At 72.7% G+C, this 226606-nt stretch carries 198 protein-coding genes, 4 tRNA genes, 2 pseudogenes and 2 riboswitches (1 of these 206 cut by a window edge); of the genes and pseudogenes, 50 read left to right on the top strand and 154 right to left on the bottom strand.

Annotated elements, in window-relative coordinates; genetic code table 11:
- The 12 genes from ABZ836_RS01200 to ABZ836_RS01145 form a co-directional block, all read right to left on the bottom strand.
- Positions 1 to 705, bottom strand: partial view of a glutathionylspermidine synthase family protein gene (locus ABZ836_RS01200; RefSeq protein WP_361138200.1) — the 5' portion only. It extends 486 nt beyond the left edge of the window; the window shows 705 of its 1191 coding nt (coding positions 1-705); it begins with the start codon at positions 703 to 705; the stop codon falls past the left edge of the window.
- An 8-nt stretch (positions 706 to 713) separates the two neighbouring features.
- Entirely contained in the window at positions 714 to 1019 is a 306-nt protein-coding gene (locus tag ABZ836_RS01195; RefSeq protein ID WP_356128887.1) for a hypothetical protein, read from the bottom strand.
- A gap of 278 nt (positions 1020 to 1297) precedes the next feature.
- Positions 1298 to 2296 carry an ABC transporter substrate-binding protein gene (locus ABZ836_RS01190; protein WP_361138198.1) on the bottom strand — a complete coding sequence of 333 codons (999 nt, stop codon included), beginning with the start codon at positions 2294 to 2296 and terminating at the stop codon, positions 1298 to 1300.
- Positions 2297 to 2492: 196 nt separating this feature from the next.
- The gene (locus tag ABZ836_RS01185; protein ID WP_361138196.1) at positions 2493 to 4778 is read right to left on the bottom strand and encodes an ABC transporter permease subunit; all 2286 of its coding nucleotides are present in this window, start codon (positions 4776 to 4778) and stop codon (positions 2493 to 2495) included.
- A 178-nt stretch (positions 4779 to 4956) separates the two neighbouring features.
- The gene (locus ABZ836_RS01180; RefSeq protein ID WP_361138194.1) at positions 4957 to 6024 is read right to left on the bottom strand and encodes a glycine betaine/L-proline ABC transporter ATP-binding protein; all 1068 of its coding nucleotides are present in this window, start codon (positions 6022 to 6024) and stop codon (positions 4957 to 4959) included.
- A 29-nt stretch (positions 6025 to 6053) separates the two neighbouring features.
- Positions 6054 to 7607, bottom strand: a complete 1554-nt coding sequence (locus ABZ836_RS01175; RefSeq protein ID WP_361138192.1) for a GMC oxidoreductase — start codon at positions 7605 to 7607, stop codon at positions 6054 to 6056.
- Positions 7608 to 7670: 63 nt separating this feature from the next.
- A complete protein-coding gene (locus ABZ836_RS01170; RefSeq protein WP_361138190.1) occupies positions 7671 to 9203 on the bottom strand; it encodes an aldehyde dehydrogenase family protein in 1533 nt (510 codons plus the stop codon).
- Between the two features lie 317 nt (positions 9204 to 9520).
- Positions 9521 to 10900, bottom strand: a complete 1380-nt coding sequence (locus ABZ836_RS01165) for a Cys-Gln thioester bond-forming surface protein (protein ID WP_361138188.1) — start codon at positions 10898 to 10900, stop codon at positions 9521 to 9523.
- A gap of 365 nt (positions 10901 to 11265) precedes the next feature.
- The gene (locus ABZ836_RS01160) at positions 11266 to 12255 is read right to left on the bottom strand and encodes a malate dehydrogenase (RefSeq protein ID WP_356128866.1); all 990 of its coding nucleotides are present in this window, start codon (positions 12253 to 12255) and stop codon (positions 11266 to 11268) included.
- Positions 12256 to 12596: 341 nt separating this feature from the next.
- A complete protein-coding gene (locus tag ABZ836_RS01155; protein WP_356128863.1) occupies positions 12597 to 13712 on the bottom strand; it encodes an XRE family transcriptional regulator in 1116 nt (371 codons plus the stop codon).
- A 155-nt stretch (positions 13713 to 13867) separates the two neighbouring features.
- Positions 13868 to 14356 (bottom strand): DUF3017 domain-containing protein, encoded by a 489-nt coding sequence (locus ABZ836_RS01150; RefSeq protein ID WP_356129210.1) that lies wholly within the window; start codon positions 14354 to 14356, stop codon positions 13868 to 13870.
- Positions 14357 to 14492: 136 nt separating this feature from the next.
- Positions 14493 to 15347, bottom strand: a complete 855-nt coding sequence (locus tag ABZ836_RS01145; RefSeq protein ID WP_356128860.1) for a bifunctional methylenetetrahydrofolate dehydrogenase/methenyltetrahydrofolate cyclohydrolase — start codon at positions 15345 to 15347, stop codon at positions 14493 to 14495.
- A 313-nt stretch (positions 15348 to 15660) separates the two neighbouring features.
- Between ABZ836_RS01145 and ABZ836_RS01140 the strand changes: the two genes are divergently transcribed.
- Entirely contained in the window at positions 15661 to 16245 is a 585-nt protein-coding gene (locus ABZ836_RS01140; RefSeq protein WP_356128857.1) for a hypothetical protein, read from the top strand.
- 98 nt (positions 16246 to 16343) lie between these two features.
- Here ABZ836_RS01140 and purH read toward each other — a convergent pair whose 3' ends face one another.
- Positions 16344 to 17924 (bottom strand): bifunctional phosphoribosylaminoimidazolecarboxamide formyltransferase/IMP cyclohydrolase, encoded by a 1581-nt coding sequence (purH, locus tag ABZ836_RS01135; RefSeq protein WP_356128854.1) that lies wholly within the window; start codon positions 17922 to 17924, stop codon positions 16344 to 16346.
- Positions 17921 to 18571, bottom strand: a complete 651-nt coding sequence (purN, locus tag ABZ836_RS01130) for a phosphoribosylglycinamide formyltransferase (RefSeq protein ID WP_356128852.1) — start codon at positions 18569 to 18571, stop codon at positions 17921 to 17923. The genes purH and purN overlap by 4 nt, the downstream gene beginning before the upstream one ends.
- Positions 18572 to 19111: 540 nt before the next feature.
- Here purN and ABZ836_RS01125 point away from each other — a divergent pair.
- Positions 19112 to 19819, top strand: coding sequence for a hypothetical protein (locus ABZ836_RS01125; protein ID WP_356128849.1), 708 nt, complete (start codon positions 19112 to 19114; stop codon positions 19817 to 19819).
- A 499-nt stretch (positions 19820 to 20318) separates the two neighbouring features.
- On the opposite strand, the gene ABZ836_RS01120 is transcribed toward ABZ836_RS01125, so the two are convergent.
- Positions 20319 to 21137: a sigma factor-like helix-turn-helix DNA-binding protein gene (locus tag ABZ836_RS01120; protein WP_356128846.1), complete on the bottom strand. Its 819-nt coding sequence runs from the start codon at positions 21135 to 21137 to the stop codon at positions 20319 to 20321.
- A 283-nt stretch (positions 21138 to 21420) separates the two neighbouring features.
- Here ABZ836_RS01120 and ABZ836_RS01115 point away from each other — a divergent pair, with 283 nt between their 5' ends.
- Positions 21421 to 22848: a DUF6350 family protein gene (locus ABZ836_RS01115; RefSeq protein WP_356128843.1), complete on the top strand. Its 1428-nt coding sequence runs from the start codon at positions 21421 to 21423 to the stop codon at positions 22846 to 22848.
- A gap of 36 nt (positions 22849 to 22884) precedes the next feature.
- Here the strand turns inward: ABZ836_RS01115 and sucD are convergent, their stop codons facing one another.
- The 7 genes from sucD to ABZ836_RS01080 form a co-directional block, all read right to left on the bottom strand.
- Positions 22885 to 23769 (bottom strand): succinate--CoA ligase subunit alpha, encoded by an 885-nt coding sequence (gene sucD / locus ABZ836_RS01110; RefSeq protein ID WP_356128840.1) that lies wholly within the window; start codon positions 23767 to 23769, stop codon positions 22885 to 22887.
- A gap of 28 nt (positions 23770 to 23797) precedes the next feature.
- Positions 23798 to 24976 (bottom strand): ADP-forming succinate--CoA ligase subunit beta, encoded by a 1179-nt coding sequence (sucC, locus tag ABZ836_RS01105; protein ID WP_356128837.1) that lies wholly within the window; start codon positions 24974 to 24976, stop codon positions 23798 to 23800.
- A 312-nt stretch (positions 24977 to 25288) separates the two neighbouring features.
- Entirely contained in the window at positions 25289 to 26803 is a 1515-nt protein-coding gene (locus tag ABZ836_RS01100; RefSeq protein ID WP_356128834.1) for a hypothetical protein, read from the bottom strand.
- Between the two features lie 170 nt (positions 26804 to 26973).
- Positions 26974 to 28305 (bottom strand): hypothetical protein, encoded by a 1332-nt coding sequence (locus ABZ836_RS01095; protein WP_361138183.1) that lies wholly within the window; start codon positions 28303 to 28305, stop codon positions 26974 to 26976.
- A 163-nt stretch (positions 28306 to 28468) separates the two neighbouring features.
- The gene (locus tag ABZ836_RS01090) at positions 28469 to 29692 is read right to left on the bottom strand and encodes a VWA domain-containing protein (RefSeq protein WP_361138181.1); all 1224 of its coding nucleotides are present in this window, start codon (positions 29690 to 29692) and stop codon (positions 28469 to 28471) included.
- Positions 29689 to 32067 (bottom strand): DUF5682 family protein, encoded by a 2379-nt coding sequence (locus ABZ836_RS01085; RefSeq protein ID WP_361138179.1) that lies wholly within the window; start codon positions 32065 to 32067, stop codon positions 29689 to 29691. The genes ABZ836_RS01090 and ABZ836_RS01085 overlap by 4 nt, the downstream gene beginning before the upstream one ends.
- Positions 32064 to 33218: an AAA family ATPase gene (locus tag ABZ836_RS01080; protein ID WP_356128824.1), complete on the bottom strand. Its 1155-nt coding sequence runs from the start codon at positions 33216 to 33218 to the stop codon at positions 32064 to 32066. Before ABZ836_RS01080 ends, ABZ836_RS01085 begins: the two co-directional genes overlap by 4 nt.
- A gap of 145 nt (positions 33219 to 33363) precedes the next feature.
- Here ABZ836_RS01080 and ABZ836_RS01075 point away from each other — a divergent pair, with 145 nt between their 5' ends.
- Together ABZ836_RS01075 and ABZ836_RS01070 are read left to right on the top strand one after the other, a co-directional pair.
- Entirely contained in the window at positions 33364 to 34710 is a 1347-nt protein-coding gene (locus tag ABZ836_RS01075) for an SWIM zinc finger family protein (protein ID WP_361138176.1), read from the top strand.
- Between the two features lie 97 nt (positions 34711 to 34807).
- Positions 34808 to 36406, top strand: a complete 1599-nt coding sequence (locus ABZ836_RS01070) for a DUF5691 domain-containing protein (protein WP_361138174.1) — start codon at positions 34808 to 34810, stop codon at positions 36404 to 36406.
- A gap of 623 nt (positions 36407 to 37029) precedes the next feature.
- Here ABZ836_RS01070 and ABZ836_RS01065 read toward each other — a convergent pair.
- Positions 37030 to 37446: a cobalamin B12-binding domain-containing protein gene (locus ABZ836_RS01065; RefSeq protein ID WP_356128815.1), complete on the bottom strand. Its 417-nt coding sequence runs from the start codon at positions 37444 to 37446 to the stop codon at positions 37030 to 37032.
- A 487-nt stretch (positions 37447 to 37933) separates the two neighbouring features.
- Between ABZ836_RS01065 and ABZ836_RS01060 the strand changes: the two genes are divergently transcribed.
- Complete coding sequence (locus ABZ836_RS01060) at positions 37934 to 39376, top strand: M23 family metallopeptidase (RefSeq protein ID WP_356128812.1); 1443 nt, start codon at positions 37934 to 37936, stop codon at positions 39374 to 39376.
- A gap of 137 nt (positions 39377 to 39513) precedes the next feature.
- Here ABZ836_RS01060 and pcrA read toward each other — a convergent pair whose 3' ends face one another.
- Positions 39514 to 42018 carry a DNA helicase PcrA gene (gene pcrA, locus ABZ836_RS01055; protein ID WP_356128809.1) on the bottom strand — a complete coding sequence of 835 codons (2505 nt, stop codon included), beginning with the start codon at positions 42016 to 42018 and terminating at the stop codon, positions 39514 to 39516.
- Positions 42019 to 42307: 289 nt separating this feature from the next.
- Between pcrA and guaA the strand changes: the two genes are divergently transcribed.
- From guaA to ABZ836_RS01040, 3 genes are all read left to right on the top strand, one after another.
- Entirely contained in the window at positions 42308 to 43897 is a 1590-nt protein-coding gene (gene guaA / locus ABZ836_RS01050) for a glutamine-hydrolyzing GMP synthase (RefSeq protein ID WP_361138171.1), read from the top strand.
- 277 nt (positions 43898 to 44174) lie between these two features.
- A complete protein-coding gene (locus tag ABZ836_RS01045) occupies positions 44175 to 45458 on the top strand; it encodes a hypothetical protein (RefSeq protein WP_356129208.1) in 1284 nt (427 codons plus the stop codon).
- Positions 45459 to 45720: 262 nt separating this feature from the next.
- Positions 45721 to 45878, top strand: a riboswitch (cyclic di-AMP (ydaO/yuaA leader).
- A 6-nt stretch (positions 45879 to 45884) separates the two neighbouring features.
- Positions 45885 to 47039: an NlpC/P60 family protein gene (locus ABZ836_RS01040; RefSeq protein WP_361138169.1), complete on the top strand. Its 1155-nt coding sequence runs from the start codon at positions 45885 to 45887 to the stop codon at positions 47037 to 47039.
- Positions 47040 to 47152: 113 nt separating this feature from the next.
- On the opposite strand, the gene ABZ836_RS01035 is transcribed toward ABZ836_RS01040, so the two are convergent.
- The gene (locus tag ABZ836_RS01035; protein ID WP_356128800.1) at positions 47153 to 47506 is read right to left on the bottom strand and encodes a hypothetical protein; all 354 of its coding nucleotides are present in this window, start codon (positions 47504 to 47506) and stop codon (positions 47153 to 47155) included.
- Positions 47507 to 47884: 378 nt separating this feature from the next.
- Here ABZ836_RS01035 and ABZ836_RS01030 point away from each other — a divergent pair, with 378 nt between their 5' ends.
- Complete coding sequence (locus tag ABZ836_RS01030) at positions 47885 to 48967, top strand: NlpC/P60 family protein (protein WP_361138522.1); 1083 nt, start codon at positions 47885 to 47887, stop codon at positions 48965 to 48967.
- A gap of 131 nt (positions 48968 to 49098) precedes the next feature.
- Here the strand turns inward: ABZ836_RS01030 and ABZ836_RS01025 are convergent, their stop codons facing one another.
- Positions 49099 to 49836: a response regulator transcription factor gene (locus tag ABZ836_RS01025; RefSeq protein ID WP_356128799.1), complete on the bottom strand. Its 738-nt coding sequence runs from the start codon at positions 49834 to 49836 to the stop codon at positions 49099 to 49101.
- The gene (locus ABZ836_RS01020; RefSeq protein ID WP_361138167.1) at positions 49833 to 51125 is read right to left on the bottom strand and encodes a PspC domain-containing protein; all 1293 of its coding nucleotides are present in this window, start codon (positions 51123 to 51125) and stop codon (positions 49833 to 49835) included. Before ABZ836_RS01020 ends, ABZ836_RS01025 begins: the two co-directional genes overlap by 4 nt.
- 451 nt (positions 51126 to 51576) lie before the next feature.
- Between ABZ836_RS01020 and ABZ836_RS01015 the strand changes: the two genes are divergently transcribed.
- The 3 genes from ABZ836_RS01015 (at position 51577) to ABZ836_RS01005 (ending at position 53948) form a co-directional block, all read left to right on the top strand.
- Entirely contained in the window at positions 51577 to 52986 is a 1410-nt protein-coding gene (locus ABZ836_RS01015) for a PspC domain-containing protein (RefSeq protein WP_361138165.1), read from the top strand.
- A complete protein-coding gene (locus ABZ836_RS01010) occupies positions 52973 to 53191 on the top strand; it encodes a hypothetical protein (protein ID WP_356128790.1) in 219 nt (72 codons plus the stop codon). The genes ABZ836_RS01015 and ABZ836_RS01010 overlap by 14 nt, the downstream gene beginning before the upstream one ends.
- Before the next feature lie 421 nt (positions 53192 to 53612).
- Complete coding sequence (locus ABZ836_RS01005) at positions 53613 to 53948, top strand: chorismate mutase (RefSeq protein WP_361138163.1); 336 nt, start codon at positions 53613 to 53615, stop codon at positions 53946 to 53948.
- Between the two features lie 428 nt (positions 53949 to 54376).
- Here ABZ836_RS01005 and ABZ836_RS01000 read toward each other — a convergent pair whose 3' ends face one another.
- The 6 genes from ABZ836_RS01000 to ABZ836_RS00975 form a co-directional block, all read right to left on the bottom strand.
- Positions 54377 to 56374, bottom strand: a complete 1998-nt coding sequence (locus ABZ836_RS01000) for a GMC family oxidoreductase (protein ID WP_356128784.1) — start codon at positions 56372 to 56374, stop codon at positions 54377 to 54379.
- Positions 56375 to 56611: 237 nt separating this feature from the next.
- Positions 56612 to 58246, bottom strand: coding sequence for a succinic semialdehyde dehydrogenase (locus ABZ836_RS00995; protein WP_356128781.1), 1635 nt, complete (start codon positions 58244 to 58246; stop codon positions 56612 to 56614).
- A 237-nt stretch (positions 58247 to 58483) separates the two neighbouring features.
- The gene (locus ABZ836_RS00990; protein WP_361138161.1) at positions 58484 to 60259 is read right to left on the bottom strand and encodes a protein kinase; all 1776 of its coding nucleotides are present in this window, start codon (positions 60257 to 60259) and stop codon (positions 58484 to 58486) included.
- 91 nt (positions 60260 to 60350) lie between these two features.
- Entirely contained in the window at positions 60351 to 62945 is a 2595-nt protein-coding gene (locus ABZ836_RS00985) for a protein kinase (RefSeq protein WP_361138159.1), read from the bottom strand.
- Between the two features lie 161 nt (positions 62946 to 63106).
- Positions 63107 to 65029, bottom strand: coding sequence for a serine/threonine-protein kinase (locus tag ABZ836_RS00980; protein ID WP_361138157.1), 1923 nt, complete (start codon positions 65027 to 65029; stop codon positions 63107 to 63109).
- A gap of 823 nt (positions 65030 to 65852) precedes the next feature.
- Positions 65853 to 67559, bottom strand: coding sequence for a glycerol-3-phosphate dehydrogenase/oxidase (locus ABZ836_RS00975; RefSeq protein ID WP_361138155.1), 1707 nt, complete (start codon positions 67557 to 67559; stop codon positions 65853 to 65855).
- A 312-nt stretch (positions 67560 to 67871) separates the two neighbouring features.
- Here ABZ836_RS00975 and ABZ836_RS00970 point away from each other — a divergent pair, with 312 nt between their 5' ends.
- Entirely contained in the window at positions 67872 to 69092 is a 1221-nt protein-coding gene (locus ABZ836_RS00970; protein ID WP_361138153.1) for a nucleotide sugar dehydrogenase, read from the top strand.
- Between the two features lie 116 nt (positions 69093 to 69208).
- Entirely contained in the window at positions 69209 to 69802 is a 594-nt protein-coding gene (locus tag ABZ836_RS00965) for a hypothetical protein (protein WP_356128765.1), read from the top strand.
- 77 nt (positions 69803 to 69879) lie between these two features.
- On the opposite strand, the gene ABZ836_RS00960 is transcribed toward ABZ836_RS00965, so the two are convergent.
- The 4 genes from ABZ836_RS00960 to ABZ836_RS00945 form a co-directional block, all read right to left on the bottom strand.
- Positions 69880 to 71004: a GuaB3 family IMP dehydrogenase-related protein gene (locus tag ABZ836_RS00960; protein ID WP_361138151.1), complete on the bottom strand. Its 1125-nt coding sequence runs from the start codon at positions 71002 to 71004 to the stop codon at positions 69880 to 69882.
- Between the two features lie 115 nt (positions 71005 to 71119).
- On the bottom strand, positions 71120 to 72625 hold the full coding sequence (gene guaB, locus ABZ836_RS00955) for an IMP dehydrogenase (RefSeq protein ID WP_356128760.1): 1506 nt from the start codon (positions 72623 to 72625) through the stop codon (positions 71120 to 71122).
- Between the two features lie 224 nt (positions 72626 to 72849).
- Entirely contained in the window at positions 72850 to 73425 is a 576-nt protein-coding gene (locus tag ABZ836_RS00950; RefSeq protein ID WP_356128757.1) for a sigma-70 family RNA polymerase sigma factor, read from the bottom strand.
- A gap of 295 nt (positions 73426 to 73720) precedes the next feature.
- Positions 73721 to 74332 (bottom strand): response regulator transcription factor, encoded by a 612-nt coding sequence (locus ABZ836_RS00945; RefSeq protein WP_003948568.1) that lies wholly within the window; start codon positions 74330 to 74332, stop codon positions 73721 to 73723.
- Between the two features lie 403 nt (positions 74333 to 74735).
- On the opposite strand from ABZ836_RS00945, the pseudogene ABZ836_RS00940 reads away from it, so the two are divergent.
- Positions 74736 to 75023, top strand: a pseudogene (locus ABZ836_RS00940) (WhiB family transcriptional regulator); the annotation flags it as partial.
- Positions 75024 to 75230: 207 nt separating this feature from the next.
- Here ABZ836_RS00940 and ABZ836_RS00935 read toward each other — a convergent pair.
- The gene (locus tag ABZ836_RS00935) at positions 75231 to 76142 is read right to left on the bottom strand and encodes a LysR family transcriptional regulator (RefSeq protein WP_356128751.1); all 912 of its coding nucleotides are present in this window, start codon (positions 76140 to 76142) and stop codon (positions 75231 to 75233) included.
- Between the two features lie 82 nt (positions 76143 to 76224).
- On the opposite strand from ABZ836_RS00935, the gene ABZ836_RS00930 reads away from it, so the two are divergent.
- Entirely contained in the window at positions 76225 to 76893 is a 669-nt protein-coding gene (locus ABZ836_RS00930; protein WP_361138148.1) for an MOSC domain-containing protein, read from the top strand.
- A gap of 63 nt (positions 76894 to 76956) precedes the next feature.
- Complete coding sequence (locus ABZ836_RS00925) at positions 76957 to 77733, top strand: SDR family oxidoreductase (RefSeq protein ID WP_356128746.1); 777 nt, start codon at positions 76957 to 76959, stop codon at positions 77731 to 77733.
- 128 nt (positions 77734 to 77861) lie between these two features.
- Here the strand turns inward: ABZ836_RS00925 and ABZ836_RS00920 are convergent, their stop codons facing one another.
- Together ABZ836_RS00920 and ABZ836_RS00915 are read right to left on the bottom strand one after the other, a co-directional pair.
- Complete coding sequence (locus tag ABZ836_RS00920; RefSeq protein WP_361138146.1) at positions 77862 to 78098, bottom strand: hypothetical protein; 237 nt, start codon at positions 78096 to 78098, stop codon at positions 77862 to 77864.
- A 188-nt stretch (positions 78099 to 78286) separates the two neighbouring features.
- The gene (locus tag ABZ836_RS00915) at positions 78287 to 79756 is read right to left on the bottom strand and encodes an NAD(P)-binding domain-containing protein (RefSeq protein ID WP_361138144.1); all 1470 of its coding nucleotides are present in this window, start codon (positions 79754 to 79756) and stop codon (positions 78287 to 78289) included.
- Positions 79757 to 79946: 190 nt separating this feature from the next.
- Here ABZ836_RS00915 and ABZ836_RS00910 point away from each other — a divergent pair, with 190 nt between their 5' ends.
- Entirely contained in the window at positions 79947 to 80960 is a 1014-nt protein-coding gene (locus tag ABZ836_RS00910) for an SPFH domain-containing protein (RefSeq protein WP_361138142.1), read from the top strand.
- Positions 80957 to 81859, top strand: coding sequence for a hypothetical protein (locus tag ABZ836_RS00905; RefSeq protein ID WP_361138140.1), 903 nt, complete (start codon positions 80957 to 80959; stop codon positions 81857 to 81859). The genes ABZ836_RS00910 and ABZ836_RS00905 overlap by 4 nt, the downstream gene beginning before the upstream one ends.
- 29 nt (positions 81860 to 81888) lie before the next feature.
- On the opposite strand, the gene ABZ836_RS00900 is transcribed toward ABZ836_RS00905, so the two are convergent.
- From ABZ836_RS00900 to groES, 6 genes are all read right to left on the bottom strand, one after another.
- Complete coding sequence (locus ABZ836_RS00900) at positions 81889 to 82605, bottom strand: hypothetical protein (protein ID WP_361138138.1); 717 nt, start codon at positions 82603 to 82605, stop codon at positions 81889 to 81891.
- The gene (locus tag ABZ836_RS00895) at positions 82605 to 82829 is read right to left on the bottom strand and encodes a hypothetical protein (RefSeq protein ID WP_361138136.1); all 225 of its coding nucleotides are present in this window, start codon (positions 82827 to 82829) and stop codon (positions 82605 to 82607) included. Before ABZ836_RS00895 ends, ABZ836_RS00900 begins: the two co-directional genes overlap by 1 nt.
- Positions 82792 to 84510 carry a hypothetical protein gene (locus ABZ836_RS00890; RefSeq protein WP_361138134.1) on the bottom strand — a complete coding sequence of 573 codons (1719 nt, stop codon included), beginning with the start codon at positions 84508 to 84510 and terminating at the stop codon, positions 82792 to 82794. Before ABZ836_RS00890 ends, ABZ836_RS00895 begins: the two co-directional genes overlap by 38 nt.
- A gap of 19 nt (positions 84511 to 84529) precedes the next feature.
- Positions 84530 to 84982, bottom strand: coding sequence for a hypothetical protein (locus ABZ836_RS00885; protein ID WP_361138132.1), 453 nt, complete (start codon positions 84980 to 84982; stop codon positions 84530 to 84532).
- 331 nt (positions 84983 to 85313) lie between these two features.
- A complete protein-coding gene (gene groL, locus ABZ836_RS00880; protein WP_361138130.1) occupies positions 85314 to 86945 on the bottom strand; it encodes a chaperonin GroEL in 1632 nt (543 codons plus the stop codon).
- 151 nt (positions 86946 to 87096) lie between these two features.
- On the bottom strand, positions 87097 to 87405 hold the full coding sequence (groES, locus tag ABZ836_RS00875; protein WP_031477499.1) for a co-chaperone GroES: 309 nt from the start codon (positions 87403 to 87405) through the stop codon (positions 87097 to 87099).
- 329 nt (positions 87406 to 87734) lie between these two features.
- Here groES and ABZ836_RS00870 point away from each other — a divergent pair, with 329 nt between their 5' ends.
- The gene (locus ABZ836_RS00870) at positions 87735 to 88916 is read left to right on the top strand and encodes a class I SAM-dependent methyltransferase (RefSeq protein WP_361138519.1); all 1182 of its coding nucleotides are present in this window, start codon (positions 87735 to 87737) and stop codon (positions 88914 to 88916) included.
- A 76-nt stretch (positions 88917 to 88992) separates the two neighbouring features.
- On the opposite strand, the gene ABZ836_RS00865 is transcribed toward ABZ836_RS00870, so the two are convergent.
- Positions 88993 to 90225: an LCP family protein gene (locus ABZ836_RS00865; protein WP_361138128.1), complete on the bottom strand. Its 1233-nt coding sequence runs from the start codon at positions 90223 to 90225 to the stop codon at positions 88993 to 88995.
- 83 nt (positions 90226 to 90308) lie between these two features.
- Positions 90309 to 91367, bottom strand: coding sequence for a LacI family DNA-binding transcriptional regulator (locus ABZ836_RS00860; protein WP_356128720.1), 1059 nt, complete (start codon positions 91365 to 91367; stop codon positions 90309 to 90311).
- 217 nt (positions 91368 to 91584) lie between these two features.
- Between ABZ836_RS00860 and ABZ836_RS00855 the strand changes: the two genes are divergently transcribed.
- The 3 genes and pseudogenes from ABZ836_RS00855 to ABZ836_RS00845 all read left to right on the top strand — a co-directional run bounded on the left by ABZ836_RS00855 (position 91585) and on the right by ABZ836_RS00845 (position 95802).
- On the top strand, positions 91585 to 92907 hold the full coding sequence (locus ABZ836_RS00855) for an extracellular solute-binding protein (protein ID WP_361138125.1): 1323 nt from the start codon (positions 91585 to 91587) through the stop codon (positions 92905 to 92907).
- Between the two features lie 339 nt (positions 92908 to 93246).
- A pseudogene (locus ABZ836_RS00850) lies at positions 93247 to 93453 on the top strand (carbohydrate ABC transporter permease); the annotation flags it as partial.
- A gap of 18 nt (positions 93454 to 93471) precedes the next feature.
- Positions 93472 to 95802 (top strand): glycoside hydrolase family 3 N-terminal domain-containing protein, encoded by a 2331-nt coding sequence (locus ABZ836_RS00845; RefSeq protein WP_356129202.1) that lies wholly within the window; start codon positions 93472 to 93474, stop codon positions 95800 to 95802.
- Positions 95803 to 95918: 116 nt separating this feature from the next.
- On the opposite strand, the gene ABZ836_RS00840 is transcribed toward ABZ836_RS00845, so the two are convergent.
- From ABZ836_RS00840 to tsaB, 6 genes are all read right to left on the bottom strand, one after another.
- Positions 95919 to 96629, bottom strand: a complete 711-nt coding sequence (locus tag ABZ836_RS00840) for a hypothetical protein (RefSeq protein WP_361138123.1) — start codon at positions 96627 to 96629, stop codon at positions 95919 to 95921.
- 509 nt (positions 96630 to 97138) lie between these two features.
- Positions 97139 to 97546, bottom strand: a complete 408-nt coding sequence (locus tag ABZ836_RS00835) for a hypothetical protein (RefSeq protein ID WP_356128711.1) — start codon at positions 97544 to 97546, stop codon at positions 97139 to 97141.
- Between the two features lie 7 nt (positions 97547 to 97553).
- Positions 97554 to 97811: a hypothetical protein gene (locus tag ABZ836_RS00830; protein ID WP_361138121.1), complete on the bottom strand. Its 258-nt coding sequence runs from the start codon at positions 97809 to 97811 to the stop codon at positions 97554 to 97556.
- Positions 97808 to 98944, bottom strand: a complete 1137-nt coding sequence (tsaD, locus tag ABZ836_RS00825) for a tRNA (adenosine(37)-N6)-threonylcarbamoyltransferase complex transferase subunit TsaD (RefSeq protein WP_361138119.1) — start codon at positions 98942 to 98944, stop codon at positions 97808 to 97810. Before tsaD ends, ABZ836_RS00830 begins: the two co-directional genes overlap by 4 nt.
- A complete protein-coding gene (rimI, locus tag ABZ836_RS00820; protein WP_356129200.1) occupies positions 98937 to 99440 on the bottom strand; it encodes a ribosomal protein S18-alanine N-acetyltransferase in 504 nt (167 codons plus the stop codon). Before rimI ends, tsaD begins: the two co-directional genes overlap by 8 nt.
- A 56-nt stretch (positions 99441 to 99496) precedes the next feature.
- Positions 99497 to 100150, bottom strand: coding sequence for a tRNA (adenosine(37)-N6)-threonylcarbamoyltransferase complex dimerization subunit type 1 TsaB (gene tsaB / locus ABZ836_RS00815; RefSeq protein ID WP_356128703.1), 654 nt, complete (start codon positions 100148 to 100150; stop codon positions 99497 to 99499).
- Between the two features lie 125 nt (positions 100151 to 100275).
- On the opposite strand from tsaB, the gene ABZ836_RS00810 reads away from it, so the two are divergent.
- Together ABZ836_RS00810 and ABZ836_RS00805 are read left to right on the top strand one after the other, a co-directional pair.
- Positions 100276 to 100818: a hypothetical protein gene (locus tag ABZ836_RS00810; RefSeq protein WP_356128700.1), complete on the top strand. Its 543-nt coding sequence runs from the start codon at positions 100276 to 100278 to the stop codon at positions 100816 to 100818.
- 131 nt (positions 100819 to 100949) lie between these two features.
- The gene (locus tag ABZ836_RS00805) at positions 100950 to 101156 is read left to right on the top strand and encodes a hypothetical protein (RefSeq protein WP_361138117.1); all 207 of its coding nucleotides are present in this window, start codon (positions 100950 to 100952) and stop codon (positions 101154 to 101156) included.
- A 63-nt stretch (positions 101157 to 101219) separates the two neighbouring features.
- Here ABZ836_RS00805 and tsaE read toward each other — a convergent pair whose 3' ends face one another.
- From tsaE to glmS, 6 genes are all read right to left on the bottom strand, one after another.
- Positions 101220 to 101804 (bottom strand): tRNA (adenosine(37)-N6)-threonylcarbamoyltransferase complex ATPase subunit type 1 TsaE, encoded by a 585-nt coding sequence (tsaE, locus tag ABZ836_RS00800; RefSeq protein WP_361138115.1) that lies wholly within the window; start codon positions 101802 to 101804, stop codon positions 101220 to 101222.
- Positions 101755 to 103023 (bottom strand): alpha/beta hydrolase, encoded by a 1269-nt coding sequence (locus ABZ836_RS00795; protein WP_356129198.1) that lies wholly within the window; start codon positions 103021 to 103023, stop codon positions 101755 to 101757. Before ABZ836_RS00795 ends, tsaE begins: the two co-directional genes overlap by 50 nt.
- A gap of 114 nt (positions 103024 to 103137) precedes the next feature.
- Positions 103138 to 104304, bottom strand: coding sequence for an alanine racemase (gene alr, locus ABZ836_RS00790; RefSeq protein WP_361138113.1), 1167 nt, complete (start codon positions 104302 to 104304; stop codon positions 103138 to 103140).
- Between the two features lie 372 nt (positions 104305 to 104676).
- Positions 104677 to 106254 carry an NAD(P)H-hydrate dehydratase gene (locus tag ABZ836_RS00785; RefSeq protein ID WP_356128689.1) on the bottom strand — a complete coding sequence of 526 codons (1578 nt, stop codon included), beginning with the start codon at positions 106252 to 106254 and terminating at the stop codon, positions 104677 to 104679.
- A 22-nt stretch (positions 106255 to 106276) separates the two neighbouring features.
- Entirely contained in the window at positions 106277 to 106648 is a 372-nt protein-coding gene (locus tag ABZ836_RS00780; protein ID WP_356128686.1) for a holo-ACP synthase, read from the bottom strand.
- Between the two features lie 175 nt (positions 106649 to 106823).
- Positions 106824 to 108689: a glutamine--fructose-6-phosphate transaminase (isomerizing) gene (glmS, locus tag ABZ836_RS00775; RefSeq protein WP_361138110.1), complete on the bottom strand. Its 1866-nt coding sequence runs from the start codon at positions 108687 to 108689 to the stop codon at positions 106824 to 106826.
- 242 nt (positions 108690 to 108931) lie between these two features.
- Here glmS and coaA point away from each other — a divergent pair, with 242 nt between their 5' ends.
- Positions 108932 to 109924: a type I pantothenate kinase gene (gene coaA, locus ABZ836_RS00770; protein ID WP_356128680.1), complete on the top strand. Its 993-nt coding sequence runs from the start codon at positions 108932 to 108934 to the stop codon at positions 109922 to 109924.
- Between the two features lie 130 nt (positions 109925 to 110054).
- Positions 110055 to 111002, top strand: a complete 948-nt coding sequence (locus ABZ836_RS00765; protein ID WP_361138108.1) for a DUF389 domain-containing protein — start codon at positions 110055 to 110057, stop codon at positions 111000 to 111002.
- Between the two features lie 153 nt (positions 111003 to 111155).
- On the opposite strand, the gene glmM is transcribed toward ABZ836_RS00765, so the two are convergent.
- From glmM to rplM, 3 genes are all read right to left on the bottom strand, one after another.
- Positions 111156 to 112514 (bottom strand): phosphoglucosamine mutase, encoded by a 1359-nt coding sequence (gene glmM / locus ABZ836_RS00760; protein WP_356128674.1) that lies wholly within the window; start codon positions 112512 to 112514, stop codon positions 111156 to 111158.
- Between the two features lie 208 nt (positions 112515 to 112722).
- Positions 112723 to 113235 carry a 30S ribosomal protein S9 gene (gene rpsI, locus ABZ836_RS00755; protein WP_361138106.1) on the bottom strand — a complete coding sequence of 171 codons (513 nt, stop codon included), beginning with the start codon at positions 113233 to 113235 and terminating at the stop codon, positions 112723 to 112725.
- Between the two features lie 42 nt (positions 113236 to 113277).
- Positions 113278 to 113721, bottom strand: coding sequence for a 50S ribosomal protein L13 (gene rplM, locus ABZ836_RS00750; RefSeq protein WP_151771757.1), 444 nt, complete (start codon positions 113719 to 113721; stop codon positions 113278 to 113280).
- Positions 113722 to 114173: 452 nt separating this feature from the next.
- On the opposite strand from rplM, the gene ABZ836_RS00745 reads away from it, so the two are divergent.
- Positions 114174 to 115073 (top strand): hypothetical protein, encoded by a 900-nt coding sequence (locus ABZ836_RS00745; RefSeq protein WP_356128670.1) that lies wholly within the window; start codon positions 114174 to 114176, stop codon positions 115071 to 115073.
- Positions 115074 to 115164: 91 nt separating this feature from the next.
- On the opposite strand, the gene truA is transcribed toward ABZ836_RS00745, so the two are convergent.
- The 32 genes from truA to ABZ836_RS00585 all read right to left on the bottom strand — a co-directional run bounded on the left by truA (position 115165) and on the right by ABZ836_RS00585 (position 135330).
- Entirely contained in the window at positions 115165 to 116061 is an 897-nt protein-coding gene (gene truA, locus ABZ836_RS00740; protein WP_356128667.1) for a tRNA pseudouridine(38-40) synthase TruA, read from the bottom strand.
- An 89-nt stretch (positions 116062 to 116150) separates the two neighbouring features.
- Entirely contained in the window at positions 116151 to 116678 is a 528-nt protein-coding gene (rplQ, locus tag ABZ836_RS00735; protein WP_356128664.1) for a 50S ribosomal protein L17, read from the bottom strand.
- Positions 116679 to 116802: 124 nt separating this feature from the next.
- Positions 116803 to 117825, bottom strand: coding sequence for a DNA-directed RNA polymerase subunit alpha (locus tag ABZ836_RS00730; protein WP_151771761.1), 1023 nt, complete (start codon positions 117823 to 117825; stop codon positions 116803 to 116805).
- A 185-nt stretch (positions 117826 to 118010) separates the two neighbouring features.
- A complete protein-coding gene (gene rpsK, locus ABZ836_RS00725; protein ID WP_003956432.1) occupies positions 118011 to 118415 on the bottom strand; it encodes a 30S ribosomal protein S11 in 405 nt (134 codons plus the stop codon).
- 65 nt (positions 118416 to 118480) lie between these two features.
- The gene (gene rpsM / locus ABZ836_RS00720; protein ID WP_356128661.1) at positions 118481 to 118861 is read right to left on the bottom strand and encodes a 30S ribosomal protein S13; all 381 of its coding nucleotides are present in this window, start codon (positions 118859 to 118861) and stop codon (positions 118481 to 118483) included.
- Positions 118862 to 119067: 206 nt separating this feature from the next.
- Positions 119068 to 119181, bottom strand: a complete 114-nt coding sequence (rpmJ, locus tag ABZ836_RS00715) for a 50S ribosomal protein L36 (RefSeq protein WP_003998809.1) — start codon at positions 119179 to 119181, stop codon at positions 119068 to 119070.
- A gap of 75 nt (positions 119182 to 119256) precedes the next feature.
- Positions 119257 to 119478 (bottom strand): translation initiation factor IF-1, encoded by a 222-nt coding sequence (gene infA, locus ABZ836_RS00710; RefSeq protein ID WP_004927214.1) that lies wholly within the window; start codon positions 119476 to 119478, stop codon positions 119257 to 119259.
- A gap of 267 nt (positions 119479 to 119745) precedes the next feature.
- On the bottom strand, positions 119746 to 120585 hold the full coding sequence (map, locus tag ABZ836_RS00705) for a type I methionyl aminopeptidase (RefSeq protein ID WP_356128657.1): 840 nt from the start codon (positions 120583 to 120585) through the stop codon (positions 119746 to 119748).
- A 302-nt stretch (positions 120586 to 120887) separates the two neighbouring features.
- Positions 120888 to 121541 carry an adenylate kinase gene (locus ABZ836_RS00700; RefSeq protein WP_361138101.1) on the bottom strand — a complete coding sequence of 218 codons (654 nt, stop codon included), beginning with the start codon at positions 121539 to 121541 and terminating at the stop codon, positions 120888 to 120890.
- Positions 121541 to 122854 carry a preprotein translocase subunit SecY gene (secY, locus tag ABZ836_RS00695; RefSeq protein WP_356128651.1) on the bottom strand — a complete coding sequence of 438 codons (1314 nt, stop codon included), beginning with the start codon at positions 122852 to 122854 and terminating at the stop codon, positions 121541 to 121543. The genes ABZ836_RS00700 and secY overlap by 1 nt, the downstream gene beginning before the upstream one ends.
- Before the next feature lie 283 nt (positions 122855 to 123137).
- On the bottom strand, positions 123138 to 123593 hold the full coding sequence (rplO, locus tag ABZ836_RS00690) for a 50S ribosomal protein L15 (RefSeq protein ID WP_356128648.1): 456 nt from the start codon (positions 123591 to 123593) through the stop codon (positions 123138 to 123140).
- A gap of 2 nt (positions 123594 to 123595) precedes the next feature.
- Positions 123596 to 123778 (bottom strand): 50S ribosomal protein L30, encoded by a 183-nt coding sequence (gene rpmD, locus ABZ836_RS00685; RefSeq protein WP_003974250.1) that lies wholly within the window; start codon positions 123776 to 123778, stop codon positions 123596 to 123598.
- Positions 123778 to 124383, bottom strand: a complete 606-nt coding sequence (gene rpsE, locus ABZ836_RS00680) for a 30S ribosomal protein S5 (RefSeq protein WP_164423743.1) — start codon at positions 124381 to 124383, stop codon at positions 123778 to 123780. Before rpsE ends, rpmD begins: the two co-directional genes overlap by 1 nt.
- Before the next feature lie 46 nt (positions 124384 to 124429).
- Positions 124430 to 124813 carry a 50S ribosomal protein L18 gene (gene rplR / locus ABZ836_RS00675; protein ID WP_356128644.1) on the bottom strand — a complete coding sequence of 128 codons (384 nt, stop codon included), beginning with the start codon at positions 124811 to 124813 and terminating at the stop codon, positions 124430 to 124432.
- Positions 124814 to 124816: 3 nt separating this feature from the next.
- Positions 124817 to 125356, bottom strand: coding sequence for a 50S ribosomal protein L6 (gene rplF, locus ABZ836_RS00670; protein WP_356128641.1), 540 nt, complete (start codon positions 125354 to 125356; stop codon positions 124817 to 124819).
- A 22-nt stretch (positions 125357 to 125378) separates the two neighbouring features.
- The gene (gene rpsH / locus ABZ836_RS00665; RefSeq protein ID WP_180220786.1) at positions 125379 to 125777 is read right to left on the bottom strand and encodes a 30S ribosomal protein S8; all 399 of its coding nucleotides are present in this window, start codon (positions 125775 to 125777) and stop codon (positions 125379 to 125381) included.
- A gap of 247 nt (positions 125778 to 126024) precedes the next feature.
- Entirely contained in the window at positions 126025 to 126210 is a 186-nt protein-coding gene (locus tag ABZ836_RS00660; protein WP_003956452.1) for a type Z 30S ribosomal protein S14, read from the bottom strand.
- A gap of 5 nt (positions 126211 to 126215) precedes the next feature.
- On the bottom strand, positions 126216 to 126773 hold the full coding sequence (rplE, locus tag ABZ836_RS00655) for a 50S ribosomal protein L5 (RefSeq protein ID WP_166024943.1): 558 nt from the start codon (positions 126771 to 126773) through the stop codon (positions 126216 to 126218).
- Complete coding sequence (gene rplX / locus ABZ836_RS00650; protein ID WP_108954809.1) at positions 126770 to 127081, bottom strand: 50S ribosomal protein L24; 312 nt, start codon at positions 127079 to 127081, stop codon at positions 126770 to 126772. The genes rplE and rplX overlap by 4 nt, the downstream gene beginning before the upstream one ends.
- Before the next feature lie 2 nt (positions 127082 to 127083).
- The gene (gene rplN / locus ABZ836_RS00645) at positions 127084 to 127452 is read right to left on the bottom strand and encodes a 50S ribosomal protein L14 (RefSeq protein WP_055718836.1); all 369 of its coding nucleotides are present in this window, start codon (positions 127450 to 127452) and stop codon (positions 127084 to 127086) included.
- Positions 127453 to 127621: 169 nt separating this feature from the next.
- Entirely contained in the window at positions 127622 to 127930 is a 309-nt protein-coding gene (gene rpsQ / locus ABZ836_RS00640) for a 30S ribosomal protein S17 (RefSeq protein ID WP_356128638.1), read from the bottom strand.
- A complete protein-coding gene (gene rpmC / locus ABZ836_RS00635; RefSeq protein ID WP_108954811.1) occupies positions 127927 to 128151 on the bottom strand; it encodes a 50S ribosomal protein L29 in 225 nt (74 codons plus the stop codon). The genes rpsQ and rpmC overlap by 4 nt, the downstream gene beginning before the upstream one ends.
- Positions 128151 to 128570 carry a 50S ribosomal protein L16 gene (gene rplP / locus ABZ836_RS00630; RefSeq protein ID WP_005313579.1) on the bottom strand — a complete coding sequence of 140 codons (420 nt, stop codon included), beginning with the start codon at positions 128568 to 128570 and terminating at the stop codon, positions 128151 to 128153. The genes rpmC and rplP overlap by 1 nt, the downstream gene beginning before the upstream one ends.
- A 3-nt stretch (positions 128571 to 128573) precedes the next feature.
- Positions 128574 to 129416, bottom strand: a complete 843-nt coding sequence (gene rpsC, locus ABZ836_RS00625; protein ID WP_356128633.1) for a 30S ribosomal protein S3 — start codon at positions 129414 to 129416, stop codon at positions 128574 to 128576.
- Positions 129416 to 129763: a 50S ribosomal protein L22 gene (gene rplV / locus ABZ836_RS00620; protein ID WP_108954813.1), complete on the bottom strand. Its 348-nt coding sequence runs from the start codon at positions 129761 to 129763 to the stop codon at positions 129416 to 129418. Before rplV ends, rpsC begins: the two co-directional genes overlap by 1 nt.
- A 43-nt stretch (positions 129764 to 129806) precedes the next feature.
- A complete protein-coding gene (gene rpsS, locus ABZ836_RS00615; RefSeq protein ID WP_108954814.1) occupies positions 129807 to 130088 on the bottom strand; it encodes a 30S ribosomal protein S19 in 282 nt (93 codons plus the stop codon).
- 12 nt (positions 130089 to 130100) lie between these two features.
- A complete protein-coding gene (rplB, locus tag ABZ836_RS00610; protein WP_151771773.1) occupies positions 130101 to 130937 on the bottom strand; it encodes a 50S ribosomal protein L2 in 837 nt (278 codons plus the stop codon).
- Positions 130938 to 130977: 40 nt separating this feature from the next.
- Positions 130978 to 131397, bottom strand: a complete 420-nt coding sequence (gene rplW / locus ABZ836_RS00605) for a 50S ribosomal protein L23 (protein WP_151771774.1) — start codon at positions 131395 to 131397, stop codon at positions 130978 to 130980.
- Positions 131397 to 132044 carry a 50S ribosomal protein L4 gene (rplD, locus tag ABZ836_RS00600; RefSeq protein WP_356128627.1) on the bottom strand — a complete coding sequence of 216 codons (648 nt, stop codon included), beginning with the start codon at positions 132042 to 132044 and terminating at the stop codon, positions 131397 to 131399. The genes rplW and rplD overlap by 1 nt, the downstream gene beginning before the upstream one ends.
- 8 nt (positions 132045 to 132052) lie before the next feature.
- On the bottom strand, positions 132053 to 132697 hold the full coding sequence (rplC, locus tag ABZ836_RS00595) for a 50S ribosomal protein L3 (protein WP_356128624.1): 645 nt from the start codon (positions 132695 to 132697) through the stop codon (positions 132053 to 132055).
- 17 nt (positions 132698 to 132714) lie between these two features.
- The gene (gene rpsJ, locus ABZ836_RS00590) at positions 132715 to 133023 is read right to left on the bottom strand and encodes a 30S ribosomal protein S10 (protein WP_003948644.1); all 309 of its coding nucleotides are present in this window, start codon (positions 133021 to 133023) and stop codon (positions 132715 to 132717) included.
- 645 nt (positions 133024 to 133668) lie between these two features.
- On the bottom strand, positions 133669 to 135330 hold the full coding sequence (locus ABZ836_RS00585; RefSeq protein ID WP_361138093.1) for a DUF2207 domain-containing protein: 1662 nt from the start codon (positions 135328 to 135330) through the stop codon (positions 133669 to 133671).
- 177 nt (positions 135331 to 135507) lie between these two features.
- Here ABZ836_RS00585 and ABZ836_RS00580 point away from each other — a divergent pair, with 177 nt between their 5' ends.
- The gene (locus tag ABZ836_RS00580) at positions 135508 to 135918 is read left to right on the top strand and encodes a four-helix bundle copper-binding protein (protein ID WP_361138091.1); all 411 of its coding nucleotides are present in this window, start codon (positions 135508 to 135510) and stop codon (positions 135916 to 135918) included.
- A 315-nt stretch (positions 135919 to 136233) separates the two neighbouring features.
- On the opposite strand, the gene ABZ836_RS00575 is transcribed toward ABZ836_RS00580, so the two are convergent.
- The 8 genes from ABZ836_RS00575 to rpsL form a co-directional block, all read right to left on the bottom strand.
- The gene (locus ABZ836_RS00575) at positions 136234 to 137610 is read right to left on the bottom strand and encodes a carbohydrate-binding protein (RefSeq protein WP_361138089.1); all 1377 of its coding nucleotides are present in this window, start codon (positions 137608 to 137610) and stop codon (positions 136234 to 136236) included.
- A gap of 138 nt (positions 137611 to 137748) precedes the next feature.
- On the bottom strand, positions 137749 to 138672 hold the full coding sequence (locus ABZ836_RS00570) for a LysR family transcriptional regulator (RefSeq protein WP_356128615.1): 924 nt from the start codon (positions 138670 to 138672) through the stop codon (positions 137749 to 137751).
- Positions 138673 to 138945: 273 nt separating this feature from the next.
- Positions 138946 to 140049, bottom strand: coding sequence for an endo-1,4-beta-xylanase (locus tag ABZ836_RS00565; RefSeq protein ID WP_361138087.1), 1104 nt, complete (start codon positions 140047 to 140049; stop codon positions 138946 to 138948).
- 148 nt (positions 140050 to 140197) lie between these two features.
- Positions 140198 to 143347: a glycosyl hydrolase 115 family protein gene (locus ABZ836_RS00560; RefSeq protein ID WP_361138085.1), complete on the bottom strand. Its 3150-nt coding sequence runs from the start codon at positions 143345 to 143347 to the stop codon at positions 140198 to 140200.
- A gap of 346 nt (positions 143348 to 143693) precedes the next feature.
- Positions 143694 to 144887: an elongation factor Tu gene (gene tuf / locus ABZ836_RS00555; protein ID WP_108954826.1), complete on the bottom strand. Its 1194-nt coding sequence runs from the start codon at positions 144885 to 144887 to the stop codon at positions 143694 to 143696.
- A gap of 164 nt (positions 144888 to 145051) precedes the next feature.
- The gene (fusA, locus tag ABZ836_RS00550) at positions 145052 to 147178 is read right to left on the bottom strand and encodes an elongation factor G (protein WP_108954827.1); all 2127 of its coding nucleotides are present in this window, start codon (positions 147176 to 147178) and stop codon (positions 145052 to 145054) included.
- 39 nt (positions 147179 to 147217) lie between these two features.
- Positions 147218 to 147688, bottom strand: coding sequence for a 30S ribosomal protein S7 (gene rpsG, locus ABZ836_RS00545; RefSeq protein ID WP_003974303.1), 471 nt, complete (start codon positions 147686 to 147688; stop codon positions 147218 to 147220).
- A 2-nt stretch (positions 147689 to 147690) separates the two neighbouring features.
- Positions 147691 to 148062, bottom strand: a complete 372-nt coding sequence (rpsL, locus tag ABZ836_RS00540; protein WP_003948652.1) for a 30S ribosomal protein S12 — start codon at positions 148060 to 148062, stop codon at positions 147691 to 147693.
- Positions 148063 to 148443: 381 nt separating this feature from the next.
- On the opposite strand from rpsL, the gene ABZ836_RS00535 reads away from it, so the two are divergent.
- A complete protein-coding gene (locus ABZ836_RS00535) occupies positions 148444 to 149346 on the top strand; it encodes an N-acetylmuramoyl-L-alanine amidase (RefSeq protein ID WP_356128605.1) in 903 nt (300 codons plus the stop codon).
- 786 nt (positions 149347 to 150132) lie between these two features.
- Here the strand turns inward: ABZ836_RS00535 and ABZ836_RS00530 are convergent.
- The 11 genes from ABZ836_RS00530 to ABZ836_RS00480 form a co-directional block, all read right to left on the bottom strand.
- A complete protein-coding gene (locus ABZ836_RS00530) occupies positions 150133 to 150642 on the bottom strand; it encodes a DUF1707 and DUF4190 domain-containing protein (protein ID WP_356128602.1) in 510 nt (169 codons plus the stop codon).
- 261 nt (positions 150643 to 150903) lie between these two features.
- Positions 150904 to 154803 (bottom strand): DNA-directed RNA polymerase subunit beta', encoded by a 3900-nt coding sequence (locus tag ABZ836_RS00525; RefSeq protein WP_356128599.1) that lies wholly within the window; start codon positions 154801 to 154803, stop codon positions 150904 to 150906.
- A 102-nt stretch (positions 154804 to 154905) separates the two neighbouring features.
- Positions 154906 to 158391, bottom strand: coding sequence for a DNA-directed RNA polymerase subunit beta (gene rpoB, locus ABZ836_RS00520; protein WP_356128597.1), 3486 nt, complete (start codon positions 158389 to 158391; stop codon positions 154906 to 154908).
- Positions 158392 to 159055: 664 nt separating this feature from the next.
- Positions 159056 to 159445 carry a 50S ribosomal protein L7/L12 gene (gene rplL / locus ABZ836_RS00515; RefSeq protein ID WP_356128594.1) on the bottom strand — a complete coding sequence of 130 codons (390 nt, stop codon included), beginning with the start codon at positions 159443 to 159445 and terminating at the stop codon, positions 159056 to 159058.
- A 119-nt stretch (positions 159446 to 159564) separates the two neighbouring features.
- Positions 159565 to 160095: a 50S ribosomal protein L10 gene (gene rplJ / locus ABZ836_RS00510; protein ID WP_356128592.1), complete on the bottom strand. Its 531-nt coding sequence runs from the start codon at positions 160093 to 160095 to the stop codon at positions 159565 to 159567.
- Between the two features lie 309 nt (positions 160096 to 160404).
- Positions 160405 to 161322 (bottom strand): hypothetical protein, encoded by a 918-nt coding sequence (locus ABZ836_RS00505; protein ID WP_361138080.1) that lies wholly within the window; start codon positions 161320 to 161322, stop codon positions 160405 to 160407.
- A 256-nt stretch (positions 161323 to 161578) separates the two neighbouring features.
- Positions 161579 to 162304, bottom strand: coding sequence for a 50S ribosomal protein L1 (gene rplA, locus ABZ836_RS00500; protein ID WP_356128586.1), 726 nt, complete (start codon positions 162302 to 162304; stop codon positions 161579 to 161581).
- Positions 162305 to 162379: 75 nt separating this feature from the next.
- Positions 162380 to 162814 (bottom strand): 50S ribosomal protein L11, encoded by a 435-nt coding sequence (gene rplK, locus ABZ836_RS00495; RefSeq protein ID WP_108954835.1) that lies wholly within the window; start codon positions 162812 to 162814, stop codon positions 162380 to 162382.
- A 164-nt stretch (positions 162815 to 162978) separates the two neighbouring features.
- Positions 162979 to 163791, bottom strand: a complete 813-nt coding sequence (nusG, locus tag ABZ836_RS00490) for a transcription termination/antitermination protein NusG (RefSeq protein ID WP_361138077.1) — start codon at positions 163789 to 163791, stop codon at positions 162979 to 162981.
- Positions 163792 to 164034: 243 nt separating this feature from the next.
- The gene (secE, locus tag ABZ836_RS00485) at positions 164035 to 164310 is read right to left on the bottom strand and encodes a preprotein translocase subunit SecE (protein ID WP_356128579.1); all 276 of its coding nucleotides are present in this window, start codon (positions 164308 to 164310) and stop codon (positions 164035 to 164037) included.
- 108 nt (positions 164311 to 164418) lie between these two features.
- A tRNA-Trp gene (locus tag ABZ836_RS00480) sits at positions 164419 to 164491 on the bottom strand.
- A gap of 251 nt (positions 164492 to 164742) precedes the next feature.
- On the opposite strand from ABZ836_RS00480, the gene ABZ836_RS00475 reads away from it, so the two are divergent.
- Together ABZ836_RS00475 and ABZ836_RS00470 are read left to right on the top strand one after the other, a co-directional pair.
- On the top strand, positions 164743 to 165969 hold the full coding sequence (locus ABZ836_RS00475) for a pyridoxal phosphate-dependent aminotransferase (RefSeq protein ID WP_361138075.1): 1227 nt from the start codon (positions 164743 to 164745) through the stop codon (positions 165967 to 165969).
- 155 nt (positions 165970 to 166124) lie between these two features.
- Positions 166125 to 167150, top strand: coding sequence for an adenosine deaminase (locus ABZ836_RS00470; protein ID WP_361138073.1), 1026 nt, complete (start codon positions 166125 to 166127; stop codon positions 167148 to 167150).
- A gap of 40 nt (positions 167151 to 167190) precedes the next feature.
- On the opposite strand, the gene ABZ836_RS00465 is transcribed toward ABZ836_RS00470, so the two are convergent.
- The 9 genes from ABZ836_RS00465 to ABZ836_RS00425 all read right to left on the bottom strand — a co-directional run bounded on the left by ABZ836_RS00465 (position 167191) and on the right by ABZ836_RS00425 (position 173015).
- On the bottom strand, positions 167191 to 168246 hold the full coding sequence (locus ABZ836_RS00465) for a UDP-N-acetylmuramate dehydrogenase (protein WP_361138071.1): 1056 nt from the start codon (positions 168244 to 168246) through the stop codon (positions 167191 to 167193).
- 80 nt (positions 168247 to 168326) lie between these two features.
- A complete protein-coding gene (locus ABZ836_RS00460) occupies positions 168327 to 168707 on the bottom strand; it encodes a DUF3291 domain-containing protein (protein ID WP_361138069.1) in 381 nt (126 codons plus the stop codon).
- Positions 168708 to 169176: 469 nt separating this feature from the next.
- Positions 169177 to 170658, bottom strand: coding sequence for a DHA2 family efflux MFS transporter permease subunit (locus ABZ836_RS00455; protein WP_361138067.1), 1482 nt, complete (start codon positions 170656 to 170658; stop codon positions 169177 to 169179).
- Between the two features lie 158 nt (positions 170659 to 170816).
- Complete coding sequence (locus ABZ836_RS00450; RefSeq protein ID WP_361138065.1) at positions 170817 to 171428, bottom strand: TetR/AcrR family transcriptional regulator; 612 nt, start codon at positions 171426 to 171428, stop codon at positions 170817 to 170819.
- Positions 171429 to 171558: 130 nt separating this feature from the next.
- Positions 171559 to 171987 carry a MaoC family dehydratase gene (locus tag ABZ836_RS00445; RefSeq protein WP_356128560.1) on the bottom strand — a complete coding sequence of 143 codons (429 nt, stop codon included), beginning with the start codon at positions 171985 to 171987 and terminating at the stop codon, positions 171559 to 171561.
- A gap of 5 nt (positions 171988 to 171992) precedes the next feature.
- Positions 171993 to 172445, bottom strand: coding sequence for a MaoC family dehydratase N-terminal domain-containing protein (locus ABZ836_RS00440; RefSeq protein WP_356128557.1), 453 nt, complete (start codon positions 172443 to 172445; stop codon positions 171993 to 171995).
- A gap of 121 nt (positions 172446 to 172566) precedes the next feature.
- On the bottom strand, positions 172567 to 172731 hold the full coding sequence (gene rpmG, locus ABZ836_RS00435; protein ID WP_003948671.1) for a 50S ribosomal protein L33: 165 nt from the start codon (positions 172729 to 172731) through the stop codon (positions 172567 to 172569).
- A 92-nt stretch (positions 172732 to 172823) separates the two neighbouring features.
- Positions 172824 to 172896, bottom strand: a tRNA-Met gene (locus ABZ836_RS00430).
- A 46-nt stretch (positions 172897 to 172942) separates the two neighbouring features.
- A tRNA-Thr gene (locus ABZ836_RS00425) sits at positions 172943 to 173015 on the bottom strand.
- 310 nt (positions 173016 to 173325) lie between these two features.
- Here ABZ836_RS00425 and ABZ836_RS00420 point away from each other — a divergent pair.
- Entirely contained in the window at positions 173326 to 174660 is a 1335-nt protein-coding gene (locus ABZ836_RS00420; protein ID WP_361138062.1) for an amidohydrolase family protein, read from the top strand.
- A gap of 53 nt (positions 174661 to 174713) precedes the next feature.
- A complete protein-coding gene (locus ABZ836_RS00415) occupies positions 174714 to 175373 on the top strand; it encodes an SDR family oxidoreductase (protein ID WP_356128552.1) in 660 nt (219 codons plus the stop codon).
- 69 nt (positions 175374 to 175442) lie between these two features.
- Here the strand turns inward: ABZ836_RS00415 and ABZ836_RS00410 are convergent, their stop codons facing one another.
- Complete coding sequence (locus ABZ836_RS00410) at positions 175443 to 176270, bottom strand: leucine-rich repeat domain-containing protein (protein ID WP_361138060.1); 828 nt, start codon at positions 176268 to 176270, stop codon at positions 175443 to 175445.
- A 404-nt stretch (positions 176271 to 176674) separates the two neighbouring features.
- Positions 176675 to 176759: transfer RNA gene (locus tag ABZ836_RS00405), tRNA-Tyr, on the bottom strand.
- 217 nt (positions 176760 to 176976) lie between these two features.
- Here ABZ836_RS00405 and ABZ836_RS00400 point away from each other — a divergent pair.
- The 3 genes from ABZ836_RS00400 (at position 176977) to ABZ836_RS00390 (ending at position 179278) form a co-directional block, all read left to right on the top strand.
- A complete protein-coding gene (locus ABZ836_RS00400; protein ID WP_356128546.1) occupies positions 176977 to 177465 on the top strand; it encodes a YajQ family cyclic di-GMP-binding protein in 489 nt (162 codons plus the stop codon).
- A gap of 126 nt (positions 177466 to 177591) precedes the next feature.
- Positions 177592 to 178824 (top strand): APC family permease, encoded by a 1233-nt coding sequence (locus tag ABZ836_RS00395; protein ID WP_361138057.1) that lies wholly within the window; start codon positions 177592 to 177594, stop codon positions 178822 to 178824.
- A gap of 31 nt (positions 178825 to 178855) precedes the next feature.
- Positions 178856 to 179278, top strand: a complete 423-nt coding sequence (locus ABZ836_RS00390) for a YccF domain-containing protein (RefSeq protein WP_356128540.1) — start codon at positions 178856 to 178858, stop codon at positions 179276 to 179278.
- 78 nt (positions 179279 to 179356) lie between these two features.
- On the opposite strand, the gene htpX is transcribed toward ABZ836_RS00390, so the two are convergent.
- The 11 genes from htpX to ABZ836_RS00335 form a co-directional block, all read right to left on the bottom strand.
- Positions 179357 to 180220: a zinc metalloprotease HtpX gene (gene htpX, locus ABZ836_RS00385; RefSeq protein ID WP_356128537.1), complete on the bottom strand. Its 864-nt coding sequence runs from the start codon at positions 180218 to 180220 to the stop codon at positions 179357 to 179359.
- Positions 180221 to 180399: 179 nt separating this feature from the next.
- Positions 180400 to 182067 (bottom strand): NADH-quinone oxidoreductase subunit N, encoded by a 1668-nt coding sequence (locus ABZ836_RS00380; RefSeq protein WP_361138055.1) that lies wholly within the window; start codon positions 182065 to 182067, stop codon positions 180400 to 180402.
- Positions 182064 to 183659, bottom strand: coding sequence for an NADH-quinone oxidoreductase subunit M (locus tag ABZ836_RS00375; RefSeq protein WP_361138053.1), 1596 nt, complete (start codon positions 183657 to 183659; stop codon positions 182064 to 182066). The genes ABZ836_RS00380 and ABZ836_RS00375 overlap by 4 nt, the downstream gene beginning before the upstream one ends.
- A 6-nt stretch (positions 183660 to 183665) precedes the next feature.
- The gene (locus ABZ836_RS00370; RefSeq protein WP_361138051.1) at positions 183666 to 185663 is read right to left on the bottom strand and encodes an NADH-quinone oxidoreductase subunit L; all 1998 of its coding nucleotides are present in this window, start codon (positions 185661 to 185663) and stop codon (positions 183666 to 183668) included.
- The gene (gene nuoK, locus ABZ836_RS00365; RefSeq protein WP_361138049.1) at positions 185660 to 186136 is read right to left on the bottom strand and encodes an NADH-quinone oxidoreductase subunit NuoK; all 477 of its coding nucleotides are present in this window, start codon (positions 186134 to 186136) and stop codon (positions 185660 to 185662) included. The genes ABZ836_RS00370 and nuoK (ABZ836_RS00365) overlap by 4 nt, the downstream gene beginning before the upstream one ends.
- On the bottom strand, positions 186136 to 186684 hold the full coding sequence (locus ABZ836_RS00360) for an NADH-quinone oxidoreductase subunit J (protein ID WP_356128522.1): 549 nt from the start codon (positions 186682 to 186684) through the stop codon (positions 186136 to 186138). Before ABZ836_RS00360 ends, nuoK (ABZ836_RS00365) begins: the two co-directional genes overlap by 1 nt.
- On the bottom strand, positions 186681 to 187232 hold the full coding sequence (locus tag ABZ836_RS00355; protein ID WP_361138047.1) for an NADH-quinone oxidoreductase subunit I: 552 nt from the start codon (positions 187230 to 187232) through the stop codon (positions 186681 to 186683). The genes ABZ836_RS00360 and ABZ836_RS00355 overlap by 4 nt, the downstream gene beginning before the upstream one ends.
- Positions 187232 to 188197 carry a complex I subunit 1 family protein gene (locus tag ABZ836_RS00350; RefSeq protein ID WP_356128516.1) on the bottom strand — a complete coding sequence of 322 codons (966 nt, stop codon included), beginning with the start codon at positions 188195 to 188197 and terminating at the stop codon, positions 187232 to 187234. Before ABZ836_RS00350 ends, ABZ836_RS00355 begins: the two co-directional genes overlap by 1 nt.
- Positions 188194 to 189339: an NADH-quinone oxidoreductase subunit C gene (locus tag ABZ836_RS00345; RefSeq protein WP_361138045.1), complete on the bottom strand. Its 1146-nt coding sequence runs from the start codon at positions 189337 to 189339 to the stop codon at positions 188194 to 188196. Before ABZ836_RS00345 ends, ABZ836_RS00350 begins: the two co-directional genes overlap by 4 nt.
- A complete protein-coding gene (locus ABZ836_RS00340) occupies positions 189336 to 189965 on the bottom strand; it encodes an NADH-quinone oxidoreductase subunit B family protein (RefSeq protein ID WP_361138043.1) in 630 nt (209 codons plus the stop codon). Before ABZ836_RS00340 ends, ABZ836_RS00345 begins: the two co-directional genes overlap by 4 nt.
- On the bottom strand, positions 189956 to 190327 hold the full coding sequence (locus ABZ836_RS00335; protein WP_356128508.1) for an NADH-quinone oxidoreductase subunit A: 372 nt from the start codon (positions 190325 to 190327) through the stop codon (positions 189956 to 189958). The genes ABZ836_RS00340 and ABZ836_RS00335 overlap by 10 nt, the downstream gene beginning before the upstream one ends.
- A 270-nt stretch (positions 190328 to 190597) precedes the next feature.
- On the opposite strand from ABZ836_RS00335, the gene ABZ836_RS00330 reads away from it, so the two are divergent.
- From ABZ836_RS00330 to ABZ836_RS00290, 9 genes are all read left to right on the top strand, one after another.
- Complete coding sequence (locus ABZ836_RS00330; RefSeq protein WP_356129195.1) at positions 190598 to 191770, top strand: sensor domain-containing protein; 1173 nt, start codon at positions 190598 to 190600, stop codon at positions 191768 to 191770.
- Between the two features lie 4 nt (positions 191771 to 191774).
- Positions 191775 to 192452: a sensor domain-containing protein gene (locus ABZ836_RS00325; protein WP_361138040.1), complete on the top strand. Its 678-nt coding sequence runs from the start codon at positions 191775 to 191777 to the stop codon at positions 192450 to 192452.
- Between the two features lie 108 nt (positions 192453 to 192560).
- Positions 192561 to 193220 carry a response regulator transcription factor gene (locus ABZ836_RS00320; RefSeq protein ID WP_356129193.1) on the top strand — a complete coding sequence of 220 codons (660 nt, stop codon included), beginning with the start codon at positions 192561 to 192563 and terminating at the stop codon, positions 193218 to 193220.
- A 184-nt stretch (positions 193221 to 193404) separates the two neighbouring features.
- A complete protein-coding gene (locus ABZ836_RS00315) occupies positions 193405 to 195300 on the top strand; it encodes a 2-oxoacid:acceptor oxidoreductase subunit alpha (protein WP_356128502.1) in 1896 nt (631 codons plus the stop codon).
- Positions 195293 to 196345 carry a 2-oxoacid:ferredoxin oxidoreductase subunit beta gene (locus ABZ836_RS00310; RefSeq protein ID WP_361138038.1) on the top strand — a complete coding sequence of 351 codons (1053 nt, stop codon included), beginning with the start codon at positions 195293 to 195295 and terminating at the stop codon, positions 196343 to 196345. Before ABZ836_RS00315 ends, ABZ836_RS00310 begins: the two co-directional genes overlap by 8 nt.
- Before the next feature lie 135 nt (positions 196346 to 196480).
- Positions 196481 to 197590, top strand: a complete 1110-nt coding sequence (gene rarD, locus ABZ836_RS00305) for an EamA family transporter RarD (protein ID WP_356128496.1) — start codon at positions 196481 to 196483, stop codon at positions 197588 to 197590.
- A gap of 50 nt (positions 197591 to 197640) precedes the next feature.
- Positions 197641 to 198105 carry a VOC family protein gene (locus tag ABZ836_RS00300; RefSeq protein WP_356128493.1) on the top strand — a complete coding sequence of 155 codons (465 nt, stop codon included), beginning with the start codon at positions 197641 to 197643 and terminating at the stop codon, positions 198103 to 198105.
- A gap of 194 nt (positions 198106 to 198299) precedes the next feature.
- Positions 198300 to 200156 (top strand): DNA helicase RecQ, encoded by a 1857-nt coding sequence (gene recQ, locus ABZ836_RS00295; RefSeq protein ID WP_356128490.1) that lies wholly within the window; start codon positions 198300 to 198302, stop codon positions 200154 to 200156.
- 95 nt (positions 200157 to 200251) lie between these two features.
- The gene (locus tag ABZ836_RS00290; protein WP_356128487.1) at positions 200252 to 201118 is read left to right on the top strand and encodes an HAD family hydrolase; all 867 of its coding nucleotides are present in this window, start codon (positions 200252 to 200254) and stop codon (positions 201116 to 201118) included.
- Here ABZ836_RS00290 and ABZ836_RS00285 read toward each other — a convergent pair.
- On the bottom strand, positions 201112 to 201624 hold the full coding sequence (locus ABZ836_RS00285) for a transglycosylase SLT domain-containing protein (RefSeq protein WP_361138035.1): 513 nt from the start codon (positions 201622 to 201624) through the stop codon (positions 201112 to 201114). The two genes, ABZ836_RS00290 and ABZ836_RS00285, sit on opposite strands and share 7 nt — an antisense overlap.
- A 5-nt stretch (positions 201625 to 201629) precedes the next feature.
- A riboswitch (cyclic di-AMP (ydaO/yuaA leader) is annotated at positions 201630 to 201807 on the bottom strand.
- Between the two features lie 425 nt (positions 201808 to 202232).
- Here ABZ836_RS00285 and ABZ836_RS00280 point away from each other — a divergent pair.
- Complete coding sequence (locus ABZ836_RS00280; protein WP_361138033.1) at positions 202233 to 203243, top strand: polyprenyl synthetase family protein; 1011 nt, start codon at positions 202233 to 202235, stop codon at positions 203241 to 203243.
- A 202-nt stretch (positions 203244 to 203445) separates the two neighbouring features.
- Here ABZ836_RS00280 and nuoN read toward each other — a convergent pair whose 3' ends face one another.
- The 14 genes from nuoN to ABZ836_RS00210 are packed head-to-tail and all read right to left on the bottom strand — an operon-like array spanning position 203446 to position 219606.
- Positions 203446 to 205107 (bottom strand): NADH-quinone oxidoreductase subunit NuoN, encoded by a 1662-nt coding sequence (gene nuoN / locus ABZ836_RS00275; protein WP_356128478.1) that lies wholly within the window; start codon positions 205105 to 205107, stop codon positions 203446 to 203448.
- Complete coding sequence (locus ABZ836_RS00270; protein ID WP_356128475.1) at positions 205104 to 206675, bottom strand: NADH-quinone oxidoreductase subunit M; 1572 nt, start codon at positions 206673 to 206675, stop codon at positions 205104 to 205106. The genes nuoN and ABZ836_RS00270 overlap by 4 nt, the downstream gene beginning before the upstream one ends.
- Before the next feature lies 1 nt (position 206676).
- Positions 206677 to 208614, bottom strand: a complete 1938-nt coding sequence (nuoL, locus tag ABZ836_RS00265; protein WP_356128472.1) for an NADH-quinone oxidoreductase subunit L — start codon at positions 208612 to 208614, stop codon at positions 206677 to 206679.
- Positions 208615 to 208626: 12 nt separating this feature from the next.
- On the bottom strand, positions 208627 to 208926 hold the full coding sequence (nuoK, locus tag ABZ836_RS00260; protein WP_108954875.1) for an NADH-quinone oxidoreductase subunit NuoK: 300 nt from the start codon (positions 208924 to 208926) through the stop codon (positions 208627 to 208629).
- Complete coding sequence (locus ABZ836_RS00255; RefSeq protein ID WP_356128469.1) at positions 208923 to 209786, bottom strand: NADH-quinone oxidoreductase subunit J; 864 nt, start codon at positions 209784 to 209786, stop codon at positions 208923 to 208925. Before ABZ836_RS00255 ends, nuoK (ABZ836_RS00260) begins: the two co-directional genes overlap by 4 nt.
- Entirely contained in the window at positions 209783 to 210430 is a 648-nt protein-coding gene (nuoI, locus tag ABZ836_RS00250; protein WP_361138030.1) for an NADH-quinone oxidoreductase subunit NuoI, read from the bottom strand. The genes ABZ836_RS00255 and nuoI overlap by 4 nt, the downstream gene beginning before the upstream one ends.
- Positions 210423 to 211772 carry an NADH-quinone oxidoreductase subunit NuoH gene (gene nuoH, locus ABZ836_RS00245; RefSeq protein WP_356129191.1) on the bottom strand — a complete coding sequence of 450 codons (1350 nt, stop codon included), beginning with the start codon at positions 211770 to 211772 and terminating at the stop codon, positions 210423 to 210425. The genes nuoI and nuoH overlap by 8 nt, the downstream gene beginning before the upstream one ends.
- 38 nt (positions 211773 to 211810) lie before the next feature.
- Entirely contained in the window at positions 211811 to 214324 is a 2514-nt protein-coding gene (locus ABZ836_RS00240; RefSeq protein ID WP_356128463.1) for an NADH-quinone oxidoreductase subunit G, read from the bottom strand.
- Positions 214321 to 215673 carry an NADH-quinone oxidoreductase subunit NuoF gene (nuoF, locus tag ABZ836_RS00235; RefSeq protein WP_356128461.1) on the bottom strand — a complete coding sequence of 451 codons (1353 nt, stop codon included), beginning with the start codon at positions 215671 to 215673 and terminating at the stop codon, positions 214321 to 214323. Before nuoF ends, ABZ836_RS00240 begins: the two co-directional genes overlap by 4 nt.
- On the bottom strand, positions 215673 to 216551 hold the full coding sequence (nuoE, locus tag ABZ836_RS00230; RefSeq protein ID WP_356129189.1) for an NADH-quinone oxidoreductase subunit NuoE: 879 nt from the start codon (positions 216549 to 216551) through the stop codon (positions 215673 to 215675). Before nuoE ends, nuoF begins: the two co-directional genes overlap by 1 nt.
- 41 nt (positions 216552 to 216592) lie before the next feature.
- Entirely contained in the window at positions 216593 to 217915 is a 1323-nt protein-coding gene (locus ABZ836_RS00225) for an NADH-quinone oxidoreductase subunit D (RefSeq protein ID WP_356128458.1), read from the bottom strand.
- The gene (locus ABZ836_RS00220) at positions 217912 to 218664 is read right to left on the bottom strand and encodes an NADH-quinone oxidoreductase subunit C (protein ID WP_361138027.1); all 753 of its coding nucleotides are present in this window, start codon (positions 218662 to 218664) and stop codon (positions 217912 to 217914) included. The genes ABZ836_RS00225 and ABZ836_RS00220 overlap by 4 nt, the downstream gene beginning before the upstream one ends.
- Positions 218661 to 219215 carry an NADH-quinone oxidoreductase subunit B family protein gene (locus tag ABZ836_RS00215; RefSeq protein ID WP_356128452.1) on the bottom strand — a complete coding sequence of 185 codons (555 nt, stop codon included), beginning with the start codon at positions 219213 to 219215 and terminating at the stop codon, positions 218661 to 218663. The genes ABZ836_RS00220 and ABZ836_RS00215 overlap by 4 nt, the downstream gene beginning before the upstream one ends.
- 28 nt (positions 219216 to 219243) lie before the next feature.
- Positions 219244 to 219606, bottom strand: a complete 363-nt coding sequence (locus tag ABZ836_RS00210) for an NADH-quinone oxidoreductase subunit A (protein WP_356128449.1) — start codon at positions 219604 to 219606, stop codon at positions 219244 to 219246.
- Positions 219607 to 220341: 735 nt separating this feature from the next.
- On the opposite strand from ABZ836_RS00210, the gene ABZ836_RS00205 reads away from it, so the two are divergent.
- Positions 220342 to 221157 carry a C40 family peptidase gene (locus ABZ836_RS00205; protein WP_356128447.1) on the top strand — a complete coding sequence of 272 codons (816 nt, stop codon included), beginning with the start codon at positions 220342 to 220344 and terminating at the stop codon, positions 221155 to 221157.
- A 91-nt stretch (positions 221158 to 221248) separates the two neighbouring features.
- Here ABZ836_RS00205 and ABZ836_RS00200 read toward each other — a convergent pair whose 3' ends face one another.
- Both ABZ836_RS00200 and ABZ836_RS00195 read right to left on the bottom strand, forming a co-directional pair.
- Positions 221249 to 222892, bottom strand: a complete 1644-nt coding sequence (locus tag ABZ836_RS00200) for a hypothetical protein (protein ID WP_361138025.1) — start codon at positions 222890 to 222892, stop codon at positions 221249 to 221251.
- A 98-nt stretch (positions 222893 to 222990) separates the two neighbouring features.
- The gene (locus ABZ836_RS00195) at positions 222991 to 224271 is read right to left on the bottom strand and encodes a geranylgeranyl reductase family protein (RefSeq protein WP_361138023.1); all 1281 of its coding nucleotides are present in this window, start codon (positions 224269 to 224271) and stop codon (positions 222991 to 222993) included.
- A gap of 91 nt (positions 224272 to 224362) precedes the next feature.
- On the opposite strand from ABZ836_RS00195, the gene ABZ836_RS00190 reads away from it, so the two are divergent.
- The gene (locus ABZ836_RS00190) at positions 224363 to 224875 is read left to right on the top strand and encodes a GNAT family N-acetyltransferase (protein ID WP_356128438.1); all 513 of its coding nucleotides are present in this window, start codon (positions 224363 to 224365) and stop codon (positions 224873 to 224875) included.
- A 134-nt stretch (positions 224876 to 225009) separates the two neighbouring features.
- On the opposite strand, the gene ABZ836_RS00185 is transcribed toward ABZ836_RS00190, so the two are convergent.
- The gene (locus tag ABZ836_RS00185; protein WP_361138021.1) at positions 225010 to 226245 is read right to left on the bottom strand and encodes a hypothetical protein; all 1236 of its coding nucleotides are present in this window, start codon (positions 226243 to 226245) and stop codon (positions 225010 to 225012) included.
- Between the last annotated feature and the right edge of the window lie 361 nt (positions 226246 to 226606).

Genomic DNA, 226606 nt, shown 5'->3' with positions numbered 1-226606 from the left:
GCAGCTGCGGATGAAGCGGAGCTTCTTGTCGACGAAGCGGCGGCTCAGCCGGTCCCAGCCGATGTCCTCCATGGAGATCCACTCGGTCCGCAGTCCGGCCTGCTCGGCGGTCTCCATCAGGTAGGCGACCGTCATCAGGTCCTCGCCCAGCTCGTCGCCCGCCGTGTGGGCGAAGTGGAGCGGGGCGCCGGGCGGCAGCAGGTGCGCCTGGCTGCGCCAGGCCTCCACCAGCCGCTCGTGCAGGGAGTTCCACTGGTCGGCGCCGGGGAAGCGCTCCTCCATCCAGAACCACTGCGGGCTGGCGGCCTCGACCAGGGAGGTCGGCGTGTCGGCGTTGTACTCCAGCATCTTGGCCGGGCCGGTGCCGTCGTAACGCAGGTCGAACCGGCCGTAGACGGAGGGGACCTCCTCGCGGCGGCGCCAGGACTCGGCGATCGCCGCGGCCACCCGGCCGTCGGTGATCCCGAGGTCCGCGAACCGCTGCTCCCGCACGATGAAGTCGGCGGCCGCCAGGCACATGCCGTGCAGCTCCTCGACGACCTCCTCCAGCGCCTCGACCTCGGGCAGCGAGAAGACGTAGTACGCGCTCTCGTCCCAGTACGGGCGGAGCTCGCCGTCGGGGTGGCGGGTGAGGGGGTAGATCAGGCCCTGCGCCTCGACGGTCTCCTGCCAGCCGGCGCGGGGCTGGGTGGTGCGGCGTTCCACGGGTCCGGTCAGCCCCCGCCGCTGCCGCTGCAACCGAAGCCGTTGCGGTCGACGGCCTCCTCGCGGTCGAAGGTGCCGTCCTCGGCCCAGCCGCCCTCGACGTCGGCGTCGTAGTACCAGTCGCTGCCGCTCGTGTACGACGAGCAGTTGGAGTCCGCGACGATCCGGTAGCCGTTGGCGTACTCGTAGCTGTCGGTGTCGACGCAGCGGCGGTCGGGCTCCGAACTGCAGGAGGTCAGGGTCGCCGCGACGACGCCCATGCCGCCCAGGACGACCGTGCTGGAGCGCAGCCGTCGGCGCTGCTTCTGTGCCATGGTGTTTCCCCCCGGGTCGGTGCGAGCGGTGCCCGACGTCAAGACACCCGGAGGCACTCGTTCGGTTCCCTCCGCACAGGTGTGCAGCGTCGCGCTACGCCCGGCAGCCTAGGGATCTCCGCGCGGGAGAGCAATGTCGGTCCCATGACAAGGGCCCCACGGGCACCGTCCGTCCCGTGGACGGGGTGTCCCGCGGGGCCCCGGGCGGTGGTGTCAGGTTCACCGCCCGCCGGTCTCCCTACCCGTCGGGGACGGGCGGGATGCCTGCCGGCCGTGCCTCAGGCCAGCCACGCCTTCCAGACGTCCTCGTTCTCGGCCACCCACTTCTCGGCGGCGTCCTCCGGGCTCATCCGCTCCCCGGCGATCATCGCGGCGACCTCGTTCTGATCCTCCTCGGTCCACCGCATCCGCTTGAGGAACTCGGCCGGCTCGCCGCCGTCCTGCGCGAAGTCGGCGTTGAGGTACTTCTGCAGCGGGGTCTCGGGGTAGCCGCAGTCGACGGCCTCGGGGTCGTCGTCGCAGCCCTCGGTCCACTCGGGGAGCTTCACCTCGACCATCTTGACGTCCTCGTTGACCCAGTTCGGGGTCCACCAGTAGGTCAGGAAGGGCTTCTTGGCCTTGTAGTTCTGCTGGATCTGGGTGATCTGCGCGGCCTCGGAGCCGGCGTAGACCGTCTTGAGGTCGAGGTCGAGGTTCTTCACCAGCGCGTCGTCGTTGGTGGTGTACGACGGCGAGCCCTCGAGCAGCTGGCCCTTGTCGCCGCTCTCCGCGGTACGGAACAGGTGCGCGTATGTGTCGAGGTTCTTCCAGTCGGTGATGTCCGGGTGCTTCCGGGCCAGGTACTCCGGCACGAACCAGCCGATCTTCCCGGTGACGCCGAGGTCGCCGGCGGAGACGACGCTCTTCCGCTCGTCGACGTACTTCTCGATCTTGTCGGGGGCGCCGCCCCAGTCCTCGAGGACGGCGTCGATCTTGCCGCTGTCCAGCCCGTCGAAGGCGACCGACTCGTCGATCTGGGTCTTCTCGACGCGGACGTCGTACTCCTGCTCCAGGATGTGCGCGGCGACGGCGGCGTTCGCCTCGGCGCCGACCCAGGACGGCACCGCGATGGTGACCTTGTCCCCGGCCCCGCCGGAGGAGGCGGTGGCGCCGGTGTCGGCGGCGCCGCAGGCGGTCAGGCCGGTGGCGGTGAGGACGGCGGTGGCGGCGACGGCGACACGGGTCGTGCGGGAGGTGCGGGTCGTGCGGGCCGTGCGGGTCGTGCGCGAGGGCTTCATGGGTTCTCTCGTTCCGTTCGTTCGGGGTCCGGCCGGCCCGCCGGTGGGGCACGGGGCACGGGGGTTCGCGGCGGCGGCCGGGCACGGGACACCGGCTCGGCACCGGCCGGGGCGGGGGCGCCCCGGCCGGGCGGATGCCGGATGCCGGGTGGCGGGTGGTCGGGTGGTCGGGTGGCGTGGTGCGGGTGCCGGGGTGTCAGGCGGCCGTGGCGCGGCGCTGGGTGGCGCGGTCGAGGGCGACGCCGAGCAGGACGATGGCGACGCCGGCCGCGAGTCCGGTGCCCAGCTCGCTCTTCTGCAGGCCGTGGACCACGTCGTAGCCCAGCGCGCCGGAGCCGACGAAGCCGCCGACGACGACCATGGCGAGGACCAGCACCACGCCCTGGTTGAGGGCGAGCATCAGCGCGGGCCGCGCCAGCGGGAGCTGCACCTGGCGGATCTGCTGGAAGGTGCTCGCGCCCAGCGACCGGGAGGCCTCGAGGGTGCCGGCGTCGACCTGCTTCAGGCCCTGCACGGTGATCCGCACGACGGCGGGCAGCGCGTACAGCACGGCCGCGGCGACGGCGGCGGAGCGGCCCACGTTGAACAGGGCGACCACCGGGATGAGGTAGATGAACTGCGGCAGCGTCTGCAGCACGTCCAGCACCGGGCGCAGCGCCCGTTCGACCCAGCCGACCCGGGCGGCGACGACGCCGATCGCGAAGCCGAGCACCAGGGTGAGCGCCACGCCGGCGATCGCCTGGGAGAGGGTGTCGAGGGACTTGTCCCACAGGCCGATCACGCCGATCAGCGCGAGGGAGGCGGCGGCGGTGCACATCGCCTTCCATCCGCCGGCCAGCAGGCCGAGGACGGCCGCGACCAGCACCAGCGACCACCAGGGCATCGCCTGCAGGCCGTCGCGCAGGGGGGAGAGCACCCCGGTGGTGAAGCCGTCGGCCCACACCCGGGTGCCGCCGACCAACGGGACGCCGGTGGCGAGGTGGGCGGTGAACCACTGCACGGCCTCGTTGACCGGCCGGGCGATCTCCACCACCCACAGCTCCGGCCACTCCTCGATGAGGAACTTCCGGCCGAGCGGCACGACCACCGCGAACACCGCGGCGACCAGCGCCCAGGCCCGTCGGCCGTGCAGCAGGGCGCGCGCGCCGGTGGCCTCGTGGTCGGCGCCCTCGGCGACCCGCTGCCCGGCCACCGCGGTGGTGCGGTCCAGCCAGACGGCGAGCAGCACGATCGGGATGCCGGCCGCCAGGGCGCTGCCGACGTCCACGGTGGACAGGGCGCTGAAGACCTCCTCGCCGAGGCCGCCGGCCCCGACGACCGAGGCGATGGTGACCATCGACAGCGCCATCATGATCGTCTGGTTGAGGCCCAGCAGGATCTCCTTGCGGGCCAGCGGCAGGCGGGCGGTCAGCAGTCGCTGCACCGGGCCGGCGCCCAGCGAGCGGACGGCCTCCAGCACGCCCTGGTCCGCGCCGCGCAGACCGAGCGAGGTCAGGCGGGCCATCGGCGGGACGGCGTAGATCACGGTGGCGATCAGCGCGGCGGGCACGCCGATCTGGAAGAGCAGCACCAGCGGCAGCAGGTAGGCGAACGCCGGCATGATCTGCATGGTGTCCAGCACCGGCCGCAGGAAGCGGTCGAAGCGGTCGGAGAGTCCTGCGGCTAGGCCCAGGAGGAGGCCGATCGCCACGGAGACGGTCACCGCGACCGCCATGAGCGCCAGCGTCTCCATGGTGGCTTCCCACATGTCGAGGACGCCGCAGACGGCGAACGCGGCCAGGGCCACGCCCGCGGTACGCAGCCCGCGCAGGCCGGCGCCGCCGACCCGCCAGGCCAGCAGGACCGCGGCGGTGATCACGCCGAACCAGCCGAGCTGGAGCAGGAGGACGGTGACGGCGTCGACCGAGATCTCCGCCCAGTTGCTCAGGTGGAGCAGGAAGTAGAGGAAGACCGGGTTGGTCGCGCGGTTGTCGATCACCCAGTCGTAGGCGTCGTCCAGCGGCGTCCTGACGTCGACGGCGAGCTGCTGGGGCCATCCGCCGCTGCCCCAGAGGGCGGCGGCCACGGGGATCAGGACCACCGCGGCGGCGAGCAGCCGGCGCAGGACGGGACGCCCGGCCAGGGCCGCGCGCAGGCGAGCCGGGGCGGCGTCACGGCCGGTGGTGCCGGTGGTGTCCCCGCCGCTGGTGTCGGTGGTCTCCCCGCCGGGGGCGCCGGGGGCCCGGCCGCCTGGGGCCGGCGGGGAGGCGGAGTCGGTGCCGCGCCGGGTGGCGGGGCGGTCGCCGGCCGGGGCGGCGTGCCGGCGGTCGCCGGCCGGGGCGGCGTGCCGGCGGTCGCCGGCCGGGGCGGTGCGCTCGGCGGTGCGGCCCTCGGCACGGCCCTCGCCGGGTCCGGCGGCACGGCCCTCGGGGCGTGCGGCGGCGTGGTCGTCCCGGTGGTCGTCGGCGCGCGGGGTGCGGGCGGAGCCGGTGGCGGTGCTCATGCGCATCGCCTCCTTCCGCCGGGGGCCGTGGGCCGGATCCGCGTCACCGGCCTCCGGGCGGACGGCCGGGGCGGGACCGGACCGCAGGACGGCCGGGGCGCGGCGGGGTGGGCCGGGGTGTCCGCGCCGGGGCGGGCGGCGGTCGGCACGGTGGCGGGGCCGAGGGTGCAGCGGCGCATCAGGCGGCCACCTCCTCGCGGCCGGCGTCCAGGCCGGCGACCACGCGCAGCAGGCCGTCCTGGTCGACGACGCCGAGGCAGCGGCCGTTCTCCATCACCCGGGCGGGCGTCCCGGTGCGGGCGACGGCCTCGACGGCCTCGGAGACGGTGGCGGTCGGGGCGACCACGGGGCCGTCGGCCACCTCCCCGGCGGCGAGCGGGCGCATGGCCCGGCGCACCGTCATGACCTGCTCGCGCGGCACGTCCCGGACGAAGTCGCGGACGTACGCGTCGGCCGGGGAGCCGACGATCTCCTCGGGGGTGCCGAGCTGGACGACCTCGCCGTCGCGCATCAGCGCGATGCGGTCGCCGACCCGGAGCGCCTCTCCGAGGTCGTGGGTGATGAAGACCATGGTCCGGCCCTCCTCGCGGTGCAGCCGGATGACCTCCTCCTGCATGTCACGGCGGATCAGCGGGTCCAGGGCGCTGAACGGCTCGTCGAAGAGCAGGACCTCGGGGTCGACGGCGAGCGCGCGGGCGAGGCCGACGCGCTGCTGCTGGCCGCCGGAGAGCTGGCCGGGGCGGCGGTTCTCCAGGCCGTCGAGACCGACCTTGGCGACCGTCTCGGCGGCGCGGGCGCGGCGTTCGGCGCGTCCGACGCCCTGGATCTCCAGGCCGTGGGCGACGTTGTCCAGCACGGTGCGGTGCGGCAGCAGGCCGAAGTGCTGGAACACCATGGAGGCGCGGCGGCGGCGGAGTTCGCGCAGCTTGTCCTTGTCCATGGCGAGCAGGTCGTCGCCGTCGAACTCCAGGGCGCCGGAGGTCGGTTCGATCAGCCGGGTCAGGCAGCGCACCAGCGTGGACTTGCCGGATCCGGAGAGGCCCATCACGACGAAGACCTCGCCCCGGTGGACGTCGAAGGAGACGTCGCGGACGGCGGCGGTGCAGCCGGTGCGTTCCCGCAGCCCGGCCTGCGAGAGGCCCGCCAGCTCCTGGTCGCCGGGGATGCGTTCGGCCTTGGGGCCGAAGACCTTCCACAGGCCGCGGACCGAGAAGACGGGCGCGGCGGCGGGCTCGGGACTGCTCATGGTGGTGTGCTCCGTGGTGTCCGGGACGGTCATCGGGCGTCGCCCCCGACCAGTTCGGCGGCCTTCTCGCCGACCATCAGCACGCCGATCATGGGGTTGACGGCGGTCATGGTCGGGAAGACCGAGGCGTCGGCGACGCGGATGTTCCGCAGGCCGCGGATGCGCAGTTCGGGATCGACGACGGCGGCCTCGTCGTCGGCGGCGCCCATCCGGCAGGTGCCGGCCGGGTGGTAGACGGTGTGCGCGACCTTGCGGGCGTACTCGCTCAGTTCCTCGTCGGAGGTGATCTCCGGGCCGGGGCAGACCTCGCGCTTGAGCCAGCCGGCCAGGGGCTCGGTCGCCGCGATCTCGCGGGCGATGCGGATGCCGTCGACCAGGGTCCGGGCGTCGTGGTCGTCCTCGTCGGTGAAGTACCGGAAGTCCAGCGCGGGTTTGACCTCGGGGTCGGCGCTGGTCAGGTGGAGGCGGCCGCGGCTCCTCGGCTTGGGGATGTTCGGCGTCATCGACACGCCGTGCTCGGGCCGCCGGTAGCCGAGGCGCTCCGGGTTGTCGGTGAACGGCACCTGGTAGAAGTGGAACATCAGGTCCGGGCCGGGGTGTCCGGGGTCGCGGCGGACGAAGAGTCCGGCGTCGGAGTCCATAGCGGAGTTCTCCGGGATCGGGCCGTCGGTCTCCCAGACGATCACCGATTCGGGGTGGTCCAGCAGGTTCTCGCCCACGCCCGGCAGGTCGTGGACGACGGGGATCCCCAGCGCCTCCAGGTCCTGGCGGGGGCCGATGCCGGAGAGCAGCAGCAGCCGCGGGGTGTCCACGGCCCCGGCGCACAGCAGCACCTCGCGGCGGGCGCGGACCAGGTGCTCGGCGCCGTCCTTGGTGCGCACGTGCACGCCCTCGGCGCGGGTGCCGTCCATCCGCAGCCTGTACGCCCAGGTCTCCAGCCACAGGTGGAGGTTGGCGCGGTCGTCCATGACCGGGTGCAGGTAGGCCACCGAGGCGGAGGAGCGCTTGTTGTTCTCCGGGTGGTAGGCCAGGTCGAAGAAGCCGACGCCCTCCGCGAAGGGCTTCTTGTTGAAGCCCTCGACGCGCGGCACCCCGGTCGCCTTCTGCGCGGCGTCCACGAAGTCGCGGGCGATGGCGTTCCGGTCCTTCTCGTCGACCGGGACGATGTTGTTCCGCAGGCGCGCGAAGTAGGCCTCCATGGCCACCGCGTTCCAGCCCTTGGCGCCCGCCTCCTCCCACTCGTCCCAGTCGGAGGGCAGCGGCTTGAAGGAGATCAGGGTGTTGTGCGAGGAGCAGCCGCCGAGCACCTTGGCGCGGCTGTGGCGGATGTGGGAGTTGCCGCGGGGCTGCTCGACGGTCGGGTAGTCGTAGTCGAGGTCGCCGCCGAGCAGGCCCGTCCAGCGGCGCAGGGTCAGCACGTCCTCGCGGTCGCGGTCGCTGGGGCCGCCCTCGATGACGGCGACGGTGACGTCCGGGTTCTCGGTGAGCCGGGCGGCGATCACCGAGCCGGCGGTGCCGCCGCCGACCACCACGTAGTCGTACTCGGTGGGGCGGGGCGTGCCGGGGGTGGGGGAGGTGGTCATGGGAGGAGGTCCTCCTGGAACTCGGAACTCGTGTGCGGGAGAGGGGGCGGTCGGGCGGGCGGGTCAGCCCGCGAACCACCGGACCGGGCGGGGGGCGAGGTTCTGGTAGACGTGCTTGGTCTCGCGGTACTCGGCGAGCCCGGAGGGACCGAGCTCGCGGCCGACGCCGCTCTTCCCGAACCCGCCCCACTCCGCCTGCGGCAGGTAGGGGTGGAAGTCGTTGATCCAGACGGTGCCGTGGCGCAGCCGCCCGGCGACCCGGCGGGCGCGGCCCGCGTCGGCGGTCCAGACGGCTCCGGCCAGCCCGTACTCGGTGTCGTTGGCCAGCGCGACGGCCTCGTCCTCGGTGCGGAAGGTCTCCACGGTCAGGACCGGGCCGAAGACCTCCTCGCGGACCACGCGCATCGAGCGGTCGCAGTCGTCGAGGACGGTGGGCAGGTAGTAGTAGCCGCCCTCGGGACGGTCCGCGGACGGCTCCGGGCGGCGGCCGCCGGCGCGCAGCACGGCGCCGTCGGCGAGTGCCGAGGCCACGTATTCCTCGGTCTTCGCGCGCTGCGCCTCGGAGACCAGGGGACCGGCCTCGACGCCCTCGGCGGTTCCGCGGCCGATCCGGATCCGCGCGGCGCGGCGGGCCAGTTCACCGACGAACCGTTCCTTCACCGACTCCTCGACGATCAGCCGGCCGCCCGCGGAGCAGACCTGGCCGCTGTGGACGAACGCCGCGTTCAGCGCCTGGTCGACGGCGGTGTCGAAGCCCTCCTCGGTGGCGCAGGCGTCGGCGAAGACCACGTTGGGGTTCTTGCCGCCGAGTTCCAGCGCGACCTTCTTGGCGGTCTCCGCGGCGGCCTTGGCCACCTTGGTCCCGCTGACCAGGCCGCCGGTGAACGAGACCAGGCCGACGTCGGGGTGCTCGGCCATCCGGGCGCCCACGCTGTGCCCGGGACCGGTGACGATGTTGGCCGCCCCGGCGGGGAGTCCGGCCTCCTCGAGCAGGCGGATCAGCGCCACGGTGGAGAGCGGGGTGATCTCGCTGGGCTTGACCACGAAGGTGTTGCCCGCCGCCAGCGCCGGGGCGATCTTCCAACTGGCCTGGAGCAGCGGGTAGTTCCACGGGGTGATCAGCGCGCACACGCCGACCGGCTCGTGCACGACCACGCTGTGGATCTCGTCGCTGCCCGCGTCGACCACCCGGCCGGGCGCCTCGGCGGCCACCAGGTCCGCGAAGTACGCGAACGCGTCGGCCACGCAGTCGATGTCGACGCGGCCCTCCTCGACGGTCTTGCCGGCGTCGCGGGCCTCCAGCCGGCCCAGCTCCTCGCGGTCGCGGCGGAGCAGCTCGGCGGTGCGGCGCAGGACGTCGGCGCGCCGCGCGGCCGGGGTGCGGGGCCAGACGCCCTGGCCGCCGTCGAACGCGCGGCGCGCGGCCTCCACCGCGAGGTCGACGTCGCGCTCGTCGCCCTCGGCGACGACGGCGAACGGCCGGCCGTCCGCCGGGTCGATCACCTCCCGGGTCGCTCCCGAGACCGCCTCGCGCCATTCTCCCCCCGCGGAAATGGTGCGACGCGCCCCGAATTGACCTTCGTTTCTATGACCCATGCTGCCGTCTTGCCTTTCCTTGCTGTGCCATACCCCTGTGTCACCTCGCAGTGACCCTCGGGGACCGGCTGCGCCTGCCCGAGCGGACGGGGCGCATGCGGATTCGGCGCGGAAAGTGGAATGAGTCACCGAATCCGGCGGGCAATCCGGACATAGCAAGGGGTCGCGCATCTCTGTATGTCGTGCGCATGACAAGCTAGGGGGACGAGGAAGGGGCGGCCCCCGGTGACGGGGACCGCCCCTTCGTGCCGCCGTGCGAGCGCCCGCTGGTCAGGACGTGCGCTCAGGACGGCGGCACCGGTCGTCGGACCGCCGGGTCAGGTGGTCCTGCGCTTGCGCAGCACCACCATGGTGACGCCGCCCACGACCACCAGCGCCACGGCGACACCGGCGATGACCGGGGTGGCGCTGTTGCTGCCGGTCTCGGCGAGGTTGCCGCCGTCGGCGTTGCCGCCCTGGTCACCGGCCGGGCTCGGCGCGGTGGAGGGCGCGGGGCTCTCGGAGCCGCCGTCGCCGGCGGTCTGGCAGTCGAGCACGCCGGTGAAGGTCTGGTCGAGACCGTTCGGACCGGTGACGGCGATGCTGTACTCGGCGTCCTCCTTCACCGGAACGGTGACGGTGAGGTCCTTGCCCGCCTCGACGGTGTGCTTCTCGCCGCCGACGGTGACCTCGCCCGCCTCGTCACCGCTGTTGGTGACCTTGACGTCGACGCCGCCCTTGGCGCAGTTCTTCACGGCCTCGGCCGCGAGCACGGGGCCGGTGTGGTCCTTCTCGCCCCACGTGGCGGTGAAGGACGCGGCGACCTTGCTCTCCGTGGAACCGGCGAGGATCTGGGTCTGGGTCCGCACCTTCTCGCCGACGAACGCCCGGCCGACCGACAGGGCCAGCGACCCTTCGACGGTGACGGTGGCGGTGCCGGCCGGGGTGGCGGCCGGAACGTCCAGGTACAGCTCGGTGCCGTTGGAAGCGCTGGTGACCGGGTTGCCCGACCCGTCGACGACCTGGACGCCCGCACCGGCGACCTTGACCGCGGCGCTTTCGGCGTTGGTGGTGACGGTGACGGGGCCGAGCTTCTCGCCCGCCTTGCCCGCCACGGACGCCGAGCTCAGCGAGAGCGACGCCGTCGGCTCCTCGACGGCCTTGGTCTTGGCCTGCTCCTCGAGGTAGTCGGCGAGGGCCTCCGCCTCGGTGTCCTTCGCCTCGGCCTTCACGTGGTCCGAGTAGCGCCAGATGGCGACCTGGGTGCCGGCGGCGGCGTCGTCCTTGGTCAGCTCGCCCGTGATCCCGGCCTGCTTCGCGAGCGCGGCGACGTCGCTCACCTGCGGGAAGGAGTTCTTCAGGATCCAGTGGATCTTGCCCGCGTCGGGGTTGTTGGCCAGGGAGGACTGGGCCCAGGAGGCTTCCCGGTAGGACGCCCGGAAGACCGTGTCGGTGTGCGCGTCGATGCAGTAGGTCTGCAGCGTGCCACCACCGCCCGCCACGTCCATCTGGAAGAGGCCGGCGGGGACGTCGTCGCCGTCGATGGTGGCGTCGCCCTTGTAGGCCATCTCGTCCCTGAGCGTCGCCGTGGCTCCGCCGGCCGCGGCGTCGTCGGCGGCGGCGACGCCGGCGGTGGCCAGGGAGCCGCCGACACTGAGACCGGCGACGAGTATCGCGGCGGACAGCCGCGCGGTGGCGCGTCTCCGTATACGGAACATACGTTTCCCCTCCGGGCGTGGCAGCGTCACGTCACGGCAACAGACTGACGGAGAGCGCACACCAGCCCGCGAAATCTGCAACTCCCCAAGACCTGGGGGTGCTTGCGAACGGTCGCGAACGCGACCGAGTGCCACATGATAAACACACGCTGGAACACCTGGTTCCCGTGGTGCCGAAATCCCCCGCGAAGCGCGCGAGTTGTCCCTGTTGCCCACGGTGAGCCCGGGGCGGCATGGCCGATTCCGTCCCGGTGTGGCGTGAAGTCGACGCCGTCACCGCCGAGTTGCGCCCAGGAACACGGAACCGCCCCGGGGGCCCGAGAAGGGCCCGCCGGGGCGGTCAGGGTGCCGTGTCGGCGTCGGGCTCAGATGAGGCCCAGCGAACGGACGGCCTCGCGCTCCTCGGCCAGCTCGGCGACCGAGGCGTCGATCTTGGCGCGGGAGAAGTCGTTGATCTCCAGGCCCTGGACGATCTCGTACTTGCCGTCCTTGCAGGTGACCGGGAAGGAGGAGATCAGGCCCTCCGGGACGCCGTAGGAGCCGTCCGACGGGATCGCCATGGAGGTCCAGTTGCCCTCCTCGGTGCCGTTGACCCAGGTGTGGACGTGGTCGATGGCGGCGTTGGCGGCGGAGGCGGCGGAGGACGCGCCACGGGCCTCGATGATCGCGGCGCCGCGCTTGGCGACGGTCGGGATGAACTCCTCGGTCAGCCACTTCTCGTCGTTCACGACCTCGACGGCGGACTTGCCGCCGATGGTGGCGTGGTGGATGTCCGAGTACTGGGTGGCGGAGTGGTTGCCCCAGATGGTCAGGCGCTTGATGTCGGAGACCGACGTGCCCGTCTTCTTGGCGAGCTGGGTCAGCGCGCGGTTGTGGTCCAGACGGGTCATCGCGGTGAAGCGCTCGGCCGGGACGTCCGGGGCGGCGGCCTGGGCGATCAGGGCGTTGGTGTTGGCCGGGTTGCCGACGACCAGCACACGGATGTCGTCCGCGGCGTTGTCGTTGATGGCCTTGCCCTGGGGCTTGAAGATGCCGCCGTTGGCCTCGAGGAGGTCACCGCGCTCCATGCCCTTGGTGCGCGGGCGGGCGCCGACCAGGAGGGCCACGTTGGAGCCGTCGAAGGCGACGTTCGGGTCGTCGGTGATCTCGATGCCCTGGAGGAGCGGGAAGGCGCAGTCGTCGAGCTCCATGGCGGTGCCCTCGGCGGCCTTGAGCGCCGGGGTGATCTCCAGCAGGCGCAGCTTGACCGGCACGTCCGCGCCGAGCAGCTGGCCGGAGGCGATGCGGAAGAGCAGGGCGTAACCGATCTGGCCGGCGGCGCCGGTGACAGTGACGTTCACGGGAGTGCGGGTCATGGCGTTCTCCGTAGGACAGCAGGCGGTGGGGCGGTCCGCCCCGGGATGCGGGGATCCCCGGCGCCCGTCGCGAGGCGGCCCCCGGACGATCGGCCCGGCTGCCCACCATGATGATCGATCAACGATACAAATGATCGATCTCTTGGCGTCAAGAGATCCGGGCGTCAGGCTATCGCGCCCGCGCCGTACCGCTAGGGACGGGTGCGTGTGGCCCGGCCCACAGCAGGGCCACACCACCCGTTCCGGCGGCCCGGCGGACCCGCCTCCCGTGGGGGGATGGCGCTCGCCTGCCCAACCGGACGTGAGTCATGCGCGTACGTCCGCGGAATGAGCCGAACGTGTCAACGGGTGCAGGCGGCACGGCCCTTGACGGGGGTGACGCAGGCCTTCGCGTCCCGCGCGCGGCCCACGGCGACCATCGGGGTGTACGCGTCGGGGTCCTGCCCGACCTCGGCCTGCCGTTCGGGGCCGCCCCTGCCGCTCACCGTCACCCGGTCCCCCGGCGCGGCACCGGTGATCCTGGCCCAGGCGGCGCCGCACACCTCGCTGAACCGCACCTCGAGCAGCGCCCGGCCCACCGTGACGCTCTCGCCGGTGGTGGCGCGCTCCCCTCCGCAGCCCATCGCCTCCGGGTCCTCGCCCGCGCAGCCGGAGCCCTGGCACTTCACCCCGTCGGGCAGCGGCGGCCCGCTGGTGGCGGGCGCGGCGGGCGTCGCGCGGTCCTGGGCGCGCGCCTCGTCCTCGGGGTCGGTCTGGGTGAGGAAGACGGCCGCCCCGACGATCAGCAGCGCGCCGACCGTCCCGGCCAGGAAGGTGACCGCGCGACTGGCCTGCCCCGGGGCGGCGGGACGGGCGGGGCCCGGGGCGTCCCCGGCCGGGTCCACGGGCGGCACCACCTGGGCCTGCGCGTGGGCCGGTGCTGGTGACGGTGCCTGGGCGTGGGCGTGCGCGTGGGCCTCCCGGGCGTCGGGGGCGTCCGCGACGGTGGGGCCGGGGGCCGGGGGCCGCTGGGCGGCTCCCGCGGCGGCCGGGACCGGGGACGGCTCGGCGGGCGCGGGCGGGGGCGCGGGCGGGGCGACCGCGCCGGGCGGCGGTGCGGGCGGGGCCTGCGGGCCGGCGTACTCCTCCAGCTCCTGCCGTGCCTGGGCGATGCGCATCGCCTCGATGGTCAGGTCGTGCCGCATCTCCGAGCGGCTCCAGGCCCGTTCGGCCAGTTCCCACAGGGTGGTCAGGTGGAGCGGGTTGACGCCGGTGACCTCGGCGAGCGCGATCACCGCGCCCTGCGGCGGCAGCAGCCGCCCGTTGAGGTACCGCTCCCAGGACGTCCTGCTGTACCCGGTGTTGTCGGCGACGGCCGCGATGCCCAGCCCCCCGCGGTCGACCAGCATCCGCAGGGTCTCCGTGAGCTCCCTGACCTCCGGGTCGAGCTCCTCCGGCAACGCCTTCCAACGCGGCATGTTCCCCCCTCGGCCCGAGCGTCCGGCCCCCTGCCGCGCGCCTCCCCCGCACACGGCATTCCGGACGTCCCGACCACGTTAGCCCGCTGCGCGCCGTTGCGGGAGAACACCTCGGGTTCCCGGCACCGGCGCGCAGGAGCACACGGCGGGGCGCGTCAGCCGTCGTTGACGGTGAAGTGGAGCGCGTCCTTGAAGAACGGCAGCTCCAGCAGCGGGTGGGGCTGCGCCATCAGCGCGAGCAGCACGATCACCGAGCCGAGCAGGGCGTACGTCACGACGTCCGTGAACCGCGAGCGCACCGCGAGGATGCCCACGTTGGGCCGCGTCGAGCGCAGCACCGCGCCGAGCAGCAGCCCCCCGCCGATCACGATGGTCCCGGCCCGGAACAGGTCGAACGCGGTGAGCAGCAGGCCCACCGCCACCACCGAGATGACCAGGATGATCGGCCACTGCCGGGCGGGCGCCGGCGCGTCACCGGGGGCGGCCCGGCCGCCGCCCTCGGGCCGCGCGGTGTCCCGGGTGAACAGGGGGAACCGCCGGGTGACCCGGCGCGGCCGCCCCTGCGCGTCGGGCGCGCTGACCGCGTCCCGCGCCACGACCGTGTCCGGGGCGTCCGCGGCGTCCGCGGCGTCCCGGGCGTCCACGGGGGCCGGGTCGTTCGCGGGGGCCGGGTCGTTCGCGGGGGCCGGGTCGCTCGCGGGGGCCGCAGGGGCCGCGGCGTCCTGCTCCCGGTCGTCCGGCACCCGCGCCGCGTCCGTGGCGCCGTTCCCGCCCCGCGTCTCAGCCGGCACGACGCTCCGCCGCCTCGACCACGTTGACCAGCAGCAGCGCCCGCGTCATCGGGCCGACGCCGCCCGGGTTGGGCGACAGGTACCCGGCGACCTCGGCCACGTCCGGGTGGACGTCGCCGACGATCTTGCCCTCGGCGTTGCGCGAGACGCCGACGTCCAGCACCGCCGCGCCCGGCTTGATGTCCTCGGCGCGGATCAGGTGCGGCGAACCGGCCGCCGCGACCACGATGTCCGCCCGCTTGAGGTGGGCGGACAGGTCCTTGGTGCCCGTGTGGCACTGGGTGACCGTGGCGTTCTCCGAGCGGCGGGTCATCAGCAGCGGCATCGGCCGGCCGATGGTCACGCCGCGGCCGACGACGACCACCTCGGCGCCCTTGGTCTCCACGCCGTAGCGGCGCAGCAGGGTGAGGATGCCGTTGGGGGTGCAGGGCAGCGGGGCCGGCTCGTTGAGGACCAGGCGGCCCAGGTTCATCGGGTGCAGGCCGTCGGCGTCCTTGTCCGGGTCCATCAGCTCCAGGACGCGGTTCTCGTCGATGCCCTTGGGCAGCGGGAGCTGGACGATGTAGCCGGTGCAGGCCGGGTCCTCGTTCAGCTCGCGGACGACCGCCTCGATCTCCTCCTGGGTGGCCGTGGCGGGCAGCTCGCGCTGGATGGACGCGATGCCGACCTGGGCGCAGTCGCGGTGCTTGCCGGCGACGTACTTGTGGCTGCCGGGGTCGTCCCCCACCAGCAGGGTGCCGAGACCGGGCGTGATGCCCTTCTCCTTCAGCTTCGCCACGCGGGCGGCAAGCTCGGACTTGATCTCGGCCGCGGTGGCCTTGCCATCGAGAATCTGGGCGCTCATGCCCCCATCCTCCCGGATGGACCGGGCCCTGTTCAAAACGCGTCCACGGGCGGACCCGTACCCGGCCCGCACCCGCGCGCACGACCCGGCGGGCGGCCCCGCCCGCGACCACGCAGGGTGAACGCAGGTTGCACTTCCGCAACGCCTCCGCCGGACGGGTGGACACGGACCGATCGGTGCAGAAACGATGGGACGGCAGTGCAGCGGGCAGTACCGGGGGGCCAAGACCGCACACGCGCACCTTCCTCCTCCGCAGACGTTCGCCCGTCGTGGCCCTGTCGTGCGATCGAGTTTCGGAGAAAGGCAGCCGCCCATGAGCTATGGCGACCCCAACAACCCCTACGGAGCGCCGCAGCAGCAGCCGTCCGGTCCCGGTTACGGCTACCCGCAGCAGCAGCCCGCCCAGCAGGGGTACGGCTACCCCCAGCAGCAGGGCTACCCCGGTTACCCGGGCGGGGCGGAGGTCCCCCCGTCGATGCCTGGTCTGCTGGTGACGGCGCGGGTGTTCCTCTTCATCATCGGCGGCTTCCAGATCCTCATCGGCGGCTTCATGCTGCTCGCCGCCGTGGGCACCGACATGCTCACCCAGAGCGACCTGGACGCCGCGGGGTTCGGCGGCATCAGCCAGGACGCGGTCACCGGCATCCTGGCGGGCCTGGGCCTGCTCTTCCTCGCACTGTCGCCGCTGTCGATCACCTTGGGCGTGAAGTTCGGCAAGGGCGGTAACGGCGTGCGCGTGACCACCATCGTCTACGGCGCGGTCGGCATCGCGATGGGTCTGCTGGCCCTGGTCGGCGGCGGGTTCGCCGGCGTACTGTGGCTGGCCTTCAGCGGGATCATGATCGCCGCCTGCGTTCAGCCCGCCGGCAAGGCCTGGTTCAACCGCCCGCGGTACTGACGGCGCGCGGCACCCGAGCGAACGGCGGCGGCGCCGGTCACCCCCCGAGGGTGGCCGGCGCCGCCGCCGTTCGCGTGCCGCCCGCGGGCGGCCCCGCATCAGTGGAAGAAGTGCCGCGTGCCGGTGAGGTACATGGTCACGCCGGCCTTCTCCGCCGCCTCGACCACCTGCTCGTCGCGGACCGAACCGCCCGGCTGGACCACGGCCTTGACGCCCGCGGCGGTGAGGATCTCCAGCCCGTCCGGGAACGGGAAGAAGGCGTCCGACGCGGCGTACGCGCCGCGGGCCCGCTCCTCGCCGGCCCGCTCGACGGCCAGCTTCGCGGAGTCGACGCGGTTGACCTGGCCCATGCCGACGCCGACCGAGGCGCCGTCCTTGGCGAGCAGGATCGCGTTGGACTTCACCGCGCGGCACGCCTTCCAGGCGAACGCCAGCTCCGCCAGCTCGGCCTCGGAGAGCGCCTCGCCGCAGGCCAGCGTCCAGTTGGCGGGGTCGTCGCCGTCGGCCTGGAGCCGGTCGGCGACCTGCAGCAGCGCGCCGCCGTCGATCGGCTTGACCTCGACGGGCGCGGCCGGGGCCTCGGGGGCGCGCAGCACGCGGATGTTCTTCTTGCGGGCGAGGACCTCGACCGCACCGTCCTCGTAGCCGGGGGCGACGATGACCTCGGTGAAGATCTCGGCGACCTGCTCGGCCATCTCCTTGGAGACCGGCCGGTTGACCGCGATCACGCCGCCGAACGCGGAGAGCGGGTCGCAGGCGTGCGCCTTGCGGTGCGCCTCGGCGACGTCGGCGCCGACCGCGATGCCGCACGGGTTGGCGTGCTTGATGATCGCGACGCAGGGCTCGTCGTGGTCGTACGCGGCACGGCGCGCGGCGTCCGTGTCCGTGTAGTTGTTGTACGACATCTCCTTGCCGTGCAGCTGCTCGGCGCGGGCGAGGCCCCCGTCGCCGTCCTCCGACAGGTACAGGGCGGCCGGCTGGTGCGGGTTCTCGCCGTAGCGCAGGGTGTGGCTGCGCCGCCAGGTGGCGCCGAGGAAGTCGGGGAAGCCCGACTGCTCGTCGGCCGGGGCGTAGTCGGAGGCGAACCAGGAGGCCACGGCCACGTCGTAGGAGGCGGTGTGCTGGAAGGCCTCGGCGGCCAGGCGCTTGCGGGTGGCCAGGTCGAACCCGCCGCCCTGCACCGCGGCCAGCACGTCGGCGTAGCGGGCGGGGCTGGTGACCACGGCGACCGAGGGGTGGTTCTTGGCGGCGGCGCGGACCATGGAGGGGCCGCCGATGTCGATCTGCTCCACGCACTCGTCGGCCGAGGCGCCGGAGGCGACCGTCTCCCGGAACGGGTAGAGGTTGACGACCACCAGGTCGAACGGGGCGACGCCCAGCTCGTCGAGCTGCTGCCGGTGGCTGTCCAGGCGGAGGTCGGCCAGGATGCCGGCGTGGACCTTCGGGTGCAGCGTCTTCACACGGCCGTCGAGGCACTCGGGGAAGCCGGTCAGCTCCTCGACCTTGGTGACGGGGACGCCCGCGGCGGCGATCCGGCCGGCGGTGGAGCCGGTGGAGACCAGCTCGACACCCGCCTCGTGGAGGCCCTGCGCGAGCTCCTCGAGGCCGGTCTTGTCGTAGACGCTGACCAGCGCGCGGCGGATGGGCCGCTGGGTCGTGACAGTGCTGTCGGCGGTCACGGGATAAGTACCTTTCGTCCCTCAATGCGGTAGCCGTTGCGGGCGAGACGCCCCACGACATCGACGAGCAGCCTTCGCTCGACTTCCTTGATGCGCTCGTGCAGAGCGCTCTCGTCGTCCTCGTCCCGGATCTCGACCACGCCCTGGGCGATGATCGGGCCGGTGTCGACGCCGTCGTCGACGAAGTGGACGGTGCATCCGGTGACCTTGGCGCCGTACGCGAGCGCGTCCCGCACGCCGTGGGCTCCGGGAAAACTGGGCAGCAGGGCGGGGTGCGTGTTGACGAACCGTCCGCCGAAGCGGGCCAGGAACTCCTTGCCCACGATCTTCATGAAGCCGGCGGAGACCACCAGGTCCGGCCGGTGGGCGGCGACCGCCTCGGCGAGGGCGGCGTCCCACTCCTCGCGGCTCGCGTGGTCCTTCACCCGGACCACGAAGGTCGGCAGCCCGGCGCGCTCGGCGCGGGCCAGTCCCTCGATCCCGTCGCGGTCGGCGCCGACCGCGACGATCTCGGCCCCGTACTCCGCGGCGCCGGTCCCGTCGATGGCGTCCAGGAGCGCCTGGAGGTTCGTACCGGAGCCGGACACCAGCACGACGAGGCGCTTGACGCCGACGGACACGGACGCGGGCGGCTGGGCGGCGGCCACGGCGGGGCCCTTTCTCGGGGGAGCGGCTGTTCCGGCCGGTCGTACGCGCGGCTTTGTACGGACGTACGAATGCTTCGCGCCCCGGGATACGGGGAAGTCTACGAAGCGGTCGACCGGCAGCAACGATACCCGGCACTTCGGACGCCCCCACGGGACGGGGGCGGAGCCGGGCGGTACCGTCTGGCGTGTGCGACGCGGCACCGGGCGGGAACGTCCCAGGTGCGCCACACGTTCCGAGAGGAGCAGGGGCCGGGGCCCGGGGTCTTCCCCGGCGCCGGATGTGCCGCACGGCACATCCGCGACGCTCCTTCCCCCGCTCTCGGACGGCGCCGCCACGACCGTCCGCCGCCTCGACCGGGGCGGCGGCATCAAGCCGTCCCGTCCGTCCGAAGCCCGTACCAGCCTGTTCCAGCCTGTTCCAGCCAAGGGGAAGACGCACACCCGATGCCCGACCGCCGCAGCCCGCGACTCCTCACCCTCCCCACGCGCCTCGCGCCCGGCACGCGAGGACTCTCCTCGCCGGGAGGGGAGCGTGGCGGCATGCTGCTGCGGAAGCCCTCCGAGCCGGGCTCGCCCGCCCGCGACGACCGGCAGGACTCCGGCGACCGCGAGGACGACAACCCGTTCGCCCCGCCGCCGCCCGGCCGGCCCTCGCAGGAGGGGCGCTGGAGCGACCGTCAGCCCGAGGGCGGTGGCGGCGGCTGGTCCGGCTGGGGCCAGCGGCCCGGCGGCTCCGGCCAGGGCGGCTCCGGCCAGGGCCCGGACGGTTCCGGCGGCGGCCCGGGCGGCCCCGGCGGCCTGCGCTGGGACCCCACCGACCCCTCGCAGCGCCGCGCCCGGTACGCCCTGCTCAGCGGCACCTGGGGTCTGATCTTCACCCTCTTCGGCCTGCCGTGGCTGGCGCTGCTGCTCGGCGCGCTCGCCCTCCACTGGGGCATCAGCGCGCTGCGCGCGCCGTCGCGCCCGCAGGACCCGGACCGCCCCGTGGACCGCTCGCCCGCGACCGGCGCGGGGGCGGCCGGAGCGGGGCGGAACCCGCAGCGGCGGGCCGCGATCATCGGCATCGTCACCGGCTCGATCGCGCTGCTCCTGGTGGCCCTGCTCGTCCTGGCCCAGCAGGTGTTCCTGCGGGACTTCTACGTCTGCACCGACGAGGCGCTCACCCGTGACGCCCGTCAGGCCTGCGTCGAGCACCTGCCCGAGGGCATCCCGGACGACCTCCGCGACAGCCTCACCGTCCCGAACTGACCGAAGCCCCCGCCGGCCGCGGGGGCGGTGGGCGGCGCCGGGCGGGAGCCGCCCGGCCGGGGCAGTGGCTGGCCGGAGCAGTGGCCCGCGCTCGGCGCGGGTGACCGCGCTCGGCGCGGGTGACCGGCTCGGCGCGGGTGACCGGCTCGGCGCGGGTGACCGGCTCGGCGCGGGTGACCGGCTCGGCAGGGATCGGGGGACCCGCGCACGGCCGCGGCGAGGGCTTGACGCAGCCGGGACGGAGGTCCAGCCCGGCCGGGACGGGGGCCGACGCTCGGCCGAGGCGAAGGTCCAGCCCGGCCGGGACGGGGGCTCGCGCACGCACGGAGCAGTGGCCCGCGCTCGGCGCGGGTGACCGGGCTCGGCGCGGGGCCGGGGGGAGGGCTCGCGCTCGGCGGGGCGTGTTCGGTCGAGGCGGGGGCCCGCGCTCGGCGGGGCGGCGGGGGTTCCGAGGGGGCCGGGGTTCTCCGGGACGGCCGCCCGTGCGGCGTCGCCCCGGTCAGTCGGCCCGAGGGAGCAGGCGGGGCGGGCCGGCGCCCGGGGCCTTCTCCAGGTGGGTCCTGAGCTTGCGTTCGGCCTTCGACAGCGGTCCCGGCGCGCCCTGCACCGGCACCCCCCGCACCCGCTCGCCCTCCGGCACCGGCGGCTCGTACCGGGTGGCCGCCGTGAAGAGCCCGATCAGGACGAGCACGCCGAGGACCGCCGTCGTCCCGGTGGACGCCGCGGTCCACCACCGGGCCTGCCGTTCCGCCCGCCCCCGTACCGCGGGCGGCCGCAGCGGCCGGGGCCGGGTGGTCGAGGTCGCCGCCTGCGCGGTCTCCGCCATCCGCCGCGCCAGCGTCTCCGGGTCGGCGAGGTCCGGCAGCACGGCCGCCACCGCCTCCCGCGCGTGCCGCAGCCGGCCGGCCGTCGCCGCCGTGGACGCCTCGGTCTCCGCCGCCGTCTCCGGCAGGTCGAGGCCGAGGCCGTCGTAGAGCAGCAGCGTGCGCCGGTGCCGCGGCGGCAGTGCCGTGAGCGCCGCCAGCAGCGCCCGGTCCGCAGGCGAGGAGCGGGTGGCGGCCGGTGCCCGCTCCTGCCGCCGGTGCCGGCGGCTCAGCCGCCGCCAGGGCGACAGCGCGTGCTCGTGGGCCGCCGCCCGCACCCAGCCCGGCGGGTCCGGGTCCAGCGCCACCTCCGGCCAGTGGTGCCAGGCGTGCCGGAACGCCTGCTCGACGGATTCCAGCGCCAGACTGTGCCGCCCGGTGAGCAGGTAGGTCTGCCGGACCAGGGTCGGCGCGCACGACACGTACAGCTCGTCGAACGCCTGCTCAGGCGTCACGGGCCGTCACCCCGTCACCCTTCCGCACGAAAAAACCCATAAGCGCATCATGGGCGACACGTCCCGTGTGCGCCTGTTGCGCGGGGAATGCGGGTGCCGTTGGCAGCATGGCGACGTGTCCCGGACCACGCCACCCCCACCCCCCGCCACTCCGCCTCCCCCGCCCGCGGCCGCCCCCTCGCCGCCGCCGCCGTCGCCGCCGCCCGTGCCCGCGCCTCCGCCGTCGCCCGCACCCGCGCCGTCGCCCGCGCCGTCGCCCGCGCCGTCGCCCGCACCCGCACCCGTGCCCCTGGTGGCGGGGGCGCCGTCCGCACCGCACCGGTTGCCGGCCCGGGTGCTGCTCCGGTTCGCCCTCCGGCTCCGGCTGCGGCTGCTCCTCGGCCGGACGGCGCCGGGCGCGGCGACCGGCGGAGGCTCGGCCGCAGCCGAGACACCGCACCGCACCGCGGTCCGCGCCGCGATCCGGACCGCCGTGCCCCTGCCCGCGGTCGTGGCCGGCCTGGCGGCGGCCGGCGCGGGCATCGCCGTCCTCGCCGTGCCGCTGGTCCTCCTGTGGATGACCTCGCCGTACCCGGACAGCGGCCCCGGCAACGCGCTGCACACCACGGCCGCGGTCTGGCTGCTGGCGCACGGCGTCGACCTGGTCCGCACCGAGACGCTCACCGGGGTGCCCGCACCGATAGGGGTGGCCCCGCTGCTGCTCACCGTGCTGCCGGTGCGGCTGCTGCACCGGGCCGGGCGGGCGGCCGCGGAGGGCGACGGGCGCGGGGACGCGCCGCCGCCGGGGCCGCAGGCCGCCTGGGCCGGGGTGACGGCCGGGTACCTGGTCGCCGGGCTGGTCGCCGCGGTGTACGCCACGGGCGGGGAGTACCGCCCGGACTGGGGTCCGTCGGCGCTCGCCCTGCCGGCGCTGACCGCCGTGGCGGCGCTGTCGGGGGTGTGGGCCGGGTGCGAGCAGCCCCGGCGGGCGGTCGACCGGCTGCCCGGACGGCTCCCCCTCCTCCTCCTCGGCCACGCCGACCGGGGCCGCCGGCTGACCGCCGTCGTCCGCGCCGCCGCCGAGGGCACGGCGGTGCTGGTCGCGGGCGGGGCGCTGCTGGCCCTGGTCGCCCTGGCGCTGCGGGCCGGGGACGCCGGGTACGCCTTCGGCCGGCTGGCCGACGGCGGGCTCGGCGGCGCGACGCTGCTGCTGCTCTGCCTCGCGCTGCTGCCGAACGCGGCGGTGTGGGGGGCGGCGTACGCGCTGGGGCCGGGCTTCGTGGTGGGCCGCGCCGCGGTGGAGCCGTTCGCCGTGTCGGGCCCGGTGGGCGCGCTCCCGGCCTTCCCCTGGCTGGCGGCGGTGCCGGCCGGGGCGCCGGGGCCGGTGGCGTGGGCGCTGGCGGCGGTGCCGGTGGCGGCGGGGGTGACGATCGGGGTGCGGACGGGCCGACGGGCCGCGGCGGGGGCCGTCGCGTGGCCGTGGCCGCGGACGGTCGTGCTGGCGGCGGCCGCGTGCGTCCTGTGCGGCGCCGCGCTGGGCGCGCTGGCCGCCCTGGCCTCGGGGCCGCTCGGCACCGGTGCGCTCGCCGCGTTCGGCCCCCTCTGGTGGCAGGCCGCCGTCGCCGCCACGGTCTGGGTCCTCCCGGCCGCCCTCCCCGCCGCGCTCGTCACCCGGTGGACCCGGCGCCGTCACCGGCCGGGGAACGGCGGCGGGCCCGCGGCCGGGAGGTGATCCCGGGCGCGGGCCCGTCGAGACAGGAGCGGTGGCTCAGCCGGCGAGGATCTCGCGGGCGAGCTTCGCCGTCTCGGTCGGCGTCTTGCCGACCTTCACGCCGGCGGCCTCGAGGGCCTCCTTCTTCGCCTGCGCGGTACCGGAGGAACCGGAGACGATGGCGCCGGCGTGACCCATGGTCTTGCCCTCCGGCGCGGTGAAGCCCGCGACGTAGCCGACGACCGGCTTGGTCACGTTCTCCTTGATGAACGCCGCGGCACGCTCCTCGGCGTCGCCGCCGATCTCACCGATCATGACGATCAGGTCGGTGTCGGGGTCGTCCTGGAACGCGGCCAGCGCGTCGATGTGCGTGGTGCCGATGATCGGGTCGCCACCGATGCCGACGGCGGTGGTGAAGCCGATGTCGCGCAGCTCGTACATCATCTGGTACGTCAGCGTGCCGGACTTCGAGACCAGGCCGATGCGGCCCGGCTTGGTGATGTCGCCCGGGATGATGCCGACGTTCGAGCCGCCCGGCGTGATGATGCCGGGGCAGTTCGGGCCGATGATCCGGGTCTTGTTGCCCTTCTTGCCGGCGTACGCCCAGAACGCGGCGCTGTCGTGCACGGCGATGCCCTCGGTGATCACCACGGCCAGCGGGATCTCGGCGTCGATCGCCTCGATGACCGCGTCCTTGGTGAACTTCTCCGGGACGAAGATGACGGTGACGTCGGCGCCGGTCTTGTCGATGGCGTCCTTGACGGAGCCGAAGACCGGTACCTCGGTGCCGTCGAAGTCGACCGTCTGACCCGCCTTGCGGGGGTTGACGCCGCCCACGACGTTGGTGCCGTCGGCGAGCATGAGCTTGGTGTGCTTCATGCCCGTGGCACCGGTCATGCCCTGGACGATGACCTTGCTGTCCTTGTTGAGCCAGATAGACATGGTGTGTGGATGTCCTCGTCCTCGGTGCTTACTTGGCGGCGGCGAGCTCGGCGGCCTTCGCGGCCGCACCGTCCATGGTGTCGACGCGCTGGACCAGCGGGTGGTTGGCGTCGCTGAGGATCTTGCGGCCCAGCTCGGCGTTGTTGCCGTCGAGGCGGACGACGAGCGGCTTCTCGACCTTCTCGCCGCGCTCCTCGAGGAGCTGCAGCGCCTGGACGATGCCGTTGGCGACCTCGTCGCAGGCGGTGATGCCACCGAAGACGTTGACGAACACGGAGCGGACGTCCGGGTCGCCGAGGATGATCTCCAGGCCGTTCGCCATCACCTGGGCGGAGGCGCCGCCACCGATGTCGAGGAAGTTGGCGGGCTTCACGCCGCCGTGGGCCTCACCGGCGTACGCGACGACGTCCAGGGTCGACATGACCAGGCCGGCGCCGTTGCCGATGATGCCGACCTCGCCGTCGAGCTTGACGTAGTTGAGGCCCTTCTCCTTGGCAGCGGCCTCGAGCGGGTTCGCCGCGGCCTTGTCGTGGAGCTCCTCGAAGTCGGGGTGACGGAACTCGGCGTTGTCGTCCAGGGAGACCTTGCCGTCCAGGGCGAGGATGTCGCCGGAGGCCACCTTGGCCAGCGGGTTGACCTCGACCAGGAGGGCGTCCTCCTTGATGAAGACGTCCCAGAGCTTCACCAGCACGGCCGCGACCTTGTCGGCGACCTCGGCCGGGAACTTGGCGGCCTCGACGATCTCGCGGGCCTTCTCCGGGGTGACACCGTCGATCGCGTCGATCGGGGTCTTGGCGACGGCCTCGGGGCGGCTGGCCGCCACCTCCTCGATGTCCATGCCGCCCTCGACGGAGGCGATGGAGAGGAAGGTGCGGTTGGCGCGGTCGAGGAGGAAGGAGACGTAGTACTCCTCCGCGATCTCCGGCGCCATCTCCGCCAGCATGACCTTGTGGACCGTGTGGCCCTTGATGTCCATGCCGAGGATGTCGTTGGCCCGGGCGACGGCCTCGTCGGGCGTGCCGGCGAGCTTGACGCCGCCGGCCTTGCCGCGGCCACCGACCTTCACCTGCGCCTTGACGACCGACTTGCCGCCGAGCCGCTCGGTGATCTCGCGCGCCGCCTCAGGCGTGTCGATGACTTCACCGGCAAGCACCGGTACATCGTGCTTGGCGAAGAGGTCCCTCGCCTGGTACTCGAACAGGTCCACGCGCTTCCGTCCCTATCAGTGATCTCGCGGTTCGTTGGATGCGTGGGCGTGCCGCGAAGGGCAACGTGACGTCCGCTGTGTCACAAGGGGGGCGCACACGGTGTCCGAGCGCGCGGCATGTCCGTCCGGCAGGTTATCCCCGCCACCCGCGAGGGCTCTAATTCGGGCATCACACATGAGCGGTGATACCGGTCACATGTTGTCGCAGGTGATCACGGGTTTTCACCCGTTCGGCCCCGCTCGACCGACCTCACCGGACCGGGGCCCGGTCCGGTGAGGTCGGCCCGTGATCAGCAGATGATCTGCCGACGATCAGCCGAAGTACGGGTACGCGGGGTGGTGCGGGGCGACCTCGCCGACGGCGCCGTGGGCGGTGCCGTGGGTGACGTCGCGGATGGCGCCGTGGATGGCGCCGTGGATGGCGCCGTGGGTGACGTCGTGGGCGCCGTCCACCGCGTCTCCGGCGGTGCCGGTCACGCCCCCGGAGACCTCGGCGGCGGCGCCGTGCGCCAGGCCGGTGGCCTCGGCGGTGGCGCCCCGGGCGAAGGCGCCGGCCTCACCGGTCACCCCGAAGGCGAGCGGCGCGGCCTCCGCGGCCACGGTCCGGACCGTGCCGTCGGCGGTGGCCGCCACCCCGTACGCGGTGGCGTCGACGGCGCCCGCCGCTCCGTGGGCAGCGGGGGCGACGGCGCCGTGCAGGCCGTGGCCGACGGCGGTGACGGTGCCGTCGGTGCGCCGGACGGCGGTGCCCGCGGCGTCCCGCACCTCGCCGGCCGCCGGGGCCGCCGTCGCGTGGACCGCGCCGACCGTGTCGTACGCGGTGCCCGCCACCTGCCGGAGGGCCCCGTCGGCGGCGCCGTGCACGCCGTACAGGGCGTCGGCGGCGGTGGCGTCGACCCGCTCCACCAGCGGCACGGCCGTGGCGCTGACGTCCTGGACGGCTCCGGCGGCGGTCGCGTCGGCCCGGTCGACCGCCGGGGCGACGGCGGGGGCGACCGCGCCGACCGCGGCGTCGGCGGTGCCGGTCACGCCGTGGACGGTCCGCGGCACCTCGCCGACGACCGCCCGGGCGAACGGGGCGGCGTGGTCGGCCACCCCCTGGGCGAGCGCCGGCACCTGGTCCGCGAGGCGGGCCACGAACGGCCGGACCAGCCCGGTGGTGCCGGTCGCGAGGTCACCGGCGTCGGCCAGGGACCGCTCCGCGACCGGGACGACGCCGTGCACCGCGGCTCCCGCGGCGGGCGGCAGCACGGCCTCCCCGGGGTCGGTGGCGACGTCGCCCACGACCCTGGTGGCGTACGGGGCCACGTCCTGGACGAGACCGCCGGCGACCGGCCGCACCCCGTCAACCGTGTGCCCCACAACCCCACCCAGGTGGGTGACAACGGTGGTGGCTCCGGTGACGGCCCGGCCGGCGACGGCCGCGGTCCGGCCGACCGTGCCGTCCACGGCGGGCCGAGCCCCGTCCACAGCGGTGTGCGCCACCGGCGGGACGGCGTCCGCGACCGCGCCGTCCACCACCTCACCGGTGCCGGTGACGGTCGCGGAGCGGGCCTCCGCCAGGTCGGGTGCGAAGTCCTCCAGGGGGCCGAAGAGGTAGTCGACCTCGGGCACGGTGTCCTCGGGCACGGGGAGTTCCTGCCGGACGGTGGCGAGATCTGCCTCCGGCTCGGACCCGGCCTCGGCGGCGTCCTCGACGGGCAGGTCGAGCAGGGTCAGGGAGGTGGTGGCGGGCAGCTCGTCGGCCGAGGCGGTGGCCGTGCCGAGCGCCCAGGCGCCGGTGACGCCGGCGGCTATCGCGATGGAGCGACGGAGGTTCTTGTTCATGAGGTGCTGCGGATCCTTCGGATCGTGAGCGTTCCGAGGCGTCGAAGGACGATCGGAAGACTGAAGACGTTCCCGTACCGGACGCACCGGGTGAACCGGAACGCGTCCGGACAGGCGGGCAGACCTGTTCCGCCCCCGCGCGGCAGGTCATGGCGGGGGAAGGGCCTGCCTCAGCCGGGGAAGACGGGAACGTCGCGGTGCCGGTCGCGGATCCCCGCCGCGTCGTCGGACACGGCGGCACCGGCGCTCAGCCGCAGGGGCGGCCGGGCGTCGAGGGTGACGGCGTGGGTGTCGCCGTTGCGGGACGGCCCGTTGTCGGCCGACGCGCTACCGACCGGCACGGGGAACGGGTCACCGGCGGGCGACCGGTCGTCGGGGAACGGCACGGTCCGGGCGGCCGCGCGGTGGGCGTCCCCGCCCACGCCCTGACCGGAGAGGTCCGCGGTCCACGGCCGGAGCCCCGGGCCCTGCTCCGTCCCGCCCGCGGGGCGCGGCGTCCCGGCCACGGTTTCCCGTGCCGAGCCGTCACCCGCCGGGGCGACGGGGGCGGCCGGTACCACCGGCGCGGCCGGTGCCGGGAGGCCGGGAAGGCCGGGGAGCGTCGGCAGCCCCGGAAGGCCAGGCAGTCCCGGCAGTTCCCGCAGTCCCGACAGTTCCGGAAGGCCCGGTAGTTCCGGCAGCGCGGGCAGCGCGGGCAGCCGGGACGGGTCGGACACCACCGGCAACGTCGCCAGCGCCGACAGCGCCCCCGACGGGGGCAGCTCGGTGAGCCCAGGGAGTCCGGTCCGGTCGGACAAGGCGCTCAGGCCCGGCAGGCCAACAGCCCAGGGCGCCCGGGGCAGATCGGCCGTACCCGGCACCGCGGTCGGCGCGGGTGCCACGGGAGGCGCGGGCGGCACGGGAGGCACGGGAGGCACGGGCGGCACGGGCGGCACGGGAGGCACGGGAGGCACGGGCGGCGCGGTCGGCGCGGGCGGCACGGGAAGGTTCGGCGCCGCGGGGCGAGCGGCGGTCCGCGAGGCGGCGGCAGGGGTCGGCTGCACCCGGTTCGACGACGGGCCGACCACGGACGGCGGCCCCTCCGAACCGGTACCGACGCCGCTCGCAGGCGGCGTCTCCCGTTCGGCCGCCGCCCGGGACGGCGCCTGGACCGCCTCGCCCGCGGTGGACCCGACCCGCCCCTGCGTCACCTGCCGCGCGGTCGTGCCGCCCGCCTCCGCCACCGTGGCCGCGTCGCCGCCCGGGACCGACACGGCGTCAGCCTCCGCACGGGCGGCACCGGCGACGGTGTCCTCGGCGAGCCCGACCAAACGCTCCGTCACGGTCCGCACCGACGGGTCGCCCTCGCCGGTGAGCCGCTCCGCCGCCCCCGCCCGCTCCCCGAAGAGCAGACCGAGCGCGAACAGGCCGACCACCAGCACCGCCAGGCACAGCGCACGACGCCCGGCCGCCCCGCGCGCGGCGCGCGGAACGGTCCCGGCGAAGGACGCTGGCGAGTTCAAGGGGAAGGGAATCCTCCGTGCGGCAACGGATGGCGGGTGCGGGGGCGCGTGCGGCGGCGGCAGCGACGGATTTCGGCCACGCCCACGGCGCACCGATCCTCGCACGCGCCTCCCGCGGCCACGCAAGCCCCCTGTCAGGGTTGCGCGGTGATGTCCCGTTGCCTCACGCCGTGTCCGGTATCGGCAACGGCCGCTTCTCCAGCGCCGCCGCCATCACCTCGGGGAACAGGTCCGGCGTGCAGGCGAACGCGGGCGCCCCGAGCGCGCCCAGCGCCGCCGCGTGGTCGCGGTCGTAGGCCGGGGCGCCCTCGTCGGAGAGCGCCAGCAGCGCCACGAACTGCACGCCCGCCGCCTTCATCGCCGCGACCCGCTTGAGCATCTCGTCGCGGATGCCGCCCTCGTAGAGGTCGCTGATCAGCACCACCACCGTCTCCGACGGCCGGGTGATCTGCGACTGGCAGTAGGCGAGCGCGCGGTTGATGTCCGTGCCGCCGCCCAGCTGGGTGCCGAAGAGGACGTCGACCGGGTCGTCGAGCTGGTCCGTCAGGTCGACCACGGCGGTGTCGAAGACCACCAGCCGGGTCGCTATGGACCGCATGGAGGCCAGCACCGCCCCGAAGACGGAGGCGTAGACGACCGACGCGGCCATCGAGCCGGACTGGTCGATGCAGAGCACGACCTCCTTCTTCACCGCCTGGGAGGCCCGCCCGTAACCGATCAGCCGCTCCGGCACGACGGTGTTGTACTCGGGCAGGTAGTTCTTCAGGTTGGCCGCGATGGTGCGGTTCCAGTCGATGTCGTGGTGGCGCGGCCGGCTCACCTTGGCGCTGCGGTCCAGCGCTCCGGTGAGGGTGGCCCGGGTGCGCGAGGCGAGCCGCTTCTCCAGGTCCTCGACGACCTTGCGCACCACCGCGCGGGCGGTCTCCTTGGTGGTCTCCGGCATCGCCCGGTTGAGCGACAGCAGGGTGCCGACCAGATGGACGTCCGGCTGCACCGCCTCCAGCATCTCGGGCTCCAGCAGCAGCGAGGCCAGCCCGAGGCGGTCGATGGCGTCCTTCTGCATCACCTGGACGACGGAGGACGGGAAGTACGTCCGGATGTCGCCCAGCCACCGCGCCACCGACGGCGCCGAGCCGCCGAGCCCCGCCGAACGCTCGCCGCCGCGCGGACGGCCGGAGCCGCGCGCGCCCTGCTCGCCGTTGCCGTAGAGCGCGGCGAGGGCGGCGTCCATCGCCGCGTCCCGGCCGGTGAGGCCGTAGCCGGTGCCGTCGGCGCGGTCGCCGCCGAGCACCAGACGCCAGCGCCGCAGCCGCTCCGCGTCCGCGTCGGGCGCCGGGGCGGATGCCGGCCCGGGCGCCGGGGCGGTCGTGGTCGGGGATGTGGTCATGCCGCTGCCTCCACGAGGTCGTCGGGGTGAGGGCCGGGGGCCGGGTCGAGGCCCAGCAGCAGCCGGACCACGGGCAGGACGGCGTCGGCACGGGCCGTGTCGAGGCCCTCTCCGAAGCCGAGGGCGGACACCGCCGCCGTCCCCCCGCCGCCGGCCGACGGTCCGCGCCGGACCAGTTCGCCCAGGCTGCGGCGGACTCCCGGCTCGTAGGCGGAGAAGGTGCGGCGCAGCAGCGGCAGGACGTCGGTGAACGCCTCGGCCGGTACGCCGGTGAGCCAGGCGTCGACCAGGCCGAGCAGCCGCTCGTCGTGGACCAGCAGGAGTCCGCCGGAGCCGCCGCCCACGAAGCCTTCGATCCAGGCCGCCGCGTCGGCGGGCCCGGTGCCGGGCGACAGGACCAGGCCCATCCGCCGCGCGGCCTCGTCGGTGTCCAGCGAGCCGTCGTCGAGCAGGAGCCGCACCGAGCGGCCGCGGAGCACGCCGGGGACGGTGTCCCGTCCGGCGAGCTTGCGCAGCACCCCGTGCCAGCGGGTGCGCAGTCCTTCCGGGTCGACGGCGGGGACACCGCCGAGGAGCCCCACCGCGGTGTGCACCGCGTCGACGTGACGGCGCATCTCGTCGGCCGCGTCGGTGTCGAGCGCCGAGCAGGCCGGCGGCAGGCCGACGCATATCCGCTCGGCGAGCCCGGCGGCGACCCCGGCGAGCGCCCCGGTGTCGGTGCCGCGCACGTCGCCGTAGCGCAGGGTGCGCACCAGCGCGGGCAGGGCGGCCGCCAGGTGGGCGACGTCGGTGTCGAGCGCGGCCCGGTCGGCGAGGGCCCGCATCACCGTGGGCAGGGCGTCGGGGAGGTCGGCGAGCAGGCACCGTTCGGCGAGAGCGGTGATCTCGGCGAGGGCGGTGGCGTCCCGGGCGTCGGACTCGGCCCTGGCGGTGGCGGCGGAGAGCACGGTGGTGCCCCACACCCCGGCCTCCGCCACCCGGACCGCCAGCTCCGGCTCCCAGCGCAGCCGCCAGGTCTCCCGGAAGGTCCCGGTGCCGCCCCGCGCGGAGACGGGTTCGCCCCAGGGGACGGAGAGGAGGCGGAGCCGGTGCAGCAGGCGGCTGCGGGCGGCGTCGTTCTCCTTGCGCAGGTCCAGCTCGAGTTCCCGCTCGAGTGCCTCGGGCTTGAGGCGCAGGGTCCGCTGCTGCCGCTCCAGGTCCCGCCGCAGCGGCACCGAGGGCGTGGCGGACGGCACCTCGCCGAGCACGTCGCCGACGATCAGCCGGTCGCGGACCAGCTCCAGCGGCACGTCGGAGCCCTCGCACATCACCGCGCGCACCGCGTCGACGGTCTCGCCGAGACCGGGCAGCGGGCGGCCGCGCATCACCGCGAGGGTCTCGGCGAGCCGGACCGCCTCGATGACGTGGGCGGAGGAGACGCCCAGGTCCTCGTCGCGCAGCAGGCCGGCGACCTTGGTCATCCAGCGTTCCACCGGGCGGTCGGGGGCGGAGAAGAGGTGCCCGTACCAGCCCGGGGAGTCGATGCCGGCGCCGTAGCCGCTGAACCGGGAGAGCCGGCGGTGTGTCCAGGGCACCCAGGTCATCTCCGTCTTCACCTTGGGCAGGCCCTTGAGCAGGGCGCGGTCGGCGGTGACGGTGCTCCTCTCCCGCAGCGCGGGCACGTGCCAGGCGCCGCAGACCACGGCGACGTGGTCCCCGAACTCCTTGCGGGCGGCACGGAGCTGGAGGCGCATGTACGCCTCGCGGACCGGATCGCGGTCGTGTCCGCCGGTGCCGTACGCCTCGCGGAGGGCTCCCATCGCCTCCTCGACGGCGGCGAACGGCGCCAGCGGGTCCTCCCCGGCGCCGCGGTGTTCGACGACGTCCTCCCACCAGCGCTCCGGGTCGTCGTACCCGGCGGCGTCCGCCAGCACGGCGAGCGGGTCGACCCGCGGGTCAGGGGCACCGGCCCCGGCGTCCTCCTCGCCGTCGGCGGCGCCGCCTTCGCCCGCGGGAGCCGCGACCGGGTCCGCGTCCGGGGGCGCCGCCTCCTCCTCGCCCCGCAGGGCGAGGACATGGGTGGCGGGCAGGTCCACGAACCGGACCGGGACGTCGTTCTCCACGGCCCAGCGCAGGGCCACCCACTCCGGGGAGAACTCGGCCAGCGGCCAGAACGCGGAGCGTCCCGGCTCGTCGACCGCGTGGGCGAGCAGGGCGACCGGCGGCCTCATCTCCTCGTCGCCGACCAGCGGTACGAGGGCGTCGGCCTCGGGCGGCCCCTCGATCAGGACCGCCCGGGGCCCGGTCGCCTCCAGGGCCGCCCGTACCGCGCGGGCGGAGCCCGGCCCGTGGTGCCGCACCCCGAGCAGCAGCGGCAGCGCCTGGGCGCCGGTCATGCCGACACCTCCCGGCAGGCGCGGTAGAAGTCCTTCCAGCCGTCCCGCTCGCGGACCACCGTCTCCAGGTACTCCTGCCAGATCACCCGGTCGGCGGCCGGGTCGCGGACCACGGCGCCCAGGATGCCGGCGGCCACGTCACCGGGGCGCAGGACGCCGTCGCCGAAGTGCGCGGCGAGCGCCAGGCCGTTGGTGACCACCGAGATGGCCTCCGCGGTGGAGAGCGTGCCGCTGGGCGACTTGAGCTTGGTGCGCCCGTCGGTGGTGAGCCCGTCGCGCAGCTCGCGGAAGACCGTGACGACCCGGCGGATCTCGTCGATGCCGTCGGGCGCCTGCGGCAGGTCCAGGGAGCGGCCGAGCTGGTCGACCCGGCGGGAGACGATCTCCACCTCCGCCTCCGGGCTGTCCGGCAGCGGCAGCACCACCGTGTTGAAGCGGCGGCGCAGCGCGCTGGACAGGTCGTTGACCCCGCGGTCGCGGTCGTTGGCGGTGGCTATCAGGTTGAAGCCGCGCACCGCCTGGACCTCCTGGCCGAGCTCCGGTATCGGGAGCGTCTTCTCGGACAGGATGGTGATCAGGGTGTCCTGGACGTCGGCGGGGATGCGGGTGAGCTCCTCGACGCGGGCGATCATTCCCTCGCCCATGGCCCGCATCACCGGGCTCGGCACCAGCGCGTCGCGGCTGGGGCCGTGGGCCAACAGCTGTGCGTAGTTCCACCCGTAGCGGATGGCCTCCTCCGGCGTGCCGGCGGTGCCCTGGACGAGGAGCGTCGAGTCGCCGCTCACGGCGGCCGCCAGGTGCTCGGAGACCCAGGTCTTGGCCGTGCCCGGGACACCGAGCAGCAGCAGGGCGCGGTCGGTGGCGAGCGTGGTGACGGCCACCTCGACGATGCGGCGCGGGCCGACGTACTTCGGCGTGATCACCGTGCCGTCGTCGAGCGTGCCGCCCAGCAGGTAGGTGGCGACGGCCCACGGCGACATCTTCCAGCGGGCAGGGCGGGGGCGGTCGTCGGCGGCCGCCAGCGCCCTCAGTTCGTGGGCGAACGCGTCCTCGGCGTGCGGCCGCAGCGCCTGCTCGGCGTTTGCGCCGTTCGCGGGCGCGGGGTCGTCGGAACGCTCGGTGACGGACGTCGGGTCGATGGACACAGACATGGCTGAGGCCCCCTCCAGCTCGGCCGGTTCGGATCTGGTGACCACCTTGCACGACGCCACTGACAATCGGTCATGACCTGCGGGGACGGCAGCCTTCGAGCCGTCCCGGCGAGCATTGTCAGTGCCGGGCCCTACCGTCGTACACATGACTCAGCAGGGGGTGCGCTGGAGCGCGGAACAAGTGCTGGCACTGGCGCCTGACGCGGCGTCACGCAAAGCCGGCAGCAAACTCGCCGCGTCCGGACCGTGGTCCGGCACGGGCTGCGGCGACGAGGGGACGGTGTGGGGGCTCTGCAAGGGAAGCGGCAGCAAGCCCTATCAGACGATCGTGGACATGGCGGACCCGGCGGCGCCCGCCTACAGGTGCAGCTGTCCGAGCCGCAAGTTCCCCTGCAAGCACGCCCTGGGGCTGCTGCTGCTGTGGGCCGCCGACCCGGCGGCCGTCCCGGACGGACAGCAGTCTCCGGACTGGGCGGCGCAGTGGCTGGACGGCCGGCGGCAGCGGGCCGACCGCAAGGAGACGGCCGCGACCGACGGGGGTACCGCCGACGCGGAGGCGGCGCGCAAGCGCGCCGAGCGCCGCGCCCAGCGCATCGACGCGGGCGCCGTGGAGCTGGAGAGACGACTCGCCGACCTGCTGCGGACCGGCCTGGCCGGCGCGGAGCAGGCCGGGTACGCGCTCTGGGAGGAGACGGCGGCCCGGATGGTCGACGCCCAGGCGCCCGGACTGGCCGCGCGGGTGCGGGAGCTGGGGGCGATACCCGGCTCCGGCCCCGGCTGGCCGGTGCGGCTGCTGGAGGAGTGCGCCCTGCTCCACACGCTGGTCCAGGGCTGGCTGCGCCGCGACCGCCTCCCCGCCGAACTGGCCGCCACGGTCCGCTCCCGGGTGGGCCTGACCGGTTCGGCGGAGGGGCCCGCGGTCCGCGACCGGTGGCTGGTGCTCGCCCAGTACGACACGGCCGACGCCCGGCTGACCACCCGCCGCATATGGGTGCACGGCGAGGAGAGCGGCCGGACGGCGCTGCTCCTCTCCTACGGCGCCGCCGGCCGCGCCCCGGAACTGGTGCTGCCGACGGGGCTGGTCCTCGACGCCGAACTCTCCTCCTATCCGGGGTCCGGCCGGCCGAGGGCGGCGCTGGAGAAGCAGTTCGCCGCCCCGGCCCCGAGCACGCTGCGCCCACCGGGCCTCACCACGGCGGAGGCCGCCGCCCGGTACGGCGACGCGCTGTGCCACGACCCCTGGCTGGACTCCGCCCCGGTGACGCTGGAGGCCGTCACCCCGGTCCCGCAGGCCGAGGGCTGGCAGCTGGCCGACTCCGCGGGCGGCGCCGTGCCCGTCACCGGGTCGGCCTCCCCCGGCCCAGGCTTCTGGCGGCTGGTCTCCCTCTCCGGCGGCGCCCCGCTGCGCGTCTTCGGCGAGTACGGCCACCGCGGCTTCACCCCGCTCACCGCCTGGCCCGCCGGCCCCGGCGAGCCGGTGACGGTCCGATGACCGGCACCGCCCACCGGCCCGCCCGTCGCCACCGCGGCCACGGTCGTCTCCGCGGCCACGGTCGCCTCCGTCGCCTCACCGAAGGGACGCTCCCCTCATGACTGCCACCGCCTCCGCCTGGGAGGACCTGGTCACCACCGCCCTGCTGGGCACCGAGCGCCGCCCGCCGTCCGTTCCGCCGGAGGGGCGGGAGGCGCCGATCGCCCTGCTGGACGAGGCCGCGCAGCAGACGCTGCGCCGGAGGGCCGGGCTCCGCCCCGCCCAGGCCGGGCCCCTCCCCCGCCCCGCGCCCGAGGACCCCCGGCCCCCTCTGCCGCCGGCCGCGGCCCGCCGGCTCTCCCTGCTGCTCACCGCACGCCCCGGCAGCGGGGGCGGCGGGCGCCGCGGCACCACTCCCGACCTGGTGGAACTGCTGCCGCAGTGGCTGACCCTGGCCGACGAGCGCGGGTACGCCGCGCCGCCGGAGGCGCTGCCCGCCCTCCTGGAGGCCGCCCGCAGCCGCACCGATCTGCGGCCCGCGGTGCTCTCCTTCGCCGGGCCGCGGGCGCTCTGGCTGGCCGGGCTCAATCCGGAGTGGCGCTTCGCGCTGCGCGCCGCACCGGGAGGCAGCGGCAGGCTGCCCGCCGCCACCGATCCGGAGGGCGCACGGCAGCTCTGGGAGGAGGGCCTGTTCGCCGAGCGGGTCGCCCTGCTGACCTCCTTGCGCGGCCAGGATCCGGCCGCCGCCCGCGCGCTGCTGGAGTCCACCTGGACGACCGAGCGCGCGGAGGACCGGCTGAGGTTCCTCGACTCGCTGCGGGCCGGGCTGTGCGCGGAGGACGAGCCGTTCCTGGAGCGGGCGCTCGGCGACCGCAGCCGCAACGTGCGGGCCACCGCCGCGGAACTGCTGTCGGCGCTGCCGGGGTCCGCCCTGTCCCTGCGGATGGCGGCGCGGGCCACCACCTGCGTGGCCCTGGACCGCACGGGCGCGGAACCGTGCGTCGTCGTCGAGGCGCCGCACGCCTGCGACGCGGAGATGGAGCGCGACGGCGTGGTCGCCAAGGCGCCGAACGGACGCGGCGAACGCTCCTGGTGGCTGGGCCAGCTCGTCGAGGCCACGCCCCTGGCGACCTGGCCGGAGCGGCTGGGCGGGCTCGCGCCCGAGGAGATCGTGGCCCTCGAGGTGGCCGACGGCTGGGAGGGCGAACTCCACGCTGCCTGGTGCCGGGCGGCCGTCCGGCAAGGTGACGCCGCCTGGGCCCGCGCCCTGCTCGGCTCCCCCTCCGCGCCGGAGGCCGCCGGCCCGGGCGCGGTCGGTCCGGCCCAGCGGGCCAAGCTGCTCACCACCCTCGCCGACGGGGAACGCGCCACCTGGGTGGCGGAGTTCATCGCCGCGCACGGACTGTCCGAGGCCTTCCAGCTGCTCGGCGTGTGTGCGGTGCCGTGGTCGGCGCCGCTGGGGCGGGCCGTGGTGGACGCCCTGGACATCGCACGGGACGCCGGGAGCTACCCGTGGAGCTTCAGCGGGGTGATGGGCCTGGCGGAGCGCTGCCTGGACCCGGCCGAGGCCACCCGCCTCGCGCCCCTGACCGCCACCCCCGCCGACGGCGAGGACACGGCGCCGGGGGCCGGCGGCTACTGGTCGGAGGCCTTCCAGCGCCTCGACAGCACCCTCCGCCTCCGCGCCACCATGGCCGAGGAACTGGGCGCGACCTGACGGGCCGTCGACCGCGACGGGGCGGGACGGGAAGGGGGCCGCGCGGCCTGCCTGCACCGGGGTGGGCGCACCCGGTGCGGCGGAAGGCTCACTCACCAGGGCATCGGCTGCCCCGGGAGGCAGCGTCTCGACCGACGCACCGGCCGGACGGGACACCGGCCTGTCCGCGCCGCCGGACCGGTGTCGAGCGGCGCGCACGCAGGGCGTGCCGCTCCCCGCGGACGCCAGGAGCGGCGGTGCGGCGCCGGCGGCCAGGCACCGCGGCGAGTGGTCCGCGGGCCCGCGGGTGACGCAGCAGCGGCCCCGCACCGCGCACCGGCCTCCGCCGCCCAGCCCTAGCCATCGCCGACGCCGGCCGGCGCGCTCCGCTCAGGTCCGGCGCAAGCGCGTGCCCTTCGGGGGAACGGCACGAAACCAGGCGGGTGGAGAGGTCGGCCGTCCGGTGCCGTGCCGTCGCACCGGACGGCCCGACCGGTCAGGAGGAGGGCCGGCTCGGCACGCCGGCCCGGCAACCCCGGCAACCCCGGCAACCGCCACGCTCCCCGCAACGGCGCCCGGGCAACAGCCCTGGCGACGCACCGTACAACCGTATTAAGGGGAGCCGGCCGCCGCCCGACGCCCGGTCAGGCCTGCGCGCCCTCGCGGACGTTGGCGCGGACCCAGTCGACGACCGCCTGCGTCGGCGCGCCGGGCGTGAAGATCTCGGCGACACCCTTCTCCTTGAGCGGAGCGATGTCGGCCTCGGGGATGATCCCGCCGCCGAACACCAGGATGTCGGCCGCGTCCCGCTCCTTGAGCAGGTCGATCACCTTGGCGAACAGCGTGTTGTGCGCACCGGAGAGGATGGACAGGCCGATCGCGTCGGCGTCCTCCTGGATCGCGGTGTCCACGATCTGCTCGGGGGTCTGGTGGAGGCCCGTGTAGATGACCTCCATGCCCGCGTCACGCAGGGCACGCGCGATGACCTTGGCCCCACGATCGTGACCGTCCAGTCCCGGCTTGGCTACGACCACACGGATCGGACCGACTGCCACACCCATCAACGCCTCCATCAACCGACTCAAGCCCGCCGCACCGGCCGGGGAAGTGAACGCACGTTATCCACAGCATCCCTCAGCCGTCAGTCGCACGGTGAAGAGGGAGGGCAACATCACACGGCCACCCGCTCGACCGGCCCTCGAACACGCCCGGCGGCCCCTGCCACGGGCCTCCGACACGCCGGTCCCACGAGCACCGACAGGGCACTCGGGGGACAGGAGAACCGCCGGTCGGCGTGACCCTGGCACAGGCAATCGGCTCGTTCACCCCAAAACGGTGCCGCAGACCTCGAACGCTTGCCGAACACATCCCCAAGGACACGCCCGAGGAACACCGAAACAGGCCCTCCTGTCCCATTGGTGCCTGCACTATGGCCACCGAAGATTGTCCAGTCCGCATACCGCCGGGTACAGTCGCCGCACTGCTCTGGCAGCCCCTGTCGTCGAGGCGAAAGAGAAGTTGGTGGACGAGCGTCACCCGTCGGGGAGCATGACGACCCCGGCCCCGGCCTCCGACTCGTCGTCGGCGCCATATCCGGCGTACGGCGCGTCCGAGCCCTACTACGCGGACTTCACCCCGTACGACGCCCAGGCCTCCCAGGACTACGGCACCGGGTCCTACGAGACGCATACCCACCCCGGCGGTGGATACGACACGGGTTCCTACGACACGCTGTCCGGCTCCTACGACGCCGGTTCCTATCCGAGCGGTTCCTACGACACGACCGGCTGGACCGATCCGTCGATGACGGCGCAGTACACCGGTGACGGCTACGGCTCGAACTCCTCCTACGACAGCGGTCAGTGGGACATGGGCGCGCAGTACGACGCCTACGCAGCCCAGTTCTACGCGGAGCAGCACTACGCCGCCCAGGAGACCGGGACGTCCGACACCGACGCCTGGGGCAGCGGTGACCAGTACTCCGCCGAGCTCCCCGAGCAGGCGACCGGCGGGCACGAGAGCACCGGGCAGTGGAACTGGAACGAGCAGGACACCGAGACCGGCGCCTACGACGCCACCGCCTGGAACTCCGCGGAGGGCGGCGACGCCCACGACACGCCGGAGCCCGCCGACGGCCGGCGTGAGGACGCGGACGGCGAGGACCGCGACCGGATCGGAGGCCACGACGACCGGCCCGACGACCGGCCGCACCACCTGGACGACCAGGACGAGGCGCTGCCGTACGTCCCCCGGTCCGCTTCCCGCGGACGCCGCCGCACCCCCGCCCGCAGGTCCGCCCTGCTGACCGTCGCGGTGCCCTCGGTCTGCGTGATGGGCGTGGCCGGTGTCGCCGCCGCCTCGGTGGGCGGCGCCGCCGAGGAGACCACCACCCAGGCCGCGTCCGACGCCCAGCCGGTGAAACCCTCCGTCGCCAACGACAAGGTCTCCGCGCAGTTCAGCGAAGTGACCGTGGCCGCCGCCGACTTCGGTGACCGCGCCAGCCGTGAGCAGGAGCGGATCGACCTCGAGGCCCAGCGCGAGGCCGAGATCAGGAAGGCCGCGGAGGAGGCCGCCAAGAAGGAGCGGCTGCGCCCCAAGTTCGCCAGCCCGGTCTCCCAGCACGGTCTCAGCGCCTACTACGGCGCGGCGGGCGTCAACTGGATGTCGGTGCACACCGGCATCGACTTCCCGGTCTCCTACGGCACGCCGGTGCTGGCCGCGACCGACGGGGTGGTCCGCACCCAGTACAACAGCGCGTACGGCAACATGATGATCGTGACGGCCAAGGACGGCACGGAGACCTGGTACTGCCACCTCTCCACGTACAAGCTGGCCGACGGCACGGCCGTGAAGGCCGGCGACACCATCGCCTACTCGGGCAACTCGGGCAACTCCACCGGCCCGCACCTCCACTTCGAGGTCCGCCCCGGCGGCGGTGGCGCGGTCGACCCCCTGGCCTGGCTCCGCAGCCACGGCATCGACCCGACCTGACGGCCGAGCGGTAACCCTCCGCCACCGACGCGGCAGCACCCTCGACCACCACCGAAACAGCCCCTCCGCCACCGCGCCACGGGCCGCCACCCCCGGGCCGCCGCGGCGACGGCGGCGTGCCGTCGCCGCGGGCCCCGCTACAGCTTCTCGACCGGCGCGTACCGCAGCAGCAACCGCTTCGGGCTGCCGTCCCCGAAGTCGATCGTGGCCTGCGCCTTGTCGCCCGCCCCGGCCACGCCGACCACCGTGCCGAGACCGAACTGGTCGTGGGTGACCCGGTCGCCGACGGACAGGTCGACCACCGGCTTCTCCCCCGCCCGCCGCGTGGCGAAGCCGGAACCGCCCGCGGCCGAGGAACGGGCCCGCGAGGACGACAGCGAAGCCGCGACGCCCGCCGCGGGGCCGCTGCCGAAGCCGCCGCCCGAGGACGAGCCGCCCTTGCGCTTCCAGTCGACGTGCCCGTCCGGGATCTCGTCCAGGAACCGCGACGCCGGGTTGTACGACGGCTGCCCCCACGCACTGCGCAGTTCGGCGCGCGTCAGGTACAGCCGCTCACGGGCGCGGGTGATGCCGACGTAGGCGAGCCGCCGCTCCTCCTCGAGTTCCTTGGTCTGGCTCAGCGCCCGCATGTGCGGGAAGACGCCTTCCTCCATGCCGGTCAGGAAGACCACCGGGAACTCCAGGCCCTTGGCGGTGTGCAGCGTCATCAGCGTGATGACGCCGTCGCCGTCCTCCTCGTCCGGGATCTGGTCGGAGTCGGCGACCAGCGCGACCCGCTCCAGGAAGTCGGCGAGCGTGGATCCGCCCTCGGCCTCCGCGGTCTCCTGCTCGAACTCGAGGGCGACCGCGGCGAGCTCCTGGAGGTTCTCGATCCGCGTCTCGTCCTGCGGGTCGGTGGACGCCTGCAGCTCGGCGAGGTAGCCGGTCCGCTCCAGCACGGCCTCCAGGACCGTCGCCGGGCCGGCGCCGGACTCCACCACCGTGCGCAGGTCCTCCATCAGCGTGTTGAACCGCTTGACCGCGTTCGTCGAGCGGGCCGCCATGCCGTACGCCTCGTCGACGCGGACCAGCGCCTGCGGGAAGCTGATCCGCTCCCGCCGCGCCAGCGCCTCGATCATCGCCTCGGCCCGGTCGCCGATGCCCCGCTTGGGCACGTTGAGGATGCGGCGCAGCGGCACCGCGTCCTCCGGGTTGGCCAGCACGCGCAGGTAGGAGAGGACGTCCCGGACCTCCTTGCGCTCGTAGAAGCGCACGCCGCCGACGACCTTGTAGGGCAGCCCGACCCGGATGAAGACCTCTTCGAAGACACGGGACTGCGCGTTGGTCCGGTAGAACACCGCGACGTCGCCCGGCTTGGCGTCGCCGGCGTCGGTGAGGCGGTCTATCTCGTCGGCGACGAACTGCGCCTCGTCGTGCTCGGACGGCGCGACGTAGCCGGTGATCCTGGCGCCCGCGCCGGCGTTGGTCCACAGGTTCTTGGGCCTGCGGGACTCGTTGCGCTCGATGACCGCGTTGGCGGCGCTCAGGATGGTCTGCGTGGAGCGGTAGTTCTGCTCCAGCAGGATCGTCGTGGCGTTCGGGTAGTCCTCCTCGAAGTCGAGGATGTTGCGGATGGTCGCCCCGCGGAACGCGTAGATCGACTGGTCGGCGTCGCCCACCACGCACAGCTCGGCCGGCGGCACGTCCTCCGGGGCGGGCGGCACGTCCTCGTCGTGCGTCTCCGATGCCCCGCCCACCAGCTCACGGACCAGCGCGTACTGGGCGTGGTTGGTGTCCTGGTACTCGTCGACCATGACGTGCCGGAAGCGGCGTCGGTAGCTCTCCGCCACGTCCGGGAAGGCGCGGAACAGGTTGACCGTCGTCATGATCAGGTCGTCGAAGTCCAGGGCGTTCGCCTCGCGGAGGCGGGACTGGTACATCGCGTAGGCCTGGGCAAGGGTCTTCTCGAACCCGTCGGTCGCCTGGGCGGCGAAGTCCTCCTCGTCGATCAGCTCGTTCTTCAGGTTGGAGATCTTCGCGCTGAACGACTTGGGCGGGAACCGCTTCGGGTCCAGGTCCAGGTCGCGGCAGACCAGCGCCATCAGGCGCTTGCTGTCGGCGGCGTCGTAGATCGAGAAGGACGAGGTGAAGCCGAGGCGCTTGCTCTCCCGGCGCAGGATGCGCACGCAGGCGCTGTGGAACGTCATCACCCACATCGCGGAGGCGCGCGGGCCCACCAGCTGCTCGACGCGCTCCTTCATCTCCCCGGCCGCCTTGTTGGTGAAGGTGATGGCGAGGATCTGGCCGGGGTGGACGCCGCGCTCGGCGAGCAGGTAGGCGATGCGGTGGGTCAGCACCCGGGTCTTGCCGGAGCCGGCTCCGGCCACGATGAGCAGCGGGGACCCGGCGTGCCGCACGGCGGCGCGCTGGTTCTCGTTCAGCCCGTCCAGCAGGGCGGCGCCGCTCAGCGCGGGGCGCGGGGCGCCGTCCCGGTAGTAGGCGTCCCGGGCGGGCGGCACGTCGAAGCGGCCCGCGAACAGGTCGTCCGGGATCGGCTCCGGAGGGTATTCGCCGTGCTCCTCGTCGGGCGGCGGCGGGGCCTCGTCGTGGGCCGGAGGGGCCTGGAGGCTCGCCAGGTAGCTTTCGTCAAAGAGGCTGCTCATCGCCCTCCGAGTCTAGGTGCCCGGACCGACACCCGTGGCCGGTGGACGAAACCGCCCCCGAACCGTTGCACGGGCGCCCCGGCGCGTCCCGATGTCGCGCCCCGGTGTGTCCGGGTGCGACGCCCCTGCGCGTCCGGGTGTCGCACCACCGGCCCGTCCCGGTGTGACGAAGGTCCCGCCCCGGGGCCTGCCGCGAGGGCCCGGGGCGGCCCGCCGGCGGGCACGGCGTTCTCCGCACACCGGTAGAATTGGGCGGACAGACCCACACCCTGACGCCGGAAGGCCCCCCGTGTCATCAGCGCCCACCGCTGCGTCCGCCGCCCCCGACACCGTCCTGGTCGTCGACTTCGGTGCGCAGTACGCCCAGCTCATCGCCCGCCGCGTCCGCGAGGCCCGGGTCTACAGCGAGATCGTGCCGAGCACCATGCCGGTCGAGGAGATCCTCGCCAAGAACCCGGCGGCGATCATCCTCTCCGGCGGCCCCTCGTCCGTGTACGAGCCGGGCGCGCCGACCCTGGACCGCGCCCTCTTCGAGGCCGGCGTCCCCGTCTTCGGCATGTGCTACGGCTTCCAGCTGATGGCGCAGACCCTGGGCGGTCAGGTCGACAACACGGGCGCCCGTGAGTACGGCCGCACCCAGCTCCACGTGAGCCGGTCGGGCTCCACCCTCTTCGAGGGCACCCCGGACGAGCAGCCGGTGTGGATGTCGCACGGCGACGCCTGCTCCGCCGCCCCCGAGGGCTTCGAGGTCACGGCCTCCACCGACGTCGTGCCGGTCGCCGCCTTCGAGAACGACGCCAAGAAGCTGTACGGCGTGCAGTACCACCCCGAGGTGATGCACTCCACGTTCGGCCAGCAGATCCTCGAGCACTTCCTGTACCGGGGCGCGGGCATCAGCCCGACCTGGACCACCGGCAACGTCATCGACGAGCAGGTCGCCGCGATCCGCGAGATGGTCGGCACCAAGCGCGCCATCTGCGGCCTGTCCGGCGGCGTCGACTCCGCGGTCGCCGCGGCGCTCGTCCAGAAGGCCATCGGCAACCAGCTGACCTGCGTCTACGTCGACCACGGCCTGATGCGCAAGGGCGAGACCGAGCAGGTCGAGAAGGACTTCGTGGCCGCCACCGGCGTGGAGCTCAAGGTCGTCGACGCCGAGGAGCGGTTCCTGACCGCGCTCGCTGGCGTCAGCGACCCGGAGGAGAAGCGCAAGATCATCGGCCGGGAGTTCATCCGCGTCTTCGAGCAGGCGCAGGCCGAGATCGTCGCCGAGGCGCCGGGCGACCAGCCCGTCGAGTTCCTCGTCCAGGGCACCCTGTACCCGGACGTCGTCGAGTCCGGCGGCGGCACCGGCACGGCCAACATCAAGTCCCACCACAACGTGGGCGGCCTGCCGGAGGACCTCGAGTTCAAGCTGATCGAGCCGCTGCGCCAGCTGTTCAAGGACGAGGTCCGGATGGTCGGCCAGGAACTCGGCCTGCCGGAGGAGATCGTCCAGCGCCAGCCCTTCCCGGGCCCCGGCCTCGGCATCCGCATCGTCGGCGAGGTCACCAAGGAGCGCCTGGACCTGCTGCGCGAGGCCGACGCCATCGCCCGCGAGGAGCTCACCGCGGCCGGCCAGGACAGCAAGATCTGGCAGTGCCCGGTGGTCCTGCTCGCGGACGTCCGCAGCGTGGGCGTCCAGGGCGACGGCCGCACCTACGGCCACCCGATCGTGCTGCGCCCGGTCTCGTCCGAGGACGCCATGACGGCCGACTGGTCGCGCCTGCCGTACGAGGTGCTGGAGCGGATCTCCACCCGCATCACCAACGAGGTGCGGGACGTCAACCGCGTCGTGCTGGACGTCACCTCCAAGCCGCCGGGCACCATCGAGTGGGAGTGACCTCTCCCACCACCGCGTGACGAAGGGCGCCGTCCGGTCTTCCGGACGGCGCCCTTCGCCGTCGCCGGGAAACGGGCCGAAAATGTTGGGCCGCGACCGAGACCCGCAGGGCGCCGGAACGGTTGTGAAGGGAGAGGCCGAGACGCGCCCCCCGCTCCCGGTGGACCCCGCGGCGCAGCGGGCCCCGTGGACCGGACGGGGTGGGCGGTACGGCACAATTCCCCTACGCGGCAGGCGAGTTGCCGCTGTGACGATCGTTGCGGAAGGCGGACACGGCGTGGCGGTGCAGGAGGCGCGGCAGGGCGCCGACGCGGCGAAGGACACCCATGGGGGCGGCTGCACGTGCGGGGACTGTCCGCACGGCGCCCGGGCGGGACACCGGAAGGCCGTGGCGGCCTTCCTCCACCAGCGGGACGAGTACGCCGCCGGGAAGGGACTGCCCGCCGCGGTCGCCCACTCGGCCTCCGCCTCGCGGCAGTGGGTCTCCGACGAGCTCACCCAGTCCGCCGCGGAAGTCGCCGAGCGCAGCCGGGCCGAGGGCCAGGCCTGGCTGGCGCGGCTGTGGCGGGTCACGCTCTACGCCGTGTGGGGAGCGGTGCTGCTGCTCCTGCTGGTGCAGGCGCTCACCGCGATCGGGGCCGGGTGGACGCCGGCCCGCACGGCGGGGCTGCTCGCGGCCCTGGTGACGGCCGCCGCGCTGTCCGCCGCCTCCTGGTACCACCGAGCGCGCGGCGGCGTGCTCGCGCCGGTGATCGGCGAGGACAACCGCCTCTCCACCTCGCGCGCGGTGGCCGTCGCGTGGGTGCTGTTCACCGCCTTCGCCGTGCTCACCCTGGCCGGCCAGCTGGCCGCCGCCTCCGGGCACCGGGAGCGTGACGCGCTGATCGCGGGCCTCGACCTGGCGCGCGGGGCGGGCGTGGTGACGGTGCTGGCCGTGGTGTGCGCCATCGCGGTGCTGGTCCGCCGGGTGGTGAGCCTGCGGGTGCAGGGGCAGCGGCTGCAGAAGGTGCGCGCGCACCGGCCCCGCGCGGCGGACCTGCTGACCGACGACTCCGGGCGCGGCAGCTTCGCCGACATCCAGTACGTCGTGATCTCCGCGGTGGCGCTGGTCTTCGGCCTGGTCCGGCTGGCCCGCAAACCGGAGCAGCTGCCCGACCTGCCGTGGGGGCTGGCCGTGGTGGTGCTGATCTCGGCGGCGACCTACCTGGCCGGCAAGTACGCGGAGGGCGGCCGTCCGGTCGTGCTCTCCGTGGTGCGGGCCCGGGAGGCGGGAGACCTCGACGGGCCGATCCGCACCGGCGACGACATCGAGATCCGCGGGGCGGGCTTCGTGCCGCCGGGGGCGCAGGGCGCGGACCGGCTGTCGCGGATGGTCGTCCGGATAGGAGCGGTCAACGTCCACGTTCCGCTGGTGCCGGTGGCGGGCGGTTTCAGCAACCCGTCCGACACGGTGCTGACGGTGCCGGTGCCCGCCGATGTCGAGCCCGGCCGCGTCGAGGTCCAGGTCGTCACCGCGGCCGGTCTCGAGACCAACCGGGTGGTCGTCGACGTCACCGAGTGACCCTCCGCGTCCGCACGGCACCTCCTTGCGGAGCCACCGCCCGGGAGGGGCGGGGCGTGGCGAGGAGTGGCGAGGAGAGGCGTGGAGTGGCGAGGAGAGGCGTGACTACCACGAGCTGCCTGGGTGTGACGGAGCGCCACGCTCGGGCCAAGGTCACGAAAACGTATCGGGCATATCGCACACCGTCCTTCACACGGACCCCACGGGTTGGCTAACGTGCCGCGCGGGCCGTCCGACCCCGACCGGCGAACCTCGCCGGTCCGTGCGGCCCCCGCCGAGTCCGGCCCCGCGCCGGAGCCGGGGACCCGCACGCGCCACCTGGGGTGAATCGTTCCGGCCCCGCCGGACCGTAGGGCAACCCTTCCGGAACCGCCGCCCGAACCCGACAGCTAACCCGGTAGGCGGGAGACGGAAGGAGTCGCCGCCTTGGCGTCACACCGAAAACCCCGCCCTGCGGGCCTGCTCGCGGGCATACGCACCCCCGCCCTGGCGACCGTCGCCCTCACCTCCGTGGCCCTGCTGAGCCAGACCGCCCAGGCCGCCCCGTCCGACCGCCCCAGCCTCGCAGAGGTCCAGGAGAAGGTCGACGCCCTCTACCGCCAGGCCGAGGCCGCGACCGAGAAGTACAACTCCGCCAAGGAGCAGAGCGAGGCCCGGCGCAAGGAGCTCGACACGCTGCTCGACGAGGTCGCCGAGCGCACCGACGAGCTGAACGAGGCCCGCGAGAAGCTCGGTTCGTACGCCGCCGCCCAGTACCGCTCCGGCACCGCGCTCCCCGACACCGCCACCTTCCTCCTCGCCGAGGCCCCCGAGGACTACTTCGGCCAGGCCCAGCTGATGGACCGCCTGACCGCCCGCCAGCAGGAGGCGGTCGACGAGTTCGTGGAGCGCCAGGCCGCCACCGCCGAGAAGCGGCAGGAGGCCTCCGAGAGCATGGAGACCCTGAGCTCCTCCGAGGAGGAGCTCCGCACCAGCAAGGCGACCGTCCAGAAGAAGCTGAGCGACGCCCGCGAACTGCTGGCCGAGCTGACCGCCGAGGAGAAGGCGCGGCTCGCCGCGATCGAGCGGAAGAAGGAGGAGGAGGCCCGCCGCAAGGCGGAGGAGCTGGCACGGCAGCAGGCCGCCGAGGAGAAGGCCCGCCAGGAGGCGGCGGCCGAGGAGGCCGCCGAGGAGGGATCCACCGGCGGCGACACCGGATCCGGCGGCTCCACCGACGCGTCCGCCTCGCAGGGCCGGAAGGCGGTCGCGTTCGCGGAGGCCCGGATCGGCCTCCCCTACGTGTGGGGCGCGACCGGCCCGGACTCCTACGACTGCTCGGGCCTCACCCAGGCCGCCTGGAAGGCCGCCGGCGTGGACCTGCCGCGCACCACCTACGACCAGGTGAACGCCGGCACCACCGTCCCGGTCTCCCAGGCGCAGCCGGGCGACCTGGTCTTCTTCTACGACGACGTCACCCACGTGGGCGTCTACATCGGCGACGGCATGATGATCCACGCTCCGAAGCCGGGCACGAACGTCCGCGAGGAGTCGATCTACTACGACGGCGAGGGTTCCATCCACAGCGTCGTGCGCCCCTCCTGACCGGTCCGGCCCCCGGCGGCCCGCACGACGGCCCGCCCCATGCCCCGGGGACGCGCGACGGCCCGCACGCTCCAGGCGTGCGGGCCGTCGCGGTACGCGTCACGGACGCGGCGTCACGTCCACAGCACCGCGATGAAGACGTTGACCGTCGTCAGCGCCCCCACCAGGGCGAACTGCCCCTTCGACACCCGCTCCTCGTCGCGCTTCACGTAGACCAGGCCGAGGATCACGATCAGCAGCAGCAGCTTGATGCCGATCTTGATGTGGTTGACCGAGGCGCCCTGGGCCTCGTTGAGGCCCACCAGGACGATGCCGGTGACCAGCATGGTGAGGGCGCCGTGCAGCATGCCCGGGGTGAAGCGGGCGGTGCCCTGACCGATGGCCTTCATCTGGTGGAAGAAACCGCCGAGCAGCGCGGCGATACCGATGATGTGAAGGCCGACGAAGATGTGCAGGAGTACGTCCATGCCGGGGAGCCTAGCCACCGCCCGCGGCGCCGCACGCGGCGGGCCGCCGCGTAACGCCCCTCCCGCCCCACCCGCCCCGGACATGCGCAAACGGTCGTGACGGCACAGCAATCCGTCATCACCGGAACGCCACACCACTCCCTCGGACACCCGGTGACTCTTTGGAGTCATCTCCGCACAAACCGTTACCGGATGGTGACCTACCGGATTAGCGTCCTCCCCCAGGTGACCGGCTCCCCCGCCTGTCGTCCCGACCGGACGGCGTCGGCCACCCCATCGAAGGTCCGGCGGCGGCCCGCCTCCCCTGTGCGGGCCGCCGCCGGATGTGTGACCGTCCCGCCAGTGGGGCGGGACGTACGGAAGGACGTGGACTCCAACGTGGCATCGCACCGCAAACCCTCACAGCACCGGAGCGGCGGCAGGGCACGCACCCTGCTCACCGCGGTACTCGCGGGAGCGGCGGCCTCGGCGGGACTCGAGGGAGTCGGACACGCGGCGCCGAAGCCGACGCCGGAACAGGTCAGGGAAGAGGTCGACCAGCTGTACCGGGAGGCCGAGGCGGCCACCGAGAAGTACAACGGCGCCAAGGAGAGGACCCGGGCCGCCGAACGCCGGGTGGACCAGCTGCAGGACGAGGCAGCCCGGCGGGCCGAGGAGCTGAACGAGGCGCGTGAGGCACTGGGCTCGGCCGCCGCCGCCCAGTACCGCTCGGGGAACGGTCTCGACCCCACCATGCAGCTGGCACTCTCCTCCGACCCCGACCGCTTCCTGCGGGACGCGGGCTTCGCCCAGCGCGCCGGCGACCTCCAGGCCACGGAGATCGCCTCCGTGTCGCAGCAGATCCGCGAGCTCGACGAGGTGCGGGACGACGCCCGGACCGAGCTGGAGCGACTGCGCGACCAGCAGGAGCGGGCCGAGCGGCACAAGCGGACCGTCACCGGGAAGCTGGAGAAGGCCCGCCGGCTGCTCTCCCGGCTGACCGCCGAGGAACGCGCCCGCCTCGCGGAGACGTCGGGCGGCGGCGCGGAAGCGTCACCGGGACGGGGCGGCGGGTCCTCCGGCACGCAGGCCACCGGCGCCCAGGCCACCGGCGGCAGGATCGCCGCGCCCGACTCCCGCGCCGCGGCCGCCATCGCCTACGCCCAGCGGAAGCTGGGCAGCCCGTACGTCTGGGGCGCCACCGGGCCCAACGCCTTCGACTGCTCGGGACTGATCCAGGCCGCCTACCGCTCCGCGGGTGTCTCCCTGCCCCGCACCACCTACGCCCAGATCGACGCGGGGCGGCGCGTGTCCCGTTCCCAGCTCCGCCCGGGCGACCTGGTGTTCTTCTACCCCGGCGTCACCCATGTGGGCATGTACATCGGCCAGGGCAGGATGATCCACGCGCCGAATCCCTCGGCCCCGGTCCGGATCGCCCCCATCGACGAGATGCCCTTCGCCGGGGCGACCCGCGTGGTCTGAGCGGGAACCTGATCGCTCGGAGCGGGGCGGGACGGGACGGGGAGCGGCAGGACGGGGAGCGGCAGGACAGGGAGGGGCGGGACGGGGAGGGGCGGGACGGGGAAGCGAGAGGCGGCGGGGTCGGCCCGCCGTCAGACCAGGCGTCGGGCCGTGGCCCAGCGGGTCAGCTCGTGCCGGTTGGAGAGCTGGAGCTTGCGCAGGACCGCCGAGACGTGCGACTCCACCGTCTTCACCGAGATGAAGAGCTGCTTGGCGATCTCCTTGTAGGCGTAGCCGCGGGCGATCAGCCGGAGCACCTCCCGCTCCCGCTGGGTGAGCCGGTCCAGGTCCTCGTCCACCGGCGGCGCGTCGGTGGAGGCGAAGGCGTCCAGGACGAAGCCGGCCAGCCGGGGCGAGAACACCGCGTCGCCCTCCTGGACCCGGAAGACCGAGTCGACCAGGTCCGACCCGGTGATCGTCTTGGTGACGTATCCGCGGGCGCCGCCGCGGATGACGCCGATCACGTCCTCCGCGGCGTCGGAGACCGAGAGGGCGAGGAAGCGGACCGGCTGCTCCGGGTCGGAGGCGAGTCCCGCACACCGGCGCAGCACCTCGACGCCGCCGCCGCCCGGCAGGTGGACGTCGAGCAGCACGACCTCGGGCCGCGTGGCGGTGATCACCGTGACCGCCTGGTCGACGTCGGCGGCCTCCCCGACCACCTCCACGCCGGTGCGCTGCGTCTCGCCGATCTCGGCGCGCACCCCCGTGCGGAACATGCGGTGGTCGTCGACGAGCACGACCCTCACCCGGCGTCCGGCACCCGGCTCGCCGCCCGTGCCCGCCTCGATGCCCGTGCCCTCGGGGCCGGTGGCTCCGGTCGCGTCGCTCATGACGTCCTCTCCGCCCTCTCCATCTCCAGCTCGACCTCGGTGCCCCCGTCGGGGGCGGCCCGCACACGGGCCGTGCCGCCGTTGCGTTCCATGCGGCCGATGATCGACTCCCGGACACCCATCCGGTCGGCGGGTATCGCGTCCAGGTCGAAGCCGGGGCCGCGGTCGCGGACGGACACGAACACCGTCCTCCCCTCCACCTCGGCGTAGACCTGGACCGGCCCGCCGTCGCCACCGTACTTGGCGGCGTTCACCATGGCCTCCCGCGCGGCCTGGATCTGGGCGGCCAGTTTCTCGTCGAGCGGGCAGTCGCCCACCACCACCACCTCGATGGGGACACCGTGTTTGTCCTCCACCTCGGCGGCGGTGCTCCGGACCGCCTCGGCGAGCGTCTCCGGCTCGGCCTCCTCCTCCTTGCCGGAGCCCTCCGGCCGGTACAGCCAGGCCCGCAGCTCGCGCTCCTGGGCCCGGGCCAGCCGGCGGACCTCGCCGGGGCTGTCGGCGTTGCGCTGGATCAGCGTCAGCGTGTGCAGCACCGAGTCGTGGACGTGGGCGGCCACCTCGGCGCGTTCCTGCGCGCGGATGCGCATCAGCCGTTCCGTGGAGAGGTCCTGGGTCATCCGCACCAGGTAAGGGCCGGCGAGCAGGGCCACGCCGACCAGGACGGCCAGCGCGGCCTGCAGCACCGACCCGAGATGGGCGGCCGAGCCCTGCAGGACGAACATCCCCGAGACGCCGGCCGTCACCAGCAGGACACCCGCCGCGGCGCGGGCCAGCGTCACCGTGCGGCGACGGCGGCCGACCTCCACCCAGCGGGCCCGCCGCGCGTTGTCCGCCTGACGCCACACCAGGGCCACACCGGCCGCGACCAGCACCGCGGGCCACAGGTAGGCCCGCGTCCCGCCGCCGAGGTCCACACTGCCCACGAAGACCAGCGCGACCACGACCATCAGCAACAGCGCGACCAACTGCCCCCGGTCGGGCTTGCGCGCCACCAGTCGGCGCGGCGAGGCCGCCCCGGACGCCGACGCGGTCTGCTGCTTCCTGCCGTCCGCCGCCCCGACACCGCCGACACCCAGCGGGACGAAGAACCAGAACGCCGCGTACAGCAGCGCGCCCAGCCCCTGCGCCATGAACAGGCCCACGAAGGCCAGGCGGAGCCAGGCCACGGGCAGGCCGAGATGCCCGGCGAGCCCCCGCGCCACGCCCCCGAGCCAGCGTCCGTCGCCGCTGCGGTAGAGCTTGCGCGGCGGCCGCTGTTCGTCGAGTACTGCTGCGGCTTCCGGCATGCCACGATCGTCACACGCCGCGCCCTCCGGGTCATCAGGGTCCGCCCCCGAGAGGACCCTGATCCCCACCCCGGCGTGCCTCGAACAGTTCCCCTCCGGGACGCGGGGACGCCGGGACGCGGGGCGCCGGGCCGCAGGCCGCCGCCGCCCGGGACCGGGGGCACTCCGCGGCGGGTCGCCCCGGCGTGCCGTGGGCCTCGGCCTCACCCTGCGCCTCGATCCGCCCGGTCGGTGGCGGTGGCATCGGCGTCGGTGCGCCGGTGCCGGTTCGGCCCCGCCCCAGGTGCCCCGGAGCCTCGGGACCTCGGGACCTCGGGACCTCGGGACCTCGGGACCTCGGGACCTCGGGACCTCGGGACCTCGGGACCTCGGGACCTCGGGGGAGGATCTCAGGGTCTTCCCAGGGTCGTTGCGACTCCCGCCGGGCCGTCCCGCCCGTCACCATGAAGGCATGACGGATCACCACCACCCGCACGACCCCGCGTCCACCGACGCGGGGCGGCGCGCCGGTGCGTCCGCGACCGCCGACGAGCGGCCGGAACAGGAGCGGGAACCGCGGCCGCTGCGGCGCGACCGGCGGTACAGGATGCTGGGCGGGGTCTGCGCGGGTCTGGGCCGCCAGTGCGACATGGATCCGGTGATCTTCCGGATCACCCTCGCGGTGCTCTCGGCGACCGGCGGCATCGGTCTCGTCTTCTACGGCTTCGCCTGGCTCCTCGTCCCGTACGAGGGCGAGGAGGAGAACGAGATACGCCGCCTGCTCACCGGCCGGGTGGACGGTCCGGCGCTGGCCTCGGTGCTGTTCGCCCTGGTCGGCTGCGGGGTGTTCCTGTCCATGCTGGGCAACGGCGGGGTGCTGAGCTTCGGCGCGGTGCTCGCCCTGCTGCTGGCCGGGGCGGGGTACTGGTCCCGTCACCGGGACGCTCCCGGACCGGACCCGCTGGCCGCCCAGGCCGCGGCGGACGCCCCGCCCGAGGCCCAGGCTCCCCCGGTCTCGGTGCCGGGCCCTTCCTGGTGGCGGGAGCCAATCGTCAAGGACGGCACCTTCGTCGGGGGCACGGGCTACCTGTGGGGCCCCGGCGACCTGCGGCACACCTCCGGCAGGGACCTCGCGGCGGCGCTCACCATCTCCCGCGGCGGGGCCACCGCCGCGGCAGCCCCGGCCGACCGGCCTCCGAGCGCGGTCCCGACCCGGAGCGCGCGGCCGCGCCCCCGTTCCCTCGGCGGGACGGTGTTCCTGCTGGCCGTGGCGGCGGGCGTGCTGGCCACCGGCCTGGCCCGGGACGGCGCCCCTGCCGTCAGTGCCGTCCAGCAGGGCCTGGCCTGCGCCCTGCTGGTCCTCGGCCTGGGCCTGGCCGTCAGCGCCTTCCTCGGCCGCACCGGCGCGGGCACGGTCTTCTGGGGCCTGGTCACTGCGGCCCTGCTGACCGTGTCGGCGGCCCTGCCGAGGAGCGTCGACGCGGACTGGATGCGTGTGGAGTGGCGTCCGGCCTCCGCCGCGGCGGCCCGCGACGGCTATCAGCTGGGCATGGGCCTGGCCCGACTGGACCTGACGCGCCTTCCGGTGACGGACGGGCAGACGGTGCCGGTGGAGGCCAATGTCGGCACCGGGCGGCTGGAGGTGATCGTCCCGGACGACCTGAGGGTCAGGACCCGGATCGAGGTCGGCATGGGCGACATCCGTTCGCCCGCCGCCGCCGGGAAGGAGACCGGCCTCGGCGGTGGGCTGATCGAGGAGTACACGCTGCCCGCGGCGGACGGCGGGGACGGCGACGGCCGGGACGGACGGCCGGCCGGGACGATCGACCTGCGCCTCGAGGTGGGCGCGGGGAACGTGGAGGTGACCCGTGTGGCGCCATGAGTTCCAGCCGGGGCGGTTCACGGCCGGCCTGGTCCTGATCACGGCAGGCGTGCTCTTCGCGGGCGACGCCGCCGGGGAGTGGAGCGTGCCGTGGTTCGTGGCGATCCCCCTGGTGGTGGGCGGCCTCTCGCTGGCCGGGGCGGCCGGGCTCGTCGCCCGCACCCTCCGCTCCGGACGGGAGTCCGGCGACGACCCCGCGACCTGACCCCCGCCCGGCCAGCACGGCCCGCACGGCCCGCCCCGCCCTGACCTCGGTCGGGGCGACGGCCCTGCCTCCGGCGCCGCCCGGCACGCCCGGTGACCGCCCTGGTCACCGCGCCACCGCCGCGGCGCCACCGCCGAGGCACCACCGCCGCGGCGGCGCCTCACCGTGGACCGCGGTCTCACGATGCGGGCCGGGTTGGAGCTCGTGCGCCCCTCCGGCCATACTGGCCTCATGTCCGCGCTTTCGAGCTACGCGTTTACCTATGGCACCCGGCCCGCCGGCTGCCATGGTCGTGCTGCTCACCGCGGATAACCGCAGAGCGACTTCCCAGGCGCCCCGGGCCGGCAAGGCCCGGGGCGCCTGTCGTTCTCCCGGACCCACCGGCGCCGGGGCCTCACCGCACACCACGGAGGAGACCCCGATGAGCATCACCCCCACGACCGCCCCCGCGTCCACCGGCCCCACCGCTGCCACCGCCACCGCTCCCACCGCTCCCACCGCCCGGGGCACCGACCCGGCCGACGTCATCGCCGACGCCCGGACGCGGATCGACGCCCTCGACGACCGCATCCTGGGGCTGGTGCAGGAACGCATGGCCGTGTCCGCCGTGATCCAGCAGACCCGCATCTCCGCCGGTGGCCGCCGGGTGAACCTGTCCCGCGAGATGGAGGTCCTCTCCCGCTACCGCGACGCCCTGGGCCGGCCGGGCACCTCCCTGGCGATGACCATCCTGGAGCTCTCCCGCGGCCGCGTGTGAACCGCCGTCCCGAAGAGCCCCACCGGTTCGGCCGGCCCCGCCGGCCCGCCACCGCCACCGTGGCCGTGGCCGCCGCCCCCGGTCGACGCCCGACCGCCGCACGGTCACCCGTCCGGGACCGTGACCGTCCACCCGCACGCTTCGTTGGTCCGGTTGTCCGTGCCGGCCAGGCACGGCTCCCGAAAAAACCCACGCGTGGCTTGCTGGAGCGATGAGGCGCACGGAACACCGTGCCGTGCGCCGTGGGACCGTCGCTCCAGGGTGGTGACCGGACGGCAGGGGACAGCAGCCCGGTCCAACCGGAAAAACGGCCGGCTCCGGGGACGCCCGGAGCCGGCCGACAGGGACCGCCACCCACGGTCCCGGTCCTGAGGTGATGCCAGTGATGCCAGTGGTGTCAGTGCTGCCGGTGGTGTCGAGGGCAGGCGCTACTCGGCCGTCCCCGCGGCCTCCACGGTCGGCGGGTCCACCAGGTCCGTCTCGGCCGGCCTCGGCATGGTGATCGCCTCGGACGGCTTCGACGCCGCCCCCGACGCCGCCCCCGGCGCAGGCGCCGACGCAGAGGCAGACGCCGGTACCGCGTCCGCCTTCTTGGGCGGCACCACCGGCATGCCGAGGAACGGCAGCTTCAGCGCCGCGAAGGCCTTCTCGGGCACCACCGGTGTCCGCGGCGGCACCGCGGCCAGTCGCCGGTACGCCTCTCCCTGAGCCGGGCGCGGGTCCTCCTCGCCCTTGTTGGGCCAGAACGACATCGCCCGCTCGGCCTGCGCCGTGATCGTCAGCGAGGGGTTGACGCCCAGGTTGGCGGAGACCGCCGAGCCGTCCACCACGGAGATCCCCGGGTATCCGTACAGCCGGTGGTACGGGTCGATCACACCGGTCTCCGGCGAGTCGCCGATGGGGCAGCCGCCCAGGAAGTGCGCGGTCAGCGGCATGCCGGTGAGCTCTCCGACGTTGCTGCCGGCGAAACCGTTGATCTCCTCCGACAGCAGCGAGGCCGCCTCCACCGCCGCCTTGATCTGCTTCGGGTTGGGCGCCCCGTGGCCCTGCCGGGCGGTGAGCAGGCCCTTGCCGAAGCCGGTGCGCTTCAGGTGGGTGGTCAGCGAGTTGTCCAGGGACTGCATCACCAGGCCGATGATGGTCCGCTCCGACCAGCGCCGGTTGGACAGCGAGCGCAGGGTCAGCCACGGGTGGCGCAGGCTGTTGCCCAGCCATCCCAGGACCCGCGCCGGGCCCGTGCCCTTGGCGGCGTAGGGCACCTGGAGCACCGTGAGGGCGCCCATCGCGTTGGAGCCCTTGCCGTAGCGGACCGGTTCGATGTGGGTGTTGGCGTCCGGGTGGATGGACGAGGTGATGGCGACGCCCCGGGTGAAGTCGACCTGGGGCTGCCCGGTCACCCGGCGGTAGCGCCGGTCGTCGGTCTGCGCGCCCACCAGCGCCTCGGAGTTGGTGCGGGTGAGCATGCCCAGCTTGCCGGAGATCCGGGGCAGCTGCCCGCCCGCCTTCATCCGGTGCAGCAGCGTCTGCGTGCCGTAGGTGCCGGCGGCCACGACCACGTGACGCGCGCGGAAGACGCGCCCCTTGCCGAGCCTCTTGCGGTCGGTGCCGACGGCGTCGATCAGGAACCCGCCGTGACCGTCCTCGGTGACGGACCGCACGGTGGTCATCGGGTGCACCGTCGCGCCGGCCTTCTCGGCGAGGTACAGGTAGTTCTCGTTGAGGGTGTTCTTGGCGCCGTGGCGGCAGCCCGTCATGCACTCGCCGCACTCGGCGCACGCCTTGCGGCTGGGGCCGACCCCGCCGAAGTACGGGTCGGCGGCCTCCTCGCCGGGCCGCGCGGTGACGCTGCCGTCCGCGTCCTCACCGTCGCCGAAGAACACGCCGACCGGCGCCAGGTGGAAGCTGTCGCCGACGCCCATCCGCTCGGCGGTCGCCTTCAGGTGGACGTCCGAGGGGGTCATGGTGGGGTTGAGCCGTACGCCCAGCATGCGCTGCGCCTGGTCGTAGTACGGCTTCAGCTCCTCCTCCCAGTCGGTGATGTCCTTCCACTGCGGGTCCTTGAAGAAGGGCGTCGGCGGCACGTACAGGGTGTTGGCGTAGTTGAGCGAGCCACCGCCGACCCCGGCGCCGGCCAGCACCATCACGTTGCCCAGCAGGTGGATGCGCTGGATGCCGTACATGCCGAGCTGCGGGGCCCAGAGGAACTTCTTCAGGTCCCACGAGTTCTTCGGCAGGGTCTCCCGGGTGAACCTGCGGCCCGCCTCCAGGACGCCGACCCGGTAGCCCTTCTCGGTGAGCCGGAGCGCGGTGACGGAACCCCCGAAGCCGGAGCCGACCACGACCACGTCGTAGTCGTGGGGCTGCTGGTCCTGCGGGGCGTCGGGAAGGCCTGCGGTCTTCTCCTGCGAAGCGTTCTCCTGCGACATGCGCGCTCCTCACTGAGAACGGTTGAGAACCGGGCGGGCGGTGGGTACGGCGGTCCGGTGCGACGGTCCGACCGGTCGGTCCGGTGCGGCGGTAAAGGGTCCGGTGCGGTGATCGGCTGCGGTGGTCGACTGCTGCGGGACAGGCGGGTGGCGGAACAGGCGGGTGGCGGAACAGGCGGGTGGCGGGACGGGTGTGGTGCGGCGGCGGGTGGGGTGCGGCCCGCCGCCGCGGGGCGGTCAGCGGAGGCGGAAGGCCTTCATCACCTTCAGGCCCATGCTGAGCACGGTCGCGTACTGCTCGTCGCTGAGGCCGAACGACGGCGCCAGCGGCATCAGCCGCTGCACGGCGACGGTCTGCGCCTCGGTGTACTTGAGGATGCCCTCGGCCCCGTGACGGCGGCCCAGGCCGGAGTCCTTCATGCCGCCCATCGGCGAGCGGGCGCTGCCGTAGGCGGGCGCGAAGCCCTCGTTGATGTTGACGGTGCCGGTCTGGAGCCGGGCGGCGATGCGCCGGGCACGGCGGGTGTCCTTGGACCAGACCGACGAGTTGAGGCCGTAGTCGGTGCCGTTGACCCGTTCCACGGCCTCCTCCACGTCGGCGAAGCGGTAGACCGAGACGACCGGGCCGAAGGTCTCCTCGGAGCAGACCGACATCGGGGCCTCGACGCCGTCCAGGACGGTCGGCTCGTAGAAGTACGGGCCGACGTCGGGCCGGGCGACACCGCCGGCGAGCACCGTGGCGCCCTTGGCGACCGCGTCCTCGACGTGCCGCATGGTGGTCTCCATCTGGCGCTCGCTGGCCAGCGACCCCATGTCGGCGCCGTATCCGAGGAAGTTGCCCAGCCTGAGCGCCTTGGTCCGGGCGACGAACCGCTCCAGGAAGGCGTCGGCCACCGACGCGTGGACGAAGAGCCGCTCGATGGAGATGCACAGCTGGCCGGCGGTCGAGAAGCAGGCGCGCACCGCGCCCTCGGCGGCCTTGTCCAGGTCGGCGTCCTCGAGGACCAGCATGGCGTTCTTGCCGCCGAGTTCCAGCGAGACGCCGACCAGGCGGGCGGCGGCGCGCTCGGCGACCTCACGGCCTGTGCGGGTGGAGCCGGTGAACGAGACGTAGTCGGCGTGGCGGACCACCTCGGGGCCCACCACCGGGCCCTCGCCGATGACGACCTGCCAGACGTCGGCGGGCAGCCCGGCCTCGATCAGCGTCTCGCGCGCCCACAGGGCGGTCAGCGCGGTCTCGGTGTCCGGCTTCATCACCACGGCGTTGCCCGCCACGAACGCGGGCAGCGCGTCGCCGACGGACAGCTCCAGCGGATAGTTCCAGGGGGCGATCTGGCCGATCACCCCGCGCGGGTGGCGCAGTTCCTCGACCTTGGTGAGCACCGGCACCGCGCCCAGGTGGCCCTTGGGGGCCAGGTAGGCCGGGGCCTTCCTGCCGTAGTGGCGGGCGGCCATGGCGACGGCCTGCAGCTCCTCGTGGGCGTGCAGGCGGGCCTTCCCGGTCTCGGCCTGGATCAGGTCGAGGATCTCGGCCTGCCGCTGGAGCACCAGGTCGTGGAAGCGGAGCAGGACGGCCGCTCGGCGGCGCACCGGGACGGCGGCCCAGGCCTTCTGCGCCGCGCGGGCACGCTCGAACGCCGTCGCGACCTCCTCGACGGAGGTCTCCGGAAGGTCGGCGAGCCGTTCGCCGGTGAACGGACTGTGGTTGAAGGTGAGGCCGGTACCGGTCACACCCCTGGTCAGCCGCGCCACCAGTTCCGGCGTCACCACGTCGGCGATGGCGCGCGCGCCGGACGGCGCGGCGGCCACCGGATTGGTGCCGGCCGTGCCGCTGTCCGTCCTCCGCGCCTGCGGGGCCTGCGTCTCCGTCATGACGCGCAGGGTATGACGGTCGAAACACTTTGGGTACCCATCGGTAACCCCCCTTCACCTCGTGGACACATCATGCCAGTGATCGCTGGCACAAAAGCCCTGATCAGGGGTTGTGCGACGGGAAACCGGTGCGCAGAACTCTTCCGGCAACTCTTCCGGACCGGTTTCGGCCACATGACGCCCGGCGGGCGTCGCGGGCCCGGCGGCGGCGTCCGACCCGGGCACCGGGGCGTCGCGTCAGACCGGGTCGAAGACCAGGTTCTCGATGGTCCGCCGCGCCACTTCCCTGCCCCGCTCCGTGACGTCGCCCTTGCGCGGGTAGGCGATCACGACCCGGTACATGCGCTCGTCGGTGTTCTCGTAGTAGAAGAAGCGCATCTCGACCGGGCGGGGGTCCTGGGAGTCGGTGGTGTCGAAGCCGACGACGTTCTCCGCCGCGGGCCGGTCCTGGTGCCTCAGTCCGGGCCGGGGGGTGGTGGTGGGGTTCTCCGGCATGTCGAAGGCGTACTCGCCGTCCTTGACGAACTCGTCGTTCTCCGCGTGCATCTGGGCGTCCGGGCTGACGGCGACGTCCCGCAGGACGTCGTCCCGCGAGTACCGCTCGACCTGTACCCGAATGGCGCCGCTGGGGTCGGAGAAGGTGACCTTGTCCTGCTGGGAGTCGGTCTCCTTGGGCTCGATGACCTCGTAGCTGCCGGGCACGCCGACGCTCACGCCGAGCGCCTTGCGGTGGTGGGTCTTCCAGCCGTCCGGCAGCGGACCGGCGAACGGGTCGGCCAGCACCGTCCAGACGGCCAGCACCGTCGCCAGCAGGCCGGCCACCGCCCCGAACAGCGCCTTCCTCGGCACCCACACCCCGCCGGCGCGCGGCGGGGCCGGGCGCGGCGGGGCGGGCGGGGCCGGGGGCCGCAGCGCCGTCTCCAGCAGGCGGCGGGCGCCCGCGTGGTCCAGCCGGTGCGCCGGGTCCTTGCGGAGCAGCCCGGTGATCGCCTCGGCGAGCGGACCGGAGGCGGACGGCGCGGGCGGCTCGGAGTTGAGCACCGCCTGCAGGGTCGCCGGAACGTTGCTGCGCCGGAACGGCGAGACGCCCTGGGTGGCCGCGTACAGCACCACTCCCAGCGACCACAGGTCGGAGGCCTCCCCCGGCCGCTGCCCCAGCACCCGCTCCGGGGAGACGTACTCGGGCGAGCCGACGAAGGCTCCGGTGTCGGTGAGGCTGGTGTCGCCCTCGGCCTGGGCGATGCCGAAGTCGGTGAGGACGACCCGGTCGTGGCTGCCGAGCAGCACGTTCTCCGGCTTGACGTCCCGGTGCAGGATCCGCGCCGCGTGCACCGCCTCCAGCGCGCCCAGCACCTCGAGTCCTATGCGGGCGGCCTCGCGGGAGTCGAGCGTGCCCTCCTGGAGGATGTCGCCGAGCGAGCGGCCGTGGACCAGCTCCATCACGATCCACGGCCGGCCGTCGACCAGCGCCACGTCGTGGACGGTGACCACGGCGGGATGGTCGGTGCGGGCGGCGGTGGTCGCCTCGCGCCGCATCCGGGTGTACAGCTTCTCCTGCTCCTCGGCGGGGAGGTGGTCCGGGACCCGCGGCTCCTTGACGGCGACCTCGCGGCCCACCGTCTCGTCCACGGCCCGCCAGACGGTGCCCATGCCGCCGTGGCCGAGCCGGGAGAGCAGCCGGTAGCGGCCCGCGATCAGGCGCCCCGTGCCGGGGTCCTGGGCGGGCGGCCGCTCCGGCGTCGCCGGGGCGGGCCCGTGCGGGTGGGGCTGGGCCGGCGTCGCGGGGTGGGGCGGTGCGGGCGCGTGGGCGTGCTGCGGCGTCGGCTGCGCCTGACGGGCGGCCGGGTGGGGCGCCTGCTGCTGGGCGGGCACCCCGTACGGCGCCGGCGGCTGCTGGGCGGGCACGCCGTGCGGCGCCGGCGGCCGGTCGGGCACGCCGCGCGGAGCCGGCGGCTGCAGGCCGTAGCTGGTCGGTTCCTCGGGCCGGTGGCCGGCTCCCCCGTTGCTGCTCATGCGTCCATCCCTATCGCGCCCGGCCCGCACGAATCCACCGTCCCGGGCGAGCGGTCACAGAGCCGTGACGGTCAGCGGGTGGCGTGGACCGTCAGCGGGTGTACTCGTAGGTGGCCGAGGCCTGTTCGAAGAGCCGGGTCACCTGGTCCTTCTCCGCCTCCGGTCCGCGCAGCTGCACCACGTGGTAGCGGCCGCCGTCGAGGATGGCCAGGTTGCGCACGTAGATCTTGCGTCCCTGGTCGTCGGTCCAGGTGAACTCGCCCTCGGCCATGACCTTGCCGCCCACCTCGATGCGGCGCAGGCCGCCCGATCCGGCCCAGGTGGAGTCCCGGTAGGGCTGCAGTTCGGGCTCGTGCTCCTGCTGGTAGACCTGCGGGTCGCGGCCGTACTGCTCGGCGCTGTCCCGTCCGGGCACGACGATCAGCCGGAAGTCGCCCCGCGAGTAGACGACCTGGCCCTGGCCGTTGCGGGGTGCGCGGTCCCAGCCGCCGGCGACGGCGATCTCGAAGCCCTCGGGGTCCTCGCGGAGCGTGAATCCCTCCGCGAGGTCGCCCTTGGGCGGGTCGGAGGGCCGGGCGGGGTCCTTCGCGGACGCCGACGGGGACGGCTCCGCGTCGTCCGGGGGCGGCGTGCTCCGCGGGGTGCCGGCGGGGAAGGAGTTGCCGGAGCGGCCCTGCTCGCCGGCCTGTTCCCCGGCCTTCGGCATGAAGAGCACGGCGTAGGCGACGGCGGCCACCAGCAGCAGGAGGATCGCCACGAGCAGCGTCCGCCCGAGGTTGCGCGGTGACTGCTCACGCTCCCGCGGCACGGCCCGCTCGGCGCGTTCGGCGCGTGCGGGCCGCTCCGGCGGTGCGTGCCGGTCCGCGCGTACGGGTCGTTCGGCGCGTGCGGCGCGTTCCGGGTGTTCGGCGGCGGCGCGGCGGTGGCGGGCGCGGACGGCCCCGTCCTTGCGGGAGCCCCGGCGGCGGCGGACCAGTTCGCCCTTGCCGCGCACCATCGGCAGCCGCTCCGGGTCGGCCGGCGGCAGGGCGATGACGTTGGCGCCCGCCTCGGGTTCCGGCGCGGACCGCACCATCGAGCGCAGCCAGCCGGCGAGTTCCTCGACGTCCGGCCGGTCGGTGGGGTCCTGGCGCAGCAGGGACTCCACGACGGGACGCAGCGGGCCGCACTCCTCGGCGAAGGCCGGCGGCTCCGCGCACACCAGCTGGACCAGTTCGGCGGTGGAGTCCTCCGGGTAGGGGGCGTGCCCCTGCACGGCGCGGAACAGCAGCGCGCCGAGCGCCCACAGGTCGGTGGCCGGTCCCACGGGCGCGGCGAGCTGCCAGTTGTCGTGCACCGGGTGGGCCTGTTCGGGCGCCCACCGCTCGGTGACCGCGCCGACCACCGTCATCCGCGCCTGCCGGGCCCGCTCCGCGGCGAGCGCGGTGGCCGGACCGCGACCCGGCGGCGCGACCGGCGGGGCGACCTGCGGGGCAGCCGGAACGGTCGGGACCGCCGGGGGCACCGGGGCGTGCTGCGAGGGCCCGCCCTGCTGCGGGACGGGCGGGTTCGCCGGGCGGGGGACGGGATCGGCGGCCGGCTCGGACCCGGGCGGGGTCGGCCAGGTGACGGAGGTGCCGGGGCGCGGCTCGACGCCGTGCCACGACGGCCGCCCCTGCACGCCGTACGGATCGGCTATCCGGCCGGGCGGGTCGGCGGGCTTCTCCGGTGCGGGCACGCCTTCGACGGGGGTGCGGGCCCCGGGCAGCGCCGGGCGCCCGCCGGGTGCGTGTTCCTCCAGGCTCCGGCCGGCGCCGCGCGCCTCGTCCACCCGGGCGGCCGCCGCACGCGCGCCCTCCTGGTAGGCGGCGACCGCGCGGTACGGCGCGTCCTCGCCGCGTGACGCGGGGCCGTCCGCGCCGGGCCACGGCGACGCCTCCGGGGCCGGGGTCCAGCTGTCGGAGGACGGCGAGGGCGCGGGCAGGCCCGGAACGGTGCGCGGGGCGGTGACGGCGGGCGCGTCGGGGGCCGGGGAGTCCGGGCCGCCGGACGTCCCGGGTTCGGGCGCGGGCGGCTCCGGGGCGTCCAGCGGCGGCGTCTCCGGCGGGACGGGGTCGTAGCCGCAGAGGGCTTCCTCGGCGGCTCCGGCGGCCAGACCGCCGAGGACCACCCGCCCGTCGTCGCAGACCAGCACCGTGCGCGGGGTGATGTTGCGGTGGACCCAGCCGTGCGCGTGCAGGACCCGGAGCGCCATCAGCACGTCGGCGGCGACCTCGGCGGCGCGGTACGGGGTCAGCGGGCGCTCGGTGAGCAGGTCCCCGAGGGGTCGGCCGGGCACGGCCTCGCCCACGACCCAGAGGGAGCCGCCGTCGGCGAACACGTCGTAGACCTGGTCCAGGCGGGGGTGGTCGGGGATGCGCGCCGCCTCCCGGGCCGCCTCCAGGGCGCGGCGCACCGCCGGCTCGGCGGGCTCCTCGTCCCGGCTCCCGCCGTACCGCGCGGCCGCGCTGAAGCCCTCGGGCAGCCCGTCGGCGTCGAGCACCTCGGCCTCGACGACCTCGGGGAGCGGGATCTGACGGACCCGCACCTCCTGGCCGCTGTAGGTGTCGAAGGCCAGGCCCTCGGCCAGGTCGTACCGGTCCTCGCCGGACGGGGGCAGGGGCAGGCGATAGCGATCGGCGAGTATCCGTCCCGCGTAGTCGTCCACCAGACCCTCCCCGCTCCGCCCGGTCGGTCAGTTCCGTTCGGTGTGCGCCGTGTTCCGGCCGTTCTTCCCTCTGCGTACGGTCCGCGCGGGTTCACGATACGTGCCGTGGCCGACACCCGCTGCTCCGATGCGACATCCTGCCACCGCGCGGCCCCGTCGGATCAGGACTTCGGCCGGAACGTGGCGGTGAGGGTGTCCCAGGTGTCCTTGCGCCGGTCACCGTCCCAGTCGGCGGACGGCGCGGTGTACATGAGCGCGTAGCCCTGGATGGGGCTCACCACGAACCCGCGGTCGATCACCCGGTACTTGGTGCCCCCCTGGGCGTAGGTGAACTCCCAGTCGGCCGCGTTCCAGCCGCGGAAGTCCACCGCCTCTATCCGGATCCGCCGGTACTGGTCGCGGGCCATGTAGTTCTCCTGCTGCTCCCAGTCGGCCACCGGGTCGTCCTTGGGGGTGCTGGTCCAGCCGATCAGCAGGCGCTGGTCGCCGGGGCCGGTGAAGCGGGCGCCGGCCTTGTCGCTGGAGCGGTAGCGCCAGCCGGCGGGCAGGCCGATGGTGAAGCCCTGCGGCGACGTGTAATCGGTGGTCTCCAGCAGACCGTCCTCGGAGGTGCCGGACCCCTTGTCGCCGCCCTTGCCGCCGCCCTCGTCGCCGTCCTTGTCCCCGCCCTTGTCGTCCGCCGCGCCGTCGTCGTCGGAGGCGCCCGGGGAGGTGCGGTCGTCGGGCTCGCCGGAGGAACCCTTCGAGGAGCCGGACGTCCCGTCGCCGGGCTCGGGCTCGCCGCTGGCCGCCACGTCGCCCCGGCCGCCGGAATCGTCCGTGCCGTCGCCGAGCGTGTTGACCAGGACGGCGACCAGTACGGCGAGGACCGCGACCACCGCGACGGCGATCAGCACGGACCGCCGGGAGAACACGTCCCCGAGGGAGCCGCCCGGCCCGCCCGGTCCGCCCGGCTTCGACGACGCGGGGGCGACGGGCCGCTCCGGCATGTCGGCGGGCGTGCTCATCACGGGCCAGCCCGGCCGCGCGGCGGGCGTGGCGGGCGTGGCGGGCGTGGCGGCGGACTTCGCGGCCGTCCCGCCCGCGGGCTCCCCGGCGTCCGTCCCGGAGCCGCCGGCGGCGGGGCGGGGGGTGGTGCCGGTGAGGGGCAGTGCGGCGGAGCCCTCGCGCTCCTCGTCGGGCAGCGGGACCGTGCGCACGGCGTCCACCGGAGTGGACTCGGCCTCGGCCGCGGTGCCGGAGAGCACGGCGCCGAGCAGGGCACGCGCCTTGGCGTCGTCCAGCCGCTTGGCGGGGTCCTTGTCCAGCAGGCCCAGGATGACCTCGCGCAGCGGTCCGGCGTGCCGGGGCTCCTCCACCGGCTCGGTCATCACCGCGGTGAGCGTGGCGATGGCGGAGCCCTTGTCGTACGGCGGCACGCCCTCGACGGCCGCGTACAGCAGGCCGCCCAGCGACCACAGGTCGGCGGCGGGGCCCGGCTTGTGGCCGCGGGCGCGCTCCGGGGAGATGTAGGAGGGGGCGCCGACGAGCATGCCCGTGGAGGTGAGGGAGGGGTCGCCCTCGATCTGGGCGATGCCGAAGTCGGTGAGGACCACCCGGCCGTCCTCGGCCATCAGCACGTTGGACGGCTTCACGTCGCGGTGCAGGATGCCCTCGCGGTGGGCGGAGCGCAGCACGTCGAGGACGGCGAGGCCCACCTCGGCGGCGCGGCGCGGGTTGAGCGTGCCGTCCTCGCGGATCACCTCGGCGAGGGACTTGCCGGTGACCATCTCCATCACGATCCACGGCCGGTCGTCCTCGTCGACCACGTCGTAGACGGTCACCGCGCTGGTGTTGCGGATCCGCGCGATCGCCTTCGCCTCGCGCAGGGTGCGCGTGATCAGGCGGCGCTTCTCCTCCTCGTCGATGTTGGCCGGAAATCGCAGTTCCTTGACGGCGACCTTCCGGCCGAGCGTCTCGTCCTCGGCCCGCCAGACCGTGCCCATGCCGCCTCGGCCGAGCACCGACTCCAGCCGGTAGCGCCCGGCGAGGAGACGTCCGGTCCTGTCCTGACGAGGTGTCCCCGCCCGCTCCGTCTCCGACATGCGTCCCCTCATGCAACCCGCCCTGACAGAGCCTCCATTGTCCCCCACCCGACAAGTGGACGGGCCGCCGGGTGGGGATGAACCGGCTTGCCGTGCTTGACCGATGACGGGCTGCCACCGTGGCCGACGGTACCGGCGAAAACCGCCCCGTCCACCCCCGACGGCGGACGAATCCCCTCACCTCGCTCCCCGCCGCCCACCCGGTCCCGGCCAAGCCCCTGGCCCGTCCCACCGGCCCCGAGGCGGCCGGAGCGGCCCGTCCCACCGGCCCGGAGAGGGCTTGGGCGGCCGTCCCACCGGCCCGGAGAGGGCTTGGGCGGCCGTCCCACCGGCCCGGAGAGGGCTTGGGCGGCCGTCCCACCGGCCCGGAGAGGGCCTGGAGCGGCTTTGAGCCGCCCGGAAGCCGTCGAGCAGCGCCCGGGAACCGCCCTGAGACGCCGCGAAGACGGCCCCGCAGCCCGCGGCGTGCCCGCACTCCGCGCGTCGCCGCGCACGGGCCGGGCACCGCCTGCGGCACAGGCCAAAACCCGCCCCCGGCACGGGCCGGAGCCCGCTCCCGGCTCGGGCCGGGACCGGCAACGACCGCCCGTCGCCGAGACGCTGCCCCGCCCTGGCCCGCCCTGGCCCGTCGCGATGGCGTCACGGCCCGTTCCGACGCCGTCCTCTCCGCACGGCCGGCCGGGAGGCGCGGCCCACGAGCCGCCGGGACGGCGACACCGGCCCGACGCAGCCCCGCGACACCCACGGCCCCTTGCGCCCGCCCGCGGGACGGCGCCGACGGTCCGGCCGGCACGGCGTCCCCCGCGAGGGGCCGCCAGGGCCGTCAGGAGCGGACGATGTCCGGCGCCCCGAGCCTCGCCGCGTCCGCCGTGAGGTCGTCCGGCTGACGCTGCGACTCCCGTTCCGCCTCCACCCGCTTCTCGTAGTACTCCACCTCCCGGTCCACCCGCTCCGCGTCCCAGCCGAGGACCGGGGCCATCAGCTCGGCGACCTCCCGCGCGCTGCGGGTGCCGCGGTCGAAGGTCTCGATGGAGATGCGGGTGCGCCGGGTCATCACGTCGTCCAGGTGCAGCGCGCCCTCGCTGCGGGCCGCGTACACCACCTCGGCGCGCAGGTAGTCGTCGGCGCCGGGGAGGGGCGCGGCCAGCGAGGGGTCCTCGGCGATCAGTTCCAGCACCTCCTCGGCGAGCGAGCCGTACCGGTTGAGCAGGTGCTCGACCCGGACCACGTGGAGTCCGGTGCGCGCGGCGATGCGGGCCCGCGCGTTCCACAGCGCCCGGTAGCCCTCCGCGCCGACCAGCGGGATCTCCTCGGTGACGCAGGGCGCGACCCGCCGGTCGAGGCCGTGCACCGCCGCGTCCACCGCGTCCTTGGCCATCACCCGGTACGTCGTGTACTTGCCGCCCGCGACCACCACCAGGCCCGGCACCGGGTGCGCCACCGTGTGCTCGCGGGAGAGCTTGCTGGTCGCCTCCGACTCCCCGGCCAGCAGCGGCCGCAGACCGGCGTAGACGCCCTCCACGTCGTCCCTGGTGAGGGGGACGGCCAGCACGGAGTTGACGTGTTCCAGCAGGTAGTCGATGTCGGCGCTGGAGGCCGCCGGGTGTGCCTTGTCGAGGCTCCACTCGGTGTCGGTGGTGCCGACGATCCAGTGCCGCCCCCAGGGGATGACGAACAGGACGGACTTCTCGGTCCGCAGGATCAGCCCTGTCCTGGAGTGGATGCGGTCCTTGGGGACGACCAGGTGGATGCCCTTGGACGCCTTGACGTGGAACTGGCCGCGCTCGCCGACCATCGCCTGGGTGTCGTCCGTCCACACCCCGGTCGCGTTGACGATCTGCTGGGCGCGGATCTCGTACTCCCCGCCGCCCTCCAGGTCCTTCACGCGGGCGCCGACCACCCGCTCGCCCTCCCGGACGAAGCCGGTGACCCGGGCCCGGTTGGCGACCTTGGCCCCGTAGGCGGCGGCCGTCCGCACCAGGGTGGCGACGTAGCGCGCGTCGTCCATCTGGGCGTCGTAGTACTGCAGCGCGCCGGTCAGCGCGTCCTTGCGCAGGCAGGGGGCGATGCGCAGGGCGTGACGGCGGGTCAGGTGCCGGTGGCCCGGCAGCCCCCGGCCGTGCCCCCGGGCCAGCGACATCACGTCGTACATCGCGACGCCGGTGCCGGCGTAGGCGCGCTCCCAGGCCTTGTGCTGGAGCGGGTAGAGGAAGGGGACCGGCTTCACCAGGTGCGGCGCCAGCCGCTCCAGCAGCAGGCCGCGTTCCTTCAGCGCCTCGCGGACCAGCGCGAAGTCCAGCATCTCCAGGTACCGCAGGCCGCCGTGGATCAGTTTGCTGGAGCGGCTGGACGTGCCGGAGGCCCAGTCGCGGGCCTCGACCAGGCCGGTCACCAGCCCGCGGGTCGCCGCGTCCAGCGCGGTGCCGGCCCCGACCACGCCTCCTCCGACCACCAGCACGTCGAGTTCCCGTTCGGCCATGGCCGCCAGGGACTCGTCCCGCTGCTCCGGCCCGAGTGTCGCTGTCCTCACCGCTGCCTCCCACGCTGTCGTCGTGTTGGTGCCGGTCGAACTGGGTGGGTCACCCGTGCTGATCGATTCTCACCGGCCCGCCGTGGATCGGCCACCACCCGTCCCCTGCCTGTGGACAACCTGCCCGGCGTTCCCGCACGTCACTGCCGCCCCGTCACCCCTGAGGCTGATCCGCGTGATCAACACGCGCACGCCGTCCACAATGCCGCATAACGGTCATATTTACTCCTAGTCTGACAGTGCGCTCGTCCGAGAGGATCTCCCGGCTTGCGCACCTGTCCCCCTCCGGCTATCGGGAAGGACGGCCCACCCATGCCCGCAGACCTCGCCGTCATCGGACTCGGCCCGCTCGGCCTGCCGCTGGCCCAGGCCGCCGTCGCCGCCGGCGTCCCCACCCTCGGCTACCGCCTCGGACCGGACTCCGGATCCCTGACCGCCGCCGAACTCCGCCGCATGCTGGCCCGCGGCTTCCGCCCCACCGACCGTCCCGACGAACTCGGCAAGGTCCGCACCGCCGTCATCTGCGCCCCCGTCACCCGTGCGGCCGACGACGGCCTGGACCTCACCGAGGTCGCCACCGCGGCCCGGACCCTCGCCGCCCGGCTGCGTCCCCACACCACCGTGATCCTCGAGTCGCCGGTCCACCCGGGCACCACCGAGGGCTTCCTGCGCGACCTGCTGGAGCAGGGGTCGGGGCTGCTGGCCGGGCGGGACTTCCACCTCGCCTACTCCCCCAGCCGCGTCGACCCCGGCAACCGCGCCTGGACGCCGGCCAACACCCCCACCGTGGTCGGCGGCCTCACCCCCGCCTGCACCGAATCCGCCATCGCCTTCTACTCCCGGATCACCGACCGCGTGGTCCGCGCCCGCGGTCTGCGCGAGGCGGAGACCGTGCACCTGCTGGAGACCAACTTCCGGCACGTCAACATCGCCCTGGTCAACGAGATGGCGGTGGTCTGCCACGACCTCGGCGTCGACCTGTGGGACGTCATCCGCTGCGCCGAGACCAAGCCTTTCGGCTTCGAGGCGTTCCGCCCCGGCCCCGGCGTCGGCGGCCACGGCCTCCCCCGCGACCTGACCTCCCGGACCGCGGGCGCGGCGGGGCCGACCCTGCGCATGGTGGAACTCGCCCGCCGCGTCAACGCCGGTATGCCGGGCTACGTGTCCCGCCGGGCCGCCGCCCTGCTCAACGAGCACGGCAAGTCGGCGCGCGGCGCCCGGGTCCTGCTGCTCGGCGTCACCTACAAGCCCGACCTCGACGACGACCGCCACTCCCCCGCCGAGGAGATCGCCGCCCACCTCGGCGCCCTGGGCGCCGAGGTGGTCTTCCACGACCCCTACGTCGGCGAGTGGCGCGTTCGCGGCCGGTCCGTGCCCCGCGCCGACTCCGTCCACGAGGCCGCGGCCGACGCCGACCTGACGATCCTCCTCCAGCAGCACCGGGCGTACGACCTGCAGAGCCTCTCGGTCAAGGCGCAACTCCTGCTCGACACCAGGGGGGCGACGCCGACGGGTGCGGCGCACCGTCTCTGACGAAGTGACAGGTCACGGGCGGGCGGCCGCCGGCCGAAATCGTGCGAGGACGGCAGGTCCCCACTGCTACTCTGCCCACTCTTCGTACACACGCTCGTACCCACGGGGGACCTGTCATGACCCAACCCACGCCTCCTCAGCCGGCCGAGGGCAACCCGTACGCCGCCGCTCCCGGTGTCCCGCCGCAGGGCGGCGCACCGCAGGGCCAGCCGGCTCCGCAGGGCTACCCAGGCGCGCCCGTTTACGGCGCCCCCGCTCCGTCCTACAGCTCCCCGGCGATCCCCGCCCTCCCCTCCGGCGGCAAGCTGGCGCTGGGCGCGGTGGCCGGCCTGGTCACGGGTCTGGTGGCGGCCGTGGTCTACGGCCTGATCCTGGGCAAGGCCGAGGTGGAGATCGGCTACGCCGCGGTGGGCGTGGGCGCCCTCGTGGGCCTGGTCGCGGGCAAGCTGGGCGGCGGCAACCCGGTGACGGGCGCGATCGCCGCGATCGTCTCGCTGGGCTCCGTCTACCTGGGCCAGCTCATCGGCATCGCCGTCTTCGCGGCGGACAGCCCGCTGCTCCCCTACGACAGCTTCTTCCAGGTGCTGGTCGAGGACTTCTCCATCGTCCAGCAGGCCTGGAGCGAGGAGCTCGACTTCCTGAGCTTCGTCTTCATCGCCCTCGGCGGCGCGGCGGCGTTCAGCGTCGCCAAGAAGGTCGGCAGCGACTGATCCGGCGCCCCGGACGAGACGAAGGGCCCGCCCCCGGACGAACCGGTGGGCGGGCCCTCGTGCGTGACGGGTGGGTGTCAGCGGCGGTGCTGGGAGTCCCCGACGGTCACCTCGACGCGCTGGAACTCCTTGAGCTCGCTGTAGCCCGTGGTCGCCATGGCCCGCTTGAGCGCGCCGAAGAAGTTCATCGACCCGTCCGGCGAGTGGGACGGCCCGGTGAGGATCTCCTCCAGGGTGCCCACGGTGCCCAGCGCGACCTTCTTGCCGCGCGGCAGCTCGGCGTTGACCGCCTCCATGCCCCAGTGGTGGCCCTTGCCCGGCGCGTCGGTGGCGCGCGCCAGCGGGGAGCCGATCATCACCGAGTCCGCGCCGCAGGCGATCGCCTTGGGCAGGTCGCCGGACCAGCCCACGCCGCCGTCGGCGATCACGTGCACGTACCGGCCGCCGGACTCGTCCATGTAGTCCCGGCGCGCCGCCGCCACGTCGGCGACCGCGGTGGCCATCGGCACCTGGATGCCCAGCACGTTGCGCGTGGTGTGCGCGGCGCCGCCGCCGAAGCCGACCAGCACGCCCGCCGCGCCGGTGCGCATCAGGTGCAGCGCGGCCGTGTAGGTGGCGCAGCCGCCCACGATGACCGGCACGTCCAGCTCGTAGATGAACTGCTTCAGGTTGAGCGGCTCGTGCGAGGAGGACACGTGCTCCGCCGACACGGTGGTGCCGCGGATCACGAAGATGTCGACGCCGGCGTCCACGACCGTCTTGGAGAACTCGGCCGTGCGCTGCGGGGAGAGCGCCGCGGCGGTGACCACACCGGCGTCGCGCACCTCCTTGATGCGCTGCCCGATCAGTTCCTCCTTGATCGGCGCGGCGTAGATCTCCTGGAGGCGGCGGGTGGCGGCCTCGGCCGGCAGCTCGGCGATCTCGTCGAGCAGCGGCTGCGGGTCGTCGTACCGGGTCCACAGGCCCTCGAGGTTGAGGACGCCGAGGCCCCCCATCTCGCCGATGCGGATGGCGGTGGCCGGGGAGACGACCGAGTCCATCGGCGCGGCCAGGAACGGCAGCTCGAAGCGGTAGGCGTCGATCTGCCACGCGATCGAGACCTCCTGCGGGTCCCGCGTGCGGCGGCTCGGGACGACAGCGATGTCGTCGAAGGCGTACGCCCGGCGGCCGCGCTTGCCGCGCCCGATCTCGATCTCAGTCACGTCTGTGGCCTTTCCCTCTGCTTGTCAGGCGTCATCCAGTATCGCCGACGCCCATGCAGAGGGCGGCCCCGCGCCCGGCGGGACCGCCCTTCTGCGGTGTTTTCGGTGCTTCCGCTTACGGCTTGCCGCTGTAGTTCGGCGCCTCGACCGTCATCTGGATGTCATGCGGGTGGCTCTCCTTGAGGCCCGCCGAGGTGATCCGGACGAAGCGGCCCTTGGACTCCATCTCCTCGATGGTCGCCGCGCCCACGTAGCCCATGGTCTGGCGCAGGCCGCCGACGAGCTGGTGCAGCACGTTGGAGAGCGGGCCCCGGTAGGGGACCTGGCCCTCGATGCCCTCGGGGACGAGCTTCTCGTCGGAGGCGACCTCGGCCTGGAAGTAGCGGTCCTTGGAGTAGGACTTGCCCTGGCCGCGGGACTGCATCGCGCCGAGCGAGCCCATGCCGCGGTAGGACTTGAACTGCTTGCCGTTGATGAACTGCAGCTCGCCCGGGGACTCCTCGCAGCCGGCCAGCAGGCTGCCCAGCATCACGCTGTCCGCGCCGGCGGCCAGCGCCTTGCCGATGTCGCCGGAGTACTGCAGGCCGCCGTCGCCGATGACCGGCACACCGGCCGGGCGGGCGGCGAGGGACGCCTCGTAGATGGCGCTGACCTGCGGGACGCCGATGCCGGCGACGACGCGGGTGGTGCAGATGGAGCCGGGTCCGACACCGACCTTCACGCCGTCGGCGCCGGCGTCGATGATCGCCTGGGCGCCGTCACGGGTGGCGACGTTGCCGCCGATCACGTCGACGTCCACCGCGGACTTGATCTTCGCCATCCAGGACAGGGCGTTGCTGTTGTGGCCGTGGGAGGTGTCGACGATCAGGAAGTCCACACCGGCGGCGGCCAGCGCCTGGGCCCGCTCCAGCGCCTCGGGGCTCGCGCCCACGGCGGCGCCGACGAGCAGCCGGCCCTCGGAGTCCTTGGCGGCGTTGGGGTACTGCTCGGCCTTGACGAAGTCCTTGACCGTGATCAGGCCCTTGAGCACGCCCGCGTCGTCGACCAGCGGCAGCTTCTCGATCTTGTGCTTGCGGAGCAGCTCGATCGCGTCCGCACCGGAGATGCCGACCTTGCCCGTGACCAGCGGCATCGGCGTCATGACCTCGTGCACCTTGCGGCTGCGGTCGGTCTCGAAGGCCATGTCGCGGTTGGTGACGATGCCCAGCAGCTTGCCCGCCGGGTCGGTGACCGGGACGCCGCTGATGCGGAACTTGGCGCACAGCGCGTCGGCCTCGGCGAGGGTGGCCTCGGGGTGCACGGTGATCGGGTCCGTCACCATGCCGGACTCGGAGCGCTTCACCAGGTCGACCTGGTTGACCTGGTCCTCGATGGAGAGGTTGCGGTGGAGCACGCCGACGCCGCCCTGCCGGGCCATGGCGATGGCCATCCGGGACTCGGTCACCTTGTCCATCGCCGCCGAGAGCAGCGGGATGTTGACCTTGATGTTCCGGGAGATCCGGGTGGAGGTGTCGACCGCGTTGGGGAGGACGTCCGACGCTCCCGGTAGCAGCAACACGTCGTCGTAGGTCAGCCCGAGTGTCGCGAACTTGGCGGGCACTCCGTCGACGTTTGCAGTCATGACACCTTCCCCAAATGGCCTTGATCGGTGCGGATGTCCATGCTAACGGGATCCTGGGGTCCGGCATTCCACCATTCGTGGGCGTGGTGGGTGACACCCCGGCCCCGCGTTCGGTTACCGGGGGTGATCGCCGGCCGCGCCGCGGTGACGGAGGGGGCCGTGCCCCACGGTCGGGACGCGCCGTGGCCGGAAACCGCCGGTCGCACCGTCGCGCGCAGTGACCGTCACTGCTCGGCGAGCGCCCGCAGACGGCTCAGCGCACGGTGCTGGGCGACCCGCACGGCACCGGGTGACATTCCCAACATCTGGCCGGTTTCCTCCGCCGTGAGGCCGACCGCGATCCGCAGCAGCAGCAGCTCCCGCTGGTTCTCCGGGAGGTTGGCGAGCAGCTTCTTGGCCCACTCGGCGTCGCTGCTGAGCAGCGCCCGCTCCTCGGGGCCGAGGGAGTCGTCGGGCCGCTCGGGCATCTCGTCCGACGGCACCGCCGTGGATCCGGGGTGGCGCATCGCGGCGCGCTGCAGGTCGGCGACCTTGTGCGCGGCGATGGCGAAGACGAAGGCCTCGAAGGGCCGGCCCGTGTCCCGGTAGCGCGGGAGGGCCAGGAGCACCGCGACGCACACCTCCTGCGCCAGGTCCTCCACGAAGTGGCGGGCGTCGCCCGGGAGCCTGGACAGCCGGGTGCGGCAGTACCGCAGGGCCAGCGGGTGCACCCGGGCCAGCAGGTCGTGCGTCGCCTGTTCGTCGCCGTCGACGGCACGAAGGACGAGGGCACCGATCACCGTCGTCTCGTCGTCGCGCATCGCTCCATGGTGCCCTGGAGCCTGCGAGCCAGGTCCGCCACGGTCCTGGTTGTGCACCGAAGCGTTATGAGCAGGTGCGCCGGCACTCATCCCCTGCGCCCTCCCCTTCCGCTCGACCGACTCGTCCCCGAGAACTCCACATCCTCAAGGATGCGGCATCCGCCGGGAAACGAGCATCGGGCACCCGTCGGGAGGTTCTGACGTCTCCGTCACAGGTGCGGCAGGCGGGTCTCCCGGAGCGTTCTCCGGGACCCCGCCGTGACGCAGTCATCGAGGCGACCCACGGGTGTGGGTCCTACCGGACCAGGCCCCAGCGGAAGCCGAGTGCCACGGCGTGCGCCCGGTCCGAGGCGCCGAGCTTCTTGAAGAGCCGGCGGGCGTGCGTCTTGACCGTGTCCTCGGAGAGGAACAGCTCACGGCCGATCTCCGCGTTGGAACGGCCGTGGCTCATGCCCTCGAGGACCTGGATCTCACGGGCCGTGAGCGTGGGCGCTGCGCCCATCTCGGCGGACCGCAGACGGCGCGGGGCGAGCCGCCACGTCGGGTCGGCGAGGGCCTGCGTCACCGTGGCGCGCAGTTCGGCCCGGGAGGCGTCCTTGTGCAGGTAGCCGCGGGCGCCGGCGGCGACGGCGAGCGCCACACCGTCCAGGTCCTCGGCGACGGTGAGCATGATGATCCGCGCCCCGGGGTCGGCGGAGAGGAGGCGGCGGACCGTCTCGACACCGCCCAGGCCGGGCATGCGGACGTCCATGAGAATGAGGTCCGAGCGGTCGGCGCCCCAGCGGCGGAGGACTTCCTCGCCGTTGGCCGCCGTCGTCACACGCTCGACGCCGGGCACGGTCGCGACCGCGCGGCGGAGCGCCTCTCGGGCAAGCGGGGAGTCGTCGCAGACGAGGACGGAAGTCATGACCGCCCTCCGCAGCTGATGCGCGTCACCTTGAGCCTCCAGGCTGGTACGAAATCGTCACCTGTGCGGTCGATCCTTCGTGGGCCTCTCGGATCATCCACCCGAGCGCTTGTTCCGTCGACCGCCTCGCCCTCTCAACGACGGTCACTCGAAAGAGTTACGGGGAGAAAGGCCGCCTTCAGCACTCTACGTGAGGGGTTCATCACGTATCGGTTACACACAGCATGCACACAAGTTTTCCTCACGCACTCTGACCCGTTTGGTCCCTTTTCTTCCCTTTTGCTGGTGTCTGTAGCTAGATTCGCAATGAGTCATATTTTCATCTCCTTAGATCGTTCGTAGATCTTCATTGATCGCGGGTACGCGGTCGCCGAACCGGCAACCAGCACCAAGGGGACACGCCATGGCTGATTTCTCCCGCCTTCCCGGGCCGAACGCGGATCTGTGGGACTGGCAGCTCCACGCCGCCTGCCGAGGGGTCGACAGTTCGCTGTTCTTCCATCCGGAGGGAGAACGCGGGGCGGCCCGCAGCGCACGTGAGAACTCGGCCAAGGAGGTGTGCATGCGGTGCCCGGTACGGGCCGAGTGCGCCGCGCACGCACTGGCGGTCCGGGAGCCCTACGGAGTGTGGGGCGGGCTCACGGAGGACGAACGCGAGGAACTGATGGGGCGGGCGCGGCACCGCCTCGTCCCGGTGCCGGACCGGGGGCCGCGGGCCCACGACGTGGACGGCCCGCACCGCGGGGACCACGGGGACCACCGGCCCTTCGGGGACCACGGGGGCCACGGGGACTTCTAGCGCCGCGGCTCGCGGCCGACGCCCGAGAGCAAACGTTTCTGCTGGTTACCGGGGTGAGACGGCGTGAGGCCGCGTCAGGCGGCGTGAGCCCGACCGGGCTCAGCCGCGGGTCGTTCCGGCGCGCTCCAGCTGGGCGAGGGTGGCCGCCACGGCGGGAACGTGTTCCAGGTCGGGAAGGGTGAGGGCGACGATCTCGCGCCGCACCGCCGGTTCCACGCGGACCTCGCGGACGCCCCGCCCCCTGACCGACTCCACCGCCAGCCGGGGCAGCACCGCCACGCCCAGGCCCGCGCCGACCAGCCCGGCCACGGCCGGGTAGTCGTCCGTCGCGAAGTCGATCCGCGGCGTGAAGCCGGCCTCCGCGCACACCTGCACCAGCTGTCCGCGGCACCGCGGACAGCCCGCGATCCACGGTTCCCCGGCCAGCTCGCCGATGCCCACCGACTCGGCGGACGCCAGCCGGTGCCCCTCGGGCACCAGACCCACCAGGCGGTCGCTGAGCAGCGGCCGCACCACCAGGTCGTCCCACTCCTCCGACTCGGCGGCGCCCGAGGCCGCCGCGTAGCGGAAGGCGAGCGCCACGTCGCAGTCACCGGCGCGCAGCATCTCCACCGAGCGCGGCGGCTCGGCCTCCTCCAGCGACACCTGGGTGCCGGGGTGCTCGGCCCGCAGCGCGGCCAGCGCCGTCGGCACCAGCGTGGAGCTGCCGCTCGGGAACGACACGAGGCGGACCCGGCCCGCCCGCAGCCCGGCGATCGCCGCCACCTCCTCCTCGGCGGCGGTCAGCCCGGCGAGGATGCCCGCGGCGTGCCGCACCAGGACCTCACCGGCCTGGGTGAGCCGCATGCCGCGGCCCGCCCGGACGATCAGGGGGGTGCCGGCCGAGGACTCCAGCGCCTTCATCTGCTGGCTGACGGCGGGCTGCGTGCAGCCCAGCTCGCGGGCCGCCGCGGAGAACGAACCGGTGGCGGCGACGGCGCGCAGGACACGGAGATGACGGGCCTCGATCACCCTTCCGAGCATAAGTCAGCCTTGGAGCGGAACGGCAAAAACCACCTCCCGCTTTGATGCCGTCGGCGCTACCGTGCGGCGTATGAAGGTGCTCTCGCTCAACCTCGGGTCCGCCGTCGCGGTGCCGTACACCCAGCAGCCGGACGGTCTGACCGGCATCGACAAACGCCCGGTGGACGGCCCCGTCCGCGTCTTCGCCCCCGGCCCGAAGGGCACCGGGGCGAGCGGCATGACCGGCGACGCGGTCTGCCACACCCGCCACCACGGCGGCGACGACCAGGCGGTCTACGCGTACGCCCGCGAGGACCTCGACGAGTGGGAGCGCGATCTCGGCCGGCCGCTGCGCAGCGGCGTCTTCGGCGAGAACCTGACCGTCTCCGGCCTCGACGTCTCCGGCGCCCGGGTGGGAGAGCGGTGGCGGGTGGGCCCCGAGGTCGTCCTCCAGGTCACCTCGCCGCGCATCCCCTGCGGCACCTTCCAGGGCCACATGGGCGAGCCGCAGTGGGTGAAGCGGTTCACGGCCAAGGGCGCACCCGGCGCCTACCTGCGCGTGCTCACCCCCGGTGAGATCCGCCCGGGGGACGCGGTGGAGGTGATCCACCGCCCCGGCCACGACGTCACCGTCGCGCTGGTCTTCCGCGCGCTGATGGTGGAGCGCGCCCTGCTGCCCCGCCTCCTGGAGGCCGGTGAGGACCTTCCGGCGGAGGAGCGCGAGGTCGTGCGGAAGTACCGGGGGCGGCAGGCGCCCTGACCGGCGTTCGTCCACCGGCCGCCCCGCCTCCCCCGGGCCCGTCGGCCTGCATAACCTGACCCCATGACCACTGCTCTGATCACAGGTTCGACGGCCGGCCTCGGCGCCGCCTTCGCACGACGGCTGGCCGCCCGGGGGCACAACCTGGTGCTGGTGGCCAGGGACACCGAGCGGCTGCGCACGCAGGCGACCGAGCTGCACGACCGGCACGGCATCGAGGCCGAGGTGCTCACCGCGGACCTCGCCACCGACCAGGGCATCGAGGCGGTGGCCGCCCGCCTCTCCGACCGCCGGAACTCGGTCGACCTGCTGGTCAACAACGCGGGCTTCGGCAACAAGGGCCGCTACCTGGAGGTCCCCCTCGCGGACGAGCTGCGGATGCTCAAGGTGCACTGCGAGGCGGTGCTGCGTCTGACCTCCGCGGCGGTCGAGGGGATGCGGGAGCGCCACCGCGGCGGCGTGATCAACGTGGCCTCGGTCGCCGCGTTCGTCCCGCGCGGCACGTACGGCGCGTCCAAGGCCTGGGTCGTGCAGTTCACCCAGGGGGCGGCCCGTGACGTCGCCGGCGACGGGGTCCGCCTGATGGCCCTGTGCCCCGGTTTCGTGCGCACCGAGTTCCACGAGCGCGCGGGCATGGGCACGGACAACATCCCCGGCTGGATGTGGCTGGACGCCGACAAGGTGGTCACGGCCGCCCTCGACGACCTGGCCCGCGGCAAGACCCTCTCCATCCCGGACCCCCGCTACAAGGCGCTGATGGGTCTCACCAAGCTGGTCCCCCGCAACCTGATCGGCGGGGTCTCCTCCTCCGCGGGGCGGAAGTACGGGCCGAGCCGCTGATCCGGACGTCGCGGACCGTCCCCGTCCCGGTTCCGGTCCGCGTCCTCGTCCGTCCCGGTCCGGTCCCCGGCCGTCCCGGTTCCGGTCCCCGGCCGTGGCCGCCTCCTGGAGAGGCGGCCACGGCCGTGTCACAGCGCCGGCAGGCCCGCCGCCGTCGGTCGGAAGCCGCACGCGTCGACGTGGAAGGGGCGCAGCGGCTCCTCGGGGTCGACGCGCGGCCACCGGCACCCCGCCCGCCCCCGCCTCCCGCGCCGCCGGCCGGACCAGGACGGCCCGGTCCCCTCGCCCTGCCGCTCCAGGGCGACCGCGGTGTCGAGCGGGAACGTGTGCGTGCCGCCGTCCCACGCGACGTCGACGAACCCCACGAGCCTCCCGCCGCCGCGCGCGCAGACCGGCCGAGGCTGTGCCCCCTCGGGTGCGCCTCCCATCGGCCGTCGCCGGGCGGGTGCCCGAACGCCACGGCATGCGGGGCCTCCGGCTCTGCGTCCTGGACGTGGCCGGGCCACTCGCAGCGGATCGTCCTGCGTGCGCCCCGCTCCTTCGGCCCGTTCGCTCAGCCGCAGCAGCCTCCGCCGTCCTGCGCGGGGCGCTCGGCCAGGTGGAGGAGCTGCGGGGTCCGCACGGCCTGCGGCTCGGGAGCGGCCGGGGTTGCCGGGGCCGCCGGGGTGGCCGCGGTTGCCGGGGTGGCCGCGGTTGCCGGGTCGGCAGGGGTGGCCGGGGTGCAGCAGCCGCTGTCCGCGGCCTGTCCGGTGGCGGAGGTGTCGAAGAGTCCCGCGCCGCCGCAGACGCCGGTCTCCGGGAGGACCAGTTCGGAACGGTCGGCGGCCTCGGGGTCACCGGCCAGCGCGGCGACGACCGACCGGACCTGCTCGTAGCCGGTGAGGGCGAGGAAGGTCGGGGCGCGGCCGTAGGACTTGGCGCCGACCAGGTGGAAGTTCCGCTCGGGATGCGCGAGTTCGCGGTGGCCGTGCGGGCGGACCGTGCCGCAGGAGTGCTGGTTGGGGTCGATCAGCGGGGCCAGCTCGGCGGGGGCCTGCAGCCGCTCGTCGAGGCGGAGGCGGATCTCGGAGAGGAACGACAGGTCCGGGCGGAGGCCGGTCAGCACGATCACCTCGTCGACCGGATCGAGGCGGCGGCCGTCCTCGGCCACCAGGACGACGCGCCCCTCGCGATCCCGCTCGACGGCCGCCGTGCGGAAGCCGGTGACGGCGTCGGCGTGTCCCTGGTCCACCGCGGCCCGGGCGGAGAGGCCGAGCGCGCCGCGGGCGGGGAGTTGGTCATCGGCGCCACCGCCGAAGGTGGAGCCGGAGATGCCGCGGCGCAGGACCCAGGCGGTGTGCGTCCCCGCGCCGTCCTCCGCCGCGGCCAGCTCGGCCAACGCGGCCAACGCGGTGAACGCGGAGGCGCCGGAGCCGACGACCGCGGTGCGGCGCCCGGCGTAGCGGGCCCGCACGGCGGGGTCGGCCAGGTCGGGCACCCGGTAGGTGGTCCGGTCCGCGGCGGCCTTCTCCCCCGGGGCGGGCAGCCCGTCGCCGCCGGCCGGGCCCGGCAGCGTCCAGGTGCCGGAGGCGTCGATCACCGCGGCGGCGAGCAGCCGCTCCTCGCGGCCGTCGGCGTGGGTGACGTGCACGGTGAACGGCTGGGTCTCCCGGCCGGCGTCGACCACCCGGTCCCGGGCCGCGCGGGACACGCCGGTGACGGTGGTGCCATAGCGGACCGCGTCCCCGAGGACGTCGGCCAGCGGCTGCAGGTACCGCTCGGCCCAGTCCCCGCCGGTGGGGTACGAAGCGGCGTCGGGGCGCGTCCAGCCGGTGGGGGCGAGGAGCTTCTCGGCCTCCGCGTCCACCAGTTCGCTCCAGGTGGAGAAGAGCCGCACGTGCGCCCACTCCCGCACCGCGGCCCCGGCGGCCCGCCCCGCCTCGAGCACCAGCGGGGTCAGCCCGCGCCCGGTCAGGTGCGCGGCGGCCGCCAGGCCGACGGGCCCGGCTCCGATGACGACGACGGGAAGCTGCTGCTCGGTCACGTCTGCCTTCTCCCGGCCGGTGTATCGATGAACGTCGATCTCTTGCCGTCGACACCCTGCCAGCTACTTCGACAACCGTCAACATAGACATCCATCGAACAGCTGAACCCGCTTCTCGTCCAGTTGACGATAAAGGGCCGGGCGCTATATCGTCATGCTGACGAAAACGGTTCGACGGCTGGAGCCCTTCATGGCTGACATCATCAAGCGCCTCGGCATGCGCCACCTGCGGGGAACCCCCACCGCGCACATCCGGCACCACCGTTCCGGACGGCTGGTGCACGAGGGGCCCGGCATCAGCTTCTGGTACCGGTCGTTGACCGCCGCCCTCTCCGAGGTGCCGGTGGACGACCGTGAGCTGGCGATGACCTTCCACGCCCGCACCGCCGACTTCCAGGACGTCACGGTGCAGGCCACGGTCACCTACCGGATCGGCGACCCCGCGGTCGCCGCCGAGCGGCTGGACTTCTCCATCGACCCGGACACCGGCGTCTGGCGCGGCTCGCCCCTGGAGCAACTGTCCACGCTGCTCACCGAGTCGGCGCAGCAGCAGGTGCTCGACGTGATGGCACGCACTCCGCTGGAGCGGGCGCTGGCGGACGGCGTGGGGCTGGTGAGGGAGAGGGTCGCCGCCGGGCTGGCCGCCGAGCCGCGGCTGCCGGCGACGGGCATCGAGATCGTCACCGTGCGGGTGGTGGCGCTGCGGCCCGAGCCCGAGGTGGAGCGGGCGCTGCGCACCCCGGCGCGGGAGCGGATCCAGCAGGAGGCGGACCGGGCCACGTACGAGCGGCGCGCGGTGGCCGTGGAGCGCGAGCGGACCATCGCCGAGAACGAACTGGCCAGCAAGATCGAACTCGCCCGGCGGGAGGAGCAGTTGGTCGACCAGCACGGCACCAACGCCCGCCGCCAGGCGGAGGAGCAGGCCGCCGCCGACGCGGTGCGGGCCGAGGCCGAGGCCGCGCGCACGGTGCGACTGGCGCAGGCCCAGGCCCAGGCGGAACGGGAGACCGGCGCGGCCAAGGCCGAGGCGCAGGCCGCCTGGCTGCGGGTGCACGCCGAGGTCGACGCCGGGACGCTGCGGGCCCTCACCGGCATGCAGCTCGCCCAGCACGTGCCCGACATCGCGAGCCTCACCGTCTCGCCGGACGTCCTCACCGGCCTGCTGGCCAAGCTGGCCGGCACGCACTCGGGACCGGCCGCATGAGCCTCGCGCCGCGCGCCGTGCTGGTGCACCGGGCCACCGAGTACGAGGAACTGGTGGCCCGGCACGGCACCCACGGTCAGGCCGCGTTCTTCCTCGCCTCCCGCGGGCGGAGCATCGACGAGGTCGCCGACCGTCACGCCCGCAACCACCGGGCGCTGGCCGAGGTGGCCGCGGCGGTGCCGCTGACCTGGCGGCAGGCGCGGGTGGAGCGGCGGGACGTGGACCGGTTCCTGTTCGCGCCGGAGGACGTGGTGGTCGTGGTCGGGCAGGACGGGCTGGTCGCCAACGTCGCCAAGTACCTGTCCGGGCAGCCGGTGATCGGCGTCGACACGGACCCGGGCCGCAACCCCGGCGTCCTGGTCCGGCACCGTCCCGGCGCCGCGGGCCGGCTGCTGCGTCACGCGGCGCGGCCGTCGGCGCGGGCCGACGAGCTCACCATGGTGGAGGCGGTCGCGGACGACACCCAGCGGCTGACCGCCCTCAACGAGATCTACCTCGGCGCCCCCGGCCACCGCACCGCCCGCTACCGGCTGGGTCTCGACGCCCCCTCCGACGCTGCGGAGTCGCAGGCGTCCTCCGGCGTCCTGGTCGGCACGGGCACGGGCGCGACCGGCTGGATCCGCTCCGTCCGGCAGGAACGCCCGGAGCCCGGCCGGCTCGCTCTCCCCGCCCCGACCGAGGACCGGCTCCTCTGGTACGTCCGCGAGGCCTGGCCCTCGCCGGGGACCGGCACCTCACTGGTCGCCGGCGAGCTGACCGCCCGCGCCCGCCTCTCCCTCACCGTGGAGTCCGAGCACCTGGTGGCCTTCGGCGACGGCATGGAGGACGACGCCCTCGCCCTCACCTGGGGCCAGACCGTCCGCGTCGGCGTCTGCGAGGACCGCCTGCGGCTGGTGTGAACACTTGGCCTCACCGCTCCCGGTCACGCTCACGCCCTTGGCGCACGGTCCGGCAACTCCGGCCCGTTGAGGCAGCCGGCCTTCTCCACCATCACCCGTGCGGCGTCCAGCAGCAGATCGAAGCGAGGGTTGGCCCCGAGGTCACCGCTGAGGCCGTCCGTGAGCGTGCCCTCGAGCGGCACCCGCGTCTCCTGGCCGTACATCGAGCCTTCGACCCGGCACTTCACGAAGACGGAATACTCGTTCGGCTCGTCCGGACCCATCTCCCAGGAGACCAGCTTGGCGTCCTCACCAGCGGCGGTAACCACCCCGCCGCCCTCCAACTCGCCCTCGGGCAGCTTCTCCCAAGGGGTCGCCGCCGCTCCGAACTCGATGGTGAGTAGCTCGCCACCGACGTCCCGCCCTTCGTGCACGAGCCGGCACACCGTCTTCAGAGAGCTCCACCCATAACCGTTCTCGTCAGTCGCTGCCGTCCAACTCTCCGCCTCGCGTCGGAACTGCCGGGTCGCCTTCGCCTCCCCCTGCACGTCCCGGTCGGACTCCGCGATCGGGGAGCTCTGGCTCTTCTTGACCCACTCGACGCCGTCGGCCCCGATGAGCCGACGGCAGTGCTCCGCCGGTTGTTCGACGGGTGACTCCGACTTTCGCGGCCGCATGTCGTTGGTGTTCGCATCACATGCCGCGAGCGACCCCATCAGACAGACAGCGGCCATGGCTCCGAACTTGCCTATCACGAACTTCGGCATCACTTATCCACGTTGTCCGTATCTGCCAGGCTTCGGCCGTCGTTGTAAGCACCTTCCATGTCCTTGGCCGCCGCTCGTCTATCCCTCTCTGTCATACCGTGCTGTTCCATGTACTCCCTAACCGGCGCGGTCGCGTTGTTCGCCCCGACGTCCCTGGCCTCGTCAAGGGACTTGATGGACTCCGCGTCATTCTTGAACTCGTTCTTTTCGAGCCAGTCCATCATGTGGTTTCCGACCGCCGTCTCCACAGCACCCCCCACGGTGTCCGCGACGATCGGTACCGCAACCGCGCCGATGCCGGCCGTGGGTGCAGTCACCAGACCCGTGCCGACACCGACCAGGGCTCCGGCGCCGAACTCGATCCAGGCAGCCTGCTTTTCCAGTTCCTTGTTGCGCGTCTTCCCTCGCGAGACTGCCCTCAATGCCCTTGTGCTTCGCCAGTAGTTCGGGATCCGCGTAAGCGCCCACGACGCCCATCGCCAGCGCCGTCCGTTCACTCCTCGCAGTGATCTGGTCAAGCGTCTCCACCGGCGGGACCGCAGGTTCCTTGGAGTCGTATGCGTATCCCAGGGTCGCTGATTCCAGTGCGTGACCCAGGTTGTCGAGCCCGTCTGTGTTCTCCGGCCACTTGCGTCCGTGTTCGCCGTTTCCCACGAGGTACTCGAAGTTGCTGATGCGCTTTTCGCCCTTACCGGTCTCTTCGTTGAAGAAGACCAGCGATGCCTCGGGGTTGTGGCCGAGAGCTTCGAGGAAGCCGGTCATCGGGTCGTTGGGGTTCTTGCCGCTGTCCGGGTAGTTGAGCGTGATGCCGCTGTACCAGGGCTCCCCGGAGCCACGGAACTTCTCTCGCTCGTGGGTGATGAGAATTGTGCCGTAGTCGTTGAGGAACTCGTTCTCGAAGCGGCCTTTCTGCATCAAACTACTCATGACTTGGAAACCGGTGGGCCCGATGGGTAGGTCGCCGGGCAGCTGCTTGGGGCCGGCAGCGATCAGGTCCTTCTTCCACTGCTCGACGACAGGGCTGTCTCCATGGGAAGCATTGGCGAGGGACATGCTGAGGTTGTCCTGGACCTTCGCCAGGAGCTTGGCCCGGTCGCCTTCGGCAGGTCCGTCGTAGGGGTGGGCGAGCTCCCGCCACATCTCCAGCGTCTGCGCGGCGCCGATGCCCGTGAAGAAGGTCTCGGTGAAGCCGGGGTTGTCCCGGTGAAGGACGAGCGATCGGTTGAAGGCTTCGAGTTCGGCGTCGCTCCACTGCTTGTAGTCGCCGGAGAGGATGTCCTTCTTCCACTTCTCTGCCTGCGCCTGCCCTTGGCGCATGTCGGCTTCCTTGAGGCTGCCCGCCCCCGCGCCGGAGAAGTCGTGCTCGTCCTTCATGATCCCTCGCAGCGCGTCCTTGGCGATGCGGTCGGTCTCGGTGGCCTCCCACAGGATGCGCGTGATGCGCGCCTTCGCCGCCTCCAGGTCCTCCTGCGACACCTTGGCCACCCCAGGATGCTGCTCGGTGGGGCCTTTGGGCCCGTTGTCGACGATCGTGCCGTCCCCGAGAACCAGGATGTTCCGTGCTCGCAATTCCGACTCCGCGGTCTGCAAGCTCTCCTTGTGCTTCGCCATCTGCGACGCGAGGTCGCTCAGAATGCCCAGGACGTCCTTCGCCTCCGCGTCCGCGTCGTCGAACTGTTTGGCCGTCTTGGTGACGAACTCCCGGGAGACGGTCGCGTTGACGCCTTCCCAGTCGGCGGCCTTGGCCTTGCTCTCCAGGTCGCGGGCGCTCACGTCACCGCTGCCGCCCGTGGCGAGTTTGGTGAGCTTGTCCGCCATGACCCGCCAGTCCGCGACGGCCTTGTTGAGATTGCCGAGGCGGAGGTGTCGGAGTTCCTCGACCGTCAGCGTCGCGATGTCCGCCATTCGCTGTCCCCCGTGCGTGTCACTTGATGTAGTCGGAGATCTTCGACAGCGGCTGCAGGCCGGCACCCGCCGCTCCGAGGCCGCTGCCGGCCGCTTCGTCGTCGCCGCTGTGCTGTGAGCTGGTGAAACCCAGGTGGTTGCGGATGTGGGAGCACGCGTCCAGCAGGACATGCAGCTTGGTGCTCCACACCTCGGCGAGCCGCAGCACCTGGTGGCCGGAGTCGAGGCCGTCGTTGGAGAGGCCCGTGCCGGCCGAGAACGTGGCGGGCCGGGCGTGGTCGCCGTCCACCTGGAGGCGTTGTCGCAGGTCGTCGGCGAGCTTGCCGAGGGCGCGGAGTTGCTGGTGCCGGACCTTGAGGTCGGGGCCGCCGGCGCCTTGGGCGGCGGGAAGCTGGTCGAGCCGCGGTCCGCCCGACGTGGCCGCGGACGCCGTCGCCTCCTGTTTCAGCTGCTCCCACTCGTTCCAGGTCATGTCGTCCCCGCACCTCCCGTGATCCCGCCCGTACCGCGGCCGGTGCCACCAGTCGTACCAAGCGATGCCGGTCGTTCCAGGACGCTACGGCGATCCGACCGGAACCTTTCCGTGGATCGGCACGTCCCCGCGGCGCGTCCACCGCCGGTGACGCTGGTGGGAGGGCTTGCCGAGGATCACCCGCGCGAGTGGGCCGTCGGCGCGGGGATGGCGTGACTCCTGCGGGTGAAGCGGCGGCGGCAGGGGCCCGCGTGGAGGTGTCGGGGACGCGCCGAGGCCCGGCGCCCCGCGGAACGCGGGAGGCCGGGCCTCGGTGGGAGAGCGGGGTGGGTCAGTGGGCGTGACCGTGGCCGTGGCCGTGGCCGCCCGCCGCCGGCTCCTCCTCTTCCTTCTTCTCGACGACCAGGGTCTCGGTCGTGAGGAGGAGGGAGGCGATGGAGGCGGCGTTCTCCAGGGCGGAGCGGGTGACCTTGACCGGGTCGATGACGCCGGACTTGATCAGGTCGCCGTACTCGCCGGTGGCGGCGTTGTAGCCCTGGCCCTTCTCCATCTCCTTGACCTTGGAGACGATGACGTAGCCCTCGAGGCCGGCGTTCTCGGCGATCCAGCGCAGCGGCTCGACGACCGCGTTGCGGACCACGGCGACACCGGTGGCCTCGTCGCCGGTCTTGTCGAGGCTGCCCTCGAGGACCTTGGCGGCGTGGACCAGCGCGGAGCCACCACCGGAGACGATGCCCTCCTCGACCGCGGCGCGGGTCGCGGAGATGGCGTCCTCCAGACGGTGCTTCTTCTCCTTCAGCTCCACCTCGGTGGCGGCGCCGACCTTGATCACGCACACGCCGCCGGCCAGCTTGGCGAGGCGCTCCTGGAGCTTCTCGCGGTCCCAGTCGGAGTCCGTGGCGTCGATCTCGGCCTTGATCTGCGCGACGCGGCCCTGCACGTCCTCGGAGGAGCCGGCGCCGTCGACGATCGTGGTGTCGTCCTTGGTGACGGTCACGCGGCGGGCGGAACCGAGCACCTCGAGGCCGACCTGGTCCAGCTTGAGGCCGACCTCCTCGGCGATGACCTGGGCGCCCGTGAGGACGGCCATGTCCTGCAGCATCGCCTTGCGGCGGTCACCGAAGCCGGGGGCCTTGACCGCGACGGCGTTGAACGTGCCGCGGATCTTGTTGACCACCAGGGTCGACAGGGCCTCGCCCTCGACGTCCTCGGCGATGATCAGCAGCGGACGCGAGGCGTTCGACTGGATGATCTTCTCGAGCAGCGGCAGGAGGTCCTGGATGGAGGAGATCTTGCCCTGGTTGATCAGGATGTACGGGTCCTCGAGGACCGCCTCCATGCGCTCCTGGTCCGTCACGAAGTACGGGGACAGGTAGCCCTTGTCGAAGGCCATGCCCTCGGTGAAGTCCAGCTCCAGGCCGAAGGTGTTGGACTCCTCGACGGTGATGACGCCGTCCTTGCCGACCTTGTCCATCGCCTCGGCGATGAGCTCGCCGACCTGCTTGTCCTGGGCGGACAGGGCGGCGACGGCGGCGATGTCGGACTTCTCGTCGATCGGACGGGCGGTGGCGAGGAGGTCCTCGGACACGGCCTTGACCGCGGCGTCGATGCCCTTCTTCAGGGCGGCCGGGGAGGCGCCGGCGGCGACGTTGCGCAGACCCTCGCGGACCAGCGCCTGGGCGAGCACGGTCGCGGTGGTCGTACCGTCACCGGCGATGTCGTTGGTCTTGGTCGCGACCTCCTTCACCAGCTGGGCGCCGAGGTTCTCGTACGGGTCCTCGATCTCCACCTCACGGGCGATGGTGACGCCGTCGTTGGTGATGGTCGGGGCGCCGAACTTCTTGTCGATGACGACGTTGCGGCCCTTGGGGCCGATCGTCACCTTGACCGTGTCGGCCAGCTTGTTGACGCCGCGCTCGAGGGCGCGACGGGCGTCCTCGTCGAACTTCAGGATCTTCGCCATGGGAGCGGTTCAGCCCTCTCGGGAGAAATGCGGTGTATCGCCGGTGTGTCTGAGCGGTACGAAGTCTTGGAAAAGCGAACTGCGCCCCGGCGCCCGGCTTATGGCGCGGGGGCCCGGGGCGCAGCTCGGTGCTTCTGGGAAGCGGGTGAAATTACTTCTCGATGACCGCGAGGACGTCGCGGGACGAGAGGACGAGGTACTCCTCGCCGTTGTACTTCACCTCGGTGCCGCCGTACTTGCTGTAGAGCACGATGTCGCCGACCTTGACGTCGAGCGGCAGGCGCTCGCCGTTCTCGAAGCGACCCGGGCCCACGGCCAGGATGACGCCCTCCTGGGGCTTCTCCTTGGCGGTGTCCGGAATGACCAGGCCAGAGGCCGTGGTCTGCTCGGCGTCCAGCGGCTGGACCACGATGCGGTCCTCGAGCGGCTTGATGGCAACCTTGGAGCTGGCGGTCGTCACGATCCGACCTCCCCCTTCGGAGATCTCACGGGGTTAACTGTCTGAGGTGGCGACCAGGTCGATCCGTCGTCGCGGGTGCCGGACCTGCCCGTCGCTTGTTGGCACTCACCTGGGGCGAGTGCCAAGACTGAGACTATGACCGGGGTTAGCACTCGGTCAAGCGGAGTGCCAATTTATCGGCGGGTTGCGCGAAACAGCCGTGCGGAGGAGGGCGTTCCCCGGCGCCCGGCCCGCGCCGCCCCGAGGCCCCGCGCCCGGCCCGCGCAGCCCCGGGGCCCGGCGCGCGGCCCGCGGCGGCCGACGGGGAGAATGGGACGGTGAGTGAGACCGTGGCCGCGTTCGCGGCGCTGCTGAGCCCCGAGGGCCGCGCCCTCCTCGACGAGGTGCGGGACGTCGCCCCCGGCGGGGAACTCGCCGCCGCCACCCGGCTGCGCCGGAGCCACTCCCCCGAACTGGTGTCGGCCGCCCTCACCCAGGCCCGCCTGCGCGCCCGCGCCGCCGCGAAGTTCGGTCCGGACGACGCCCGGCGGATGTTCTTCACCCCCAACGGCGTGGAGCAGTCGACCCGCGCCTCGGTGGCCGCCCACCGTGCCGGGCGATTCGCCGCCCTCGGCGTCCGGTCCGTCGCCGATCTCTGCGGCGGCATCGGCGGCGACGCCGTCGCGCTGGCCCGGGCCGGCATCCGCGTCCTGGCCGTCGACCGGGACCCGCTGACCGCCGCCGTGGCCCGGGCCAACGCCGAGGCGCTGGGGCTTGCGGACCTGATCGAGGTGCGGGAGGCCGACGTCACCGAGGTGGACACCGCCCCCTACGACGCCGTGTTCGTCGACCCGGCGCGCCGCGGCGGCCGGGGGCGGATCTTCGACCCGGAGGCCTACTCCCCGCCGCTGTCCTGGGCGGTGGGGGCCGCCCGCGGCGCCTCCCGGGCCGCCGCGCTGAAGGTGGCCCCGGGCATCCCGCACGAGGCCGTCCCCGAGGACGCCGAGGCGGAGTGGATCTCGGACGGCGGCGACGTCAAGGAGGCCGTCCTCTGGTTCGGCGAGGCGGCACGCCCCGGCGAGGTTGCCGCCACGCTGCTGCCCGGCCCCCGGCGGCTGCTCGGCCGGGGCCTGCCCGACCCGGCGGTCCGCCCCGTCGGGCGGTACCTGTACGAGCCGGACGGGGCGGTCATCCGCGCCCACCTGGTCGCCGAGGTGGCCGAGGAGGTCGGCGGCGGGCTGATCGACGAGACCATCGCCTTCGTCACCTCCGACGAACTCCGCCCCACCCCGTACGCCACCGGGTACGAGATCACCGACGCGCTTCCCTTCAACGTGAAGAAGCTCAAGGCGCTGCTCAGGGAACGCCAGGTCGGCACGCTCACCGTGAAGAAGCGCGGCTCGGCGGTCGAACCGGAGGAACTCCGCCGCAAGGCGCTCCCCAAGCCGCAGGGGCGTGCCGCGGTCACGGTCTTCCTGACCCGCGCCGCGGGCGCTCCCATGATGCTCCTGGGACAGCCGCTGCCGCGCTGACGCCGGCCGGGCGCGGACCGGGCACGCCCGCCGCCGCCGGGGTCCGGCGACCCGCCCGGTCGCCGCTGAAGGAACGTTACTGCGGCAGCGGCTGCGGCCCGGACACCGACGGCGCCCCGGGCACGGACGGCGGCCGGGTCACGGTGGCGGACGCGGTGGCGGACGCGGAGACCCCTGATCCCGAGGGCTCCGGCACGACGGCGGGCGCCCCCGGCAGCAGCGACGCCCACAGCTCCCCCGCCTCCGGCTCCTCGGGCACCACCCGGTTCCGGTCGAACGGCGCGGGCACCACCGGGAGCGTCACCGTCCGGACGGCCTCGGGCGTGAGCCCGCTCAGGCTGCGCGCGAGCCCCGCGAGTTCCTCCAGCGAGTCCAGGCCGGTGTCGGCGGTCAGGCCGGAGGTGGCCGCGTCCGCCACCTGGTACAGCCGCACCGGGTCGGCCAGCAGGTCGGCCCGCTCGACCTGTTCCAGCAGCGCCCTGACCAACTGCTGTTGCAGGCCTATCCGCCCCAGGTCGCTGCCGTCCCCGACGCCGTGGCGGGTGCGGGCCAGGGCCAACGCGTCCTCGCCGTACAGGTGGTGGACCCCGGCGTCGACGTGCAGGTGGCTCAGGTCGTCGTCGATGGGCTCGGCGAGTTCGACCGTCACGCCGCCCAACGCGTCCACCAGGTTGGCGAACCCGGCGAAGTCGACCTCCAGGTAGTGGTCCATCGGTACACCCGACAGGGCCTCCACCGTCTTCACCGCGCAGACCGGGCCCCCCACCGCGTAGGCGCTGTTGAACATCACCCCCTGCGCCGCCGCCGTGGTGCCGCCGTCCGGCAGCGGACAGGCCGGACGGGTCACCAGGGTGTCGCGCGGTATGGAGACCACCGTCGCGGAGGTCCGCCCCTCCGCCAGGTGCACCACCATCGCGGTGTCCGCCCGGGCGCTGCCCGGACTGCCGCCGCCCAGGCGCCGGTTCTCCTCGCCGTCACGCGAGTCGGAGCCCAGCAGCAGGATGTTCAGCGCCCCACCGCCCTCCGCCGGGCCCTGCGACGGCCCCGCGGACTCCATCGGCATGCCCACCGGCGCGTGCGGCCGGTCGTCCCCGAGGGCCGCGTCGATGTCGACGCTGCGGATGTTGCCGTCCAGGTGCCGGTAGACCCAGCCGCCCCCCACGGCGGCGATCACCAGCACTCCCCCGAGCGTGTACCCGACGGCCCTGACCCAGCGCCTGTTCGGCGTCCGGGCGGCGGCTCCCCGGCCACGCTCCCCGATCCCCTCGGTCCCCTTGGTCCCCTCGTTCTCGCTCACAGGCCTGAACATAAGTCCGGACAGGCCCGGTGCGGAATCTTCCGCCGGAGAACCCGGCGGGACCGTCGTCGAAAGTTTCGAAGGGATTCGGCGGCTCAGGAAGCCCCGGCGGGAGGCGGAGCGGTGCTGCTGCGCACCACGAGACTGGTCGCCAGCTCCATCCGCGCGCCGGCCGACGGCTTCTCCTCGCGCCCGAGTTCGAGAACCATCCGGGTGGCCGCCTCCGCCATCTCCGTCAGCGGCTGCCGGACGGTGGTCAGCGGCGGGCCAACCCAGCGGGCCACCGGCAGGTCGTCGAACCCGACCACGCTCAGGTCGTCGGGGATCCGCAGCCCCAGCTCGCGCGCGGCCTCGTACAGGCCCAGCGCCTGGAGGTCGTTGCCCGCGAAGACGGCCGTCGGCCGGTTCTCGCGGCGCAGCAGGTCCAGGCCGAGCCGGTAGCCCGCCTCGTGGTGGAAGTCGCCGTCCAGGATCAGGCCGGGGTCCACGGCCAGTCCGGCCGTCTCCAGGGCGGCGCGGTAGCCGTCCACGCGGGCGCGGGCGCACATCATCCGGGTGGGGCCGCTGATGGCGCCGATCCGGGTGTGGCCCAGTTCCACGAGGTGCCGGGTGGCGGACAGCCCGCCCTGCCAGTTGGTGGCGCCCACCGAGGGGACCTCCGCGCCGGGGTCGCCGGCCGGGTCCATCACCACGAACGGGATGGACCGGCTGGTCAGCAGGGTGCGCTGACTCTCGTCCAGCCCCGACAGCACGAGGATCACGCCGTGCGGCCGGCGGGCCGCCACCTGGTCCGCCCAACTCCCCCCGGGCGTATGGCGTCCGGCGCTCTCGGAGAGCACCACGCTCAGCCCGGCACGCCGCGCCGCCCGCTCCACGCCGCGGATGACCTCCATGGCCCAGGCGCTCTCCAGCTCGTGGAAGACGAGCTCGACGAGCGGGGACCGGGAGGCGTCCGCCCGGCGCCTGCGGTAGCCGTGGCTGCGCAGCAGGCGCTCCACCCGCGAGCGGGTCGCCGGAGCCACGTCCGCCCTGCCGTTGAGGACTTTCGAAACTGTCGGAGCGGACACACCGGCCGCCCGTGCGATCTCGGCAAGCGTCGCGGTGCGCCCTTGCCGGGGCACGGAGGGGGTTTCGGCGGATTCCGGAGTCGTCATGGTTCGGGATCGTATATCTGCGCAACCTCTTGACGAACCCCCCCGGCGCGCTTAGGTTCCCAAAACATTCGCGGCATCGATCGAAACCTTCGAAGGAAGCATCAAAGCATCTCCACCGGACGAGCCGTGAGCCGCAGAACGGGCAGCTCCGTGAACGCCCCGTCCCCGTCCCTTTTGCGGTCAACGACGACCGCTTCTTCCGAGGAGTACGTGTCCCATGGAGTCGTACAGCAGGCGTTGGTTCCTGGGCGTCGGCGGCGCCACCCTGCTCACCGCCGGCCTCACCGCCTGCGGCTCGGGCGACAGCGACGAGAACGACATGGACGCCGTCGAGGACGGGACACTCACGGCGTTCGTCTGGGGCGACGACGCCGCCAGGATCCAGGAGCAGGCGATCCAGCGCTTCAACGAGTCCGCCGCGGCGAAGAGGACCGGCGCGACCATCAAGCTGCAGCGCATACCCGGCAGCGACTACACCGCCAAGCTGCGCACCGCGATGGGCTCGCCGAGCGCGCCCGACCTGTTCTTCAACTGGGGCGGCGGCTCGATCAAGGCGTACGTGGACGAGGACCGGATCATCGACCTCCACGACATCATCGAGTCCACGCCCGAGCTGAAGAACGGTTTCCTGCCCTCGGTCATCCAGTCCGGCGCCCTCGACGGCCGTCCGTACGGCATTCCGATGCGCGGCATGCAGCCCGTGCTGATGTTCTTCAACAAGAAGGTCTTCGCGGAGGCCGGCATCGAACCCCCCACCACCTGGGGGCAGATGCTCGACGTCAACAGGAGGCTGCAGGCCCGCGGCGTCACCCCGTACGCGCTGGGCGGCGCGGACACGTGGACCGAGCTGATGTGGGTGGAGTACCTGGTGGACCGCATCGCCGGCCCCGAGGTCTTCCGCGCCATCCAGTCCGGCGACCCGGCCGGCTGGGGCGACCCGGCGGTCCTGCGGGCGGCCGAGGAGATCAGGAAGCTGGTCGACGGCCAGGCCTTCGGCAAGGGCTTCGGCTCCGTCCAGTACAACAACGGCGACGCCTCGGGCCGGCTCGCCGCGGGCAAGGCCGCCATGCACCTGATGGGTTCCTGGGAGTACTCGACCCAGCTGGGCAAGTACGAGGACTTCGCCAGGAAGAACCTCGGCTGGTTCGCCTTCCCGGCCTACGAGGGCGGCGCGGGCGACATCAAGAACGTCGTGGGCAACCCGAGCAACTACTGGTCGGTGAGCTCCCGCACCGAGAACCGGGACGCGGTGATCGCGTTCCTGAAGACCTGCGCGTCGGAGGAGTACGCCAAGGCGCTGGTCGCCAACGGCGACATCCCCACCACCTCCAACGCCGCCGTGCTGCTGGAGAACTCGCCCAACCCGGAGTTCGCCACGTTCCAGTACGAACTCGTCGAGGCTGCACCGGCGTTCACCCTCAGCTGGGACCAGGCCGTCAAGCCGAACTGGTCCGCGCCGATGCTCACCGAGATCGACAAGCTCTTCCAGGGCAGGTCCACGCCCAAGGAGTTCGTCGACGCGTTGAAGGGGCTCAAGTGACCGGGTCGGTCACCCCCCGCGCCGGCGCGGCGCCCAGGGGCGGCGTGCGGACGACCCGGACGGGTCCGCCGCACGCCTCCTGGGCGCTGTCCGGCGTCCTGCTCACCGTGGTGAGCCACCACCTGCTCGACACGGCGCTCGCCGCCCTCGGCGTCGTTGCCCTCGGCGTCGTTGCCATCGTTGTCGTTGCCGTCGTTGTCGGGCTCCCGCCGTCCCCGGCCCGCGTCGCGGTCCGCGACCGCGGCTTCCGGTCGAGCGGCGCCGTCCGGTCGAGCGGCGTCGTCCGGCCGCCGGGTGACCGTCCTGCCGCCGGCGGCGTTCGCCCTGCCGGTCCGGGGCGGCTTCCTCTGCCCTCCGATTCCCCCCGGGTCCGAGGAACCGCGTGTCCTCGCCCTGGGTCTGTACAACTACGTCAGCCAGTGCGGGGGCGACGACGCCCCCGCGCTGTCGGACTCCGTCGTTCCTTCCGGCGTGCCGATCCTCGCCGTTCACCCGGTGGCCCGGCGGGCCCTGGTGAGCGGGTCGATGGGCGTCGGCGGCAAGTAACACTTTTCTCTCAGGAGCATCATGACCGCCCCCTGGCGCGATTCCGCACTGACCGCCGAAGCCCGTGTCGACGACCTCCTCTCCCGGATGACCCTGGAGGAGAAGGCCGCACAGCTCTATGGAGTGTGGGTCGGCGCCTCGACGGACGCTGAAGCGGGCGTGGCCCCGCACCAGCACGAGATGGCCACCGACTGGGACTGGGACGAGGTGATCGCCCACGGCCTGGGCCAGATCACCCGTTCCTACGGCACCGCCCCGATCGCACCGGACGAGGGCGCCCGCGCGCTCGCCCGGGCGCAGCGGACCATCATGGCCGCCAACCGGTTCGGCATCCCGGCCGTCGCCCACGAGGAGTGCCTGGCCGGCTTCACCGCGTGGGGCGCGACCGCGTACCCCGTGCCGCTCGCCTGGGGCGCCTCGTTCGACCCCGAGCTGGTCGAGGAGCTGGGCCGCCGCGTCGGCGACGACCTCGCCGCGGCCGGCGTCCAGCAGGGCCTCGCCCCCGTCCTGGACGTCGTGCGCGACGCGCGCTGGGGCCGGGTGGAGGAGACCGTCGGCGAGGACCCCTACCTGGTCGGCACCATCGCCTCCGCGTACGTCCGGGGCCTGGAGTCCACCGGGGTGGTCGCCACCCTGAAGCACTTCGCCGGCTACGCCTCGTCGGCGGGGGCCCGCAACCACGCGCCGGTGCGCGCCGGCGTGCGGGAGATCGCCGACGTGACACTGCCCCCCTTCGAGCACGGTCTGCGGCACGGCGGGGCGCGGTCGGTGATGGCCGCCTACACGGAGATCGACGGCGTGCCCTCCCACTCCGACGCCTCCCTGCTGACCGGACTGCTGCGGGAGAAGTGGGGCTTCACCGGCACGGTCGTCGCCGACTACTTCGGCGTCGGCTTCCTGCACAGCCTGCAGCGGGTGGCCGACGGCCTGGGCGACGCCGCGCGTGTGGCCCTGGAGGCCGGCGTCGACGTCGAGCTGCCGACGCTGCACTGCTACGGCAAGCCGCTCGTCGAGGCCGTGCGCGAGGGTCGGCTCTCCGAGGCCCTGGTGGACCGGGCGGCCCGCCGGGTGCTGCTGCAGAAGTGCGAGCTGGGACTGCTCGACGAGGACTGGTCGCCGGAGCCGCGGGGCTCCCTCGACCTGGACTCCCCGGGCAACCGCGCGCTGGCCCGCCGGCTCGCGGACGAGTCGGTGGTGCTGCTCGCCAACGGCGGCGGCGTCCTGCCGCTGGCCCCGTCCGGCCCCTCGGCGGTGCGCCGCATCGCCGTGGTCGGCCCGCGGGCCGACGACGCGATGGCGATGCTGGGCTGCTACTCCTTCCCCTCGCACGTGCTGCCCCACCACCCCGACACCGAGCTGGGGGTGGAGATCCCCACCGTTCTCGAGTCCCTCCGCGACGAGTTCCCGGACGCCGCCGTGGAGTTCGCCGCCGGGTGCGACGTCCAGGACGCCGACACCTCCGGCTTCGCGGACGCGGCGGCGCTGGCCTCGTCCTCGGACGTGGTCGTGGCCGTCCTCGGTGACCGGGCCGGTCTCTTCGGCCGGGGCACCTCCGGCGAGGGCTGCGACGCCGCCGACCTGGCCCTGCCGGGTGTCCAGGGCGAACTGCTGGACGCGCTCCTGGAGACCGGCAGGCCGGTGGTGCTGGTGCTGCTCACCGGGCGGCCGTACGCGCTGGGCCGCTGGGCGGACCGGCTGGCCGGCGTCGTCCAGGCCTTCTTCCCCGGCGAGGAGGGCGGCCCCGCGGTGGCGGGCGTGCTGTCCGGGCGGGTGACCCCGTCGGGCCGCCTCCCCGTCAGCGTGCCGCGCGACCCGGGCGGGCAGCCGTGGACCTACCTCCAGCCGCCGCTGGGCCTGGCCAACGACATCACCAACCTGGACCCGACGCCGCTGTACCCCTTCGGCCACGGCCTGTCGTACACGACGTTCGCCTGGGACCGCTTCGAGTCCCCGGCCTCCGGCCCGCGCATCGGCACCGACGGCACGTACGAGGTGTCGGTGACCGTCCGCAACGACGGCGACCGGAGCGGCGCCGAGGTGGTGCAGCTCTACCTGCACGACCCCGTCGCCTCGGTCACCCGTCCGGACGTCCGGCTGATCGGCTACCGGCGCCTGGAGCTGGCCCCCGGCGAGTCCCGCCGGGTGACCTTCCGGTTCCACGCCGACCTCGCGTCGTTCACCGGCCGCGACGGCGTCCGGATCGTCGAGCCCGGCAGGCTGGAGCTCCGCCTCGCCGCGTCCTCGGCGGACGTCCGGCACGTCTTCCCGCTCACCCTGGACGGTGAGGTCCGGGAGGTCGGGTACGACCGGGAACTGCTCTGCGCGACGGAGGTCACCAAGGCCGAGTAGGCCCGGCCCTTGGCGTTCCCCGGGAGCCGCCCTGAGCGTCTCCCGGGCCGCCGCCCGGGAGCGCCGACCTGGGCGGTCCACCCGGGAGCCGGCCCGGGCGGCCCCAGGAAGTCGCCCTAGGCGTCCTCGTCCTCGCAGTAGGCGAAGGCCAGCCCGCTGATCGGCTCGCCGTCGGCGGCAGGGTTGTCGAGCACGACCCGCCAGCCGTCGACGCCGAGCCGCTGGGAGACGCCGGCCACCAGGCCGGGCTCGGTGGTGGACCAGCCGCCGGAGACCGCGACCATGCCCTCCGGGCAGACGGCGACGCTCTCCCCGGTCCCGCCCGGGGCCACCTCCACCACGTCACCGACCACCTCGGTGAGGCCGTCCGGCGTCTCGCAGGCGCCGCCCGGCGCGGCGGCGCGCGGGGCGGCGCCCGCCTGGGTGGCGGGCTCGGCGGCACCGGCTCCCTGACCGGGACGCACGTCCTCCCGCCCCTCGCCGACGGCCTGGTCCGGACGCGTGCCGTCCGGCCCGGGCTGCGGCAGCGGCCGGTCGTCGCACCGGTCCCACTCACCCTCGCAGCCCCGGGCCGCCCGGTCGCCGAGGCCCCACTGGGGGAACCAGGAGGCCAACCGCCCGGCGCCCTCGTTCTCCCGGCGCCGGTCGCCGTCCTCCTCGCACCTGTCGCCGGCCGCCGGGGCCGGCGCCGCCGCGACCCGCGGCTGCTCCGCGGCCACCGCGCCGCCGGCCGCTCCGCAGGCCAGCGCGACGGCCAGCGACGCCGACACACCGCCGGCGGCCCACACGGCGCGGCGGCGCCGCGGCCTCCCGTGTCCAGAAGTCATCTGCTCTCCCGCGTCTCGTTCGTCGGTCTGCGAGGAAGCTGTGACCTGCGGCGGTCCGGGTCAGTCAGGGACGCTGGGCCAGGCGAGCTAAAAAGTCATCTGATCAGCCTGGGCAGTCCCCCGAATGGCCCCGGCACGGCCCGCCGCCCCGGCGGCGAGGGCGCTCAGGCGGCCGAGCGGTACGGGCAGGACGCCTCGGCGCCCGTCCGCGCGCGCCGCCCCGGTATCGCGCGGGCGACCCGCCGTGGCTCCGCGCCGCACTCACCGCACCGGGGCGCCGGTGGCACCGGCGGCGCGACCTCCGCCGATCGCGACGCCTCCCTCAGCGCCTCGGTGGTTGCCACCAGAACATCGCGCAGCAGCACAGGTTCGCGACTGCGAGTCGTACTCCGCTCGTCCCACATCGCCGACCCCCTACGGGCGGCCCGGCCCTACGGCCGGGTCATCGACAGCACCTGCTGGGATCTTCGCATCCGCCACTGACAACGCCCGGAACACGGGACGAACGTTCAGGGCACCGGGCCGCCGAGCACGGCACGGACGAAGCCGTCGGGCGGCAGGTACCCGTGCGACTCCACGTAGTGCGCGACCAGTTCCGGCGCCGCGTAGGCGACCCCGTCGCCCACCGCCCTGATCTCCGCGCTGCCGCGCGGGCAGTCGGGGCCGGCCCGCAGCAGTCGCATCGAGCACCAGGGGCAGAGGTGGAAACCGCGGGTCTGCTGCGCCCGGTGGGTGCGCGTCCGCTCCCACAGCGCGTCCACCAGGCCCTGCGGGGCCGTGCCCCTGCGGTAGCGCCGGGCGGCGCTCAGCCAGCCGACGTTGACCAGCGGGAGCCCGTGCCACGGCCGGGGCGCCTCGGTCCCCGGCCCGCCGGGCGGGAGGAAGGTGTACGGCGTGAGGTCGGCGTAGTAGGGCACCGGGGCGTCACTCCGTCCCGAGCGACTCGAACCGCCAGCGGTGCACCGCGCGGGAGACCAAGCCGTGGGGCGGCTCGGGGAGTTCCGGCAGCGGCTCGTGGGGGCCGGCGTCCCACCAGGTGACGACGAGGACGCGGTCCTGCGCGGCCCGGAAGGTCTCGCGGCGCAGCGGTTCGCGCGGCAGTCCCTGCTCCCGCGCCCAGCCGAGCAGTTCCTCGCCGCGGCCCTCGACCGCCCGGGCCTCCCACATCAGCGCGACCGTCACGAGTACAGGTTCTCCTTCGACAGTTCGTGCACGTGGTCGTGGGAATGGGCGTGCGCGTGGCCGTGGCCGTGCGCGGCCTCGGGGTCCGGCACGTGCGGCTCGGTCACCGGCAGCGAGGAGTCCGCCGACAGGTCCCAGGCGGAGGCGGCCCGCCCGCGCGCCACCATCTCGGCGCCGAGGGCGGCGACCATCGCGCCGTTGTCGGTGCACAGCTTGGGGCGCGGCACCCGCAGCCGGATGCCGGCCTTCTCGCACCGCTCCTGGGCCAGCGCCCGCAGCCGGGAGTTGGCCGCCACGCCGCCGCCGATCATCAGGTGGTCGACGCCCTCGTCCTTGCAGGCGCGCACCGCCTTGCGGGTGAGCACGTCCACCACGGCCTCCTGGAAGGAGGCGGCGACGTCCCGCACCGGGACCTCCTCGCCCGCGGCCCGCCGGGCCTCGATCCAGCGGGCCACCGCCGTCTTGAGCCCGGAGAAGGAGAAGTCGTAGGCGGGGTCGCGGGGGCCGGTCAGGCCGCGCGGGAAGGAGATGGCGTTCGGGTCGCCCTCCTTGGCGTACCGGTCGATCACCGGGCCGCCGGGGAAGCCGAGGTTCAGCACCCGGGCGATCTTGTCGAAGGCCTCGCCGGCCGCGTCGTCGATGGTGGCGCCCATCGGCCGGACGTCGGAGGTGATGTCGGAGGAGAGCAGCAGCGACGAGTGGCCGCCGGAGACCAGCAGCGCCATGGTCGGCTCGGGCAGCGGCCCGTGCTCGAGCTGGTCCACGCAGATGTGCGAGGCCAGGTGGTTGACGCCGTAGAGCGGCTTGCCCAGCGCGTAGGCGTACGCCTTGGCGGCGGAGACGCCGACCAGCAGCGCGCCCGCGAGGCCCGGGCCCGCGGTGACCGCGACGCCGTCGAGGTCCTTGGCGCTGACGCCGGCCTCCTTGAGCGCCCGTCGGATGGTGGGGACCATCGCCTCCAGGTGCGCCCGCGAGGCGACCTCGGGCACCACGCCGCCGAAGCGGGCGTGCTCGTCGACGCTGGACGCGACGGCGTCGGCCAGCAGGGTGGTGCCGCGGACGATGCCGACGCCGGTCTCGTCGCAGGAGGTCTCGATGCCGAGGACGAGGGGCTCGTCCCGCAGGTCAGCCATGGTTCGGGGTTCCTTGTGCAGCGGAGGGGGTGACGGCGGAGGAGGGGGCGGAGGCCGGGTCGGTCAGGCGCATCACCAGCGCGTCGACGTTGCCGGGCTGGTAGTAGCCGCGGCGGAAGCCGATCGGTGCGAAGCCGAATCTCTCGTAGAGCCGCTGGGCGCGGACGTTGTCGACCCGGACCTCCAGCATCACCTCGTGGCACTCGAAGTCGGTGGCCGCGCGGAGCAGTTCGACGAGCAGGCGGCTGCCGAGACCGGTGCCCTGGTGGTCCGGCGCGACGGCGATGGTCTGGACGTCGCCCTGGTCGCCGGCGGCGGCGAGCCCCGCGTAGCCGACCAGCCGGCCGTCCGGGGCCTCGGCGACCACGTACCGGCGGGTGGCGCCGGGCCCGCGGGCATGGGCGAGCTCCGACCAGAACATGCCGCGGGACCAGGCGTCCTCCGGGAACAGCTCCTTCTCCAGCGTCAGCACCGGGTCGATGTCCCACCAGCGCATCTCGCGGATCTCCGCGGTGGGTACCGGGGCGTCCGGCACGGTGTTCACTGCGGCGCTCACCGGGGGGTGACCACCTTGTAGTTCTTGGGGACCTGGGCGTCCGGGCGCCGCAGGTAGAGCGGGCGCGGCGCGGCGAGTTCCTCGCCGCGGGCCAGCCGCTCGGCGGCGAGCGAGGCCAGCGCGGCCGCGGAGACGTGCTCGGGTCCGTGCACGTCCGGGAAGGCGTCGGGGTAGAGCAGCGCGCCGGCGCCGACGGCGGGCACCCCGGCGACCTGCTCCGCGATGTCGGCCGGGCGGTCGACGGCGGGGTCGGTGAGCCGGGTGCGGGAGTCGGCGTAGCGCGCCCAGTAGACCTCCTTGCGCCGGGCGTCGGTCGCCACGACGAAGGGGCCTTCGATGTCGGCGGCGTAGGCCAGCCCGTCGAGCGTGCACACGCCGTGGACCGGGACGCCGAGCGCCAGGCCGAAGGTGTCCGCGGTCATCAGGCCGACGCGCAGTCCGGTGTAGGGGCCGGGCCCGGTGCCGACGACGATGCCGGTGACGGCGTCGAGCCCGACGCCCGCCGCGCCGAGGACCCGGTCGACGGTGGGCAGCAGCAGCTCTCCGTGGCGGCGCGCGTCCACCTGGCTCGACGAGGCGACGACGTCCGTCCCGTCGTGCAGGGCGGCGGTGACGGCGGGGGTTGCGGTATCCAGAGCGAGCAAGAGCACGCGAACAGCCTACGGCTCCCGGGCCGCCCGCACGGCCTCGCGGGGCTCGGACCACCCCCGCTGCTAACGTCGCGCATGCATACGACTGCGCAGAGTGACGGTGCGACGAGCGAGGGAGACCGGCGGTGGCGGTCCGCAGCGGGGTGTTGGTGGGGGTACTGACGGGCGCGGCGCTGACCGCGGTGGTGGTGCTCGGGCTCCAGGCGAACGCGAACGTGCCGCCCGCCCTGCGCACGCCGGGTCCCCCGGCGGCCTCCGGGACGGCGACCGCACCCGAGCCTCCGGGACCGCGCGGGCTGCCCGCCCGCTCCGGGCGCGGGGAGCGGGTCGTGTACTCGCTGGGCCAGGACCGGGTGTGGCTGGTGGACGCCCGGGGCGGGGTGCGGCGGGTCTTCCGCGTGGTGCCCGGCGCGGTGGACCCGGCGCCGGGGACGTACACGGTGACCTCGCGCTCGCTGCGCGGCGTCGGGGCGGACGGGGCGCCCATCGAGCACGTGGTCCGGTTCGCGGACGTACGGGGTGTGGTGATCGGCTTCAGCGCGCCGCGCGGCGGCGCGGTGGCGGGAACCCCGGCGCCGGGCACCGGCGGGATCCGCGAGGCCCGGCCGGACGGCCTGGCCATGTGGGACTTCGCGGTGCTGGGCGGGCGGGTGGTCGTCGTCCGGTGACGGGCGCCGCCGCCCGCGCCGGACGTTCACCCGAGGTTTCCGACACCGCGTCGGGAAGATATTGCGCGCCGCCCGGCGGGCGTGGTTAGGTCTACCTAACCACGCCCGCCCTCGGGATCCCAGGAGGCGTCATGCTCTTTCCGGTTGCCGGCCCCGACACCACGGAGCGTTGCGCGGACGCCGCACCGGCGGACGCGGTCACGCGTGGCGCCGCCGCGGTGTCCATGCGGGACCTGCTCGCGTCCTGCGCGGCGGCCCGCGCCGTCTCCTCCCCGCCGTGCCCCGACCGCCCCGCCGCCGACCCCCGCGCCACCCGCGCCACCCGCGAGGCCGCCTGAGGCAGGCCGCGCCGCCTCAGGCGGCTTCGGGCGGGCTCAGCCGGCCTCGGGTGCGACCGTGGTTCAGCCCCGGAGGGCGCTCAGGTCGGCGGAGGCCCAGCGGTCGCCGAGACCGGTGACCGTCAGCCGCCGGACGTCGTCGTCGGTGCCGTCGGCGCCGGCGGTGTCGCCCGTCGCGCGGGCGATCAGGACCTGCAGGCGCTCCTCGGTGAGTTCCTCGACCTTCCCCTCGCCCCACTCCACGACGATGACCGAGTCGGGCAGCGAGACGTCGAGGTCCAGGTCCTCCATCTCGTCCAGCCCGCCGCCGAGCCGGTAGGCGTCGACGTGCACCAGGGGCGGGCCGTCGCCGAGCGAGGGGTGGACACGGGCGATCACGAACGTCGGCGAGGTGACCGCGCCCCGGACGTTCAGGCCCTCGCCGAGGCCCCGGGTGAGCGTGGTCTTGCCCGCGCCGAGCTCGCCGGTGAGCATCACCAGGTCGCCGGCGCGCAGCAGACCGGCGAGTCGACGGCCGAGGTCCAGCATCTCCTCGGCGGAGGAGACGGTCAGCTCGAGCGTGTGCCGGTCGCCGGCGGCGCCGTCGGGACGGCCGTGCTCACCGGGGTTCTGTTCGCTGGGGTTGTGCGGTGCCGCGGGTGCTTCCATGGGACCCCACGGTAGCCGCCCCGGGCAGCGCTCCCGCGCGGACGAGGAGGTCGGCGAGCCGGGCGTCCACCACCTCGGGGTGCTCCAGCATCACCAGGTGCCCGGCGTCGGGCACCCGCACCAGTTCCGCCTCCGGCAGTTCGCGGGCGATGGTCTCGCTGTGGCCCACGGGGGTGACCAGGTCGCCCTCGCCGGCGACGATCAGCACCGGCAGTCCGCGGAACCGGGCCAGCGCCGCCGTCTTGTCGTGCTCGTCGAAGGCCGGGTAGAACTCGGCGACCACGTCGATCGGCGTCGCCTCGATCATCCGTTCGGCGAACCGGGCGACCACCGGGTCGACCTCGGCCGAGGCGAACGAGTAGCGGCTGATGATCCCGGCGAACAGGTCGGCCGTGGCGCGCCGCCCCCTCTCCACCAGTTCGGCCCGCTGTCCCAGCGCCCGCAGCACGCCCGGCAGGAGCCGCCGCACCGCGTTGACGCCGGCCATCGGCAGGCCGAAGTTGACCTCGCCGAGCCCGCCGGACGAGGTGCCCACCAGGGCTACCCCGGCGACCCGCTCGCGGATCAGGTCGGGGAACCGGTCGGCCAGCGCCATCACCGTCATCCCGCCCATCGAGTGCCCGACCAGCACCAGCGGGCCCTCCGGCGCGGCGGCGGCGATCACGGCCTCGAGGTCGCGGCCCAGCCGGTCGATGGTGACGGGCTCGCCCTGCTCCACCCGGGTGGCGCCGCGACCGGACCGGCCGTGGCTGCGCTGGTCCCAGTAGACGGCGCGGACGCCGGCCGAGCGGAGCGCGGCACGCTGGAAGTGCCAGGCGTCCTGGTTGAGGCAGTAGCCGTGGCTGAACACCACGGTGACGGGCGGCCGGGGCCCGGCGGTCCGGCGGCGGCCGGCGAACAGCCGCCGGCGGCGCGGGGCCGGCTCGGGCGCGGGGGCCGGCACCTCGTCGACCTCGTAGTACAGCTCGGTGCCGTCGTCTGCGCGGGCGGTTCCGGGGGTGCCGCGGAGGGTGCCGTAGGGGCCGGTCACCTCCAGGGCGAGGCGGGCCTTGCGGCGGATGCCGCGGCCCATGGTGAGGCGCTCGACGGCCACCCCGGCGGCCGCGCCCGCGGCGACCACGCCGATCGCGGCGCCCGCCAGTCCGGTGCTGCGGCGCCAGGCCCGGGGGGCCGGGGCGGCGACGCCCGTGGCGGCGACGACCAGTTCGGGCACGGTCACCGCGGTCACCGCCGGGCTCTCCTCGCTCACCTGGCGCTCCCTCTCCTCCCGTCTCCCGGGATCGTTCGGCGGACCCGCCTGCCGCCGCGTCGCGTCAGGCCCTCTGCCGTTCGATTACCCCGTGGCGTGCTCGTTCACATACACGCGGGGCACCCGGACGCCGATCCGGGTCACGATCTCGTAGACGATGGTGCCGCAGGCCTGCGCCCAGTCCTCGGCGGTCGGCTCGCCGCGGTCCCCCGCGCCGAACAGGACGGCCTCCGTGCCGGGCTCCGGCCGGTCGCCGCCGAGGTCGACCACGAACTGGTCCATGGCGACCCGCCCGGCCACCGTGCGCAGCTTGCCGCCGACCAGCACCGGGCCGGCGTCGGAGGCGTGCCGGGGGATGCCGTCGGCGTAACCGGCGGGGACCAGGCCGAGGGTGGTCCCGCCGGGGGTGACGTAGTGGTGCCCGTAGCTGACCCCGTGCCCGCCGGGCACCTCCTTGACCAGCACCAGGTCGGCGGAGAGCCGCATCACGGGCCGCAGGCCGAGGTCGGCGGCCGAGCCCAGTTCGGGGCCGGGCGACACCCCGTAGGTGGCGATGCCGGCGCGGACCAGGTCGAAGTGGGCGTCGGGACGGGTCAGCAGCGCGGGCGAGTTGGCGATGTGCCGCACCTCGGGCCGGACGCCCTGGCCCTCGGCGTACGCCACCATCTCGCGGAACCGGGCGAGCTGGGCGTCGTTCGCCGGGTGCTCCGGCTCGTCGGCGCAGGCGAAGTGGGACCAGAGGCCGACGACGCGGACCAGGCCGTCCCGCTCGGCGGCGAGGGCGGCGGCGACGAGCTCCGGCCAGTCGGCGGGCTGGCAGCCGTTGCGGCCGAGGCCGGTGTCCGCCTTCAGGTGCACCCGGGCGGGGGCGCGTTCGGCGCGGGCCGCGGCGGTCACCTCGCGCAGCGCCCACAGGGCGCTGACCGAGACGTCCACGTCGGCGGCGATCGCCTCGCGCCAGGGGCCGCCGGGGGCCCACAGCCAGCACAGCATCCGCCCCCGCAGGCCGGCCTCGCGCAGGGCCAGCGCCTCCTCGGGGGTGGCGGTGCCCAGCCACTCCGCGCCCGCCTGCTGCGCGGCGAGGGCGCACGGGACGGCGCCGTGGCCGTAGGCGTCGGCCTTCACCACGGCCATCAGGGCGGCGCCGGAGACCCGTGCGCGCAGCGACGTCACGTTGGCGCGGAGGGCGGCGAGGTCGACCTCCGCGCGGACGCGGGTCGTGTCGCGGGGGCGCGCATCACGTTCACTCATGGTCCCCCCAGTCTGACAGAGCCCCGCCCACCGCCCGGGCCCACGTTCCGCGAACGAGCCCCCCGCCGCGGCGGGCCCCTGCGGGCGGGCCCCGCCCGCAGGACGGAGGCGTCGCGGGTAGCCCCGCGCGCGGAGCGGCACCGGGGCGGGGGTCACTCCAGGGTGCGGTCACTCCGAGGCGGGGGACTCCAGGGCGGGGGGCGCTCCAGGGGGCGGGGCACACCGGGGCGGGAGGCACTCCTGGGCAGCGAGCCGCTCCGAGGGGCAGGGCACTCCAGGGCGGAAACGCTCCAGGCCGGCGGGCCACTCCAGGGCGAGAGTCACTCCGGGGCGAGAGTCACTCCAGGGCGGCGGGTCACCCCGGGGCGGGGGTCACTCCGGGGTGGTGATGTCGCGCCAGGCGGTGGGGATGGCGGCGGCGACGTCCAGCGCGGCGACCGGCGCCCCCACCGACGCCCTCCGCGCCGCCAGCCCGTGCAGGTACGCCCCCACGCTCCCCGCGTCCCGCGCCGGCAGCCCCGCCGCCAGCAACGACCCGGCCAGCCCGGATAGCACGTCGCCCGACCCCGCCGTGGCCAGCCACGGCGTCCCCGTGGGGTTGACCCGCACCGCGGCCGGGCCCGGGGACACCACCAGCGTGGTCGTGCCCTTCAGCAGCACCGTCGCCCGGTACCGCTCCGCCAGCTCCCGCGCCGCCGTGAGCCGCGCGGACTCGACCTCCGCCCGGTCGACGCCGAGCAGCGCCGCGGCCTCCCCCGCGTGCGGGGTGAGCAGCGTCGGGGCGGTCCGGGACCGCACCGTCTCGCGGTCCGCGAGCCGCAGCCCGTCGGCGTCGATCAGCACCGGGACCTCCGCCTCGCCGGCGACGGCCAGCGCCTCGGCCACCGTGCCCGCGTCGTCCCCGGCACCGGGTCCGATCACCCACGCCTGCACCCGGCCCGCCCGCCGCGGTCCGCCCTCGGAGACCATCGTCTCGGGGAACCGCGCCAGCACCGCCTCACCGGCCGGCCCCGCGTACCGGACGGCCCCGCCACCGCCGCGCAGCGCGCCGGCGACGGCGAGCACCGCGGCCCCCGGATACCGCGCGGACCCGGCGGCGACGCCGACCACGCCCCGCCGGTACTTGTCACTCTCCGCCCCCGGCCGCGGCAGCAGCCGGGCCACGTCCTGGTGCTGCAGCGCCTCCAGGTCCGGTTCCCCGGGCAGCCACGGGCCGAGACCGATGTCCACCAGCCGCACCGAGCCCGCGTACTCGCGCGCCGGGTCGATCAGCAGCGCCGGCTTGTGCGTGCCGAAGGTGACGGTGAGGTCGGCCCGCACGGCGGGACCGCGCACCTCGCCGGTGTCGGCCTCCACCCCGCTCGGCAGGTCCACGGCGACCACGGCGGCGCGGGACGCAGCGACCAGCTCCGCCAGCGGCGCGGCGTCCGCCCGCAGGCCGCCCCGTCCGCCGATGCCGACGATCCCGTCCAGCACCAGGTCCGCCGCCCGGATCAACCGCGCCACCTCGTCCGGCACACCACCCGACGCCCCGGACCCCGCGGCCACGGCCGCGCCGGAAGCCGCCTCCCCCGATGCCACGCCGCCGGAACCCGCCCTGCCGAAGGCCGCCCCGCCCGCCGGCATCGGCACGTCCCGGCCGCCGGCCCGCCGCAGCGCGGCCAGCCCGCCCCCGTGCACCCGCTCGGGCGTGACCAGGACGGCGGTCACCCCCGCCCCGCGCCGCGCCAGCCGCGCACCCGCGTACAGGGCGTCCCCGCCGTTGTCCCCGCTGCCGACCAGCAGCACCACCCGGCTGCCGTAGACCCGGCCCGCCGTCCGGCCCAGGACCTGGGCCGAGGCGGCGGCGAGCCCGGCGGCCGCACGTTGCATCAACGCGCCCTCCGGAAGCCTCGCCATCAGCTCCCGCTCGGCCGCACGTACCGTCTCCACGCTGTAGGCACTCCGCATGCCGCCGAGTCTTCCCCAGGAATCAGCCTTCAGCGATCACCACGGCCGAGGCGACGCCCGCGTCATGACTGAGCGACACGTGCCAGGAGCTGACGCCCAGTTCGGCGGCGCGGGCGGCGACCGTGCCGGTGACCCGCAGCCGCGGCTGCCCGCTGTCCTCCAGGTACACCTCGGCGTCCCGCCACTGCAGCCCGGGAGGCGCGCCCAGGGCCTTGGCCAGCGCCTCCTTGGCGGCGAACCGGGCGGCCAGCGAGGCGATGCCGCGCCGCTCGCCGCTGGGCAGTATCAGCTCGCTGTCGTTGAACAGGCGTTGCGCCATGTGCGGGGTGCGGGCGAGGGCGGCCTGGAAACGGTCGATCTCGGCCACGTCGATACCGACGCCGATGATGCTCATGGCCCTCACCCTACGGACCGCCGCCGCCCACCCGCCGAGCCTGTGGACAACCGACCCGGGCCACCCACCCCCCTGTGGACAACCGCACCGGGCCGCCCGTCACCTGTGGAAAACCCGGCCCTCCACTCCCACCGGCCCTCCACTCCCACCGCGGCGGCCCCGCGGTCCGGACCGCTCACTCCACCGTGACGGACTTCGCCAGGTTCCGCGGCTGGTCGACCTCGTTGCCGCGCGCCGTCGCCAGCTCGCAGGCGAACACCTGGAGCGGCACCGTGGCCACCAGCGGCTGGAGCAGCGGCGGCGTCGCCGGGATCCGCACCAGGTGGTCCGCGTACGGCAGCACCGCCTCGTCCCCCTCCTCGGCGATCACCACGGTCCGCGCCCCGCGCGCCCGGATCTCCTGGATGTTCGACACGATCTTGTCGTGCAGCACCGACCGGTCCCGCGGCGACGGCACGATCACCACCACCGGCACGCCCTCCTCGATCAGCGCGATCGGCCCGTGCTTCAGCTCGCCCGCCGCGAACCCCTCGGCGTGCATGTAGGCGAGCTCCTTCAGCTTGAGCGCGCCCTCCAGCGCCACCGGGTAGCCCACGTGCCGCCCCAGGAACAGCACCGTGTTCCGGGAGGCGAGCGAGCGGGCCAGCTCCCGCACGGGCTCCATGGTGCCCAGCACCCGCTCCACGCCGTCGGCGATGCCCGACAGCTCCCGCACCTGCTCGCCGATCTCCTCGTCCGACCGGGTGCCCCGCACCTGCCCCAGGTAGAGGGCGACCAGGTAGCAGGCCACCAGCTGCGTCAGGAACGCCTTGGTGGAGGCGACCGCCACCTCGGGGCCCGCGTGGGTGTACAGCACCGCGTCGGACTCGCGGGGGATCGTCGCGCCGTTGGTGTTGCAGATGGCCAGCACCTTGGAGCCCTGCTCACGGGCGTGGCGCAGCGCCATCAGGGTGTCCATGGTCTCGCCCGACTGGGAGATGGCGATGACCAGGGCGCGCGGCCCCAGGATGGGGTCGCGGTAGCGGAACTCGCTGGCCAACTCCACCTCGCAGGGGACCCGCGTCCAGTGCTCGACGGCGTACTTGGCGATCAGCCCGGCGTGGAAGGCGGTGCCGCAGGCGACGATCACCACCTTGTCGATCTCGCGCAGCTCCTCGGGCGGGATCCGCAGTTCGTCCAGCGACAGGCGCCCGGCGCCGTCGGTCCGTCCGAGCAGGGTGTCGGCGACCGCCTTGGGCTGCTCGGCGATCTCCTTGAGCATGAAGTAGTCGTAGCCGCCCTTCTCGGCGGCCGAGGCGTCCCAGTCGATGTGGAACTCCCGCACCTCGGCGGGCTGCCCGTCGAAGCCGGTCACCGTCACCGCGACCGGCCCGTCCGCCTCCTGCCGGCGCAGCTCGACGACCTGGTCCTGGCCCAGCTCGATCGCGTCCCGGGTGTACTCGATGAAGGCGGCCACGTCGGAGGCGAGGAACCCCTCGCCCTCGCCCACGCCGACCACCAGCGGCGAGTTCCGCCGGGCGCCGACCACCACGCCGGGCTCCTCCGCCGCGACCGCCACCAGGGTGAACGCGCCCTCCAGCCGCCGGCACACCAGCCGCATCGCCTCGGCGAGGTCGCCGCACGCCGAGTACTCCTCGGCCAGCAGGTGGGACACCACCTCGGTGTCCGTCTCCGAGGCCAGCCGGTGGCCCCGCTCCGCCAGCTCGGCCCGCAGCGACGCGAAGTTCTCGATGATCCCGTTGTGCACGACGGCGACCCGCCCGGCGTCGTCGAGGTGCGGGTGGGCGTTGACGTCGTTGGGCGGGCCGTGGGTGGCCCAGCGGGTGTGGCCGAGGCCGGTGGTGGCGGCGGGGAGGGGCCGCTCGCCGAGTTCCTTCTCCAGGTTGACCAGCTTGCCGGCCTTCTTGACCGCCGCCAGGACCCCGTCGGCGAGGACGGCCACCCCCGCCGAGTCGTAGCCCCGGTACTCCAGCCTGCGCAGCCCGGCCGTCACGACGTCGAGTGCCGCCTGTCGCCCCACATATCCCACGATTCCGCACATGTCCCTCACCCTAGGCCGGGCCCGGGAACGGCGCGGCCCGTCGTGGTCCGTTCGGGCCCCGCCCCGGCCGCACACCCCCGACCGCCCCCGACAGACCCGCGTCCCACCCCCGATCCCGCCCCCAGTCCCACCCCCGTCCGCCCCCACCCACCCCCCAACCGCACCCCCGTCGCACCCCAGCCGCACCCCCTGAGTGACGCACCCCACCCCGCGACCTGTTCGCACGCCCGTAACAATGGACTGTGATCTCTCCGGCCTCCCCGATGCCCTCCGGCGGCGCCCCCCGGTCCCGGCCGGAGGCGACCCCGTACGTGGACCTGACCCGTGCGGAATGGAGCGCGCTGCGCGACAAGACGCCGCTCCCCCTCACCGCGGAGGAGGTCGAGCGGCTGCGCGGCCTGGGCGACGTGATCGACCTGGACGAGGTCCGGGACATCTACCTCCCGCTCTCCCGGCTGCTCAACCTCTACGTGCGGTCCACCGACAACCTGCGGTCCTCCCTCAACACCTTCCTCGGCGAGAAGGGATCGCAGTCGGGCACGCCGTTCGTCATAGGGGTCGCCGGATCGGTGGCGGTCGGCAAGTCCACCGTCTCCCGCCTGCTGCGGGCGCTGCTCTCCCGCTGGCCCGAGCACCCCCGCGTCGAGCTGGTCACCACCGACGGCTTCCTGCTGCCCACCCGGGAGCTGCAGGCGCGCGGCCTGATGGAGCGCAAGGGCTTCCCCGAGTCGTACGACCGCCGGGCGCTCACCCGGTTCGTCGCCGACATCAAGGCCGGCAAGGACGAGGTCACCGCCCCCGTCTACTCCCACCTGATCTACGACATCGTCCCCGGCGAGAAGCTGACCGTGCGCCGCCCGGACATCCTGATCGTGGAGGGCCTGAACGTCCTCCAGCCCGCCCTGCCCGGCAAGGACGGCCGCACCCGGGTGGCGCTGGCCGACTACTTCGACTTCAGCGTGTACGTCGACGCCAAGGCGGAGGACATCGAGAAGTGGTACCTGCACCGCTTCCGCCGCCTGCGGGAGACGGCGTTCCAGAACCCCGAGTCGTACTTCCGCCGCTGGACCCAGGTCTCCGAGGAGGAGGCCCTGCAGTACGCCCGCCGCACCTGGCAGACCATCAACCGGCCCAACCTGGTGGAGAACGTGGCCCCCACCCGCGGCCGCGCCACCCTGGTCCTGCGCAAGGGCCCCGACCACAAGGTCCAGCGCCTGCGCCTGCGCAAGCTCTGACCGGCGACGGCCGCCGCACGCGACGACGACCCCAGGGCCCGCCGAGGACACGCCCCCCGGGGTCACGAACCGGTGCCGCTTCCCCGCGCACCGTCGGCCCCGGGGCCGCGCCCCCGCTAGTCTGCCGCGCATGCTGCACCTGCGACTGATCACACCGTGCGGGCGGACCGACGAAGTGGTCGACCTCCTCCGCAAGACCGTCGGCTGCACCCACCTGGTGGTCGTTCCGGGAGCGGCCCGCGAACCGGCCGGCGACCTGCTGACGGTGGACGTGGCGCGTGAGGCCGCCGACGAGGTGATCGGCGAGCTGCGCAGGATGGGGCTGGACAAGGAAGGCTCCATCAGCGCCGACAACCTCGACCTGTCCCTGTCCGCGCACGCCGACCGGGCCGAGCGGGAGGCGCCCGGCGAGGGCGCCGACGCGGTGGTCTGGGACCAGCTCGTGGAGGCCACCCACGAGGAGTCCAGCTTCTCCTGGACCTACGTGGCCTTCCTGTCGCTGGCCACCATGATCGCGGCCTGCGGTGTGGTGCTGGACAACGCGGTGCTGATCGTGGGCGCCATGGCGGTGGGCCCGGAGTTCGGCCCGCTCGCCGGCTTCTGCACGGCCCTGGTCCGCCCGGCCCCGCGCCTGGCCGTCCGCTCGCTCGTGGCGCTGCTGGGCGGCTTCGCGGTGGCGATGGCGCTGACGGTGCTGTTCAGCTATCTCATGACCGGGCTGGAACTCTTCAGCGCCGAGCAGGTGAAGGCCGATCGCCCCAACACGGCGTTCATCTACGCGCCGGACGAGTTCTCCTTCGTGGTCGCCCTGCTCGCGGGCTGCGCGGGCATGCTCTCGCTGACCTCGGCCAAGTCCGGCGCCCTGGTCGGCGTCGCCATCTCCGTCACCACGGTCCCCGCGGCCGCCAACGCCGCCGTCGCCTTCGAGTACGACTTCTACGGCCAGGCCTGGGGCTCCACCCTGCAGCTGCTGCTGAACCTCGCCGGCATCGTCCTGGCCGGCACCCTGACGCTGCTCGTGCAGAAGTGGAGCTGGTCCCGCAAGCTCCGCCGCCACCCGCTCAACCCGACCCCCTGACGCCCGCCCGGGGAGCCGGCCCGGCCCACGACGAGCCCGCCCGGCACCCGCCCCACACAGACGCGGGGCGGGACCGCAACGGCCCCGCCCCACGTCGTCACGTCGTCACGTCGTCACGTCGTCACCCGCGAGAGTGACGGTCCGACGCCCCGGTCAGCCCAGCGCGGACTTGACCACGTCCGCCAGACGCCTGGCCACCGACTCGGCCTGGTGGATGTCGGCCGCCTCGACCATCACCCGCACCAGCGGCTCGGTGCCGGACGACCGCAGCAGCACCCGCCCGGTGGTGCCCAGCTCCCGCTCCGCCTCCGCCACCGCGGCGCTGAGCTCGGCGGAGGTGGAGACCCGCGTCTTGTCCACGTCGCGCACGTTGACCAGCACCTGCGGCAGGCGCTCCATCACCGAGGCCAGGTCCCGCAGCGGACGTCCGCTCGCCGCGACCCGGGCCGCGAGCAGCAGGCCGGTCAGCGTGCCGTCACCGGTGGTGGCGTGGTCGAGCACGATCACGTGCCCGGACTGCTCGCCGCCCAGCGCGTAGCCCTTGTCCTTCATCTCCTCCAGCACGTAGCGGTCGCCGACCGCCGTCTGGACGAGCTGGATGCCCTCGCGCTCCATGGCGAGCGTGAAGCCCAGGTTGGACATCACGGTGGCGACCACGGTGTCGGCGCGCAGCACGCCCTGCTCCCGCATGGCCAGCGCGAGGATCGCCAGGATCTGGTCCCCGTCGACCTCCTCGCCCGTGTGGTCGACCGCCAGGCACCGGTCGGCGTCGCCGTCGTGCGCGATGCCGAGGTCCGCGCCGTGCTCGACGACCGCGGCCTTCAGCTTGTCCAGATGGGTGGAACCGTAGCCGTCGTTGATGTTGAGGCCGTCCGGGTCGGCCCCGATGGTGACGACCTGCGCGCCGGCGCGCTCGAAGGCGACCGGCGAGACCCGCGCCGCGGCGCCGTGCGCCTCGTCGAGGACGACCTTCAGGCCGTCGAGACGGTTGGGGAGCACGCCGAGCAGGTGCTGGACGTACGTCTCCAGGCCCTCCCCGTGCTCGCCGACCCGGCCGACGCCCGCCCCGGTCGGCCGGTCCCACGGCGCGCCGGTGCTGTGCTCGCGGTACCGGGCCTCGATGCGGTCCTCGAGGTCGTCGGCCAGTTTGTGGCCGCCGCGGGCGAAGAACTTGATGCCGTTGTCGGGCATGGCGTTGTGGCTGGCGGAGAGCATCACGCCCAGGTCCGCGCCGAGTACGCCGGTCAGGTGGGCGACCGCCGGCGTGGGCAGCACGCCCACCTTCAGCACGTCGACCCCGGCGCTGGCGAGACCGGCCACCACGGCGGCCTCCAGGAACTCTCCGGACGCCCGCGGGTCCCGTCCGACGACCGCCTTCGGGCGATGCCCCTCGAAGGTGCCCGCCTCGGCCAGGACATGTGCCGCCGCCACGGAGAGACCGAGTGCGAGCTCGGCCGTCAGATCCGCATTGGCGACACCGCGTACACCGTCGGTGCCGAAGAGTCGTCCCACTGGTCCTCCAGAGAAGTGCTACATAGTGACGAACGCCGCGCCTGATCCGCCGTGCTTGACGCCCTACGGACGCTACGAGCGTTACAGCACATTGTTCCCTTATATGACTGCTGCCGCCGATAAACGAACGCCCCGACGGCACCAGGTGAGTGCCGACGGGGCGTTCGGGCGTACTGTCGGTCTGCCGTACGTACAGGCAGGACCGGATTTAGCGCTTGCTGTACTGCGGCGCCTTGCGGGCCTTCTTCAGACCGGCCTTCTTGCGCTCGACGGCACGCGCGTCGCGGCTCAGGAAGCCGGCCTTCTTCAGCGGGCCACGGTTGTTGTCGACGTCCGCCTCGTTCAGCGCACGGGCGACACCCAGACGGAGCGCACCGGCCTGACCGGAGACGCCGCCACCCGCGATGCGGGCGATGACGTCGTAACGGCCCTCGAGCTCGAGCACCTTGAAGGGCTCGTTGACCTCCTGCTGGTGCACCTTGTTCGGGAAGTAGTCCTCGAGGGTGCGGCCGTTGATCTTCCACTTGCCGGTGCCCGGAACGATCCGGACGCGGGCGATGGCGTTCTTGCGGCGGCCCAGGCCGGCGGCCGGCTGGGGCTCGCCGAAGCGGGAGGCCATGGACTCCGAGGTGTACTCGCCCTCGACGGGGGCCTCGGACTCGGTGGTGTAGCTGTCGATGTCAAGCTCTTCGAGCGGCTGCTCGGCAGTGGTCTCGGCCACGATTCTCCTCAGATTCTCTTCAGGCTTAGGGGGTGGCCGTACTTACTGCGCGACCTGGGTGATCTCGAACGGAACCGGCTGCTGGGCAGCGTGCGGGTGGTTCTCGCCCGAGTAGACCTTCAGCTTGGAGAGCATCTGACGGCCCAGGGTGTTCTTGGGGAGCATGCCCTTGACGGCCTTCTCGATGGCCTTCTCCGGGTTCTTCGCGAGCAGCTCGTCGTAACGAACCGACCGGAGACCACCCGGGTAGCCGGAGTGGCGGTAGGCCATCTTCTGGGTCTTCTTGTTGCCGGACAGGTGCACCTTGTCCGCGTTGATGATGATGACGAAGTCACCAGCGTCGACGTGGGGCGCGTAGATCGGCTTGTGCTTGCCCCGCAGGAGGGAGGCGGCGGTGGACGCCAGACGGCCGAGGACGACGTCCTGGGCGTCAATGACGTGCCACTGGCGGGTGATATCGCCGGGCTTGGGGCTGAACGTACGCACGGTTCGTAGCCTTCGCTATCTTCAGTGAATGGTCCTAGACAAGGTCACCGAAGCGATCACGACAGCCCTGACCGCACTGCGGTGACGCAAACCGCGTGCTGGTCGCTGGTCATCGGCCCGGTGGACCGGTGTAAGGGCCCGTCCCGTGAGAATGAGCAAGCCAATACACAACGAAAAGGCAGGTTACCCCTCGCCCGGCCCACGGGTCAAAACGCCCGTTCGCCTGTTCGGCGCCCACACCCCGGCCGGGCCTGATCGTTCCGCCCGCCGGAGCATGATCGTCCGCCCCATGACCCCCGCTCCGCACCGCCCCACGGCCCCAGCTCCGCACCGCCCGTCGCCCCCTGCCCCGCACGGCTGCGCGCCTCCCCCACGGCCCGTCGGGAGACCTGCGCCACACCCCCCGGCCGCCCCGGCACGGAGCGCGCGGAGCCCGGTCTAGGATGCGCGGCATGAGTTATGGGCAAGGGGGGCCTGGGCCACAGCAGTGGGACCCTTGGAAGCCTCATTCGCAGCAGCCGGACGCCGCAGCTCCGCAGCCGTGGTCGCAGGGCGGTTCCGGCAACCCCGGGGAGCCGGACTGGGAGGCCCTCGCGGAGGCCTCCGCCGCCAAGGCGAAGCGCCGCCGGATCGTCGCGGCCGCCGTCGCGGCGGTGGTCGTCGTGGCCGGCGCCGTCACCGCGGTCCTGCTGACCCGCGGCGGGGACGACCCCGGCCCCGTGGCCGGCTCCGGGGGCACCAGCGCCTCGGGCTCGACCGGCACGCCGTCCTTCGCGCCCACCAGCGCCCCGCCGCCGCTGGACCCGGAGGAGATCCTGGCGGACTCCCGCAAGGACACCGCGCCGCTCTCCCCCGCCGCCCTCTTCCCGGGCAAGGCGGGCGGGAAACTCACCCTCGGCGAGGCCGCCTACACCAAGGGCCCCTCCGCCGAGACCGCCGACTGCGCCTCCGCCGCCCAGCACACCCTCCCGAAGGTGCTGGCCGACAACGGCTGCACCAAGATGCTGCGCGCCACCTACACCCGTGACGGCGTCGCCGTCACCGTGGGCGTGGCCGTCTTCGACAACGCGGAGGACGCGACGGCGGCCCGGGAGCAGTCCGACAAGAGCGCCATCATCGCGCCGCTGTCCGGCAAGGGCGTGAAGTCGTTCTGCGACGGCGCGGTCTGCCGCAGCACGATCAACTCCTACGGCCGGTACACCTACTTCACCATCACCGGCTTCACCGACGGCAAGGACGTCAAGGCCCAGGACAAGGAGGTCTTCGACGCCGGCGACCACCTGGCCCACTACGCCTTCCAGCAGATCCACCGCCGCGGCGAGGCCCAGGCGACGGCGGCCCCGGCGCAGTGACCCGCACCCGCGGGACCTGGGGCCGACATGGCAGGGGCCCGGCGCATACCGCACGCGCCGGGCCCCTCCGCACGGACCAGGTCACATCGGGTCAGTCGCAGGTGACGCAGCCCTCGACGGCCGCCGAGCCCGGCCCCGACCCGGCCCCCGGCAGCGTGCGCCGGTTGCGGGCGGCGAGGTTGCGCGCGGCGAGCTGGTCGTCCGCCGGGTAGCCGACCTCCTCCAGCGTCAGCCCGTGCGGCCGCACCACGTGCACGGCGGAGTCCCGCACCCCGGCCGCCAGCACCTTCCCGGGCCACTCCACGGGCCGGTGCCCGTCACCGACGAACAGCAGCGCGCCGATCAGCGAGCGCACCATGTTGTGGCAGAACGCGTCCGCCCGCACCGTCGCGGTGACGATCCCGTCGTCCCCGCGGACCAGGCTCAGCTCCTGGAGGGTGCGGATGGTGGTGGCGCCCTCCCGCTTCTTGCAGTACGCGGCGAAGTCGTGCTCGCCCAGCAGCGCCTTGGCGGCCTCGTTCATCGCGGCCACGTCCAGCGGCCAGTCGTGCCAGAGCACGTGGCCGCGCAGCAGCGGGTCGACGCCGCCGGGGGCGTCGGTGACCCGGTAGGCGTACCGGCGCCAGACCGCGGAGAACCGCGCGTTGAAGCCGGGGGGCGCCTCGACCGCGGACCAGATCCGCACGTCCCGCGAGAGCCGCCCCGCCAGCCGCTTGAGCAGCTTCTCCCGGTGCTCGGCCCACAGCTCCGCGGGCAGGTCGACGTGGGCGACCTGGCCCCGGGCGTGCACCCCGGCGTCGGTGCGGCCGGCCACGGTCAGCTCGTACGTGGTGTCCCTCGACCGGGTCACGGTCCGCAGCGCGTCCTCGATCTCGCCCTGCACGGTGCGCTTCCCGCCGGCCTGCTTGGCCCACCCGTGGAAGCCGGTGCCGTCGTAGGACAGGTCCAGCCGCACCCGGACGAAACCGGGCTGTACTTCGTCGCTCACCCTTCGATCCTCTCAGGTCCCGTTCGGGTACCGGCATGCGAAAGCGGGCCCACCCCGAAGGGCGGGCCCGCTCTCGGAAGGCGTCAGCCTCAGGCGTCCTTGGCGTCACCCTCGGCCGCGTCCGCGGCGGGCTCGGCGGGAGCCTCGGTGGCCTCGTCCGTCTCGGTGGCCTCGGCCTGCTTGGCGTCCTTCTCGGAGGACTCCTTGACCGCACGCTTGGTGGCGGCCTCGGCCTCGCCGGTGGCCTGCTGGGCCACGGTCAGGGCCTCCACCAGCTCGATGACGGCCATGGGCGCGTTGTCGCCACGGCGGTTACCGATCTTGGTGATGCGGGTGTAACCACCGGGGCGGTTCTCGTAGCGCGGGCCGATCTCGGTGAAGAGCGTGTGGACGATGCTCTTGTCCGTGATGACCTGGAGCACCTGACGGCGGTTGTGAAGGTCGCCCTTCTTCGCCTTGGTGATCAGACGCTCGGCGTACGGGCGCAGACGGCGCGCCTTCGCCTCGGTGGTGGTGATGCGACCGTGCTCGAAGAGGCTCTTCGCGAGGTTCGCGAGGAGGAGCTTCTCGTGCGCGGCGCCGCCGCCCAGACGGGCACCCTTGGTGGGCTTCGGCATGTCTTTCTCCTAGGTGTCTGCCCCGGCCGTATCAGGTACCGGGGTCAGTATCCGAGCGGGCGGTCGCCCGTCGGAGACCCGCGCCCCCGAGGGGGCGCGGGAAGTGCGGCTGCCGGGACCGGGCTCAGTACTGCTCGGTCTCGACGAACCCGGCGTCCGAGTCGTCGTCGGCGCCGAAGGCGTCGGCGGCGGCGGTCGGGTCGAATCCGGGCGGGCTGTCCTTGAGGGCCAGGCCCATGCCGGCCAGCTTCGCCTTGACCTCGTCGATGGACTTCGCGCCGAAGTTGCGGATGTCCAGCAGGTCGGCCTCGGAGCGGGCGACGAGCTCACCCACGGAGTGGATGCCCTCGCGCTTGAGGCAGTTGTACGACCGAACGGTGAGCTCCAGCTCCTCGATCGGCAGCGCCAGGTCGGCGGCCAGGGCGGCGTCCGTCGGCGACGGGCCCATGTCGATGCCCTCGGCGTCGACGTTGAGCTCGCGGGCCAGACCGAACAGCTCGACCAGGGTCTTGCCGGCCGACGCCATGGCGTCACGCGGGCGCATGGCCTGCTTGGTCTCGACGTCGACGATCAGCTTGTCGAAGTCGGTGCGCTGCTCGACTCGGGTCGCCTCGACCTTGTAGGTGACCTTGAGGACCGGCGAGTAGATCGAGTCGACCGGGATGCGGCCGATCTCCTGGCCGGCCTGCTTGTTCTGGACGGCGGAGACGTAGCCGCGACCGCGCTCGACGGTCAGCTCCATCTCCAGCTTGCCCTTGCCGTTCAGCGAGGCCAGAACCAGGTCGGGGTTGTGCACCTCGACACCGGCCGGGGGCGCGATGTCGGCGGCGGTGACCAGACCCGGGCCCTGCTTGCGCAGGTACATCACGACCGGCTCGTCGTGCTCCGAGGAGACGACCAGCTGCTTGATGTTGAGGATCAGGTCGGTGACGTCCTCCTTGACGCCCGGCACGGTGGTGAACTCGTGCAGCACGCCGTCGATGCGGATGGACGTGACCGCCGCACCCGGGATCGAGGAGAGGAGGGTACGGCGCAGGGAGTTGCCGAGGGTGTAACCGAAGCCCGGCTCCAGCGGCTCGATCACGAACCGGGACCGGAACTCGTCGACGACCTCTTCGGTCAACGAGGGACGCTGAGCGATCAGCATGCTGGGATCAGATCCTTCTTTCGTGGACGCCCGCTATTTGACGTCCGACGGAACCGCGCCCGGCAGGAGGCGCGGGTACTGCAAGGATACGGGCGGCACGTCCCCTTCCGGATCCGTACCGCCCGACATCTCAAGCCCTCACGGGCGCCATGCGAAACCCTCGGCCGGGAGACCCCGGCCGCGGATCAGACGCGGCGGCGCTTCGGCGGACGGCAGCCGTTGTGGGGGGTGGGGGTGACGTCCTGGATCGAACCCACCTCGAGGCCGGTGGCCTGGAGGGAGCGGATCGCGGTCTCACGGCCGGAGCCGGGACCCTTGACGAAGACGTCGACCTTGCGCATGCCGTGCTCCTGCGCGCGACGCGCGGCCGACTCGGCGGCCATCTGCGCGGCGAACGGGGTGGACTTGCGCGAGCCCTTGAAGCCGACGTGGCCGGCGGAGGCCCAGGAGATCACGTTGCCCGACGGGTCCGTGATCGAGACGATCGTGTTGTTGAACGTGCTCTTGATGTGCGCGTGGCCGTGAGCGACGTTCTTCTTTTCCTTGCGGCGCACCTTCTTGGCAGCGCCCTGACGTCCCTTGGGGGGCATGTCTTATCTCCTACGGGAGGTGGTCGGTCCTACAGCGAAGACCGTGGACAGTCGTCCGCTGCGGACTACTTCTTGCCCGGCTTCTTCTTGCCGGCGATGGCGCGACGCGGGCCCTTGCGGGTACGAGCGTTCGTGCTGGTGCGCTGACCGCGGACCGGCAGGCCACGACGGTGACGCAGACCCTGGTACGAACCGATCTCGACCTTGCGGCGGATGTCGGCCTGCACCTCGCGACGGAGGTCACCCTCGGTCTTGATGTTGGCGTCCACGTACTCGCGGATCGCGACGAGCTGCTCCTCGGAGAGGTCGCGAACACGGATGTTCGGGTCGATGCCCGTCGCGGCCAGCGTCTGCTGGGAGAGGGTCCGGCCGATGCCGAACACGTAGGTGAGGGCGACCTCCACGCGCTTTTCGCGCGGGATGTCAACACCGGAAACGCGTGCCATTCAATGGCTCCAGTTGGTTGTCGGAGGTCTGCGGCAGAACCGGCTCCCGCCCGCCGTTCCCCGCTGCTTTCACGGGGTCGGTACGGGACGGGTCCCCGGCCTCCGACCGGGGGTGTCGGAACCGACCGAACGGCTCCGGGTCCTGCGTATGACATTTTGCTCGCGTCGCGCGAAGACTCTGCGGAAGCAGAGGGGAGGTCAGTGCGTCAGCCCTGGCGCTGCTTGTGGCGCGGGTTCTCGCAGATGACCATGACCCGACCGTGACGGCGGATCACCCTGCACTTGTCGCAGATCTTCTTGACGCTCGGCTTGACCTTCATGGGATGAGGTTCTCCGGGTCAGTGCCACCACCCGCGGACCGCCCAAGCCGGACGGCGCACGGAGTGCAGGCAGATCTACTTGTACCGGTAGACGATCCGGCCACGCGTCAGGTCGTACGGAGAAAGCTCCACCACGACCCGGTCGTCAGGGAGGATGCGGATGTAGTGCATACGCATCTTGCCGCTGATGTGAGCCAGGACCTGGTGGCCGTTCTGGAGCTCGACCCTGAACATGGCGTTCGGCAGAGACTCGACGACAGTGCCCTCGATCTCGATGGCACCTTGCTTCTTGGCCACGCTTCGCCCTTCGAATCGACTACCTTGATCGACTCCGCACGAAGCGCATACAGGCATGCGGGTGCACGGGAGCCGACGAGTCAGTCTACGTCAGGGCTCCGCGAAATACGAATCGGGGAAGAATGCCCCATCCGCGTGATCCTTACTCCCGGTTTCCCCGGGGAACCCGCGAGGAACCGACGGGCCGCCGGACGTCACCGGCCCTCACGCACCGCGCCCCCGCGCCGGAGGCGGAGGGCGCTCCGGGGGCGGGGGCGGCGGGAAGGCTCAGGAGGCCAGCGGGTCCGGGGCCGCGGTGATGCCGTGCTCGGCCAGCTTGGCGCGGCCGCCGTCGGGGGCGGTGAGGACCAGCGGGCCCTCCGCCGTCAGCGCCACCGAGTGCTCCCAGTGCGAGGACCAGGTCCCGTCCGTGGTGATCACGGTCCAGTCGTCGGCGAGGACCTTCGTCTTCGGCGTGCCCAGCGACACCATCGGCTCGATGGCCAGGCAGAAGCCGGTGACCAGCTTGGGGCCCTTGCCGCGGCGTCGCTCGACGTAGTTCAGCAGGTGCGGGTCCATGTGCATCTCGGTGCCGATGCCGTGGCCGCCGTAGTCCTCGACGATGCCGTACTTGCCGCCGCCCGGCTTCGGCTGGCGGCGGATGTACGTCTCGATGGCGCGGGAGATGTCGACCAGCCGGTTGCCCTGCTTCATGGCCGCGATGCCCGCCCACATCGACTCCTCGGTCACCCGGGAGAGCTCGTGCAGCTCGGGCAGGTGGCCGGAGCCCACGAAGCAGGTGTACGCGGCGTCCGCGTGCCAGCCGTCGATGATGGCGCCGGCGTCGATGGAGATCACGTCGCCGTCCTTGAGGACCACCTCGTCGGAGGGGATGCCGTGGACGACCACCTCGTTGACCGAGGTGCAGATGGTGGCGGGGAAACCGCCGTAGCCGAGGAAGTTCGACTTCGCGCCGTGCTCGGCGAGCACCTTGCGGGCCACCTCGTCGAGGTCACGGGTGGTGGCGCCGGGGACCGCGGCCTCCCGGGTGGCGGCGTGCACGGCGGCGACGACCAGCCCCGCCTCGCGCATCTTCGCGATCTGCTCCGGGGTCTTGATCTGCACCATGAGCGCTACGGGCCTTTCTCCGCCGGACCGACGTGGTCCCGTCCTGTACGTACACCACCAACGATACGTGTTCCCCGCACCCGCCGTGACAGCCCGGTCCCGGACGCGCACGCAGCGCACCGGGCCGACGGGCACCGGGGCGCCACAGGCCGCCGCGGGCCGCCGGGCCGCCGCGGGCCGCCGAGGGCCGCCGGGACGCCGAGGGCCGCCGGAGAACGCCGAGGGCCGCCGGAGAACGCCGAGGCCGCGGCTCCCCGGGGGGAGCCGCGGCCTCGTACGGCGGTCTGCGGGCGGGCGGAGGACTACTCGCCGACCTTGAGCGCGGCCATCGCGCGGGCGGTGACCTCGTCCACCTTCCCGAGCGCCTCGATCGTCACGACCAGGTCCTGCGCCCGGTAGTAGTCGATGATCGGCTCGGTCTGGGTGTGGTAGACCTCCAGGCGCTTGCGCACCGTGTCCTCGGTGTCGTCGTCACGCTGGTACAGCTCGCCGCCGCAGACGTCGCAGACGCCCTCGGTCTTCGGCGGGTTGTACGTGGCGTGGAAGACGTGCGCGGAGTCCTTGCGGCAGATGCGCCGGCCGGCGATCCGCTTCACGATCTCGTCCTCGGGGACCTCGAGGTCCAGCACCGCGTCGAGCTTCATGCCGCCCTCGCCGAGCATGCCGTCCAGCGCCTCGGCCTGCGAGACGTTGCGGGGGAAGCCGTCGAGGAGGAAGCCGCCCACGGCGTCCGCCTGCTCCATGCGGTCCTTGGCCATGGCGATGGTGACCTCGTCCGGTACCAGGTCGCCCTTGTCCATGTAGGACTTCGCCAGCTTGCCCAGCTCCGTCTGCTGGCCGATGTTGGCCCGGAACAGGTCGCCCGTGGAGATGTGCGGGATGGAGAGGTTCTCGGCGAGGAACGCGGCCTGCGTTCCCTTACCGGCACCAGGCGGCCCGACGAGGACGATTCGCATCAGCGGAGGAACCCTTCGTAATTGCGCTGCTGGAGCTGGCTCTCGATCTGCTTCACCGTCTCGAGGCCCACACCCACGATGATCAGGATGCTGGTGCCACCGAACGGGAAGTTCTGGTTTGCCCCGAAACCGGCCAACGCCATTGTCGGCACGAGAGCGATCAGACCCAGGTACAGCGAACCCGGCCAGGTGATCCGGTTGAGCACGTAGCTCAGGTACTCAGCGGTCGGTCGGCCAGCCCGGATGCCCGGGATGAACCCACCATACTTCTTCATGTTGTCGGCCACTTCTTCGGGGTTGAAGGTGATGGCCACGTAGAAGAAGGCGAAGAAGACGATCAGCAGGAAGTACATGGCGATGTAAATCGGGTCATCGCCATCCACAAGGTGCGCCTGGATCCACGTCTTCCAGCCGGACGTACCGCTCGAGAACTGGGCCACCAGCGCCGGGATGTACAGCAGCGACGAGGCGAAGATGACCGGGATCACACCCGCCTGGTTGACCTTGAGGGGGATGTAGGTCGACGTGCCGCCGTAGGAGCGGCGGCCGATCATGCGCTTCGCGTACTGGACGGGAATGCGCCGCTGCGCCTGCTCGACGAACACCACCAGGCCGACCATCACGAAGCCGACCAGCATCACGGTGCCGAACTCGATCCAGCCGTCGGCCAGGGTGCCCTGCTCCTTGATGGCCCAGAGGGCGGAGGGGAAGGTGGCGGCGATCGAGATGAACATCAGGATCGACATGCCGTTGCCGATGCCGCGGTCGGTGATGAGCTCGCCCAGCCACATGACGGCGGCGGTGCCGGCCGTCATGGTGAGGACCATGATGACGGTGACGTAGATCGAGCGGTCCGGAACGATCTGGCCGGCCACGGAGCAGCCGCTGAAGAGCGCGCCGCTGCGGGCGGTCGCGACGAGGCCGGTGCCCTGGAGCACGGCCAGCGCGATGGTCAGGTATCGGGTGTACTGGGTGATCTTCGCCGTACCGCTCTGGCCCTCCTTCTTGAGGGCCTCGAGCCGCGGGATCACGACGGTCAGCAGCTGCAGAATGATGCTCGCCGTGATGTACGGCATGATGCCGAGCGCGAAGATCGTGATCTGCAGCAGCGCACCACCGCTGAACATGTTGACCAGGCCGAAGAGACCCGAGTTGCCGGCCGCCTGGTCCACACAGATCTGTACGGACTGGTAGTCCACACCGGGAATCGGGACATGCGTACCGACGCGGTAGACAACGATGATGCCGAGCGTGAAGAGCAGCTTCTTGCGCAGGTCGGGCGTCTTGAACGCCCGGGCGAACGCGGTGAGCACGGTGCCTCCTGCGACCCCCGCGCAACTGCGTCAAGGGTGACGGTCTTGAGGATCGACAAATACCAAACGATGTAACGGGCCGCCGCCGCTTCGAGTGCCCGGTGCGTCGTGTGGGCGCACTGGTCGAAGGGTGGCAGTGGAGGTCACCTTACCGGCGACACCAACCCCTTGAGAACGACCAACCGGGGATACCCCATTTGTGGGGCATCCCCGGTCGGGAATCGCTCGGGTCACAGGGACATCAGCCGTACACCGCAAGGACGCCGACCGTGCCCGGTGCTCGTCAGACGAGCTCGGTGACCGTACCGCCGGCGGCGGTGATCTTCTCCTTGGCGGAGCCGGAGACGGCGTCGACCGTCACCTGCAGCGCCACGGAGATCTCGCCCTGGCCGAGGACCTTGACGAGCTGGTTCTTGCGGACGGCACCCTTGGCGACCAGGTCGGCAACGGTGACCTCCCCACCCTCGGGGTAGAGGGCGGCGAGCTTGTCCAGGTTCACGACCTGGAACTCGGTCTTGAAGGGGTTCTTGAAGCCCTTGAGCTTCGGGAGACGCATGTGGAGGGGCATCTGGCCACCCTCGAAGCGCTCCGGAACCTGGTAACGGGCCTTGGTGCCCTTGGTGCCACGACCGGCCGTCTTACCCTTCGACGCCTCACCACGACCCACACGGGTCTTGGCGGTCTTGGCGCCCGGGGCGGGACGGAGGTTGTGGATCTTGAGCGGGTTCTGCTCCGCCATGATCAGTCGACCTCCTCGACCGTCACGAGGTGGCGGACGGTGTGCACCATGCCGCGGAACTCGGGGCGGTCCTCCTTGACGACCTGCGTGTTGATGCCCTTGAGGCCAAGGGAACGCAGGGTGTCGCGGTGGTTCTGCTTGCTGCCGATGTACGACTTAACCTGGGTGATCTTCAGCTGCGCCATCACGCACCCGCCCCGGCACGCGCACGAAGGAGAGCCGCGGGAGCGACGTCCTCGAGCGGCAGACCACGGCGGGCCGCGATCTCCTCGGGACGCTGCAGGCCCTTCAGGGCCTCCACGGTCGCGTGCACGATGTTGATCGCGTTGGACGAGCCGAGCGACTTCGACAGCACGTCGTGGATACCGGCGCACTCGAGCACGGCGCGCACCGGACCACCGGCGATAACACCGGTACCGGGGGACGCGGGCTTGAGCAGCACGACGCCGGCAGCCTTCTCACCCGTGATCGGGTGCGGGATGGTGCCCTGGATGCGGGGGACCTTGAAGAAGTGCTTCTTGGCCTCCTCAACGCCCTTGGCGATGGCGGCCGGCACCTCCTTGGCCTTGCCGTAACCGACACCCACGGTGCCGTCACCGTCGCCCACCACGACCAGCGCGGTGAAGCTGAAGCGACGACCACCCTTCACAACCTTGGCGACACGGTTGATCGCGACAACGCGCTCAACGTAAGCGGTCTTCTCGGCGGCAGCTGCGCCGCCGTCACGGCCCTTCCGGTCCCGCCGCTCGCCGCCACCGGCACCGCTGCCGCGGCGCTGGGGTCCAGCCATTGGAATTACCTCTCTCTGTTTCCGCTAGCTTCGCTACGGAACCGGCTCAGAACTTGAGACCGGCTTCGCGGGCGGCGTCCGCCAGGGCGGCGATGCGCCCCGCGTACCTGTTGCCACCACGGTCGAACACGACAGCCTCGACGCCCGCGGCCTTGGCACGCTCGGCGACAAGGGCGCCGACCTGACCGGCCTGAGCGGACTTGTCGTTCTCGCCGCCGCGGATCGAGGCGTCCAGGGTGGACGCCGACGCCAGGGTGTGACCCTTGATGTCGTCGATCACCTGGGCCACGATGTGGCGGTTCGAACGGGTCACGACGAGACGGGGACGCTCGGCGGTACCGGAGATGTTCTTGCGGATCCGGATGTGCCGACGCTTGATGGCGGCGCGCTTGTAGGCGTCGCCCTTCAGGATCTTCTGCCCGTATGCCATGGGTTACTTACCCGCCTTTCCGACCTTGCGGCGGATGACTTCGCCCTCGTACTTGACGCCCTTGGCCTTGTACGGGTCGGGCTTGCGCAGCTTGCGGATGTTCGCCGCGACCTCGCCGACCTTCTGCTTGTCGATGCCCTCGACCTGGAAGCGGGTGGGGGTCTCCACCTTGAAGGTGATGCCCTCGGGCGCCTCGACGGTGATCGGGTGCGAGTAGCCGAGCGCGAACTCGAGGTTCGAACCCTTGGCCGTCACGCGGTAACCGACACCGCTGATCTCGAGCTTCTTCACGTAACCCTGGGTCACGCCGGTGATCATGTTCGCCACCAGCGTGCGGGACAGGCCGTGGAGGGCCTTGTTCTGACGCTCGTCGTTGGGGCGGGTCACCTGGAGGGTGCCGTCCTCGCCCTTGACGATCTCGATCGGCGCCACGACGGTGTGGGTCAGAGAGCCCTTGGGGCCCTTGACCGAGACCGTACGGCCGTCGATGGTGACGTCCACGCCGGCGGGAACCGCGATGGGGAGCTTGCCGATACGCGACATAGCTGTATCTCGTTCCCTTCCGTTACCAGACGTAGGCGAGGACTTCCCCACCCACGCCCTTCTTGCCGGCCTGCTTGTCGGTCAGGAGACCGTGCGACGTGGAGATGATCGCCACGCCGAGGCCGCCGAGGACCTTGGGCAGGTTGGTGGACTTCGCGTACACCCGGAGACCGGGCTTGGAGATCCGCTTGATCCCCGCGATGGAGCGCTCGCGGTTCGGGCCGAACTTCAGCTCGAGGACGAGGTTCTTGCCGACCTCGGCGTCCTCGGTCTTCCAGCCGGTGATGAAGCCCTCCTGCTGGAGGATCTCCGCGATGTGCGACTTGATCTTGGAGTGCGGCATCGACACCGTGTCGTGGTATGCCGAGTTCGCGTTACGCAGACGCGTGAGCATGTCTGCGATCGGATCAGTCATGGTCATGAATTGGCCTTAGGCCTCTCTCGCCGGGGTTTCCTGATGCGCCATCCCTCTCCCCGATCCGAGACGGGACGGGTGCGGCGCGGTGGACCTACGGCGTAGTAAGCGTCATTGAGCGGGCCGCCAACTGGCACAGCCCGCGGACGGCCGGGCACGGCAAGCGCCCAGCCACACCAGCCTAAGCCATGTGTGGCGGGTCGCCTGCCGGACCGGCCTGCTTACCGAGAGCCCGGGATCCCCAAATGGGGATTTACCAGGAGCTCTTGGTCACGCCCGGCAGCTCGCCACGGTGAGCCATCTCACGGAGGCACACGCGGCAGAGGCCGAACTTGCGGTACACGGAGTGCGGACGGCCGCAGCGCTGGCAGCGGGTGTACGCGCGCACACCGAACTTGGGCTTGCGAGCAGCCTTCGCGATGAGAGCCTTCTTCGCCATCTCGCTCACGCCTCCTTGAACGGGAAGCCGAGGTGACGGAGGAGCGCACGGCCCTCAGCGTCGTTGGCAGCCGTGGTCACCACGGTGATGTCCATGCCTCGGGTGCGGTCGATCTTGTCCTGGTCGATCTCGTGGAACATGACCTGCTCCGTGAGACCGAAGGTGTAGTTGCCACGGCCGTCGAACTGCTTGGGGGACAGGCCGCGGAAGTCGCGGATGCGCGGGAGCGCGAGCGACAGGGTGCGGTCCAGGAACTCCCACATGCGGTCGCCACGGAGCGTGACGTGGGCACCGATCGGCTGACCCTCACGCAGCTTGAACTGCGCGATGGACTTGCGGGCCTTGGTGACGGCCGGCTTCTGACCGGTGATCGTGGTGAGGTCGCGGATGGCGCCCTCGATCAGCTTGGAGTCGCGGGCGGCGTCGCCCACACCCATGTTGACCACGATCTTGACGAGGCCGGGAACCTGCATGACGTTCTCGTACTTGAACTCGTCACGCAGCTTGCCCGCGATCTCCTCGCGGTACTTCGTCTTCAGACGCGGAGTGGTGGTAGCCATCAGATGTCCTCACCCGTCCGCTTGGCAACGCGGATCTTGTTGCCGTTCTCGTCGAAGCGGTAACCGACGCGGGTCACGACCTTCTGGCCGTCCTTCTCCACGACGAGCTGAACGTTGCTCACGTGGACCGGAGCCTCGACGGTCACGATGCCGCCGGCCTGGTTCGGGCCGGCCTTCGTGTGCTTCTTGACCCGGTTGACACCCTCGACCAGGACGCGGTTCTCGCGGGGGAAGGCCGCGACGACCTTGCCCTGCTTGCCCTTGTCCTTGCCGGTGATGACCTGGACCAGGTCGCCCTTCTTGATCTTCATGCTCACAGCACCTCCGGCGCGAGGGAGATGATCTTCATGAACTTCTTCTCGCGCAGCTCACGGCCCACGGGGCCGAAGATACGGGTGCCACGAGGGTCGCCGTCGTTCTTCAGAATGACGGCGGCGTTCTCGTCGAAGCGGATGTACGAGCCGTCCGGACGGCGGCGCTCCTTGACGGTGCGAACGACGACGGCCTTGACGACGTCGCCCTTCTTCACGTTGCCACCGGGGATCGCGTCCTTGACGGTGGCGACGATGACGTCACCGATGCCCGCGTAGCGGCGACCGGAGCCACCGAGCACACGGATGCAAAGGATTTCCTTCGCACCAGTGTTGTCGGCGACACGCAGTCGCGACTCCTGCTGGATCACGTCTATCTCCTGATCGTCTGCCGGTTCCCTCCGGAGCAGAGCCGGAGAGCCTGGCGGAACTCACCCGCGGGAAGCCCCCGCGGGAATTACTTGTGGCCTCTGAGGCGGGAACCGGACCGGGGGGCGGGGAAGCCCCCCGGCCGGTCAGCTGGGGCAGGGCCCCGGCTTCTTACTTCGCCTTCTCGAGGATCTCGATGACGCGCCAGTGCTTGGTGGCGGACAGCTTCCGGGTCTCCATCAGGAGGACGCGGTCGCCGATGCCGGCAGCGTTCTGCTCGTCATGCGCCTTGAGCTTGTTCGTACGGCGGATGACCTTGCCGTACAGCGCGTGCTTCACGTGGTCCTCGACGGCGACGACGACGGTCTTGTCCATCTTGTCGCTGACGACCAGACCCTCACGGGTCTTGCGTGCGTTGCGCTCGCCTGCGGCGGAGCCGCCGGTGTTTGCAGTCTGCTCAGTCACGTTGTTCTCGCTCATGCGTTCTCCACCGACTCGATGCCGAGCTCACGCTCACGCATGAGGGTGTAGACCCGGGCGATGTCCTTGCGGACCGCCTTCAGACGGCCGTGGTTCTCGAGCTGGCCCGTCGCCGCCTGGAAGCGGAGGTTGAACAGCTCTTCCTTGGCCTCGCGGAGCTTCGCGAGAAGCTCCTCGTTGCCCAGCTCGCGCAGCTCGGACGCCTTGGTACCGGCCGACATCACGCTTCACCTGCCTCGCGCTTGACGATCCGGCACTTCATCGGCAGCTTGTGGGCCGCACGGGTCAGCGCCTCACGGGCGATCTTCTCGTTGGGGTAAGACAGCTCGAACATGACCCGACCCGGGTGCACGTTCGCGACCCACCACTCCGGAGAACCCTTACCGGAACCCATGCGGGTCTCGGCGGGCTTCTTGGTGAGGGGGCGGTCCGGGTAGATGTTGATCCAGACCTTGCCGCCACGCTTGATGTGGCGGGTCATCGCGATACGAGCGGCCTCGATCTGGCGGTTGGTGACGTACGCCGGCGTCATGGCCTGAATGCCGTACTCGCCGAACGCAACCGTCGTACCGCCCTTGGCCATACCGCGGCGCTTGGGGTGGTGCTGCTTGCGGTGCTTGACCCTACGCGGGATCAGCATGGGTCAGCTCTCCTTTCCGGCAGAGCTCGGCTCGGCAGCGGCGCCCGCGGGGGCCTCGGCCGTGCGGGCCTCGGCGGCGGCAGCCGACTGCTGGGGCTTGCGGCCACGACCGCCACGCTCGCCACCGCGGCCACCACGGCCGGCCGGGCGGTCGTTGCCGCCACCACGGGCCGGACGGTTGCCGGCGCGGGCGGCGGCGTTCTCGGCGCGGACCTCGGCGATGTTCTTGACGTCGCCCTTGTAGATCCAGACCTTCACGCCGATGCGGCCGAAGGTCGTCTTGGCCTCGAAGAAGCCGTAGTCGACGTTGGCGCGGAGCGTGTGCAGGGGCACGCGGCCCTCGCGGTAGAACTCCGAGCGCGACATCTCGGCGCCGCCGAGACGGCCACCGCACTGGATCTTGATGCCCTTGGCGCCCGCCTTCATCGCCGACTGCATGCTCTTACGCATGGCACGGCGGAAGGAGACGCGGGAGGACAGCTGCTCGGCGACGGCCTGGGCCACGAGCTGAGCGTCGGTCTCGGGGTTCTTGACCTCGAGGATGTTCAGCTGGACCTGCTTGCCGGTGAGCTTCTCGAGGTCACCGCGGATGCGGTCGGCCTCGGCGCCGCGGCGGCCGATCACGATGCCCGGACGGGCGGTGTGGATGTCCACCCGCACGCGGTCACGGGTGCGCTCGATCTCGACCTTGGAGATGCCGGCGCGCTCCATGCCGGACGTCATCATCCGACGGATGGCGACGTCTTCCTTGACGTAGTCCTTGTACAGCTTGTCGGCGTACCAACGCGACTTGAAGTCGGTCGTGACACCGAGCCGGAACCCATGCGGGTTAACCTTCTGGCCCATTACCGGGTTCCTTCCTTGCTGCTGACGACCACGGTGATGTGGCTGGTCCGCTTGCGGATCCGGTAGGCGCGGCCCTGGGCGCGCGGACGGAACCGCTTCAGGGTCGGGCCCTCGTCGACGTACGCCTCGGAGACGTACAGGCTCGACGAATCGGTGTGGTCGTAGTTGTGCGCGGCGTTGGCGATGGCGCTGTCCAGCACCTTGCCGACCGGCACGCTCGCGGCCTGCGGGGCGAAACGCAGGACCGCCTGAGCCTCCGTGGCATCCATGCCACGGATAAGGTCCACCACGCGGCGGGCCTTCATGGGCGTGACGCGGATGTACCGCGCCTGGGCCCTGGCTTCCATGGTTGTCCCTTCAGTGTCTGTCATGGTCTTTCACAGCCCCGCTTTAGCGGCGCTTCGACTTCCGGTCGTCCTTGACGTGACCCCGGAAGGTGCGCGTCGGCGAGAACTCGCCGAGCTTGTGGCCGACCATGGACTCGGTGACAAACACCGGGATGTGGGTCTTGCCGTTGTGCACCGCGATCGTGTGGCCGAGCATGGCCGGGACGATCATCGAGCGACGGGACCAGGTCTTGATGACGTTCTTGGTGCCGGCTTCGTTCTGGACATCCACCTTCTTCATGAGGTGGTCGTCGACGAAGGGCCCCTTCTTGAGACTACGCGGCATCTAAACCCGCTCCTAGCGCTTCTTGTTCGTCTTGCGGCGGCGGACGATGTACTTGTTCGACGCCTTCTTGGGCGAACGAGTACGACCTTCCTTCTTGCCCCACGGGGAGACGGGGTGACGGCCACCGGAGGTACGGCCTTCACCACCACCGTGCGGGTGGTCGACCGGGTTCATGACGACACCACGGACGGTCGGGCGGACGCCCAGCCACCGCTTGCGGCCGGCCTTGCCCCAGTTGATGTTGCTCTGCTCGGCGTTGCCGACCTCGCCGACGGTGGCGCGGCAGCGCACGTCGACCAGGCGGATCTCACCGGAAGGCATGCGGAGGTGGGCCATCGAGCCCTCCTTCGCGAGCAGCTGCACGGAGGCGCCTGCGGAGCGGGCGAACTTGGCGCCGCCACCGGGACGGAGCTCGATCGCGTGGATCGTGGTACCGACCGGGATGTTGCGGAGCGCCAGGTTGTTGCCCGGCTTGATGTCGGCCCCGGGACCGGCCTCGACACGGTCGCCCTGCTGCAGGTTGCGCGGCGCGATGATGTAGCGCTTCTCGCCGTCCGCGTAGTGCAGCAGCGCGATGCGCGCGGTGCGGTTGGGGTCGTACTCGATGTGCGCGACCTTCGCCGGCACGCCGTCCTTGTCGTGACGACGGAAGTCGATCACGCGGTAGGCGCGCTTGTGTCCGCCACCCTGGTGGCGAACGGTCACACGACCGGCGTTGTTACGGCCGCCCTTGCTGTGCAGGGGGCGGACCAGCGACTTCTCCGGCGTGGACCGCGTGACCTCGACGAAGTCGGCGACGCTGGAGCCACGACGGCCCGGAGTCGTCGGCTTGTACTTGCGGATACCCATTTCTCAGTCCTCGTCCGATATCGGACGATCCGGACCGCCGTCAGGCGGTCGGACCGCCGAAGATGTCGATACGGTCGCCCTCGGCGAGGGTCACGATCGCGCGCTTGGTGTCGGGGCGCTTGCCGAACCCGGTGCGGGTGCGCTTGCGCTTGCCCTGGCGGTTGATCGTGTTGACCCCGGTGACCTTGACCGAGAAGACCGACTGCACGGCCTCCTTGATCTGGGTCTTGTTGGAGCCCGGCGCGACGATGAACGTGTACTTGTTCTCGTCGATGAGCGCGTAGCTCTTCTCCGACACGACCGGCTTCAGCAGCACGTCACGGGGGTCCGTGTACGCCTTGCTGGCCGGGGTGACGACGGTGTTCTTGCCCTCGGCGGCGTGGCGGCGCGCCTTGGCGACGCGCGCGGCCTTGGCGGCCTTCGCAGCCTTGGAGGCGATGCTCGGGTGACGCGTAGCCATCAGGCCTCGCTCCCTTCGGTGACGGTCTGGCCGCCGGACACGAAGGACTCGAAAGCGGCCTGGGTGAAGACCACGTCGTCCGAGACGAGAACGTCGTACGTGTTCAGCTGGCCCGGCTCCAGGATGTGGACCTGGGGCAGGTTGCGGGCGGACAGCCACGCGGCCTCGTCGGCGCGGTCGACGACCAGGAGCAGGTTCTTGCGCTCCGAGATCTTGCCGAACAGCGACTTCGCGGCCTTCGTGGAGGCGGCACCCTCGACCACGCCGGAGACGACGTGGATGCGGTTGTGGCGGGCCCGGTCGGTGAGGGCGCCACGCAGGGCGGCGGCCTTCATCTTCTTGGGGGTCCGCTGCGAGTAGTCACGCGGCACGGGACCGTGCACGACGCCACCACCGGCGAACTGCGGCGCGCGGGTCGAACCCTGGCGGGCGCGACCGGTGCCCTTCTGGCGGTACGGCTTGCGGCCACCGCCACGGACCTCGCCGCGGGTCTTGGTCTTGTGCGTGCCCTGACGGGCAGCGGCCAGCTGCGCGACGACGACCTGGTGGATCAGCGGAACGCTGACCTTGGCGTCGAAGATCTCCGCGGGGAGCTCGACGGTACCGGCCTTGTCGCCCGCCGGCGAAAGGATGTCAACAGTGCTCATCGGTTACCTCAGGCCCCCTTGGCCGCGGTGCGGACCAGGACGAGGCCGCCGTTCGGACCGGGAACCGCGCCCTTGATGAGCAGCAGACCCTTCTCCGCGTCAACGGCGTGGACGGTCAGGTTCTGGGTGGTGACCCGCTCGTTGCCCATGCGACCCGCCATGCGGAGGCCCTTGAACACACGGCCCGGGGTGGCGCAGCCACCGATGGAGCCGGGAGAGCGGTGCTTGCGCTGGGTGCCGTGACCGGCGCCGAGGCCCTTGAAGTTGTGACGCTTCATGACACCGGCGAAGCCCTTGCCCTTGCTCTTGCCGGTCACGTCCACCTTGACGCCGGCCTCGAACACCTCGGCGGTGATCTCCTGGCCGAGGGTGTACTCGGAAGCGTCCGAGGTACGGATCTCGACGAGGTGGCGGCGGGGGGTGACGTCGGCCTTGGAGAAGTGGCCCTTGAGGGGCTTGTTCACCTTGCGCGGGTCGATCTCGCCGAAGGCGATCTGGACCGACTCGTAGCCGTCGACGTCGTTCGTACGGACCTGGGTCACGACGTTCGGGGCGGCCTTGACGACGGTGACCGGGACGACGCGGTTGTTCGCGTCCCAGACCTGCGTCATGCCGAGCTTCTCGCCCAGGATGCCCTTGATCTGCTTAGCCATTCTCAGATCACCGGCCTTCAGAGCTTGATCTCGATGTCGACACCGGCCGGGAGGTCGAGTCGCATCAGGGAGTCAACGGTCTTGGGCGTCGGGTCGAGAATGTCGATCAGGCGCTTGTGCGTGCGCATCTCGAAGTGCTCGCGCGAGTCCTTGTACTTGTGCGGCGACTTGATGACGCAGTACACGTTCTTCTCAGTGGGCAGCGGCACCGGGCCCGCGACCGACGCACCAGTGCGGGTCACCGTCTCGACGATCTTCTTCGCCGAAGAGTCGATGACCTCGTGGTCGTAGGCCTTGAGCCGGATGCGGATCTTCTGTCCCGCCATGGCTACTCAGTAGTCCTGTCTCTAGTAACGCTCTGGAACCCGGTGGGTTTGCTGGACCCTCTTCGCCGACCCACGCGGTCGGGCGTGTCGCGCTCCCGTCGATACGAAGTCCCGAACCGGGAATCCCTACCAGGGGAGTGCGGCTCACCGCCGCGGAGCCGGGAGCGGAAGGCCCACCGGGTGCCTGGCCGGAGTCGCGCCGGCACTTCCCGGAAGATTCCCGTACTTCCAGCCCACGCGGGGCTGACGAGTACTGTGGGACTCGCTTCCGGTCCTCCCGGCGGGAGACGTGCGACATCAACACTCGACCGAGCAACTTGGCTAGTGTGCCATACGGGGCATGAGCCTGGCCAATCGGGCGGAAGAGCGTACCCCGCACGACAAGCACGTCAAACCCGAGGGCGACGTGTCGCGCACGCGAGGGCGAACCCGCAGGTCGGCGGGGGTGCGGCGGCCGTGCCGCGAGGTCGCGCGACGCCTGCGCGCCGCTCCCGCCGGACCGGGGCCGCGGGTGCGCGGGGCCGCCGTCGCGCACGGAGGTGCGGAATGTGGCGCGGATCATGCGGGCCCTCCGCCGCGACCCGGCGACGCGGTGACGCGGTGACGCGGCGACCGGTCAGGACACGCGGGCGAACCGTTCGGGGGCTACCAGGAGCCGCCCCCGCCGCCTCCGTCGCCGCCGCCGCTCGAGCCGCCGCCCCCGCTGCCGTCACCGCCACCGGTGTGACCGCCGGACGAGGAGGACGAGCCCCCGGTGTCGGCGGCGAGGCGGCTGCCGGCCGCCGCCGCGGCGTCCGGCAGGTGGGCGGCGAGAGCGACCAGGTCCCCGTCGCGCCGGTGGCCGGCGGACCAGGCGGCGGCCAGGCCGAGGGCCACCGCCCACGGGGTGTCGCGGTCCGTGCGGGGCGTGCCGGGGTCGGCCAGGTGACGGCGCAACGCCTCGGTGGCGAGCCACAGTCGGGCCCCTCGCGCGGTACGGACGCGCAGCTCGTCGGCGAGGACCAGCAGCGCGAGGCCCGCCCCGGCCGCAGCCGCCCACCCGGCCCGCGCGTCCACGACCGCGGTGAGCACGGTCCCCGCGAGGGCCGCCACCGCGCCCACGATCCGCGCGGCACGGACGTAGGCGTCGCCCCGCGGTGTCCACAGCCCTTCGCCGCCGGAGGCCCGCCACTCGTCGAGGCGCGTGCGCAGCAGCTTCCAGGCCGCGGCGAAGTCCCGGTGGTACTGCCCGAGGCGTATCTTGTCGCGGCGCGCGAAGAGCAGGTCCAGGACCTCCGCGGTGACCGGTTCGTCGGCCCCGCTCCCCCGGCGCGCGCCCCGGAACAGGACGGGTCTCTTACGGCCGGTGATGGTGAGCGCCCCGTCCCGCGAGGCGCTCATCAGCCAGGCCGCCCGGTGCTCGTCCCGCACCCGTCCGGCGTGCAGGATCCCGGCCTGGGCGGGGGTGAGCCCCGCGGGCGGGACGGGGGACGGCTTCACGGCGGCGGCCGCGCGGCGCAGGTCCCGCCGCCGCACCCCGCCGTCGGCGCCCTCGACCCGCGCCCGCGTGGCGAACCGGACCAGCGCCGCCGTGAGCAGCGCCGCGGCCGCCGCGGCTCCCGTCGCGCCCAGCCCTGCCAGGGCGGGACCGGGCCGCTCCTCCGCGGCGGGGCGTCCGGCCGGTTCCGCGGGCGGGGCGCCGGCCGCGCCGCCGGTCAGCGCCCGGCCGACGTCGGCGCGGAGCAGGACGCCCTCCCCCTCGTCCAGCCCGGAGACGTCCGCGTCCAGCCGTCCGGGCGTGGGCCGCCGCATCTCGCACGACCCGCCCCCGCCGGTGCCGTAGTGCGTGCAGACCGCCGACTCCAGCCGGGCCGGGGCGGTGATCCGCACCTGCACACGGTCGGCCGGGACCTCCCAGCCGAGCCCGTTCACGTCCCAGGAGAAGCCCTGGCCGGCGACGACCAGGCCGGGCAGGGTGTAGCTGATCCGGTACCGGTGCACCCCGGTCAGGGTCCCGTCCGGGTCGCCGACCCGGACGCGGACGGCGCCCGCTCCGGTGTCGGTGGTGGTGAAGGGGACGGGCCTCCCGTCGAGTGTGGCGGTCATGTCCCGCGGTGTCCCCGTGCCGGTGCCGCCGATCCGCCGGTGGATGCCGTGGCGGTCCTCGCCGGCGAAGTCGTAGTCGATCACCTCGGTGATCCGCGCGCTGTCGTCCTCGGCGAGCTCGGCGACCACCCGGTGCAGCAGCACCCGCTCCCCCGGGGCTCCGAACACCGCCCCCAGGAGCCCCGTCAGCCCCACCACCAGCACGCCCACCACCAGGAGCACGGCGCCTCGCCCGCTCCGGCCCCCCGCTTTCCCCGCCACCGAACCCCTCCCGTCCCGGCCTGCCGCGGATGCTGTCGGCCGCGCTGCCGGGAGCGTACCCGCGGCGGGGCGGGTCAGGTTTGCCCGCGCCCGATCCGCCCACCCGGGCGGAGTGACGAGCGGAAGGAGAGTGACCGTATGAGCGCCCTGAAGGTCAAGGAGATGCTCGACGCCTACCCCGCGGCACTCGGCGGCGTCGACCGGGAGAAGCTGACCGCCTGCATCGAGGAATGCGTGTCCTGCGCCCAGGTCTGCACGGCCTGCGCGGACGCCTGTCTGTCCGAGGAGATGGTCGACGAACTCGCCGACTGCGTCCGCACCGACCTGGACTGCTCCGGCATCTGCACGACCACCGCCGCCGTGCTCTCGCGGCACACCGGGTTCCACGCCGACGTCGCCCGCGCCCTGCTCACCGCCTGCGCCACCGCGTGCCGCACGTGCGGCGAGGAGTGCGCCCACCACACCCAGCACGACCACTGCCAGATCTGCGCCGAGTCCTGCCGTGCCTGCGAGGACGCCTGCGAGGCGCTGCTGGCCTCCCTGGGCTGAGGTCGGCCCACCCGCGCGGACCGGCCTCGCTCGTGCACCGGCCTCCGCAGCGCACCGGCCTTCCCAGCGCACCGGCCTCCCCAGCGCACCGGCCTTCCCAGCGCACCGGCCTCCCCAGCGCACCGATCGCCCGCGCCACACCGGTGCGCCCCCGCCGGAGGGATGGAGGCTCCGGCGGGGGCGCGGGGTGCCGGCGGGGTCAGGGTCCCGTCGGCGGCGTTCCCCCGGGGGCCGGGGGAGTCGGGGTGGGCAGTGGTGCGGGGACGGGCGGTGGAGCGGGGACGGGCGGTGGTGCCGGGCGGCGGGGCCGCGGGGTCAGGCGACCCGCTGCCACAGGGCCGGCACGTTCGGCGGCTCCCAGCCGCCCTGCGCCTGGTGCTGCTGGAGGCACCGGTAGCTCACGCCGTCGTAGGTGACGGTCGCGCCGGCCTGGTAGACGACGCCCGGCGTCCAGGTGGTGGCGCCCGGGTCGGTGGGCGGCGGGGTGGTGGGCGGCGGCGTGGTACCGCCTGCCGTCTTCAGCGTGAGCCCGTACGAGGAGAGGATCGGGTTGACCGGGTAGTAGTAGGTCGTGCCGCCGGAGCTGCAGTTGCCGCTGCCGCCCGAGGTGACGCCCTGGGCCTGGCTGCCGGAGATGAAGGAGCCGCCCGAGTCCCCCGGCTCGGCGCACACCGAGGTACGCGTCACGCCGGAGACGGTGCCCTCCGGGTAGGTGACGCTGGTGTTGTGCTGCTGCACCGTGCCGCAGCGCCAGCCGGTGGTGGAACCGGAGCGGCAGATCGACGCGCCCACGGCCGCCTGGGTGGAACCGGCCACCTGCTGGCTGGAGCTCACGACGGTCGCGGTCGCCGTCCAGTTGGAGTTGACCGCCACCCAGGCCATGTCCCGGCCCGGGAAGGTGGAGCCCTGGAAGGTGCCCTGGGCGACCTGGTTGTAGCCGGAGGTGGTCCGGCCGACCGTGCCGCAGTGACCCGCGGTGACGAAGCCCTGCGTGGTGGACCGGGTCACGCCGAAGCCGACCGAACATCGGCCGCCGCCGCCCATGTAGTAGGCGTCGCCGCCGCGCACGTCGTAGTAGGTGCGCGGGCGTTCCGCGGTCCGCACCACCTCGACGTGCGACGGGTCCACGCCGGCCGCCGCGACCAGCCGCCCGGCCGCGGCCGGGTCGACCGCCTCGACGACGACCTTGTTGCGCCGGAGGTCGACGTAGCGGACCGGGACGTCCGCGGCGGAGACCTTCCCGGCGGCCCGGTCGAGCCGGGCCCGGTCCGCCTCCAGCTCGCCCAGCGACCGGTCCACGACGACGGCCCGGGCTCCGGCCCGCTCGATGACGGCGACGTCGGAGCGGTCGGTGGTGGCCACCGTGAGGGCGCCGGCGTCCGCGCCGCCGATCCAGCCGCCGGCGTGGTCGGCGCCGAGCGCGAGGCGCAGCCGTCCGAGGGTGGCGCCGGCCTCCGCCTCGTTGACCAGGCGCCGTTCCGCCTGGCCGGCGGTCAGGCCGAGGTCGCGCTGGAGGGCCTTCAGCAGCCCGGCCGGGGCGCGGTCGGTGCGGAGGGTCTCGGCGGCGGACGGGCTGTCGACGCGGGGCGGCACGGTCGGCCTGGCCGTGGCGGTGCCGGCCAGGCCGGACAGCAGCAGCGTGCCGGCGGCGAGCAGGGCGGCCGTGCCGGTGACCCGGGAGAAGGGAGGCATGGGTGTCTCCTACAGGTGGGAGGTGGAGCAGGAGCCGTGCGGGGAGCTTGGCGCTGCCGTGAACGTACGACCGCCAGGCATGTCCGCGTCAGCCTCCGGCCGACCCCCTCCCCCGGAGCTATGGATCGGCTGCCGCCGCTATGCCGGGCCCTCCGCCGCCCGCTCCCGGGCGTCCGCGTGCGCCGCGCGGGCCTGCGCGAGGACCAGGTCGACCACCGGGTCCGGCTGCGCGGCGCCCTGCCAGCCCAGCAGGTGCCGCCAGGTCAGCGGCGTCCCCGCGAGCGGCCGGGTGACGATGCCCGGCGTGGGCGGGAACGTCGCCCGCGCCAGCCCCAGCGCCCGCCCCACCTGCACCAGGTGCACGATCGACGAGGTGTCCGTCTCGTACAGGCTCCGCGGGGTGAAGCCGGCCCGGGCGCAGGCCGCGGCGAAGCAGTCCGCGAAGCAGCCGTCGCCCGGCACGGCCCCCCAGTCCTCCCCTGCCAGCTCCGCCAGGTCGATCGCGGCGCGCCCCACCAGCGGATGGGTGGCCGGCAGCATCACGTGCACGGCGTCCACGGCTATCTCCCGCCAGGACACCTGGGGGGCCGCCGGCGGGTGCGCGGATCCGCACACCCCGAGCAGGGCGAAGTCGATCCGCCCCTCGGAGACCTGCGCGGCCAGTTCCCGCTCCGACCAGGTCGTGGTGGTGGTGACCGGCACGCCGGACGCCGCGTCGGACAGACGGGCCAGCAGGCCGCCCAGCAGCGGCCCGTGCGTGCCGCCCAGCCGGAAACGCCGCAGGCCGGAGCGGGTGCGGGCGAAGAGCGCCGCCTCCTGCTGGAGCTCGGTCACCGCCGGCAGCACCACCCGGGTGCGGGCCAGCACCAGCTCCCCCAGCGGCGTCGCCCGCACCCCGAACCGCCCGCGCTCGAAGAGCGTGCCGCCGAGCGTCCGCTCGATCCGCTTCAGCTGCGCGCTCAGTGTGGGCTGGGACAGCCCCAGCGCCTTCGCCGCACGGGTCAGACTGCCCGCGTCGGCTATCTCCCTGATCACCCTCAGATGACGCAACTCCAGCTCCATGGACGGAGCTTGGTCCTTGGTCCGGACCGGCGCAAGGGCCGCCGTCCCGGGCGCCGGCCGGGCACGGCGGAGCGCCCCCGCCGGAGGGTTGGAGGGCTCCGGCGGGGGCGCGTGCACCGGCGGGCGGCGCGGGGTGAAGTGTGCCTGCCGGAGCCGGTCACCCGTGCCGAGCCGGCGGCACGGGGGGACGGGCCTCAAGGGCCCGCAGGGGTACGGGTCCCGAGGGCCCGCAGGCATACGGGCCTCGGCGACCCGCGCGGGAGGGTCGCGGCCTCAGCGGCCCGGGCCGGGTCGGTCGCGGCCCTCGGCCAGCTCCTGACGCACCGCCCAGTAGGACGGCTTGGGGGCGTAGGACTCGTCGTAGATGTTGGCCGAGCCCTCCCCGGCGAAGACCCCGGGCACCCACGAGTACTGGTCGGCGAAGCCCCAGATGGTGAACGAGGTGCACCGTTCCTGGCCGAGGCAGGCGTCCAGCATGCCGCGGAAGTAGTCGGCCTGGCGGGTCAGCTTGGCCTCGTCCATAGGCATCACGCCGCGGACGTCGACCTCGGTGAACGAGCTCTCCATGCCCAGGTCGGCGAAGCGCTCCAGGTTGGCCGGGATGTCGCCCGGGAAGCCGTACTGGGTGCTCAGGTGCCCCTGGATGCCGAAGCCGTCCACCTTGATGCCCTGGGCGCGCAGTTCCTTCGCCAGGTTGTAGTAGGCGGTGGACTTCGCGTTGACGCCCTCGACGTTGTAGTCGTTCACGTAGAGCTTGGCGTGCGGGTCGGCCTGCCGGGCCCAGCGGAAGGTGTCGGCGATGTAGGACGGGCCGAGCTGCTGGTACCAGAGGGACTGCCGGTAGCTGCCGTCCTCCTCGAAGACCTCGTTGACGACGTCCCACTGGTAGATCTTGCCCTTGTAGTGCTTGGCCACCGTGGTGACGTGCTCGCGCAGGATCCGGCGCAGCTCGTCCTTGGTGATCGAGCCGTCCGCGACGCCGGAGGTCAGCCAGCCGGGGAGCTGGTTGTGCCACAGCAGCGTGTGCCCGCGGACCTGCTGGCCGTTGGCCCGGGCGAACGCGACCAGGGCGTCGCCCTGGCTGAAGTCGTAGACGCCCCGCTCCGGCTGGAGGGTCTCCCACTTCATCACGTTCTCGGCGGTGACCGAGTTGAACTCACGGGCCGTGATCCTGCGGTAGGTCGTGTCCTCGGCGAGCGCGTCCATGTTGACGGCCGTGCCGAAGCGCAGGTCGGCGCGGGCGGCCAGCGCCTTGAGCGGAGCGCCCTTGGGGTGGTGGTGGGCGCCGGCCGGCGCGGCCTGCGCCGAGGCGACGGCGCCGGTGAACAGCAGCGCCCCGCTCGCCATGACGGCGGCGGCAGCACGGAGGTGCTTCATTGCGGTCCTCTCGATGGTGCTCGGTGTCGGTGGTGCGGGTGCCGGGTGGGCCGTGGAACCGTGGGGGGTCGGGGGTGCGGGGGGAAGGGGGTGTGGGGGTGTGGGGGGGGAAGGGGCGCCGGACCTCCCCAGGTCGGCGCCCCTGGTCTCAGCGGACCCGGTGGCTCTCCACCGGGCCGAGGTAGGTCTCGGAGAGCCCGCCGGTGTCGACGATCAGCCGCTGCAGCACGACGGTCGGGTCGACCATCCAGAACCGCAGCCGGTGGACGCCGGCCCGGGCGACGGTGTGCACCGACGAGGTCCGGTTGACGTTGTCGGAGGTGTGGCGCGCCCACCGCTTGTTGAGCCCGCCGTCGTCCGGCCCGGTCGCCGCGATGAAGTCGACCGTCGTCGGCGGCCGGTCGTCGAAGGAGACGGCGTACCGCAGGCCCGGGCGGGCCAGCGCGGGGTTGCGCGGCGAGACGTAGGCCCAGACGGTGACCTCGCCCGGGGTGAGCAGGGTGACCTCGTACTCCAGGTACGGGGCGCCGGCGCCGGGGGTCTGCGGCGGGGCGGTGACCGGCCACGGGGACATGCCCGCCGGGGTGCGGCCGATCCGGTCGATCCGCAGCCAGCCGGCGCCCTTCCCGCCGACCGCCCGGGAGTAGTGGTGGGCGTCGACGGCGACGTAGCCGCCGGCCTCGACGAAGCCCTTGACGCCCCGCGGCGAGACCCGGGCGGCGACCGCCTTCACGGTCACCGTGCGGCCGGCGCCCTCCACGGTCAGCTCGGCCTCGCCGCGGCCGGAGGGCGCGCGGTGCCAGTCGACGCCCACCGTGAGCCGGACCTGCTCGCCGACGGTGCCGCGGGTGCGCTCCACCCGCAGCCAGGGCGCCGAGGAGGTCACCCGGTAGTCGAACGGGCGCGACCCCCGGTTGAAGATCTCGACGTACACCTCGTCCCCTGTGCGGTACGGGCTGAACTCGGGGAGCACCGGCTCTCCCCCGGCCTGCGGCCACCACTCCTCGGAGCCGCTGACCGCCACGCCCATCTCCGCCGTGTCCGGCAGCTCGATGCGCCTGACCGCGGGGAAGATCTCGTCGGGGATGGCGACGTTGTCCAGCTCCGGCTGCTGCCACCCGGCGTTGGGGCCGTACCGCTCGACGTCCCCGTAGCCGATGTGCGGCTGGAGCTGGAAGTCCTTCCACTTGCCGTCGGCGATCTCCTTGTTGAAGACGTCCTGGAGCCGGAAGTCCTCCCGGAGCGCCGCCTCGGCCCGGGCCGCGAGCTCGTTGGTGCGGGCACGGCCCTGCCCGGCGTAGAGGATGTTGGTGAACTGGGCCTCGCGCAGGTAGTACACGTTGGCGGTGGCCGCCACGTTGTACCCGACCAGCTCGAACCAGGCCTCCCGGGCGGAGGCCGGCAGCTTCCGGGCCACCCGGGCCGCGTCCCGGTCGAGCTCCCGCCACGCCCGGGTGACGCGCTCCAGCTCGCCCCCGTGGAAGGGGGTCTGCTCGTCGTCGTAGACGACCGCGCTGTCGTCCTTGGTGATGTCCTTCGTCGGGTCCAGGGTGATCCGGCGGTTCAGCAGCTCCGGCTTGCGCAGCTGCTGCAGGTGGGCGTAGCGGGAGAGGATCTCGGCGACGGCCTCGGCGTGCTCCTCGCCGAAGTGGAGCGCCGCGTACCCGCGTTCCCACTCGGGGATGTTCTCCAGCTCCCAGCGCGAGGGCTCCCAGGCGTAGTCCAGGAAGAACTGGGTGGGCACCTCGTTGCCCTTCAGGTCGCCCACGTTGGTCATCCACAGCCCGTGGTTGCCGTAGGCGATCGCCTGGTGGAGCTGGTCCCACATGTTCGGCAGCGAGGTGGTGTCGACCCACTTGTAGTTGCGGCCGGCCCCGACGTAGTCGAAGTGGTAGTAGATGCCGTAACCGCCCGAGCGCGCCGGCTCGTCCGGGTCCGGGTGCATCCGGAGGTTGCCCCAGTTGTCGTCGCAGAGCACCACCGTGACGTCCTCGGGCGCGCGCAGGCCCCGGCTCCAGTAGCGCTGGACCTCCTTGTAGAGGGTCCACACCTGCGGCACGGCGGTCTCCGAGCCGAACACCTCGGCGATGATCCGCCGCTGGGTGGCGATGATGTCCTCCATCAGCTCGATGCCGTCGCCGTCGGGCAGGCTGACGTCGCCGTTGCCGCGCATGCCGAGGGTGACCACGCCCTCGATGCCCTCGCGCCGCATCCGCTCGACGCCCTCGCGCCAGTACGCCTCGATGGCGGGCCGGTTGCGGCGGAAGGACCACTCGCCGGTGCCGCCGTAGGGGTCGTGGCCGGGGGTGGTGATGTTGCCCGCGGCGTCGCGGACGGCGGCCTTGGCGTGCCGGTTCCACTCCTCGATGCCGCGCATCATCGGGGCCTCGTGGGAGGTGCCCATGACGACGCCGTAGGCGGTGGCGCGGGCGTGGTTCTCCGGGTCGTCCTCGGCGAACGCCCGGCCCCACACGGCCGGCCACAGGTAGTTGCCCTTCAGGCGGAGCAGGACCTCGAAGACCTTCTCCCAGAACTTCGCGTTGAAGCCGCCCTCGTAGCCCGGCGCCTTGCCCGGTCCGAAGAACTGCGGGGCCCAGGTGCCGAGGTTCGGGTTCTCGTCGTTGATGAAGACACCGCGGTACTTCACCTTCGGCGTGCCCTGGGTCCAGGAGCCGGCCCTGACGTAGATCTCCTGGCGCCGCGCGGGCTTCACGTCGTCCCACCAGTACCAGGGGGAGACGCCGATGCCGTGACTGACGTCGTAGGCACCGAAGATGGTGCCCCGCTGGTCGCTGCCGACGATCACCAGGGCGCGGTCCACCCCGGGCATCGGGCGCTCCACGACGGTCTGCTGGGAGGTCTCCCACTTGCCGCGGATCCCGGACACGTCCAGCCTGCCGGACTCGACCAGCCGGTCCACCGGCCCGCTGTTGCCGAGGGTGCCGACGATGACGACCTCGCGCGCCGACCCGGCCCGCGCCGCCGGCTTCACGCCGGTGACCCGCTCGACGTCCGCGCGGAGGTCCTCGGCGACCCGGACGACGCCGGCGTGGTCGTCCGGGTCCACCAGAACCGGGGCGGCCCACCCGTCGCGCACCAGGGGGAAGGCGCCGCGCTCGGGCCGGAACACCACGTACGCGCCCTTGTCGGTGCGGCGCGGCCCCCCTCCGGCCGCGCCGCGCTCCGCGCCGTCCTGGGCCGCGTACGCGGTGCCGGCCCCGCCACCCGCCAGGGGCAGAGCCACCAGGCCCGCCGCCCCTGTTCCCAGGACGCTTCTGCGGCTGACGTTTCCGCGCATGGCTCACCCATTCCTCGGCTGATTTTGGTAACCGGCCTGACAAATGTTGGAGCAGCGACGGGAACACGACAACGGGTCGTCGGCAACGAAAACTTTCGATGCCCGGACCCGGCCGGGAACGTCCCGGAATCACGCCTGGCAGCGGGCCCGCGAGGGGCGAACGAGGCGCGGAATCCCGCAACTTTCGATCGTGGTCCGCAACCCGGGAGACACTCAGGACCACTGCGGCACCACCCTCCGGAAGTGCCGCCGGGAACGCCGAAGGGCCCGCACGACATGACGTCGTGCGGGCCCTCCTTGAGCCACAAGAGCTCAGGTCATGGCATGACCTTCAAGCAAGGGGTACTTACTTGACGATCTTGGTGACCTGGCCGGCGCCCACGGTACGACCACCCTCACGGATGGCGAACTTCAGGCCCTCCTCCATGGCGACGGGCTGGATGAGCTCCACCTTCATCTCGGTGTTGTCACCCGGCATGACCATCTCGGTGCCCTCGGGGAGGGTCACGACGCCGGTCACGTCCGTCGTACGGAAGTAGAACTGCGGGCGGTAGTTGTTGAAGAACGGGGTGTGGCGACCACCCTCGTCCTTGCCGAGGATGTAGGCCTGGGCCTCGAACTCGGTGTGCGGGGTGACCGAACCCGGCTTGATGATGACCTGGCCGCGCTCGACGTCCTCGCGCTTGATGCCGCGGAGGAGCAGACCGACGTTCTCACCGGCCTGGCCCTCGTCGAGCAGCTTGCGGAACATCTCGATACCGGTGACCGTGGTGGTGGTCTTCTCGGTCTTGATGCCGATGATGTCGACGGTCTCGTTGACCTTCAGGACACCACGCTCGATACGGCCGGTGACGACCGTACCGCGACCGGTGATCGTGAAGACGTCCTCGATGGGCATGAGGAACGGCTTGTCGACGTCGCGCTCCGGCTGCGGGATGGCGGTGTCGACGGCGTTCATGAGGTCGAGGACCGACTGGGCCCACTTCTCGTCGCCCTCGAGCGCCTTCAGCGCGGAGACCTGCACGACCGGGACGTCGTCGCCCGGGAACTCGTACTCGGTGAGGAGCTCACGGACCTCGAGCTCGACGAGCTCCAGGATCTCCTCGTCGTCCACCATGTCGGCCTTGTTCAGGGCGACGACGATGTACGGAACGCCGACCTGGCGGGCCAGGAGCACGTGCTCCTTGGTCTGCGGCATCGGGCCGTCGGTCGCGGCGACCACCAGGATCGCGCCGTCCATCTGGGCGGCACCGGTGATCATGTTCTTGATGTAGTCCGCGTGACCGGGGCAGTCGACGTGGGCGTAGTGACGCTCCTCCGTCTGGTACTCGACGTGCGCGATGGAGATGGTGATACCGCGCTGGCGCTCCTCAGGAGCCTTGTCGATGTTGTCGAACGCGGTGGCCTCGTTCAGGTCCGGGTACGCGTCGTGCAGCACCTTGGTAATGGCGGCCGTGAGGGTCGTCTTACCGTGGTCGATGTGACCGATGGTGCCGATGTTGACGTGCGGCTTAGTCCGCTCGAACTTCGCCTTCGCCACTGGGGTCCTCCTGGGAGTGGTTCTGAACGCCTTGCTTCATCGGCGCCAGGTGATCTTTGCTGGAATGCCCGGCCCCTCGGGGCACCCCGGCACGTTCCTCTCGGTTCGCGCCGGAATGCCCCTGGAGGCACGGAGTCAAGCCTAAAGCGTGGAACTCGGTGGAGTTACTCGCCCTTGGCCTTCGCGATGATCTCCTCGGCGACGTTCCGCGGAACCTCGGCGTAGGAGTCGAACTGCATCGAGTAGCTCGCGCGACCCGACGTCTTGCTGCGGAGGTCGCCGACGTAGCCGAACATCTCCGAAAGCGGAACCAGGCCCTTGACGACGCGGGCGCCGGCACGCTCCTCCATGGCCTGGATCTGGCCACGGCGGGAGTTGATGTCGCCGATGACCTCACCCATGTAGTCCTCGGGCGTGGTGACCTCGACGGCCATCATCGGCTCGAGCAGCACGGGGCTGGCCTTGCGCGCGGCCTCCTTGAAGGCCTGCGAACCGGCGATCTTGAAGGCGAGCTCGGAGGAGTCGACCTCGTGGTAGCCACCGTCGATGAGGGTGACGCGCACGCCGGTCATCTCGTAGCCGGCGAGGATGCCGAACTGCATGGCCTCCTGCGCACCGGCGTCCACCGAAGGGATGTACTCCTTCGGGATGCGGCCACCGGTGACCTTGTTCACGAACTCGTACGACGCCTCGCCGCCCTCGATGGGCTCGATCGCGATCTGCACCTTGGCGAACTGACCGGTACCACCGGTCTGCTTCTTGTGGGTGTAGTCCACGCGCTCGACGGCCTTGCGGATCGTCTCGCGGTACGCGACCTGCGGCTTGCCGACGTTGGCCTCGACCTTGAACTCACGGCGCATGCGGTCGACCAGCACCTCGAGGTGCAGCTCGCCCATACCGCCGATGATGGTCTGGCCGGTCTCCTCGTCCGAGTGGACCTGGAAGGAGGGGTCCTCCTCCGCGAGACGCTGGATGGCGACACCCAGCTTCTCCTGGTCGCCCTTGGACTTGGGCTCGATGGCGACCTGGATGACCGGCGCCGGGAAGTCCATGGACTCCAGGATGACCGGGGCCTTGTCGTCCGACAGCGTCTCACCGGTGGTGGTCTGCTTGAGACCCATCACGGCGATGATGTCGCCGGCGCCCACCGACTCGATCTCCTCACGCTTGTTCGCGTGCATGCGGTAGATCTTGCCGATGCGCTCCTTCTTGCCCTTGACGGAGTTCAGCACCGAGGAGCCGGACTCCAGGCGGCCCGAGTACACCCGGACGAAGGTGAGCTTGCCCAGGTGGGGGTCGCTCATGATCTTGAACGCGAGGGCCGCGAGCGGCTCGTCGTCGGACGGCTTGCGCTTGACGACGGTCTCGGAGTCCTTCGGGTCCGTGCCCTCGATCGCCTCGATGTCGACCGGCGACGGCAGGTAGCGCACGACGGCGTCGAGCAGGGGCTGGACGCCCTTGTTCTTGAACGCGGTGCCGCAGAACACGGGGGTGACGGTGGTGCCGCCGCCCTTGCCGGACGCGATGGTGATACGACGGATCGCCGCGTAGAGCTGCTCCTCGGTGGGCTCGTTGCCCTCGAGGTACATCTCCATCAGCTCTTCGTCGTTCTCCGCGACGTCCTCGACCAGCTTGGCGCGGTACTCCTCGGCCTGCTCCTGCAGGTCGGCCGGGATGTCGACGATGTCGTACATCTCGCCCTTGGTGGCCTCGGGGGAGTAGACCAGGGCCTTCATGCGGACCAGGTCGACGACGCCGACGAAGTCGGCCTCGGCACCGATGGGCAGCTGCATGACGATCGGCTGGGCGCCCAGACGGTTGACGATCATGTCAACGCAGCGGAAGAAGTCCGCGCCGGTACGGTCCAGCTTGTTCACGAAGCAGATACGCGGAACGCCGTAACGGTCGGCCTGACGCCACACCGTCTCGGACTGGGGCTCCACGCCGGCGACGCCGTCGAACACCGTCACGGCACCGTCGAGCACGCGCAGGGAGCGCTCCACCTCGACGGTGAAGTCGACGTGGCCCGGGGTGTCGATGATGTTGATGGTGTGGTCGACGTCCTCGAGCGGCCAGTGACAGGTGGTGGCAGCAGAGGTGATCGTGATGCCACGCTCCTGCTCCTGCTCCATCCAGTCCATGGTCGCGGCGCCGTCGTGGACCTCACCGATCTTGTAGCTGACGCCCGTGTAGAACAGGATCCGCTCGGTGGTGGTCGTCTTGCCCGCGTCGATGTGGGCCATGATCCCGATGTTGCGGACCTTGGCCAGGTCAAGCGAAGTGGTAGCCATAAGGCTTCAGTCTTCTCTCGGTCTCGATGGGGTCTGCGACTACCAGCGGTAGTGCGCGAAGGCCTTGTTGGACTCGGCCATCTTGTGCGTGTCCTCGCGCTTCTTGACGGCCGCACCGAGGCCGTTCGAGGCGTCGAGAAGCTCGTTGAGCAGACGCTCGGTCATCGTCTTCTCGCGACGGGCGCGGGAGTAACCGACCAGCCAGCGCAGGGCCAGCGTGTTGGCGCGACCGGGCTTGACCTCGATCGGCACCTGGTAGGTCGCACCACCGACGCGGCGGGACTTGACCTCGAGGGTCGGCTTGATGTTCTCGAGAGCGCGCTTCAGCGTGATGACCGGGTCGTTGCCGGTCTTCTCGCGCAGGCCCTCCATGGCGCCGTAGACGATGCGCTCGGCGGTGGAGCGCTTGCCGTTCAGCAGCACCTTGTTGATCAGGGAGGTCACCAGAGGAGAACCGTAGACCGGGTCGATGATGACCGGGCGCTTCGGGGCGGGGCCCTTACGAGGCATTCTTACTTCTCCTTCTTGGCGCCGTAGCGGCTGCGGGCCTGCTTGCGGTTCTTGACACCCTGGGTGTCGAGGGAGCCGCGGATGATCTTGTAGCGAACACCCGGCAGGTCCTTCACACGGCCGCCGCGCACGAGCACGATGGAGTGCTCCTGCAGGTTGTGTCCCTCACCCGGAATGTAAGCAGTGACCTCGATACCGCTGGTCAGACGCACACGCGCGACCTTACGCAGGGCCGAGTTCGGCTTCTTCGGGGTGGTCGTGAACACACGCGTGCAGACGCCACGGCGCTGAGGGGAACCCTCGAGTGCGGGCGTCTTGTTCTTCTCGACCTTGTCCTGCCGGCCCTTCCGGACCAGCTGCTGGATCGTAGGCACTACTTCTCCGGTTTCTGTGTGCCGAATGGTGAAGCTAACCTGGAACATCGCCGACCCACGCGGTCGGGTGTGTCGAATCACGCGGACCTGCGCCCGAAGGCGAGAACTGCGCGGATTACGGTGGCCGATGCGGACTCCCCCTGCGGTGGAAAGGCACGCAAGGAGGCCAGGGCACACCCCAGGCACAAGGTCTGAGCGTACCTACCGCACTCTCCCTGGTCAAAACAAATGCCCCGGGGCCGCCCGCGGCCCGATCCGGGCACCCTCAGGTGTGCGGATTCGAATGAACGAATGACTCGCCGTCCGTCTGTTGATACACACGGCAGTGGGAAGAAGTCGCGCAGGGAACCGAGCAGGCACACCGAGCGAAGGGAACGCACCATGGCTTCACCTCTCACCGCCGACGCGCTCGTCAGAGCGCTGCGGAACGAAGGCGTGAAGGTGGTCGAGCACTCCGGCTGGCGCACCAACAACCGGAACAGCAAGGGGGCCTGGGGGCCGGTCCACGGCGTGATGATCCACCACACGGTGACCAGCGGCACGGACGCCACCGTGCGGCTGTGCTTCGACGGCAGGTCGGACCTCCCCGGCCCGCTGTGCCACGGCGTCATCGCCAAGGACGGCACCGTCCACCTGGTCGGCAACGGCCGCGCCAACCACGCGGGCCTGGGCGACGACGACGTGCTGCGCGCGGTGGTCGCGGAGTCCGCGGCGCTGCCGGCGCCGAACGAGAACAACACCGACGGCAACTCGCGTTTCTACGGCTTCGAGTGCGTCAACCTCGGTGACGGCAAGGACCCCTGGCCGGCGGCCCAGCTGGAGGCGATAGAGGCGGCCGCGGCCGCGATCTGCCGTGCCCACCGGTGGAGCGCCCGTTCGGTGATCGGGCACAAGGAGTGGACCAACACCAAGATCGACCCTCGCGGCTTCTCGATGGCCGGCATGCGCGAGCGCATCGCCTCCCGCCTCGGCGCCGCCGCCCCCACGCCTCCGCCGCGGCCCGTGGTGGACCTCTCCCGGCTGGTCGCCGCCGCGAGGAACGACCCCGCCGCCCCGGGCACGCCGGTCAGCTACAGCGGCGTGAAGACCGTGGAGCGGGCCCTGGTGGCCGAGGGGCTCCTGGCCGCGGCCTACGCGGACGGCCACTTCGGCACCCAGACCGTGACCGCGTACGCCGCCTGGCAGCGCCGCTGCGGCTACTCGGGCGCGGACGCGGACGGCATCCCCGGCATGTCCACCCTGCGCCGCCTCGGCGACAAGCACGGGTTCACGGTCCAGCAGTGACCCCCTGACCCCCCGCGCGACGGAGCACGCACCGGGCCCCGCCCACCCCGTGGCCACCCCCCACCCCCGCCACACGGCTTCACTCCCCGCGCCGGCCCCTCGCCCCGAGACCGCTGCGACCCTCTGCGCCCCCTCGCCCCGAGACCGCTGCGACCCTCTGTCGCACTCTCCGGTCCCCGGGTCCCGTCATCCCCGACAGCGCTCCGTGGCCCCGGCCCCGGGCCCTGCACCCGCCGGCACCCCCGTACCGGCGCAGCCCCCGCACCACCGCACGGCCCCGGACACCACCCGCTGCGCTCCCGTCGGCGCTCACGGGACCGTCCTGCCCCGACGCCGTCCCCCGAGCCGCTCCGGCCTCGGCAGCGCTCCACGGCGGCACCGAGCCCCTGCCTCATCGGCGCCCCGAAGCCGCTTCGCCTCTCCCAGCACTCCCCCGGCGCCGTCCCCGGACACACCGCCCAGCGCCTCCGTGCTGCGATCCCGCCCCGCACCACCGGCCCCGGCCTCGACGGGCCCGGTGCTCCTGCAACTCCCGCGCCGCTCCCCTGGCCCTGCCCCCGGCCGTCCTCCGATGCCGCCCGGAACCACCCCGGTACCGCCCCACGGTCCCTCGCGGTGCCCCGCGGTGCCCCACCGCCCCCAGGACCTTCCCCCGGGCTGCGGCCATCCCGACCGCGCGCCACCGGCCCCGCGACTGTCGCCCCGCCGCACGCCACCACCCCGCGGCGGACCCGGCCCCGCCAACGGCACGCCCCGCCCCCGCCCCACCGGGAGACCCGCGCCCCGCTACCGCGTCGAGCCCGCCACCGTCAGCACCCAGAAGAGGCTCCACCCGACCACCCACAACCAGCCCAGCACGATCCCCGCCAGCGCGCAGCCGTCGCCGTCCTGGCCCGTGTTCCGGATCTCCGCCCGCGCGAGGTGCCCGAAGACCACCGCCGGGATGCTGGTGACGCCCCCGGTGACCACGGACAGGATGCCCAGCACCAGCGCGGCGACCGCCTTGCCGTTGGTGCTCGCGGACCGCGCCACCGGCCAGGACACCGGGGCCGGCGGTATCGAGGGGGGCGGTGGCAGGGCGGACACGGGGCCGTGCGGCAGGTCGGAGACCAGGGCGGACAGCTCCCCCTGGGTGCGCGCGGCGTACGCCTGGGCGACCCGCTGCTCGAACTCGGCCTTCACCAGCCGCCCCTCGGCGAAGCCGGCCCGGAGTACGTCGACCGCGCGTTCACGGTCGGCCGTCGAGGCCAGCATCGGGCCTCCGGCTCCGTAGGACCCCCACGGTTGCACGTTCATCTCCCACCACCCTCTCCCTCGGTGGGAGAAACGCCCTCCCTCGCCCGCCCGGTTCCCTCTGCCCCCGTTTTCCCCCGTTCGGCCCCACCCGGGGAACCCCCGCGGCCCGCGGCCCGCCGCCCTCGCGCCGCGTCGGCCCGCGCGCCCCGCCGCCCCGCGGCCCCACTCCCACTCCCCGCCCGGGCACGCCGAAGGGCGGCCACCCCCAGGGGTGACCGCCCTTCCGTTCGCGGGACCTACCCGCTCGCGTGGACCTGCCGCTTACTGGTTGTACGGACCGTAGTCGTAGTCCTCCAGCGGCACCGCCTGGCCGGAGCCGGCGCCGAACGGCGAGTAGTCCATGTCGTCGTAGCCCACCGCCGAGTACATGGCGGCCTTGGCCTCCTCGGTCGGCTCGACCCGGATGTTGCGGTAGCGGGACAGACCCGTACCGGCCGGGATGAGCTTACCGATGATGACGTTCTCCTTGAGGCCGATCAGGGAGTCGGACTTGGCGTTGATCGCCGCGTCCGTCAGGACCCTGGTCGTCTCCTGGAAGGACGCCGCCGACAGCCACGACTCGGTCGCCAGCGAGGCCTTGGTGATACCCATCAGCTGCGGACGGCCGGAGGCCGGGTGGCCGCCTTCCTGGACCACACGACGGTTCTCGGTCTCGAACTTCGAGCGCTCCACCAGCTCGCCCGGCAGCAGCTCCGCGTCGCCGGACTCGATGATCGTCACGCGGCGCAGCATCTGCCGGATGATGATCTCGATGTGCTTGTCGTGGATCGACACGCCCTGCGAGTTGTAGACCTTCTGGACCTCGCCGACCAGGTGGACCTGGACCGCGCGCTGGCCGAGGATGCGCAGCACGTCGTGCGGGTTGGTCGCACCCATGGTGAGCTGCTGACCGACCTGGACGTGGTCGCCCTCGCCCACCAGGACCTTGGCGCGCTTGGAGATGGGGTAGGCCATCTCGTCGCTGCCGTCGTCCGGGGTGACGACGATCTTCTTGGTCTTCTCGGTCTCCTCGATCCGCACGCGGCCGGCGGCCTCGGAGATCGGGGCGACACCCTTCGGGGTACGGGCCTCGAAGAGCTCGACGACACGCGGCAGACCCTGGGTGATGTCGTCACCGGCCACACCACCGGTGTGGAAGGTACGCATCGTCAGCTGGGTACCGGGCTCACCGATGGACTGGGCGGCGATGATGCCGACCGCCTCACCGATGTCGACCAGCTTGCCGGTGGCCAGCGAACGGCCGTAGCACATGGCGCAGGTACCGACGGCGGACTCGCAGGTCAGGACCGAGCGGGTCTTGACCTCCTCGACGCCCGCCTTGACCAGCTGGTCGATGAGCACGTCACCGAGGTCGACGCCCGCCGGGGCGAGCACCTTGCCGTCGACGACGACGTCCTCGGCGAGGCAGCGTGCGTAGACCGAGGTCTCCACGTTGCCGACCTTGGCGAAGACGCCCGCCTCGTCGCGCTCGGCGATCTTCAGCTTGAGGCCGCGCTCGGTGCCGCAGTCCTCCTCGCGGATGATCACGTCCTGCGAGACGTCCACCAGACGACGGGTCAGGTAACCCGAGTCGGCGGTACGCAGGGCGGTGTCCGCGAGACCCTTACGGGCGCCGTGGGTGGAGATGAAGTACTCCAGCACGGACAGGCCCTCACGGAAGGACGCCTTGATGGGACGCGGGATCGTCTCGTTCTTGGCGTTCGACACCAGACCACGCATACCGGCGATCTGACGCATCTGCATCATGTTTCCTCGGGCGCCCGAGTTCACCATCATGGAGACCGGGTTGACCTTCGGGAAGTTGTCGTTCATGGCCTCGGCGACCTTGTTGGTCGCCTCGGTCCAGATGCCGATGAGCTCGTTGGTGCGCTCTTCCTTGGTGATCAGACCGCGCTCGTACTGCTTCTGGACCTTCTCGTCCTTGGCCTCGTACGACTGGACGATCTCCTTCTTCGCGTCCGGGACGACGATGTCGGAGATGGCCACGGTGACACCCGAGCGGGTCGCCCAGAAGAAGCCGGACGACTTCAGGTTGTCGAGCGTCGCCGCCACGATCACCTTGGGGTAGCGCTCGGCGAGGTCGTTGACGATCTCGGAGAGCTGCTTCTTGCCCACCTCTTCGTCGACGAACGGGTAGTCCTCCGGCAGCAGCTCGTTGAAGAGCGCGCGGCCGAGGGTCGTCCGCAGACGGAACGAGTCACCCTGCTGCCACTCGGCGGCGTCCTCGTCGTCGGCCGGCGGGGTCCAGCCGCGGGGCGGCATGGTGCCGACCGGGAAGCGGATGTCCACCTCGGCCTGGAGCGAGAGCTCACCGGCGTCGAAGGCCATGATCGCCTCGGCGACGGACGCGAAGGAGCGGCCCTCGCCCTTGGGGCTGCGGCCCTCGGCGTCGGTGGTGAGGAAGAACAGACCGAGGACCATGTCCTGGGTCGGCATCGTCACCGGACGGCCGTCGGCCGGCTTCAGGATGTTGTTCGAGGAGAGCATCAGGATGCGCGCCTCGGCCTGCGCCTCCGCGGAGAGCGGCAGGTGGACGGCCATCTGGTCACCGTCGAAGTCCGCGTTGAACGCGGTGCAGACGAGCGGGTGGATCTGGATGGCCTTGCCCTCGACCAGCTGCGGCTCGAAGGCCTGGATGCCCAGGCGGTGCAGGGTGGGCGCACGGTTCAGCAGAACCGGGTGCTCGGCGATGACCTCTTCGAGGACGTCGTACACGACCGTGCGGCCGCGCTCGACCATCCGCTTGGCGCTCTTGATGTTCTGCGCGTGGTTCAGGTCGACCAGGCGCTTCATCACGAACGGCTTGAAGAGCTCCAGCGCCATCGCCTTCGGCAGACCGCACTGGTGCAGCTTGAGCTGCGGACCGACGACGATCACGGAACGCGCGGAGTAGTCCACGCGCTTGCCGAGGAGGTTCTGGCGGAAGCGGCCCTGCTTGCCCTTGAGCATGTCGCTCAGGGACTTCAGCGGACGGTTGCCCGGACCGGTGACCGGCCGGCCACGACGGCCGTTGTCGAACAGCGCGTCCACGGCCTCCTGGAGCATGCGCTTCTCGTTGTTCACGATGATCTCGGGCGCGCCGAGGTCGAGAAGCCGCTTCAGGCGGTTGTTGCGGTTGATGACGCGGCGGTACAGGTCGTTCAGGTCGGAGGTCGCGAAGCGGCCACCGTCCAGCTGCACCATCGGACGCAGGTCCGGCGGGATGACCGGCACGCAGTCGAGCACCATGCCCTTGGGGCTGTTGCTGGTCTGCAGGAACGCGGAGACGACCTTGAGGCGCTTGAGCGCACGGGTCTTCTTCTGGCCCTTGCCGGTGCGGATGATCTCGCGGAGCTTCTCGGCCTCCTCCTCGAGGTCGAAGGACTCCAGCCGCTTCTGCAGCGCGGCGGCGCCCATCGAGCCGTCGAAGTACGTGCCGAAGCGGTCACGCAGCTCGCGGTAGAGCATCTCGTCGCCCTCGAGGTCCTGGACCTTGAGGTTCTTGAAGCGGTTCCACACCTCGTCGAGGCGGTCGATCTCGCGCTGGGCGCGGTCGCGGAGCTGCTTCATCTCGCGCTCGGCACCGTCACGCACCTTGCGGCGCACGTCGGCCTTGGCGCCCTCGGCCTCGAGCTCGGCCAGGTCGTTCTCGAGCTTCTTGGCGCGGGCCTCGAGGTCCGCGTCGCGGCGGTTCTCGATCTGCTGGCGCTCGACGGAGACGTGGGCCTCCAGCGAGGGCAGGTCACGCTGACGACGCTCCTCGTCCACGTACGTGATCATGTACGCGGCGAAGTAGATGACCTTCTCGAGGTCCTTCGGGGCGAGGTCGAGCAGGTAGCCCAGACGCGACGGGACGCCCTTGAAGTACCAGATGTGGGTGACGGGGGCGGCGAGCTCGATGTGGCCCATCCGCTCACGGCGCACCTTGGCGCGGGTCACCTCGACGCCGCAGCGCTCACAGATGATGCCCTTGAAGCGGACGCGCTTGTACTTGCCGCAGTAGCACTCCCAGTCCCGGGTGGGACCGAAGATCTTCTCGCAGAAGAGCCCGTCCTTTTCCGGCTTGAGGGTGCGGTAGTTGATGGTCTCGGGCTTCTTGACCTCGCCGTGGCTCCACTGACGGATGTCGTCAGCGGTCGCCAGACCGATCCGGAGCTCGTCGAAGAAGTTGACGTCGAGCACTATGCGTCAATCCCTCTCAGGGTTGTAAGTCTGTGGTCTGAAACGGGGGTCGCGGGATCGGCGGGGGCCGGCCTCAACGGCAGGCCCCCCACCGGACTCCCGTCAGACCTCTTCGACGCTGCTCGGCTCGCGCCGGGACAGGTCGATGCCGAGCTCCTCCGCAGCGCGGAAGACGTCCTCGTCGGTGTCACGCATCTCGATGGACATACCGTCGCTGGACAGCACCTCCACGTTGAGGCACAGGGACTGCATCTCCTTGATGAGCACCTTGAAGGACTCGGGGATGCCGGGCTCAGGGATGTTCTCGCCCTTGACGATGGCCTCGTAGACCTTCACGCGGCCGGTCACGTCGTCGGACTTGATGGTCAGCAGCTCCTGGAGGGCGTACGCGGCGCCGTAAGCCTCCAGCGCCCACACCTCCATCTCGCCGAAGCGCTGGCCACCGAACTGGGCCTTACCACCCAGCGGCTGCTGGGTGATCATGGAGTACGGGCCGGTCGAGCGGGCGTGCAGCTTGTCGTCGACCAGGTGGTGCAGCTTGAGGATGTACATGTACCCGACCGAGATCGGGTCCGGGAACGGCTCGCCGGAGCGGCCGTCGAACAGCCTCGCCTTGCCGGACGGCAGGACCATGCGGTTGCCGTCGCGGTTCGGGATGGTGTGCTGCAGCAGGCCGGCGAGCTCGTCCTCACGGGCGCCGTCGAAGACCGGGGTCGCGACGTTGGTGCCGGGCTGGACCGCGTCGGCGCCGATCGCCTGGAGGCGGCGGGCCCACTCGTCGGCCAGGCCGGAGACGTCCCAGCCGCGGCTGGCGAGCCAGCCGAGGTGGATCTCCAGCACCTGTCCCGGGTTCATTCGGGACGGCACACCCAGCGGGTTGAGGATGATGTCGACCGGGGTGCCGTCCTCCAGGAACGGCATGTCCTCGATCGGCAGGATCTTCGAGATGACGCCCTTGTTGCCGTGGCGGCCGGCGAGCTTGTCACCGTCGGTGATCTTGCGCTTCTGCGCGACGTAGACGCGGACCAGCTGGTTCACGCCCGGCGGCAGCTCGTCGCCCTCCTCGCGGTCGAAGACGCGCACGCCGATGACCTTGCCGGTCTCACCGTGCGGCACCTTCAGCGAGGTGTCGCGGACCTCACGGGCCTTCTCACCGAAGATCGCGCGCAGCAGGCGCTCCTCCGGGGTCAGCTCGGTCTCACCCTTGGGCGTGACCTTGCCGACCAGGATGTCGCCGGCGATGACCTCGGCGCCGATGCGGATGATGCCGCGCTCGTCGAGGTCGGCCAGGACCTCCTCGGAGACGTTCGGGATGTCCCGAGTGATCTCCTCGGGGCCCAGCTTGGTGTCACGGGCGTCGACCTCGTGCTCCTCGATGTGGATCGAGGAGAGGACGTCGTCCTGCACGAGGCGCTGCGACAGGATGATCGCGTCCTCGTAGTTGTGACCCTCCCACGGCATGAACGCCACGAGCAGGTTCTTGCCGAGGGCCATCTCGCCGTTCTCGGTGGCCGGGCCGTCGGCGAGGACCTGACCGGTGATGATCCGGTCGCCCTCGTTGACGATGACCTTCTGGTTGACCGAGGTGCCCTGGTTGGAGCGGGAGAACTTGGCCAGGCGGTACGTGATGTACGTGCCGTCGTCGTTGGCGGTGGTGATGTAGTCCGCGGAGACCTCCTGGACCACACCGTCCTTCTCGGCCTTGACCACGTCGCCGGCGTCGACCGCGGAGCGGTACTCCATGCCGGTGCCGACCAGCGGGGCCTCGCTCTTGATGAGCGGCACGGCCTGGCGCATCATGTTCGCGCCCATGAGGGCACGGTTGGCGTCGTCGTGCTCGAGGAACGGGATCATGGCGGTCGCGACCGACACCATCTGGCGCGGCGAGACGTCCATGTAGTCCACGTCCTCGGGGCCGACGTAGTCGACCTCGCCGCCCTTGCGGCGGACCAGCACGCGGCTCTCGGCGAAGCGGAGCTCGTCGGTCAGCGGCGCGTTGGCCTGCGCGATGACGAAGCGGTCCTCCTCGTCGGCGGTCAGGTAGTCGACGTCGTCGGTGACCTGGCCGTCGATGACCTTGCGGTACGGGGTCTCGACGAAGCCGAACGCGTTGACGCGGCCGTAGGAGGCGAGCGAGCCGATCAGACCGATGTTCGGGCCTTCGGGCGTCTCGATCGGGCACATGCGGCCGTAGTGCGACGGGTGCACGTCACGGACCTCGAAGCCGGCCCGCTCACGGGACAGACCGCCGGGGCCCAGCGCCGACAGACGGCGCTTGTGGGTCAGACCCGACAGCGGGTTGTTCTGGTCCATGAACTGCGACAGCTGGCTGGTGCCGAAGAACTCCTTGATGGAGGCGACGACCGGCCGGATGTTGATCAGGGTCTGCGGCGTGATCGCCTCGACGTCCTGGGTGGTCATGCGCTCGCGCACGACGCGCTCCATACGGGCGAGACCCGTACGGACCTGGTTCTGGATCAGCTCGCCGACGTTGCGCAGGCGGCGGTTGCCGAAGTGGTCGATGTCGTCGGTCTCGACGACCACGGTCGAGCCGTTGTCCCCGACCGTCTCGGTCTCGCCGGCGTGCAGCTTCACCAGGTACTTGATCGTCGCGATGATGTCCTCGACGGTCAGGATCCCGGCGTCCAGCGGGGTGTCCGTGCCCAGCTTCTTGTTGACCTTGTAGCGGCCGACCTTGGCCAGGTCGTAGCGCTTGGGGTTGAAGTAGAGGTTCTCGAGCAGCGTCTGCGCGGCCTCACGCGTCGGGGGCTCGCCCGGACGCAGCTTGCGGTAGATGTCCAGCAGCGCGTCGTCCTGGCCCTGGGTGTGGTCCTTCTCCAGGGTGGCGCGGATGGACTCGTAGTCGCCGAACTCCTCGAGGATCTGCTCGGTGGTGTAGCCGAGCGCCTTGAGCAGCACGGTGACCGACTGCTTGCGCTTGCGGTCGATGCGGACACCGACCATGTCGCGCTTGTCGATCTCCATCTCCAGCCAGGCGCCCCGGGAGGGGATGATCTTGGCGGAGAAGATGTCCTTGTCGGACGTCTTGTCGATCGAGGAGTCGAAGTAGACGCCCGGCGAACGGACCAGCTGCGAGACCACGACACGCTCGGTGCCGTTGATCACGAAGGTGCCCTTGTTGGTCATGAGCGGGAAGTCGCCCATGAAGACCGTCTGGGACTTGATCTCGCCGGTCTCGTTGTTGGTGAACTCGGCGGTGACGAAGAGCGGAGCCGCGTACGTGAAGTCGCGCTCCTTGCACTCCTCGATGGAGTTCTTCGGGGGCTCGAAACGGTGGTCGCGGAAGGTCAGCGACATCGACCCGGAGAAGTCCTCGATCGGGGAGATCTCCTCGAAGATCTCCTCCAGACCGGACTTGGTGGGGACGTCCTGACCTGACTCCAGAGCCGCCTCGACGCGAGCCTTCCACGCGTCGTTGCCGAGCAGCCAGTCGAAGCTCTCGGTTTGCAGCGCCAGAAGGTTCGGAACCTCGAGGGGCTCCTTGATCTTTGCAAAGGAGATGCGCAGCGGGGCGGTGCTGGCACCGTTGTTCGTATTCGCGGTCGAGGCAGTGCGCGAGGCGGCCAAGAGGGGGTCCTTCCGAGGGCTCGGACTCACTACGCGCGTACCGGCCCCCCGCAGAGGGGAGGAAGGGAGGACGAAATCCCAGGTCGGGACGGTCCGGCCTTCCTGGCTCGAGCGAGGGCAGACCCCTGGTGACGGGCAGGGGGCAGCTAACAGGCAGCGCAAAGGGTCAGTGTAGCCACATGGCTCACTGATGTCCAGTGCGGGTATGCGTGAACCCCACGAATGCCGCTGACCCTCGCTGTTCTCGACACCTTGTCTTGTCACCGTCTCGACGGCGCCTCGGGCGGGAGCGATACCCCCTGCCGTCAACGCACGGTGATACTGCCCTCTTCGCCGCCGATCCATGCCTCGGATACGGATCGTGTCGCGGCGCGAACTGAGAATCGCGCGCCACGTGCGGTTCGTCAAGAGCTCCCCGCTGTCCGGCTGTTCCCCGGCGGCGCGCTGCCACGGCCACCGGAAAGCACTGCGTGCGGGACTCCCCGGGCACGGCGAAGATCACCATACCCCGAGCCACCGACACCGCAAGGAGCCCGCCGGAGGGCCCGGGAAACGCCGAAGAGCGACCACCCACTTGGGTGATCGCTCTCCGGTGCGTCAGCGTTACAGCCGGCTTACGCGGCGGCTGTCACGACCGCAGGATCCGTGCGGACCCGCAGAGGTCTTACTTGACCTCGACGGAGGCGCCGGCGCCCTTGAGGGCCTCGGCAGCCTTGTCCGCGGCCTCCTTGTTGACCTTCTCGAGGACGGGCTTCGGGGTGCCGTCCACCAGGTCCTTGGCCTCCTTCAGGCCGAGGGAGGTGAGCTCGCGCACGACCTTGATGACCTGGATCTTCTTCTCGCCGGCGCCGGTGAGGATGACGTCGAACTCGTCCTTCTCCTCGGCGGCCTCGGCGGCACCACCGGCGGCGGCGCCACCGGCGACCATGACCGGGGCGGCAGCGGCGGCGGTGACGTCGAACTTGTCCTCGAAGGCCTTCACGAACTCGGAGAGCTCGATGAGGGTCATCTCCTCGAACTGGGCAAGCAGCTCGTCCTGGGTGAGCTTCGCCATGATGGCGGTCCTTCCACTCGATCGGCGGGTGCCGGATGTACTGGGTGAGGCGGGCGTACGTTGGGCCCGCTGTTGATCCCCGACGCGCTCAGGCGGCGGCGATCAGAAAGCGAGCCGAATTACTCGGCACCGCCCTGCTCGTCCTGCTTGGCGCGAAGCGCGTCCACGGTGCGGACGAGCTTCGACGGGAGCGCCTGGAAGACAGAGGCAGCCTGGGACTGCTTGCCCTTCATGGCACCCGCCAGCTTGGAGAGCAGAACCTCGCGGGACTCGAGGTCCGCAAGCTTCTTGATCTCGTCGGCGGACAGCGCCTTGCCGTCAAGGACACCGCCCTTGATGACGAGATTCGGGTTCTCCTTGGCGAAGTCACGGAGACCCTTCGCCGACTCCACCGGGTCACCGGTGACGAAGGCGACCGCCGTCGGACCGTTGAACAGGTCGTCGAGCGAGGAGATCCCGGCCTCGTTGGCCGCAATCTTGGTCAGCGTGTTCTTCACCACGGCGTACTGGGCGTTCTCACCGAGCGAACGGCGCAGCTGCTTGAGCTGGGCCACGGTGAGACCGCGGTACTCGGTCAGCACGGCGGCGTTGGAGCTGCGGAACGCGTCCACGAGCTCGGCAACCGCGGCAGCCTTGTCGGGCCTCGCCATAGAGCCTCGGCCTCCTTCCGGGTGATTCGGACCGCGCGGACCCGAAGGAGGACTGGGAAAAACGAAACGCCCCATGCGCAGGCGCACGGGGCTCAGCTCGACCGGCACGGCTCAGGCCGTTCCGGGAACTCATCCACGGTCACCTACGCGGGTCGCCCGCACTTCAGCGGATCCTTCGGCCACCGCACCCTCATGCGAGCGCACGGCAACGACCAGCGGTCTTTGGCTTCCTCGGAAGGGTACGTGAGGGGGGCGCCCCGGAGCAAATCCGCCCGGGACGTCCCCTCTTCGCACGCGGATCGGGTGCCGTCAGGCGCCCGCGCCGGCCATCATCTCGGCCAGGTCGAAGGTCTCCTCGGCCGGCGGCGGCGTGACCTCGGCCTTGGTGCCGAACTCGGACAGGTCCATCCGGACCTCCATCTCGCCGAGGGAGGAGTCCATGACCACGTCCATCCGGGCCGGCAGGTCGTCCTCCGTCACCCAGACCTCGATCTCGTAGGTACTCACCCCGGCCGTCTCGATGGTGGTCGCCAGCTTCTCGCGCTCGGCCTCGGTGAGGTTGTCGAAGGCCTTGTTGGACTCGATCATCTCCGCGACCGGCACGGTGCCCTTGTAATGCTCGGTCTCCAGACCGTTGACCTTCTCGGCGCCGACGTGCTGGATGTTCGGCGACTCCAGCAGGATGGCCAGCGACTCGGCCGGGTTCTGGTTCATGTTCTCGTTCATGGCGCCGGAGAGGCCGGAGGCGTCGGCCCCGCCCTGCTTCCCGGCGGACTCGGCGAGCTCGGCGAGCTCGGCGAGGTCCATCTTCATCCAGCGCTTGCCGTCCATCTCCGCGGCGGCGGCCTTGCCCATGTCCATGTACATGGCCTGGTCGACCATCAGCATCCGGATCTCCTGCGGCGCCCCCGGCTGCCCGCCGCCGAGCGCCGCGCCGGACATCGTCACGTCCAGCAGGCCCGGGTCCCAGCCCTGGACCCCGCTCATGGTGATCTCGCCGCCCTGGGGGCCCGGGACGGTCATCGTCATCTCGACGTGGGCGGTCTTGACGTCGGAGGTCTTCTCGAACGCGGCGGCCAGCGCGGCCTCCGGGTTGGCTCCCCCCTTCGCCTGGGAGGCGGCGTCCGTCCGGCCGGCCGTCTCCTCGCCCTGGCAGGCGGAGGCGCCGAGCAGCACGGCCGAGACGGCGGCGACGGCGGCCAGCGGGCGACGGGTGCGAAGTGTCATGGGTGATCCCCCCGGGATCGTTGCCGGTATGCGTACGCGACCCGCTGCCGGTGCCCGGCGTGCGGCACCGCCGCGGGTCGTTCTCCACACTAGGCACGGGGTACGACAGCGCGTCCCCCTTTTTCCGGCACTGTTGACGACCGCCGCGTTGCCCGGTCCCGGAAACGGCCTCCGGGCGGCCGGAAACGGCGGTGGCCCCGCCCCCCAGGCGAGGGGGCGGGGCCACCGGAAGAATCCGTCGCGGTGAGCCTCAGGCTCAGACCGCGGCCGGGTCCTCCTCGACGAGGAGGTTCCGCGTACGGTTCGGGTCCAGCGGGATGCCGGGGCCCATCGTCGTGGAGAGCGCGGCCTTCTTGATGTACCGGCCCTTCGCGGCGGACGGCTTCAGACGGAGGATCTCCTCCAGCGCGGCGCCGTAGTTCTCCACCAGCTTGGTGTCGTCGAAGGACGTCTTGCCGATGATGAAGTGCAGGTTCGAGTGCTTGTCGACCCGGAACTCGATCTTGCCGCCCTTGATCTCGGTGACGGCCTTCGCGGTGTCCATGGTGACGGTGCCGGTCTTCGGGTTCGGCATCAGACCACGCGGACCGAGCACGCGGCCGAGGCGGCCGACCTTGCCCATGAGGTCCGGGGTGGCGACGACGGCGTCGAAGTCGAGGCGGCCCTTGGCGACCTCGTCGATGAGCTCGTCGGAGCCGACGATGTCGGCGCCCGCGGCACGCGCGGCCTCGGCACGGTCGCCGGTCGCGAAGACCAGGACCCGGGCGGTCTTACCGGTGCCGTGCGGGAGGTTCACGGTGCCACGGACCATCTGGTCGGCCTTGCGCGGGTCGACACCCAGACGGAAGGCGACCTCGACGGTGCCGTCGAACTTGGTCGTGGAGGTCTCCTTGGCGAGACGGACGGCCTCGAGCGGGGCGTAGAGCTTCTCCCGGTCGACCTTGGCGTCCGCAGCGCGGAGAGACTTGCTGCGCTTGCTCACTTCTGCTCCTGAGTACTGAGAGGAGTCGTGGTGCGGGCCGAGCCGGCCCTTCCACGTCAACTGCTACGGGGTTGGTCAGCCTTCGACGGTGATGCCCATGGAACGGGCGGTGCCGGCGATGATCTTCGCCGCGGCGTCGATGTCGTTGGCGTTGAGGTCGGGCATCTTGGTCGTGGCGATCTCACGGACCTGCGCGTCGGTGATCTTCGCGACCTTGGTCTTGTGCGGCTCGCCGGAGCCCTTCTCGACGCCCGCGGCCTTGAGGATCATCTTCGCGGCCGGCGGAGTCTTGGTCACGAAGGTGAAGGAGCGGTCCTCGTAGACCGTGATCTCCACCGGGATGACCCAGCCACGCTGCGACTCGGTCGCGGCGTTGTAGGCCTTGCAGAACTCCATGATGTTGACGCCGTGCTGGCCCAGCGCGGGGCCGACCGGCGGGGCCGGGTTGGCCGCACCGGCGTTGATCTGGAGCTTGATGAGCCCCGTGACCTTCTTCTTCTTGGGAGGCATGTGCTCTCTCTCCGGGTCTTAGTGAGAGGTTCGAGCCAACCATCCGAATCAGCCGGATGGAGGCATACCGCACCACGATAACGGGTATCCATGTGCGGCTGAAAACCGAGCAGGTCAGACGGCCACCGAAGTGTGCCGTCCGACCTGTTTCGGAAGACTTTGGATCAGTTCTTCTGGATCTGGTCGAAGGACAGCTCGACCGGGGTCTCCCGGCCGAAGATCTCGACCAGGCCCTTGACCTTCTTCGAGTCGGCGTTGATCTCGTTGATCGTCGCCTGCAGCGTGGCGAAGGGGCCGTCGGTGACGGTGACCGAGTCGCCCACCTCGAAGTCCAGGACCTGGACCTCGACCTTGCGCTGCGGGGCCGGCTTGCCCTCGGCCTCGGCGGCCTCGCGGGCGGCCTTGGCCTCGGCCTCCGGGGCGAGCATCTTCACGATCTCGTCCAGCGACAGCGGGTACGGGTCGTAGGCGTTGCCCACGAAGCCGGTGACGCCCGGGGTGTTGCGGACGACGCCCCAGGACTCGTTCGTCAGATCCATGCGGACGAGGACGTAGCCGGGCAGCTTGTTCTGCTTGACCGTCTTCCGCTCGCCGTTCTTGATCTGGACGATCTCTTCCTCGGGGACCTCGGCCTGGTAGATGAACTCCTCGACGTTCAGGGAGACGGCACGCTGCTCGAGGTTGGCCTTCACGCGCTTCTCGTAGCCGGCGTACGTGTGGATCACGTACCAGTCGCCGGGCAGGGTGCGCAGTTCCTCGCGGAGGGCGGCCACCGGGTCCACGACCTCGCCGGCCTCGCCCGCGCTCTCCTCCGACTCGTCGGCGGCGCCCTCGGGCGCCTCCTCGACGTCGGCGTCGGCAGCCTCGACCTCGGCGGAGGTCTCGGTGTCCTCGGTGTCCGCGCCCTCGACGATCTCGAGCTCGTCCTCGACGGCCTCGACCGACTCGCTGGCGTCGTTCAGGTTCGGGTCAGACACGGTGGCTGCTTCTTCCTGGGTACATGGGGGTTGATGCCGTTCCGCCGGCGCCGCCTGCCGGGGGCGCTCCCCGCCGGGCCTCTCGCGGGAGAGACGTCGACGGTCCAACGGAACACTGGGGTTCAGCCTAGCGGACGATTCGTCCCTGTCAGGTGTTCATGAACACCGGGCCGGGACGCGAACAAGGGCGCCGTTTGCACGGCGCCCTGTCTGCTGCGATGCGGTTCCAGGTGCTGCTGGGGGCTATCCGAAGACCCAGCCGGCGGCCTCGTCGAGACCGAAGTCGATCACCGTGACCAGGCCGATCATGATCACCACGAAGATGATGACCACGGTCGTGTAGGTGCTCAGCTGACTGCGGGTGGGCCAGACGACCTTGCGAAGCTCCGCGACGATCTGGCGGTAGAAGAGCGCCAGGCGCTTCAGCGGGCCCTTCTTGGCGCGCTTGCCGCCCTTGCGCGGCTTCTTGTCTTCGTCCTGGGCGTCAGGCATGTCGATGGAGCCCACGGCGTCCGTCACTCGTCCTCACCTGAATCCCGGGTCATGCCGTGCACGAGCCCGGTATGAGCCGCACGGCGGTGCATAGCAGTACTGACATGCGCACACATCCTGGCTAGGTGTGTGTAGCAGGGCCGGAGGGACTTGAACCCCCAACCGCTGGTTTTGGAGACCAGTGCTCTACCAATTGAGCTACGACCCTTTGTGGTGTCCACCAACCTACCGCATGCCATCGGGAGACTCGCAAGCTCCCGACCGGCACGGTCCGTCGGCGTCCAACGAGGTGAGAGTGTACGTGCTCTTGGGCCCGGCGTCGAACATAAAGTTCCGCGACGCCCGCCCACCTCGGTGAGAACTTCCGCCACGGCGTCCGGATGGGCACGCTTGTGCACCCCCTGTTCACTCCGCGAACCGGGATGCCGACGCCGTTTCCTTTCTGAAACCATGGCGGCCATGAGCGCAGCTACCTCTCCGACCGAGCGGCGGGTGTCCGCCCGCATCGGCGCGATCTCCGAGTCCGCGACCCTCGCCGTCGACGCCAAGGCCAAGGCCCTGAAGGCCGCCGGGCGCCCGGTGATCGGCTTCGGCGCCGGCGAGCCGGACTTCCCGACGCCGGACTACATCGTCGAGGCCGCGATCGAAGCCTGCAAGAACCCGAAGTTCCACCGCTACACCCCGGCCGGCGGCCTGCCCGAGCTCAAGGCCGCGATCGCCGCCAAGACGCTGCGCGACTCCGGCTACGAGGTCGACCCCTCGCAGGTGCTGGTGACCAACGGCGGCAAGCAGGCCATCTACGAGGCCTTCGCCGCGATCCTCGACCCGGGCGACGAGGTCATCGTCCCGGCCCCGTACTGGACCACCTACCCGGAGTCGATCCGCCTGGCCGGCGGCGTCCCGGTGGAGGTCGTGGCCGACGAGACGACCGGCTACCGGGTCTCGGTCGAGCAGCTCGAGGCCGCCCGGACCGACCGCACCAAGGTCGTCCTGTTCGTCTCGCCCTCCAACCCGACCGGCGCGGTCTACAGCCGTGAGGACGCCGAGGCCATCGGCCGCTGGGCCGTCGAGCACGGCCTGTGGGTGCTGACCGACGAGATCTACGAGCACCTGGTCTACGGCGACGCCTCCTTCACCTCGCTGCCGGCCCTGCTGCCCGAGCTGCGCGACAAGTGCGTCGTGGTCAACGGCGTCGCGAAGACGTACGCGATGACCGGCTGGCGGGTGGGCTGGATCATCGGCCCCAAGGACGTCGTGAAGGCCGCGACCAACCTGCAGTCGCACGCCACCTCCAACGTCTCCAACGTGGCCCAGGCCGCGGCCCTGGCCGCCGTCTCCGGCGACCTGGCCGCCGTGGAGAGGATGCGCGAGGCCTTCGACCGCCGCCGCCGGACCATCGTGCGGATGCTCAACGAGATCGACGGCGTGGTCTGCCCGGAGCCGGAGGGCGCGTTCTACGCCTACCCGTCGGTGAAGGCGCTCATCGGCAAGGAGATCCGCGGCCGCCGTCCGCAGAACTCCGTGGAGCTCGCCGCGCTGATCCTGGAGGAGGTGGAGGTCGCGGTCGTCCCGGGCGAGGCCTTCGGCACCCCCGGTTACCTGCGGCTCTCCTACGCGCTGGGCGACGAGGACCTCGTCGAGGGCGTCAGCCGCATCCAGAAGCTGCTGGCGGAGGCCCAGGACTGAGCCGGCCGGACCCCGTGGGCGGGGCCGGTGCGTGGGGTCACGCACCGGCCCCGCCCCCTTTTCGCCCGGTTTGCCGGACCGATTTTTCGTTCGGGCAAGGTCCCGAAGGAGGAACGGGGTAGGAGAGGGCCATGGGAGTACGGCAGGATCGGGCAATGGAGCGCGTACGTGATCTCACCAAGCTGCCGAAGGCTCATCTGCACCTGCACTTCACCGGTTCGATGCGCCCCCAGACCCTGCTCGAACTGGCGGACAAGCACGGCGTCCGTCTGCCGGACGCGCTGACCGGGGCGGAGCCCCCGCAGCTGCGCGCCACCGACGAGCGGGGCTGGTTCCGCTTCCAGCGGCTCTACGACGCCGCCCGGAACTGCCTCCGTGACGAGGACGACATCCGCCGGCTGGTCCGGGAGGCCGCCGAGGAGGACGTCCGGGACGGCTCGGGGTGGCTGGAGATCCAGGTGGACCCGACCTCCTACGCGCCGCGGCTGGGCGGCCTGATCCCCACCATGGAGATCATCCTGGACGCGGTGGAGGCGGCCTCCCGCGAGACCGGCCTGGGCATCCGCGTGCTGGTGGCGGCGAACCGGATGAAGCACCCCCTGGACGCGCGGACCCTGGCCCGGCTGGCGGTGCGCTACGCGGACCGCGGGGTGGTCGGCTTCGGCCTCTCCAACGACGAACGGCGCGGCCTGGCCCGTGACTTCGACCGGGCCTTCGCGATCGCGCGGGAGGGCGGCCTCCTCGCGGCCCCGCACGGCGGCGAGCTGACCGGCCCGGCCTCGGTGCGGGACTGCCTGGACGACCTGGAGGCCACCCGGATCGGCCACGGCGTGCGGGCGGCGGAGGACCCGCGGCTGCTCCGGCGGCTCGCGGACCGGCAGATCACCTGCGAGGTGTGCCCCTCCTCCAACGTGGCGCTGGGCGTCTACGACAAGCCGGAGGAGGTCCCGCTGCGCACCATGTTCGAGGCGGGGGTGCCGCTGGCGCTGGGCGCGGACGACCCGCTGCTCTTCGGCTCCCGGCTGGCCGCGCAGTACGAGGTCGCCCGGGAGCACCACGGCTTCGACGACGCGGAGCTGGCCGAGCTGGCCCGTCAGTCGGTCCGCGGCTCCGCGGCGCCGCCGGAGGTGCGGTCCCGTCTGCTGGCCGGCATCGACACCTGGCTGACCTCGCCGGCGTGACGGCGGCGGGCCGGAGTGCGCCGGGAAACGGGCCGGGCGCTCAGAGGCCGACGCCCACCATGACCGGCTCGTTGACCAGCGTGACGCCGAACGCCTCGCGGACGCCGGCCACCACCTCGCGGGCCAGGGCGAGCAGGTCCTCGGTGGTGGCCTCGCCGCGGTTGGTGAGGGCCAGGGTGTGCTTGGTGGAGATGCGGGCGGGCCCGGTGCCGTAGCCCTTGGTGAAGCCGGCCTTGTCGATCAGCCAGGCGGCCGAGGTCTTGGTGCGGCCCTCCCCCGCCGGGTAGGCGGGCGGCGTCACGTCGTCGCCCAGCCGTTCGCGGACCCGCTCCAGGAAGAGGGCGAAGGCCTGCTCGTCCAGGATCGGGTTGGTGAAGAAGGAGCCGGCGGACCACGTGTCGTGGTCCTCGGCGTCCAGCACCATGCCCTTGCCGGCCCGCAGCTTCAGCACCGTCTCCCGGGCCCGCTCCAGCGGCACCCGGTCCCCGGCCTCGACGCCCAGGGCCCGCGCGGTCTCGGGGTACTTCACGGGGGCGGACATGCCGCCGGCGTCCTCCAGCTCGAAGCGGACCCGCAGGACGACGTAGCGGTCGGGGTCGGCCTTGAAGCGGCTGTGCCGGTAGGAGAAGGCGCACTCGGCGTTGGACAGGGTGACGGTGCGTCCCTCCGCCCGGTCGTAGGCGATCACCTCGGTGACGGTGGAGGAGACCTCCTGCCCGTAGGCGCCGACGTTCTGGATCGGCGTGGCGCCCGCCGAGCCGGGGATGCCGGACAGGCACTCGATGCCCGCCAGACCGGCCTGGACGGTGCGCGCCACGGCCTCGGACCAGACCTCGCCGGCGGCGAGCTCCAGCCGGGTGCCGTCGAGCGAGAAGCCGCTGGTGGCGATGCGCAGGGCGGTGCCCTCGAAGCCCTTGTCGCCGATGACGAGGTTGGACCCGCCGCCGACGACCAGCAGCGGCGTGCCGGAGGCGTCCGCCTCACGGACGGCCTCGACCACCTCGGCGTCGGTGGTCGCGGTGATCAGCCGGCGGGCCGGGCCTCCGAGGCGGAAGGTGGTCAGCGGGGCGAGCGGGGCGTCATGTCGTTCCTGCACGCGCACCAGCCTACGAGACCCGGCCGCCCGGTTCCCCCTGTGGGCACGGGGGTCCCGGGCGGCCGGGGCGGCCGCGGCGGTCAGCCGAGGCGGCGCAGGACCTCGTCCCAGGCGACCGGCAGGCCGTCGGCGGGGGCCCTCCAGGAGGCGTACCGCTTGTCCTTCATGGTGGCGGCCAGCCGCCGGGCGGCCGGCCCGTGCGGACCGGAGCGGGCGAAGGCGCGCAGCGCCTCGGGCGACTCCCAGGCGGAGACGGTCCAGAACGTCCGCCGCAGCGGAGCGGCGCGCAGGCTCGCCCCGTACGCGCCGGGCGCGGTGGCCACCTGCCGCCGGACGGCGGGGGTGCCGAGGAAGAACCTCAGCGCGCCCCAGCGGGTGCGGGTCTCGAAGCGCGAGGCGAACACGTGCACGTCGGCGCCCTCGGGGGGCGGGGTGGAAACGGTCCACGGCAGGGTGGGCATGACAGGTCTCCCTCTCGTCACGTACGGACACTCGGCGGTACGGGCGGGGCGGTGCGCCGGTGCGGTGCGCCGGGCGGCCCGCCGGCGGTGCGCGGTCCGGCGGGGCGGTCCCACCGGGCGGTTCGTGCATCTGTCCGGCGTGCGGTTCGTGGGGCGGTCCCGTGGGGCGGTACGCCCATAGGTCCGGCGGGGCGGCTCGCGTCGCCGGTCCGGCGGGGCGGTCCCACCGGGCGGTGCGCGCATCGGTCCGCCGGGCGGTTCGCGGGGCGGTTCCGTGGGGCGGCTCGCACCGGTCCGGCGGAGCGCTTGGCACGTGGTCCGGCGGGACGGCCCTGCAGGGTGCTCGCGCATCGGTCCGCGGGGGCGGCCGACAGGCCCGTCCCGCAGGGCTGTCCCGCAAGGCCGTTGGCGCATCGGCCCGCCGGGGCGGCTCGCGAAGCGGCTCGGGCACGGTCCGGCGGGGCGGCGGTCAGGGGCTGTCGGGCAGGCGCCCGGAGGGTGCGGAGGCGGCGGCCTCCGCCTTCCGTGCCGGTCGCGGGCCGGGTTCGGCGGGAACCGGGGCCTTCGCCGGGGAGACGGGCAGCGCCAGCGCGGCCGCACCCGCGAGCGCCACCGTCACGGCGCCGACCACCAGCGCGGGCCTCAGTCCCGCGACGAAGTCCGCCCCCGAGCCGAGGCCGCCGGCCGCGGAGAAGACGGACGACATCACCGCGACGCCCAGCGCGCCCCCGACCTCGCGGAGCGCGTTGTTCGCCCCGGAGGCGACGCCCCGCCGGTGCGGGAGGACGGAGGACATCACCAGGCCGGCGGCCGGGGCGAAGTAGAGGCCCATGCCGATGCCGCTGACGATCAGCGCGGGCAACTGCGCCGCGTAGCTCACGTCCGTCGACGTGACGACGGCGAACCAGCCCAGGCCGGCCGCCTGCAGGAACAGGCCCGCGACCACCACCGGACGCCCGCCGATCCGGTCGGAGAGCACTCCCGCCAGCGGCGCGACCACCAGCGGCATGGCGGTCCACGGCAGCATGCGCAGCCCGGCCTCGGTGGGCGAGTGGTGCAGCACGGACTGCAGGAACTGGCTGAGCAGGAAGATCGACCCGAACATTCCGACGAACATCAGCAGACTCGCCGCGTTGATCGCGCTGAAGGCCCGGGACCGGAAGAGCCGCATCGGCAGCATCGGGTGCGCGGTCCGGGACTCGTACGCGACGAAGCCGATGAGCAGCACCACGCCGGCGACGAGGCTCAGCAGCACCGCCGGGTCCGTCCAGCCGTCGGCGGGACCGCGGACCAGTCCGTACACGAGTCCGAACAGGCCGGAACCGGCCAGCAGGGTGCCGATCAGGTCGAGCGGGACCTCGGCGCCGCGCGACTCGGCGAGCCGCAGACGGGCCAGCGGCAGCAGGAGCAGTCCGGTGGGGACGTTCAGCCAGAAGATCCACTGCCACGACACGTGCTCGGTGAGGGCGCCGCCGACGAGCGGGCCGCCGGCCACCGCCAGCCCGTTGACCGCGCCCCAGATCCCGAGGGCGGCGCCCCGCCGCTCCTCCGGCACCGCGGCGGTCAGCAGGGTGAGGGTCAGCGGCATCATGACGGCCGCGCCGACGCCCTGTGCGGCGCGCGCGACGAGCAGGGCGTCGATGTCGGGCGCGAGGGCCGCGCCCGCGGAGGCCGCGGTGAAAATGGCCAGCCCGGCCAGGAACATCCTGCGGCGGCCGTACCGGTCGCCGAGGGCCGCGCCGAGCATCATGAGCGCCGCGAAGGTGAGGGTGTAGGCGCTGACGGTCCATTCGAGGTCGTGCAACGCGCCGCCGAGGTCCTCACGGATCCGGGGCAGGGCGGTGGTGACGACCAGGTTGTCCAGGCTCGCCATGAAGCCCGCGATGCCCGTGAGGGCGAGCGTCCAGGCCGTGGAGCCCTGGCGGTGACCCGTGGTGGTGCGTGGTGACATCTCTCCCCCTGAAAGTGTTCACGTGCCTGTCTGCGGATTCTGCGTGTTCTGCGGTTCTGCCGGCCGTGCCGGTCCTGACTAGTGAGTGCTCACTAACTTTCGACGGCGCACGAAGGGGAAGCGGCCGTCCCCGCGACCCGGCACGGCCGCGGCTCCGCCTACTCCCCCGGCGCCGACCCCTCCGGCCCCTCAGGCCCTTCCGACCCCTCCGACCCGGCGTCCGCGGCGCCCGGGGTGCCGAGCCCCGCCCAGACCCGGTGCCCGGCCGGGAAGCCCATGGCCACCAGGGAGTTGATGAGCATCCCGGCGGCCATGAACCGCGTGGTCTCGTCGACGTCCGACCCCAACGGCAGGTGGACGGTGTCCCAGAGCCGCATCCAGCCGGCCCGGACCGACGCCCCGAACTCGTGGTCACCGGCCTCCTCGGCGGCGGACACGGTGACGAACATCTGCATCTGCAGCCGGAGCAGTTCCGGACGCTCGGCGATCAGGCCGGTGTAGGCGTCGGCCATGGCGACCAGGGCGTCGGCCCCGCGCACGCCCTCGGACGCCTCCTCGAAGGTGACCTGCAACTCCTCCATGCAGCGCTCGATCGCGGCGAGGAAGAGCCCCTTCTTGCCCTGGAAGAGCCGGAAGAGGTACGGCTGCGAGACACCGACCCGGCGGGCGATCGATTCCGTCGACGTGCCCGCGTAGCCGCCGCGGGCGAACTCGCTCATCGCCGCGCGGATCACCGCCTCGCGCCGCTCCTCGGCGCTCATCCGAACCATGGACCCGAAGTTAGTGCTCACTCACTAACTACGCAAGGCCCCAATGCGCGAGGCGCAGGAAGAGTCACGGAGAGAAAAGCGTGGGCGGGGCCGCCCGGAGGGAGGCCCCGCCCACCGTCCGAAGCCGCCCTCAGGCGAGCCGCACCACGGCACGCGACATGCCGAGGACCTTCTGCCCGCCGTGCGTGGCGGTCAGGTCCACACGGACCCGGTTGTCGTCCAGCTTGGCGGCGACCTTGCCGCTGACCTCGACCGTGGCGCCCTCGTCGTCGTTGGGGACCACGACCGGCTTGGTGAAGCGGACGCCGTACTCGACGACCGCGCCCGGGTCGCCGGCCCAGTCGGTGACCACGCGGGCCGCCTCGGCCATGGTGAGCATGCCGTGCGCGATGACGTCCGGCAGCCCGACCTCCTTGGCGAACTTCTCGTTCCAGTGGATCGGGTTGAAGTCGCCGGACGCGCCGGCGTACTCGACCAGGGTGGCACGGGTCAGCTGGAAGACCTGCGCGGGCAGCTCGGTGCCGACCTCCACGTCGGCGTACGCGACCTTCGCCGTCATGCTCGTCATCCCTCCTCGGCGGCGCGCGCCACCAGCTTGGTCCAGGCGGTCACCACGAGTTCGCCGGTCTCGTCGTACACGTCGCCGCGGATGTCCAGGATGTCGTTGCCGGCCAGCGACTTGATCGCGTCGATGGTGGTGGTGACGGTGAGCCGGTCCCCGGCGCGGACCGGGCGCCGGTAGGAGAACTTCTGGTCGCCGTGCACCACGCGGCTGTAGTCCAGACCCAGTTCCGGGTCGTGGATCACCCGGCTCGCGGCCTTGAAGGAGACGGCGAAGACGAAGGTCGGCGGCGCGATCACGTCCGGGTGCCCGAGGGCCTTCGCGGCCTCCGGATCCGTGTACGCGGGGTTCGGGTCACCGACGGCGGCGGCGAACTCCCGGATCTTCTCCCGGCCGACCTCGTACGGGTCGGTGGGCGGGTAGCTCCGCCCGACGAACGACTGGTCCAGCGCCATGGGCGCCACCTCCTGCTGCCTGTGCTTGCTGCCGTAACCCTAGAACGACGCCGGACGCGCAACGCCGTGGAACGACGAAAGGCCGCCCCCTCGCGGGGACGGCCTCACGTACGAGCCTGATTTATCGCGTCTCGCGGTGCGCGGTGTGCGCGTTGCAACGCGGGCAGTGCTTCTTCATCTCCAGTCGGTCCGGGTTGTTACGCCGGTTCTTCTTGGTGATGTAGTTCCGCTCCTTGCACTCCACGCAGGCCAGCGTGATCTTCGGGCGGACGTCGGTGGCAGCCACGTGAAGTGCTCCTTGACGAACGGATGGGACGATATGCAGACAGAAAAATAGTAGCCGACCGAAGGACCGACCCCGCAATCGGCTACTAAGAGTAGCGGTGACCGGACTTGAACCGGTGACACAGCGATTATGAGCCGCTTGCTCTACCGACTGAGCTACACCGCTGCGGATCGATCGGTTCCCGCCTTGCGGCGGGAACCTCTCTCACCTGAGCCCCAATACGGAATCGAACCGTAGACCTTCTCCTTACCATGGAGACGCTCTACCGACTGAGCTATTGGGGCGAGCGAGGAAGACATTACACGGTCGTCCGCCGATCCCCCAAATCCGTTTCCCGGTGTCCTGCGCCGGGATGTCCCGAACCGGCCCTCGCCCCGTCCCGGCGGCCCCCGCAGGCCCCCGCCCCGGCCCCGGCTCCGGCCCCGCCCTCGGCGGCACCACGCCGGTACGACTATTGCGCTCCTCCCCGGGGTGCGCGGGTCGCCGCCCTAGGCTCGGTCCACACCACCTGATCTTTCGATCGCCCCCTCTCCTTCCCGGTCGCCCTCGGCGCCGTCCCGCAGCAGCACCCGGATCCGGACCCTCAGGAACGCGATGTCCGACAGCCAGCCGCCGCCCCAGCAGCCCAACCCGTCGCCCTCCTCCACGCCCGGCGCCGCCGAGCCCGCGGCCCTCCTGCTGTGCGGCGCCCGCCTGACCGACGGCCGCACGGTGGACGTCCGGCTCGGCGGCGGGCGGATCGAGGCCGTCGGCACGGCGGGCAGCCTGGCCGGCGACCCCGTCACCGGCACCGTCCCCGGCCCGCTGGTCCCCGCCCCCGCGGAGGCCGTCCCGGCGCCCGCGCCCGCGCCGGTGCCCGCGCCGGCCCGGGTGAACCTGGAGGGCTACCTGCTCCTCCCCGCCCCGGTCGAACCGCACGCGCACGCCGACACCGCGCTCACCGCGGAGTCGGACGGCCCGGTCCCGGCCGACCCCCAGGACGTCCAGCGGCGTGCCACCGAGGCCGTCCTCGCCCAGCTCGGCCACGGCGCCACCGCCATCCGCTCCCACGTCCGCGTCGGCGACGTCCAGGGTCTCGGCGCCCTGGAGGCCGTGCTGCGGGTCCGCGGCGTGGTGCGCGAGCTGGTCGACCTCGCCCCGGTGGCGATGCCGCGGCTGCTCACCGGCGCCGCCGGGGCGGACGGGCTGGCCCTGCTGAGGGACGCCGTCGGCATGGGCGCCACCGTGGTCGGCGGCTGCCCGGACACCGACCCGGACCCCACCGGCTACGTGGAGGCGGTCCTGGAGCTCGCCGCCGCGCACGGCTGCGCCGTCGACCTGCACACCGACGGCACCGACCCGGCGCGGCTGTGCCGCCTGGCCGCCATGGCGGGAGGCCTGCGGGGCGGGGTGACGGTCGGCCCGCTGGGCGGGCTGGGGCTGCTCCCCACCGACGTGGCCTCCCGCTGCGCCGACCAGCTCGCGGCGGCCGGGGTCGGCGTCGTCTGCCTGCCCCAGGGCGGCTGCGCGGGCGCGGACCGGCGCGGCGCCGCCCCGGTGCGGCTGCTGCGCGCGGCGGGCGTGCGGGTCGCGGCGGGCAGCGGCACCCTGCGCGACCTGTGCAACCCGGTCGGCCGCGGCGATCCGCTGGAGGCGGCCTACCTGCTGGCCTCGCAGGACGCGCTGCCGGTCGAGGACGCCTACGACACGGTGGGCGCGGCCGCCCGCGCGGTGCTGGGGCTGCCTCCGGTGCGGGTGGAGGCCGGCTTCCCGGCCGACCTGATCGCGGTGCGCGGCGACCGCCTCGCCGGGGCGCTGTCGCTGGCGTACAGCCGGATCGTCATCCACGCCGGGCGGGTGGTGTCCCGGACCAGCGCCGTCCGCGAGTACTGCGACCTCGGCAGCGCGGCCACGGCGCTGGAACTCCCGCGCCAGGCACGGCATCCCTGAGGTCGCTGACGCGTCGCGGGGCATCGTCCGGCCCACCGCGTTACGGTCGAAGCATGCGTATCGTCATCGCCGGAGGCCACGGCCAAATCGCCCTGCGACTGTCGCGTCTGCTCGCCGCGAGGGGAGAGCAGGTGGCGGGCATCATCCGCAACCCCGACCAGTCCGACGACCTCCGTGAGGCCGGCGCGGAGCCCCTGGTCCTCGACCTGGAGTCGGCCACCGTCGAGGAGGTCGCCGAACTGCTGCGCGGCGCGGACGCCGCCGTCTTCGCGGCGGGCGCGGGCCCGGGCAGCGGGACGGACCGCAAGGCGACCGTCGACAAGGGCGCGGCGGTCCTGATGGCCGACGCCTGCGTCCGGGCCGGCGTCCGCCGCTACCTGGTCGTCTCCTCGATGGCCGCCGACCCGAACCACCAGGGGGACGAGGTCTTCGACGTCTACCTGCGCGCCAAGGGCGAGGCCGACGCCCATGTCCGCTCCCTCGGCGACGCGCTCGACTGGACGATCCTGCGCCCCGGCATGCTCACCGACGACGCCGGCACGGGCCGTGTCCTCCTCCGCGCCTCGACCGGCCGGGGACCGGTGCCGCGGGACGACGTGGCGGCCGTCCTCGCCGAACTCCTGGACTTCCCGGGCACGGTGGGGCTGACGCTGGAGCTCATCAGCGGCTCCACGCCGGTCTCCGACGCGGTGAAGATGGTCTCCGGGGAGTAGGGCAGTGCAGTAGGGGAGTAGGCGGGAGGCTCGGAGGCCTTGCCGCCGGATCCGTGGCGCCGTACGCGCTCAGCGGGGCATGCGGCCCGCGGGTGGCTGGACGACACCGGGTCCGCCGGTGTGCGGGGCCTGCACGTACCCCTTGGCCGGTGCGGGGAGCGCGTCGACGCAGGCCGTCGAGCAGGCGTTGACCAGCAGGGGCAGGACGTCGGCGCCGGACGTCCACAGCGAGATCCAGACCTGGCGCAGCGTCCCGGCCGTGACCGGCCCGTCGCAGACGCTGCAGGAACGGATCGCCGTGCCGCCCCGCACACCGGGGTCGAGATCGCCGAGGTCGGCGTCCTCGGGCGCCGCGCCGGCCAGGGCGGGGAAGGGCGGCCGGAGCTTGTAACTCCCGTACAGGGCACGGGTACTGACGGTGCTGTACCGCAGGGCGCGGCACCGGGTGATCTCGTACGGGAACCAGTGGAGGCGGTAGGACGTGTACGGGCCGAAGCTCTCCAGGCTCGTCATCGCACCGATCTCCGGCGGGATCCGCACCAGGTTGCTGCCGTACAGCACGAGGCTCTTCACCGCGGTCAGCTTGGCGACGGTCGGCGGCAGGGTGACGACCTGGCGCCGCTCGCCGGCGGAGAGCTCCACCAGCGGCTTGAACTCCTCGCGCCCGTCGGCCGCGGCCTCCTCCACGAGTTCCAGGAGGCGCAGCCAGCCCGGGGCGGTGGTGTCCTGGCGTTCCGCGTGGAAGCGGGTCGGGCCTGGGCCGGCGTTCCCGACGGGCCTGGCGGGCCTGACGGGCGCGACGCAGTCGCACCGGTCCTGGGAGGGACCGTCGCCCGCGGGTCCCACCGCGTCGGCCCAGCGGTTCGGGAACACCCGTGGTTTCGTCTCCTCGCCCATCCGGTCACCGTAAGGGGTGAGGGCCGGACCGGGCGGCGGGCGGGAGCCCGAAGCGCCCCTCGGCGCAGGCCCGTTGCACAGCCCTCCCCGTCTGGGTGCCGCGCCTCGAGCTGCTTCGCCGTCGCCCGGTCCTCGACCAGCACCTGCCGGTGACCGAGGAAGACCGCCGCCAGAACGACGGCGCCGGCCTTTTGGCCCACGACCCGTTCCCCCCTGACGCCCGCCGCAGCTGCGGTCGCGGTCTGCTCGAACGGCGTTTGAACACGTGCACGGGCTGTGGGCCGGGACTTCCGCTGAAGGGACCGCTTCCGGCCGCGGCGGCAGGCGGCCCCGCGAACACCCTCGTCACAGCGAAACCCCCTCCGACCTGCCGTGATGGCTGGTCGGAGGGGGCTCCGTTTGTCTGGTGGCGGCGCCAGGATTCGAACCTGGGAAGGCTGAGCCGGCAGATTTACAGTCTGCTCCCTTTGGCCGCTCGGGCACACCGCCTAGACGGTGCCACGAAGTCGAACCGGTTTGCGGCCGGGTCTCCCTCGCGACGACGTAAACAATACCTGATGCCCGGGGGTGCTCCGCCACTCCATTGATCGCGGTTCGCGGGGCGCGGGATGGCTAGGCTGGGGCGGGCTCGATCCGGGGCGTGGTCTCCGGGTCGGCGTCCCCGCAAGCACCCCGACACAGACCCCGATGCAAGGAGCCACAGGACATGGCCGACTCCAGTTTCGACATCGTCTCGAAGGTCGAGCGGCAGGAGGTCGACAACGCCCTCAACCAGGCCGGCAAGGAGATCTCGCAGCGCTACGACTTCAAGGGCGTCGGCGCCTCGATCTCGTGGTCCGGCGAGAAGATCCTCATGGAGGCCAACTCCGAGGACCGGGTCAAGGCGGTCCTCGACGTCTTCCAGTCCAAGCTGATCAAGCGCGGCATCTCGCTGAAGGCGCTGGAGGCCGGTGAGCCGCAGCTCTCCGGCAAGGAGTACAAGATCTTCGCGGAGATCAAGGAGGGCATCTCCCAGGAGAACGCCAAGAAGGTGGCGAAGCTCATCCGCGACGAGGGCCCCAAGGGCGTCAAGGCCCAGGTCCAGGGCGAGGAGCTGCGGGTCAGCTCCAAGAGCCGGGACGACCTGCAGGCCGTGATCACCCTGCTGAAGAACCAGGACTTCGACTTCGCGCTGCAGTTCGTGAACTACCGGTAGGACCACCGGTAGGACGACGGTGGTCGGACGCGCCGAAGCGGCAGGGGCGCATCGCGGGGCACGGGCCCGGCGGTGCGCCCTTGCCGCTGTACGGGCCGCGGGGGCGCCGCCGGTACCGTGCCCGGCATGAGTGAGCAGGGCGGGCTGCGGCGGACGCTGGGCGTGCGGGACGCGGTGGTGATCGGGCTGGGGTCAATGGTGGGGGCCGGGATCTTCACGGCCCCTGCGCCGGCGGCCCGCGCGGCCGGGGCGGGGCTGCTGGTGGCGCTGGCGCTGGCCGGCGTGGTCGCGTACTGCAACGCGACGTCCTCGGCACGGCTGGCGGCGGTGTACCCGGCGTCCGGGGGCACCTACGTGTACGGCAGGGAGCGGCTCGGGGAGTTCTGGGGCTACCTCGCCGGATGGGCGTTCGTGGTCGGCAAGACGGCCTCCTGCGCGGCGATGGCGCTGACGGTCGGGGCGTACGTCTGGCCGGGGCACGAGCGGGCGGTGGCGGTGGCCGCGGTGGTGGCGCTGACGGCCGTGAACTACCGGGGGGTGACCAGGTCCGTCCGGGTGACGCGGGTGATCGTCGCGGTGGTGCTGGCGGTGCTGGCGGCCGTGGTGGTGGTCTGCCTGGGCGGCGGCGGGTCCGCGGGGCGGGCGCCGGGGGTTCCGGTGACCGCGGGCGGCGTGCTGGAGGCGGCGGGGCTGCTGTTCTTCGCGTTCGCCGGGTACGCGCGGATCGCCACCCTGGGCGAGGAGGTGCGGGACCCCGCCCGGACGATCCCGCGGGCGGTCCCGCTCGCCTTGGGGATCGCGCTGGTGGTGTACGCGGCGGTGATCGCGGCCGTGCTGTCGGTGCTGGGGGCGGGAGGTCTGGCCGGGGCCGGGGCGCCGCTGGCGGAGGCGGTGCGGGCGGCCGGGGCCGAGCGGCTGGCGCCCGTGGTGCGGGGGGCGGCGGCGCTGGCCGCGCTGGGGTCGCTGCTGGCGCTGATCCTGGGCGTGTCACGGACCACGCTGGCGATGGCCCGCGACCGGCACCTTCCGGGCGCCCTGGCGGCGGTGCACCCCCGTTTCCGGGTGCCGCACCGGGCGGAACTGGCGGTGGGCGTGGTGGTCGCGGTGGCGGCGGCCACGGCGGATCTGCGGGGCGCGATCGGGTTCTCGTCGTTCGGCGTGCTGCTCTACTACGCGATCGCCAACGCCTCCGCGTGGACGCTCAACCGGTCGGCCGCCTCCCGCGTCCTTCCCGGTGCGGGGCTGCTCGGGTGCCTGCTGCTGGCGTTCGCGCTGCCCGTGGCCTCGGTGGTGGCGGGGGCGGCGGTCGTGCTGGCCGGAGCGCTCGTCCACCGGATCCGACGGACACTGGTCGGGTAGGCCCGCGAACCGACGAAGGAGGGGAAGGGCCATGAAGCCGGTCAATCTGGTGCTCAACATCCTGTGGGTGGTCTTCTGCGGCTTCTGGATGGCGGTGGGCTATCTGGTGGCGGCGCTGATCAGCTTCGTGCTGATCATCACCATCCCGTTCGGCATCGCCTCGCTGCGGCTGGCCGGGTACGCCCTCTGGCCTTTCGGGCGGACCACGGTGCCCAAGCCGACGGCGGGCGTGGGGTCGATGGTCGGCAACGTCGTCTGGGTGATCGTGGCCGGCTGGTGGCTGGCGCTCGGACACCTGGTGACCAGCGTGCCGCTGTTCCTCTCGATCATCGGGATCCCCTTCGGCTGGGCGAACCTGAAGATGATCCCGATCTCCCTGATGCCGCTCGGCTCCGAGGTCGTCCCCGCGGAGGACGCCCAGCGGACGCCGGCGGGAGCGCAGCAGCGCTGGTGACCCCGCGCGGCCCGGGTGCCGGTCGCTGTGCCGGTCGCGGCGTCAGTCGCTGTGCCGGTCGCTGTGCGGGGCGCGGCGTCAGTCGCGGCCGCCCGCCATCCGCTCCAGGCGGGCGACGCGCTCGGCCATCGGCGGGTGGGTGGAGAAGAGCTTGGACAGGCCCTGGCCGGGGCGGAACGGGTTGGCGATCATCATGTGGCTGGCCGTCTCGATCCGCGGCTCCGGCGGCAGGGGCAGGGCCTTGGCGCCGGCCTCCAGCTTCCGCAGGGCGCTGGCCAGGGCCAGTGGGTCGCCGGTGAGGCGGGCGCCGTCGGCGTCGGCCTCGTACTCGCGGGAGCGGCTGATGGCGAGCTGGATCACGGAGGCGGCCAGCGGGCCGAGCAGCATGATCAGGAGCATGCCGAGCAGGCCGGGGCCGTCGTCGTCGTTCGAACGGCCGATGGGGATCAGCCAGGCGAAGTTCACCAGGAACATGATCACCGAGGCCAGCGCCCCCGCGACCGAGGAGGTCAGGATGTCGCGGTTGTACACGTGGCTGAGCTCGTGGCCGATCACGCCCCGCAGTTCGCGCTCGTCGAGGATGCGCAGGATGCCGTCGGTGCAGCAGACGGCAGCGTTGCGCGGGTTGCGGCCGGTGGCGAAGGCGTTGGGCGCGTCCGTGGGTGAGATGTAGAGCCGGGGCATGGGCCGGCGGGCCTGTATGGAGAGCTCGCGGACGATCCGGTAGAGCCCGGGGGCCTCGAACTCGCTGACCGGGCGGGCCCGCATGGCGCGCAGGGCGAGCTTGTCGCTGTTCCAGTAGGCGTAGGCGTTGGTGCCCACGGCGACCAGGACGGCGACGACGAGGCCGGTGCGGCCGAAGAAGCCGCCGATGAGGATGATGAGCGCCGACAGCCCCCCGAGGAGGACGGCGGTCCTGAGTCCGTTGTGCCGACGGTGCACGGTACGCCCTCCAAGCGGTGCGGCGGGGGGAGCCTCTGGTGCGGCGCGTCCAGTGGACCCTTACGTACAGGTCAACGCGGTGCGGGCCGTCCCAGTTCCCCGCGCCGGTCCTCCGTGGAGTACCCCGACGGGCGTCCGTCGCACCCGCCCCCCGGAGGGGGCGGCCGCGGCCGGGTGGGTCAGAAGAGGGTCACGCCGGTGAGGCGGAGGATCAGCTGGGGCGCGCCGGAGAGGGCGACGGCGATCAGCGCGGTGGCCACCAGGGCGGCCGTCAGCGGGACGGTCGGCGGCGCCGTCGGCGGGGCGGTGGCGCGTCCGGCGGCCGGGGCGGGCCCGTCGAGCGCGGACGACGCGCCGGGGGCGGCTCCGTGAGGCACGTCTCCGTGCGGGACGACTCCGTCCAGGGCGGCTCCGTGCGGGACGGCTCCGTCGGGGGCGGCTCCTTCGGGGACGGCTCCTTCGGGGGCCGGGCGGAAGAGCAGGGCGGTCCAGCGCAGGTAGTAGACGAGCGCGATGACGACGTTGACGGCCATCAGCACGGCCAGCCAGCCCATCCCCGCCTCCACCGCGGAGGCGAAGACGGTGACCTTGGCGAAGAGGCCCACGATGCCGGGCGGCAGCCCGGCCAGGCAGAGCAGGAAGAAGGCCATCAGCAGCGCGGCGGCCGGGCGGGCCGCGTACAGGCCGCGGTGGTCGTCGACCCGGCCCGCCGGACGGCCGCGGCCCACCACGGTGACCACGGCGAAGGCGCCGAGGTTCACGGCGGCGTACATCAGGGCGTAGGCGAGGGTGGAGCCGACGGCGCGGTCGGGGTCGTCGGTGTAGGCGGCGGCCGCGACCGGGACCAGCAGGTAGCCGGCCTGTCCCACGGACGACCAGGCCAGCAGCCGGACCGCGCTGCGGTCGCGGTCGGGGCGCTGGCGCAGGGCGCCGACGTTGCCGACCGTCATGGTGAGCGCGGCCAGGAGGGCCATGGCGGGGCCCCACACCGGCGCGTACGACGGGAAGGCGAGGACGGTGACCAGGATCAGGCCGCTGAAGCCGACGGCCTTGCCGGTGACCGACAGGTAGGCGGCGACGGGCAGCGGGGCGCCCGTGTAGGTGTCGGGCACCCAGAAGTGGAACGGGACGGCGGCCGTCTTGAAGGCGAAGCCGACCAGGGTGAGGACGACGCCGGTCCGGGCGAGGGCGGCGAACTGGCCGTCGACCTGCTGGATCTCCTCCGCGATGACCGTCAGGTGCATCGAGCCGGTGACGGCGTAGACGAAGCTGACGCCGAGCAGGCTGACGGCGGTGGCGGTGACCGAGGACAGGAAGAACTTGAGGGCGGCCTCCGAGGAGCGGCGGTCGCCGTGGCGCAGGCCCACCAGGGCGAACGCGGGGAGCGAGGCCACCTCGAGGGCGACGATCAGGGTGGCCAGGTCCCGCGAGGCGGGCAGCAGGGCGGCACCGGCGGCCGAGCTGAGCAGCAGGAACCAGTACTCGCCGGCGGGCAGCCGTCGGGACTCGTCGCGCAGCGCCGTCACCGACAGGAGCGCGGCGAGCAGCGCGCCGCCGAGGACGACCAGCTGGACGACCAGGGCGAAGCGGTCGGCGACGTAGCTGCAGACGCCCGGTTCGCCGACCAGGCAGAAGGTGGAGCGGTCGCCGTCGAGCAGCGGCAGCAGGGTGAGCAGGCCGGCCGCGAGGGCGGCGACGGAGATCCAGCCCAGGAGCGGCTTGCGGGCCTCGGGGAGGAACAGGTCGGCCACCAGCACCACGAGGGCGGCCACGGCGGTGAGGGTGGGGGGCGCGACGGCGAGCCAGTCGACGGACTGGACCACGCTCTCGGCGGCCAGGACGCTCATCGGGGGCCTCCTGCGAGGAGCTGCTGGACGGCCGGGTCGGTGAGGCCGAGGAGCACCTTCGGCCAGAGCCCGGCGAGGACGGTGAGGACCACCAGCGGGGTCCAGGCGGCGAACTCGTGGCCGCGGACGTCGGCGAGGAGCGGCACGTCGTCGCCCTCGCGCGACGGCACGCCCATGCAGACGCGGCGGACCACGACCAGCAGGTAGGCGGCGGTGAGCAGGGTGCCGAGGGCGCCGATCGCCATGAAGACCAGGTACGCCGGGCGGCTGAGGCCGGCCGCCGGGTCGAAGGCGCCGAAGAGGGCGAGCATCTCGCCCCAGAAGCCGGCGAGGCCGGGCAGACCGAGCGAGGCGACGGCGGCGAAGGCCAGCAGGCCGCCCAGGCGCGGGGCACGGCCGTAGAGGGCGGCACCGGTGGCCCGCGCGCCCTGCGCGGAGAGGGTGTCCAGGTCGGTGGTGCCGGTGCGGTCCTTGAGGGCGCCGACCAGGAAGAAGAGCAGGCCGGTGATCAGGCCGTGAGCGACGTTGGCGAACAGGGCTCCGTTGACGCCGGTGGGGGTCATGGTGGCGATGCCCAGCAGCACGAAGCCCATGTGGCCGACGGAGGAGTAGGCGATCAGGCGCTTGAGGTCGCCCTTGGCGCCCTTGCGGGCCAGGGCGAGGCAGGCCAGGGACCCGTAGACGATGCCGACGACGGCGAAGGCGGCCAGGTAGGGCGCGAAGGTCCGGAAGCCGTCGGGGGCGGCGGGCAGCAGGATGCGGACGAAGCCGTAGGTGCCCAGCTTGAGGAGCACGCCGGCCAGCAGGACGGAGCCGACGGTGGGGGCGGCGGTGTGGGCGTCGGGCAGCCAGCTGTGCAGCGGCCACATCGGGGTCTTCACCGCCAGGCCGATGCCGATCGCCAGGACCGCGATCACCTGCACCGTCACGGTGAGTGACCGTCCGTTGTCGGAGGCGAGTGCCACCATGTCGAAGGTGCCCGCTTCGATCCCGATCAGGAGCAGGCCGAGCAGCATGACCACGGAACCGAGCAGGGTGTAGAGCACGAACTTCCAGGCCGCCGCGGCGCGCCCGGCGCCGCCCCAGCGGGCGATCAGGAAGTACATCGGGATCAGCACGGTCTCGAAGGCCAGGAAGAACAGCAGCAGGTCGAGGACGGCGAAGGAGGCGAGGGTGCCGGTCTCCAGGACGAGCAGCAGGGCGACGAACGCCTTCGGGGCGCCGCCCTTCGGCGGGTTGGCGTACGCGTGGAGGGCGCAGAGGAAGGTCAGCAGCGCGGTGAGGACGAGCAGGGGCAGCGAGATGCCGTCGACGCCCAGGTGGATCCGCACGTCGAGGGCGGGGATCCAGCTGATGTCGGTGGTGGCCTGCATGGTCTGGGGCCGGCTGTGGTCGAACCCGGCGGCGAGGGCCAGGGCGGCCAGCAGGACGGCGCCGGTGACGGTCACCCCGTGCCGCAGCACGGCCTGTTCGGGCGACTTCCCCTTCAGCCCGGGCGGGGCCGGGAGGAGGGCCGTGGCGGCGCCGGCCGGCGGGATCACCACGACGAACGCGAGGAGGAACTGCATCACGGACTCGTTGATATCGATCACGGCTGCTCACGCTCCCGAGACGGCGAGGACGACGGCCACCGCGAGGACGACGGTTCCGGCGAGCAGCGCGCTCACATAGGTCTGGAGGTTGCCGGTCTGGGCCCGCCGGACGGCCGCGCCCAGCAGGCGGGGCGTGGCGGCGGCGCCGCGGACGTAGGTCTCGACGACCTCGCGGTCCAGGAAGCGGACCAGGGAGGCGGCCGCGGTCACCGGGCGGACGAAGACCATGCGCTGGAAGGCGTCCAGGTGGAAGCCGGCGGCCGCGTGGCGGTGCAGCGGGCCCAGCAGGAGCCGTCCGGGGTCGGACGGGTCGGGGGCGTCGGCGACGTCGCCGTAGGCGGGGGCGTGGCTCGCGATGGCCTCGGCCTCCACCTGGCCGGGGTCGGCCCCGGGATGGGCGGCGACGGCCCCGAGCGGGGTGCCGGCCGCGAAGGCGGTGGTGTGCCGCCAGGTCGCGTAGGTGACGACGCCGCCGACCAGGGCGATGCCGGTGGCGAGGAGGGAGGTGGTCCAGCCGGGGGCGAGGGAGCCGCCGTCGAACCATGCGGGGAGCACGCCGAAGGCGGCGCCGAGCGCGAGGGAGGGCACGGCGAGGACCCAGAGCACGGCGTTCATGGCGAGGGGCTGCCTGGCGTGCGCGGGGGCCTCGGTCCCGCGGCCGCGGAAGGCCCGCAGCCACAGGCGGGCCGCGTAGGCCGCGGTCAGCAGGGCGGTGAGCAGCCCGGCGGCCAGCACGGTCCACCCGGCGGCGACCGGACCGGCGGCGCCGGCGGCGCCGGCGTGGCCGGTGGCGGCGTGCTCGGCTGCGACCAGGACGGCCTCCTTGGAGAAGAAGCCGCTGAACGGCGGGATGGCGGCCAGGGCCAGCAGGGCGACGGTCATCGTCCAGTACGCGTCGGGCACGCGGGCGCGCAGGCCGCTCATGCGGGACATGGCGGCCAGCGAGTTGGTGCCGGCGGCGTGGATGAGGACGCCCGCCCCGAGGAACAGCAGCGCCTTGAAGGCGCCGTGGGTGAGGAGGTGGAACGCGGCGGCGGAGCGGTCGCCGGCGGCGAGGGCGCCGGTCATGTAGCCGAGCTGCCCGATGGTCGAGTAGGCGAGGACCCGTTTGACGTCGTCCTGCGCCAGGGCGGCGAGGGCCGAGCCGATCATGGTGACGGCGGCCATCACGGCGAGGACGACCATGGCGGCCTCGGACGCCTGGAAGAGCGGGAGGAGCCGGGCCACGAAGTAGACGCCGGCGGCGACCATGGTGGCGGCGTGGATCAGCGCGGACACCGGCGTGGGGCCCGCCATGGCGTCGGGCAGCCAGGTGTGCAGCGGGAACTGGGCCGACTTGCCCGCCACTCCGGCCAGCAGGAGGAGGGCGATCAGGGTCGGGTGGTCGATCCGGTCGACGGCGTCCAGGATCTCGGTGATCCGGAAGGAGCGGGCGTCGGCCGCGAGGGCGAACAGACCGATCAGGAACGGGACGTCACCGGCCTTGGTGACCAGGAAGGCCTTCAGCGAGGCGGCGCGCGCCTCGGGGGTCTCCCAGTAGTGGCCGACCAGGAAGTAGGAGCAGATGCCCATGACCTCCCAGCCGACCAGCAGCACCATCAGGTCGCCGGTGTAGACGACCAGCAGCATCGCGGCGGTGAAGAGGGAGACCAGCGCCGCGTACGAGGGGTAGCGGGCGTCGTGGCGGAGGTAGGCGGTGGAGTAGATCTGCACGCAGGCCGCCACCAGCGTGACCAGCACGGCGGCAAGGGCGGCGAAGCCGTCGACCTGCAGGGCCAGCTCGATCGGCACCGAGCCGGTGGGGGTGAGCTCGGTGACGGCCTCCACCGGGTCGCCGCCGCCCTGCCGGACGGCGACCAGCACGGCCAGGACGAGCGAGGCGAGCACCGGCAGCACGGCGAGGGGGCGGACGAAGCCGGGGGCGGTACGGCCCAGCAGCAGTCCCGCGACCGCGCCGAGGAACGGCAGCAGGGGGACGAGGACGGCGAGGGTGACGGTGCTCATGCGGCGGCCCCGGCCTTCGCGCCGGGCCCGGCACCGGCGCCCGGGTCGGTGGCTGTCCCGGCGCCGGCCCCGGTGCCGGTGCCCGTGCCCGTGTCGTCCCCGGCGGCGTCCGCGTCCGCGCCGCCGCGCTCGGCGCCGTCGCGCTCCGCGGTGTCGCGGAGGCGGTCGATGTCGGCGGTGCCGCGGTTGCGGTACACGGCGAGGACGATCGCCAGGCCGATGCCGATCTCGGCGGCCGCGATGGCGATGGTGAACAGGGTCAGCGCCTGGCCCGCGTGGAGCCCGTCGTGGGGGAACGCGGTCTCGGCGGCCCGACTCAGCCAGGCGTCGAAGGCGACCAGGTTGAGGTTGACGGCGTTGAGCATCAGCTCGACGGACATCAGCACCAGGATGGCGTTGCGGCGCGCCAGGACGCCGTAGACGCCGGTGCAGAAGAGCAGCGCGGACAGGACCGCGGGGTACGCGAGGTGCATCAGCGTTCGTCTCCTTCACCGCGGCCGGCGGCCCGCTTGCGGGAGAGGACGATCGCGCCGACCAGGGCGGCCAGCAGCAGGACGGAGAGGGCCTCGAAGGGGAGGACCCAGTGCTGGAAGAGTGATGCGCCGGTGGCCTCGGTGGTGCCGGCGGCGGCGCCGTCCAGTTCGATCCAGGTGGTGCGGAACGCGTCGACGACCACCCAGACCAGGGCGACCGCCGCGGTCACCGCCACGCCGAGGGCGACCCCGCGGTTGCCGGAGTCGGCGTCCGGGGAGCGTCCGATGGGCGCCCGGGTGAGCATCAGGCCGAAGAGGAGCAGCACCACCACCGACCCGACGTAGATCAGGACCTGTACCCAGGCGATGAACTCCGCGGTGAGCAGCAGGTACTCCACGGCGAGCCCGCCGAGGGCGACGACCAGCCAGAGCGCGGCGTGCACCAGTTGCCGGGTGGTGACGCTGATCACCGCCGCGCCCAGGGTGACCACGCCGACCAGCAGGAAGGCGATCTCCACCCCGGTCGGGGAGAGGAATCCTTGGCTCACGGGGTCTCCCCCTCCTCCGCCTGGCGCAGCTTGTCCGCCGTCCGGCGCGCCGCGGCGATCTCCTTCGGCTCCTCCGCGCCCGCGTCGAGCGCGGGCGGGGCGGGCACCGTCCACATCCACTCGCGGAGCTTGTCCCGCTCGTGGGTGAGTTCACGGATGTCGGTCTCGGCGTACTCGAACTCCGGCGACCAGAACAGCGCGTCGAACGGGCACACGTCGACGCAGATCCCGCAGTACATGCAGAGCGCGAAGTCGATGGCGAAACGGTCCAGGACGTTGCGCTGCCGCTCGCGTCCGCCGGGGGCGGCCGGGGGCACCGTCTCCTTGTGGGAGTCGATGTAGATGCACCAGTCCGGGCACTCGCGGGCGCAGAGCATGCAGACCGTGCAGTTCTCCTCGAACAGGCCGATCACCCCGCGGGTGCGGGGCGCGAGTTCGGGCTGGACGTCCGGGTACTGCGCGGTGACGTTCTTCCGCATCATGGTGCGCAGGGTGACGGCCAGGCCCTTGGCCAGCCCGCTGCCGGGCACTCCGTGCGTCGGGGGCATCAGAGGACCACCACCTTGACGACGCCGGTGAGGGCGATCTGGGCGAGGGCGAGCGGAACCAGGAAGGTCCATGACAGTTTCTGCAACTGGTCCTCCCGCAGCCGGGGGTAGGTGACGCGCAGCCAGATCACCACGAAGGCGAGGACCGCGGTCTTCAGCAGCGTCCAGAACCACCCGAGGCCGTCACCGCCGAACGGGCCGTGCCAGCCGCCGAGGAAGAGCACGGTGGTCAGGCCGCAGAGGACGACGATGCCGGCGTACTCGGCGAGCAGGAAGAAGGCGAACCGCAGGCCGGTGTACTCGGTGTACGCGCCGAAGATGATCTCCGAGTCGGCCACCGGCATGTCGAACGGCGGACGCTGGAGCTCGGCGAGGCCGGCCACGAAGAACACGATCGCCCCGACGATCTGCCAGGGCAGCCACCACCACTGGAAGGCGTCCGCGATGCCGGTGAGCGAGACGGTGCCGGCCGCCATGGCGACGGAGGCGGCGGCGAGCAGCATGGGGAGCTCGTAGGAGAGGAGCTGGGCGGCGGTGCGCAGGCCGCCGAGCAGGGAGAACTTGTTCGCGGACGCCCAGCCGCCCATCAGCGAGCCGAGGACGCCGACGCCCATCACGGCCAGGGCGAAGAAGATGCCCGCGTCGATCGCCTGGCCCACGGCGTCGCCCGGGCCGAGCGGGATGACGAGCAGGACCAGCAGGTAGGGCAAAAGGGCGACGGCGGGGGCGAGCTGGAAGATCCGCCGGTCCGCGCCGGTGGGGACGATGTCCTCCTTCTGCACGAACTTCACGCCGTCGGCGACGAGTTGGGCCCAGCCGTGGAAGCCGCCGGCGTACATGGGGCCGAGGCGGCCCTGCATGTGCGCCATCACCTTGTGCTCGGTCTGGCCCACGACCAGGGGGAGGACCAGGAAGGCGGCGAAGACGGCGAGCAGGCGCAGGGTGACGTCGAGCGCGTCGGTCACTGTCCGCCTCCCTCGGGGCCGTCGGTGGTGGGTTCGTCGTCGTGGTCGTGCCTGTCGTTGTCCTGGTTCTCGCCCGTGCCCTCGCCCTCGCCCTCGGGGGTGTGCGGCTTCTCCTCGAAGGCGGGCCTGGCGTGGTGCCACGGGGCGTCGGGGCTGCGGGGCGCGGAGCCCGGCCGGCCGGGGGCCGCCTCCTCCCCGCGCTGCGACGCGGAACCCTCGGACACGCTGCGGGAACGCCGCGGACCCGCACCGGACCCCGGCGCCTCGGGCGCACCGCCCGCCTCCCCGCGCTGCGACGCCGAGCCCCCGGAGGCACTCCGCGCACGCCGCGGACCCGCACCGGACCCCGGCGCCTCGGGCACGCCACCCGCCTCCCCGCGCTGCGACGCCGAGCCCCCGGAGGCACTCCGCGCACGCCGCGGGGCCTCGGGGGCCTGGGACGCCGAGCCCTCCGCGGCGCTGCGGGAACGCCGCGGGGCCTCCGGGGCTTGGGAGGCGGAGCCCTCCGCGGCGGCGCGGGTGCGGCGGGGGCGGTCGGCGGCGGCGCCGCGGGCCGGGGCGGCCGGGAGGGTGCCCTTCAGCGGGCCCCACTCGTTGGGGTCCGGCACCCCCGGCGGCAGCATCTGCCGCCGCCTGGGCCCGCCGTGGTCCCCCGCGGCGGACTCCCCCGGCTCCTTGGCGCCGGGCCACGCCTTGGCGACCCGCGCCGCGAGCACGAAGTCCTTCCGCAGGGGGTGTCCCTCGAAGCCCTCCGGCAGCAGCAGCGGCTCCAGCCCGGGGTGGCCGTCGAACCGCACGCCGAACATCTCGTGGGTCTCCCGCTCGTGCCAGGCGGCCCCCGCGTAGACGCCGACCGCCGAGGCCAGCAGCGGCGCGTCGTGCGGCACGGTGGTGCGCAGCAGCAGGCGCCGGACCGGTCCGAGCGCGGCCACGTGGGCGCAGACGCGGAAGCCCGTGCCCGGCTCGTCCACCGCGCTCAGCCAGTCGAAGAAGGTGCAGTGCAGACGGTCCCGGGCCACGGTCAGCGCCCGGATCCAGGCCTCCGGCGGCACGTCGACGGTGAGGACCTCGTACGACTCGTGCGCCCCGGCGCCCTCGCCGAAGAGCGCGTCCGCCGTCTCCGGCAGCCAGCCCTCGCTCATCGGTCCCCCTCCGGGGCCGGCGGCCGTACCGGAGCGCTGCGCAGCGCGGCGGTCGAGGGGCGGGGGGCCGCGCCGGCGGCCGGGCTGTACCGCTCCCCCAGCGACTCCCGAGCGATCTTCTCCTGGAGCTTGATGATCCCCTGGAGCAGCGCCTCCGGCCGCGGCGGGCAGCCCGGCACGTACACGTCGACGGGGACGATCTGGTCGACGCCCTTGGTCACCGAGTAGGAGTCCCAGTAGGGCCCGCCGCAGTTGGCGCAGGCGCCGAAGGAGATGACGTACTTGGGCTCCGGCATCTGCTCGTAGAGCCGCTTCACCGCGGGCGCCATCTTGTCGGTGACGGTGCCCGAGACGACCATCAGGTCGGCCTGGCGCGGTCCGGGCGCGAACGGGATGACGCCGAGGCGCATGAAGTCGTGCCGGGACATCGACGCGGCGATGAACTCGATGGCGCAGCAGGCGAGCCCGAAGTTGAAGACCCAGAGCGAGTACCGGCGGCCCCAGTTGAGGACCACCTTCATCGGCTCGGGCGCCAGCCGGGACAGCGCGCCCAGCCGCTTGGGCTCGGGCAGCATCACCGGCTCCGGCTCGGGGGCGCCGGCGGCGGAGGCAGCGGTCACGTCCATTCCAGGACGCCCTTCCTGTAGGCGTAGAGCAGGCCCACGGCGAGGAAGCCGAGGAAGAGGAACATCTCCACAAGGGTGGTGACGCCGTAGCCCGGCGCGTCGAAGACGGTCGCCCAGGGGAAGAGGAACACGGAGTCCACCGCGAAGATCACGTACAGGAAGGCGTAGACGTAGTACCTGACCTGGGTGTGCGCCCAGCCCTCGCCGACCGGGTCGACGCCGCACTCGTAGGTGAGCAGTTTCTCGGGTGTCGGCACCACGGGCCGCAGCAGGCGTCCCGCGCCGAAGGCGGCGGCGACGAACAGCACGCCGACCGCGGCGAGGAGGCCCACGACCGAGTAGGACGGGAAGTAGTCGCGCACCTCTGTCCTCGCTCCTCACGTCTGATCGCTCGGGAAACGTACGCAACGGGAGTCTAGGCCCTGGGTCCTCGGCGGCGTCCGGGTGCGGTGGTGGGGTTTTCCCCCGTACGGCTCGGCAGGGCCGCCTCATGGCGCGGGCCGACTCCCGGCGGGCAGTCTGGGCCCATGACCACCGAACCGACTCCGGCCCCGCTGCCGGCCTCGTCCCCGGCGGCACCGGTCCCGGCCCCGCTGCCGGCCTCGTCCCCGGCGGCACCGGTCCCGGCCCCGCTGCCGGACGGTGACCGCCTCCCTCCGGCGCGCCCGGCCTACGACGCCTACACCTGGCGGGAGATCGCCTTCCTGCTGAGCAACCTCCCGGTGACCGTGGTCGGTTTCACCTACGCCATGGTCGTGCTGCCGACCGCGGCCGGACTGACCGTCACCGCGATCGGGCTGCCGCTGGTCGCGCTGGCCCTGATGGGCGCGCGGCTGCTGGGCGGGCTGGAGCGCGGCCGGGCCCGCGGGCTGCTGGGCCTGCGGATCGACGAGCCGAGCCCCCTGCGGTCGCACAGCCGCTCGAACGGGTTCTTCACCCGTCTGTGGACGGCGCTGAAGGACCCGGTGGGCTGGCGGTCGATGCTCTACCAGCTGATCCGGCTGCCCTGGGGGGTGGTCACCTTCACGGTGACGCTGACCGGCCTGTTCGTGCTGTGGCCGGTGCTCCCCTATCTGGTGCGCGCGATGACGACGGTGGACCGGGCGATGGTCCGGGGCCTGCTGTCGCCCTCCCCCGACCTGGAGCGGCGGATCGCCGAACTGGAGTCCGACCGGGGCGTCGTGATCGACACCGCCGCCGCCGACCTGCGGCGCATCGAGCGCGACCTGCACGACGGCGCCCAGGCCCGGCTGGTCAACCTGGCGATGGGGCTGGGTCTGGCCAAGGAGAAGCTGCTGGAGGACCCGGAGACCGCCGCGGCCATGGTCGACGAGGCGCACGGCGAGGTGAAGCTCGCCCTCCAGGAGCTGCGCGACCTGGCCCGCGGCATCCATCCGGCGGTGCTCACCGACCGGGGTCTGGACGCGGCGCTGTCCTCGGTGTCGTCCCGCTGCACCGTTCCGGTGCGGGTGTCGGTGGAGCTGGAGAGCCGGCCGGCCGAGGCCGTCGAGGGCATCGCCTACTTCACCGTCTCGGAGCTCCTGCAGAACGTCAGCAAGCACAGCGGGGCGCGCACCGCCTCGGTGGACGTGTGGCGCTCCGGGGACCGGCTGATGCTCCAGGTCCACGACGACGGCCGGGGCGGCGCGCGGCTCGACGCCGGGACGGGCCTGGCGGGGCTGGCCGAACGGCTGGGCGCGGTGGACGGCGTGTTCGTCGTGGACTCGCCCGAGGGCGGACCGACCACGGTCACCGCCGAACTGCCCTGGCGGGACCGGCCCGTCACCCTGACGAAGGAAGGCTGACGCCATGACCGCCGTCCACCCCTGGAAGCGGACCGCCCACGCCCCCGCGGTGCTGGCCCCGCTGCTGGACCCCGCCACCGCCCTGGCCGTCCTGCACTCGCTGCTCAACCTGCCGGTCGCCGTCGTGCTGTTCACCTACGTGGTGACCGCCCTGTCGCTGGGCGCCGGACTGCTGGTGACGGTGATCGGGCTGCCGGTCCTGGTGCTGGCCCTGGTCGGCTGCCGTCTGCTCGGCACGGCGGAGCGGGCCCGGGTGCGGCTGCTGCTGGGCGTGCGGGTCGCCGCGCCGGAGCCCCTGGAGCCGCGCGGGGACGCGCCGCGGCCGGTCGCCTGGTGCGGCGCGGTGCTGCGCAGCGGGTCGACCTGGCGGCAGGCGCTGTACGCCCTGGTGCACCTGCCGTGGGCGGTGGTCTCCTTCACCGTGACGGTGACCCTGTGGACGGCCGGACCGGCGCTGCTGACGTTGCCCCTCTGGTACTGGACGCTGCCGGCCGACAACCGGGAGATCCACCTCTTCGGCGACGGCTCGCTGTGGGGCTCCACGCCGCTCGAGCTGCTGGTGGCCTGCCTGGTGGGCGCGGCGGTGACCCTGGGCGCGGCCTGGACGACGCGCGCGACGGCCGCGGTCGACGCGGCGCTGGCCCGCGGCCTGCTCGGGCCCTCGGGGCGGACCGCGCGCTGACGGCCGCGCCGACGGGGCGCGGGGGTGTGACCGGCGGGGGCGGAAACGCCCCCGCCGCTGTGATGTTGCTGGGATGCTGGGCTCGTGGAGAACGCGGAGGACAACAGGGTGCGGGTCGTCATCGCCGAGGATTCGGTGCTGCTGCGTGAGGGGCTGACGCGGCTGCTCACCGACCGGGGCCACGAGGTGGTCGCGGGGGTCGGCGACGGCGAGGGACTGGTCAGGACGGTCTCGGACCTCGCCGCGCGGAAGGAGCTGCCCGACGTGGTGGTGGCCGACGTGCGGATGCCGCCCACCCATACGGACGAAGGGGTGCGGGCCGCCGTCCGGATCCGCAAGGACCATCCCGAGGTGGGCGTGCTGGTGCTCTCGCAGTACGTGGAGGAGCGGTACGCCACCGAACTGCTGGCCGGCTCCAGCCGGGGCGTGGGCTACCTGCTCAAGGACCGGGTGGCCGACATCCGCGAGTTCACCGACGCGGTGGTCCGGGTGGCCGGGGGCGGGACGGCGCTGGACCCCGAGGTGGTGGCCCAGCTCCTCGGCCGCAGCCGCCGCCAGGACGTGCTGGAGGGGCTGACCCCGCGCGAGCGGGAGGTGCTGGGGCTGATGGCGGAGGGCCGGACGAACTCGGCGATCGCCCGCAGGCTGGTGGTCAGCGACGGAGCGGTGGAGAAGCACGTCAGCAACATCTTCATGAAGCTGGGCCTGGCGCAGAGTGACGGGGATCACCGCCGGGTTCTCGCCGTCCTCACCTACCTGAACTCCTGAGCCGGTGCCACCCTGGAGGCCGGGCCGCTACTGACAGTTTGTCAGCAGCGTCCGGCGCCGCGCTCCAGCGCCATGCGAGTCCGAGCGAATGACACAGGAAGGCAGCCCTTACAGACTTAGGGTTGAAGCGGGGCCACCGGTCCGAGGCGGCTCCCGCACATGCCGCCCAGGGAGGTCCAGTTCAGTGACCAGCCAGGTCAGTACAGAGCGTGAACCGGCAGCGGCGAAGGACGTCCGCCGGCTGGAACGGGTGGTCATCCGCTTCGCGGGTGACTCGGGTGACGGGATGCAGCTCACCGGCGACCGATTCACCTCGGAGACGGCGTCCTTCGGCAACGACCTGTCGACCCTGCCCAACTTCCCCGCCGAGATCCGCGCCCCCGCAGGCACCCTCCCGGGCGTCTCCTCGTTCCAGCTCCACTTCGCGGATCACGACATCCTCACCCCCGGCGACGCACCGAACGTGCTGGTCGCCATGAACCCGGCCGCGCTCAAGGCGAACCTCGCCGACCTGCCGCGCGGCGCGGAGATCATCGTCAACACCGACGAGTTCACCCCCCGCGCGCTGCAGAAGGTCGGCTACGCGGCCGACCCGCTGGCCGACGGCTCGCTGGACGGCTACCAGGTGCACCCGGTGCCGCTGACCACCCTCACGGTGGAGGCGCTCAAGGAATTCGGTCTCACCCGGAAGGAGGCCGAGCGGAGCAAGAACATGTTCGCGCTGGGCCTGCTGAGCTGGATGTACCACCGGCCGACCGAGGGTACCGAGGCCTTCCTGCGGAAGAAGTTCGCCAGGAAGCCGCAGATCGCCGAGGCGAACATCGCGGCCTTCCGGGCGGGGTGGAACTTCGGTGAGACCACGGAGGACTTCGCCGTCTCCTACGAGGTGGCCCCGGCCTCGCGGGCGTTCCCGCCCGGCCGGTACCGCAACATCTCCGGCAACCTGGCGCTCTCCTACGGCCTGATCGCGGCCTCCCGCCAGGCCGGACTGCCCCTCTACCTGGGCTCCTACCCGATCACCCCGGCCTCCGACATCCTGCACGAGCTCAGCCGGCACAAGAACTTCGGCGTGCGCACCTTCCAGGCGGAGGACGAGATCGCCGGCATCGGCGCCGCGCTCGGCGCGGCCTTCGGCGGTTCGCTGGCGGTCACCACCACCTCCGGCCCGGGCGTGGCGCTGAAGTCCGAGACGGTGGGCCTCGCGGTCTCGCTGGAGCTGCCGCTGCTGATCGTGGACATCCAGCGCGGCGGCCCGTCGACGGGCCTGCCCACCAAGACGGAGCAGGCGGACCTGCTCCAGGCGATGTACGGCCGCAACGGCGAGGCGCCGGTCCCGGTGGTCGCGCCGCGCACCCCGGCGGACTGCTTCGACGCCGCGCTGGAGGCCGCCCGGATCGCCCTGACCTACCGCACCCCGGTCTTCCTGCTCTCCGACGGCTACCTCGCCAACGGCAGCGAGCCCTGGCGGATCCCGGAGGTGGCCGATCTGCCCGACCTGCGGGTGGCCTTCGCCGACGGGCCGAACCACACCACCGAGGACGGCGTCGAGGTCTTCTGGCCGTACAAGCGCGACCCCGAGACGCTGGCCCGCCCCTGGGCGGTCCCGGGCACGCCGGGCCTGGAGCACCGGATCGGCGGCATCGAGAAGCAGGACGGCACGGGCAACATCTCCTACGACCCGGCCAACCACGACTTCATGGTGCGCACCCGCCAGGCCAAGGTGGACGGCATCGCGGTGCCGGACGTCGAGGTCGACGACCCGGACGGCGACGCCCGGACCCTGGTCCTCGGCTGGGGCTCCACCTACGGGCCGATCACGGCGGCGGTGCGCCGGCTGCGCGGCATCGGCCACGCGGTCGCCCAGGCCCACCTGCGGCACCTCAACCCGTTCCCGGCGAACCTCGGCGAGGTGCTCCGGGCCTACGACAAGGTGGTGGTCCCGGAGATGAACCTGGGCCAGCTCACCTCCCTCCTCCGGGCGAAGTACCTGGTCGACGCCCGCTCCCACACCCAGGTCAACGGCATGCCGTTCAAGGCGGAGCAGCTCGCCGCGGCGCTGAAGGAGGCCATCGATGGCTGAGAACCTGCTCCAGCTGGTCCCCAAGGCGGACGGCCGGCAGACGATGAAGGACTTCAAGTCGGACCAGGAGGTCCGCTGGTGCCCGGGCTGCGGCGACTACGCGATCCTCGCCGCCGTGCAGGCGTTCATGCCGGAGCTGGGGCTGGCGAAGGAGAACATCGTCTTCGTCTCCGGCATCGGCTGCTCCTCCCGCTTCCCGTACTACATGAACACCTACGGGATGCACTCCATCCACGGCCGCGCCCCGGCCATCGCCACCGGCCTGGCCACCTCGCGGCGGGACCTGAGCGTCTGGGTGGTCACCGGTGACGGCGACGCCCTGTCCATCGGCGGCAACCACCTGATCCACGCCCTGCGCCGGAACGTCAATCTGAAGATCCTGCTGTTCAACAACCGGATCTACGGACTGACCAAGGGCCAGTACTCCCCCACCTCGGAGCTCGGCAAGATCACCAAGTCGACCCCGATGGGCTCGCTGGACGCCCCCTTCAACCCGGTGTCCCTGGCACTGGGAGCGGAGGCGAGCTTCGTGGCGCGGACGGTGGACTCCGACCGCAAGCACCTCACCGAGGTGCTCCGGCAGGCCGCCGCCCACGAGGGCACGGCGCTCGTGGAGATCTACCAGAACTGCAACATCTTCAACGACGGCGCCTTCGACGTGATCAAGGACCGGGATCAGGCGCAGGAGGCCGTGATCCGCCTGGAGCACGGGCAGCCGATCCGCTTCGGCGCGGACGGCGCCAAGGGGGTGGTCCGCGACCGGGCCTCCGGCGACCTGGCGGTGGTCGACGTCACGCCGGAGAACGAGGCCGAGGTCCTGGTCCACGACGCGCACGCCGCCTCGCCGACCACGGCCTTCGCGCTCTCCCGCCTGGCCGACCCGGACACCCTGCACCACACGCCCATCGGCGTCCTGCGGTCGGTGCGGCGCCCGGTGTACGACACGCTGATGGCGCGCCAGCTGGAGGACGCCGTCGAGCGGCAGGGCGAGGGCGACCTGGGGGCGCTGCTCGCCGGCAGCGACACCTGGACCGTCACCGGCTGAGCCGGCTGACCCGGTGCGCCCCGCGCGACCCCCTGTCAGGACCGTATGTCGATACGGGAATGACAGCGGGGTCGCGCGACGTTACCTTCCGAACGTGCCGACGCTGCGGGAGCGAGGCATGCAGAAGGAGGAGACATGCCCCAGCCGGCGCCGCGGAACGAGAACAAGATCGGTCTGCTGAACGGATTCGCCGCCTACGGCATGTGGGGCCTGGTCCCCCTCTTCTGGCCGCTGCTGAAGCCCTCCGGCGCCGCCGAGATCCTGGCGCACCGCATGATCTGGTCGCTGGTGCTGGTCGGCGCGATCCTCCTGGTGATACGCCGCTGGGCCTGGGCCGGCGAGCTGATACGCCAGCCGCGCAAGCTGGCGCTGATCGCCGTGGCCGCGGCCGTGATCACCGTCAACTGGGGCGTCTACATCTGGGCGGTCAACGCCGGGCAGGTCGTCGAGGCCTCCCTCGGCTACTTCATCAACCCGCTGGTCACCATCGCGCTCGGCGTGCTCCTGCTGAAGGAGCGGCTGCGCCCCGTCCAGTGGGCGGCGGTCGGCATCGGCCTGGCCGCCGTGGTGGTGCTGACCGTCGGCTACGGCCGTCTGCCGTGGATCTCCCTCACCCTCGCGTTCTCCTTCGCCGCGTACGGCCTGGTGAAGAAGAAGGTGAACCTCGGCGGCCTGGAGTCCATGGCCGCGGAGACCGCACTCCAGTTCCTGCCCGCCCTCGCCTACCTGCTGTGGCTGGGGTCCCGGGGCAGCTCCACCTTCGGCACCGAGGGCGCCGGGCACGCCGCGCTGCTGGCCGCCACCGGTGTGGTCACCGCCGTGCCGCTGATCTGCTTCGGCGCCGCCGCGATCCGGGTCCCGCTGTCCACGCTGGGCCTGCTGCAGTACCTGGCCCCGGTCTTCCAGTTCGCGCTGGGCGTCCTCTACTTCCACGAGGCCATGCCGCCGGAGCGCTGGGCCGGCTTCGCCCTGGTCTGGCTCGCGCTGACCCTGCTCACCTGGGACGCGCTGCGCACCGCCCGCCGCTCGGCCCGCGCCCTGCGGGAGGCGGCCGCCGCGGCGGTGGCCACGGCCCCGGTGGTGGGCCCGGCCGACCCGGCGGCCGTGCCGGAGCGTGCGGCGTCGGTGCCGGAGGCGCGTGCGGCGTCGGTGCCGGAGGCGCGTGCGGCGTCGGTGCCGGAGACCGGTGCGGCGGCGGCCCTCCCGGAGGCGGGCGCGGCGGGGTCACGGGAGCGCACCGCCTGATCACGCGTTCCGGTTGCGCACGCCCGCTCACCACCCGTAAGAGTGGTGGCATGACGGAACCCACGACGCCTGTCCACTGGAAGCTCGTCGTCGACGCGGCCGACCCGCACGCCCTGGCGGACTTCTGGGCGGCCGCGCTGCGCTACCTCCCCGAGGACAACGCCCCGCTGGTGGAGAAGCTGCTGGCCGCCGGGGTGGTGCCGGCCGAGGCCACCCTGGAGTGGCGGGGCCGCGCGGCGTGGCGGAACCTGGCGGCGGTCCGGCACCCGGACGACCCGTACGACGAGGAGTCCGGCACCGGGCTGGGGCGTCGGCTGCTGTTCCAGCGGGTTCCGGAACCGAAGACGGTCAAGAACCGCCTGCACCTCGACCTCCACCCCGGCGAGGGCGTGCGCGCCGCGGAGGTGGAGCGGCTCACCGCCCTGGGCGCGCGGGTGCTGCGCGAGGTCCGCGAGCAGGGCGGCGCCTGGACGGTGATGTACGACCCCGAGGGCAACGAGTTCTGCGTCCACTGAGCCGGTGCGGGCCCCTCGGCCCGCGCGTTTTCCCGGCCCGCGCGTTGCTCGACCCCGCGCGTTCCCTCGGCCCGCGCGGCCCCCGAGTCCGTGCGGGCCTGTGGAAAACTCCGGGCCCGTCGGTCCGTCCCCCTATGGTGGAGGCAGGGCTACGGACGGCAGGGACAGGCGGTACAGGTGTGACCACGGCAACCATGACGGAGACGGACGCGGGCGGCCCCGCGGAGGCCCCCGCCCTCGAGACGCTGCGCAAGGTCTTCGGCTACGAATCCTTCCGCGGCGAGCAGCAGGCCGTGGTCGAGCACGTCGTCTCGGGCGGGGACGCGGTCGTCCTGATGCCCACCGGCGGCGGCAAGTCCCTCTGCTACCAGATCCCCGCCCTGGTCCGCCCCGGCACCGGTGTGGTGGTCTCCCCGCTGATCGCGCTGATGCAGGACCAGGTCGACGCCCTGCGGGCGGCCGGCGTGCGCGCCGGTTTCGTCAACTCCACCCTGGACCTCGACGAGCAGCGGGTGGTGGAGGCCCAGTTCCTCGCCGGTGAGCTGGACCTGCTCTACCTGGCCCCCGAGCGGCTGCGCCTGGAGTCCACGCTCAACCTGCTCTCCCGCGGCCGGATCTCCCTCTTCGCCATCGACGAGGCGCACTGCGTCGCCCAGTGGGGCCACGACTTCCGCCCCGACTACCTCGCCCTGTCGGTGCTGGGCGAGCGCTGGCCGGACGTCCCGCGGATCGCCCTGACCGCGACGGCCACCCGAGCCACCCACGAGGAGATCACCCGCCGCCTCGGCCTCGGCTCGGCGCGGCACTTCGTCGCCGGGTTCGACCGGCCGAACATCCAGTACCGGATCGTGCCCAAGGCGGAGCCGAAGAAGCAGCTCCTGGCCTTCCTGCGCGAGGAGCACCAGGGCGACGCCGGCATCGTCTACTGCCTCTCCCGGAACTCGGTCGAGAAGACCGCCGAGTTCCTGACCTCCCACGGCGTCGACGCGGTGCCGTACCACGCGGGCCTGGACTCCAGGACGCGCGCCGCGCACCAGGCCCGGTTCCTGCGCGAGGAGGGCCTGGTGGTCGTGGCGACCATCGCCTTCGGCATGGGCATCGACAAGCCGGACGTGCGGTTCGTGGCCCACCTGGACCTGCCGAAGTCGGTCGAGGGCTACTACCAGGAGACCGGCCGCGCGGGCCGCGACGGGCTGCCGTCGACGGCCTGGATGACCTACGGCCTCAACGACGTCGTCCAACTGCGGAAGATGATCCTCTCGGGCGAGGGCGACGAGTCCTTCCGCCGCCGCGCCCAGGCCCACCTGGACGCCATGCTGGCGCTGTGCGAGACGGTCCGGTGCCGCAGGGCCCAGCTGCTCGCCTACTTCGGCCAGGAGGCCGCCGAGGAGCACTGCGGCAACTGCGACACGTGCCTGAGCCCGCCGGAGACCTGGGACGCCACGGTGGCCGCGCAGAAGGTGCTGTCCACCGTGGTCCGGCTGGACCGCGAGCGGCGCCAGAAGTTCGGCGCCACCCAGATCATCGACATCCTGCTCGGCAAGCGCACGGCCAAGGTGATCCAGTTCGACCACGACCAGCTCTCGGTCTTCGGCATCGGCGAGGACCTGGCCGAGGGCGAGTGGCGCGGCGTGATCCGCCAGCTGCTGGCCCAGGGCCTGCTGTCGGTGGAGGGCGAGTACGGCACGCTGGTGCTGACCGAGGGCAGCGCCGCCGTGCTGCGCGGCGAGCGGCAGGTGCCGATGCGCAAGGAGCCCAAGAAGGTGCCCTCCGCCCGCGGCGAGCGGAAGGCCAAGGCCGCGGCGGCCGCGGCCGAGCTGCCCGAGGAGCTCCAGCCGGTCTTCGAGGCGCTGCGCGCCTGGCGGGCCGAGCGGGCCCGTGAGCAGGGCGTTCCCGCCTACGTCGTCTTCCACGACGCCACGCTGCGCGAGATCGCCGCGGCCCGCCCCTCCTCGGTGGAGGAGCTGCGCGGGATCAGCGGCATCGGCGAGAAGAAGCTGGCCACCCACGGCGAGAGCGTGGTCGAACTGCTGGCCTCGCTGGACGCCTGATCGCTCAGATGAGATGACCAACGCCCTATTGCACACATCACGGTGAGCTGTCAACCCGTCACAGGGGCGTGCCGGAGGATCCGTATTCTCTGTTCATGCCCGCACCCGCCGCCTATGCGCCCCCCTCCCGTGCGCTCCCCGCGTACGCGCTCGTCGCCACCGATCTGGACGGCACGCTCCTGCGTGACGACGACACCGTCTCACCCCGCACCCGCGCCGCACTGGGGTGCGCGGCCAGGGCGGGGGCCCGCCATCTGGTGGTGACCGGCCGCCCCGCGCCGCGGGTCCGCGGCCTGCTCGCCGGGATCGGCGGCGGCTTCGCGGTGTGCGGCCAGGGCGCGCAGCTCTACGACGCCGACCGGGACCGCCTGGTGTGGTCGATGACCCTGGACCGGGAGCTGGCGGAGACCGCGCTCGGCAAGATCGAGGCCGAGGTGGGCCAGGTGTACGCGGCCGTCGACCAGGACGGCGTCCGGGGGCTCACGCTGATCGAGCCCGGCTACCGGATGGCGCGGCCCACGCTGCCCTCGGTGCGGGTCGGCCGGCGCGACGACCTGTGGGAGCGGCCCATCACCAAGGTGCTGCTGTCCCATCCCCGGCTGTCCGACGACGAGCTGACCGCGGTGGCCGCCGCCGCGGTGGGCTCGCTGGCCACGGTGACGATGTCCGGCCCCGGCACCGTGGAGCTGCAGCCGCACGGCGTCACCAAGGCGACCGGCCTGGCCATGGCCGCGTCCCGGCTGGGCCTCGGCCCGGAGGACGCCATCGCCTTCGGCGACATGCCCAACGACGTGCCCATGTTCAGATGGGCGGCCCACGGCGTCGCCATGGCCAACGCGCACGCCGAGCTGAAGGCGGTGGCCGACGAGGTCACCACCACCAACGAGGACGACGGCGTGGCCGTCGTCCTCGAGCGGTTGTTCCCGTCCCCGTGCGCCACGGGCGACGGGGCCGGTCAGTAGGGACCGTTGACGTTGTCGATCGAGCCGTAGCGGTCGGCCGCGTAGTTGCAGGCGGCGACGATGTTGGCGACCGGGTCGAACGGCGAGGGCTCGGTGCCCTCGACGTGGTACGCGTCGAAGGTGGGGTCGATCACCTGCAGCAGGCCCTTGGAGGGGATGCCGTTGATCGCGTTGATGTCCCAGTCGTTGATGGCCAGCGGGTTGCCCGAGGACTCGCGCATCACGTTGCGGTGGATGCCCTCGTAGGTGCCCGGGATGTCGTGCTTCGCCATGACGGCGAGGGCCTCGCGGATCCATCCGTCGAGGTTGTCCTGGGTGGCGGCCAGGTGGGTGACCTTGTTGCCCGGGGCGACGGCCACCGCACCCTGGGCGACCTGCGCCTGGGCGGCCTGCGTCTGGGCGGCCGGGGCCTCGGCGGCCCAGGCGCCGGTGGCGCCCACGACCGGGGCGGCGACGACGGCCGCGGCGACGGCCAGGGCCGAGGCGGTACGGGTGAGACGGGACATTGCGCTCTTCCTTTCCGGCGCCTGCGAGGTGAGCTGTCGGGTTCGGGCCAGAAAGGCTGCCCGGCCGATCGCCCTGGCGGGCGACGGGCTTCACCCCGAGCCGTCCGGAGCGCGCTCCGGTCCGGCGGTGTACCTGGGTCCCCCGCTCCTGCCGTGCGTGGAATGGATCGGTGAGGGCCGGACGGCGGCAGGACTCGGCGTTCCACCCGGCTGGCGCGAAACGTATGTGAGAGCGGATGTCCGAAACAAGTACGAACTCTGGCGATCAAGCCCCTTGATCATGGTTACGGGTGATTTGCCCCTCGCCCGCCCGCACCGGGCCACCCCAACCGGCCTCCGCGAGGCGCGAGTTCGAGCCGCCGGGGTCATTCCCTCGACCACTCGGGCCTGTGGCTCATGTCACGGATCGGCCATTGGCGGGCCAAAAGCCGTTAAGAGGAAAGACCCTGCACAACCCTGCTAAACCGGACAGGGGTGTCTCCGGCCATCTGGCGGGTGGGGGCTGTCGGTGATCGAAAGCCGACCGGATACGCTGAGTGGGGTGATGGCAATGACCTATCGACAATCCGTGTAATCGTCAGCACACACCAGCAGACAGGAGACCCCTCGTGACCGTGGTCGGGCCGTTCGGGCTGAGGGTTCGGGACCAGGCGCTGGAGGCCGCAGTCCAGGCCGGGATGGCGGCCGTCGAGGAAGGTCTGCTCGAAGCCACCAAGAGCGAGGTCCCGTTCATCACCGAGGCCGCGCAGCACCTGGTGAAGGCGGGCGGCAAGCGGTTCCGTCCGCTGCTCGTGATGCTCGCCGCGCAGTTCGGGGACCCGGACGCCCCGGGAATCGTCCCCTCGGCAGTGGTCGTCGAGCTCACCCACCTCGCCACCCTCTACCACGACGACGTCATGGACGAGGCCGAGGTGCGCCGCGGGGTGCCCAGCGCCAACAGCCGCTGGGGCAACTCGGTCGCGGTCCTCACCGGCGACTTCCTGTTCGCGCGGGCCTCGCACATCCTGGCCGACCTGGGGCCGGAGGCCGTGCGGGTGCAGGCCGAGGCGTTCGAGCGCCTGGTCACCGGCCAGATCCTGGAGACCGCCGGCCCGGCCGAGGGGCGCTCCCCCATCGACCACTACCTCGACGTGCTGGCCGGCAAGACCGGCTCGCTGGTCGCGGTCGCCTGCCGCTTCGGCGCGCTGATGTCGGGCGCCGACCACCAGGTCGTGGACGTGCTCACCCAGTACGGCGAGCGGCTCGGCGTGGCGTTCCAGCTCGCCGACGACGTCCTGGACATCGCCTCGGAGTCCTCGGACTCCGGCAAGACCCCCGGCACCGACCTCCGCGAGGGCATCGCCACACTGCCGGTGCTGCGCCTGCGCGAGCGGGTGGCGCGGCTGGGGCTGGCGGAGGACGTCGAGCTGTGCGAGCTGCTGGACTCCGACCTGACGGACGAGGCGCGACTCGCGGACGCGGTCGCGCGGCTGCGGGCCCACCCGGCGCTGGAGGAGGCGCGGGCGGACACCGTGCGGTACGCCCAGGAGGCCCGGGCGGCGCTGACCCCGCTGCCGGAGTGCGAGGCGCGGACGGCGCTGGTGCACCTGTGCGACGCGGTCGTGCACCGGGCGGGCTGACCCCGCCGGGGCGCGCCGCGGCCCCGGCCGCCTCCGCACGCCGAAGGCGGCCTTCCCGCGCCCGAAGCGCCCTCCGTACGCCGAAGGCCCGGCTCCATGTGGAGCCGGGCCTTCGGCGTGGGTGCCGGCGCCCGAGCGGATGCCGACGCCGGGCGGGGCGAGCCGCCCGCGAAGGGCGAGCCGCCCGCGGAGGGCCCGCCCGTCAGCGGACGAAGGTGCCCGCCGAGGTCGCCAGGTCGAGGAAGTACTGCGGGGCGACGCCCAGCACCACCGTTACCGCCGCGCCGACCGCGATCGCCGTGGTCGTCAGCGGCGACGGCACCGCCACCGTCGGCCCCTCCGGCTTGGGCTCGCTGAAGAACATCAGCACGATCACCCGGATGTAGAAGAACGCCGCGACCGCCGAGGACAGCACGCCGACCACCACCAGCGGCGCCGCGCCGCCCTCCGCGGCCGCCTTGAACACGGCGAACTTGCCCGCGAACCCGGAGGTCAGCGGGATGCCCGCGAAGGCCAGCAGGAACACCGCGAACACCGCCGCCACCAGCGGCGAACGGCGCCCGAGCCCCGCCCACTTGGACAGGTGGGTGGCCTCGCCGCCCGCGTCGCGCACCAGTGTCACCACGGCGAAGGCGCCCACCGTGACGAAGGAGTAGGCGGCCAGGTAGAAGAGGACCGAGGAGATGCCCTCCGGCCTCGCCGCGATCACACCGGCCAGGATGAACCCGGCGTGCGCGATCGAGGAGTAGGCCAGCAGCCGCTTGATGTCGGTCTGCGTGATGGCGACGATCGCGCCGATCACCATGGTCACCGCGGCCACCGCCCACATGACCGGCCGCCAGTCCCAGCGCAGGCCCGGCAGCACCACGTACAGCAGCCGCAGCAGCGCGCCGAAGGCGGCCACCTTGGTCGCCGACGCCATGAAGCCGGTCACCGGGGTGGGCGCTCCCTGGTAGACGTCGGGCGTCCACATGTGGAACGGCACCGCGCCCACCTTGAAGAGCAGGCCCATGGTGACCAGCGCGGCGCCCAGGAGCAGCAGCACGTCGTTGCCCATGGTCCCGGCGAGGGCCGGGCTGACGTCCTGGACGGTGCCCTCGACGACCTGGGCGATCCGGCCGTAGGAGACCGAGCCGGCGTAGCCGTACAGCAGGGCGATGCCGAACAGGGTGAACGCCGAGGCGAAGGCGCCCAGCAGGAAGTACTTGACCGCGGCCTCCTGCGACAGCAGCCGCTTCCGGCGGGCCAGCGCGCAGAGCAGGTACAGCGGGAGGGAGAAGACCTCCAGCGCGATGAACAGGGTCAGCAGGTCGTTGGCGGCCGGGAAGACCATCATGCCGCCGACCGCGAACATCAGCAGCGGGAAGACCTCGGTGGTGGTGAAGCCGGCCTTCACGGCCGCCTTCTCGCCCTCGCTGCCGGGCACCGCCGCCGCCTGGGCGGCGAAGGAGTCCACCCTGTTGCCGTGCGCCGCCGGGTCCAGGCGCCGCTCGGCGAAGGTGAACAGCGCCACCAGGCCGACCAGCAGGATCACGCCCTGCAGGAACAGCGCGGGTCCGTCGACGGCGAGCGCGCCCTCGGCGGCGATCCCGGCCTCGGTGGTGGCGTGGCCGCTCGTCGCCAGCGCCACCACGGCGGCGAAGCCGGCGGCGAGCGCGACGGCGGCGAGGAAGAGCTGCGCGGAGTAGCGGCCCCGGCGGGGCACGAAGGCCTCCACCAGGATGCCCAGCACCGCCGCGCCGATCACGATCAGCACGGGCGAGAGCTGCGCGTACTCGATCGTGGGGGCCTCGATCTTCGCGATCGGCTCGGCCGCGGTGGCGGCCAGGTCTGTCCACAGGCCGTGGACGGCTGATGCGCTCACTTGGCCGCCTCCACCTCGGGCTCGGGGTCGTGCTGCTGCACGTCGGACATGGTGTGCCGGACCGCCGGGTTGACGAGGTCCGTGAGGGGCTTCGGGTAGACGCCCAGGAAGATCAGCAGGGCGATCAGCGGTGCGACGACCGCCAGTTCACGCACCCGCAGGTCGGGCAGCTTGGTCAGCTCGGGCTTGACCGGGCCGGTCATGGTGCGCTGGTAGAGCACCAGCGTGTAGAGCGCGGCCAGGACGATGCCGAAGGTGGCGATGATCCCGACCACCGGGTAGCGGGCGAAGGCGCCCACCAGCACCAGGAACTCGCTGACGAACGGGGCGAGTCCGGGCAGCGACAGGGTGGCCAGACCGCCGATCAGGAAGGTGCCGGCCAGCACCGGGGCGACCTTCTGCACCCCGCCGTAGTCGGCGATCAGGCGCGAGCCGCGGCGGGAGATCAGGAAGCCGGCCACCAGCATCAGCGCCGCCGTCGAGATCCCGTGGTTGACCATGTACAGCGTGGCGCCGGACTGGCCCTGGCTGGTCATCACGAACACGCCGAGGATGATGAACCCGAAGTGGGAGATCGACGCGTACGCCACCAGCCGCTTGATGTCCCGCTGGCCGACCGCCAGCAGCGCCCCGTAGACGATGCTGATCAGCGCCAGCACCAGCACCACCGGCGTGGCCCACTTGCTGGCCTCGGGGAAGAGCCCGAGGCAGAAGCGGAGCATCGCGAAGGTGCCGACCTTGTCGACCACGGCCGTGATCAGCACCGCGACCGGGGCGGTGGCCTCGCCCATGGCGTTGGGCAGCCAGGTGTGCAGCGGCCACAGCGGGGCCTTCACCGCGAAGGCGAGGAAGAAGCCGAGGAAGAGCAGCCGCTCGGTGTTCGTCGCCATCTCCAGCTCGCCGCTCGCACGGGCGGCCACGATCTCCGGGAGCGAGAAGCTGCCCGCCGCCACGTACAGCCCGATCACCGCGGCCAGCATGATCAGGCCGCCGGCCAGGTTGTAGAGGAGGAACTTGACCGCCGCGTACGACCGCTGGGTCGCCGCCGCCTCCTCGCCGCCCTGGTGGGCGCGGTCCCCGAAGCCGCCGATGAGGAAGTACATCGGGATGAGCATGGCTTCGAAGAAGATGTAGAAGAGGAAGACGTCGGTGGCCTCGAAGGAGAGGATCACCATCGCCTCGACCAGCAGGATCAGCGCGAAGAAGCCCTGGGTGGGCCTCCACCGCCGGCTGCCGGTCTCCATCGGGTCGGCGTCGTGCCAGCCGGCCAGGACGATGAACGGGATCAGCACCGCGGTGAGCAGCATCAGCGCCACCCCGATGCCGTCCACGCCGAGTTCGTAGCGGACCCCGAAGGCGGGGATCCACTCGTACGACTCGGTGAGCTGGTAGCGCGCGCCGCCCGGTTCGAAGCGGACGGCGACCACGACGGCCAGAACCAGCGTGCCCAGCGAGACCAGCAGCGCGAGCCACTTGGCGGCCTCGCGCCGCGCGGCGGGGACGGCGGCGGTGGCGATCGCCCCGAGGGCGGGCAGCACCGCGGTCGCCGTCAGCAGGGGAAAGCTCATGTCAGACCGCCCTCATCAGCAGGGTCGCGGCGACCAGGACCGCCGTACCGCCGAACATCGAGACCGCGTAGGAGCGCGCGAAGCCGTTCTGCAGCCGGCGCATCCGGGACGACAGCCCGCCCACCCCGGCCGCCGTGCCGTTGACCACGCCGTCGACCAGGGTGTGGTCGACGTAGACCAGGGAGCGGGTGAGGTGTTCGCCGCCGCGGACCAGGACCACGTGGTTGAAGTCGTCCTGGAGCAGGTCCCGGCGGGCCGCCCGGGTGAGCAGCGAACCGCGCGGGGCCACCACCGGCACCGGACGGCGGCCGTACTGCAGCCAGGCCAGGCCGACGCCGAGCAGCATCACCGTGACCGTGGCCGCGGTGACGGTGAGCGCGCTGACCGGCGGGTGGCCGTGCTCGAACGCGGTCACCGGCTCCAGCCAGTGCACGAACCGCTCGCCGATGCCGAAGAAGGCGCCGGCGAAGACCGAGCCGAAGGCCAGCACGATCATCGGGACGGTCATCACCTTCGGCGACTCGTGCGGGTGCGGCACCCCGCCGTGGCCGGCGGCCGGTTCCACGTCCGGCCGGTCCGGGGAGGCCGCCGGGAGGTTCCGCCAGCGCTCCTCGCCGAAGAAGGTCATCAGCATCACGCGCGTCATGTAGAACGCGGTGATACCGGCGCCCAGCAGCGCCACCCCGCCCAGGATCCAGCCCTGGACGCCGCCCTTGGCGAAGGCGGCCTCGATGATCAGGTCCTTGGAGAAGAACCCGGACAGGCCCGGGAAGCCGATGATCGCCAGGTAGCCGAGGCCGAACGTCACGAAGGTGACCGGCATGTACTTCCGCAGGCCGCCGTACTTGCGCATGTCGACCTCGTCGTTCATGCCGTGCATCACGGAGCCCGCGCCGAGGAAGAGCCCGGCCTTGAAGAAGCCGTGCGTCACCAGGTGCATGATGGCCACCGCGTAACCGATCGGGCCGAGGCCCGCGGCCAGCACCATGTAGCCGATCTGCGACATCGTCGAGCCGGCCAGCGCCTTCTTGATGTCATCCTTGGCGCAACCGACGATCGCACCGAAGAGCAGCGTGACCGCGCCGACGATGGTGACCACCAGCTGAGCGTCCGGCGCCGCGTTGAAGATCGCGCCGGAGCGGACGATCAGGTAGACGCCCGCGGTGACCATGGTCGCCGCGTGGATCAGGGCCGAGACCGGGGTCGGGCCCTCCATCGCGTCGCCCAGCCAGGACTGCAGCGGCACCTGGGCGGACTTGCCGCAGGCGGCGAGCAGCAGCATCAGCGCGATCGCGGTGAGCGTGCCCTCGCCCGTCTCCCCCACCGAGTCCAGCACCGGTGTGAACGCGAAGGTGCCGAAGGTGGTGAACATCAGCATGATCGCGATGGACAGGCCCATGTCGCCGACGCGGTTGACCAGGAAGGCCTTCTTGGCCGCGGTGGCCGCGCTGGGCTTGTGCTGCCAGAAGCCGATCAGCAGGTAGGAGGCGAGACCCACGCCCTCCCAGCCGAAGTACAGCAGCAGGTAGTTGTCGGCGAGCACCAGGATCAGCATCGCCGCGAGGAACAGGTTGAGGTAGCCGAAGAACCGGCGGCGGCGCTCGTCGTGCTCCATGTACCCGATCGAGTAGACATGGATGAGCGAGCCGACGCCGGTGATCAGCAGGACGAAGGTGATGGACAGCTGGTCCAGCCGGAACGCCATGTCCGCCTGGAAGCCCTCCACCGGGATCCAGCTGAACAGGTGCTGGACCAGGGTGCGGTCCTCGGCGTCCCGGCCCAGCAGGCCGGCGAAGAGGACGGCGCCCAGGACGAAGGAGACGCCGGCCAGGGCGGTGCCGATCCAGTGGCCCACCCTGTCCAGTCTCCGGCCGCCGCACAGCAGGACGACCGCTCCGAGCAGGGGCGCCGCGATCAGCAGCGCGATCATGTTCTCCACGTCTGCGACCCCTTAGAGCTTCATCAGTCGAGCGTCGTCGACCGAGGCCGAGTGGCGGGTACGGAAGAGCGACACGATGATCGCGAGACCGACCACGACCTCCGCGGCGGCGACGACCATCGTGAAGAACGCGATGATCTGGCCGTCGAGGTTGCCGTGCATCCGGGAGAAGGCGATCAGCGAGAGGTTGCAGGCGTTGAGCATCAGCTCGATGCACATGAACACCACGATGGCGTTCCGCCTGACCAGCACTCCGGTGGCTCCGATGGTGAACAGCAGAGCCGCGAGGTAGAGGTAGTTGACCGGGTTCACTGCTGGGCCTCCTCCGCCCGCGTGAGCTCGGTGGACCCGCCGCGGCGCGGCCGCGGGGGCTCCACCGGGGTCCGTTCGAGCCGCTCGTTGGACCGCTGCTCCAGCGCCCGCAGGTCCGCGATGGCCTCGGTGGACACGTCCCGGACCTGACCGCGCTCGCGCAGCGTGGCGCTGACCGTCAGTTCGGAGGGGGTGCCGTCGGGCAGCAGGCCCGCGATGTCCACCGCGTTGTGGCGGGCGTAGACGCCGGGGGCGGGCAGCGGCGGGATGTACTCGCCCTTGCGGACGCGCTCCTCGGCCAGCTCCTTCTGGGTCTTGGCCCGCTCGGTGCGCTCCCGGTGGGTGAGCACCATCGCGCCGACCGCCGCCGTGATCAGCAGCGCGCCGGTGATCTCGAAGGCGAAGACGTACTTGCTGAACAGCAGGGCCGCCAGGCCCTGGATGTTCCCGCCGGAGTTGGCGGCGGCCAGCCCCTCGAACTCGGTGACGGCCGCGTTGCCGATGCCGCCGACCAGCAGCGCGCCGAAGCCCAGACCGCACAGCAGGGCCAGCCAGCGCTGGCCCTTGATGGTCTCCTTCAGCGAGTCCGCCGCCGTGACGCCGACCAGCATCACCACGAACAGGAACAGCATCATGATCGCGCCGGTGTAGACGACGATCTGCACGATGCCCAGGAAGTACGCGCCGTTGGCCAGGAAGAACACCGCGAGGACGATCATCGTGCCGGCCAGGCAGAGGGCGCTGTGCACCGCCCTGCGCATGAAGACCGTGCACAGGGCGCCGATCACCGCGACCGTGCCGAGGATCCAGAACTGCACGGCCTCGCCGGTGGAGGTGGTGTACGCGGCAAGAGCGCTCATGCCCCCACCTCCTGCTGGGCCGTGGGCTGCGTGTCCGCGTTCTGGGTGGCCTCTTCCGGCTTCTCGCCCTGGGAGACCGCGACCTGGCGGACCGTCCCGGGGGCGGCCTCGGTGACCAGGCCCCGGTAGTAGTCCTGCTCGTCGGTGCCCGGGAAGATGGAGTGCGGCGTGTCGACCATGCCCTCCTCGAGCCCGGCCAGCAGCTGCTCCTTGGTGTAGATCAGGTTCTGCCGGGACAGGTCGGCGAGCTCGAAGTCGTTGGTCATGGTCAGCGCGCGCGTCGGGCACGCCTCGATGCACAGACCGCAGAGGATGCAGCGGGCGTAGTTGATCTGGTAGACGCGGCCGTACCGCTCGCCGGGCGAGTAGCGCTCCTCGTCGGTGTTGTCCGCGCCCTCCACGTAGATCGCGTCGGCGGGACACGCCCAGGCGCACAGCTCGCAGCCGACGCACTTCTCCAGGCCGTCCGGATGGCGGTTGAGCTGGTGCCGTCCGTGGAACCGCGGAGCCGTGGTCTTCTTCTGCTCCGGGTACTGCTCGGTCAGCCGCTTCTTGAACATGGCCTTGAAGGTCACGCCGAAGCCGGCCACGGGGTTCATGAAGCCCGGTTTCGTGTCTCCGGGGTTCTGCTGTTCCTCAGCCATCGGACGCCTCCTTTCCATCCAGAGATCCGTCACGGGGTCCGTCACTGAGAGTGTCCGTCCCGCCACTGACAACGAGCTCCCGCTCGGTGCGCGAGCGGCGCCGCGGCACCGGGGGCAACTGCTGTCCGGGCAGCGGGGGCACCGGGAAGCCGCCCGCCATGGGGTCGAAGGCGGCGGGGCCGCCGGCCGGGGCGTCGTCCTCCTTCGGCCCGCCCCGTTCACGGAGCGTGTCGACGACCAGCGAGATCAGCAGCAGCGCGACGATCGCCGCGGCCACGTAGAGGGCGATGTCGGTGAACCCGTAGCCCTCGTTGCGCAGCGCCCGCATGGTGGCCACGACCATCAGCCAGACCACCGAGACCGGGATGAGGACCTTCCAGCCGAGCTTCATCAGCTGGTCGTACCGGACGCGGGGCAGCGAGCCGCGCAGCCAGATGAAGAGGAAGAGCAGCAGCTGCACCTTGAGGACGAACCAGAGCATCGGCCACCAGCCGTGGTTCGCGCCCTCCCAGAAGGAGCTGATCGGGTACGGGGCCCGCCAGCCGCCCAGGAAGAGCGTGGTGGCGACCGCCGAGACCGTCACCATGTTCACGTACTCGGCGAGCATGAACATCGCGAACTTGATGGACGAGTACTCGGTGTTGAAGCCGCCGACCAGGTCGCCCTCGGACTCCGGCATGTCGAACGGGGCCCGGTTGGTCTCGCCCACCATGGTCACGATGTAGAGGATGAACGAGACCGGCAGCAGCACGATGAACCAGCGGTCCTCCTGCTGGGCCACGATCTCCGAGGTGGACATCGACCCGGAGTAGAGGAACACCGAGGCGAAGGCCGCGCCCATGGCGATCTCGTAGGAGATCATCTGCGCGCAGGAGCGCAGGCCGCCCAGGAGCGGGTAGGTCGAGCCGGAGCTCCAGCCGGCCAGCACGATGCCGTAGATGCCCACCGAGGCGACGGCCAGGATGTACAGCATCGCGATCGGCAGGTCGGTCAGCTGCATGGTGGTGCGCTGGCCGAAGATGGAGACCTCGTTGCCCGGCGGGCCGAACGGGATCACCGCGATGGCCATGAAGGCGGGGATCGCGGCGACGATCGGTGCCAGGACGTACACCACCTTGTCGGCCCGGCGGACGATCACGTCCTCCTTGAGCATCAGCTTCACGCCGTCGGCCAGGGACTGCAGGAGTCCCCAGGGGCCGTGGCGGTTGGGACCGACGCGCAACTGCATCCAGGCGACGACCTTGCGCTCCCAGACGATGGCGAAGAGCACCGTCACCATCAGGAAGGCGAAGCAGAAGACGGCCTTGACGACCACCAGCCACCAGGGGTCCTGGCCGAACATCGAGAGGTCTTCGGCGGCGAGCGGCGTGAGGTTCGGGTTCACGCTTCGGCCTCCTCGGCGGTACCGGGGGCCTCGGCGGCGAGGGTCGCCGGGCCGACGCGGACCAGGGCGCCGGGCAGCGCCCCGGTGTCGGAGGCGACGCCGCCCCCGGTGGAGTTGAGCGGCAGCCAGACCACCCGGTCGGGCATCGCGGTCACCGTCAGCGGCAGCGCGACGCTGCCCGCGGGACCGGTGACGGCCACCAGGTCGCCGTCCTTGACGCCGGCCTCGGCGGCGGTGGCGGCGGAGAGCCGCACGGTCGCCGCGTGCCGGGTGCCGGCCAGGGCGTCGTCGCCCTGCTGGAGCACGCCCTGGTCGAGCAGGAGCCGGTGCCCGGCGAGCACCGCCTCGCCCGCGGCGGGGCGGGGCGGTTCGGCGGGGACGGCGGCCGGGCCCTCGGGGCGCTGCCCCTCCCAGACGCCGAGCCGGTCGATCTCCGCGCGGGTGGTGCGCAGGTCGGGCAGGCCCAGGTGGCGGTCCATGGCGTCGGCCAGCATGTGCAGCACCCTGCTGTCCGCGGGGTGGTGGCGGGTGGTCGTCTGGTCGGGCTTGAGCGCGGTGTCGAACGGGCGGACCCGGCCCTCCCAGTTGACGAAGGCGCCGGCCTTCTCGGCGACCGCGGCCACCGGCAGCACCACGTCGGCGTGGTCGGTGACCTCGCTCGGCCGTAGTTCCAGGGAGACCAGGAAGCCCACCTCGGCGAGCGCGCGCCGCGCGAGGGCCGGGTCGGGCAGGTCGGCGACCTCGACGCCGGCCACGACCAGCGCGGCCAGCTCGCCCTCGGCCGCCGCGTCGAGCATCCGGGCGGTGTCGCGGCCCGGGCGCTCCGGCAGCACGGCGGTCCCCCAGGCGGCGGCCACCTCGCGGCGGGCCTGCGGGTCGTGGGCGGGGCGGCCGCCGGGCAGCAGCCCGGGCAGCGCGCCCGCCTCGATCGCGCCGCGCTCACCGGCCCGGCGCGGGATCCACGCGAGGCGTGCCCCGGTGGCGGTGGCGGCCCGGACGGCGGCGGTGAGCGCGCCGGGCACGGCCGCCAACCGCTCGCCGACCAGGATGACCGCGCCCTCGGCGCGCAGCGCCTCGGCCACCGCGGGGGCGTCGCCCTCCAGGCCGGTGCCGTCGGCGAGCGCCTCCAGCCAGGCCGTCTCGGTGCCCGGGGCGGCCGGCAGCAGGGTGCCGCCCGCCTTGGTGAGGCCCCGGGTGGCGTGGCTGGCCAGCGAGAACACCTTCTGGCCGTGCTTGCGCCAGGCCTTGCGGAGCCGCAGGAAGACGCCGGGGGCCTCCTCCTCCGCCTCGAAGCCGGCCAGCAGCACGGCGGGCGCCTGCTCGAGCGTCGTGTACGTCAGCCCGGTGCGGTCGAGGTCGACGCCGCGTCCGGCGACCCGGGAGGCGAGGAAGACGGACTCCTCGTCGCTGTGCGCCCGGGCGCGGAAGTCGATGTCGTTGGTGTCGAGCGCGATCCGGGCGAACTTGGCGTACGCGTAGGCGTCCTCGACGGTGAGCCGTCCGCCGGTGAGCACGCCGGCCCGGCCGCGCGCCGCGTTCAGCCCGCGGGCCGCCGCCTCCAGCGCCTCCGGCCAGGAGGCCCGCTCCAGCACGCCGTCGGCGTTGCGCACCAGCGGCGAGGCCAGGCGGTCGCGCTGCTGGGCGTAGCGGAAGGCGAAGCGGCCCTTGTCGCAGATCCACTCCTCGTTGACCTGCGGGTCGTCGGCGGCGAGCCGGCGCATCACCTTGCCGCGCCGGTGGTCGGTGCGGGTGGCGCAGCCGCCCGCGCAGTGCTCGCAGACCGAAGGGCTGGAGATCAGGTCGAACGGGCGGGCCCGGAACCGGTAGGCGGCCGAGGTGAGCGCGCCGACCGGGCAGATCTGGATGGTGTTGCCGGAGAAGTACGACTCGAACGGGTCGCCCACGCCGGTGCCGACCTGCTGCAGCGCGCCCCGCTCGATCAGTTCGATCATCGGGTCGCCCGCGACCTGGTTGGAGAAGCGGGTGCAGCGGGCGCAGAGCACGCAGCGCTCGCGGTCCAGCAGGACCTGGGTGGAGATCGGGACCGGCTTCTCGTAGGTGCGCTTGCGGCCCTCGAAGCGGGACTCGGAGTCGCCGTGCGACATCGCCTGGTTCTGCAGCGGGCACTCGCCGCCCTTGTCGCAGACCGGGCAGTCCAGGGGGTGGTTGATGAGCAGCAGCTCCATCACCCCCTTCTGCGCCTTCTCGGCGACCGGGGAGGTGAGCTGCGTCCTCACCACCATGCCGTCGGTGCAGGTGATGGTGCAGGAGGCCATCGGCTTGCGCTGGCCCTCCACCTCGACGATGCACTGGCGGCAGGCGCCGGCCGGGTCGAGGAGCGGGTGGTCGCAGAACCGGGGGATCTCGATGCCGAGCTGCTCGGCGGCCCGGATGACCAGGGTGCCCTTGGGCACGCTGATCTCGGCGCCGTCGATGGTCAGGGAGACGAGGTCCTCCGGGGGCACCGCTCCCGGTCCGCCGCCGGAGGGAGCACTGGTCGGCGCGGTCATGCGTTCACCTCCATGTGCTTGTCCGCCCAGGCGGTGGACTTCGCCGGGTCGAAGGGGCAGCCGCGCCCCCTGATGTGCTCCTCGTACTCGTCGCGGAAGTACTTGAGGGAGGAGAAGATCGGCGAGGCGGCGCCGTCGCCGAGGGCGCAGAAGGACTTGCCGTTGATGTTGTCGGCGATGTCGTTGAGCTTGTCGAGGTCGGCCAGGGCGCCCTTGCCGGCCTCGATGTCGCGCATCAGCTGGACCAGCCAGTAGGTGCCCTCGCGGCAGGGGGTGCACTTGCCGCAGGACTCGTGCGCGTAGAACTCGGTCCAGCGCGTGACGGCGCGGACCACGCAGGTGGTCTCGTCGAAGCACTGCAGGGCCTTGGTGCCGAGCATGGAGCCGGCCGCGCCGACTCCCTCGTAGTCCAGCGGGACGTCGAGGTGCTCGTCGGTGAGGAGCGGGGTGGAGGAGCCGCCGGGCGTCCAGAACTTGAGGCGGTGGCCGGGCCGCATGCCGCCGCTCATGTCGAGCAGCTGGCGCAGCGTGATGCCGAGCGGGGCCTCGTACTGGCCGGGGTTGGCGACGTGCCCGCTGAGCGAGTACAGCGTGAAGCCCGGGGACTTCTCGCTGCCCATCGAGCGGAACCAGTCCTTGCCGTGGTGCAGGATCGCGGGAACCGAGGCGATGGACTCCACGTTGTTCACCACGGTGGGGCAGGCGTAGAGGCCGGCGACCGCGGGGAAGGGCGGGCGCAGCCTGGGCTGGCCGCGGCGTCCCTCCAGCGAGTCGAGCAGGGCCGTCTCCTCGCCGCAGATGTACGCGCCCGCGCCCGCGTGCACGGTGATGTCGAGGTCCAGACCGCTGCCCAGGACGTTCTCGCCGAGGTAGCCGGCCGCGTAGGCCTCGCGCACGGCGGAGTGCAGGCGCCGCAGCACGGGGACGACCTCGCCGCGCAGGTAGATGAAGGCGTGCGAGGAGCGGATCGCGTAGCAGGCGATGATCATTCCCTCGATGAGGGAGTGCGGGTTGGCGTAGAGGAGCGGGATGTCCTTGCAGGTGCCGGGCTCCGACTCGTCGGCGTTGACGACGAGGTAGTGCGGCTTGCCGTCGCCCTGGGGGATGAACTGCCACTTCATCCCGGTGGGGAAGCCCGCGCCGCCGCGGCCGCGCAGTCCGGAGTCCTTGACGTAGGCAATGACCTCGTCGGGGGTCATCGTCAGGGCCTTGCGGAGCCCTTCGTAGCCCTCGTGCCGGCGGTAGACGTCCAGGGTCCAGGAGCGGTCCTCGTCCCAGAACGCCGACAGCACGGGAGCGAGCAGCTTGTCCGGGCTCGTCTCGTTGAGCTCTCCGGTCGCCACGCTCATCACTCCCCCTCCTCTTCTTCGGCACGGCGGCCGCCGCCGGCCACGGGACCTGCCGGGTGGGCCGGGTCGGACGCCGAGGTGGTGCTCGGCGCGTCGTGCGAGCTGGAGTGCGCCGCGGGCGAGGGGCCGGTGCGGGGCCCGTCGTCGAAGGCGGCGCCGTGCCTGCCCTCGCCGTCGTGTCCGGCGGCGTCGCGGGGGTGCACCACGCGGGGGCCGAGCGGCAGTCCCTTGGCGAGGCGGAGCCCGGCGAGCGAGGCGGGGCCGGCGCTGCCGCCCGCCTCGACGGCGCCGGGGCGCTCGTCGGGGAAGCCGGCCAGGATGCGGGCCGTCTCCTTGAAGGTGCACATCGGCGCGCCGCGGGTCGGCGTCACCGGGCGGCCCGCGATCAGGTCGTCGACGAGCTGCCGGGCGGCGGCCGGCGTCATGTTGTCGAAGAACTCCCAGTTGACCATCACCACGGGGGCGAAGTCGCAGGCCGCGTTGCACTCGATGTGCTCCAGCGTGACCTTGCCGTCGGCGGTGGTGCCGTTGTCGGCGACGCCCAGGTGCTCCTGGAGCTCCTCGTAGATGGCGTCGCCGCCCATCACCGCGCAGAGCGTGTTGGTGCAGACGCCCACCTGGTAGTCGCCGCTCGGCCGGCGGCGGTACATGGTGTAGAAGGTGGCGACCGCGGTCACCTCGGCGGTGGTGAGGTCCAGCGTCTCGGCGCAGAACCGCATGCCGGTGCGGGTGACGTGGCCTTCCTCCGACTGCACCAGGTGCAGCATCGGGAGCAGCGCCGAGCGGGAGTCCGGGTAGCGGGCGATGATCTCGCGCGCGTCGGCCTCCAGCCGGGCCCGCACGTCCTCCGGGTAGTCCGGGGCGGGCAGTTGGGGCATGCCCAGCCCGACCGCCTCGGTGCCCTGGGAAGGTGTGGTGGTCACCGGTCGACGCCTCCCATCACGGGGTCGATGGACGCGACGGCGACGATGACGTCGGCGACCTGGCCGCCCTCGCACATCGCCGCCATGGCCTGCAGGTTGGTGAAGGACGGGTCGCGGAAGTGGACCCGGAAGGGGCGGGTGCCGCCGTCGGAGACGACGTGCACGCCCAGTTCGCCCTTGGGCGACTCGACGGCCGTGTAGGCCTGGCCGGGCGGGACCCGGAAACCCTCGGTGACCAGCTTGAAGTGGTGGATCAGGGCCTCCATGGAGGTGCCCATGATCTTCCGGATGTGGTCGAGGGAGTTGCCGAGCCCGTCCGGGCCGAGCGCCAGCTGGGCCGGCCAGGCGATCTTCTTGTCGGCGACCATCACCGGTCCCGGCGCCAGCCGGTCCAGGCACTGTTCGACGATGTGCAGCGACTGGCGCATCTCCTCCAGCCGGATCAGGAACCGGCCGTAGGAGTCGCAGGTGTCGGCGGTCGGGACCTCGAAGTCGTAGGTCTCGTAGCCGCAGTAGGGCTGCGTCTTGCGCAGGTCGTGCGGGAGGCCGGTGGAGCGCAGGATCGGGCCGGTGGCGCCGAGCGCCATGCAGCCGGCCAGGTCCAGGTGGCCGATGTCCTCCATGCGGGCCTTGAAGATGGGGTTCCCGGTGGCGAGCTTGTCGTACTCCGGGAGGTTCTTCCGCAGCTTCTTGATCGCCTCGCGGATCTGGTCGACGGCGCCGGGCGGGAGGTCCTGGGCGAGCCCGCCGGGGCGGATGAACGCGTGGTTCATGCGCAGGCCGGTGATCAGCTCGTAGAGGTCCAGGATGATCTCGCGGTCGCGGAAGCCGTAGATCATGATCGTGGTGGAGCCCAGCTCCATGCCGCCGGTGGCGATGCACACCAGGTGGGAGGAGAGCCGGTTGAGCTCCATCAGCAGGACGCGGATGATCGTCGCCCGGTCGGGTACCTGGTCCTCGATGCCGAGGAGCTTCTCCACCGCGAGGCAGTAGGCCGTCTCGTTGAAGAAGGACGTCAGGTAGTCCATGCGGGTCACGAAGGTGGTGCCCTGGGTCCAGGTCCGGTACTCGAGGTTCTTCTCGATGCCGGTGTGCAGGTAGCCGATGCCGCAGCGGGCCTCGGTGACCGTCTCGCCCTCGATCTCCAGGATCAGGCGGAGCACCCCGTGGGTGGACGGGTGCTGCGGACCCATGTTGACGACGATGCGCTCGTCGTCGGCCTTGGCGGCCGCCTCGACGACCTCGTCCCAGTCGCCGCCGGTGACCGTGTAGACCTTGCCCTCGGTGGTGTCGCGGGCTGTTGCCGACTGCGTGCTCATGAGTACGACCTCCGCTGGTCCGGAGCCGGGATCTGGGCGCCCTTGTACTCGACGGGGATGCCGCCGAGGGGGTAGTCCTTGCGCTGCGGATGGCCCTGCCAGTCGTCCGGCATCATGATCCGCGTCAGTGCCGGGTGGCCGTCGAAGACGATGCCGAAGAAGTCGTACGTCTCGCGCTCGTGCCAGTCGTTGGTCGGGTAGACCGGCACCAGCGACGGGATCCGCGGGTCGGCGTCGGGCGCGCTGACCTCCAGCCGGATCAGCCGGTTGTGGGTGATCGACCGCAGGTGGTAGACGGCGTGCAGCTCGCGGCCCTTGTCGTGCGGGTAGTGCACGCCGCTGACGCCGGTGCACAGTTCGAAGCGCAGCGCCGGGTCGTCGCGCAGGGTGCGGGCGACGCGGAGCAGGTGCTCGCGCTCGATGTGGAAGGTGAGCTCGCCCCGGTCGACGACGGTGCGCTCGATGGCGTTCTCCGGCAGCAGGCCCTGCTCCTCCAGGGCGCCCTCCAGCTCGTCCGCCACCTCGTCGAACCAGCCGCCGTAGGGCCGGGAGGACGGGCCGGGGAGCCGGACCGGGCGGACCAGGCCGCCGTAGCCGGAGGTGTCGCCGCCGTTGTTCGCGCCGAACATGCCGCGCTGCACGCGGACCTGCTCGCCGTGGTCCCCCCGCTGTCCGGGGAGGTTGGAGGCGGAGAGCTCCTTCTCCGGGTTGGGCTCGTGGTGCCGGTCGGGTTCTTTGGCGTCGCTCATCGCAGGAGGCCCTTCATCTCGATGGTCGGCAGGGCCTTCAGCGCCGCCTCCTCCGCCTCCCGGGCCGCCTCCTCGGCGTTCACGCCGATTTTGGAGGTGCGCACCTTCTCGTGGAGCTTGAGAATCGCGTCCATCAGCATCTCCGGCCGCGGCGGGCAGCCGGGGAGATAGATGTCGACCGGCACGATGTGGTCGACGCCCTGCACGATCGCGTAGTTGTTGAACATGCCGCCCGACGAGGCGCAGACGCCCATGGAGATCACCCACTTGGGATTGGGCATCTGGTCGTAGACCTGACGCAGGACGGGCGCCATCTTCTGGCTCACCCGGCCGGCCACGATCATCAGGTCGGCCTGGCGCGGCGATCCGCGGAAGACCTCCATGCCGAACCTCGCCAGGTCGTACCGGCCCGCGCCCGTCGTCATCATCTCGATGGCGCAGCAGGCCAGACCGAACGTGGCGGGGAACATGGATGACTTGCGCACCCAGCCCGCGGCCTGCTCGACGGTGGTCAGCAGAAATCCGCTCGGCAGCTTTTCCTCGAGTCCCATGTCTCTCAGCCCCTCAGGCCCCGCGGGCCTATCGGTCCCAGTCCAGGCCGCCGCGCCGCCACACGTAGGCGTACGCGACGAAGACGGTGAGCACGAAGAGCAGCATCTCGACGAGCCCGAAGATCCCCAGGGCGTCGAAGGTGACCGCCCACGGGTACAGGAAGACGATCTCGATGTCGAAGATGATGAAGAGCATCGCCGTCAGGTAGTACTTGATGGGGAATCGCCCACCGCCGGCCGGTTGAGGGGTCGGCTCGATACCGCATTCGTACGCCTCGAGCTTTGCTCGGTTGTATCGCTTTGGACCGATAAGCGTGGCCATGACCACGGAGAAGATCGCAAAGCCTGCCCCGAGGGCTCCCAGTACGAGGATGGGCGCATACGCGTTCACCGCTCCTCGCTCCTCTCAGTCGGCACTGGACTGCTGGCGATTGCACACCGGATCCGCTCGCTGCCTCTGCGTGTCCCCGAAGATCGAGAACATGTGAAGCAGGTCACAAGCCCGGCTGCTCCGCATCTTATGCCTGGTGGTCTGTGATCTGCGACACGCGATACGAGACGACCTTTGTGATCTCTGCCACCCGCGAGGGGTCCAACGGGCCGGAACGGCTTGGATCTTGACGCTGACCGCACACAACTGATCACATGAAGTGACAAGTTGGCTCGTCATCGCAGGCCAGAGGACCCGTCTCTATATCAAGAGGCTTCCCGTGCATGCAAATTGGCGAAGATCGTTGATCATTGATATAAGCGCCCGCTCTGTTTCGCGACCGGGGGCCGCGCCTCCCGGAAGCGGCGACTCCGCCCCGCGGCCGGGCTCCGGCGTGTGCGCGCGTTCACGAGCGACACAGGAAGATCACAACAGTGACCTCTCCGTGACCTCCGCCACATCCGCCCCGCGCTTCCGGGCTCTCGAGTTGGCGAACTCGTGCACGGATGGTAAGCGAGGGCAAATCGGGCGTAACGATGGAAGTCAGTGCTCAGGGCCTCGCGCCACCGCGCCCGTTTTGACCTTTTCGGGGCCAATATCCGTTCCCCGGGAGCGACTTCGGGGGCGTCGGGCGCCACATGTGGCGGACGGCACGATTGTTGAAGGCGGGGTGATCCCCTGGTAGGTCTGGTTGCCATGTCCCAGACCGCTCACATACGCAGCCACCGGAAGCCCCGCCGCAGCGCATCGAAGATCGCGATGCGCGCCGGGGTCGCCGGTGGCGTTCTCAGCACCCTTGCCGTGGCCGGCGCCTCGGGTACGGCGACTGCGGCCGAGCCCGTGACGCAGACGCTGGAACTCCCCACGCTCACGGCGGACCTCTCCAGCGAGGTCGCCCGCTCCGCGGAGGCCACCGCGTCGGTCGCCGCGACCTACGAGCTCCAGGCGGAGCGTGACGCCGCCGCCGAGCGCGCCGCCGACCTGGCCGAGCGCAACCTCAAGAAGGCGAAGGCGGAGGCCGAGGCCAAGCAGAAGGCCGAGGAGGAGGCCGCCCGCGAGGCCGCGGAGCGCGCTTCCCGCGACTCCGCCCGCGAGAGCCTCACCACCACGGCCGCGTCCGCCTCCGCCTCCTCCTCCAGCAGCTCCACCGCCGTGACCGGCTCGGCCGCCGCCGTGGTCGCCTTCGCCAAGGCGCAGATCGGCGACGCGTACGTCTCCGGCGGCACCGGTCCCAACTCCTGGGACTGCTCCGGCCTGGTGCAGGCCGCCTACAAGCAGGTCAACGTCAACCTGCCGCGCGTCTCGCAGAGCCAGTCCGTGGCCGGCACCCAGGTCTCGCTGAGCAACCTGCAGCCGGGCGACATCCTCTACTGGGGTGGCGCGGGCAGCGCGTACCACGTGGGCATCTACGTGGGCGGCGGCCAGTTCGTCGGCGCGCAGAACTCCGGCACCGGCGTGATCCAGGCGTCCCTGGACTACGACCCGCCGTCCGGCGCGGTCCGCGTCCTCTGACGTCCGTCCCACCCACTCGTTCCACGGCGAAGGGCCGCAGCCCCGGGGGCTGCGGCCCTTCGCCGTGTGCTCTCAGCTCCTGTCAGGCCTGTCAGGCCGCGGTGGCTCCGGCCGCCCGGCGGCGGAGCAGGTAGAGGCCCGCGCCGAGCGCCACGAGCAGCAGCGCGCCGCCGCCCGCGAGCAGGACGCCGCCCGCGCCGGTGGAGGCCAGTCCGCCGGCGGTGTCGCCCTCGCCCTGGCCACCGCCGCCCTGGGCGCCGTCGCCGTCGCCGCCGGAGCCGTTCCCGCCGTCGCCGTCGCCCTCGCCCTGGCCGCCGTCGCCGCCCTCGCCGGGCGCCTCGTCACCGGTGCCGTTGACCACGATCCAGGCGGTGTCGTTCGACGGGTCGGAGTCGGGGCGGCCGCCGGCGGGGAGGGCGACCTTGCCCTTGGCGCCCGCCACCACCTTGTCGATGCGCAGCTCGAACGGCAGGTCGAAGGAGGCGTCGGGAAGCATCGGCGTGGCGACCGAGCAGAAGTACTCGCGCCGGTCCTCGACGTTGGCCTGGCGGCAGTTCGCCGGGGCCTTCGTCACCGTGGTGCCCTCCGGCGTCCCCACCGTGAACCTGATGGGCTCGCCGCCCGAGCGGAGCGAGCTGATCCAGGCCGGGCCGTTGTTGCGGAAGCCCAGCTCGGCCGTGACGGTGTCGCCCTCGGCGCCCTTCACCGAGGCGCCGGTCAGCTCCAGGTCGATGGGCGTGCCGGTCGGGAAGTCCAGCTCGGTGTAGGTGGCGTAGTCACCGGCGTCCGCGCCGGGGACCTCGCGCAGGGTCAGCTCCGGACCGTCGCCGGGCGTCCCGGCGCCGCCGGCCGAGCCGGGGGCGAAGCGGTAGTGGACGATGTCGAACGCCGCGTAGTCACGGGTGCCGATCTCCATGGGCGCCGACAGCTCGTACGCCGTGCCGGCCGTGAAGGTGCCGGGGAAGACGCAGACCACGTCGGTGCCCTGGCGGAGCAGCGAGCCGGTGGTGGTCTCCGTGTAGGTGCAGTTGCGGTACCGCTGCTCGAAGAGCAGACCGTGGCTGCCGTGGACGGTGAGCACGGCGCCCTTGCCGTCCTGGCCGCCGGCGTTGCGGAAGCCGAGCGGGGCCTTCAGGGTGTCACCGGCCGCGAACCCCTCGGGCTCGGTGAGCGTGCGGCCCTTGTAGGCCGCTCCGCCGACCCGGACCTCGACGTCCTTCGGGGTGAAGGTCAGGTTCTCGCCCTCGCCCGTGATGCGGACGGTGCCGGTGTCGCCGGACTCGCTGCGGGAGGTGGCGTTGAACTCGATGCTGCCGAGCTCGTTGTAGTACTCCCCCGCGTAGACCTCCCAGCCGTCGCAGACCGCGACCAGGTCCTCCACGTCGCAGTTGTGCAGGTCCTCCCAGTCGACCGAGGCGACGCCCTCCAGGTCGCTGGCGTCGATCGTCACCTTGAAGTCCGCGTACCGGACCGGGTAGATGACGCCTTCCTCGTCCGGCTCCGGCTCCTCGCCGGGGCCCTTGAAGCCGATGGTGACCTGAGGCCCCTGCATGCCCTCCGCGTGGTCGGCGAGGTCGACGTCCACCTGGCTCTTGCTCGCGGTGATCGGGAGGGTGAGCGGGGCCTCGTCCTCGGCCTGGGCGGTTCCCGCGAGACCGCCGGTCAGCAGGACGGCGGCGGCCAGCAGACCGGCCGCTCTGCGGGGGCCCATGGGCCGTCGGGCCGATGAGTTCATGAGGGGCAACCTTTTCGCCGAAGGGGCGCACCGGGTGGTGCACCCTGTCCGACCTGCCACAACCGCCTCCGGTTGCCCGGGAGTTCGTCACGAACACATCACGCTCGGGGGACCAGCTTCGTCAGGCCGTTGAGCACGCGGTCGACGGCGTCGCCGCCGGTCGGGTCCGTCAGGTTGTTGACCAGACGGAAGGCGATCTTCATCAACTGCGGGTGGGAGAGCCCGCGTTCGGTGGCCAGACGCATCAGCCGCGGCCGGCCGATCAGCTTCACGAAGGCCCGGCCCAGCGTGTAGTAGCCCCCGTAGACGTCCTTCATCACCCGCGGGTAGTGGCGCAGCGCCGCCTCGCGCCCCTCCGCGGTGCGGCGGGCACGGGCCTGCGCGATCACCTCGGCCGCGGTGCGTCCGGATTCCATCGCATAGGCGATGCCCTCGCCGTTGAACGGGTTGACGGCGCCCGCCGCGTCCCCGGCCAGGAGCAGGCCGTCCGCGTAGTGGGGCTGCCGGTTGAAGCCCATGGGCAGCGCCGCGCCGCGGACCGGGCCCGTCATGTTCTCCGGGATGAAGCCCCAGTCCTCGGGCAGACCGGCGCACCAGGTGCGCAGGATCCCGCGCCAGTCCGGGTCCCGGTACGGCAGCGAGGCGTCCAGGACGCCCAGGCCGACGTTGCAGGTGCCGTCGCCCATGCCGAAGACCCAGGCGTAGCCGGGCAGCAGCCGCCCCTCGGGGCCGGGCCGGTCCGGCAGCTCCAGCCAGGACTCCAGGTAGTCGTCGTCGTGCCGCGGGCTGGTGAAGTAGGTGCGCACCGCGACGCCCATCGGCCGGTCCTGGCGGCGGTGCAGCCCCATGCCCAGGGAGAGCCGGCTGGAGTTGCCGTCGGCGGCCACCACCAGCGGGGCCCGGTAGGTCATCGGGCGCCTGTCGCCGCCCAGCGTGGCGTGCACGCCGGTGATCCGGCCGGTGCGGTCGTCGCGGACCGGGCCGGTGACGGTGCAGTGCTCGGTCAGCCGGGCGCCCGCCTTCTGCGCCTGCCGGGCCAGCCGCTCGTCGAAGTCGTCCCGCCGCCGCACCAGGCCGTGGTCCGGGAAGGTGGCGAGCTGCGGCCAGTCCAGTTCCATCCGCATCCCGCCGGAGATCACCCGCAGGCCCCTGTTCCGCAGCCAGCCGGCCTCCGGGGAGATGTCGATCCCCATGGCGACCAACTGCTTCACGGCGCGCGGGGTGAGGCCGTCGCCGCACACCTTCTCGCGCGGGAACGCGGTCTTCTCCAGGAGCAGGACGTCCAGTCCGGCGCGCGCCAGGTGGTACGCGGCGGTCGCGCCGGAGGGACCCGCGCCGACCACGATGGCGTCGGCGGTGTCGGAGGGCGGCTCGGTCACAGCGGAATCTCCCCGGGATCGAGGGTGCCGACGCGGCTGGTCCTGGGCAGTCTATGCAGCGACCGTCCGTCTCCGGCCGAAGGACGTACCCGTGAACACGACGCTTCCCGTGGTGAGACTGCGCGTCCCGACCGAGGAGGACGCCTGGACCTGGCACGCGCTCTTCGACGACCCGGAGGTGATGAAGTTCCTCGGCGGTGCCTCCAAGGAGCTCTCCGCCTACCACGAGAGCACGGCCCGCCAGCGCCGGAACGCGGCCGAGCACGGCTTCTGCTTCTGGTCGGTGCTCAACGAGGACGACGAGGTGATGGGCTTCACCGGCGCCCAGCCCTGGCCCTGGGGGTGGGGTCCCGCGGTCGGCGAGATCGAGATCGGCTGGCGGCTGGGCCGCGCGTACTGGGGCCGCGGCTATGTGACCGCCGCGGCGCTGGAGACGCTGGACCGGGTGCGGGAGGCCGGCGTCGGGTCGGTGGTGGCGATGGTCGACGCGGAGAACGCGCGGTCCGCCGCGGTGGCCCGGCGCCTCGGCATGGACCTCGCCCGCCGGTTCGTCACCCCCGAGCCGCAGCGGGAGGGCCACATGTACCGGCTGGGCCTGGGGTGAGGGCGACCGGCTGACCGGCTGGCCGGCTTCGTCGGGTCGCCCGGCCGTCCCTGGCCTGCCACCGGACCGGGCGCGCCCTGGTCCGGGTACCGCCGGGGCCCGCCGTGGTCGTGTCGCGGCGGGCCCCCGGCCGTTCAGCCGCGGGGACGTGCGAACCGGGCGGCGACGGCGGCGGGCCCGAGGATCCACAGGATGCCCAGCAGGGCGGCGAGCCCGAGGTCCAGGCCGGCCTCGAGCAGCGTCCGGGTGCCGGTGACGCCGCCGAGGATCTCGCCGGGCAGTCCCTCCAGGCCGGCGACCTCGCTGGTCACCCCGCCGCACGCGGCGAGCAGCAGGAACAGGACGAGGACCAGGCCCCCGGCCAGCAGCGCCTCACGGGGCTCGGCGGAACGGCGTGCGACGACCCGTCCGATCAGCAGGGAGCAGAGCAGGCCGAGGGCGAGGGCGCCCAGGGCGAGCCCCGTGCCGTCCTCCCCGAGCTCGGAGAGCCCGTACGTCCACCCGCCCCCGAGGTCGCCGCGGACGGCGAACGCCCAGCCCTCGCCGTGGACCGGTACCGCCCAGGAGAGCCCGAGCAGATGGACCGCGAGGTTGGGCAGCAGCGCCAGCAGGGCGGCGCCCTCCTCGGCGTTCGGCGGGGTTCCGTCCACGGGGACCACCTCGGTGAGCACCAGGACGAGCAGCACCAGGGCGACCGCCGAGCACAGCGCCAGGACCGTGGCCGTGGCCCGCACGGCCGTCCCGCCGGCCCGCAGCAGCAGGTCGGCCCCGGGCCGCCCGGCACGCCACGACGCGAGCCCGTCGCGGCCGGCGACCAGCGCGACCACGACGAGGGTGGTCACCAGCGCGGACAGGAACGCGCGGAACGGGGAGACCGCGAAGGTCGTGCCGTCCCAGCTGCCGGAGCTCGCGAACAGCGCCAGCATCAGCGCGCCGAGGCCGGTCAGCAGGGCTGTGCGGAGGGCGGCCTCCAGGGAGGGGGCGGGTCCGGCGGGGCGTCCCGGCACCGTTCCGGCCGCCGCCGGGCGGGTCGCGAGGCGGGCGCGGAGGACGCGGCCGGCCAGCCACAGACCCAGCAGCCACAGGGCGGTGGCCGTGTAGGGGACGCCCGAGACGTTCAGGACGTAGTCGTCCGGCGCGAACAGCGAGAACCCGTCGCCCTGTCGCCGGACCTCCAGGCCGCCGACGCCGAGGCCCAGGAGGAGCAGGGCCAGGATGCCGCGGATCCCGCCCAGCGCTTCGCCGGTGGAGTCGCCGCCGGTGATCCGGAGCACGACGCCGACGACCACCGCGGTCCCCAGCAGCAGCCCCGCCGGGATCAGCGCGCCCAACGCCGCGCCGGCCCAGTCACCCCCGACGAACCGCTCCACGAACCCGCGCCCGTGCGGCGCCCCCGGAGCACCGGGCGGTGGCGGCGGCGCGGGGGGCGCGGGCGGCGCGGGGGGCTGCGCGGGCCCGGCCGGGGGCGCGGGGGACTCCGGCGGAGCGGCGGGCGCCGGAGGCACGGTGGGCACCTGCGGCACGGGCCGCTCGGGCAACGCGTCGGACCCGTGCGGGGCCGTCGGCTCCGGCGGAGCGGCAGGAACCGGAGGCGCGGACGGCTCCGGCGGAGCGGCAGGAACCGGAGGTGCGGACGGCTCCGGCGGAGCGGCAGGAACCGGAGGCGCGGACGGCTCCGGCGGAGCGGCAGGAACCGGAGGTGCGGACGGCTCCGGCGGAGCGGCAGGAACC

The sequence above is a fragment of the Streptomyces sp. NPDC047130 genome (assembly GCF_040643475.1).
In the GTDB taxonomy this organism is placed as follows: Bacteria; Actinomycetota; Actinomycetes; order Streptomycetales; family Streptomycetaceae; genus Streptomyces.
The sequence above is the reverse complement of the archived record's forward strand: the minus strand, read 5'-3'. Positions and strand labels throughout refer to the sequence as shown.

What these genes read in the sequence shown, in the direction of transcription:
- ABZ836_RS01170 (WP_361138190.1), bottom strand. Translation starts at nt 9,203, where the DNA reads ATGGGTCATAGAAACGAAGGTCAATTCGGGGCGCGTCGCACCATTTCC.
- rplF (WP_356128641.1), bottom strand. Translation starts at nt 125,356, where the DNA reads ATGTCGCGTATCGGCAAGCTCCCCATCGCGGTTCCCGCCGGCGTGGAC.
- ABZ836_RS00730 (WP_151771761.1), bottom strand. Translation starts at nt 117,825, where the DNA reads ATGCTGATCGCTCAGCGTCCCTCGTTGACCGAAGAGGTCGTCGACGAG.
- ABZ836_RS00310 (WP_361138038.1), top strand. Translation starts at nt 195,293, where the DNA reads ATGGCTGAGAACCTGCTCCAGCTGGTCCCCAAGGCGGACGGCCGGCAG.
- ABZ836_RS00205 (WP_356128447.1), top strand. Translation starts at nt 220,342, where the DNA reads ATGTCCCAGACCGCTCACATACGCAGCCACCGGAAGCCCCGCCGCAGC.
- ABZ836_RS00865 (WP_361138128.1), bottom strand. Translation starts at nt 90,225, where the DNA reads ATGTTCAGGCCTGTGAGCGAGAACGAGGGGACCAAGGGGACCGAGGGG.
- ABZ836_RS00505 (WP_361138080.1), bottom strand. Translation starts at nt 161,322, where the DNA reads ATGACACTTCGCACCCGTCGCCCGCTGGCCGCCGTCGCCGCCGTCTCG.
- rpsM (WP_356128661.1), bottom strand. Translation starts at nt 118,861, where the DNA reads ATGGCACGCGTTTCCGGTGTTGACATCCCGCGCGAAAAGCGCGTGGAG.
- ABZ836_RS00395 (WP_361138057.1), top strand. Translation starts at nt 177,592, where the DNA reads ATGAGTGAGCAGGGCGGGCTGCGGCGGACGCTGGGCGTGCGGGACGCG.
- rplL (WP_356128594.1), bottom strand. Translation starts at nt 159,445, where the DNA reads ATGGCGAAGCTCACCCAGGACGAGCTGCTTGCCCAGTTCGAGGAGATG.
- rpmC (WP_108954811.1), bottom strand. Translation starts at nt 128,151, where the DNA reads ATGTCGGCCGGTACCAAGGCGTCCGAGCTGCGCGAGCTGGGCAACGAG.
- nuoE (WP_356129189.1), bottom strand. Translation starts at nt 216,551, where the DNA reads ATGCCCCAACTGCCCGCCCCGGACTACCCGGAGGACGTGCGGGCCCGG.
- ABZ836_RS00840 (WP_361138123.1), bottom strand. Translation starts at nt 96,629, where the DNA reads ATGACTTCTGGACACGGGAGGCCGCGGCGCCGCCGCGCCGTGTGGGCC.
- ABZ836_RS01005 (WP_361138163.1), top strand. Translation starts at nt 53,613, where the DNA reads ATGAGCATCACCCCCACGACCGCCCCCGCGTCCACCGGCCCCACCGCT.
- tsaD (WP_361138119.1), bottom strand. Translation starts at nt 98,944, where the DNA reads ATGGCTGACCTGCGGGACGAGCCCCTCGTCCTCGGCATCGAGACCTCC.
- ABZ836_RS00460 (WP_361138069.1), bottom strand. Translation starts at nt 168,707, where the DNA reads ATGCCCACCCTGCCGTGGACCGTTTCCACCCCGCCCCCCGAGGGCGCC.
- ABZ836_RS00905 (WP_361138140.1), top strand. Translation starts at nt 80,957, where the DNA reads ATGAGCCTCGCGCCGCGCGCCGTGCTGGTGCACCGGGCCACCGAGTAC.
- ABZ836_RS00290 (WP_356128487.1), top strand. Translation starts at nt 200,252, where the DNA reads ATGCCCGCACCCGCCGCCTATGCGCCCCCCTCCCGTGCGCTCCCCGCG.
- ABZ836_RS01155 (WP_356128863.1), bottom strand. Translation starts at nt 13,712, where the DNA reads ATGCCGCGTTGGAAGGCGTTGCCGGAGGAGCTCGACCCGGAGGTCAGG.
- ABZ836_RS00965 (WP_356128765.1), top strand. Translation starts at nt 69,209, where the DNA reads ATGACCCAACCCACGCCTCCTCAGCCGGCCGAGGGCAACCCGTACGCC.
- ABZ836_RS00415 (WP_356128552.1), top strand. Translation starts at nt 174,714, where the DNA reads ATGCGTATCGTCATCGCCGGAGGCCACGGCCAAATCGCCCTGCGACTG.
- ABZ836_RS00570 (WP_356128615.1), bottom strand. Translation starts at nt 138,672, where the DNA reads ATGGAGCTGGAGTTGCGTCATCTGAGGGTGATCAGGGAGATAGCCGAC.
- ABZ836_RS00400 (WP_356128546.1), top strand. Translation starts at nt 176,977, where the DNA reads ATGGCCGACTCCAGTTTCGACATCGTCTCGAAGGTCGAGCGGCAGGAG.
- ABZ836_RS00370 (WP_361138051.1), bottom strand. Translation starts at nt 185,663, where the DNA reads ATGAGCACCGTCACCCTCGCCGTCCTCGTCCCCCTGCTGCCGTTCCTC.
- ABZ836_RS00220 (WP_361138027.1), bottom strand. Translation starts at nt 218,664, where the DNA reads ATGAGCGACGCCAAAGAACCCGACCGGCACCACGAGCCCAACCCGGAG.
- ABZ836_RS00890 (WP_361138134.1), bottom strand. Translation starts at nt 84,510, where the DNA reads ATGGCGGACATCGCGACGCTGACGGTCGAGGAACTCCGACACCTCCGC.
- ABZ836_RS00970 (WP_361138153.1), top strand. Translation starts at nt 67,872, where the DNA reads ATGCCCGCAGACCTCGCCGTCATCGGACTCGGCCCGCTCGGCCTGCCG.
- pcrA (WP_356128809.1), bottom strand. Translation starts at nt 42,018, where the DNA reads ATGAGCAGCCTCTTTGACGAAAGCTACCTGGCGAGCCTCCAGGCCCCT.
- ABZ836_RS01075 (WP_361138176.1), top strand. Translation starts at nt 33,364, where the DNA reads ATGACTCAGCAGGGGGTGCGCTGGAGCGCGGAACAAGTGCTGGCACTG.
- ABZ836_RS00565 (WP_361138087.1), bottom strand. Translation starts at nt 140,049, where the DNA reads ATGAAGCACCTCCGTGCTGCCGCCGCCGTCATGGCGAGCGGGGCGCTG.
- ABZ836_RS00995 (WP_356128781.1), bottom strand. Translation starts at nt 58,246, where the DNA reads ATGACGGAGACGCAGGCCCCGCAGGCGCGGAGGACGGACAGCGGCACG.
- ABZ836_RS00575 (WP_361138089.1), bottom strand. Translation starts at nt 137,610, where the DNA reads ATGCCTCCCTTCTCCCGGGTCACCGGCACGGCCGCCCTGCTCGCCGCC.
- ABZ836_RS00475 (WP_361138075.1), top strand. Translation starts at nt 164,743, where the DNA reads ATGAGCGCAGCTACCTCTCCGACCGAGCGGCGGGTGTCCGCCCGCATC.
- ABZ836_RS01125 (WP_356128849.1), top strand. Translation starts at nt 19,112, where the DNA reads ATGCTGCTGCGGAAGCCCTCCGAGCCGGGCTCGCCCGCCCGCGACGAC.
- nuoI (WP_361138030.1), bottom strand. Translation starts at nt 210,430, where the DNA reads ATGGCTGAGGAACAGCAGAACCCCGGAGACACGAAACCGGGCTTCATG.
- ABZ836_RS00860 (WP_356128720.1), bottom strand. Translation starts at nt 91,367, where the DNA reads ATGACGACTCCGGAATCCGCCGAAACCCCCTCCGTGCCCCGGCAAGGG.
- ABZ836_RS01140 (WP_356128857.1), top strand. Translation starts at nt 15,661, where the DNA reads ATGAGCTATGGCGACCCCAACAACCCCTACGGAGCGCCGCAGCAGCAG.
- ABZ836_RS01070 (WP_361138174.1), top strand. Translation starts at nt 34,808, where the DNA reads ATGACTGCCACCGCCTCCGCCTGGGAGGACCTGGTCACCACCGCCCTG.
- ABZ836_RS01025 (WP_356128799.1), bottom strand. Translation starts at nt 49,836, where the DNA reads ATGAGCGACGCGACCGGAGCCACCGGCCCCGAGGGCACGGGCATCGAG.
- rplJ (WP_356128592.1), bottom strand. Translation starts at nt 160,095, where the DNA reads ATGGCGAGGCCCGACAAGGCTGCCGCGGTTGCCGAGCTCGTGGACGCG.
- ABZ836_RS00785 (WP_356128689.1), bottom strand. Translation starts at nt 106,254, where the DNA reads ATGCGGAGTGCCTACAGCGTGGAGACGGTACGTGCGGCCGAGCGGGAG.
- groL (WP_361138130.1), bottom strand. Translation starts at nt 86,945, where the DNA reads ATGGCGAAGATCCTGAAGTTCGACGAGGACGCCCGTCGCGCCCTCGAG.
- recQ (WP_356128490.1), top strand. Translation starts at nt 198,300, where the DNA reads ATGACGGAGACGGACGCGGGCGGCCCCGCGGAGGCCCCCGCCCTCGAG.
- rplQ (WP_356128664.1), bottom strand. Translation starts at nt 116,678, where the DNA reads ATGCCGAAGCCCACCAAGGGTGCCCGTCTGGGCGGCGGCGCCGCGCAC.
- guaB (WP_356128760.1), bottom strand. Translation starts at nt 72,625, where the DNA reads ATGACTGCAAACGTCGACGGAGTGCCCGCCAAGTTCGCGACACTCGGG.
- ABZ836_RS00990 (WP_361138161.1), bottom strand. Translation starts at nt 60,259, where the DNA reads ATGAGCAGCAACGGGGGAGCCGGCCACCGGCCCGAGGAACCGACCAGC.
- rpsJ (WP_003948644.1), bottom strand. Translation starts at nt 133,023, where the DNA reads ATGGCGGGACAGAAGATCCGCATCCGGCTCAAGGCCTACGACCACGAG.
- ABZ836_RS00380 (WP_361138055.1), bottom strand. Translation starts at nt 182,067, where the DNA reads ATGAGCGTCCTGGCCGCCGAGAGCGTGGTCCAGTCCGTCGACTGGCTC.
- ABZ836_RS01090 (WP_361138181.1), bottom strand. Translation starts at nt 29,692, where the DNA reads ATGACCACATCCCCGACCACGACCGCCCCGGCGCCCGGGCCGGCATCC.
- ABZ836_RS00240 (WP_356128463.1), bottom strand. Translation starts at nt 214,324, where the DNA reads ATGACCGCGCCGACCAGTGCTCCCTCCGGCGGCGGACCGGGAGCGGTG.
- ABZ836_RS00930 (WP_361138148.1), top strand. Translation starts at nt 76,225, where the DNA reads ATGAAGGTGCTCTCGCTCAACCTCGGGTCCGCCGTCGCGGTGCCGTAC.
- nuoK (WP_361138049.1), bottom strand. Translation starts at nt 186,136, where the DNA reads ATGCACCTCGCGTACCCCGCGGTCCTGTCCGCGCTGCTCTTCTGCACC.
- rpsQ (WP_356128638.1), bottom strand. Translation starts at nt 127,930, where the DNA reads ATGAGCGAGAACAACGTGACTGAGCAGACTGCAAACACCGGCGGCTCC.
- ABZ836_RS00470 (WP_361138073.1), top strand. Translation starts at nt 166,125, where the DNA reads ATGGAGCGCGTACGTGATCTCACCAAGCTGCCGAAGGCTCATCTGCAC.
- rarD (WP_356128496.1), top strand. Translation starts at nt 196,481, where the DNA reads ATGCCCCAGCCGGCGCCGCGGAACGAGAACAAGATCGGTCTGCTGAAC.
- ABZ836_RS01175 (WP_361138192.1), bottom strand. Translation starts at nt 7,607, where the DNA reads ATGACCACCTCCCCCACCCCCGGCACGCCCCGCCCCACCGAGTACGAC.
- ABZ836_RS00745 (WP_356128670.1), top strand. Translation starts at nt 114,174, where the DNA reads ATGAGTTATGGGCAAGGGGGGCCTGGGCCACAGCAGTGGGACCCTTGG.
- ABZ836_RS00450 (WP_361138065.1), bottom strand. Translation starts at nt 171,428, where the DNA reads ATGGTTCGGATGAGCGCCGAGGAGCGGCGCGAGGCGGTGATCCGCGCG.
- ABZ836_RS00300 (WP_356128493.1), top strand. Translation starts at nt 197,641, where the DNA reads ATGACGGAACCCACGACGCCTGTCCACTGGAAGCTCGTCGTCGACGCG.
- ABZ836_RS00215 (WP_356128452.1), bottom strand. Translation starts at nt 219,215, where the DNA reads ATGGGACTCGAGGAAAAGCTGCCGAGCGGATTTCTGCTGACCACCGTC.
- ABZ836_RS00530 (WP_356128602.1), bottom strand. Translation starts at nt 150,642, where the DNA reads ATGAACGTGCAACCGTGGGGGTCCTACGGAGCCGGAGGCCCGATGCTG.
- map (WP_356128657.1), bottom strand. Translation starts at nt 120,585, where the DNA reads ATGGTGCAGATCAAGACCCCGGAGCAGATCGCGAAGATGCGCGAGGCG.
- ABZ836_RS00455 (WP_361138067.1), bottom strand. Translation starts at nt 170,658, where the DNA reads ATGTCACCACGCACCACCACGGGTCACCGCCAGGGCTCCACGGCCTGG.
- ABZ836_RS01060 (WP_356128812.1), top strand. Translation starts at nt 37,934, where the DNA reads ATGACGACCCCGGCCCCGGCCTCCGACTCGTCGTCGGCGCCATATCCG.
- ABZ836_RS01035 (WP_356128800.1), bottom strand. Translation starts at nt 47,506, where the DNA reads ATGGACGTACTCCTGCACATCTTCGTCGGCCTTCACATCATCGGTATC.
- ABZ836_RS01015 (WP_361138165.1), top strand. Translation starts at nt 51,577, where the DNA reads ATGACGGATCACCACCACCCGCACGACCCCGCGTCCACCGACGCGGGG.
- ABZ836_RS00925 (WP_356128746.1), top strand. Translation starts at nt 76,957, where the DNA reads ATGACCACTGCTCTGATCACAGGTTCGACGGCCGGCCTCGGCGCCGCC.
- ABZ836_RS00255 (WP_356128469.1), bottom strand. Translation starts at nt 209,786, where the DNA reads ATGAGCGCTCTTGCCGCGTACACCACCTCCACCGGCGAGGCCGTGCAG.
- ABZ836_RS00855 (WP_361138125.1), top strand. Translation starts at nt 91,585, where the DNA reads ATGGAGTCGTACAGCAGGCGTTGGTTCCTGGGCGTCGGCGGCGCCACC.
- nuoH (WP_356129191.1), bottom strand. Translation starts at nt 211,772, where the DNA reads ATGTTCGGCCAGGACCCCTGGTGGCTGGTGGTCGTCAAGGCCGTCTTC.
- ABZ836_RS00440 (WP_356128557.1), bottom strand. Translation starts at nt 172,445, where the DNA reads ATGGCGCTGGACCAGTCGTTCGTCGGGCGGAGCTACCCGCCCACCGAC.
- ABZ836_RS00805 (WP_361138117.1), top strand. Translation starts at nt 100,950, where the DNA reads ATGCTCTTTCCGGTTGCCGGCCCCGACACCACGGAGCGTTGCGCGGAC.
- ABZ836_RS01020 (WP_361138167.1), bottom strand. Translation starts at nt 51,125, where the DNA reads ATGCCGGAAGCCGCAGCAGTACTCGACGAACAGCGGCCGCCGCGCAAG.
- ABZ836_RS01160 (WP_356128866.1), bottom strand. Translation starts at nt 12,255, where the DNA reads ATGACCCGCACTCCCGTGAACGTCACTGTCACCGGCGCCGCCGGCCAG.
- ABZ836_RS00410 (WP_361138060.1), bottom strand. Translation starts at nt 176,270, where the DNA reads ATGGGCGAGGAGACGAAACCACGGGTGTTCCCGAACCGCTGGGCCGAC.
- rpsK (WP_003956432.1), bottom strand. Translation starts at nt 118,415, where the DNA reads ATGCCCCCCAAGGGACGTCAGGGCGCTGCCAAGAAGGTGCGCCGCAAG.
- rpsG (WP_003974303.1), bottom strand. Translation starts at nt 147,688, where the DNA reads ATGCCTCGTAAGGGCCCCGCCCCGAAGCGCCCGGTCATCATCGACCCG.
- ABZ836_RS00270 (WP_356128475.1), bottom strand. Translation starts at nt 206,675, where the DNA reads ATGAGCTTTCCCCTGCTGACGGCGACCGCGGTGCTGCCCGCCCTCGGG.
- ABZ836_RS00560 (WP_361138085.1), bottom strand. Translation starts at nt 143,347, where the DNA reads ATGCGCGGAAACGTCAGCCGCAGAAGCGTCCTGGGAACAGGGGCGGCG.
- sucD (WP_356128840.1), bottom strand. Translation starts at nt 23,769, where the DNA reads ATGTCTATCTGGCTCAACAAGGACAGCAAGGTCATCGTCCAGGGCATG.
- ABZ836_RS00285 (WP_361138035.1), bottom strand. Translation starts at nt 201,624, where the DNA reads ATGTCCCGTCTCACCCGTACCGCCTCGGCCCTGGCCGTCGCCGCGGCC.
- ABZ836_RS01195 (WP_356128887.1), bottom strand. Translation starts at nt 1,019, where the DNA reads ATGGCACAGAAGCAGCGCCGACGGCTGCGCTCCAGCACGGTCGTCCTG.
- rpsC (WP_356128633.1), bottom strand. Translation starts at nt 129,416, where the DNA reads ATGGGCCAGAAGGTTAACCCGCATGGGTTCCGGCTCGGTGTCACGACC.
- ABZ836_RS00660 (WP_003956452.1), bottom strand. Translation starts at nt 126,210, where the DNA reads ATGGCGAAGAAGGCTCTCATCGCGAAGGCTGCTCGCAAGCCCAAGTTC.
- ABZ836_RS00345 (WP_361138045.1), bottom strand. Translation starts at nt 189,339, where the DNA reads ATGAGCGAGGGCTGGCTGCCGGAGACGGCGGACGCGCTCTTCGGCGAG.
- ABZ836_RS00980 (WP_361138157.1), bottom strand. Translation starts at nt 65,029, where the DNA reads ATGTCGGAGACGGAGCGGGCGGGGACACCTCGTCAGGACAGGACCGGA.
- ABZ836_RS01165 (WP_361138188.1), bottom strand. Translation starts at nt 10,900, where the DNA reads ATGTTCCGTATACGGAGACGCGCCACCGCGCGGCTGTCCGCCGCGATA.
- ABZ836_RS00355 (WP_361138047.1), bottom strand. Translation starts at nt 187,232, where the DNA reads ATGCCCCCGACGCACGGAGTGCCCGGCAGCGGGCTGGCCAAGGGCCTG.
- ABZ836_RS01180 (WP_361138194.1), bottom strand. Translation starts at nt 6,024, where the DNA reads ATGAGCAGTCCCGAGCCCGCCGCCGCGCCCGTCTTCTCGGTCCGCGGC.
- rplB (WP_151771773.1), bottom strand. Translation starts at nt 130,937, where the DNA reads ATGGGTATCCGCAAGTACAAGCCGACGACTCCGGGCCGTCGTGGCTCC.
- ABZ836_RS00700 (WP_361138101.1), bottom strand. Translation starts at nt 121,541, where the DNA reads ATGCGAATCGTCCTCGTCGGGCCGCCTGGTGCCGGTAAGGGAACGCAG.
- ABZ836_RS00900 (WP_361138138.1), bottom strand. Translation starts at nt 82,605, where the DNA reads ATGCCGAAGTTCGTGATAGGCAAGTTCGGAGCCATGGCCGCTGTCTGT.
- fusA (WP_108954827.1), bottom strand. Translation starts at nt 147,178, where the DNA reads ATGGCTACCACTTCGCTTGACCTGGCCAAGGTCCGCAACATCGGGATC.
- ABZ836_RS00200 (WP_361138025.1), bottom strand. Translation starts at nt 222,892, where the DNA reads ATGAACTCATCGGCCCGACGGCCCATGGGCCCCCGCAGAGCGGCCGGT.
- ABZ836_RS00580 (WP_361138091.1), top strand. Translation starts at nt 135,508, where the DNA reads ATGAGCGCCCTGAAGGTCAAGGAGATGCTCGACGCCTACCCCGCGGCA.
- ABZ836_RS01080 (WP_356128824.1), bottom strand. Translation starts at nt 33,218, where the DNA reads ATGTCTGTGTCCATCGACCCGACGTCCGTCACCGAGCGTTCCGACGAC.
- ABZ836_RS01190 (WP_361138198.1), bottom strand. Translation starts at nt 2,296, where the DNA reads ATGAAGCCCTCGCGCACGACCCGCACGGCCCGCACGACCCGCACCTCC.
- ABZ836_RS00340 (WP_361138043.1), bottom strand. Translation starts at nt 189,965, where the DNA reads ATGGACGTGACCGCTGCCTCCGCCGCCGGCGCCCCCGAGCCGGAGCCG.
- ABZ836_RS00325 (WP_361138040.1), top strand. Translation starts at nt 191,775, where the DNA reads ATGACCGCCGTCCACCCCTGGAAGCGGACCGCCCACGCCCCCGCGGTG.
- ABZ836_RS00225 (WP_356128458.1), bottom strand. Translation starts at nt 217,915, where the DNA reads ATGAGCACGCAGTCGGCAACAGCCCGCGACACCACCGAGGGCAAGGTC.
- ABZ836_RS00950 (WP_356128757.1), bottom strand. Translation starts at nt 73,425, where the DNA reads ATGCGCGACGACGAGACGACGGTGATCGGTGCCCTCGTCCTTCGTGCC.
- ABZ836_RS01100 (WP_356128834.1), bottom strand. Translation starts at nt 26,803, where the DNA reads ATGAACAAGAACCTCCGTCGCTCCATCGCGATAGCCGCCGGCGTCACC.
- ABZ836_RS00535 (WP_356128605.1), top strand. Translation starts at nt 148,444, where the DNA reads ATGGCTTCACCTCTCACCGCCGACGCGCTCGTCAGAGCGCTGCGGAAC.
- ABZ836_RS00895 (WP_361138136.1), bottom strand. Translation starts at nt 82,829, where the DNA reads ATGATGGACTGGCTCGAAAAGAACGAGTTCAAGAATGACGCGGAGTCC.
- ABZ836_RS01145 (WP_356128860.1), bottom strand. Translation starts at nt 15,347, where the DNA reads ATGAGCGCCCAGATTCTCGATGGCAAGGCCACCGCGGCCGAGATCAAG.
- rplX (WP_108954809.1), bottom strand. Translation starts at nt 127,081, where the DNA reads ATGAAGATCAAGAAGGGCGACCTGGTCCAGGTCATCACCGGCAAGGAC.
- rpsS (WP_108954814.1), bottom strand. Translation starts at nt 130,088, where the DNA reads ATGCCGCGTAGTCTCAAGAAGGGGCCCTTCGTCGACGACCACCTCATG.
- ABZ836_RS01085 (WP_361138179.1), bottom strand. Translation starts at nt 32,067, where the DNA reads ATGACCGGCGCCCAGGCGCTGCCGCTGCTGCTCGGGGTGCGGCACCAC.
- rpmJ (WP_003998809.1), bottom strand. Translation starts at nt 119,181, where the DNA reads ATGAAGGTCAAGCCGAGCGTCAAGAAGATCTGCGACAAGTGCAGGGTG.
- ABZ836_RS00765 (WP_361138108.1), top strand. Translation starts at nt 110,055, where the DNA reads ATGCTGCACCTGCGACTGATCACACCGTGCGGGCGGACCGACGAAGTG.
- ABZ836_RS00445 (WP_356128560.1), bottom strand. Translation starts at nt 171,987, where the DNA reads ATGACGGCGAAGGTCGCGTACGCCGACGTGGAGGTCGGCACCGAGCTG.
- rpsH (WP_180220786.1), bottom strand. Translation starts at nt 125,777, where the DNA reads ATGACCATGACTGATCCGATCGCAGACATGCTCACGCGTCTGCGTAAC.
- rplO (WP_356128648.1), bottom strand. Translation starts at nt 123,593, where the DNA reads ATGGCGGAGCAGAACCCGCTCAAGATCCACAACCTCCGTCCCGCCCCG.
- rpmD (WP_003974250.1), bottom strand. Translation starts at nt 123,778, where the DNA reads ATGGCGCAGCTGAAGATCACCCAGGTTAAGTCGTACATCGGCAGCAAG.
- ABZ836_RS00945 (WP_003948568.1), bottom strand. Translation starts at nt 74,332, where the DNA reads ATGACTTCCGTCCTCGTCTGCGACGACTCCCCGCTTGCCCGAGAGGCG.
- rplD (WP_356128627.1), bottom strand. Translation starts at nt 132,044, where the DNA reads ATGAGCACTGTTGACATCCTTTCGCCGGCGGGCGACAAGGCCGGTACC.
- ABZ836_RS01065 (WP_356128815.1), bottom strand. Translation starts at nt 37,446, where the DNA reads ATGGGTGTGGCAGTCGGTCCGATCCGTGTGGTCGTAGCCAAGCCGGGA.
- rplR (WP_356128644.1), bottom strand. Translation starts at nt 124,813, where the DNA reads ATGGCATACGGGCAGAAGATCCTGAAGGGCGACGCCTACAAGCGCGCC.
- ABZ836_RS00885 (WP_361138132.1), bottom strand. Translation starts at nt 84,982, where the DNA reads ATGACCTGGAACGAGTGGGAGCAGCTGAAACAGGAGGCGACGGCGTCC.
- ABZ836_RS00780 (WP_356128686.1), bottom strand. Translation starts at nt 106,648, where the DNA reads ATGAGCATCATCGGCGTCGGTATCGACGTGGCCGAGATCGACCGTTTC.
- tsaE (WP_361138115.1), bottom strand. Translation starts at nt 101,804, where the DNA reads ATGGAAGCACCCGCGGCACCGCACAACCCCAGCGAACAGAACCCCGGT.
- rplK (WP_108954835.1), bottom strand. Translation starts at nt 162,814, where the DNA reads ATGCCTCCCAAGAAGAAGAAGGTCACGGGGCTCATCAAGCTCCAGATC.
- rplC (WP_356128624.1), bottom strand. Translation starts at nt 132,697, where the DNA reads ATGGCTAAGCAGATCAAGGGCATCCTGGGCGAGAAGCTCGGCATGACG.
- rimI (WP_356129200.1), bottom strand. Translation starts at nt 99,440, where the DNA reads ATGCGCTGGTGGGACATCGACCCGGTGCTGACGCTGGAGAAGGAGCTG.
- rpsE (WP_164423743.1), bottom strand. Translation starts at nt 124,383, where the DNA reads ATGGCTGGACCCCAGCGCCGCGGCAGCGGTGCCGGTGGCGGCGAGCGG.
- rplV (WP_108954813.1), bottom strand. Translation starts at nt 129,763, where the DNA reads ATGGAAGCCAGGGCCCAGGCGCGGTACATCCGCGTCACGCCCATGAAG.
- alr (WP_361138113.1), bottom strand. Translation starts at nt 104,304, where the DNA reads ATGAGTGAACGTGATGCGCGCCCCCGCGACACGACCCGCGTCCGCGCG.
- ABZ836_RS01000 (WP_356128784.1), bottom strand. Translation starts at nt 56,374, where the DNA reads ATGTCGCAGGAGAACGCTTCGCAGGAGAAGACCGCAGGCCTTCCCGAC.
- glmS (WP_361138110.1), bottom strand. Translation starts at nt 108,689, where the DNA reads ATGTGCGGAATCGTGGGATATGTGGGGCGACAGGCGGCACTCGACGTC.
- ABZ836_RS01185 (WP_361138196.1), bottom strand. Translation starts at nt 4,778, where the DNA reads ATGAGCACCGCCACCGGCTCCGCCCGCACCCCGCGCGCCGACGACCAC.
- rplW (WP_151771774.1), bottom strand. Translation starts at nt 131,397, where the DNA reads ATGGCTACGCGTCACCCGAGCATCGCCTCCAAGGCTGCGAAGGCCGCC.
- ABZ836_RS00910 (WP_361138142.1), top strand. Translation starts at nt 79,947, where the DNA reads ATGGCTGACATCATCAAGCGCCTCGGCATGCGCCACCTGCGGGGAACC.
- ABZ836_RS00420 (WP_361138062.1), top strand. Translation starts at nt 173,326, where the DNA reads ATGTCCGACAGCCAGCCGCCGCCCCAGCAGCCCAACCCGTCGCCCTCC.
- nuoF (WP_356128461.1), bottom strand. Translation starts at nt 215,673, where the DNA reads ATGAGCGTGGCGACCGGAGAGCTCAACGAGACGAGCCCGGACAAGCTG.
- rplP (WP_005313579.1), bottom strand. Translation starts at nt 128,570, where the DNA reads ATGCTGATCCCGCGTAGGGTCAAGCACCGCAAGCAGCACCACCCCAAG.
- ABZ836_RS00390 (WP_356128540.1), top strand. Translation starts at nt 178,856, where the DNA reads ATGAAGCCGGTCAATCTGGTGCTCAACATCCTGTGGGTGGTCTTCTGC.